We start from the raw sequence: 230,686 nt of genomic DNA, 5'->3' as shown, positions 1-230,686 counted from the left end.
TTTGAAGTTTGATAAGAAAAGAATGAGGTTAAAAGGTAAGTTGGATAAGGAAACAGATATTGATATAAAAATTCCAAAAGAATCAAGTGTTGAAACAGAGGAAGATATTTTTATAAAATTAGAAGATTTAGAAAAATACTTTCAAATATTAAATTCTGATTGGGATAATGAAAGATATATATTGAATCTCTATCCAAATTTTAAAACTGCAAGAGAATATCAAGGGGAACTTAATAAACAAAGATCTCTTTTAGCAATGGCTAAAAAAGAGGAGCAATTAAAAAAAGATGGCGATTATATAAGAAAAGAGGGTTCTATTTTATCTCCTGGGATATTGAAGTTTTCGTATGCTAACTCAGATATTGAAAATAATGAATATGCAATAGATATTGATTATGGAACAGAACTTTTATATGGAGAGTTTCAAATATCTCAAAAAATATATCCAGAAAGTAGTTTAGAGTATATAAGACTTCAATATGCTGAGGTTTTTGGAAGCTATTATCTGACTTTTGGAGATTTTTATCTAGAAAGTGATAGTATATTTGATGCAGAAAAAAGTTTAAGAGGAGTAAGTTTTACAAAAAATGAGTATTATGGGATAAAAATTGATAATAGAACTATAATAGAAGGTGATGCATATAATGCAAATCTAGTTGAACTGTATAGAAATGGTAATTTAGATGATTTTCAAATGATAACAGGAAATACATTTAGATTTGATGTTATAAACTTGTCATCAACAGATAGATATACTATAAAAATATACTATAAAGATGGTAGAGAAGAGACTAAAAATATATATATACTGGGAAATCAAAATATTTTGAATCAAGGTGAAACTGATTTTGTTATTCAGTTTGGACAAGGAAATGATGATAAAAAAAATCAATCATTAGCAGAATTTAGTTATGGATTAACAAAAGATATGACAATATTGGCAGGTATGTCTTTTTTAGAGAATAAAGATGGAGATAAATATGATGTTTTAGAAGGAGGAGTGGCATATAGGTTTGGATCAGAGGAATACCCTACTCTAATAACAGGAAAAATTTTAGAAGAATTAAATTATAATGAAATAAATTTTAAAGGAACTGGGGAACAAAAGTTACCTTATAGTACTTATTTAATGGTAACTTATGAAAATTATAGAAATAGGACTGCGGAAAGATTAAAAAAAGATTATTCATATAATATAGATTTAAGTAAAAGTTTTAAACGAATTTCTGGAAGTTTTGGATATTTTAGAAATGTATATAAAGATGATGATTTACATCAACTATATTTAAGTTTAGATTATAATTTGAGTAGAAATCTAAGACTAGGTCTAACTAATGAGTATTATAAATATTATTTTCCTGAAAGTGATTATAAAAAAGTTGAAGGATATGGAATAGAAGCAAGAGCAACATATTCTGGATTTGATGGAATATTAGCTATTTTAGAAGGGAAAGTCAATTATGAAGAGAATCAGATGACTGAAGATGAGATAAAACTTGGAATAGCTAAAGCACCAACAGAAAAAGGATTTTTCAAAAATGTTGATGCAACATTTGAAATAGGTCATTCAAAAGCAAAAGGAACATTTTTTGAAATAAAGTTTACATATATATTTGATGGAAATATATATATAGAATTCCCAGATATTAAAAAAGATAATGATAGAACAATTATCGGTGGAAGAGTAGAAAAATCTTTCTATTTAGGAAACCCATTGTTACCTATGAATAATAATAATGTAACAGATGGATGGGTAGAGGGAAAGGTATTTGTAGATGAAAATTCAAATGGAATAATGGATGAAAATGAAGATATATATGAAGGAGCAGAAGTTATAGCCCCAGGAGGATCAGGAAGTGTTAAAGAGAATGGAAAGTATTTAATAGGAAATATAACTAATAGAGAAATTCATAAGGTAGAAATAAATAGAGAAACAATTGATCCTATGCTTATTCAAGGAAAAGAGATAATAAGATTTAAAGGTGGAATATCTTCAGGAGTAAATGTAGATATACCGTTAGTTCCAGTTTCGATGATAACTGGAATTATTGAAAATAATGAATCTTCAAGTGAAACTGAATACAGTGGAATATTAGCAGGAATGGATGTAATTTTGAAAAAAGATAATAAAGAGGTAAAAAGAACTCAACCTGAGATAGATGGATATTACTTCTTTGAAGATTTACTTCCAGGAAACTATGAAGTAGAGATTATTCCAACAAGCAAAAGATACAAAGGAGAGTTTGATAAACAAAAAATAGAGATAAATATAAAGACAGGAAGAGAAGGACAGTATTATGAAGATAATAATTTCCTAGTAAAAGATATTGAAATAGTTGAAGATGAGATTTTAGATGAAGAAGAGAAAACAGAGGAACTAGCTCAAGAAAAAGAAAAAATAGAGGAGGGAGAAAATGAAAAAAATAGTTAAAATAGTATTAATGGCATTAGTAGTTTTTAGTATCTCATTTTCAAATGAAAGAGATCCAAGAGAGCAAAAGTTGACATATTTAATTGGAGAAAAAGTTGATAACTTTGAGATAACATCTTTAGATGGGACAAAAACTATAAGTTTAGATCAATTAAAGGGAAAAAAAGTATTTTTAAATTTTACAACAACGTGGTGCCCAGATTGTATAAAGGAAAAGGAGATATTAGGACCAGAGTATGCAGAAAAATATAAGGATAGTAATGTTGAATTTATAATTGTATTTGGTCCGTATAAAACTGATAATAAAGAAAAAGTAGAAGAATACATGAAGAAAAATGGATATACATTTACACCATATTATGATACAGAAGGAAAAGATCTTTATAATCAATTTGGTGTAATAAATATTCCTACAACATTTTTTATAAATGAAGAGGGCATTTTAGAAGATGTAAATGTAGAAACTGGATATAAAGATATGGAATATTTCAAATAGTATGAAAAAAAATTTATAAATTTAAAAAAATTTTTCATAGTGAAAAAAATTAGAAAGAAAATAAATTATTTTTCATACAGACTAATCTAAAAAAAAAAGATACAATATCTATATAAATCATTATTGGGGGAGGATATCAGATGGTAATAAATGAAAGATGTATAAATATATTATCTGTTTTAAATGAAACAAATGAATTTACATTAAAAAGACTTTCAGAAAATTTTAATGTCCATACAAGAACAATAAGATACGATATAGACAATATTAATTATATTTTGAAAATGTATAAATTAGATACAATAAGAAAATGTGAAAAAGGAGTTTTTACAGTAAATTTAAAAAATAATGAGATAAATAAAATAATAAATGATTTTAGTGGAATGTTTTCTGAAAATAGAAGAAGATATTTAAAACTTAAATTATTTTCAAAAGAAATCGTTAATTTAACAAAGGAAGCAGAATATTTAAATACATCTAGAACAACTTTAAAAAAAGATTTAATGATAATAAAAGAGGAACTTTTAGAAAAGTTAGTTGAAATAAAAGAGTTACCTTCAAAGGGAATAAAAATATCTGGGAATGAGGAATTGATAGTTCGAGTTTTGGAAAAAGAAATTTTTGAAATTATAGAAAAGCAATTTATAAATTTACCAAATTTAATAAAAAATATGATTGGGAAGATTGTTGGAGATATTTCTCCAGATATTTTAAGAAATAGAGTAAGAGAGATATTAGGAGAAAATTATAATATAAACTATTATAATAAAGTCTTTTGTAAATTAGCAGCAGTAAACACAAGACATAAATTAGAAAAAAAAATAAAAAAATATAATACTGAAGAGATTACAGAATTTATCCTTTGTGAGTTAGGTGAGGAATTTATAAAAAAAGTAGTAGGAGAAAATAAAAATAAAAAAAAGGATAAAATAGTAGAGATAAAGGATGTATTGAAAGAGGTTGTTGCAGAACTAGAGTTAGATGATGAACAAAATCTTATAGAAAATTTACTTTCAGAAATAAATGAAGTTAGAGAAAGACTTCCAATTCCAGAAAAGATATGTGAAACAAGTTTTTATAAAGAGTTTTCTGAGAAAATAAAAGGAACAGAACTTATAAAGAAAGATATTCAAAGTATATTTTACATAATATATAACAATTTACTACTAAAAAATTATGAAGCTTTTAAAAATATGAAAATTTTGTTTGTTTCAGATGAGGTCGATAGTGTAAAAGATATTATTTTAAATAAATTAAAGATTATGTTTAATTTCCAAGAAATTGATAAAGTTTCATCTCACATATTTGAGATATTTGGTTGTGAAAAAGAATATGATTTAATAATAACTAGTGGAAATATAAATGAAATATTAGAAACACCGATTTATAGAATAAATAGATTTCCTTTAGAATCAAACCTTTTAGATTTAAAGTTTTTTATCTTAAAAAATATAAAATAATAAAAAAGGATTAAATCCAATTATTGGATTTAATCCTTTTTTTTATGTGGGTGTGATTCTTTTATAATTAGGAATAGGAAAAAATAGATTTTTAACTGGAATATTATTATCATAAATTTTAATATTCTCTATTGTAATAACACTGTTAATAATATTATTTTTTTTGTAATTATTAAAGTCTTTTATATCAACAGATTCATAAATTTTAATATTATGTTTTTTATATATTTCTTCAACAAGAGTAGGAATAATTGATTTAGGAAGATACTTAAATACAAAAATATTTCTATTTTTTTCAGTCTCAACCTTAGAAAGACTATACCATACAAAAATACTTTCAAAAAGTGTAAATTTAGGTATAAAAAGATTAATTTCTTTTGTCATTTCATCAATATTTGAGTTAGCAAAGTAGTTTAAATTTAAATTTAAAAATGAATAATCATCCACATGAAAAAGTTCTTTAAGATAACTATAGTTTATCCAAGGATTGATTATATGGAAAAAATTAGGATCTGTATAAACATGATTCCCAAGATATTTTGCAAAAATTGGCCGAACTTCTTCAGCCTTATTATGAATAGATTTATTAAAATGGCTTCTAAAATATTTAAAAATATCTATTAAATCAAGAATTCCACTGAGGCAAGTAGAAGAGATATCTTTGAAACTACTACTTTTTAAAAAGATAAATATTTTATAAAAAAAATCAGTATTATAATAGCTAGGCTTATATTTTAAAGCATCCTTAATTGGGATATCTTCAATTTTCTTTTCATGATTAGAAGCCTTTAAACATATGTAAAAACAAAGTAGAGATATTTCTGAATGATTTGAAAATGGGCAATCTAATAACAAAATAAACTCTGATATATCTTTTCGAACTTTATAGAAATTTTTAATTTTTATAAAATCTGTTAGTTCTTTTCTTAGTTGTTTAGGTAAAAAATCCTTTTCTATAAGAAACTTAAAAGTGAGAAGATAAACAAATTTGTTTATAGAGTAAGGAGATCCTAGTAAGGAGATTCCTTTATTTGTTATTTTAATTTTTAAATGATAAGGAGTAATTAGTTTAGAAACCTCATTAAAGTAGTTATTTAAATTTCTTTTAGTAAGTTCTAAATCTTCACAAATATGTGAAAGCTTAATTTGTCGATCTTTAACTAATCTGAAAACAAGATAAAATATTTTTTGATTTTTAGTAAACTGTTGAGAATTCCTTAGAATATTTCGAGAATTTGGAAAATTTCTAATTTTTTCTATAAGTTGTTCAATCTTTAAATTTCCTGATGGTTCAAGAAAAAGTTCGCAATAAATATCTTCAAGGTGTATTTTAGTATGTTGTGTAGAAAGTAAAAAGATATCACTAATATCTTTTAATGAAGATATTTGATTACTTTTTATAAATTTTAATATTTGTAGATGTTTACTATTGATATACATAACTTTTCCCCCTAGATTATAGTTAAGATAAATATATATAAAATAAATAACGTGACAATATTTACCATTTTTTTATTCTTTTCCTTTTTTTAGAAAAAAAGGAAAAGAATACTTAAGAATGTGTAAGATTAAAAACATAGTTTAAATAAATTTTAATAAATAATTTTTTTGAGAATATATTATATTTTAAAATGGCAAACTATGGGAAACTATAGGACGCAAAGCTATAGGGCCTCTAAAGATGGCAGCCAGTTACACTTAATTTAGATAACAATTTTTTTGTTATATAAACTGAGTATTTTTTTATTTTTTTTCAATAAAAAGGAATAAAAAGAAAACGATAGAAAAAACATTAAATAAAAAAAATATATAAAAAGGGGTGAAGTGAATGAGGGATAAAAAAAAATTAAAAAAATTACTATTTTTATCGGCAGTTCTTATTATTACACGGAACACTTATACTAATGAAAAATCAAAAAATCAAATCATTTTGAAACAAATTACAACAGACAATCAACTACAAGTCAATTTAGATGCACCTTATGAAGAGCAAAATTTAGTAACACCGGGAAGAATAATATTAAAAAATAATGGGGGATATATATACTCTATAGTAGATCCAATTCCGACAGATCCCAAACTTTCAATAGAAGCAAATAAAAAACAAAATATGGAAACAGAAGTAATAGAATTTTATGTATACTCAAATTATCAAGAAACAATAAAAAAATGGGAACTTTTAATCTACGAAGAGGAAGATATACATAGACTTGATCCGATAGGAAAGATGGAAGGAACAGAACTACTTTTAAATAAACCAATAATATTTAATTTTAATAAAAGTAGCATTAAAGAGGGTGATAAATATTATTATACTTTAAAAGTTTACGATAAAGAGGGACGTTTTGATCAAACAGATATATATCCATTAGAATTTACAACTCCTATTAATGCAACTAAGAATGTAGATTTAGCTAATAAAGTGTATGGAGATGATGATGCAGTAATAAGAAATATTCAACTTAAAGGTTCTAAGGTAAGAGTTTATGGTAAAGATCTTCAAGGAGTTCAAAAATTATCAATTAATAATAATCAAATTAATTTAGATTCTAAAGGAGATTTTGCATATGAATACTATACAGATATGATAGGAGATTTAAATTTACCTGTATTAATGACAGATGAAGATGGAAATAATTATGAATATCCAATGTTTGTAGATTTACCTAAATCTTACGATTTTGCAGTTGGTATAGCAGATATATTTGTTGGAAGAAATTATGTTTCAGGAAGTGATGCTATACTTCAAGATAATTATAAATATGATGACAACGTTTTTTCATCAGGAAGATTAGCTTTTTATTATAAAAAAGTTTGGGAAGACTATAGATTAACAGCTCAAGCTGATACTTGGGAGCAGGAAACAAAATATTTATTTAAAGGGTTTTCAAAAAGAAGACCAAGAGATTTATTTGAGAAGTTAGAAAGAGATGATATTGAATTTAATTTAGGAGATGAATCAACATACTATAGAGATACAGATACTGCAGGTAAGTTTTACGTGAAATTGGAAAAACAAAAATCAAGTATCTTATGGGGAAGTTTTAATACTGGTTTCACAGGTAATTACTATGCAGATTATGATAGAAGTTTATATGGTCTTCAAGGGCTATACAATAGCAGTGATTCAACAAAATTTGGAGATACAAGGACACAAGCAAATATTTTTGTGAGTGAACCAGAGACACTATTTACTAGAGATGAATTTAGAGGAACAGGAGGAAGCGTTTACTTTTTAAGTTTCCAAGATATAGTAACAGGTAGTGCTAAAGTAAAAGTTCAAGTAACGGATGGTAGAACAGGAAGAATTTTAAGAGAGATAGAATTACAAGATGGTCGAGATTACGATGTAAATGAACTTCAAGGAAGAATTATTTTAAAAAATCCATTGCCTACAATAATTGCTACAACAGATGATGGAATAATAAAGGATGAACCGTACTATGGAGATAATGTAAATTTAGTAGTAGATTATGAATTCTATTCTAATAATACAGATTTTGCAAAAACAACTTATGGAGTTCGAGGAAAATCTTGGATAACGGATAATGTAGCTATAGGTGGTACTTTAGTATCAGAAGCTAGAGGGGATAGTTTAGAAGATTATGAATTACAAGGAGTAGATGTAACGCTAAGAAAAACAGATAATACTTTTATGAGAGTTGAATATGCTCACTCTAAGGGAACACAAACATTAATAAATAATTTTTCTTTTAATGGAGGATATGATTCGTTTTTAGATAGAGATAAATATGAAGAGATAATTGGTAATCCAATAGGATATTTTAATAATATTTCAGGAGATGCATATTCTATATCTGGAGAAATAGCTTTTAAAGATTTTAGTGAAAAGTTTGATGAGAGAGATAGTGGAACATTCTGGTATAACAGAAAAGATAAAGGATTTTCAAGTGCTGGATTTTCAAATAGCAGTGAACATGATGATTATGGATTTACAAGTGAATTCCAATTGACAGATAAATGGGATATAGGATTTGGAGCAAATAAATTTAAAGAAAATGATGCAGATTCATATGAAAGACAATCGATATCTTTAGAAGAGGATAGAATTAATGCAACTATAGGATATCAATATACAGAAAAATTAAAATTATCTGCTGAATTAGAATATTTAAAAAATAAAGAAAGTGGTATTGAAGACTTAGATGATTCTAACGAAGAAGCTCTATTAGCAGGAGTTAGAGCAGACTACGAGTTTCAGCCTAATAGGACAATATATGGAATAGTACAAACATCAATTTGGGATGAAAACTACGGAGCTAATAATATTTATACTCTAGGAACAGATTTGAGAGTAACAGATAAATTCCGTTTAAAAGCAGAGGGAAGTACTGGAAATAAAGGGAATGGAGCAGAAGTATTAGGAACTTATGATTTTACACCAGACCATAGCTTATACATGGGATATGCACTAGATGATAATAATGATTTTGGATCAAACTATGGACAAGAACATACATTTACAGTGGGACAAAAATTTTTATATGATGAGAAAACATCTATGTACCATGAAAATCAATTTTTAAAGGATAGTGTAGGAAAGGGAATTTTACAATCATATGGAGTTGATTACAACTATTCTGAAGATATAACTTTAGGAGCTTTAATTCAAGATGGAGATATAGATACTTATGATGGAAATCTGTCAAGAACATCTGTAAGTGTTTATAGTAGATATTATAAGAGAGATTTTATGATTAGAAATAAGCTTGAATTTGGAAAAGATAGAGGAGCTGGAATGTCAGCAGATAGATGGGCTACTATAAATAGAGGGAAATTAATATTAAATGATGAGTATACTTTATTTGGAGAGTTTAATTATTTATATAGAGATGCTAAAGAGGAAAAAGATGATAGATCAATTGAAGCAGGATTAGGGCTAGGGTATAGACCTGTTTGGGATGATAGATTGAACCTAATAGGAAAGTATGAGTATGTTCAAAATATAGGAATTAATAATCAGTTTAATGCAACAAATGATACTAAAGCTCATATTTTATCTCTTGAAGGAATTTATGAATTAACTCAAAGACTTGATATTGGTGGAAAGTATGCATTCCGTACAGAAGAACTTCGTGCGGGTAGAGGAGAAGGAGATTGGTATAATTCTAAGTTAGATTTATATGCAATTAGATTAAACTATGAAGTTATTAAAAGCTGGTATGCTTTTGGAGAATACCATTTACTAAGAGATATAGAGGATAATTCATATGAACATGGAGCAATTTTAGGAGCTTATAAAGAGGTACAACAGAACTTAAAAGTTGGGGTAGGGTATAACTTTACTAAGTTTGATGATGATTTAAGTGACTTAGATTATAATGCCAAAGGTTGGTTTATCAACATTATAGGTAAATTCTAGAGAGGGAGGTTATTATGAAGTTAAAGTATAGAAGTTGCATAAGAAGCTTCATATTATTTGTTATATTTAATATATTATCAATGATTACTTTTGCAATACCAGAAGGAATGAAACCAGATGGTTCTGAAGAACCTATTCCTCCTGTAATCAAAAAGAATAGGGCGATAACAAGTAGTTTTGATTCAAATGAAGGAGATGGATTTATAATTCAAGATAGAGGATCTGGGAATATAATAGTAAACAAAAAGAATTTAGTAAATGGATCTAATAGTATAACACCAAAGCTTTTAAATGTCGGTGGGAACACCAATAATGCTTTTGGTTATAATCCTAGTGATAATTATATTTATGGAATTCAAATGGTAACTGATTCAGGTCATAATTTAATAAAAATAGGTAAAGATGGACAAACAGTGGGATTTTCCATAGGAAAAATAACAGGAGTAACTAAAAATGAATCAATATATATTGGAGATTTTGATAAAAATGGAAATATGTATGTAGCTGGAGATAATAATATATATAGATTATCAATAGTAAATGGAGCAGCAACAGCAACAAATATAGGGAATAGAACTTTAAGTCATGCTGACTGGGGTTATACTGAAATTAATGGAAAAGAAAGGTTTTATCTAATAACAAATAACGGTACACTATATTATTATGAAAAATCAGGATTAGGATTAATAGGACCAACTCAAGCTGGAACAGGGTTAACAACTGATGGAGGAACAGTTGTTGCAATTTTTATGGCTGGAACAAATATGTTTTATAATCCCTCAGGAACTAATAAAATATATAAGGTAGATTTAACAGCAACAACACCGGCATCAATACTTTTCACAACATTAGATAATACAACAAGTAGCGGAGATGGAGCAAGAAATTATTTACAATTAATTCCTAATTTAGCAGTGGGGAAAGAAGTTTTAAATGGAACTTTAGATACAAATGGGCAAAGAATTTTTTCTCAAGGTGATGAAATAAAATATAGATTAGTAATAAAAAATTCAGGGAACTATCCTTTAGGAGCTGATGATAATTCTAAATATACTGTTTCAGATCAAGTAGATTTAAATAAAGTGGAATCAATGGCTACAAATGTTGTAGCCAAAAAATTCACTACATTAACAGGTGGTACTGGAACTATTGTTAATAGTGTGCCAGTAACACTAACATATGATTCTACAGGAAAATTTGAGTTAACTTCGGAATCTGGCAAACTTCCAAGATTAGAAATAGGTGAAAGGTTAGAAATAGAGTATAATTTAAAGATAAGAGTATATAGTTTTACTGGAGATACAGATAATATAAATAATACAGTTACTGGAAAGATTCCAAATAAGCAAGTGACAAGCAGTGGTCAAGCTAGCGTGGTAATATTAAAACCAATGGTAACAGCATTAAAAACATCAAGTGAAAAGGGTACAGCGCAACCAGGAGATGTAATAACATATACGATAGAGTTAACAAATAGTTCGAAAGTCGATGCAAAGAACTATGGAGTGTATGATAATTTATTAGAAAGCTTTATAGAGAGCAGTGATGTAATAGTATCACCAAGCGCAACAGGAGGAACATTAACAGGAAATCTATTTGAAAAAGATGCAAGTGGAAATCCAAAAGGAATAATAGATAAGATAGGAGCAAATGGAGGAAAAGTAACAATAACGTATCAAGTAAAGGTACCAGTAGTAATACCATCAGGGATAACAGAAATACCAAACAAGGTATTAAACTCTGAAGTAAAAGTACCGATAGATACGCCAAAAGTAACAGCATTAAAAACATCAAGTGAAAAGGGTACAGCGCAACCAGGAGATGTAATAACATATACGATAGAGTTAACAAATAATTCGAAAGTTGATGCAAAGAACTATGGAGTGTATGATAATTTATTAGAAAGCTTTATAGAAAGCGGTGATGTAATAGTATCACCAAGCGCAACAGGAGGAACATTAACAGGAAATCTATTTGAAAAAGATGCAAATGGAAATCCAAAAGGAATAATAGATAAGATAGGAGCAAATGGAGGAAAAGTAACAATAACGTATCAAGTAAAGGTACCAGCAGTAATACCACCAGGGATAACAGAAATACCAAATAAGGTATTAAACTCTGAAGTAAAAGTACCGATAGATATGCCAAAAGTAACAGCATTAAAAACATCAAGTGAAAAGGGTACAGCGCAACCAGGAGATGTAATAACATATACGATAGAGTTAACAAATAATTCGAAAGTCGATGCAAAGAACTATGGAGTGTATGATAATTTATTAGAAAGCTTTATAGAGAGCAGTGATGTAATAGTATCACCAAGCGCAACAGGAGGAACATTAACAGGAAATCTATTTGAAAAAGATGCAAGTGGAAATCCAAAAGGAATAATAGATAAGATAGGAGCAAATGGAGGAAAAGTAACAATAACGTATCAAGTAAAGGTACCAGTAGTAATACCATCAGGGATAACAGAAATACCAAACAAGGTATTAAACTCTGAAGTAAAAGTACCGATAGATACGCCAAAAGTAACAGCATTAAAAACATCAAGTGAAAAGGGTACAGCGCAACCAGGAGATGTAATAACATATACGATAGAGTTAACAAATAATTCGAAAGTTGATGCAAAGAACTATGGAGTGTATGATAATTTATTAGAAAGCTTTATAGAAAGCGGTGATGTAATAGTATCACCAAGCGCAACAGGAGGAACATTAACAGGAAATCTATTTGAAAAAGATGCAAATGGAAATCCAAAAGGAATAATAGATAAGATAGGAGCAAATGGAGGAAAAGTAACAATAACGTATCAAGTAAAGGTACCAGCAGTAATACCACCAGGGATAACAGAAATACCAAATAAGGTATTAAACTCTGAAGTAAAAGTACCGATAGATATGCCAAAAGTAACAGCATTAAAAACATCAAGTGAAAAGGGTACAGCGCAACCAGGAGATGTAATAACATATACGATAGAGTTAACAAATAATTCGAAAGTCGATGCAAAGAACTATGGAGTGTATGATAATTTATTAGAAAGCTTTATAGAAAGCGGTGATGTAATAGTATCACCAAGCGCAACAGGAGGAACATTAACAGGAAATCTATTTGAAAAAGATGCAAATGGAAATCCAAAAGGAATAATAGATAAGATAGGAGCAAATGGAGGAAAAGTAACAATAACGTATCAAGTAAAGGTACCAGCAGTAATACCACCAGGGATAACAGAAATACCAAATAAGGTATTAAACTCTGAAGTAAAAGTACCGATAGATATGCCAAAAGTAACAGCATTAAAAACATCAAGTGAAAAGGGTACAGCGCAACCAGGAGATGTAATAACATATACGATAGAGTTAACAAATAGTTCGAAAGTCGATGCAAAGAACTATGGAGTGTATGATAATTTATTAGAAAGCTTTATAGAAAGCGGTGATGTAATAGTATCACCAAGCGCAACAGGAGGAACATTAACAGGAAATCTATTTGAAAAAGATGCAAATGGAAATCCAAAAGGAATAATAGATAAGATAGGAGCAAATGGAGGAAAAGTAACAATAACGTATCAAGTAAAGGTACCAGCAGTAATACCACCAGGGATAACAGAAATACCAAATAAGGTATTAAACTCTGAAGTAAAAGTGCCGATAGATACGCTAAAAGTAACAGCATTAAAAACATCAAGTGAAAAGGGTACAGCGCAACCAGGAGATGTAATAACATATACGATAGAGTTAACAAATAGTTCGAAAGTCGATGCAAAGAACTATGGAGTGTATGATAATTTATTAGAAAGCTTTATAGAGAGCGGTGATGTAATAGTATCACCAAGCGCAACAGGAGGAACATTAACAGGAAATCTATTTGAAAAAGATGCAAATGGAAATCCAAAAGGAATAATAGATAAGATAGGAGCAAATGGAGGAAAAGTAACAATAACGTATCAAGTAAAGGTACCAGCAGTAATACCACCAGGGATAACAGAAATACCAAACAAGGTATTAAACTCTGAAGTAAAAGTACCAATAGATACGCCAAAAGTAACAGCATTAAAAACATCAAGTGAAAAGGGTACAGCGCAACCAGGAGATGTAATAACATATACGATAGAGTTAACAAATAATTCGAAAGTCGATGCAAAGAACTATGGAGTGTATGATAATTTATTAGAAAGCTTTATAGAGAGCGGTGATGTAATAGTATCACCAAGCGCAACAGGAGGAACATTAACAGGAAATCTATTTGAAAAAGATGCAAGTGGAAATCCAAAAGGAATAATAGATAAGATAGGAGCAAATGGAGGAAAAGTAACAATAACGTATCAAGTAAAGGTACCAGCAGTAATACCACCAGGGATAACAGAAATACCAAATAAGGTATTAAACTCTGAAGTAAAAGTGCCGATAGATACGCTAAAAGTAACAGCATTAAAAACATCAAGTGAAAAGGGTACAGCGCAACCAGGAGATATAATAGCATATACGATAGAGTTAACAAATAATTCGAAAGTCGATGCAAAGAACTATGGAGTGTATGATAATTTATTAGAAAGCTTTATAGAGAGCGGTGATGTAATAGTATCACCAAGCGCAACAGGAGGAACATTAACAGGAAATCTATTTGAAAAAGATGCAAGTGGAAATCCAAAAGGAATAATAGATAAGATAGGAGCAAATGGAGGAAAAGTAACAATAACGTATCAAGTAAAGGTACCAGCAGTAATACCACCAGGGATAACAGAAATACCAAATAAGGTATTAAACTCTGAAGTAAAAGTACCGATAGATACGCCAAAAGTTTTAATAGAGAAAACATCTAATAAAACAGGCCAAGTAGTACAATCAGGAGATGAGATAATCTATACAATAACATTAACAAATAATACAAACGTAGAAGGAAAAGATTATCTAGTAAAAGATACACTACTAAATAATCCTCTAATAACAAAGCCAACAGTAACAGTAGTGGGTGGAACGTTATCGGGAGATATATTTGGAGAATCAGGAGGAAAAGTAACAGTACCAGCGCAAGTAGGAACAAGCCCAGGGTTGGTAACAATAAGTTACAAAGTGATGGTACCAAAAGATTATCCAAATCCAACAATAATAAACTCAGTAAATAACGGAGACGAAGTAGTAATAGAGTATGATGAGCCTTCAGTGACATTAAGACATGATGTTTTTTCTTATAATGATACATTAAATGATACCACTGAAATTGAAAAACAAGAAAATGGAATAATTACTGATTTCAATAATATAGATCAAAAGAATAGCAATCCACCAGTTATTTTCCCAGGAGATTTAGCAATTCATTATTTAAGTTTAATAAATACAGGAAAGGCTGAATTAAAAGGGAAAAATATTCTTGTTAATCACCAGTTAGATGGAAAAACTATAAAGGATGACAATGGAAATCCAGCATTTAGTAAGAACGAGTTTACAGGAATAGTTATAACAGATTTGGATAGTGGAACTAAAGATTTTTATACACCTGAACAACTAGGAGTAAGCTTAGCATCCCAAAGAGCAGTTCGAAGTTTACCAAGTCCTACAGATTTAGAAATAACAGTCCAAACAAGCAGTTTTACTTTTGCAGAGAAAATACCTGCTAGAACAGCTATATCCTTTGTATTTTTATCCACAGTAAATTCAGAAGGAAACTTTACTAAAAATAATAGAATAGCAACATATGATTTTCTTCCAATAGATTCATCTCAAAATACTTCAGAAGGAGAATTAAGAAAAGCTGTAATTGTAATAGGAAGAAGGGAAGCTGATTTAGTATTGAGTAAAAGTGTAGAAGTAGAAGAAGCTTCAATTGGAAAGTTTGTTCCATATACAATAGAAGTTAAAAATATGGGACAAGATCCAGTTGATAACATTATTATTTCAGATAAATTACCTCCAGGATTTACGTATGTGGAAGGTTCTGCTGTTCAAGAGTTAAAAGATGGATATGTACAGAAAAAACTTTCAGTGACAGGAACAAAAGAGATAGAGATTGGACCAATATCACAAATAGGGTCTGGAGAAACAATAGTTATAAAATACTTATTAAAAGTGGGAGTTGGTGTAAAACCAGGAACATATAAAAATATAGCTGTTGTAAAAAATGAAAACAAAGAAAATGTTTCGAATACAGATTCTGTTGATATTGATATAGTAGCAGATCCAATATTTGAGCATACAACAGTTATAGGAAAAGTTTTCCATGATAGAGATAGAGATGGAATTCAAGATTATGCTGATGCAAAAAAATCTCATATAACAGTTAATATTCCAAAAGAATATTATGTAAAAAATACAACAACAGTTTCTAAAGATGGAAAAATATACTCTTTTGCTGATAATTATGAAACAATAACGATAAGAAATATTAAGGGAAGAGTATCAGAATTAGAACCAGCAACAAATAATATGGTTGTTATAAGAAAAGAGTTAGTAAAACCTATAATGGCAAATGTAAGAGTTCAGACATTTGGTGGAACTGATATAACTCAACAAGGAAATGGTGAAGTTATAACAAATCATACAGGAGATAAGATAAAGGGAATGACTAGTCAAGATATAGTAGTAACTCAAAGAGTAATAAAAAATAAAGATAATAAAATAATACTTGAAATCTTTATATTAAATAATGGAATACAAGAAGAGGGATTACCAGGAGTGAGACTAGCAACTCCAGAAGGAATAGTTGTAGAAACAGATAGGTTTGGAAGATATCATGTTCCTCCTGTACCGGAAACTTTAGGAAAGAACTATATCATAAAGGTGGATCCAACTACTTTACCAAAAGGAGCGGAATTTACAACTGAAAATCCAAGAGTTCGTCATTTAGGAAAAGTTATGATGAAGTTTAACTTTGGAGTGAAATTACCGCCTTTAAAAAACCCTGAAAAAAAGGATAATTGATAGAAAATATCATGTTTATACAAACACATTGAAAAAGTAATGAATCAGTGATAGAATATAGTGATTAGTAAAAATAGGAGGAGTTTTAAATTGGAAGAAAAAATCACAATTACTATGCTAATTTTACTTACAATGATGTTTATGAGAAATGTAATTTAAAATAAAAAGCCCCTTTGAATAAGGGGCTTTTTATTTATATTTTTATATCTAAAGATAAAATGATTCCTCTACCACTACCTTCTATGTTAAAGTTGTTTCCACATGCAATAAGAGTATCCTCTTTTCCTAAAGTATACTCATTATTATTTACACGAATATGACGATTATCTTCTAAATTATAAAAAATATTAATTGCTTTAGAAGATAAGCTATTTCCAGAAAACTCTGTTTCAACAATTTTAAAATCTAAAAGATTGATATTTTCTTTAAAAATAAGATTGAAATCAATGCTTATTTCATCTGCTAAACTACTTGTGTGGTTATCTCCAGAGAAAAATATGTGAGAAAAAGGTTTTAAATAATAATCTCTTCCATCTACTTCTAATTTAACGCTTCCTGATAAAAGAATAAGAAGTCTCTTATAACCTTTAAAAGAGGTGAAATTATATTCTCCAGGATTTATACTTGCTGTTGAGACCCTGAAATTAAAAGGACTATTAATAGTTGAACCATCGGGATAAATATATAGTTCTTTAGAAACTCCCCCAGTCCAAAGGCGTTCTTTTTGATTTTCTTTTCTAACGATTTTATAATCCATAGTGCCCTCCATATATTGAAGTTAATCTCACTACTTATATAGCTCATAAACTTCAAATAATCAAGGCTAATTTTTACAAAAAATAAAAAAACTCCTTGAAAAGTATCAAGAGAGTTATTAGGCAATCTCCATAAGAGGTTTATCTTCATTAAAAGTATTGATAAAAGACTCTTTTCCATCAGTAGCTTCTAATCCTAAAATTATTAAATCTAGTAATTCGTCCATAGTTTTACCTTTTAGTAGTTCTTTTATGTTAGCTTCAAGCATTTTTCCACCTCACCCCAAAAGTTATAATATTACACATATAATAATACAAAAATTTTATGAAATAGTCAAACAAAAAAGAGATTTTTTTTTAAAAAAATGTTATAATTTTTAGTGAAAGTGATTTTTAATAGAACAAGAGGTCAAAATGAAGAAGACAATATTACCAATACTAGTAGTTATATCTATTTTTATAATGGCAGTTTATTCACCGAAATTAAGTGTGGATTTAAAAGGAAAAACAAAATTCCCACAAGAATTTGTTCAAGGTGAAGTAACTAAAGTTATAGATGAAGAATTAATGAAAGACCCTGTTATAAAGGGTAAATTTAGAGGTGGACAAAATTTAGAAGTAAAGATTTTAGAAGGAAAACATAAAGGAGAAATTTTTAAAGTTTATAATTCCTTAAGTGCTCTTCACAATGTATATGCAGATGTAGGATTAAAAGCTATATTCACAGTTAGAGAAGAAAAAGAAAAAACTACAGTTTGGCTATACAATCTAAAAAGGGATCGTGCTATATATCTTTTAGGTGCAATATTTATAGGAGCTGTTTTAGTTTTAGGTAAAATGAAGGGAGTGAAGTCTCTCTTGGCTTTAGTTTTTACAGGATCAATGATAATATATGTACTATTGCCACTTTTATTTAAAGGTGTGGATCCAGTATCAACTTCAATACTTTTATCTTCTATAATAATAGTAGTTAGCTTCTTATTAATAGGTGGATATGATAGAAAAACATATTCAGCAATAATAGGAACTATAAGTGGAATAACTATTGCAGGATTAATCTCTTATGGATTTGGAAAAATAATGAGTTTAAGTGGACTAAATTTATCAGAGGGACAGCAACTACTTTATATAACAAGAGATTTTAAGCTTCAAATAGAGGGGTTATTATTTGTATCAATATTGATAGCTTCTTTAGGAGCTGTTATGGATGTGGCTATGTCGATATCGTCATCTGTAAATGAAATATATCAACATAAAAAAAGCCTGACTTCAAAAGAGTTATTTCATTCAGCAATGGTAATAGGAAAAGATATTGTGGGAACAATGATAAATACATTGATACTTGCTTTTGCAGGAGGATCATTGCCTTTAATGATGATGATATGGGGTTATGGAATGGTTTATCAACAGTTTATAAACATACCAGCTATAGCAATTGAAATTGTCAATGCTTTAGCAGGAAGTATAGGTATAATAGCAACTGTACCAATAACAGCAGTTGTTTCAATATTATTAATAAAAAGAAAAGGGGAGGAACAATAGTGAAAAGCACTAAATTCTTAGTTTTAGGAGCTCTTTTATCTATGGCTTTAATTGGTTGTGGAAAAAAAGAGGAAACACCTAAAACAGCAACAAACACAGAGGTTAAGGAGTATAAAGAAAATAAACTTAATCTAGAAAAAAAAGTTATTACAAAGGGAGAGGCAGGACCAGAGGAGGTTACACTATCTTTCGCAGCTACATCTGACGTTCACGGAAGAATATATCCGTATGAGTATGGAATTGATTCTGAAGATAAAAGTGCAGGATTTGCAAAAACTTATACAATTGTAAAAAACTTAAGAGAAAAAAATCCAAACTTAATTTTAATGGATATAGGAGATACTGTTCAAGATAATAGTGCTGAGTTATTTAATAACTTAGAAACACATCCTATGGTTGAAGCTATGAATACAATGGATTATGATGCATGGATTTTAGGAAATCATGAATTTAATTTTGAAAAAGATTTCTTATTAAGAAATGTTAAAAATTTCAAAGGATCGGTAATCTCTGTAAACATAGAGAATGAAGATGATGGATCAAAATTTGTTTTACCATACCAAATTTATGACGTTCAAGGAGTAAAGGTAGCTTTAGTAGGAGGAATTCCACCTCATGTTCCTATGTGGGAAGCTTCAGCTCCAGAGCATTTTAAAGGACTTACTTTTGAAGATCCAATGACAGCAGTAAAAGAAACTTTAGATGAATTAGAAGGAAAATATGATGTACTTGTAGGAGCTTTCCACTTAGGAAGAAAAGATGAGTACGGAAAAACTGGTGTATTTGATTTAGCACAAGCTTATCCTCAATTTGATCTTATATTTGCAGGTCATGAGCATGCTAGATATGTAACTGATGTAAATGGAACAACAGTTCTTGAGCCAGGTGCTTACGGATGGGGAGTTTCTAATGGAGAAATCAAAGTTGTTAAAAAAGATGGTAAGTGGGAAGTTAAAGATATCGTAGCTAAAAATGTGGAAACTAAAGATGTTGAAGCTGATAAATCTATGTTGGATCAATTTAAAAATGTTCATGATGAATCAAGAGCAGATGCAAACAAAGTGGTAGGAAAAGTAAATGGTAAATTTATAGAAAGAACAGATTATATTACTGGAGAAGATAAAGTTACAACAATGCCAACTTCTCAATTAGAGGATAATGCAATAATTGAGTTAATAAATGAAGTACAAAATCATTTTGCAAAATCAGATGTTTCAGCAGCAGCAGTATTTAATTTTGATTCAAACTTAAATGCAGGAGATTTCAAAAAGAAAGATGTTGCGTTTATCTATAAGTATACAAATACTTTAATGGGTGTAAATATGACTGGTGAAAATTTACTTAAGTATATGGAATGGTCAATGAACTATTATAATCAAACAGAGCCAGGAGATGTAACTATATCATTTAATCCAAAAGTTAGAGGATATAACTATGATATGTTTGATGGAGTAAACTATAAAGTTGATATATCTAAGCCAGCTGGAGAAAGAATCGTTGATGCAACAATAAATGGTCAGCCAATAGATCCAAATAAAACATATAAGGTAGCTGTAAATAACTATAGATTTGGAACTTTAATGAACTTAGGACTTGTAACAGATAAGGATAAGTATTATGATTCTTATGAAGAATTACAAGATGGAGGAAGAATTAGAGATCTTATTGTAAGATATGTACAAGAAAACTTAAAAGGTGAATTAAATCCAAAAGTTGATAACAACTGGTCGATAATTGGATTTGAAGAAAATGTTCCTGGAAAGGATGCTGTTATTGAAAAAATCAGAACAGGTGAAATAAAAGTACCAATGTCTGAGGATGGAAGAACATTAAATGTTCAATCAATAAACATAAATAACATATAATAGTAGTAAAAGCAAAAAAGAGGGAAGTTTTTTCCTCTTTTTTGTTTACTTTTTCAATAAATCAAGATACAATAAAGGGAATTTAGAAAATTATATACTTAATATATATCATATGTGTTAGTTCTAGGAGGAAAGATGTATCTATTAAAATTTAAAAAGAATTTAGTTGAAAAAATATGGGGTGGAAGAGGTTTTGAAACAACTTTAGGATTTCAATTACCTACTGATGAGTTATATGGAGAATCTTGGGAAGTGAGCTGTCATCCAGCAGGGATGTCTTATGTTGAAAACGGCGAGTTAGAAGGAAAAAGTCTAGAGGATATATTTAAAAAATATAGAGAAGAGCTTGTAGGAAAAGAGATTATCGAAAAATATGGAGAAAAGTTTCCACTTTTAATAAAGTATTTAGATATCAACGATAAGCTTTCTGTACAAGTTCATCCAAGTGACGAATATGCACTAAGAGTAGAAAAAGAGTTTGGTAAAAGTGAAGTTTGGTATGTTATGGAAGCTAGTTCAGATGCTAAATTAATATTAGGGTTAAAAAAAGAGATTACACCAGAGATATATAAAGAAAAAGTAGATAAAAAGGATTTTACAGGTTTATTTAATGAGGTAAGTGTAAAAAAAGGCGACTTTATAGATGTAAAACCTGGAGTTGTCCATGGAACTTTAGAGGGATTTATTTTAATATGTGAGATACAGCAAAACTCAGACACAACTTATAGAATATATGATTTTGATAGAGAAGTAAATGGAGTAAAAAGAGAACTACATTTAGATAAAGCTATGGATGTAATTGAATTTGGAAAAGATGTAGAGATAAGTTCAGAGGTTTCAAGAGAAAAAATAAGAGTTCAAGATGCAACTGTTGAAGAGTTAATAAGAGGAGAGTATTTTTCTATTGATAGACTATTAGTTAATGGAATATTCCAAGATGAAAGTTATAAAAACTTTAAAATATACTCAATACTTGACGGAGAGGGAAAATTAAAATCTAATGAAAAAGAGTATGAAGTGAAAAAAGGTGATACATACTTTATACCAGCAAATACATCAGTTACAATAAGTGGGAAATTAGAGGTTATGAAAAGCTATATATAAATAAAATTTTAGGGGGATGGTATATGTCAAATAAAGCAATAGCTCTGCTAAAAGTTTTGTTACATGGAGATATCCATTTAGATGAAATAACAAAATATGTGGATTTAGATATTAATTCTATAGAAAGAAATATAAATGTACTTAATGAATACCTACATGAAAAAGGAATAAAACCAATAAGAAAAGTAAATAATATATATAGTCTTGAAAATAGAGATGAGAAATTTTCAGAATTTTTTTCAAAATTAGATATTCTTTCATCTAGAGAAAGACAAGATATATATTGTATAAGGTTACTTTTAGATGGATATATTAATTTGGAAAAAGAAAGACAAGCTATGGGTGTTTCAAGAACCACAGCAATCAAAGATTTGAAGAAGGTAAGAGAGTTTTTAGAGGAAGAGGGAATAAAGGTTGAATCTAGAAATTCTAAGGGGATTTTTCTTAAAGAGATTAATGAAGGTAATCTATACAATATACTTTGTGAAAAAATAATGAAATTGTTTATAGATAGAGAGTTCCTTTCTAAACAGAGAAAAGAGCTATTAGAAGAGATAGATATTTTAGAAGAGAAAGAGTATTTAAAGGTATATTCTCAAATAACAGAAAAATTTAAATTAAAAAAATCCTCATTTTCATATTACGCTATTTATACAATGGCAATAATTGAAAAGATAAAAGGACCTATTAATTATGAAATAAATGGAATTGAAAATCATGAGGAATTTAATGAAACGTTACTAGAGATGGAAAATATAATTACGCCAATAGTATTTTCCTCTGAATTTAAAAGATTTTTAGCAAGTGTAGCATTAAAGATTAGATATAATTGTGATTTAAATAATCCATTAAAAGAGAGTTATAAAAAATTTATTAATAAAGTTCAAGAGATATTTAAGCTTGATGATAAAGAGAAGAAAAAGTTATGTAGTCAACTTGTAACATGCTATACAATGGGATACTTAGATAAAAAATATGGAGTTTTATGGGTTAGAAAAAGTCCAAATTCTGAGAGATGTAAAAGACTAGGTCAAATAGTTGAAGAAATATTGAAAGAATTGGGCATAGATATGATTTATTCAGATGTTTTAAGATTAGCAGGTTGTATAACAAATTTCTTTATGTTAGAAGAATATGTTGAGGGTTTTAAAGTATTAAGTGTATCAAGAAATATTGATAATGAATACAGTCAAAGAGTTATAGAAGCTATGAAAGTTTTTTATCCTAAAATATCCTTTACAACAGAATCTTTTTTAGAGTTTAGATTTAAAAGTAAAGAAGAGATTGATAGTTATAATTTAATAATATCAGATACAGAAAGTTATAGTATAAAAACTTTAAGAAAAGTAAATACTTTAAGTTTAAGAGAGATTCAAAGGTGTTTCATAGAATATGTCTTAGATAAAAGATTTGAAAATTTTAAAAAGTAATAAATGTGTTTTTTATGATATAAAAAGAGTTAAAAAAAGTATATATACATGCTACCTCAAAAATGATACTCTATATGTACAAATCCTTTTCTCTAATATATTCCCCCTAATATATATTTGAGAAAAATTCCAGAAGAACTCCACCCCCCGGAGTTCTTTTTTTATTAAAGTATTTTAATTTAAATAGTTTAAAGGTTAAAATAGAAAAAGGACGTTGATAAAACGTCCTTTTTTTGTTCTAAAAATTAATGTGGTAGTCTTAATTTTTAAATTATTTATATATTACTTGTTAGAAATAGATTCTACACCTGGTAATTTTTTACCTTCTAAATATTCTAGAGAAGCTCCTCCACCAGTAGAGATGTGAGAGAACTTATCAGCGAATCCTAAAGAGATAGCAGCAGCAGCAGAGTCTCCTCCACCGATGATAGTTGTAGCGTTCTCTAAGTTAGCTATAGCTTCACAAACTCCGATAGTTCCTTTAGCGTAGTTAGACATTTCAAATACACCCATAGGTCCATTCCATACAACTGTTTTTGCTCCAACTAATTGATCAGCAAATAATTTAACTGTAGCAGGTCCTACATCTAATCCCATCTCGTCATCAGGAATTGCATCTACAGATACAACTGAGTGAGGTGCATCATTAGAGAACTCTTTACAGATTACAGTATCGATAGGTAATATAATCTTTCCATTAGCTTTTTCTAATAAAGATTTAGCTAACTCAACTTTATCTTCTTCAACAAGAGATTTTCCTGTATTTTTTCCTAAAGCTTTAAAGAATGTGAACATCATAGCTCCACCGATTAATATTTTATCAGCTTTAACTAATAAGTTTTCAATAACTCCAATTTTATCAGAAACTTTAGCTCCTCCTAAGATAGCAACTAAAGGTCTTTCTGGTGCATCAACAGCTCCACCGATGAATTTAATCTCTTTTTCCATTAAGAATCCAGCAGCAGTGTTTCCTTCTCCAATGTTAGCAGCGATTCCAACGTTAGAAGCATGAGCTCTGTGAGCAGTTCCAAATGCATCGTTAACGAATAAATCTCCTAAAGAAGCCCAGTATTTTCCTAACTCTGGATTATTTTTAGATTCTTTTTTACCATCTAAATCTTCAAATCTAGTGTTTTGGAACATTAAGATTTCTCCATCTTTTAAGTTAGCAACAGCCTTTTCTAACTCTTCTCCTCTTGTAGCATTGATGAAAGTTACAGGTTGTCCTAAAAGCTCAGCTAATCTCTTAGCAACAGGCTCGATATTTCTTTTTTCTAAGTCAGCAGCTTCTTTAACTTTTCCTAAGTGAGAAAAAGCGATTACTTTTCCTCCATTTTCTAAAACATACTTTATAGTTGGTAAAGCAGCTACGATTCTGTTTTCGTCAGTGATTTTTCCATCTTTCATAGGAACGTTAAAATCAACTCTCATTAAAACTTTCTTACCAGCTACATTTAAATCAGTTACAATTTTTTTTGCCATTTTGTATGAACCTCCCAAAATTTTTATAAACAACTTATATTTTCTTAAAAAAAAGCGGAACTAAATAGTCCCGCTATTCTGTTTATTCTGTTTTTCCTAGATGCTCTAATTACTTAGAAATTTCTACGAAGTACTTTAAAGTTCTTATTAATTGAGCAGTATAAGACATTTCGTTATCGTACCAAGCAACAGTTTTAACTAATTGCTTATCTCCAACTGTCATAACTCTTGTTTGAGTTGCATCAAATAATGATCCGAACTCGATTCCGATGATATCAGAAGATACTAACTCTTCCTCAGTGTATCCGAATGACTCGTTTGCAGCAGCTTTCATAGCAGCGTTGATTTCAGCAACAGTTACTGGCTTCTCTAAAACAGTTACTAACTCAGTTAATGATCCAGTGATTACTGGTACTCTTTGAGCAGCTCCATCTAATTTTCCAGCTAGTGCAGGGATTACTAATCCGATTGCTTTTGCAGCTCCAGTTGTGTTAGGAACGATGTTAGCAGCAGCAGCTCTACCTCTTCTTAAATCTCCTTTACCGTGTGGTCCATCTAATGTGTTTTGGTCGTTTGTATAAGCATGGATAGTAGTCATTAATCCTTCTACAACTCCAAACTCATTGTTTAATACGTTAGCCATTGGTGCTAAACAGTTAGTTGTACAAGAAGCTCCAGAAATTACTGTCTCTGTACCATCTAAAATTTGGTGGTTTACGTTATAAACTACAGTTTTGATATCTCCTGTTGCAGGTGCAGATATAACAACTTTCTTAGCTCCAGCTTCTAAGTGAAGTCCAGCTTTCTCTTGAGAAGTGAAGAATCCAGTACACTCAAGAACAACGTCTACTTTTAACTCTCCCCATGGTAAGTTTTTAGGATCTCTATCAGCTAAAACTTTAATTTCTTTTCCGTTAACTGAGAATCCTCCTTCGATAACCTCGATAGTTCCGTTGAATCTACCTTGTGCTGAGTCATATTTGAAAAGGTGAGCAAGAGTTTTTGCGTCTGTTAAGTCGTTTATTGCTACTACCTCAAACTCAGGGTTGTTCATCATTAATCTTAATGCTAATCTTCCAATTCTTCCGAATCCATTAATCGCTACTTTAACTGCCATTTGGAAACCTCCTAAAAATTTATATTTTTTTTAAATTAAGTTCGATAAATATTTGTACATCTTTTAGAGAATACAAGATAAATCTGTATTTCCTTTTTTCTTTTTTTCTAAAATGCTTTTGTTTATGTCTTAATGATATATTATCTTGGTTAATTTGTCAATTTATTCATGGGAACTAAAATTAATCTTTTTATGATTACTTTTTCATTAAAATTATAGTATAATTAAAAAAAATAAATTAGGGGGAGATCGAACACATGCTAAAATTTCTACTCTTTTCTTTTTTATTATGTACAACTTTAATGGGAAAAGAGCATGTAGTTTTATTGGAAAATGAAAATAGTTTTTTCTTCTATAAAGAAAAAAATCAGTATAAAGGATTATATCCGAAAATATTTGAGGACATTAATAAAAAAAAGAAAATAAATTTAAATTTGAAAGAATTAGATACAAATCTGATCTTAGATATGGAAAAAGGTAAAGACATTTTAATAATGGATTTAATAGAAAATGAAGAAAGAAGAGAAAAGTATTACTTTATTCCCACATTTTTTTATTTAAAAGCAAATATGTATTTTTTAAATAATAACTTTATAGATATTACAAATTTTTATAAAAAAAGAGTTGGAGTTATTAAAGGAACATACTTAGATAGAGAATTTTTAGAAAAATATGATTTTTTGCATAGTGAAATAATAGATATAGAAACTCGAGAAAAAGGTTTACAAATGCTCAAAGATGGTGAAGTTGATGGATTTGTAGCGGATAATCAATATGGATTTAAGGATAATTTAAGTAAAATAGAGTTAAGCAGAATTCCAATCATGGTAACAACGCTAGCAGTTCCAAAAAGTGAAAAAAAGCTCTATAAAAATTTAAAGAGATATTTTGAAGAGATTTCACCAGAAACATTAAAAAATATGATAAGTGACTCTAGAAGAGAGTATTATAAAGATAAATTTGGAGATAAATATACGAATTTAAAAGATAAATCAATAAGTGTGGTTTTTCCAACAGAAAAAACTAATTATCCTCTTTATTATATAGAAGATGGTGAAGAAAAAGGTTTAGCAATTGAGTATTTAAAAGATGTAGGAGAAATTTTAGGTATTCAAGTAAGAAAAATTTTTTATTCAAAAGAGGAGGATTGGAAAAGTAATGATATAACAATTGCCTCAACAATAGAGAGTAGTATAAGAGATAATGAAAATTATACAAATCCATATTACACATTAACTCCTGTTATTTTTAATAGAAAAGAGGATGGGTTTATAAATAATTTGGTAGAAGCAAGAAAGAAGAGATTTGCTGTTGTAGAGAATTCATATTATATGGATTATTTAAGGAAGTTTCTAAAAGAAGAAAACTTTATTTATGCTAAAGATATGGATGAAACAATAGAGAAAGTAAAAAGAAAAGAGGCAGATTATAGTATTGGTGATTATAAAACATTGATTAACAAACTATATAACACTGGCTATGATAAAGAGATAAAAATTGCAGGTATTTTAGATAAAAAATATGATGTATCTATGGTTGTAAATAGTGAGCAAAAAGAACTTTATGAAGCTTTAAAAGATATTTCAGCTAGTTTTTTAAATGAAAATATGAGTAAAAATATTTATTTAGAAAAAAATAGTTATGAAACAGATAAATCTAAAAAAATTCTTATATTTTCAATGGGAATTTTGTTAATCAGTTTTATTTTATTATATAAAGGAAGAAAAAACTTAGTAGAGAAAAGAAAATATGAGGATTTAATGTTATCTTTAGTGTCGTCTTTAGAGGCAGTAAATCAATTTAACGATCTTGAAACAGGCAATCATATAAAAAGGTTAAATTTATACTCAGAACTTTTAGCTAATAAACTTGGATGTAGTAAAAAGTTCTATGAAGAGATAGGAAGAGTTGCTTCACTTCATGATGTTGGAAAAATAGGTATAGATAGAAGTATACTTAAAAAACCAGGAAAATTAACAGAAGAAGAGTTTAAAGTAATAAAAGAACATCCAGAGATAGGTTATGAAATCATAAAAAAGTCAGGTGTAAGTATAATGGCTGAAAATATAGCAAGATATCATCATGAAAAATGGGATGGAAGTGGTTATCCTTGTGGCTTAAAGGGATTAGAAATACCACTAGAAGCTAGAATTGTATCAGTTGTAGATGTTTATGATGCACTGAGACAAAAGAGAGTTTATAAAGATGGATTTACTCATGAAAAAGCGATAGAGATAATAAAAAATGAAAGTGGAAAAAGTTTTGATCCAAATATAGTAAAAATATTTTTAGAAAATGAATTCAAATTTGAAAGATTATTCAATTCAAATATATAGCAAAAGGGAGCAAAATATTTTGTTCCCTTTATTATTTTAAATTAAGTTATTATACTGTAAAATGAAATAAACCCTAAAGTTAGAATTATAAAAGATATGAGCTTTTCCTTAATATTTTGAAAAAAATATCCAGTTTTTCTTTTGGTATCAAATAAAAAATAAAGAGTTCCCAAAGAATAAATAGTTAAAGATTGGAAAACATAACTTAATCCAGATGAATAAATCATCCAAGCACCATAAATAACTCCACCTATTCCCCAATAAAAACATTTTTTATGAGCATGTTTAATTGCAATTTTCATTAAAAATAACGATGAAAAAATATAAGGAATAAGAATCATACATGATGCAGAGTTAGTAATAACAAGATATGCATTTTGAGCAGATAATGAAAGAAAAAATACAATCTGCTTTAAGATACCATTTGTAAAAAGAGCCCCAGAACAAGCATCATTTTTATTTACTTTTTTAAAAAAATTAGGAAAAAGTCCATCCAAAGCTACGTTATATGGTATTTCTGCTGTTAAAAAAGTCCAGCTAAGCCAAGCTCCTCCAACAGATATTAAAACAGCTACATTAACTAAAGTAGCTCCAACAGGACCAATAACAGCTTCAATAATATAAGATAGGGCAGGGTCTTTAAGTGCAGCTAGTTCAGCATCACTTAAAACACCATAACTTAAAAGTACAATAAAAACATATAAAAATAAAGATATGAAATATCCAATCATAGTGGCTCTTCCAACTAGTTTAATATCTGAAGCTTTGTCAGAAATAACAACAGCACCTTCTATTCCAATAAAAGCCCACAACGTTTGTAGCATGCAACCTTTAACTTGAGAAAAGATAGATGCGTTATTAAATGAACCACCCCAAAAATCTTTAAAAAATATCTGTCTAGTGAATCCAATATACAATATAATAACACCTAAAAAAATAGCTACAACTTTACCTATTGTAGCTAAGACATTTATAAATTTTAATCCAACATCTCCAGCAAGGGCAGTTCCAATAACAATCCAAATTAAAACACTTCCTAAAATAATACCGTTAAAACTATTGATAGGTCCAATACTAGGAAAAAAATAATTTAAAGTTTGAACTAAAAGAACAGGGTAGCTGGCATTACTTATAACGTTTGAAATCCAATATCCCCAGGCAGAATGAAAACCTGAAAAAGTTCCAAATCCCTCTTTGGCATATTTATAAATTCCATCTGTAACATCAGGAGTTTCACTAGCTAAGATTTGAAAGGTTTTGGCTAAAAAAAGAACCCCAATACCAGAGATTAACCATCCAATCATGGCAGCTCCAGCCGATGACGATTGAGCAATATTTTTAGGCATATTAAATATTCCTCCACCAATCATAGAACCAACAACAATTGTTGATAATGTAAAAATTCCTAAAGAGCTCTTTTTTTCCATAATAGCCAAAACCTCCTTAAATATTTAGAACTATTTTTTTACAATAGGTTCTAATCCTTGAACATCTAGCCATTGAGAAAGAGTTAGGTTGTTTAACTCTCCAAATCCTTTTTCAGGAACGGCTTTTCTAGCTAAAGTAACATATGGTCCACAAGTTAAAGATGTTCCAATTTCTCCTGGTTTCATGATAGTATAAGCAAATCCCACATAAGTTCTATCATATGCAACATGAGAATCTTTTCCACACTCAACAACAGACCAAACAATAGCTTTTCTATGATCTTCTAAGAATTTTTTTAAATCTTCTGGATTATCATTTTCAGTCCAGATTCCAGCATCTTCTATAAATAGACTGGCATCTTTATCTCTGTCCTTAGCTATAGAGATTGCGATGAAACACCAAACACCATATCCTTCATTTTCTTTAAACTCTCTATTTTCTGTAGGTCTATATGCAGTAACGCCTTTATTAGCACAAATCATATGTGATCCAGGAAGTGGAGTAAATCTTCTTTTAGATTCAGTTCCAAAAAGTTCAACACCAGCTTCTAAAAGAGGTTTAGCATCATAAACTTTTAAAATTGAACCGTCAAATTGAGGTACTTCTAAAACTGTTGGATTAGAATCTTCAGCAATTGAATCATGTTTAGCTAAGTCGTATCCCCAAACTTGCCCAGCAAGACCACAAAAAGATGAAGCAGTTAACATATTGATTTGTCCAACATAAGCATCATTAACCTCAGCTCTATCATAAGCTACAATACCATCTATTAAAATATCATCAGTTTTAGGAACTGTTCCTACAGAAACTTTTAAAACTGAAACGTATCCGTTTCCAGTTGAACCAGGAGCTCCATATCCATCACAATAATCCTCATAAAAGCTAATCGCAGTTTTGTCAATTTTCATTTTTGTTCCTCCTTTATTTTAAAAAAGTTCAGCAATCATACATCTTACAGAGCCACCACCATAAGTTTCAATGGTAGAAATATCTGAATAAATAATTTCAGAACTTTTTTTAATTACATCGATTTGTTCTTTTGTAAAGCCTTCAAAAGCTGATTTAGACATAAGTGTATAACGTTTTCCATGAGAATTCTTTAACTCTAAAACATTCCCACAAAACTTTAAAACTTGATTAAGAGAGATATCAATAATCTCTTTTTTCGAATTTAAAATAGAGTTTTTTAAAGCATCCCTTTCTTTTAAATTAGAAATAGATTCTAGACAAACTACAACAAAATTTTCAGTGACTCCCATCATAACATTAGTGTGATAAATAGGAGTAGAGATATTATTGAAATTTTGAGCAGAGTGAAACTTTAATGATTTATAGTTAGTTAGTTTGCAAAATTCATCTAAAACATCTTCATTTGCTCTAGGAGAGAGAGAACAATAAGCAATTTTATTGATTCTATCTAAAACTAAAGCTCCTGTTCCTTCCAAAAATTTATTTTCTTTTTCAAAAGATGTTAAATCTATAATATTTATAGTTTCGTTTAAAAAAAGTTTTTTTAAATTTGGAAGAAATTTAGTTCGTTCTAGTCGTCTGTTTTCAGCAAACATAGGATAAATAATAAGAGTATTATTTTTGTGAGAACTAAACCAGTTATTTGGAAAAATACTATCAGGTGTATATGGAGTGGACGTATCTTGAATAACGTCCACTTCAATTTCAACACTTTTCATTTTATTAACAAGAGCATCGAACTCGTCTAATGCTTTTTTTTCTACAAGTTCTGGATTTTCTTCAAGATTTTTTTGATAAGCATTATTAACTGCAGTTTGTGCATTGTAATAAAACTTAACAGGTTTAATCATTAGAACTTTACTTGTTATTTGACTATTCATCATACTCATCTCTTTTCATTAACCTAATAAAGCTTTATAGTTCATGATTAAATATATCAGTCCTAAAATTCCTAATATGAATAAAACAATAGAGAAAATTCTTTCTTCTTTATTGAATTCAGGGTTACTAGGGTCAAATTCTTTTCTAGCTTTCATGAAGAATGGAATACCAATAGCATATATAACTGCTGCTAAAAGCATGTAGTTTAATCCGGCTGCGTAAACAAGCCATAAACCATAAATAGTTCCTAATAATCCTGTAATTTCAGCATTTTTTCTGCTAGCAAATATATTAGTTGGATAATTATCATTTTTAGCTGCAATTTTCCATAGATAAGCAGTACAAACAATATAACAAGGTAAAACCATTACTCCTGTAATACTTAACATTAAATTCCATGCGTTATTAGAGAAATAAACGACAATCATAGTAACTTGCATAATAATACTAGAAATAAGTAAAGAGAATGATGGAGAATCATTTTTATTTACTTTAGCAAATGCTTTTGGGAATGTTTTTCCTTTAGCTGCAGCAAATGGTAACTCAGCAAGCATAATAGTCCAAACAAGCCAAGAACTTAATATAGCTATCATAACTCCAATATTCATTAACCAATCTCCCCATTGACCAACAATTCCACCTAAAACAGCTGCAGTTGAAGGAGCTGCCATATTTGAAAGTTGACCTTGAGAATAATGTCCAAGTGGAAGTAAAGATAATAAAACATAAAGAATTAAACATCCTAAGAATCCTAAAAGAGTTGCTTTACCAACTTCAGCTTGATCTTTTGCTCTGTCAGATACAACAACAGCTCCTTCAATTCCAATAAATACCCATAAAGTTACAAGCATTGTACCTTTAACTTGACTTAAAAGACTACCAAGAGGTTTATCAGAAAGAGTTGTTATAGTTTCTGTACCCCAGAAGTTAGTGAAGAAGAATCCAACCTTAAAGAAGAAAGCTGTAATAAGTAGGAATAATACAATTGGAACCAATTTACCAATAGTACCAATAGTGTTTAATGAAGTAGCACCCTTAACTCCAGCTAAAACGATAAAGTAGATAATCCAAATAACTAAAGATCCACCAATTACTGAGTTGAAATTATTTCCACCAGTAAAATATCCAGGGAAGAAATAGTTTAGGGAATCCATTAATAAAACTGCATAGCCAATATTTGCGAAACAGTTACAAATCCAATAACCCCAAGCCATAAGGAAACCAGTAAAGTTTCCAAATCCAAGTTCACCGTAGGCATAGATTCCAGTTGTAGCATCAGGTCTAGCTTCAGCTAAAATTCTAAATGTATTAGCAACAAACCACATCCCCACACCAGTTATAACCCACGCAATAGTAATAGCTCCAGCCCCAGCAGATTGAGCCATGTTTTGAGGTAAGTTAAATACACCACCACCAATCATAGCACTAATAACAACGGCAGTAAGAGCTACTAAACCAAGTTTTTTGTTATCGTCAGCCATTTTAAACCCTCCTTAAAAATTAATTTTTTATAACCATAGTATGGAATCTTCTAACTCCATCATTGTCAATAAACGCTTCAACTCCATGGATATCACTGAAATATCCAGGGAAAACTCTTTCAAACTCCTCTCTTGCTAAAAGAAAATCTAAAATAGATTTTGAGTTTTCATCAATTTTTTCTCCACCCATTAAAACTGGAATTCCTGGTGGGTATGGAACCACAATAACTCCAGCAACTCTGTTCATACAATCTTTAACAGGAACATGCTCAATGTTTCCTCTAAATACCTCTCTAGAAGCTTCAGCAGGTGTTAGCTCTTGTTTAGGGATAATCTGAAATGCTTTATCCATAAGTTCTAGAAGTTTTGATTCTATAATATATTTATGCATATCTAAGCAATGATCTTTTAATCCTTTGTTAGAGTATTTTTCAGGATAAGAATTAACTAAATCTGGGAATATTTCAACAAGAGGAGTATTTTTATCAAAATCCTTTTTAAAGTCCATTAAAACTTTGATAAGAGCTTCTTGTTTTGTTATAGTAGTTCCAATAGAGTGAAGGAATAAAAGTGAATATGTATCTGTTTTTTCATTAACTACTCCTCTGTCGATGATATAGTTACTTAAAATAGAAGCAGGAATACCAATATCTTCATATTCACCATTTACTTTTAAACCTGGACATTTTAGTGTTAGTTTAATAGGATCTAGCATAACATAATTTTTTTCGATATCATTAAATCCATGCCAATTGTTATCTGTATCTAAAGTCCAACAACTTTGATTTTCTAGAAGATACTTGTCTGGAACATCTTCAAAATTTGTTAAAATTCCATTGTATAAAACTTTTTCTGGTTGCCATAAAGAGAAAAACCATTGATTAAAACTAGCATACTCTTTATTTAATTTAGCAATTCTTTTTCTAAAGTGAATAGCATTTAAAATAGTTTCATTCATCAACTCTTTACCAGAAAAATCCATCATAGCTGTAGATACATCTAAAGAAGCAATCATGCTATATTGTGGTGATGTTGACCCATACATTAAATATGCTTCATCGAAAACTACAAAATCAACTTTATCTTTAGTTCCATCTTTAACATGAAGCATAGAAGCTTGGGAAAATGCTCCTAATAACTTATGTGTAGAGTGAGACGCAAAAATTGGTGGATGTTCGATAAAGTTATCAGATTCAGTCATAGCATAGTGATCTTTATATATAGGATGGAACTTAGCATAAGCATACCAAGCTTCATCAAAATGTAGATTTTCAACATTATTATTTAAAGTTTCTTTTATTTTGTTAACGTTATAACAAAGACCATCGTAAGTGGAGTTTGTTAATGCTGACATTTTAATCTTTTGTTTTTTCTGTTCATCAGTTAATTTTGAATTATCCTCAATTATTTTATTAATATACTCTTTTGTAAATTCATTTAATTTAACAGGACCGATTATACCTAAACTATTTCTTCTAGGAATCATATACATTGGGATAGCTTCTGTTATAACCATTCCGTAATTTAGGGATTTGTGACAGTTTCTATCAACAAAAGCTAAGTTATCTTTAGTAACTCTACCTTTCCAAATAACTTGATTAACTGAACTTGTTCCGTTTAAAATATAGTAAGTTTTATCAGCAGAGAAAACTCTAGCTGAATTACTTTCAGCATCTTTAACAGGACCTTCATCATCTAAAAGAGAACCTAATTCTGGAACTGATATAGAAAGGTCTGATCTTAGAGTGTTTTCTCCATAAAAGTCAAACATCATTTTTCCAATTGGATTAGTCATAAACATAAGTCCACCAGCATGACCAGGCGTATGCCAAGGATACTTAAATTTTTGAGTATAATCCATTAATTTACCGAAAAAGACAGGTTTGATAGCTTCAAGATATCGTTCAATTTCTAATTCTATTTGACCTGCTAAAAAAGAGATGCTATCTTCAAAAATATTTATTACAAGATTTATTGAATTTAAAATTTGTAATGGGATATTTGAAGAACCGTTTTCTGTTAACACAACAATTGGGATTTTTGGATTTGTTTTTCTAACAAATTTAACTAATTCTTCTAAATTTTCATTGGAATTTAAAATAATTCCAGAAAGAGTTTTATTAGACATATAAACTCTTTTAAAATCAGTCTCATTGTCAACAAAAGAAGTAGTGAAAGATTCTAAAAGGATATCTAATTGTTTAGAAGATTCATAAGTTGAATCTAACTCGTGAAAAACTAATAAGGACCAATTTAAATAATCAACAGACTTCATAAAAAAAACCTCCTTAATTGTTAGAACAAAAAAATTTTAACTCACGATATTGTTAAAAAAAAAATGTGAGTTTCCTTTAAAAAATATTTTTTATTCTTAATTTAATAAGTTCTTTAATATTTTCTATAAGTAGGAAATAAGTTGCTTTATTTTCAATATTTAAACTATTCTCATCAATCTCTTTTTTAAATCTATCTTCTGAGCGTTTTATTTTACTTAAAAGAATATTGTAAGTATAATTATTTGAAGATGATGTGGCTAAATCTCTTAAAATTACAGCTAATTCAGAAGTGATTGAGATATCAGTAGAAATTTTACCAAAACACTCTCTTATTTTTGAAAGAATGATATATTCTGAAAATTTTAATGAATAATTTTTAGAAATATCTACTTTTTTAAAAAATAATCGATTATCCTTTTCCATTTCAACTAATTGTTTGCAATCATCTAGGTTAATTTTTAGCTCTTCAAAGAGTTCATCTTGTTTTAATGAAACAGCTTTATATTTTAAAGCTTTAGAGAAGTCAAAAATAATATCTTTCATAATAGAATCAATTTTTTCTAATTGGGAGATGATTTCATTGTTCTGGCTAGGCATATATAAGTTTGAAATAATAGCACAAAGAACTCCAACTAATAAAAGAAGATATTGATCAAGAACAAAAATTAAAGATACATTTTCATCTAATAGAAAATGTGTCGCTAGAACAATGTTGGTGAAAAATCCCTGCATTAAGTTAAATCGTATACAAAGAGGCATAAAAATAGCTGTAAATATAACTAAAGAAATAGGATTAAATTTAAAAATTTTAATGATAGTAGCAGATAAAATTAAACCAAAAGAAGCGGCAAGAACTCTTTCAAAAGAACTTCTAAAAGAAGCTTTTCGAGTACTTTCTAAACTTAAGATACAAATTGTAGCAGCGGAGTATTGATATTCTAAAGAAAAATATTGAGCAATAAGAACAGCTGCATAAGGGCCAATCATATTTTTAAAAACTTTATGTTTATCATAAGTACTTAGTTTATTAAATATCATAAAAAATCCTCCCTAAAATGAGATTAAATTATTATAAAGGTTATTCAATGGAAAAATAAAAAATCCTACACCAATTTAAAATTAAAAATATATTTTCAAAAAAATATATTTAGAAAAAATAATTTATTTTTTTCTTGATTTTTTTGATTTTTAAATATATAATTCATCTTGTAAAAATAAGATGTTTATAAGGAGTGAATTGAAATGAAAAAGTTAAGTTTGACAAATAAGATTTTTATATCATTGATTTTAGGTGTTATAAGTGGATTGATTTTATATCCCTTTAGAAACGATTTAATAGTGAAAAAATATATAATAGACTTTTTCTTTAACTTCTTAGGAACAGGATTTATAAGAGCAATAAGAATGATAGTGGTTCCATTAGTTTTTTGTTCGTTAACTGTAGGAGCAGCAGGTGTTGAAGATATAAAGAAATTAGGAAGAGTGGGAGTAAAAACTTTAGCATTTTACTTAGGAACTACAGCAGTAGCGATAACTTTAGCTTTAGGAGTAGGATCTCTAATAAATCCAGGAAAAGGAGTTGTTTTGTCTCAGATTACAACAACTAATGTTTCAGTAAATGAAACAAAACCATTCATAGATATATTGTTAGGGATGATACCAATAAATCCAATAGAAGCTTTAGCTAAAGGAGATATGCTACAGATAATAGTATTCGCAATTTTATGTGGTGTTGGTATGGCTATATTAGGAGATAAAGTTTCTACAGTTAGAAAAGGGATGGAAGAGTTAAATAGTTTAGTTTTAAAATTAGTTGAGATTATAATGCAGTTAGCTCCATTTGGAGTATATGGATTAATTGGAAAAACATTTGCAACATTAGGATATACAGCAATGTTACCTTTACTAAAATACTTTATAGGTGTAGTTATTGTTTTATTATTACATTATTTAATAACATATCAAAGTTTGTTGATTTTCGTAGCTAAGTATAACCCTATTAAATTTTTAAAGAAATTCTCAGGACCAATGATGGTAGCATTTTCAACTTCTTCAAGTAGTGCAACTTTACCATCTTCAATGGAAACAATGCAAGATGAATTTGGAGTATCTAAAACAATATCTTCATTTACACTTCCTTTAGGAAGCACAATAAATATGGATGGAACAGCAATAATGCAAGGTGTTGCAACAATATTTATAGCTCAAATCTATGGAGTTAATTTAACAATGGGAGATTTTGTAACAGTAATTATAACAGCTACATTAGCTTCAATAGGAACTGCAGGAGTTCCAGGCGTTGGAGTAATAATGTTAGGAATGGTATTGCAACAAGTTGGATTACCTTTAGAAGGGATGGCTCTTGTAATGGGAATAGATAGATTTGTGGATATGTTTAGAACAACTGTTAATATAACAGGAGACGCAGTTTGTACATTGATTGTAGCGAGAACAGAGGGAGAATTAAAAGGTGAAGAGGTAGTTACACCGGTTAAAAAAAATACATTAGCTTAATATTAAAATAAAAAAAGATACCTCAGGTATCTTTTTTCATTTTTAATTATAATTTAAAGTTAATTTGCTATATGAAGAATTTCCTTGAAATCTTCAGGTAAAGGTGCTTCAACTAGGATTTTTTCACCACTTTCAACATCAGTAAAAATTAGTTTAAATGCATGAAGAAGTTGTCTTTTAGCTCTAATATCATCACCACCGTAAAGTTCATCTCCTAAAATAGGGTAACCTACTAAAGACATATGGGCACGGATTTGGTGAGTTCTACCAGTGAAAAGTTTTAATTCAATTAAAGTTAGGTCTTCGTTAGGGAAACGCTCTAAAACTTTCATATAAGTTTTAGCAGTTTGACCACCATTTTCAGGGGTCATCTCTTTACGTCTAAGTTCATCTCCCTCTTTACCAATAGGAATTTCAATCATCATTTCATCTTCTTTAACAATACCTTTTACAATAGCTTGATAAAATTTTGAAACTTTTTCTTTATCACTTTGTAAAAAAGCTTGAGTATAAGCATTTTTAGCTACAACGATTAGTCCAGAAGTATTCATATCTAAACGATTGAAAAATCTAGGAGGCTGAACTTTTCCAGTTTGTTCTTGAAGATAGTGAACAACACCGTTAGCTAATGTTAAATCTGTTTTTTTAGTAGTTGGATGAACAACTAAATATGGATCTTTATCAATAATAAGTAGATTTTTATCTTCATACATTATTTTAAGGTCCATCTGAATAGATCTAATTCCAACTTCTTTTTCTTTTTCTTTAACTAAAAGTCTTGCATTTTTTTTAACTTGCTTTGTAGTTTTGGTTCTTTTTCCATTTAAATATACTTCAACATTTCTAATACCTCTTCCAGAATATCCTTTTTCTCTAAGGTATTGAGAAATTTTCATATTGTGAAATTCAGGCTCAACAACAAATTTTTTCATATTTCCACCTTTAAAATTTATATTATTTTATAATATTTTATAATGAAATTCAGAAAAAAACAATCTTTTGATTTTAAAGTGACAAAAAAATGATCGTTTTAACACTAGTGTATAAGTATACTAGTGTTGTATGAAATTAGAATTTGAAAGGATATTCAAAAGTAAAAACTTTAGTAAAAAAATAAAGAAATTAAAGTATGACCAAATACTTTTCGACTAAAAATTCAAATTTAACCAATTAGCAAAAAACAGCAATTAATGGTTTACAAAAAAACATAAAGGTTGTAATATAAACACATAATGAATTGAATAAAAATTCAAATAACAGGGAGGCAAAGTAAGAATGGGATACAAAATAACAGCAGAAAATTTTGATAGCTTGTTAAAAAATCTTAGTAAAGAGTATAAAATTTATGCTCCAAAAAGATTTCCTAAACAGGGAAGATATTCAGACACAGACATTGTGAGATATGATAGAGTTTATTCGGCAGATGAGATTGTACATGATGAGAAATCTGATTATGCAGCAAAGGAAGCATTAAGCCCTATAACAGAAACAGTTTTATATTTTACAGATGCAGACTATAGAGAGTCAAAAGTTGTTGACGATAGACCAATGCTTGTATTTGCAAGAGCTTGTGATATTCACTCGATAAAAAGATATGATGATATCTTCTTAAAAAATGGTGGATTCGAAGATTCATACTATAAGAGAATGAGAGAAAAAACAAAGTTTATATTAATGGAGTGTCCAGCAAAAGGTTGGGATACTTGCTTCTGTGCTTCAATGGGTACTGGATCAGCAGATGAGTATGCATTTGGAGTAAAATTTAATGGTGAAGAAGTTTTAGTAGAAACTAAAGACGACGCATTTAACTCTTACTTTGCAGGAAATGATGAAATTGATTTCCTAGTAACTCCAGTTGTAGAAAATGAAAGAGTTGTTAGAATACCAGAAATAAATGATAAAGAAACTCAAATAGCTGTAAAATCATTAGAGATGTGGAAAGAGTTTGACAAGAGATGTTTAATGTGTGGTAGTTGTACTGTATCATGTTCTACATGTACTTGCTTTACAACTTATGATATGAACTATAGTTCTGATACAAATGCAGGAGAAAGAAGAAGAATAAATGCTTCTTGCCACGTTGATGGATATACAGATATGGCTGGAAACCACTCGTTTAGAAAAACAGGTGGAGACAGAATGAGATTTAAAGTTATGCATAAAATCCACGATCATAAAAAGAGATTTAAAGAGCACCATATGTGTGTTGGATGTGGAAGATGTGATGATAAGTGTCCAGTGTTTATATCTTTCTCAACTACTGTAAACAAATTAGCTGCAGAAGTTGATAAACTAAATGGAGGTAATAAGTAATGGAAAATTTAATAATGCCAACGCCATATAGACTTTTAGATGTAAAAAAAGTTACTGATATAGAATACCTATTTAGAGTTGAATATCCAGAGGCAGGAAATGTAAAGTTTGGACAATTTATGCAATTATCTTTACCAAAAGTTGGAGAGTGTCCAATCTCTGTTACAGATTTCTCAGCAGCAGATGGATGGGTAGAGTTTTTAATTAGAAAAGTTGGAATAGTAACTGATGAGATTTTTAATCTTCATGCAGGGGATTTATTACCAATGAGAGGACCTTATGGAAAAGGTTTTGATGCAATTGATATAAAAAATAAAAAAGTAGTTATCGTAACAGGAGGATCAGGATTAGCTCCAGTTAGATCTTTAATTAATCATATTCATAGAAATCCAGAGGAAGTTCAATCAATGGAATTATTATTTGGATTTAAAGATGACGCATCTATACTATTTAGAGATGAGATTATCAATTGGAGAAAAAAACATCCAATGGTATTAACTGTAGATAAAGGATGCGGATTAGACGGTGAGTGTGTAGGGCTTGTAACAGAGTATGTACCTCATTTAAAAATGGTATCGGATAATTTTGATGATTTAGAGGTTGTAATTGTTGGACCACCTAATATGATGAAATATACAGCTATTGAATTTGAAAAGCTAGGAGTTCCAGCTGATAAGATTTGGGTTTCTTTTGAAAGAAAGATGTCATGTGCAATTGGAAAATGTGGTCACTGTAGAATTGACGAAGTTTATGTTTGTCTAGAAGGACCAGTATTCAACTATTCTCAAGCTAAATATCTAATCGACTAAGGGGGTAAAATAAGTGAATCACGATATTAATATAACTAAACTAAAATTAAACTGCTTCCGTCAATCAAAAGTACCTGGAGAGTTCATGATCCAACTTCGTGTTCCAGGTGGATTAATTGAAGCTAAATATTTAAAAGTAATACAAGAGATTGCAGAGAGATGGGGAGATGGAACATTCCACATGGGTATGAGACAAACTCTTAACGCTCCTGGAATAAAATTCGAAAATGTAGACGCAGTAAATGCTTACTTAGAGGAATATATTAAAGAAGTAGATGTAGAGATGTGTGGAGCTGAGATGGAAGTTAACAAAGCTGGATATCCTACTATCGGAGCTAGAAACATCATGGCATGTATCGGAAACTCTCACTGTGTAAAAGCTAATATCAATACTTGGGAATTAGCTAGAAAACTTGAGAAGAAAATTTTCCCAAGTCACTATCATATAAAAATGGCTATAGCTGGATGTCCAAATGACTGTGCTAAAGCACACTTTAATGATTTTGGAATTATGGGTGTAACTAAGCCAATCTATTTAAAAGATAGATGTATTGGATGTGGAAGATGTGTTAAGGTTTGTGATCACGCTGCTACAAGAGTTTTAAAGTTAGAAAATCATAGAATTGTGAAGGATTCTTGCTGTTGTGTAGGATGTGGAGAGTGTGTTGAGGCATGTCCATCATCTGCATGGGTAAGACCAGAGCAAAAATTATATAGAATGACAATAGGTGGAAGAACAGGAAAGCAATATCCAAGAATGGGTAAAATGTTCTTAAACTGGGTAACAGAGGATGTAATTCTTCAAGTTATAGGAAACTGGCAGAAGTTCTCTGCTAATGTATTACATCATAAGCCTATGTATATTCATGGAGGTCACTTAATTGACAGAGCTGGATATCAGAAGTTTAAAGAGATGATACTTGATGGAGTAGAGTTAAATCCAGAAGCACAAGTAGCACAAAGAATCCTTTGGGCAGAAACAGAGTATAGAGCTAATATCAACGTTAAGCCAATCTCTCAACACCCAAGTCCAGGAGAGACATATACATTAGAAAAACCTTTTAACTACGGTGGAGGTCACTAAAATTTAGTTTTTAAAATCAAAAAAATATAGTCTGATTAATGGGGACCCCAAAAGGGTTCCCATTAGTCATGTTTGGGACTTTGAATATCAGTTCAACAAGAGCACATTAAAAAAAACCTAGGGGGTAAAAATGGAAGCTGTAAAAGAGAACAAAAAAAGTTTAAAGGAAACAATACTAGATTTATTTAAATTTGAGGATTACTGGGCAATATTACTAGCAACAATTATACTTATATTTTGTACAATTATTTACATGGGGTCAGATTCACAAAGTGTTTTAGGTAAAACAGAGGTCTATAATAGTATAATGAAGACAGAAGGAGAGAGAGCTCCTTTTAAAACAGTTCAGTGGCATGAAGCACAATTTGATAAAAATAGTTTGGCTATAAAGACATCAACAACAGAAAAGGTAAAAAGTATTTTAGGAAAACCTAAAAAGTGGGTGACTAACCCAATTGAGTCAATATATTTAAGTGAAAGTGCAGCTAAAGTAAAAGGTGCACCATTTATTCAACAATATGAAGATTTAAAAAAAGAAACAGCATTGCTAAAAAATCAAGCTTTAGCTGCTACTGCACTAGCTGAAGAAAAAGCTTTTGCAGATACTAGTTTAAATACAACTGCAAATGAATCAATAGATAAATGGCTTATTAGTAGAGATAAAGAAAATAAAATGAAATCTAAAGCTATTGTAAAACCTTATAACTTAATTCCTAATTTAGCAATATTATTAGCGTTTATAGGTATTTATTTTAGTTTAGGTATGAAAAAAATGGGAAGAGATAGAGAAGGGTTTTTACAAGGATTCCCAGCAGTTTTCGCTTTAGCTACAGGAGCTTATTTATTAGGAGAGCAAGAAACTTTAAAGGCTTGGGGTCTAGGTTATGTTTTCTGGGGTCTAGTTTTAGGATTAATAGTTAGTAATACAGTTGGGACACCAAAAAAGCTTTTAGCAGCAGCTCAAACAGAATACTTTATAAAAACAGGATTGATTTTATTGGGATCAACAGTTTTAGTAAATAAAGTTTTATTAATAGGAATACCAGGAATTTTCGTAACTTGGTTTGTAACTCCAGTAGTTTTAGTTTTAACTTTTGGATTTGGAGATAAAATTTTAAAAATGGAATCAAAGAGCTTAAATATGGTTATGTCAGCGGATATGTCTGTAAGTGGTGTATCAGCAGCGATTGCAGCAGCAGCAGCTTGTAAAGCTAAAAAAGAAGAGCTTACACTATCTGTAAGTATCTCTATTATGTTTACTGCGTTTATGATGATAGCAATGCCGATGTTTATAAAGGCTTTAAATATGGATCCAGTGTTAGGTGGAGCATGGATTGGAGGAACAGTTGATTCAACAGGAGCAGTAGTTGCTGCTGGAGAATATTTAGGACCGGTTGCTAGAGACGTTGCAGCAACTATAAAGATGATTCAAAATATAATAATCGGGGTAATGGCATTAGGTGTAGCAGCATATTGGTCGTTAAAAGTTGATAAATCTATGGCTGAAGAAAGAGACTTCTCTTTAAAAGGTTCATTAAAAGAGATTTGGAATAGATTTCCAAAATTCATATTAGGATTTATTGGTGCTTCTCTTGTTTTTTCTGGAATTTATGGGATGTTAGGAGTGGATGGATCTAAAGTTATTATAGATAAAGGAATGGTAAATGGATTGATTTCACCTTTACAAGGTTGGTTATTCTGTTTAGCTTTTACAAGTATTGGATTATCTACAAACTTCAGTGAATTAAGCAAGTTATTTAAAGGTGGAAAGCCAATTACTCTTTATATAGTAGGAAAAATTATAAACCTAGGTGTAACTTTTGGAGCTGCATACTTAATGTTCCATGTAGTTTTCCCTGATATAACAAAATCTTTAATGAGTTTATAGAGAGTTTTTAGGAGGAGATATGATAAAAAAGTGGATAGCTTTTATAGGTAGTTTTGTATGTATATATTTTTTCTGTTTCTCTGTATTGCCTTTTTTAGATGAAACTTTAGGATTTAAAGAAGCACATGAGAAGTTAGCAGAAGAGGATATAGAATCAGGAGCATGGTATTATATTTTTGTAAAAAAAGTTGAACCTAGCTCAGAAAATGTTAGACATACATTAACTTACTCAAATTGGGGAGAGAGTAAAGATGCAAAACGTTGATATATTTATAGAAGAAGAAAAAAAAAGAGCTATAGAGATATCAAATGAAATAATAGAAAAACCTAAAGTATCTATGATGGTTGTTATATTTCCTTTTCTTTTAATCAATTATATTCAGGAATTAAGAGTTTATCGATATAAAAAAGAGTTTTTTTTAAAAGAATATCTATTTTTAAAAAATATGGTAGTCGATTTATTGAAAGAGGGATATTCCTCTTCAGAAAAGATAAAAATTGAAATAGAGAAGCTTTTAATAAAAGATGAAAAATATTTAGAGTTTTATAAATATCAAATTCAAGAAGCATTGAGTATAAAAAAATATATTTTCCAAGAGGAAAGTGAAAAAATAATGAGGTTAAAAGAGATAGAAACTTTAAAAAAGTGGATGGATATATTTGAAGTGGATGAAGAAAGTTTGAGTGTTAGTTTAAAATTATTTAAAACTTTAAATAATAAAATATAAAGTCTTGAAAAAACTGCATTTGTATGCAGTTTTTTCTTTTACAATCTTGTCTAAATATGATAAAATATGTTCAAATTTAATTAGAAACATTAGGATATTAGGGAGGGAAAATGAATAAAAATTTAAAAATTTTTGGTTTAATGGGGTTAGTTTTAGCTCTTTCTGCTTGTAAAGTATTACCGCCAAAAGATGGTGAGTATGAGATGACTTTAGTTCATGTAAATGATATCCACGGAAGAGCAAAAGAGGGAAAGTATGATGGAGTTGGTTTAGCTAGAGTAGCAACTATAGCTAAAGCTTTAGAGCAAGATAAAAATAATGGAAAAGTATTGCTAATAGATGCAGGAGATACAATGCATGGGACAACTTTTGCTACTTTAACAAAAGGGGAGTCAATGGTTGAAACTTTAAATGCAGCTGGGCTTGATTATGCAACTTTAGGAAATCATGATTTTAACTATGGACAAGATAGGTTAGAAGAGTTATTATCAATGCAAAAATATAAAACATTAGCGGCAAATGTTGTAGATAAAACAACAGGGAAGACAATAGCAGGAACATATGATATTAGAAAAATAGATGGGAAAAAAGTAGGATTCTTTGGTTTAGCAACTCCAGAAACTTACTTTAAAACAAATCCAAATAACGTAAAAAATATAACAATAGCTGACCCAATAGCAACAGCAAAATCAGTTGTAACTCAAATGAAAAAAGAGGGAGTTAAATTTATAGTTGTAATATCTCACTTAGGTGACGATGAAAGTACAGCAAAAAAATTACAAAGTGTTGGATTGGCAGAAGCTGTACCTGAAATAGATTTAATTATTGATGGACATAGTCATACAGAATTAAAAGAAAAGAAAGTAGTTAATGGAGTAACTATAGTACAAACTGGGGAATATGCTAAAAATGTTGGAGTAGTTAAAGTTGATTTTGATAAATTAAAAAACAAAATTGAAGCAATAGACTATACACTATATACAAAAAATATAATAATGAACGGAGATAATCCAGTTCCAGAAGATGCTAAGGTAAAAGCAACGATAGATGAAATTTCTAAAAAGCAAGAAATGATAACAAGTGTTAAAGTTGGAGAGTCACCAATTTTATTAGAAGGAGATAGAGCTTTTGTTAGAACAGGAGAAACAAATCTTTCTCAATTAATAACAGATGCAATGTTATGGAAAACAGGAGCAGATGTAGCTCTTACAAATGGAGGAGGAATTAGAGCTTCTATTAATCCAGGAGAGGTTACAGTAGGAGATGTAATTAGTGTATTGCCATTTGGAAACTATGTAATTACAAAAGAAGTAAAAGGGTCAGATTTACAAAAAGCTGTTGAAAACGGAATTAGATCATATCCAGAATCGCTAGGTGCAATGGCACAAGTTGCAGGAATGACAGTTAAATTTAATGTTAAAAATCCAGCATACAGAAGAGTTTTAGAAATTAAAATAGGAAATGAAAAATTAAATCCAAATAAAACATATGTTGTAGCAACAAATGACTTTATGGCAGCAGGTGGAGATGGATATTCATCTTTAGCTGGTGGAAAAGAATTAGGGCATTATCCGGCATTAGATGAGGTTTTAATTGAGTATATCCAAAAAGTTGGATTAGAAGGTAGAGATAAGGTAGTTCCTAGATTAATACCGAAAAAATAAAAGGGGTTATAGATGAATAAAGAATCTTTAAGGGAAAAAATAGTGCTAGCTTTTATAGCGGTAGGATTGTTGTTAGGAGTATATGAGGCAAATAAGCCAGGACCATTAGTTATTGAAGAGATTGGAACTGGGTATAATGGTGATTTAACTGTAAAATTACAAGTAAAACCAAAAGGTGATGGATTTAAAATTATTGGAGTGGATGTTACTCATCAAGATACACCACCAATAGCTGATCCAGCTGTAGATACATTGAAAACATATATTCTAAAAAATCAAAATGCTGAGTTCGATGTTGTTTCAGGAGCTACATATACATCAGAAGGTATAAGGGAAGCTACTAAAAAAGCGTTAGAAAAAGTAAAGAATTAAAAAGAGGGCCAATTAGGCCCTCTTTAATTTTATTAATAAGCTGGGAAAATCTGAATTTCAACTCTTCTATTTTGTGCTCTACCAGAAGCAGTTGAGTTACTAGCTATAGGTCTATCAGGTCCAAATCCATTAATAGTTATTCTGTTAGGATTTACTCCTCTACGCACTAAATAATCAGCAACGCTTCTTGCTCTTTTAACAGATAAGTCCATGTTATAAGAGTAAGCACCTGTATTATCTGTATTACCTGAAATAACTATTCTTGTTTCAGGATATTGATTTAAAACAGAAGCTATATCATTTAAAGGTCCATAGAATCCATTTCCTATGATATATCCATTTGTAGGGAATGTAACTCCACCAGGAAGATTAAGATTTATGTAATTTCCTTCGTCTGTAACTTTAACTTGAGTATTTTGTAATCTAGCTTGTAATTCTTTTGTTTGTTGATCTTTATATGCTCCCCAACCTAAACCAGCAAGAGCTCCAATACCAGCTCCGATAAGTGTTCCTTTTGTATCTTGTCCAATAGCTTGTCCAATTAAAGCACCTACTGCGGCTCCACCAGCAGTACCAGTAGTTTTGTTATTGTATCCAGTAGCTGTACAAGCCCCAAAAAGAGATCCAGCTAAAAGAACAGAACAAATAAGTTTTGTATTTTTCATTATAAAAAACCTCCTTAACTAAAAATGATTATAGATATTATAGAAAAACTTTTTATATTTGTATATAAATTATTATTCTTTTTTAATAAAATCAATCCTTTTTTTTGAGGTATAAATAAAAAAATAAAAAAAATAAAAAAACTTTGTTGACATAAATAAGAATTTATGATACTATAATTTTGTAGCGAACGAAAGCGAGTTACAAAAACTAAATAGTCGGAATATAGCGCAGTCCGGTAGCGCACCTGCCTTGGGAGCAGGGGGCCGCAAGTTCGAATCTTGCTATTCCGACCATCTGCGGGAGTAGCTCAGTTGGTAGAGCGTCAGCCTTCCAAGCTGAATGTCGCGAGTTCGACCCTCGTCTCCCGCTCCAATTTAATATTTCATCAAATGTGTCTGTAGCTCAGCTGGATAGAGCAACGCCCTTCTAAGGCGTGGGTCAGGAGTTCGAATCTCTTCAGACACGCCATTTGGTGGCCGTAGTTCAGTTGGTAGAGCGCCAGTTTGTGGATCTGGTTGTCGCGGGTTCGAATCCCGTCGGTCACCCCAAATAATTTTATAAGATGCGTCATTAGCTCAGATGGTAGAGCACACGACTTTTAATCGTGTTGTCACTGGTTCGAGCCCAGTATGACGCACCATCTTTTTGCGAGGGTGGCGGAATTGGCAGACGCACCAGACTTAGGATCTGGCGTTTCGACGTGAGGGTTCAAGTCCCTCCTCTCGCACCATATAAGGTAATGTAAAGTCTTGAATATTCAAGACTTTTTTTTATATATAGAAAAAAGGAAAAGGAGAATAGTGTGGAAAGAAATATAAAGTTGACATATAGTTATGATGGAAGTGAATTTTTTGGCTTTCAAAGACAACCTGGTTTTAGAACTGTACAAGGAGAGCTAGAGAAAGTTTTAGGAACGATTTTTAAAAATAAAATAGATTTAGTTTCTGCAGGAAGAACTGATAGAGGAGTTCATGCTAAAAAACAAGTTTCAAATTTTTATACTACTTCAAGTATTCCTTTAGAAAAAATAAAAAGAATTATAAATGGTTTAATACCCAATGATATATTCATATTAGATGTTCAAGAGGTAGATTTAGAGTTTAGTTCAAGATTTTCAGCAACATATAGATCATATGAATATTATATAGGAGAGGATAGAAATCCATTTCAATCTAGATATGTTACTTTTGTATATGAACAGTTAGATTTAGAAAGATTAAATAAAATAGTTTCTCCTTTAGTAGGGCAACACGATTTTTCAAATTTTAGACTTTCAGATTGTGGAAGTAATACTACAATTAGGGAGATTTATGAAGCTAAATTTGAAAGAGTGAATGAAAAGACGATTAAATTGTATGTTAAAGGAAATGCATTTTTAAAATCTCAAATTAGAATAATAGTAGGAACAGTTTTATCTATTTATTTTGGAAAAAAACCAGAAAATTATTTAATAGAAATGTTAAAAAATCCAAATATTCAGTATGCAAAAATAGTGGCTGAACCTTTTGGTCTTCATTTATTCGATATAGGATATTAGGAGGAGTGATGAAAGTAATAGAAGTTGATGCAAAAAATAGAGAGTTAATCAAAAAAATATTTGATAATGAACTTGAAAGTTTCGGTGTGATGGGTGGAGCTGACATGTGGATGATTATGAGTTTTATTCGATATGGAAAACTTTATGTACTATTAAATGAAAGTAATGATTTGTTATCGGTTGCTCAATATCAAGGTGCGTTAGGAAAAAAAGAGGTTTTTTTGTATGGATTTTCAACTTCTTTAAAGGAAAGAGGAAAGGGATATGGAAAGATACTTTTAGAAGAAAGTCATAATAGATTAAAAGAATTAGGTATGGAAAAAATATATCTAACAGTAGATCCTGCTAATACTAAAGCTATAGATATGTATAAAAAAGCTGGTTATATAATAGAGGAACTACAAAAAGATGAATATGGAAAAGGAATTGATCGATATTTGATGATTAAAAATTTACTATGATATCTTGACAAAAATACTAAAAAGGTGTATATTAAATTAAAAAAAGAATTATTACAATTTTGTAATTATTTCAAAAGGAGGAAGCATGTATATTGAAAATATAAGTGAACATTTAAAAATACATGATATAAAACCCTCATATCAAAGAATGAAAGTATTTGAATATTTGTTAGAGAATAAAACTCATCCAACAGTTGATGAGATTTATAAGGCTTTATGTCCTGAAATTCCCACTCTTTCTAAAACTACAGTTTATAATACGTTAAATCTTTTTATAGAAAAAGGAATTGCTAAAGTAATAACAATAGAAGAAAATGAAACTAGATATGATGTGGACACACATGTACACGGTCATTTTAAGTGTGTAAATTGTAAAAAGGTTTTTGATATTCCAGTAACAATAGATCAACTTATAGTAGGGGATATGAAAGATTTCAAAATTGATGAATATCATGTTTATTTTAAAGGAACTTGTCCTAAGTGTCAGAATAAATAATTGTCAAATTATAAAAAATATGTTTAATAATTGGAGGAGGTTGTCATGAAAGTTTATGAAATTTTTAAAGTGAAAGAAAACCCAGTATTATTAGAGGTAATTGTAGCAGATAAAGATGGTATTTCTGTAGAAGGATTAGAATTGGTAAAAGAGAAGACTCAAGATGCATCAACAGAAAAACATGTTCCATTTGTTGAGGAAAAAGAGGATGGATATTTAGTAAAAGTTGGTAAAGAGATGGCTCATCCGATGACAGAGGAGCATTATATTCAAATGATAGAAATCTGTGTAGATAACTTTTTATATAGAAAATATTTAAAGCCAGGAGAAGCGCCTGAAGCATATTTTAAAGTACCAAAGGGGAAATCAGTATGTGCAAGAGAATATTGTAATATTCACGGGTTATGGAGTAATTAATTATTAAGGGGGTATAAAATGGGAAAGCATATGAGATGTGTAATTTGCGATTATGTTTACGATGAATCAATAGGTGATCAAGAAAATGGAGTAGCTCCAGGAACAAAGTGGGAAGATGTACCAGAAGATTGGGTTTGTCCATTATGTTATGTTGGAAAAGACCATTTTGAAGAAATTTAGTTAATTTATAATATCTGACCTCTTAGCAGTATTTGCTAAGAGGTTTTTTTATGATATAATATATGCTTAAGATATATATTTAGAAAGGAAGTGTCATGAAATTAGCAGTACTAGGAAGTGGAAGTAAAGGGAATGCTCTTTTTGTAGAAACTGATAATATCAACTTATTAATCGATGCTGGATTTAGTGGAAAAAAAATAGAGGAACAGTTAAAGAAAATAAATATAGATGTTTGTAATATAGATGGGATTTTAATAACTCATGAACATGGAGATCATATTCAAGGAGCTGGAATATTATCGAGAAAATATGATATTCCTATCTATATTACAAAAGAGAGCTACGAGGCTGGGATATTAAAAATTGGAAAAATAAAAGATAAAAATTTAAGATTTATAGAGGATGCTTTTTGGGTTGGAGATAGCATGGTATATCCATTTGATGTAATGCATGATGCTGAAAGAACAATAGGGTTTAGAATAGAAGAGAGTTCAGGGAGAAAAGTTGCGATAGCAACAGACTTAGGCTATATTGATAACACTGTTAGAGAAGCTTTTAGAGAGGTAGATGTTATGGTAATAGAGTGCAACTACGACTATCATAAATTAATGGATTGTTCATACCCGTGGGATTTAAAAGCTCGTGTAAAAAGTAGAAATGGACATCTATCAAATAGTGATTGTGCTAGATTTATTAGAGAATCACATCATGAAAAATTAAAAAAAGTTTATTTAGCTCATATGAGTAAAGATAGTAATGATCCCAAATTGGCTATCGATGCAGTTTTAGATGAATTATTAAGACATAATATTGATATTTCAGTAGAAATTGCTCAACAAGATGTGTGTAGTAAGTTAATTAAATTTTAGGAGGAGTTATGGAGGAGATTGAAAAACTATTAGAAGAATTGAAGTTTGAAATAGGAACTACAGATGTGCTAAAAGATAGTAATGAAAAAATAGTTTTAGGAACAGGAAATTTCTATGGAAAGGTACTTTTTGTAGGAGATGATTCTAATTTATATATAGATGAAAATTTAAAAGTAAGACCAGGGTCTAGCGGTGAGTTTTTGATAAAGCTTTGTGATATAGTAGGGTTATTACCAGAAGATTATTATATTACAACATTAACAAAATCTGAGAAAAATTATAGAGAGTTAGAAGAAAGAGATAAAAGAGATTTGAAAGAATATCTAATGATGCAGATATCGTTAATGAACCCAGAAGTTATTGTAGCTTTAGGACAAGATGTAGCAGAGTTATTATTAGAAAGAGAGTTTAAGTTTCTTCAAGAAAAAGGAAAGATTTTAGAGTGGAGAGGGAATATAAAGTTATTGGCAACATATGATGCTAATTTTGCTAAAAAATCAAGAGATGATGGTGGAAAAAGGTCTAAAGTAGCAGTAGAATTTTGGGGAGATTTAAAAACTATAAAAAATGCAATCGAGGGGATCTAATATGAAAATTTTAGTAGTAAGGTTTAAACAAATTGGTGATGCGATATTATCTTCTGTAATATGTAAAAGTTTAAAGGAAACGTATCCAGATGCAAAAGTTGATTATGTATTATATGATCACGTTGCACCATTATTTGAACACCAAGATTATTTAAATAAAGTTATATCTATATCAAAAGATGAGCAAAAAAATCCATTTAAATATTTAAAAAAAGTTTGGAATGTAACAAGAACCGATTATGATATAGTTATTGATATAATGTCTACACCTAAAAGTGAAGCCTTTACATTATTTTCTAGGAAAGCAAAGTATAAAATAGGAAGATGGAAACCAAAAAGAGGGTATACATATACACATAGTATACCGGAACCTTCAAGTGAATTTGATAAAGCTGAAAAGTTTTTAAAAATGTTAAAACCACTTATCGATGATGGAGTAGATGTAAAACTAGATAAAAATTACTCTTTAACATTTTTATCAGAAGAAAAAAATGATTTAAGAAAAAGAATGAAAGAAGCTGGAGTGGATTTTAACAAAATAATAATACCTTTAGCTATAAATTCTAGAAGAGAAAGTAAAGTTTATCCTATAGATTTAATGAAAGAGTTAGCAAAAAAAATATTAGATGAATTCGATTGTCAAATTATTTTATATTACTCACCAAATGAAAAAGAGTTTGCTAAAAAGTTTCATGAAGAGTTAAATTGGGATAAAAGAATAATATCAGATATAAATACAAAAAGTATAAGAGAGTTGGGAGCATTATTGTCTAATTGTGACATATTTGTAGGAAATGAAGGTGGACCTAGACATTTAGCTCAAGCTATAGACATTCCAAGCTTCTCTATATTTAGTCCAGGTTCAAGTAAAAGAGATTGGCTTTCAAGAGATAATAAAAGGCATGAGGGGATAGAGCCAAAAGATGTACTTTCAGATAAAACATATGATAATTTATCGTATGAAGAAAAGTATAGATTAATTACTCCAGATATTGTTTTAGAAAAAGTAAGGGAAAAAATGGAGCTTGTACCCAAATATATTGAAAAAAAATAGTGGTTATGATAAAATTTAAAAAGATATTTAAAAAATAAGGAGGAGTTTTTGTGGCAGGACATAGTAAATGGTCTAATATAAAGCATAGAAAAGGTGCTCAAGACGCTAAAAGAGGAAAGCTATTCACAAAATTAGGAAAAGAGTTAACAATCGCAGCGAAGGAAGCTGGAGGAGATCCAAACTTTAATCCTAGATTAAGACTTGCAATAGATAAAGCAAAAGCTGCTAATATGCCAAAAGATAACCTTGAGAGAGCTATTAAAAAAGGTACTGGTGAACTTGATGGTGTAGATTATATGGAAATTAGATATGAAGGGTATGGTCCAGAAGGGACAGCTTTCATAGTTGAAGTTGTAACAGATAATAAAAACAGATCAGCTTCAGAAGTTAGAGCAACTTTTTCTAGAAGAAATGGAAATTTAGGAACAGATGGAGCTGTATCTTGGATGTTCCAAAGAAAGGGAGAAATCATAGTTGCAGCTGAAGGTGTAGATGCAGATGAGCTAATGATGGCCGCTTTAGAAGCTGGAGCAGAAGATGTTAAAGAGGAAGATGGAGAGTTTACTGTTTTAACAGATTCAGCAGACTGTAATGCAGTAGCAGAAGAGTTAAAAAAAGCTGGTTATAATGTAACTGAAGCTGAAGTTGCAATGATTCCAGATAATAAAGTACAAATTACTGATTTAGAGACTGCTAAAAAGGTAATGGCATTATATGAAGGTTTAGATGATTTAGATGATGTAAATGATGTTTATTCAAATTTTGATATATCAGATGAGTTATTAGAGCAACTGTAAAATAAAAAACAATAAAAAACATACTCATATATTTTTGGAAATATGGTCCAATAGTTTCTACGTCTTTACCGTAAATGAAGACACTATGGGTAGAACTGACTGCATTTAAGCATAGATTCTATCCATGAGTCTATGCTTTTTTATTTAAAATATGGAGGAAATTTTAAATATGCAGAGAAACAAATCACCTTATGACTTAAATGGAGTGCCAGATTTAAATACAGCGATTCCTTTAGGTTTACAACACATTATGGCAATGTTTATGGGAAATATAACTCCTATAATAATAGTTGCTGGAATACTTGGGTTTGCTCAAGATATAAAAATAAACTTAATACAAGCAACAATACTTGTAGCGGGATTAAATACTTTGGTACAGGTTTACACATTAGGACCTATGGGAGCTAAACTGCCCGTAGTTGTAGGAACAAACTTTTCTTTTGCACCGGTAGCTATATCGGTAGCTAGCAAATTTGGATATGAAGGGGTTTTAGGAGCAGCATTAATAGGAGGAATTTTCGAAGCTTTTCTAGGGTTTCATATGAAGAGAATAAGAAAATTTTTTCCACCAATAGTTACAGGAACTGTAATATTAGCTATAGGATTATACCTTTTACCAGTTGGAATAAATAGTTTTGCTGGAGGATATGGAGCACCTGATTTTGCATCGAAAGAGAATCTAATTTTGGGAACAATAGTTTTAGCAGTAGTAATATTTTTTAAGGAGTTTACAAAGGGTGTAACAAGTTCGGGAGCGATTTTTATAGGAACTATAGTGGGGACAGTAATAGCCTTTTTAATGGGAAAGATAGATATAACTCCACTTTTACAAGCAGATATAGTAAGTGTACCGAGACCATTTTCTATTGGGTATTCATTTCATATAGAGGCAATTATCCCTATGGTTATGATGTTTGTAGTGTCTGCTATAGAGACGATGGGAGATATGTCAGGAATTACAATGGGTGGCGCTAAGAGAGAATTGAAAGATAGTGAGCTTAAAGGTGGAATAATATGTGATGGAATAGGGAGTGCATTTGCAACTATATTTTCAGTATTGCCAACAACATCATTTAGTCAAAATACAGGTATAATTGCTATGACAGGAGTAATGAGTCGATTTGTTGTAGGGATAGGAGCAATGTTTTTAGTAGTAAGTGCATTTATACCAAAGGTTGCAGCAGCTTTTACATTAGTTCCTCAAAGTGTTATAGGTGGAAGTTTGGTGATGATTTTTTCTATGATTTCAATTAGTGGAATAAATCTTATAAATCAAGAATCACTAGAGGGAAGAAATGCAGTTATATTAGCAGTTTCGTTGGGACTAGGGTATGGAATAGGATTAGTTCCAGGAGTAATTGAAGCATTCCCTGAAAGTATAAGATATATATTTACAGATTCAGGATTTGTTGTAGCTGGAACTTTAGCAGTTGTGATGAACCTGATATTACCTAAGAAAAATGAAAAAGTAGAGGTATCTGTAGCATAAAAAAACTGAGGATAATCTCCTCAGTTTTTATTTTTTAGTTATACCTAACTGAAGTAATTAAATTACCAGAATAAACTCCAGAAGGAGCTGTTGCAGTTGATTCAGCACTAATATTTCCATAAACAATAAATTCAGTTTTTTCATCTTCTCCAATGTGTGTTGGAATATAATTAGTATTAAGAACGATTTGAAGCTGATCACCATTTGTACTTGTTAAATGAGTTGGTTTAATCAAATCAACTGTAATTCCATGTCCTCTATCACCTTCGATAGTAACGGTAGATTGACCAGAAGCTGATGCTCCTTGAACTATTGTTCCAAGTGCCATAGCTTCTGAAGAAACTCTTAAAGGTTTTACTATCTTAGCAGTGATTTTCATTGTATCAGATTCTTCAATAACATTTGCTGCTCCAAAAGCTGTCATAGCTGTAGTTAAAGATAAAAGTATTAATAATTTTTTCATAATTTGTTCCCTCCCGTAATTTCATAAAGTTTATAAAATACAAAAGCCAGTTGCACTTATATTTTGGTTTGACCAAAATGTAACTGCAACTGGCTGTCATTTTAAAGACCCTATAGTTTTGCGTCATAGGATTTCCCCTACTTTGCCGATTTATATTATATAATAATGATATATTAAAATTTAAAAAATGTCAAACAAAAATTACAAAAAATATGAAGAAATATTTTTCACAAAGCCTTGTTTTAAGAGGGTTTGTTACAAAAATACAAAACGCATTATAAATTGTACAAAAGGATATATAAGTATGTTATAATTAAAAAAAGGTGGTGATTAAGATATATAAAGATATTTATAAAGAGATAGAACTTTTTAATATAAAGGGAGTTTCGAGTGCAACATATTCGAAGTTGAAAAAATTAAATATAGAAACACTCTATGACCTAATATATTATTTTCCGAGAGCTTATGACGACAGAACAAATATTAAAAAAATAGGTGAATTACGAGGGGATGAATATGTTGTATTAAAAGGAAATATAATGAATATATCTGCTCCTCCTACAAGAACAGGAATGAAAATGATAAAAGCAACAGTAAATGACGGAACAGGAGTTCTCGAAGTTGTATGGTTTCAAAGGCCTTATTTAAGAAATAGTTTAAAAATAGGAGAAGAATATATTTTTATAGGAAATGTAAAAAGAGGATATACATTTCAAATGGTAAATCCAGAGTTTAAATTGTATAAAGGACAAGAAAATACTGGAGAAATATTACCTATTTACAGCGCTATAAAAGACTTGAATCAAAACAGTTTAAGAAGAGTTTTAAAAGAGGCGTTAAAAAATTATTTAGATATATTTCAAGAAAATATACCAGATGAAATAATAAAAAAATATAAACTTATGAATAGAAAAAATGCTTTAAAAGAGATTCATTATCCAACAAATCCAAGAAATTTAGAGGAAGCAAAAAGGCGTTTTGCAATAGAAGAACTTTTAATATTGGAGATGGGAATACTTCAAAAGCGTTTTGAGATAGATTTAACTAATGCTGGACTATATGAAATTGAGGGAAATAAAAAGTTAGTTTCAAAGTTTTTAGAAAGTTTACCTTTTTCACTAACAACTGCTCAAAAAAAAGTTATAACAGAGATATATAAAGGTATAAATGCTGGAAAAATAATAAATTATTTAATTCAGGGAGATGTAGGAAGCGGAAAAACAATAGTTGTTGTACTACTTCTTTTATATATGGTAGAAAACGGTTATCAGGGAGTTTTGATGGCTCCAACAGAGATTTTAGCAACGCAACATTACCTTTCTATTTATGAGACTTTAGAATTGTTAGGGGTAAAAGTTGAACTTTTAACAGGAAGCGTAAAAGGAAAGAAGAAAGTTGAATTGTTAGGTAGAATAAAAACAGGGGAAACAAATATTGTAGTAGGAACTCATGCTATAATAGAGGATAGTGTTGAATTTCAAAAATTAGGATTAATAGTTATAGATGAACAGCACAGATTTGGAGTTTTACAAAGAAAAAGACTTAGAGATAAAGGTGTTTTAGCAAACCTTATTGTTATGAGTGCAACTCCTATTCCAAGATCTTTAGCTTTGAGTATATATGGAGATTTGGATGTAGCAGTAATAGATGAGTTACCTCCTGGAAGAAAACCTATAAAAACTAAATGGATTAGTGAAGAAGAGGATGAAGAAAAGATGTATCACTTCATAGATAAAAAATTAAAAGAGGGACGTCAAGCATATTTTGTAGCTTCTTTAATAGGTGAAAGTGAAAAGCTTTCAGCCAAATCCACAGAGGAGTTGTATAATGAAGTTTTAAAAAACTTACCAGGATATAGAGTTGGAATTTTGCATGGAAGAATGAAGAATAAAGAAAAAGATGAAGTTATGCATCTCTTTAAAAATAATAAATTAGATATACTAGTTTCTACTTTAGTTATTGAGGTTGGAGTAAACGTTCCTAACTCAAGTATAATGGTAATAACAAACTCTGAACGTTTTGGACTAGCAACCCTACATCAACTCAGAGGGAGAGTTGGAAGAGGAGAACATCAATCTTATTGTTTCTTACTTTCCAATACAGAAAATGATAATTCAGCAGCAAGACTTAAAGTTTTAGAAAGTACTGAAGACGGATTTAAAATAGCGGAGGAAGATTTAAGATTAAGGAAAGCTGGAGAAATTTTTGGGGTAAAGCAAAGTGGATTGAGTGACTTGAAATTTATAGATATAGTTCATGATGTTAAAACAATAAAGTTAGTTAAAGATATTTGTATGGAATACTTAAAAGAAAATAAAGGTAAAATAAATAATCAAGTTCTACAATGGGATATTGATGAAAAGTTTAACAAAAGTTTGACCTCTTAAAAGAGGTTATGATAGAATATGAGGTAAAATTAATTAAAAAAAGTGGAGGATAAGATGAGATTAAGTAAATATTATGTAAAAACTCTTAAGGAAACTCCTAAAGAGGCAGAAGTAATAAGTCATAAATTATTACTTAGATCAGGAATGATCAAAAGATTAGCAAGTGGAGTTTATACATACCTTCCTTTAGGTTTAAAAGCTTTAAAAAAAGTTGAAAACATTGTAAGAGAAGAGATGGATAGAGCAGGAGCTCAAGAGATATTCATGCCAGTGTTACAACCAGCGGAACTTTGGAAAGAAAGTGGAAGATGGGATGTAATGGGTGCTGAAATGATGAGAATTCAAGACAGACACTCAAGAGAGTTTGCATTAGGACCAACTCATGAAGAAGTAATAACAGATATTATTAGAAATGATATATCATCTTATAAGTCTTTACCATTAAACTTATATCAAATTCAAACTAAATTCAGAGATGAGAGAAGACCTAGATTTGGACTTATGAGAGGAAGAGAGTTTATGATGAAAGACGCATACTCATTCCATGCTAATAAAGAGTCTTTAGATGAAGAATTTGAAAATATGAAGGCAGCTTATACAAGAGTATTTGAAAGATGTGGACTTAAATTTAGAGCAGTTGAAGCGGATTCAGGAGCAATTGGTGGAAGTGGATCACAAGAGTTTCATGTTCTAGCAGAGTCAGGAGAGGACGAAATCATTTACTGTACATCATGTGATTATGCAGCAAACGTTGAAACAGCAACAAGTACAATAGTTGAGTTACCAAAAGCTGAAACTTTAGATATTAAATTAGTAGATACGCCAAACGTATCAAAAATTGTTGATGTTGTGGAATATTTAAATGTACCTGTAGAGCAAACTGTAAAAGCTATGATGTATAAAGATGTCGTAACAGATGATGTTTATATGGTTCTTATAAGAGGAGACTTCGAAGTTAATGAAGTTAAGTTAAAAAATATAATTGATACGATAGATGTTGTATTACTAACTGACTCAGAAATTGAGGATTTAGGATTAATAAAAGGATTTATAGGGCCAATTGGTGCTGATTTAACAAAAATAAAAGTTATAGCTGATAAGAGTATTGTAGGAATATCTAATCACACAGCAGGTGGAAATAAATTAGATACACACTATGTAAACGTTAATTATGGAAGAGACTATGAAGCAGAAGTAGTTGCTGATGTAAGAACGGTAGTAGTTGGAGAAAAGTGTCCTAAGTGTGGAGGAGAGCTTGCAAGTGCAAGAGGAATTGAAAGTGGACATATATTTAAACTAGGAGATAAATACTCTAAAGCATTAAATGCATCATTCTTAGATGAAAATGGAAAGAGTCAAATTATGGAGATGGGATGTTATGGAATAGGAGTTTCTAGAACTATGGCATCAGCAATAGAGCAAAACAATGATGAAAATGGAATTATTTGGCCATCAGCAATAGCTCCATTTGTAGTTGAAGTAATACCAGCAAATATGAAATCTGAAGAGCAAGTGGCATTAGCAGAAGAGATTTATAAAAATTTCCAAGACAGTTGCATAGATGTAGCTTTAGATGATAGAGATGAAAGAATTGGATTTAAATTTAAAGATGGAGATTTAATTGGATATCCATTTAAAGTTGTAGCTGGTAAAAAAGCAGCTGAAGGAATTGTTGAGTTAAAAATTAGAAGAACTAATGAAACTTTAGAAGTTTCTAAAGATGAAGTTGTTTCAAAAGTAAAAGAATTAATGAAGCAGTACTAATAAATAAAAAGAAGGAGAGTAATTGCTCTCCTTCTTTTTATTTACTTTGAGTAAGAACCCAGATAAGTTAAAATTTTCTTTTTAATTCTTTGAATAGTATTGTCTATTTTTTTTGGAGGTTCATTTAAAAAATCAGCAATCTCAACATAAGTATACTCTTTGCATAAATACGTAAAAACTTTTTTCTCTAGAGTACTTAGATTTTCTTCAAGGAAACCAGTTAGAAGATTAACTAACTCTTTACCTAAAAAGATATCTTCAGGTGAATAAAATCCTAGAGAAGGACGCGAGTAATGAATACTTTCCTCTTGTGCAGAATAACCTTCACCTTGCATTGCAAGATTTAGATTTTTGTATTTATCAGAGTTATGATTTTTAACAGCTGTAATCATTTGTCTTCTAATACAAAGATTTGCAAAAGTACTAAAACACGCGTTCCTAGTTTCGTCGTAAGATTTAATAGCTTTAATAAGACCTATCAATCCTTCTTGCATTAAATCGTCACTATCTCCACCTTTAAGAAAAAATGAACGATTATTTTTATAGATTGCTCCTTGATACTCTTTGATAATTTTTTCAATTGATTCTTCATCTCCGTTTTGTGCTAAAATTATATCTTCTTTTTCAATCATAGTCATGTCCCCCGACCTTTCTAGAAATTAAATAAAAAATAAAAAAAGCTAAACATTTAAAAGAACCCTTATAAAAAACAATACTATATTAATATGATACCAAAAAAAACTATACTTATCTATATTTCAAATTTTCTAAAACTCAGTTATTATTTGGATTGTAAATTTAAAAATTAGATAAATAAAAAATTAAAGAAGGAAAAATAGAGAAAAGACATAATAAAATTAAAAGAGTATTTTATTATGTGGAGGTGTAGGAAATATGTTAGATGGAATTAGTAAAAAAGCTACAGATTTAGACTATGCAATACAAAGTTTAAAGGAGGAGCTACAGGCAGTGGATGATTATAACCAAAGAGCTGAAATGGCAGTAGATCCTGAACTTAAAGAAATTATGATTCATAATAGAAATGAAGAGATGGAGCATGCTGTTATGATAGTTGAATGGCTAAGAAGAAATCAATTTGAATTCGGAAAAGAGATGGAAGATTATATATTTAGACAGGGAAAAATTGTAGGAATAGAAGCTCAATTAATGGGAAGAAATGGTGGAAATGAGCAAAATTCAGGAAGCAGTGAAGTAGTAGCAGATGTAAAATCATTAAATATAGGTTCATTAAAAGGATAAGGAGGAATAATATGGATTTTCTAAAAAAAGAATTAGCACCAATTAGTGGGAAAGTTTGGAAAGATATAGAGGAGAGAGCAAAAGAGGTTTTAACAACTCAGTTATCAGCTAGAAGATTTGTAAAAGTAACAGGACCTATTGGAAAAGAAAAAGGTGGAGTAAATACAGGAAGATTAGCAATACATAAAAAAGGTGATTTAAGTTACGGTGTTTATCAAACACAACCTTTCGTAGAAAATAGAATAACTTTTAAGTTAAGTAGATGGGAATTAGACAATTTTGAAAGAGGAGCTAGAGATATTGATTATACAAATTTAGATGAAGCTTTGAAAAATGCAGCTAAATTTGAAGAAGAGGCAGTATATTTTGGATTAGATGAAGCTTGTATAGTAGGATTGTTAAAAGATGAAAAACAAGCTTTAGATTTTGGAAAAACAGAACAAGAAACAATAAAAAATTTAATGTACGGAGTTTCAAAATTAAGAAATACAGGATTTAGTAAAGGACCTTATGCATTAGTTGTAGGTCTTGAAAAATTTATATATTTAAATATGGTAAATTTAAATGATTCGTTAGCAAAAAGATTAGAAAAGATATTAGGGATGCCAATAATAGTTTCAAATAGTATAACTGGAGGATTATTAGTTCCTTATGATAATGAAAATATTGAGCTTGTATTAGGAGAAGATTTTTCTTTAGGGTATCAAGGACATACAAATCAAGAAGTGGAGTTATTTATAACAGAAACATTTACATTTAGAGTATTAGATAATACGAGAGTTATAAGCTATAAATAATAAAAGAAAAAGGAGATAACTATTAGTTATCTCCTTTTATATATTTAAAATGCTTTTTACCAGATATTGAATCTATAACCTACAGAAAGAGTAACTCTTTCGTAGTCGTTATCAAATTTGTCTCCACCATCAACCTTAGTTTTAGCATAGTTAGCTCCGTATAGAACATCTACGTTAAAGTCTTCATATTGAACTCCAACACCAGCTGCCCAATATAATCCATCGTCAACTTTAGTTCCATAATCTCCAGCTGGAGTATTTAAACTTTTTGAGTCAAAGTTGAAAGAGTAACCAACGTTAGCTTTAATATATGGAGTAGCAGCCCAATCCCAGTAATTGATATCATATCTACCAGTTACATATAAAGGAACTGATTTATATTCTGCTCCAGAAACATTTTCATTAGTTTTTCTTTTCATATGATGTTGATATGCAACACCAAGACCTAAATCAAAGTAATCCCAAGATTTGTAAGCTTCAATAGCTAACTCTCCACCAAAATCTTTAGTTTTCTTAGAAAGATCATATGGGTGATAGTTATCATTAGAATTTTTGTGTGTATAATTCCCATATTCACTCCAGAAATCCCATCCAGCTCTTAAGTTAATAAATCCCCAAGGGTTTTCAACAACAGGAGCTACAACAACTTCTTCAATAATAACAGGCTCAGCTACAACTTCTTTAGAACTTGTAACAGGAGCAGCCACTTCTTTTGCTTGAGCAACAGCAGCAAAAGCGAATAAAGAACATGCTAAAAGTGTTAATTTTTTCATAAAAATAAACCTCCTCGTTTTAATTAATCTCCTAAAATTAAAAATGGAATTAATAATTTTACCATTCTGTAACATATATACTCCAAAAAAATAGATTTCTTTTTTTTTTGAGTAATAATTTTGTAATAGAAAATAACTTGTGATATAATTTTGTTTAGAAAGTATAGAGTTTAGGTAGGAAGTGAAAGATGGAAAAATATAAAGAAGTTATAGAAATAAAGGTTGAAGAAAAAGATAAGGGAAAAAGATTGGATGCTTTTCTAAATGAATTTTTTGAAGATGCTACGAGAAGTTATATTCAAAAGTTAATCGATAATGAAAATGTAGCAATAGATAATAAATCTAAAACGAAAAGTGGAAATAAACTCAAAGGAAAAGAAACAATAATAGTAAAAATTCCTGAAGATGAAGTACTAGAAGTGTTACCTGAAAATATTCCAATAGATATAGTATATGAAGATAAAGATATGGTTATAATTAATAAAGATCCGGGAGTGATTGTTCATCCAGCTCAAGGGTACTATACTGGAACTTTGGTTAATGCAGTTCTTTATCATATAAAGGATTTATCTACAATAAATGGAGTTATTAGACCTGGAATTGTCCATAGATTGGATAAAGATACAAGTGGATTGATAGTTATAGCTAAGAATGATATAGCTCATGTAAAATTAACTGATATGTTTAAAGATAAAACTATTGAAAAAAGATACGTTTGTATATGTAAAGGGAATTTTAAAAATATAGGTGGTAGAATAGAAACTTTAATTGGTAGAGATTCTAAAGATAGAAAAAAAATGGCTGTTGTAACAGAAAATGGGAAAATAGCAATAACTAATTATGAAGTTATAGATAGCGTACAGGGATTCTCTTTAGTAGATGTAGGAATAGAAACAGGTAGAACTCATCAAATAAGAGTGCATATGAAAAGTTTAAACCATCCTATTTTAGGAGATGAAGTTTATGGAAGTAGTTCAGATTTAATAAAACGACAAATGCTTCACTCTTATTATTTGAAATTTAATCACCCTATAACAGGAAAAGAAATGGTAGTTTTAGGAGAGTTGAAAGAGGATTTTAAAGATGTGGCAAAGAGGCTAAAATTAGATATAAATAAGATAGCAAGATTGCAGAAATAATAAAAGGAAAAATATAGATGTATAGGTACAACCTATAAATAGTGGAGATGAAATGGATATAAAAAATACAATGTATCTTTTTGATTTAGAAAATGGAGATATCATAGGAGTAGATGAAGCTGGAAGAGGACCATTAGCAGGACCAGTAGTTGCAGCAGTAGCTAAATTAAAAAAGTATGATGAGAAGTTAGATAAGATAAATGATTCTAAGAAATTAACTGAAAAAGTTAGAGAGGAACTTTTTGATGTTATTATGGATAATTTTTATGTAGGTATAGGAATTGCTGATGTTAAAGAGATAGATGAAATAAATATATTGAATGCTACATTTTTAGCTATGAGAAGAGCGATAAAACAAATAGAAAAAGAAACAACATTCGAAAAAGTTTTAGTAGATGGAAATCATAAAATTAGAGAATATGAAGGCGAACAAGAACCTGTAATAAAAGGTGATTCGAAAAGTTTAGCCATAGCAGCAGCTTCGATAATAGCAAAAGTTACTAGAGATAGAATGATGCTTGAAACAGCAAAACTTTATCCAGAATATACTTTTGAAAAACATAAAGGGTATGGAACAAAAGCTCATCGTGAAATGATATTAGAAAAAGGACCTATTGAAACAGTTCATAGAAAAAGTTTTTTAAAGAAAATTTTAGGAGAGTAAAATATGAATAAAAGAAGCAAGGGTAAGATTTATGAAGAAAAAGGTAAAGAATACTTAGAAAACATTGGAGTGAAGGTGTTGGCTATGAATTATCAAGGTTCCTTTGGAGAGATAGATATAATCGGATACGATGAAACGACCCTTGTTTTTTTTGAAGTTAAATATAGAAAAAACTTATCTTTTGGAATGCCACAAGAGGCGATAGATAAAAAAAAGATGAAAAAGATATATATAACAGCAAAAGAGTTTATAAGAAGAAATAGATTGGAAAATGAAAAAATAAGATTTGATGCAGTAGTTTTTCTAGGTGAAAAAATAGAATGGATTAAGAATATTTTTTGGGGTGATGAACTTGGATTATAAATGTTTAAAGTGTGGAAGTGATAGATATATAGTCAAAACTGCAGTGATACCAGAAAAAAGCCCTGGATTAAAAATAGAGATTGGAACGTACTATGTAAAAACTTGTGTAGAATGTGGTTATACGGAGTTTTATTCAGCGAAAATAGTAGATAAAGAGTTCGCAAAAAATAAAAAAGGCAAAAGATATGCTAAAGCAACTCCTTAGAAAACTATTATTTGATAATACCTGTTCTTTATGTGGGTGCCATCTCGAAAATAAAGGGTATTTGTGTTCTAAATGTATTATAAAACTAGAAAAAATGAGTGACTTAAAACAAAGAGAAAACTTATACTATTTATATTATTATACAGATGTAAAAAAAATAATTTTTGACTTAAAATTTAAAAACAGAAAAGGTGTTGCAAACAGTCTAAGTAGGTATGTAAAAGAGTCTATAGAACAGATTCAAATAAAAGAAGAGATTGATGTGGTAATATCTGTCCCTGTGAATAAAAAGAGATTTCTAGAAAGAGGATATAATCAAGTTGATGAAATACTAAAATCAGCAGATATAAAATTTGAAAATATTGAAAGAATAAAAAATACAAAACATATGTATGAGATAAAAGAACATGAAAAAAGAAAAGAAAATGTAAAAAAAGCATTTAAAGTAACAAGAGATTATTTTCAAAAAAATATATTAATAGTTGATGATATTGTAACAACAGGTGCAACAATAAAAGAGATAGAAAAAGAATTTTTAGAAAATCAGAAGGCAAAAAGTGTAGTTTTTTTTACAATAGCTGTAGTGCGAGATTATTTTAAATGACTAAAATGAGGATGGGTAGAAATGGAGATTTTTATAAATGGTGAAAAGATAAATATAGGAATAAAGAATACAAAGTTATTGAATGTATTAGAAAAATTAGAGGCAAATGTAATTCAAAATGGTGAAGTTATTGTTGAATTAAAACTTGATGGAGAGATGGTGGATGGTAAATCTTTACCTTTAAATAAAAAAGTAAAGATTTTAGAGTTAACAACACGTTCACATAGAGAGATTTTAATAGAATCTTTATATCTTTTAGAGCCTTATTCTGATAGATTTTTTGAAAATTTATCTGAAGTAGAAGAAGAGATGAATGATATTGGAAAAATAATAGAGATGGTAAGTTTTGTTGAGTGGGTATTTGGAATAGTACTGTCTCTAAAAGAAGCAACGGCAATAGATTTATTATACTCTGATTACAACGAGTATGTAGAAGAGTTTAAGAAATATGCAGAAGAGATTTTTGAAGCCTTTAAAAAGGAGGATTTTGTAGGGATTATAGAGCTTTTAGAAGGAGCAATAGTACCATTACTAGAGGATTTATTAGCAAACTCAAAAGATTACCTAAAAGAGGTTTTAAAAGAAGAAGGTAGAAGAAAATTACTAAATTAGAGAAAAAAATACTCAAAATAGGATGAAAATATAGACAATGTCGTGCGTGTTAAAAAACTAGAAATTATGTTATTATAAAATTAAAATTAATAAAAAAGTTTTGGAGGGAGAAATCAATGAGAAAGACAATAATCGCAGGAAACTGGAAAATGAATAAAACAGTAGCAGAAACAAAAGCTACATTATCAGAGTTAAAAGAGTTAACAAATGGTATAGAAGGAGTAGAAATTGTAATTGGAGCTCCATTTACAGCTTTAGAATCAGCTGTAAAAACAGTTGAAGGATCAAATGTTGCAATAGCTGCACAAAACATGCATCCGAAAGATTCAGGAGCATACACAGGAGAAATATCACCAGTTATGTTAAAAGAAATTGGAGTAAAATACGTTATATTAGGACATTCAGAAAGAAGAGAGTATTTCCATGAGTCTAATGCTTTCATTAATGAAAAAGTAAAGGCAGCTTTAGCTCACGATTTAATTCCAATATTATGTATTGGAGAAAAATTAGAGGAAAGAGAATCAGGAAAAACATCTGAAGTAAACGAAAAGCAAATTAGAGAAGGATTAGCAGGATTAACACCTGAAGAGGCAGTTAAAGTTGTTGTGGCATACGAACCAGTATGGGCTATAGGAACTGGAAAAACAGCTACACCAGAAATGGCAGAAGAGACTCATAAAGAGATTAGAGATGTATTAATAGCTATGTTTGGAGCAGAAGCAGCATCAGAAATGACAATCCAATATGGAGGATCAATGAATGCTAAAAATGCAGCAGAGTTATTAGCAATGGAAAATATAGATGGTGGACTTGTAGGAGGAGCTTCGTTAGATGCACCAACATTTATTCAAGTTATAAAAGCAGGAGCAAGATAATAAAAATTAGGAGGCTAAAAAATGGCTAAAAAACCTTTAATGTTAATGGTTCTTGATGGTTGGGGATACAACCCAAATGCAACAGAAAAAAATGCTATTGCAGAAGCAAAACCAGAAAATTTTGAAAGATTATTTAATACTTATCCACATACATTAATAAAAGCATCTGGAGAAGCTGTAGGATTACCAGAAGGACAAATGGGTAACTCTGAGGTAGGACACTTAAATTTAGGTGCTGGAAGAGTTATTTATCAACCTCTAGTAGAAATTACAAAAGAGATTAGAGATGGAGAATTTTTTGAAAAAGCTAAAGTTGTAGAAGCATTTAACTATGCTAAAAATAATGATAAAGCAATTCATTTCATGGGACTTTTATCAGATGGAGGAGTTCACTCTCATATTAATCACCTATTTGGATTATTAGAGATGGCAAAAAGAACAGGATTAACAAAAGTATATATCCATGCATTTATGGATGGAAGAGATACTGCTCCTACTTCAGGATTAGAGTTTATAAAAAAATTAGAAGAAAAAATAAAAGAGATAGGAGTAGGAGAAATTGCAACTATTTCTGGAAGATATTTTTCAATGGATAGAGATACTAACTGGGATAGAACAGAAAAGGCTTATGATGCTATAGTTGGAAAAGTAGAAGTAACTGAAAAAACTCCTGAACAAATTATAGAAGATTCATATGCTGAAAAAATAACAGATGAATTTATAAAGCCAGTTTTATTAACAAAATCTGGAGAAATCAAAAAAGGTGATGTTGTAATTAATTTCAATTACAGACCAGATAGAGCTAGACAAATAACAAGAGCTTTAACAGATAAAGACTTTAAAGGATTCCAAAGAGAATATTTAGAGCCTAAATACTACTGCATGAGACAGTATGATTCAACTATAGATGCAGAAATCATTTATACAGATAAAGACATAACTAACACTTTAGGAGAAGTTATATCAAATCACAACTTAACTCAGTTAAGAACAGCTGAAACTGAAAAGTATGCACACGTTACTTTCTTCTTTAACGGAGGAAAAGAAACTGAATTCAAAGGTGAAGAGAGAATATTAGTTGCATCTCCAAAAGTTGCAACATATGACTTACAACCAGAAATGTCAGCTCCAGAATTAACAAAGAAAGTTTTAGAAGCATTAGATTCTGATAAGTTTGATGTTATTGTAATGAACTTTGCTAATCCTGATATGGTTGGACACACTGGTGTATTTGACGCAGCTGTAAAAGCAATAAAAGCTGTTGATAAAGGTGTGGGAGAGATTGTTAATAAAGTTCTAGAATTAGATGGAACAGTATTAATAACAGCTGACCATGGAAATGCTGAAAAAATGGTAGACCCAGTAACAAATGAGGCATTTACTGCGCATACAACAAATGAGGTACCATTTATATATGTTTCTAATAATTTTAAAGGACAACTAAACCATGGAAAGTTAGCTGACGTGGCTCCAACAATGTTAGAAATATTAAATATTGAGAAACCAGCTGAAATGAATGGAGTTTCTTTAATAAAAAAATAATTGACAGAGAAAACAAATAATGATACTATAATTTAAAGTTTCGAAAATTTAATATTTTAGGTAGAGGTTGCGAATGACAAGAGTAACTCAATAGAGCTGGACAGAGCGCTGAAGTTGAGAGAAAGGGAAGTTCGCCGAAATGAAGATTAAGTCAAAAATCTTTGTTGGGCATGTGAAAAATATTCATATGACTGTCATCAGATAGAATCTGGTGTTGTGCTATCCAAAATTTGTGATATATTTTGCAGATTAGCTACCGTATTTTCCATACGGTAGTTTTTTTTACCTAAAATTTCAGTGAAACTAAAATATAAAATTAAACTTGGAGGTTTTAGGATGAACAGAATAACAGAACTATTAAAATTAAGTCCAGTTGCTATATTAGCAATGTTAATGTTTATGGGATATGATGCTTTAATAGCAGCACCTATAGCAACAGTATATGCAGCATTAGTTGCAGGATTTGTTGAAAAGAAGAAAGTAAATGATATAATTGAAGCAGTTATAAATAATGCAAAAGAGATGCAGGTTGCATTTTTTATTTTAATGGTAGCATATGCTATGGCAGAAGTGTTCATGTCAACAGGGGTTGGAGCTTCTATTATAAATTTAGCTTTAAATGTGGGATTGACAGGGAGAACAGTAGCAGTTGTAGGAATAATCGTAACATCAGTTTTATCAATAGCAACAGGAACAAGCTGGGGAACATTTGCTGCTTGTGCACCGATATTTTTATGGCTTAACCATATCGTTGGAGGGAATATTGCCTTAACAGTAGGAGCAATAGCTGGTGGAGCATGTTTTGGAGATAACATAGGACTTATATCAGATACAACAATTGTAAGTTCTGGAATTCAAAAAGTTGAAGTAATAAAGAGAATAAGACACCAAGGATATTGGTCTGGACTAGTTTTAATATTAGGAATTGTAGCTTTTTATGTAGCTGGAGTAGCAATGGGATTACCTACAACTACAGGAGATGCAGCAACAGCTATTGGACAAATACCAGAAGAGGTTTGGATAGTACTTGCTGAAAAAAGAGAGTCTGCAGTTACGTTACTAAATCAAGTAAAAACAGGTGTACCAACTTATATGATAATACCATTAATTCTTGTTTTGATAGCAGCGTTTAGAGGATTAACAACACTTTTATGTTTGTTCATAGGAATATTTGCAGCATATATATTAGGTATGTTTGCAGGAACAGTTGAAAGTACAGGTGCATTTTTAAATCTACTATATTCTGGATTTGAGGGTGCAGGATCTTGGGTAATTGTAATGATGATGTGGGTTGCAGCATTCGGTGGAATAATGAAGTTGATGGATGCGTTTAGACCGTTATCAAATATAGTGGTTGCAGTTTCAAAAAATGTAAGACAATTGATGTTTTGTAATGGAGTACTATCTATATTAGGAAATGCTGGTTTAGCAGATGAGATGGCTCAGATAGTTACTATGGGACCAATTATAAGAGAGATTGTTGAGAAAAATGTTGAAGGTTCACCAGAGGATATTGAAACATTAAGACTTAGAAATGCGACATTTAGTGATGCTCTAGGAGTGTTTGGATCACAACTAATTCCATGGCATGTATATATAGGATTTTATTTAGGAATAGCTCAAGCTGTTTATCCATTATATAAATTTAGTGCAATGGATATAATCAAATTCAATTTCTTAGCATTAATAGCAGTATCAACAATTTTAATAGCAACATTAACAGGATTAGATAGATTTATTCCAAGATTTGGATTACCAAGTGAACCAAAAGTAAGATTAAAAAAGGCAACTGTAGAAAATTGTGTAGGTGAAAAAGCTTAAAAATTAAAACCCTTACTAAATAAAGTGAGGGTTTTTTTATTTACAAAAGGTTTTATATATGGTAAAATCTAAAGTAAAATAAAATTTCAGGAGGAATCTCTAAAATGATAGGTATAGGAATAGTAGGACTTCCAAATGTTGGAAAGTCAACTCTTTTTAACGCAATAACAAAAGCTGGAGCGGCAGAAGCAGCAAACTATCCGTTCTGTACAATAGAACCAAACGTAGGAATGGTAACAGTTCCAGATCAAAGATTAGATGAGTTATCAAAAATAATAAATCCTCAAAGAGTTCAGCACGCAACAGTTGAATTTGTGGATATTGCAGGTTTAGTTGAAGGAGCAGCAAAAGGTGAAGGTCTAGGAAATAAATTCCTATCAAACATTAGAACTACTGCTGCAATTTGTCAAGTTGTTAGATGTTTTGAAGATGAGAACATTATTCACGTAAGTGGAAGTGTAGATCCAATAAGAGATATTGAAATTATAAACGGAGAACTTATTTTAGCTGATATGGAAACTGTTGAAAAAGCTATAGAAAAGCAATCAAAATTGTTCAAAGCAAAAAATAAAGAAGCTTTAGCATTAATGCCAGTTTTAGAAAAGTGTAAAGCACATTTAGATGAGTATAAGATGTTAAGAACACTTGCATTAACACCTGAAGAGCAAGAGTTAATGAGAACATATCAACTTTTAACACAAAAGCCAATGATGTTTGCAGCAAATGTATCAGAAGATGAATTAGCTACAGGAAATGAATATGTAGAAAAGGTAAAAGAATATGCAGCAGGTTTAGGAGCAGAAGTTGTTGTTGTATCTGCAAAAGTAGAATCAGAACTTCAAGAGATGGAAGAAGAGGATAAAAAAGAGTTTTTAGAGGCTTTAGGAGTAGAAGAGCCAGGATTAAATAGATTAATCAGAGCAGGATTTAAACTATTAGGACTACAAACTTATTTCACAGCAGGAGTAAAAGAAGTAAGAGCGTGGACTATAAAGATAGGAGATACAGCTCCAAAGGCAGCTGGAGAAATCCATACAGATTTTGAAAGAGGATTTATTAGAGCAAAAGTAGTTGGATATGAGGACTTTATAAAGTGTTCTGGATGGAAAGGAGCTCAAGAAGCAGGAGTTTTAAGACTAGAAGGAAAAGAATACATTGTAAAAGATGGGGACTTAATGGAGTTTTTATTTAATGTATAAAATATAAAAGGTTGTTAAGAAAAATTACTTGACAACCTTTAAAAAAACTAGTAAAATATTAAGGTATTGTAATTATAAGGAGGATAACATTGATAATCAAGCTTAGTGAAATTATTAATGAATCAGAGGTAACCTTTGATTATGTTGAGAAGACTATGGATTCTATGGACACTCCAGAGGGTGTAACTATAAAAGGAAAAGCCTATAAAGAGGGAAATGGTTATGTAATTGAAGGGTCTTATAGAACAGTACTAAGATTAGAGTGTGTTAGATGTTTAGCAGAAATAGAACCTTTAATTCAAGGAGAATTTAAAGGAGAATATCTAGATCCAAAAGAATATTCTAAGTATATATCTAGTCTGAAGCCAGAAGAGGAGTTTGGAGACAAACATTTTGAAGAAGCTATAAACAGCGAAATAGATATCTCTGATCTGGTTAGAGAATATATAATACTTGATTTGTCACAATATGAGGCATGTCTTCCAGAGTGTTCAGATACTTCTGAAGTAGAAAAATACTCTAAAGAGGATGTTGACCCAAGATGGCAGCAATTATTAGACATAAAATTTTAAATTTTTAAATATGAATGTATTAGGAGGGAAACTAAGATGGCAGTACCTAAGAAGAAAACTTCGAAAGCTAAGAAAAACATGAGAAGATCTCACCACGCATTAACAGGTTCTACTTTAGCAACTTGTGACAAATGTGGAGCACCAAGAAGACCGCACAGAGTTTGTCTTGCATGTGGAGATTACAACGGAAAGCAAGTATTAGCTACAGAAGTAGAGTAATATCTTATAAAAAAAAGCGGGATAGTTAAATCTTGCTTTTTTTTATTTCCAAAAATATGATATAATAGTTAATAATTATATATTGATTGAGGAGAAAATATGAGAATTGCTTTAGATGCCATGGGTGGAGATTTTGCGCCTTTAGAAACAGTAAAAGGTGCTATACAAGCTTTGGATGAACTAAAAGGTTTAACTGTGGTTTTAGTTGGAAAAAAAGAAAAAATACAAGAAGAATTAGAGAAGTATACTTATGATAAAAATAGAATAGAAATTTACGATGCTAGAGAAATTATTGAGATGACAGATGATCCAATGTCAGCTGTAAGAACTAAAAAAGACTCGTCTATGAATAGAATGTTAGAATTAGTGAAATCTGGAGAGGTTGAAGCATCAGTTTCAGCAGGAAATACAGGAGCATTAATAAGTGCTAGTCAACTTAAACTTAGAAGAATAAAAGGAGTTTTAAGACCAGCAATAACAACAATATTTCCAAGTAAAAAAAGAGATATTGTTTTAATGGATGTGGGAGCAAATGCTGATTGTAGACCTGAGTTTATAAATCAATTTGCAACAATGGGAACTCTATATTATGAAGAGATGTTTGGTGTTTCAAATGCTAAAGTTGGATTGCTTAATATAGGAACTGAAGAAGGAAAAGGTAATGAAATTACAAGAGAGGCCTTCCATCTTTTGAAAAGTAATGATAAAATAAATTTTATAGGAAACATTGAAAGTAGAGAGATGATGGATGGAGAAGTCGATGTCATCGTAGCTGATGGTTTTACTGGAAATATGGTTTTAAAAACAGCAGAAGGAACTGCTAAATTTATATTTTCAATTTTAAAAGAAGAAATAAATAAAAGTACTTTAGGAAAAATAGGGGCCCTTTTATTAAAACCTATTTTAAAAAAATTAAAAGGAAAGCTAGATTCGTCTGAGTATGGAGGAGCTCTTTTTTTAGGAATAAATGGAATTTCTATAAAGGCTCATGGAAACTCAACAGCTAGAGGAATCAAAAATGCTTTAAAAGTTGCCAATAAGTTTGCAGAAGACAAATTTATAGATAGATTAACAGAGGTAATGAAACAGAATCAAGGAGGAAGCGATGAAGCTTAAAAATGTAGGTATAATAGGGTTAGGAACTTATGTTCCAGAAAATGTAATGACAAATTTTGATTTTGAAAAAATTATAGATACATCAGATGAGTGGATTAGAACAAGAACAGGAATAGAAGAAAGAAGGTTTGCAAGTGCAGATCAAGCCACATCAGACTTAGGAGCAGAAGCATCAAAAAAAGCTTTAGAAAAAGCAGGACTTTCTGCAGAAGATATTGATATGATAATTCTAGCAACAACAACGCCTGATTATCCAATTCAAAGTACAGCATGTGTTGTACAAGAGTTAATAGGAGCTATAAACGCAGCAGCAGTAGATATAAATGCAGCATGTAGTGGATTTGTTTATGCTTTAACGATGGCAAAAGGTTTAATTGCTTCTGGAATGAATAAAAGAATATTAGTAATAGGAGCAGAGGTTCTATCTAAGTGTGTAGATATGCAAGATAGAAATACTTGTGTTTTATTTGGAGATGGAGCAGCAGCAGCAGTAGTAGCTGAAGTAGAAGAGGGATACGGAATGTTATCACAGTTCTTAGGAGCGGAAGCTGATGTAAAAGGAGCTCTTAGAACACCAGCAGGAGGAACAAGAAAACCGTTAAGTCAAGAAGTTTTAGATGAGAGATCAAATTTCTTACAAATGAAAGGACAAGATGTATTTAAATTTGCTGTAAAAGCTCTTCCAAAAGCAACATTAGAAGCATTAGAGGGAGCTAATTTAAAAGCAGAAAATATAGATATGGTATTTCCACATCAAGCGAATGTTAGAATAATAGAGGCAGCTTCAAAAAGATTAGAAATTCCAATGGATAAGTTTTATTTAAACTTAAATAAATTAGGGAATACATCATCAGCTTCAATTGGATTAGCTTTAGGTGAAGCTTTAGATAAAGGTCTTGTAAAAAAAGGAGATACAATAGCATTAACAGGATTTGGAGCAGGATTAACATATGCTTCAATGATAATTAAGTGGTCTTACTAAATTTAAAATTGACAGAGTAGTAATAATATGGTATATTAAAAAACACATGTTATTTATAAAAAAGGAGTTAATATGAGCAAAATAGCTTTTGTTTTTCCAGGTCAAGGAACACAGTATGTTGGCATGGGAAAAGAACTTTATGAAAATAATGAATTAGCTAAAAGAGAGTTTGATAAAATCTTCTCTAATTTAGATTTTGATTTGAAATCAGTTATGTTTGAAGGTAGTGAAGAAGAATTAAAAGATACTAAGAATACTCAACCTGCAATAGTAGCAATGAGTTTAGTTTTAGAAAAAATGTTAAGAGAAAAAGGAATTGAGCCAAATTATGTAGCAGGGCACTCTGTAGGAGAGTATGCAGCAATTGGATCAGCAGGATTTTTATCTATGGAAGATGCTGTAAAGCTAACTTCTTTAAGAGGAAAAGCAATGAGCAAGGTATCAGGAGAAGTTGCAGGAACAATGGCAGCGATAATTGGACTTGATGCTGATAAAATAGTTGAAACTTTAAAATCAGTAGACGGAATAGCTGAGGCAGTTAACTTCAATGAACCTAAGCAAACTGTAATAGCAGGAGAAAAAGAAGCGATAGGAAAAGCTTGTATAGCTTTAAAAGAAGCAGGAGCAAGAAGAGCTATGGAACTATCAGTTTCTGGACCATTTCACTCAAGCTTAATGCAGCCAGCTGGTGAAATATTAAAAGAAGCTTTAGAAGAATTTAAATTTGAAGATTCTTCAGTAGTTTTAATTGCTAATACAACAGTAAAAGAGATTACAAAAGTTGATGAATTAAAAGATGAATTATATAGACAAAGCTTTGGACCAGTAAAATGGGTTGATACAATATTAGCTTTAAAAGAAGCAGGAGTAACTACCATATATGAAATTGGACCAGGAAAAGTATTAAATGGTTTAATAAAAAAGATTGATAAAGAGATTGAAGTTATCAATATTGAAAAACTTTCAGATTTAGTATAAAATACTAAAGATTATAAAACTTGAAAAAATATATTAAATTTGCTAATATATTAATATAAATAATTTAAAAATTAGGAGGAAAACACATGTTAGATAAAATAAGAGAAATAGTTGTAGAGCAATTAGGAGTAGACGCTGATCAAGTAACTTTAGAGGCAAACTTCGTAGAGGATTTAGGAGCAGATTCATTAGATACAGTTGAGTTAATAATGGCTTTCGAAGAGGAGTTCGACGTAGAGATTCCTGATACAGAAGCAGAAAAAATTAAAACTGTTCAAGACGTTGTAAACTACATTGAGTCAAATAAGTAAGATAAATTTAAAGGGGTATGAAAGTACCCCTTTAGTTATATTTTTTGGAAAAATAACGAAGAGGTGGATAAATAATGAGAAGAGTAGTTGTAACAGGAGTTGGTTTAATAACTTCACTAGGTACTGGGACGGAAAAATCTTGGGAAGCTATTAAGGCTGGAAAATGTGGAATAAAAGAGATTAAATCTTTTGATACAACAGAAAGTGCCGTTAAAATAGCTGGAGAAGTTACTGACTTTGACCCAACAGAGTTTGGAATAGAAAAGAAAGAAGTAAAAAAATTAGCTAGAAATACACAATTTGCAATTGCCGCTGCAAAAATGGCATTAGAAGACTCAGGACTTGTTATAGATGATAAAAATGCAACTAAAGTTGGAACAATAGTATCATCAGGAATTGGTGGAATAGAAATTTTTGAAGATCAATATGGAACAATGTTAGAAAAAGGTGTAAGAAGAATATCTCCATTTACAATACCAGCAATGATAAATAATATGGCATCAGGAAATGTTGGGATTTATTTTGGTGCAAAAGGACCAAATAAAGCTGTTGTAACAGCATGTGCTGCAGGAACTCATTCAATTGGTGATTCTTATGAAATGATAAAATCAGGAAGAACAGATGCAATGATTACAGGTGGTACAGAAGCATGTATTACAAAATTTGCAATAAATGCATTTGCAAATATGAAAGCATTATCAACAAGAAACGATGAGCCTGAAAAAGCTTCAAGACCATTTACAGCTGACAGAGATGGATTTGTAATGGGAGAGGGTGCAGGAGTTCTAATTTTAGAAGAGTTAGAATCAGCAAAAGCTAGAGGAGCAAAGATATATGCAGAAGTAGTAGGTTATGGAGAAACTTGTGATGCATACCATATTACATCACCAGCAGAAGGTGGAGAAGGAGCTACTAGAGCTTTTATTATGGCTATGGAAGAGGGGAATATAAAACCAGAAGAAGTAGGATATATTAATGCTCATGGAACATCAACACCTGCAAATGATAGAAATGAAACTGCAGCTATAAAGGATGCTTTTGGAGATTCAGCATATACTATGAATATATCTTCAACAAAAGGAGCTACTGGTCACGGGCTAGGAGCAGCTGGAGGAATTGAAGGAGTAATTTTAGCATTATCAATAGCAGAAGGAGTAGTGCCTCCAACAATAAATTTAGATAATCCTGATTCAGCATTAGATTTAAACTATACACCAAATGAAATGGTAAAAAGAGAAATAGAAGTTGGAATGTCAAGTTCATTAGGATTTGGTGGACACAATGCTGTAATCGCTATGAGAAAATATAAGTAAAAAGGAGAGAGATAAGTGAAAAGATCATACTTAGAATTAGAGGATAAAATAGGTTATGCCTTTAAAAATAAGGAGTTGTTAAAAAATGCACTTATCCATAGATCTTTTGGAAACGAACACGCTAAATATAGAAAACTAAATAATGAGAGACTAGAACTGCTAGGAGATGCAGTTCTAGATCTTATTGTGACAGAATATTTATATAAAAGTTACCCAAATGCTTTAGAGGGAGACTTAGCGAAACTAAAAGCTATGGTAGTAAGTGAGCCTGTATTGGCAAGAATATCAAAAAGTTTAGATTTTGGACAATATTTAATGCTGAGTAAAGGTGAAGAGTTAACTGGTGGAAGAGAAAGAAATTCGATATTAGGTGATGTTTTTGAAGCAATATTAGGTGCTATATATTTAGATTCAGACTTTATAGTGGCAAAAGATATAGCTATGAAATTTTTAAAGTATCCAATTGAACATATAAATGAAAATGAGGATATCTTAGATTTTAAAACAATATTACAAGAGTATAGTCAAAAAGAATACAAAATAATTCCAACTTATCAAGTAGTTAGTGAAGCTGGACCAGATCATTTAAAAGTTTTTGAGGTTGTTGCAGTTATAAAAGATGATTTAAAAGGTTATGGAAAAGGTAAAAACAAAAAAAGTGCAGAACAATCGGCAGCAAAAGATATTTGTAAAAAGTTAGGAGTAAAGCTTTATGAAACATTATAATATTCCAATTTTTATAAGTCATTTTGGATGTCCTAATGATTGTGTATTTTGTAATCAAAAAAAGATAAATGGTAGAGAGACAGACGTAACCACAGAGGATATAAAAAATATAATTGAAACATACTTAAAAACTCTTCCAAAAAAATCCAAGAAAGAGGTGGCTTTTTTTGGTGGAACTTTTACAGGAATTTCTATAAAATTACAAGAAGAGTATCTATCTGTAGTTTTTGAATATATAAAAAATGGTTTGATTGATGGAATAAGATTATCAACAAGACCTGATTATATTGACAAAAAAATAGTAGATATGTTAAAAAGATACGGAGTTACAACTGTAGAGTTAGGAGTTCAATCTTTAGATGAAAAGGTGTTGATAAAAACACATAGATTTTATCCAATGGAAAAAGTATATGAAGCTGCAAAATTAATAAAAGAAGCTGGAATTGAATTAGGAATACAGCTTATGCTGGGATTACCAGGATCAACTGATGAAAGTGATTTAGCTAGTGCTATTAAAACAGTTGAATTAAAACCAGATATTGCAAGAATTTACCCAACTTTAGTTATAAAAGAAACTGAAATGGCAGATATGTTTAAAAATGGGAGTTATATTCCGTTAACTTTAGAAGAGGCTGTTAAAAGGTGTAAAAAAATATATTCGCTTTTAGATTATAATGATATAAACATTGTTAGAGTTGGTTTACAACCAACAGAGGAATTAAATGATAATGAAAATGTTTTAGGGGGACCTTTCCATCCAGCTTTTAGAGAGCTAGTGGTTGGAGAGATATATTATGATTTTCTTAAAGAGATATATAATAGAGAAAAAAAATTAGAAGTAGAAATTAATGAAAAGAATGTTTCCAAAATTGTAGGTATAAATAAAATTAATCGAGAAAAATTAGGAAAAGATTTAGTAATAAAAATGAATAATACGTTAGAGATAGATAGAATCAAAATAAATGAAAAAATTTACTCGTGGAAACAGGTTCTTAGGGGAGAGATAAATGAACCAAGTGATAATAAATACCAATAAATTTAAAACAAGAGCAGCTGTTTTAGAAAATGGAAAAGTTATGGAGGTTCATATTGAAAGAGAGGGTGAAGGAACATTAAATGGGAACATATACAAAGGTAAAGTTGCTAATGTTCTTCCAGGTATGGAATCAGCTTTTGTCAATATTGGACTTGAAAAAAATGGATTTTTGTATGTTAAGGATTTGAGAGATTTTGAAGAAAAATATTTAACTGGAATAGTAAATAGCGGAAAACCAATAGAAGAGCTATTAAATGTTGGAGATGAAGTAGTTGTTCAAGTTTTAAGTGATCCTAGAGGTAGTAAGGGTGCAAGAGTAACAACGCACTATACTATACCTGGGAAATTTTTGGTTTTAATGCCGAATAATAATCATATAGCTATATCGAAAAAAATAAAAGATGAAACAGAAAGAGAACGACTAGAGAAGTTATTCTCAGAAATAGTTCCAGAGGGTATGGGTGTTATAATAAGAACAGCAGCCGAAGGAAAAAGTATCTACCATTTTGAAAAAGAATTGCAATATCTAATAAAAAAATGGGAAGAGATAGAGGTTAGAATAAAGAAAGCAAAAACAGGTGAGCTACTATATAAAGACAATGGTATTGTTAGTAAAGTTTTACGTGATATTATAGGTAATGATATTGATGAAATAGTCGTAGATAATGAAGATGTTTATTGGGAGATCATAGACTATATAAGAGCTTTTAGTGAAGGGATACCAAAAATGAAAATAAAACTCTATACAGAAAAAGAGGAGATATTTTATAAATATGGTATTCAAAAAGAGATAGAAAAATCACTAGAAGTAACAACAATGTTAGAGTGCGGTGGTTCTATTGTAATTGAAAAGACAGAAGCTTTGGTAAGTATAGATGTTAATACTGGAAAAAATATAGGAACTATGAATTTAGAGGAAACCGTAGTTAAAACCAATATAGAAGCAGCAGTAGAAATAGCTCGACAGCTGAGAATAAGAAATTTAAGTGGAATTATTATTATTGACTTTATTGATATGAAAGTTGAAGAAGATAAACAAAAAGTATTGAAAGTATTAGAAGAGAGTTTAGCAAAAGATAGAGTTAAAACAAATATAATTCATTTTACAGATTTAGGACTAGTAGAGATGACTAGAAAAAGATTAGGAAAACCTTTGAGTTACTATTTTCAAGACGAGTGTCCACTATGTAAAGGAACAGGGAAAATAAAGGGAAGTAGAGCTATTGTAGAAAATATAATAAAAGAACTAAAAGACATAGTTAGTGAAAAAGATATAAAAAATGTAAAGATAATCACAAAATCTTCAGTTAAAGAAAAAATAGAGGAGATATATTTTGATTTTATTAAATCTCTTTTGCAAGCTTCTGGAAAAACAATAGAAATAACAACAAAAAATAGAGATTTACTAAAAGATTACGAAATACTATTAGAAAGTTAGGTGCAGGATGAAATTAGCTTTATACTCAGGAACATTCGACCCAATAACAAAAGGTCATAAAGAGATAATAAAAAGAGCAAGTAAAATGTGTGATAAATTAATTGTTGCAGTTTTAAATAATAGTACAAAAAAAACTTTGTTTTCTTTAGAAGAGCGTAAAGAGATGGTAGAGGAAGTTTTAAAAGATATAGAAAATATAGAAGTAGTTGAACACAGTGGTCTTCTAGCTAACTATATGAATGAGATAGGTTGTAAGTATATAATTAGAGGATTGAGAGCAGTTATTGATTATGAGTATGAGCTATCACTGGCATATGGAAATTATGATATTTCAAATGGTGAAATTGAAACAGTTTTTATTCCAGCATCAAAAGAATATTTATATGTAAGCTCTTCAGTTGTTAGAGAATTAGCGTTATATAAAGGGAAATTAGATAATTATTTAGATGAAGTTGTAATAGAGAAGATAAAAAAAAGATTTGAGGAGTAAAAATGGCAAAGGCAAAGAGTTTTTATGTATGTAGTGAGTGTGGATTTAAAACGATAAAGTGGATGGGTAAATGTGATGGCTGTGGAGAATGGGGAACTTTTGAAGAAGAGATTGAAATTTCACCAATTGCAGCAAAAAGCATAAAGTCATCTACAAATTCCCTTGTTAATATACAGGAAAAAGTAGTATCTTTTGCCAATGTACAATTAGAAAAAAACTTTAGATATAAAACTAAAATTTCTGAATTTGACAGGATTTTAGGTGGAGGATTAGTAAAGGGAGAGGTTGTTTTAATAACTGGAAATCCTGGTATTGGAAAATCAACACTTCTTTTACAAACAGCTAAAGAGTATACAGAGTATGGAGATGTTTTGTATGTATCTGGGGAGGAATCACCTGCTCAAATAAAGTCTAGAGGAGAGAGACTTGGAATATATTCAGAAAACTTATATTTGATGTCAGAAACTGATATCCAAAGTATATATGAGTATGTTATTACAAAAAAACCTAAAATAGTTATTGTTGATTCCATCCAAACACTGTATAATTCAGAGGTAGACTCTATTCCAGGAACACCAACTCAAATAAGAGAGTGTACTTTAAAAATAATTGAACTTGCTAAAAAGAATGATGTTTCGTTTTTTATAGTTGGTCATATAACAAAAGATGGAAAGGTGGCTGGACCAAAGCTACTTGAACATATGGTGGATGCTGTATTTCATTTTGAAGGAGAAGAGGGACTTTTTTATAGAATATTAAGAAGTTTGAAGAATAGATTTGGATCTACAAATGAGTTAGCAGTATTTAGTATGGAGGATACAGGGATACACGAAGTAAAGAATTCATCAGAGTTTTTTTTAAGTGAAAGAGATGAAAAGAATATAGGTAGTATGGTGGTACCAGTATTAGAAGGAACCAAAGTTTTTCTTTTGGAAATTCAAACACTGCTTACTGACTGTACTATTGGAATTCCAAAAAGAATCGTTCAGGGATTTGATAGAAATAGAATGCAAATATTAACAGCAATTGCAGAAAAAAGAATGGGATTACATTTGGGAATGAAAGATCTTTTTATAAATATACCAGGTGGACTTTCTATAAATGATCCAGCAGCTGATTTAGGAGCTCTTATATCAATTGTTTCTTTATATAGAAACGTAGCTATTAGTCAAAAAATAGCAGCTATAGGGGAGCTGGGGTTAAGAGGTGAAATTAGAAAAGCATTTTTTATAGATAGAAGATTAAGAGAACTTGAAAAACTTGGTTTTAAAGGTGTGTACGTTCCTGAGGCTAACAGAAAAGAGATTGAAAAAAATAGTTATAAATTGAAAATAATATATTTAAAAAATTTAGAAGAATTTTTAGAGAGGATGAGTAAAGATGAATAACCCAGAATTCTTAGAGATTCTTTCTCTTTTGGCTCCAGGGACAAAGTTAAGAGAGGGGATATATAACGTTTTAGATGGTGAAATGGGAGCTTTAATAGTTGTCGGTTTAGATTCTGAAGTTCAGAAAATAATGGATGGTGGATTTGAAATAAATTGTGAATATACACCAGAAAAACTATTTGAACTTTGTAAAATGGATGGAGCTATAATATTAGACTCTGATATAACAAGAATACACTCTGCAAATGTACATTTGCAACCAAGTATGAGATTTTCTACAAATGAGAGTGGAACAAGACATAGGACCGCTCAAAGAGTAGCTAAACAAACAGATAAGTTAGTTATAGCCGTATCAGAAAGAAAAAAAGTTGTAACAATATATAAAGGTGAAATGAAGCATAGACTTAGAAGTACTTCAGATTTAATGGGAGAAGCTTCTCAAGGACTAAATACATTAGAGCGTTATCGTTTTGTTTTAGATAAGGCTTTAGGAAACTTAACAATTCTTGAATTAGATGATTTAGTAACATTGTATGAAGTAACTGTTGTGCTTCAAAGATTTGAAAAGGTAACAAGAATATTCCAAGAGATGAATGCCTATATGACAGAATTAGGAGTAGATGGAAGACTTGTTAGATTACATCTAAACGATTTAATTCAGGATATTGAAAGTGAAAAAGAGGATTTTTTAAGAGATTATTGGAATTACTCAAATGCTCCTTTTGATTTAGATGAGATAACAGATAGATTATCTAAACTTACAGATGATGAATTAAAAGAGTTAGAAAAATTATCAGCAGTATTAGATTATGGAAAAACATATTCAGCTTTAGGAAATAGAGTGACACCAAAAGGATATAGAATTTTAGATAAAATAACAAAATTAACGAAGAGAGATATAGATAAAATAGTAAATAATTATGGTAACTTATCTAAAATTCAAGAAGCTTCAACTGAAGAACTTTTAGAAATTAAAGGTATCAGTAAATTTAAAATAAAAGCTATTCAAACAGGTTTAAAAAGATTGAAAGTAACTGTTGAATTAGAAAAGTAAAAATCCACTAAAAAAAGTGGATTTTTTTTTATTAATATGCTATTATCATACTATAGGGGTGTACCCTATAAAACAGGAGGTGTTTAAAGTGGAAAAAAGATATAGAGTTGGAAATGTAACTTGTCAAAGTTGTGTAGCTTTAATTGAAAAAATATTAAAATCAACAAATGGTATTGAAGAAGCTAGAGTGAATTTGGCTACTGAGGAGTTAGTTGTAAAATTTGATGAAAAAGTTATAAAAGAAGATGAAGTAAAAAATAAAATAGTACCTTTAGGATATAGCTTAGATGAGATTAAAGATTTAAAAACAGTTACATTTATTATAAAAGGTTTACATTGTCAAAGTTGTGTAGGAACAGTTGAAAAAATTGTTTCAGGGATGAAAGGGGTAGAATCAATAGCTGTTAATTTAGCCACAGAAAAAGCAACAGTTTCATACGATTCAACTATAGTAAAATTATCAGAAATTTTTCATATGATAGGGAAGTTTGGATATACTGGAGAAAGAATAACAGAAGAAGTCGTTGATAGAAGGGCTGAAGAGAAAAAATTAGAATTAAAAAAAGAGTTTAATGAATTTTTAGTAGCAATAATATTCGGAGCAATAATTTTTTATATATCTATGGGAAGTATGATAGGATTACCAGTTCCAAATGTAATTCATTATGATGTAAATCCATTACTTTTTGCAATGGTTCAATTAATACTTTCTATACCTGTTGTTTATGTTGGGAGAGATTTTTATATATCGGGATTTAAAAAGTTAAAATCGAAAGCTCCTAGTATGGATTCTTTAATAGCTTTAGGAACAGGAGCAGCTTTTGTATATAGTATTTATGGAACGTTTAAAATATACGAAGGTGATATTCAGTTTGTTCATAATCTTTATTATGAATCAGGTGTAGTAATAATTGCTTTGATTTCTTTGGGTAAATATTTAGAAAATGTAAGCAAAGGAAAAACATCAGAAGCTATAAAAAAATTGATGGGCTTACAAAGTAAAAGAGCAAACCTTTTTAGAGATGGTAAAGTGGTAACTGTGGATATTGAAGAGGTAGAAGTTGGAGACGTTCTTTTAATTAAACCAGGAGAATCTATACCTACAGATGGAGTTGTTGTAGATGGAATTTCTAGTGTTGATGAAGCTATGCTAACTGGTGAAAGTATTCCTGTAAAAAAAATAGAGGGAAGTAAAGTTTATGGTGCAACAATAAATGGAACAGGAAGCTTGAAAGTGAAAGTTACTGAAACAGGTGAGAATACAACTCTTTCAAGAATAATAAGACTTGTTGAAAATGCTCAAGGGTCAAAAGCTCCAATAGCAAGAATGGCTGATATAATATCAAGCTATTTTGTACCAATAGTTATAGGGATAGCTATAATATCAAGTTTAATTTGGTATATTGTAGGAAGTTTAGGATTAGTATCTTTAAATGCTACACCAAGTGTATTTGCATTAACTATATTAATATCTGTTTTAGTAATAGCTTGTCCTTGTTCGTTAGGTTTGGCAACTCCAACAGCTATAATGGTTGGAACGGGTAGAGGTGCTGAATTAGGAATTTTAATAAAATCAGGAGAGGCTTTAGAAAAAACATGTAAAGTTGATACTGTTGTATTTGATAAAACAGGAACAATAACAGTTGGAAAACCAACAGTGACAAATATACTTTCAAATAGACTAGAAGAAAATGTACTTTTAAAAGTTGTGGGAAGTTTAGAACAAAACTCAGAACATCCATTGGCTGATGCAGTTATAAGAGAGGTTAATTTAAGAAAGTTAGATATGTTTAGTGTAAGAAGTTTTAACTCTATAACAGGAGAGGGAGTAACAGGGACTTTAGAAGATACACCTGTTGGAGATGTAGAAGTAATTGTAGGAAATAAAAAAATAATGGATAGATATTCTATAAATATAGATGAGCATATAAAAGAGGGAGAGGAACTTTTCGATCAAGGAAAAACAGTGATATATATAGCTGCTAAAGATACATATTTAGGTATGATTGCCATAGCAGATAAAGTAAGAGAAAGTTCTAAAAGTGTAATTGAAGAGTTAAAAAATATTGGAATTGATGTTATAATGTTAACTGGTGACAACGAAAGAACAGCTAAAGCTATAGCTAAAGAGGTAGGAGTTACAAGAGTGATAGCGGAGGTTTCCCCTGAGCAAAAATACTCGCAAATAAAAAAGCTTCAAATTGCAGGTAAAAAAGTTGCAATGGTGGGAGATGGAATAAATGACTCTCCAGCATTAACTCAAGCAGATATAGGAATAGCTGTTGGTGGTGGAGCTGATATAGCTTTAGAAAGTGCTGATATAGTTTTAATGAGTAAAAATATAAAAGATGTACCAAAAGCTATAGAATTAAGTAGAGCGACAATGAAAAATATAAAACAGAATCTATTTTGGGCATTTATTTATAATGGATTAGGAATACCTGTAGCAGCTGGAATATTATATCCATTCACAGGACATCTGTTAAATCCTATGATAGCAGGGGCAGCTATGGCTATGAGTTCTGTTTCTGTTGTATCGAATGCTTTAAGATTGAAATGGTTTAAATAGTAACAGGAGGATTTATGGAAGATAATTGTTCAAATAAAATCTGTGGTGATAAAAAGAAATTAATCGCTAGAGCTAATAGAGTGGAAGGGCAGATTAGAGGAATAAAAAGAATGATTGAAGAGGATGCTTATTGTGATGATGTTTTAAATCAAATATCATCAGCAAAAGCGGCATTAGATGGAATAGCAAAAGTAATATTAGAAAATCACTTGAGAAAGTGTGTTGTATCAGGGATAAAAAATAATGAAGAGAACAAAGTAATCGACGAATTAATATACACATTAGGAAAAATGATGAAATAATAGTAAATTTTTCTTTGATTTAGGTAAATAATATGTTAAAATTCTACTAGTATAAAGTTATTTAGGAGGGTATTAATGAGAAAAATAGTTACTTTTGTAATGTCAATGATGTTAGCAATTGGATTATTTGCAGCGAAACCAACTAAAGTAGGAATAGTTCTTTCTACTGGAGGATTAGGGGATAAGTCATTTAATGATGCTGCTTACAGAGGGTTAGAGCAAGCACAAAAGGATTTAGGAATTGAATTTAAATATGTAGAACCAGCATCACCTGCTGAAGATGAAGAGTTCTTAAGAGAGTATGCTGAAGCAGGATATGATTTAATAATTGCTACAGGATTCCAAATGACAGAATCAGCAAGAACAGTAGCAGCAGATTATCCAGATGCTAAATTTTTAATGATTGATGATGTAATAGATTTACCAAATGTAAAATCTATGGTATTTAAAGAGGAAGAGGGATCTTTCTTAGTTGGAGTTATAGCTGGATTAATGACTAAAAATAATGCAGTAGGATTTGTTGGAGGAATGGAGAATCCTTTAATTAAGAAATTTGAAGTAGGATTTAAACAGGGTGCAGAGTATGTTAACCCGAAAGTTAAGTTCTTCTCTGTATATACAACAGGACCAAATCCATTTAATGACCCAGTAAGAGGTAAAGAGAATGCAATTTCTGAAATTAACCAAGGTGCAGATGTAATATATCATGCAGCTGGTGGAACAGGAATGGGAGTTATAGCAGCAGCAAAAGAGAAGGGTGTATTTGCTATTGGTGTTGACTCAAATCAAGATGCAGTTGAACCAGGAACAGTTTTAACATCTATGTTAAAAAATGTTGATGTTGGAGTTTTCGATACAGTTAAAGCTTTAACTAAAGGTGAATTCGTACCAGGATTAGCTGTTTACGGAGCAAAAGAAAATGGAGTTGGAGTAACTAACTTCGAATTTACAAAAGAGATTATAGGTGCAGATAAACTAGCTAAATTTGAGGAAATCAAAGCTAAATTAATGGCTGGAGAAATCAAAGTAAGCGATAAATAATAAATGAGGGGCTGGTCATTTTTGATCAGCCTTTTGTTACCTTATAGAAAAGGAGATGTGTAGTTATGGAAAAAATAGAAAGAGTTACTTTAATAGTGCTAGATAGTGCTGGAATAGGAGCTTTACCAGATGCAAAAGAGTTTGGAGATGAAGGAACAAATACATTGGGAAATATAGCTCTTGCAACAGGTGGATTAAATTTAAAAAACATGGAGCAGCTAGGATTAGGTAATATTACAGAAATTTTAGGTGTAGATGAAGTTGAGAATGCAAAAGGTGCATATGGAAAAGCAGCTGAACTTTCGAAGGGAAAAGATACGACGACAGGACACTGGGAAATTGCTGGAATTGTTCAAGAAAAAGCATTTCCAACTTATGCAAATGGTTTTCCAAAAGAAACAATAGAAGCGTTTGAAAAAGCAACAGGAAGAAAAGTGCTTTGTAACTTACCATACTCTGGAACAGATGTTTTAGATGTATATGGAGAGGAGCAATTAGCAACAGGGGCTTGGATTGTCTACACATCAGCTGATCCAGTGTTTCAAATAGCTGCTAATGAAGAGATGATATCTTTAGATGAACTTTATTCAGCTTGTAAAAAAGCTTTAGAAATTTGTAGTGACTTATCTCCTGTGGCAAGAGTTATTGCAAGACCTTATACTGGTAAGAGAGCTGGAGAGTTTGTAAGAACGTCTAATAGACATGACTATTCAGTTGAGCCACCAATTGAGAGTATGCTAGATAGAGTTAAAAATTCTGGTTTAGATGTTATTGGAATTGGAAAAACTAGTGACATATTTGCTGGAGTAGGAATAACTGAAAGTAGAGGAACTAACAAAGATAATTTAGATGGAATTTTAAAAACTATTGAAGAATTAAAAAAAGATACAAAAGGAATTATATTTACAAATTTAGTTGATTTTGACATGAAGTATGGACATAGAAGAGATCCAAAAGGTTATAAATTAGCTTTAGAAGAGTTTGATAATTATCTTCCAGAAATTATGGAAAATTTAAAAGAGAATGAACTTCTTATATTAACAGCAGATCATGGATGTGATCCAACTTATAAAGGTAGTGATCATACAAGAGAGTATATTCCATTATTAGTATATGGAAAGAAGTTAAAAGAAAACGTTGATTTAGGAATTCAAAATGGATTCTCAACAATAGCAGCAACTGTTGAAGATCTTTTATTAGGAAAAACTAATTTAAAAGGAAGTTTTGCTGATAAAATTATAAAATAAAAGGAAAACTAGGAGGGTAAAATGAGCGTACATATAGGAGCAAAAAAAGGAGAAATAGCAGAAACAGTATTATTACCAGGAGATCCATTAAGAGCTAAATGGATAGCAGAAACTTTTTTAGAAGATGTAGTTTGTTATAATGAAGTTAGAGGAATGTATGGATATACAGGAACTTATAAAGGGAAAAGAGTTTCTGTACAGGGAACAGGAATGGGAGTTCCATCAATTTTGATATATGTTAATGAATTAATTAGGGAGTATGGAGTAAAAAATCTAATTAGAGTTGGAACAGCAGGATCTTATAGAGAAGATGTTAAAATAAGAGATGTAATATTAGCTATGTCATCATCAACAACATCAGGAATGAATAGATTGAGATTTGGAGGGGCAGATTATGCACCAACAGCAGATTTTGGACTGTTTATGAAGGCAGCTGAAGCTGCAAAGGCAAAAGGAATAGAAGTTAAAGGTGGAAATGTTTTAACTGCAGATGAGTTCTATGGAGACAATTTTGAATCGTATAAAAAATGGGCAGAGTTTGGTGTGCTTTGTGTTGAGATGGAAACAGCAGCACTGTATACAATAGCAGCAAAATATAATGCAAAAGCTTTAACGATATTAACGATTTCAGATTCTTTGGTTACTGGTGAAGAAACAACATCTCAAGAAAGACAAACAACTTTAACAGATATGATTGAAATAGCATTAGAAAGTGTAGCGGAGTAATAATATGAAAAAAGAATTGAATGAAAAGTTAATTTTAGAATATGTAGATAAAGCTATTGTTGCTAGAGAGAATGCTTATGCTCCTTATTCAAAATTTAAAGTTGGAGCAGTATTAGTAGATGAAAATGGAAATGAAACTTCAGGTGCTAATATTGAAAATGGATCATATGGACTTTCTAACTGTGCTGAAAGAAGTGCAATTTTTGCAGCGGCAAGTAAAGGTATGAGAAAAATAAAGTTAATAGCTGTAGTTGCGGACACAACAGGACCAGTAAGTCCTTGTGGAGCATGTAGACAGGTTATAAAAGAGTTTGCAGATGATGATACAATAATCATCTTAGGAAACCTAAAAAGAGATTATAAACTAATGACAATGGAAGAATTATTACCATATGGATTTGAACTTTAATTGAAAATAGAGGTGTATATCACCTCTATTTTTTTTGTTGAAATATTGAGTTTGACAAACTAACTAGTATATTTTATTATAAAGATATATTATTTAAAATTAAATGTGAAAAAATAAACGAGGAGGAAAAATGTCAAGAGAAAATAGCAACTCAGCTTACGCATATAAAATATTAAAGAGAAATATATTTGAATTAAATTTAAAACCTGGAAGTGAATTAAGTGAAAAAGTAATAGGTGAAAAATTAGGAATGAGTAGAACTCCTATTAGAGAAGCTTTGATATTATTAAAGCATGATCAACTGATTGAAAGTATTCCACAAAAAGGAACATTTGTAACAAAAATTAGCGCTCAAAAAGTTTTAGAAGCAAAAGTGTTGAGAGTTGCCTTAGAAACTGCAGCTTTTGAAAGAGTTATTGAAGCTTTAGATGAAGAATTCATAGAGGATTTAAGAACAAATATAAAGATGCAAAGGGTTTATTGTGAGGGAAACCGTAATTATCTAGAGTTTCATAAAATGGATAATGATTTTCATAAGATGATTTTTGAAAAAGCTGGAATTCCAGGATTGTGGGAATTAGCATTAAATGGAACAGGTCATTATCAAAGAGTAAGAGTTCTAAACGCTAAAAATAAAACAAGTGATATATCAGTTGTTAAAGAGCATGAGGAAATTTTAGAAGCATTGGAAAAAAAAGATATAGATAAATTAAGAGGAATGTTAGAACATCACCTAGGAAGAACTCTTCTAAAATTGAAAAAATTAGAAGCTGAGAATCCAGAATATTTTGAGGTAAAAGAAGAAGTAACTAAAGATGACACTTTTATATTGTTAAAATAAAAAATCCATAAAAAACACTTGACTTTTATAAAAAAAACAGTATACTTTAAAACATAAAAGCACGAATGAACGGATAAAGAACGAAATGTTTATTTTCAAAAAAGAATAAAATGAAAATAAAGTTTTATAGTTTGATGTTTTATGTTCTGGGGAAAATAAAGGGATGGTGAAAGAATTGGAAAAGTTTAGATTAGAAAGTGATTCTATTGGAACAATACAAGTTCCAGCAGAGGCTTATTATGGAGTTCAATCATTAAGAGGGAAAAATAATTTCCATATTACGGGGTATAAATTAGGAAATGATTTTATTAAAGCTTTAGCATATGTAAAGAAAGCCTCAGCTATAGCAAACTTAGAAGCAGGAATGTTGGATGAGGATGTTGTAAATGCTATAGTTAAAGCTTCTGAAGAGATAATAGATGGTAAATTTATGGATCAGTTTATAACTGATGTTATTCAAGGTGGAGCAGGAACATCAATGAATATGAATATGAATGAAGTAATTGCTAATAGAGCAGGAGAGTTACTAGGAGGAGAACTTGGGAAATATGATAAAGTTCATCCAAATGATCATGTAAATTATGGACAATCTACAAATGATGTAATTCCAACTGCAGGAAAATTAGCTTTACAAATGATGTCAGAAGAGTTATTAAAAACTTTAGAAAGATTAAATTTAACTTTGTTAGATAAAAGTATAGAGTTTGATAATGTTATAAAAATGGGAAGAACACACCTTCAAGATGCAGTGCCAATTAGATTAGGACAAGAGTTTAAAGCTTATGCACAACCAATAGCTAGAGATATAAAGAGAATAAAGATAGCTTTGGAAGATTTAAAAACAGTTAATATGGGAGCAACTGCAGTAGGAACAGGAATTAATGCTGATACAAAGTATGTAGAGGATGTTGTTAGAATTTTGTCTGAGGTAACTAATGTTGATTTTGTTCAAGCTGATGACTTAGTTGATGGAACAAGAAATTTAGATAGTTTTGTATGGTTATCTTCAGCATTAAAAGTAGCTGCTGTAAATTTATCAAAAATGGCAAATGATTTAAGATTAATGGCATCAGGACCAAAAACAGGATTAGCAGAAATTAATTTACCTCAACAACAGCCAGGATCTTCAATAATGCCTGGAAAAGTAAATCCAGTAATTCCTGAAGTAATGAACCAAGTTTGTTTCCAAATATTTGGAAATGATCAGACAGTAACAAAAGCAGCAGAAGCAGGTCAGTTAGAACTAAATGTATTTGAACCGGTATTGTTCTTTAACTTATTCCAATCGATAGAAATTTTAAAGAATGGAGTTAATACTTTAATAGATAATTGTTTAATTGGAATTACTGCAAATAAAGAGAGATGTCAGCAATTAGTTGATATGAGTGTTGGAACAATAACAGCTTTAAATCCACATATAGGATACAAAAATGCAGCAGATATAGCAAAAACATCTATAAAGACAGGAGTTTCAGTAGTAGATTTAATTTTAGAAAGAAAATTGTTAACAAAAGAGGAGTTAGATATAATTTTAAATCCTTTTGAAATGACAAAACCAGGAATTCCAGGAAAAAGTTTATTAAAAAATAGATAGTATAAAAAAGAGGTCAAATTTTTGACCTCTTTTATTTTTCTAAAAATGAAATGAGAGTTTGTTCAGGAATTATAGTATCACCATTATGGATAATAAGATGATTGTTAATTTGACTAGTTTCTAAAACAACTTTAATATTGTCATCTTCATAAAATTCTTTTGTATAATTATTAAAAATAATACCTTGAATAGGTATTTGTTTTTCTTTTAAAAAGCTAAGAGTTAACATTGTGTGGTTTATAGCTCCAACTTTTGTAGAACAAACGAGTATTACTGATAGATTTAAATCTTTTATAAAATCAAACATGAAATATTTATTCCGTATTATTGGAACGTATATACCTCCAGCAGCTTCTATAAAAGTTGTTGAGTACTTAGATTTTAAAATATCCCATTGATTAAAGATAGAGTTCATAGAAATAGGAATATTTTCTAACTCAGAAGCTAAATGAGGAGACACAGGAGTTTTGAAAAGATAAGTAGTCATTTCAGGTTTTAAAGTTGTTCCAGTAAAATCACATAAAAATTTTGGATCTAATGGAACTAATTTTTCATTTTCAAAATAGCATCCTGTTTGAAGTGGTTTATAATAACCGATATTATAGTTTTTTAAAGATTTAAAAATAAGGGAAGACACATACGTCTTCCCTATATCAGTGTCTGTCCCTATAATAAAGTATCCTGTTTTTAGTTTATTTATCAAGGGTAAATCCCTCCTTAACAACCATCTCTTTATCAGAGGCTATAGTGCTTCCTGTTGTTGTAAGAAAATTTCCAGTTAAAGCTGAATTGATTCCACCTTTAATTCCTTGAATTTCTAAATCGCCAAGTTGAAGTCTTCCACCAGCATATCTTAAAGAAGAATCTGGATTTATGAAACGATAAACAGCGATTGTTTTAATAATTTCCATAGGGTCTAAAGGAGAATAATCGGCCATAGGTGTTCCTGCAATAGGTGTTAAAAAATTTAGGGGTATAGATTTGACATTTAAATTTTTTAGTTCAAAAGCCATATTTAATCTATCGACTCTACTTTCTCCTAAACCAAAAATTCCCCCACTACAAACTTCTAGACCAGCTTCTTGGGCTATTAGAATTGTATCAACTCTATCTTGATATGTATGAGTTGTACAGATTTTATCATAAAAATCTCTAGAAGTTTCTAAATTGTGGTGATATGTTTTTACCCCTGCTTCTTTTAAAGATTTTGCAGATTCTTTAGTAAGTAATCCATGTGAAGCACATAGATGAATATTACTATTTCTTTTCATATGTTTATAAAGATTTGCAACTTCTAAGGTATCTTTTTCTGTAAGTAATCCTCGACCACTAGTGACTAATGCAAAACGATTAGCTCCTTCTTTCTCAACATTTAAAGCTAAATTTAAAGCTTCCTCTTTATTAGTTAGAGGATAAACAGGTGAAGCCGTTTTAAAGTGGGCAGATTGAGCGCAATATTTGCAGTCTTCTGGGCACTTTCCTGATTTAGCATTCATTATAGTGCATAAGTTAAATTTTTCTCCACAAAAGAATTTTCTAATTTCATTTGCACAATCTGATAGAAAAAGAATTTCGTTTTTATTAATATCTATATCTAAATTTATAAGTTTTTCAGCATCATCAAAAGTAATACTATTTCCATTAATTATGCTTTCTTTTAAAGTTAAAATAAAATTTTTCAAAAATATGCACCTCGTTTAATTATTTTTGATAAACATCAAGTTTGTTGTATGGGATTTCAATTCCTTCTTGATCGAATCTCTTTTTAACAAGTTCTTGTAAATCAAAGAAAACATCCCAGTAATTTTCTTTCTTAGCCCAAACCCTCATTGTGAAGTCTAAAGAGCTTGAGTTATGTTTACTAAGTCTTACAAAGATATCTTTATCTTGAAGAATTAAAGCATGGTTTTTAGCTATATCAGTTAATAATTCTTTAACTTGATCAATAGATGTGTCATATGAAACAGAGAAAACACAATCTACTCTCCTTTCAGCATTAGCTCCAGCGTTAACAATAACCTCTCCAGAAAGTTTACCATTAGGAACAACAACAAATTTGTTGTCTACAGTGTGTAAAACAGTATAAAGGAAAGTAATTCTTTGAACAGTTCCTTCGACGCTACAAGAGATTATATAATCACCTTTAGTGAAATATCTAGAAGCAAGAATTTGCATACCTCCAGCAAGGTCAGATAAACTTCCTTTTAAGGCAAGTCCAATACCGATACCAATAGATCCAAGAAGTGCTAATATAGATGTCATTTCAATACCAAGTATTTGAATAACATTTAAAGCATAAAAGATAATTATTAAAATATTTAAAAATGACTGTAAAAAGTGTATTAAAAGCTCATCAAGTTTTTTAAGTGATAAAAACTTATTAAAAGCTTTCATAATAAACCCTTGAACAGGTCTGTAAGTTACCCAAAGGATAGCTAAAAAGATTAGTTTTTTAATGAGAATGGGTGCTGATTTTGCAAGAGCAGCAGTAAATTCATTAATAAAAGTTGTTAAAGTTTGTTCCATGTTATTAATATCCTCCTATATAAAAGTATAAATATGTCACCACCATTTTTTCTTTTTGAAAAAATAAGCAGTTCCTAAAATAATTGATATCATTAAGCTTAAAATAAAAAAGTATCCATATTTCCAAGTTAATTCAGGCATATATTGGAAATTCATACCATAAAGTCCAGCTAGAAAACTCAAAGGAATGAAAATACTAGAAATCATTGTTAAAACTTTCATAATTTCATTCATACCAGTACTAATAGTAGAGTGATAAAGTTGTAAAAGTTCATTTCCTCTATTGAAGAGTGCATCGTTAGATTCATTTGCTATTATAATGTGATCTTGTAAATCACGTAAGTAAATATCGATGTCTTCACCTAGATACTCTTGAATATCTGAATCTTTAAATTTTGAAGAAACTTCTTTTAAAGGAGCTAAAGCTCTTCTGAATTTTAAAAGTTCTTTTTTTAGCTCTAAGATTTCGTCAAAATCTTCTTTTTTAGGCTCGGTAGTAACTTTATCTTCTAAATCATCAATTCTTTCTTCTAGATCTTCAATAATAACAAAATAGTTATCAACAATTCTATCAATTAAAGAATATGTAAGATACCCCTCTTTTTTAGTTCTAAGACGCCCGCTTCTTTTTTCGATACGACATCTAATACTGTCAAAAACATCAAATGGGTTTTCCTGAAAAGTTATTAAAAGATTTGAAAATAAAATAAAAGATATTTGCTCATATTCATATTTATTTTTTTTATTAGAATGAGAAATCATTTTTAATGTAATAAAAATATAATCATCTCTAATTTCTAACTTAGGTCTTTGAGAATTGTTTAATAGATCTTCCAAAATTAAGGAATCTATATTAAAAGCTTCTCCAACTTTTTTGATAAGCTCAGTATTGTGAATCCCGCCAATATTTAACCAGTTAACATGAGAAGGGTGTAACTCTATAAAAAGATTGTCCCTAAAGATAAAACTATTTTTTTTAAAAGATTCATGGTTATAGGTATAGTGAGTAATGGGGATTTCAATTGTAGATTGCCTATCACCTGTATACAAAAGAGTTCCAGGTTGTAATCCAACTTTTTTATTCAAAATAGTACCTCCTATTAGATAGTATAGTAATATATTATACTTAGTATATTACTATAAGTAAAAGATAAAAACAACATCTAAATAAATAGAAAGTAACTAATTCTATATAAATTAAAAAAAATATAAAAAAAAGAGCTTATATGTTAAAATAAAACTAATTATTAAAATGTTAAGGAGCTAAAAATGAATTATTTTTTATTTTTAAATCACCCCAAAGGTAAAGAGGTATATAAGGTTAGTAAAGAAAGAGAAGAAATGTTAAAAGAGCATTTCTCTAGAGTAGATATTTTAGAAACTGAAGTTGTAATGAGAGGAATAAAATATAAAGCACTTGTTGATTATTCGGCATTTTCTAATTTAGCCAATTTTGATTGTTTTAAATGTCAAGATCCTTGCTGTGCAGATAATCCAACAGTGTATGAAAAAATAACGAGAGATTTTGTTTTAGAAAATATTGAAAGTTATAATAAAAAAACTAAGAATATAGATATTCTTTTAGAAAGTGGTTATGAAGTTGAAGATATAATAAAAAGTATAAAAGAGGATGAGTGTATGGTACCAAATGAGACTGTAGAAGCTGAAATTTCATTATGCACATGTTCTTTTAAGCCTAATAATGAGTCGGTATTATGTTCGCTACACTCTATCTGTTTAGAAAAAAATATGAGTGCAAAAGAGATTGTTGAAAAAAAACCATTAGTTTGTAGTTTATGGCCAATTGATATAATTTCAGAAGAAGATAAAAGTTTACTATATATAACAGTACCAGACGATTTTACTACAGGATTCACGATAGAGGATTATTATGATACTCCATGCATAAATAAAGAGCTTGCACAAAGTTCATCTTTTAGAAGAAAAAATCCAATAGGTTTTTTAGAAGATGAATATGTACCAATAATATTGGCGTATGGAGAAACTTTGAAATATAGTTTAGGTGAAAAGTTTTATAATGATGTAAAAGAGAAGTTGGTGGAAGAAAATCTAATTTTTGTTGAAGAGTTAATTATAAAAGAGAAACAAATTTTTAAAAAATAAAAAAACTTGTTGACGAAGTTTTGAAATTATGATACTATAATTTTTGTCAGCGGGAAACGCCGCCGACAAGAATTGTAGAAAAGGACATTAACAACCGAATAGAGAAAATAGTCAGAAGTTATGAAAATAACAAAATGCCAGAAATGGCAAACCAATAAATGGTGTAAACGTAAGTCTTAGGACTTTAAATATATTTGAATGAAGAGTTTGATCCTGGCTCAGGATGAACGCTGACAGAATGCTTAACACATGCAAGTCGATTCGATTTACCTTCGGGTATTGAGGATGGCGGACGGGTGAGTAACGCGTAAGGAACTTGCCTCTTGGTCTGGGACAACTGTTGGAAACGACAGCTAATACCGGATATTATGAGATTCTCGCATGGGAAACTTATGAAAGCTATATGCGCCAAGAGAGAGCCTTGCGTTCCATTAGCTAGTTGGTGGGGTAACGGCCCACCAAGGCGACGATGGATAGCCGGCCTGAGAGGGTGAACGGCCACAAGGGGACTGAGACACGGCCCTTACTCCTACGGGAGGCAGCAGTGGGGAATATTGGACAATGGGCCACAAGCCTGATCCAGCAATTCTGTGTGCACGATGAAGGTCTTCGGATTGTAAAGTGCTTTCAGTTGGGAAGAAGAAAGTGACGGTACCAACAGAAGAAGCGACGGCTAAATACGTGCCAGCAGCCGCGGTAATACGTATGTCGCAAGCGTTATCCGGATTTATTGGGCGTAAAGCGCGTCTAGGCGGAAAAATAAGTCTGATGTTAAAATGCGGGGCTCAACTCCGTATTGCGTTGGAAACTGTTTTTCTAGAGTACTGGAGAGGTGGGCGGAACTACAAGTGTAGAGGTGAAATTCGTAGATATTTGTAGGAATGCCGATGGAGAAGTCAGCTCACTGGACAGATACTGACGCTAAAGCGCGAAAGCGTGGGGAGCAAACAGGATTAGATACCCTGGTAGTCCACGCCGTAAACGATGATCACTAGGTGTTGGGGGTCGAACCTCAGCGCCCAAGCTAACGCGATAAGTGATCCGCCTGGGGAGTACGCACGCAAGTGTGAAACTCAAAGGAATTGACGGGGACCCGCACAAGCGGTGGAGCATGTGGTTTAATTCGACGCAACGCGAGAAACCTTACCAGCGTTTGACATCCTAAGAAGTTTCCAGAGATGGATTCGTGCCGGCTTGCCGGAACTTAGTGACAGGTGGTGCATGGCTGTCGTCAGCTCGTGTCGTGAGATGTTGGGTTAAGTCCCGCAACGAGCGCAACCCCTATTGTATGTTGCTACCATTAAGTTGAGCACTCATGCGATACTGCCTGCGATGAGCAGGAGGAAGGTGGGGATGACGTCAAGTCATCATGCCCCTTATACGCTGGGCTACACACGTGCTACAATGGGCAGTACAGAGAGTTGCCAACCCGCGAGGGTGAGCTAATCTCTTAAAGCTGTTCTTAGTTCGGATTGTACTCTGCAACTCGAGTACATGAAGTTGGAATCGCTAGTAATCGCAAATCAGCATGTTGCGGTGAATACGTTCTCGGGTCTTGTACACACCGCCCGTCACACCACGAGAGTTGGTTGCACCTGAAGTAGCAGGCCTAACCGTAAGGAGGGATGTTCCTAAGGTGTGATTAGCGATTGGGGTGAAGTCGTAACAAGGTATCCGTACGGGAACGTGCGGATGGATCACCTCCTTTCTAAGGAGACTAACTTTTTCTCTATTCGATTGATAGTGTTCTTTACTATCAAACTTGGACATTGGAAACTATATAGTAGATATTGAGAAAATATTCTAAATTAACTAACAATTCATTTTTAAGTCAATCTTAAATTGAGTAGTTAGTCTGTCTAAATAATATGAATTATATTACAAGGTTAAAATATTAAGGGCACACGAAGGATGCCTAGGAAGTAAGAGCCGATGAAGGACGTGGTAAGCTGCGATAAGCTTGGTGGAGTTGCAATCGAACTGTGATGCCAAGATTTCCGAATGGAGAAATCTGCTAAGATGGAGTCTTAGCACGAAAGAGGGAACCGGGTGAACTGAAACATCTAAGTAACCCGAGGAAAAGAAAGTAAAAACGATCCCCTAAGTAGCGGCGAGCGAACGGGGGTGAGCCCAAACCGTAGATGTGCCAAGGATGCAGCCGTTGCATCTACGGGGTAGCGGGAAGGTCGTCTGAAGAACTGCAAGGTATTCGACATTATGATACGCCGAACTGGAAAGGTCTGGAAAGGCCTGCCGTAGAGAGTGAAAGCCTCGTACAGGTAAACCGTATCAAATGTATGATCTCTCCCAAGTAGCACGGAACACGAGGAATTCTGTGTGAATCTGCGAGGACCATATCTCGTAAGGCTAAATACTCTTACTTACCGATAGCGCATAGTACCGTGAGGGAAAGGTGAAAAGAACCCCGGGAGGGGAGTGAAATAGAACCTGAAATCGTGTGCTTACAAGCGGTCAGAGCCCTTTGGGGTGATGGCGTGCCTTTTGGAGAATGATCCTGCGAGTTACGTTCAGTGGCAAGGTTAAGTTTAACGGAGCCGAAGGGAAACCGAGTCTGAATAGGGCGACATAGTCGCTGGGCGTAGACGCGAAACCTGGTGATCTAAGCCTGTCCAGGGTGAAGCTGTGGTAAGACACAGTGGAGGCCCGAACTCACCGCCGTTGAAAAGTTGGGAGATGAGGTAGGTTTAGGGGTGAAAAGCCAATCGAACCAGGAGATAGCTCGTTCTCTCCGAAATGCATTTAGGTGCAGCCTTGAGTGTTCAATTATGGGGGTAGAGCACTGAATGACCTAGGGGGCATACTGCTTACCGAAGTCAATCAAACTCCGAATACCATAATTCTAGAGCTCAGGAGTGAGACTATGGGAATTAACTTCCATGGTCAAAAGGGAAACAACCCAGACCACCAGCTAAGGTCCCTAATTATAACTAAGTGGGAAAGGAGGTGGAGATTCACAAACAACCAGGAGGTTGGCTTAGAAGCAGCCATACCTTTAAAGAGTGCGTAATAGCTCACTGGTCGAGAGTCTCTGCGCCGACAATGTAACGGGGCTAAGTTATAAACCGAAGCTGTGGAGTTGCGTAAGCGACTGGTAGGAGAGCGTTCTGTAGGCCGTTGAAGGAGAATCGACAAGAGACTCTGGAGGTATCAGAAGTGAGAATGCAGGAATAAGTAGCGAGAATGGGGGCGAGAATCCCCCACGCCGGAAGACCAAGGGTTCCAGGGTAAAGTTTGTCTCCCCTGGGTAAGCCGGGTCCTAAGCCGAGGCTAGATTGCGTAGGCGAATGGAAAACAGATTAATATTTCTGTGCCACTGATATCAAGTGATGGAGGGACGCAGGAGGTTATGCACGCTGGCGAACGGAAGTGCCAGTTCAAGCATGTAGCGTGGTCTAGTAGGAAAATCCGCTAGACTAAACGTGAGGTGTGATGAGGAGTCGTAAGATGGAAGGTGCAAATACCACACTGCCGAGAAAAGCTTCTAAGCGTTATAAAGATATTAGTGCCCGTACCCCAAACCGACACAGGTGGTCAGGATGAGAAATCTAAGGCGGACAGGCTAACTCTCGTTAAGGAACTCTGCAAAATAGCCCCGTAACTTCGGGAGAAGGGGTGCCTTTTATGGTGAGCGTACACGCGACGCAAAGCTATGAGAGGCCGCAGTGAAGAGTCTCAGGCGACTGTTTAACAAAAACACAGGTCTATGCTAAGCTGTAAGGCGACGTATATGGGCTGACACCTGCCCAGTGCCGGAAGGTTAAGAGGAGGAGTGAGAGCTCCGAATTGAAGCCCCGGTGAACGGCGGCCGTAACTATAACGGTCCTAAGGTAGCGAAATTCCTTGTCGGGTAAGTTCCGACCTGCACGAATGGTGTAACGATCTGAGAGCTGTCTTGACGGGAGGCCTGGTGAAATTGTATTACCGGTGAAGATACCGGTTACCTGCAGTAGGACGGAAAGACCCCATGGAGCTTTACTGTAGCTTGGTATTGGGTTTTGGCATCGTATGTATAGGATAGTTGGGAGACTATGATGCGTGGTCGCTAGATTACGCGGAGTCACTGGTGGAATACCAACCATACTATGTCGGAATTCTAATTTGAGGTTTGTACCCTCGAAGACAGTGCTAGGTGGGCAGTTTGACTGGGGCGGTCGCCTCCGAAAGAGTAACGGAGGCGTTCAAAGGTTCTCTCAGGTTGGATGGAAATCAACCGCAGAGTGCAATGGCATAAGAGAGCTTAACTGCGAGACTGACGGGTCGAGCAGGTGCGAAAGCAGGACATAGTGATCCGGCGATTCCGAATGGAAGGGTCGTCGCTCAACGGATAAAAGCTACCCTGGGGATAACAGGCTGATTCTACCCGAGAGTCCATATCGACGGTAGAGTTTGGCACCTCGATGTCGGCTCATCGCATCCTGGGGCTGGAGAAGGTCCCAAGGGTTGGGCTGTTCGCCCATTAAAGCGGTACGTGAGCTGGGTTCAGAACGTCGTGAGACAGTTCGGTCCCTATCCACTGTAGGCGTTAGAGTATTGAGAAGATCTGTCCTTAGTACGAGAGGACCGGGATGGACAAACCTCTGATGTACCAGTTGTCACGCCAGTGGCACAGCTGGGTAGTCACGTTTGGAACAGATAACCGCTGAAAGCATCTAAGCGGGAAACTGACTTCAAGATAAGTACTCTTTAAGATACCTTCGAGACTAGGAGGTTGATAGGTTGGGGGTGTAAGAGTTGTGAGACTTTTAGCTGACCAATACTAATATATCGAAGTTTTAACCTTAATATACTACTATATAGTTTCAAATGATCCAAGTAAATTAAATATTGATTGGCAACGATAGCTATGGAGGTACACCCAGTAACATTTCGAACCTGGAAGTTAAGCCCATAAACGCTGAAAGTACTTGGGGGGCAGCCCCCTGGGAGGATAGGAAGTTGCCAATCTTTTTTTTATATCTAAAAACTGGAGGATGATTATATGAAAAGACAAAAAAAAGTAAAACTAATATATAATCCTGTTTCAGGTGGTGGAAAAATTTTAAAAGAATTGGATAAAATTTTTGAGATTTATCAAGATCATGGATTTGTAGTCGATATATTCAGAGTTTCTCACTGTTGCAAAAAAGAGGAGATTTTAGAAAATATTGAAGATTATGATCATTTTTTAATATCAGGCGGAGATGGAACAATAAATAGTTTTGTTAATATTTTAAAAAAAAATGAGATAGATATTCCAATAGCGATACTACCAACAGGGACTGCAAATGATTTTGCTAATGTAATAAAAATGCCTAGAAATATTGAAAAAGCTTGTAAAAAAATACTATCAACAGATGTTAAAGAGATAGATTTAGGAAGAATAAATAATCAGTATTTCATAAATATAGCTAGCCTTGGAGTTTTTTCTACAATTTCTCAAACAACTGATAGAAATATGATAAAAACTATGGGGAAATTAGCATATGTGTTAAATGGAATAAAAGAGATGACTAAAATAAAAAAAATGAAAATTATATTAGAGAGCGATGAATATAGTGCAATAACAGATATTGTTTCTCTTTTAGTTTTTAATGGAAAAAGTGCTGGAAATTTTGAATTGGCATATAATGCCAAATTAGATGATGGATTTTTTGATGTTTTACTGCTAAAACCAGATTTTATAACAGATGTTCCAGAAATAAGTGCAGCATTAGCTACGAAAACACATTTAGAGAAAAAAATTCATTCAATAAAATATTTTAAAACTAGATTTATGAAAATTGTAGGAGTTGAAAATTATTCAACAGATATAGATGGAGAAACAGGACCTAATTTACCTATTGAAATTGAATGTATTCATAAAGGCTTAAAAGTTTTAGGTATTAGTTAAAAAAAATTTGAAAAGAATACTAAAAAAATGGTAAAATATAGAGCGAATATAAAAAAAGGGGATGTAAAATTGAAAACATTTACTGAAGTTCTATTAAATTATTTTCAAAAGTTAAATATAAATTTACCTAAAAACCTAGAGATTGATAATATTCAAATGGATAGTAAGAAGGTAGAAAAAGGTTCATTATTTATAGCTATAAATAATGGATATAATTATATAGATGAAGCTCTTAAAAAAGGGGCGGAACTTATTATTTGTGATAAAAGTCCTACAAATGAAAGTGAAAAAATTATTAAAGTTTTAAATAGTATAGACTTTTTACAGAATATAGCTAAACTATATAGAGAAAAATTATGCACTAAAATTATAGCTGTAACAGGAAGTGAAGGTAAAACAACAACTAAAGATTTAATACATGGAGTTTTATCAACAAAATATAAAACACAAAAAACTTTAGGAAATTATAATAATCAAATTGGGCTTCCATTTACGTTGTTACAATTAAAAGAAAGTGATGAAATTGCAGTTTTAGAAATGGGTATGAGTAATTTAGGTGAAATTGATTTATTATCAAAAATTGCAAGACCAGATTATGCAGTGATAACAAATATTGGAGACTCTCATTTAGAATTTTTAAAAAATAGAGACAATGTGTTTAAAGCAAAAACTGAAGTTTTAAATTATGTGAATAAAAATAATACCTTAGTTTATGGTGATGATTTTTATTTGAAAAATTTAGAAGCTTTAAAAATTGGATTCGAAAATAAAAATGATTATATTATAAATAATTTTATTGAAATTTATGAGGGTGTTAATTTCTTTTTAAATAATGAAAAATATTTCGTACCTTTAAACGGATTGTATAATGTAGTAAATGCTTCTTTTGCTATTGCGTTAGGAAAAATATTTGAGATGTCTTATGACGAAATTAAAAATGCATTAAAAAATATTAAAATAACATCTATGAGATTTGAGAAAATAGAAAAAAATAAAATTTTATTTATAAATGATGCGTATAATGCGAGTCCTGTATCTATGAAAATGGCTTTAAATGCATTTTCTTCTTTACCGTTAAACAAAAAAAAGGTAGTTGTTTTAGGTGATGCTCTTGAACTTGGTGATAAGGAGATAGAATATCACGTAGATATATTAACTGAAGCTTTAAAATATGAATTTGATAAAGTGTTTGTTTATGGGGAAAGAATGAAAAAAGCTTTAGATGAATTAAACAATCCTAAAATTATTCATTTTACAAAAAAAGAAGAGATAAGGGATGAACTTAATAAAACTGGGGATGTAGCTGTTTTATTAAAAGGTTCAAGAGGAATGAAGTTAGAAGAAATAATTATGTAGTAAAAAGGAGTAAGAGGGATGCTATACTTATTGGCAGGGTATTTTCCAGTTTTAGAGGGGCTTAAATCAATATATTTAAGAAGTTTTTTAGCATTTATATTAGCATTTTTAGTTGTTTTAGTTACTGGTAAACCATTTATAAAGTATTTGAAAGTAAAAAAATTTGGAGAATCTATAAGAGAAGAGGGACCAGTTAGTCACTTTTCAAAAAAGGGAACTCCAACAATGGGTGGAATATTAATAATTTTTGGAACTCTATTAACAGGATTATTAGTGGGTGACCTTTTTAATAAATTCTTAATTCTAATGTTTATAATAACATTGCTTTTTAGTAGTATTGGTTTTATAGATGACTATAAAAAATTTACTGTTAATAAAAAAGGTTTATCAGGTAAAAAAAAGCTAATGGGTCAGTGTTTTATAGCCATAGTTACTTGGTTTTTTATAAAGGAATTTGGTTTAACAGGAAACAAGATATTAGATTTATCAGTTGTAAATCCAATATTATCAAATAGTAATTTTTATTTAGGAAGTTTTTTGATGTTAATATTTATAGCTTTAGTGCTAATGGGAACATCTAATGCGGTGAATATAACTGATGGATTAGATGGATTAGCAATAATGCCTGTAATAATAGGTGCAACAATTTTAGGAATAATAGCATATTTCACAGGTCATATTGAGTTAAGTAATCACCTTAATTTACATTATATAGCAGGTATAGGTGAATTGTCAGTATTTCTATCAGCTTTAGTGGGAGCAGGCTTAGGATTCTTATGGTATAACTTTTATCCAGCACAAATCTTTATGGGAGACACGGGATCATTAACACTAGGTGGGATTCTGGGAGTTGTAGCAATTTTACTTAAACAAGAGTTGCTTTTACCTATAATTGGAGGAGTATTTGTATTAGAAGCTGTATCAGTTATACTTCAAGTAGGTTCTTTTAAAATGAGAGGGAAAAGAGTGTTTAGAATGGCACCAATACACCACCATTTTGAATTAGCAGGCTTACCAGAAACAAAGGTAACAATGAGATTTTGGATTGTTGCATTGTTTTTAGGAATGATAGCTTTAGGTATAGTTAGATTAAGAGGAATACTATAAATAAGACCACAGTGAAAGTCACTGTGGTTTTTGTCGTTTAAAAATAAGGAGGGAAATCCATGAAGAAAGCAATTGTTTTTGGGGCTGGAGTAAGTGGTAAAGGTTCTGAAAAAACTTTAAAGAAAATGGGATACAAAGTTTTTTTAATAGATGATAAAATAGGAATATCGTCAAAAGAAGGTATGAAAATATTAGAAAATGATAAAATAGATTTGTTTATAAAAAGTCCTGGAGTTCCTTATACAGATTTAGTAAAAAAAGCTTTGGAATTACAGATAGAAGTAATAGATGACATTGAATTAGGTTACAGATATAAAAAAAACAATGAAATTTCTGGAAAAATAATAGCTATAACAGGAACAAATGGAAAAACAACAATAACCACAAAAACTCAAGAATTATTAGAAAAAGCAGGTTATAAAGCAAAAGTGTGTGGAAATATAGGATATTCTTTTAGTGAAACGGTTATGGAGAATCCAGAGCTTGATTATTATGTATTAGAAGCTAGCTCTTATCAACTTGAGAATATAAAAGAGTTTAAAGCGAATATCTCTTTAATAGTTAATTTAGCACCAGATCATCTATCAAGATACAAAAATTTAGACCATTATTATAACACAAAGTTTAATATAGGAAAAAATCAAAAGGAAAGTGAATATTTTATAGTAAATACTTCATGTGCCGAAAGTTTAAAAAGAGAAGATAAGATTTCTGGGAAAAAAATATATGTAGGAATGGATAAAACATATAAAAAAGAGAGCGTATGGGTTGAAAATGAATCTGTTTTTTATAATGGAGAGTTTATTCTAGAGGAAAAGTTAGCGTCTTTAAAAGGAAAACATAATTTGGAAAATATATTATTTATTGTTTGCATAGGAAAATTGCTTGATATTCCAACAGAATTAATAAGAGAGTTTTTATATTCAACTAAAACATTAGAACATAGAATGGAGAATTTTTTCTCGTATGGTGTAGTTGAATTTATAAATGATTCTAAAGGTACTAACATAGATTCTACTAAATTTGCTATTGAAGCTTTTGAACAACCAATTTTAATTTGTGGAGGATATGATAAAGAGTTAGATTTAACACCACTAGAAGAGATAATTAAAGATAAGGTTAAAGAAGTTTATTTGATAGGTGATATTTCAGATAAGTTAGAAATAGGATTAGAAAAAATTGGTTTTTCAAAAGAGAGAATTTTTAATTTAAAAACTTTAGATAAAGTATTAGAAAAATTAAAATCTAAGGTTGATAAAAATCATAAAGAAGTTATTTTATTTTCTCCAGCGACATCAAGTTTTGATCAGTTTAAAAATTTTGAAGAAAGAGGAAGAGTTTTCAAAGACTTAGTAAAAAGTTACTTTAATTAGGAGAGAATTTATGATGAAAAAAATAATTATAACAACTGGAGGTACAGGAGGACATATTTATCCTGCGCTAGCAGTTGGAAAAAAACTATTGAATAGAGGTATGGAAGTTTTATTTGTGGGAAGTTCAACTAGAATGGAAAAAGATTTAGTTCCAGAAGAGGGATTTAAATTTTTAGGAATAGATGTATATCCATTTCAAAATTTAAAAAAAATTCCTTCAAATATAAAGGCATTTTTACAAGCTTTTAAAATTGTAAAAAAAGAACAGCCAGATATAATAATAGGATTTGGAAATTATATATCAATACCTGTTTTATTAGCAGGTGCAATTTTAGGCAAAAAAATATATTTACAAGAACAAAATGCAGATTTAGGAATGGCAAATAAGTTATTTTATAAAATAGCTAAGAAATGTTTTTTAGCTTTTGACACAACATATGAAGAGATATCAGTAAAAGATCAACACAAATTTTTAGTTACTGGAAATCCCTTGAGAGAAGATATTTATACAATGGATAAGGATGCTGAAAGAGAAAGATTAAAGATTGGAAAAGATGAAAAAGTACTTTTAGTAACAGGTGGAAGCTTAGGTGCTAAATCCTTAAATGAAGCAGTAATCAAAAGTTTAAAAGATATATATAAAGATAAAAGCATCAGAATTTATTGGGCTACTGGTGATAAAAATTTTGGGGAAATAAATGAAAAATTAGAAGATCAACAAATAAAGGTTAGCGACATAATAAAACCATATTTTAATAATATGATAAATGTAATGGCAGCAGCAGACTTAGTTGTTTGTAGAGCAGGAGCATTAACCGTTTCAGAAATAATGCAACTTGAAAAACCATCGATTTTAATACCATATAATTCGATAAAAGTTGGACAGTATCAAAATGCAAAGATATTATCAGAAAACGAAGCAGCACTTATATATAGTGATAGCAAGGCAGATGAAGCCATAGAGAAAGCTTTAGAGCTCATAAAAAATGATGATGAGTTAAACAAAATGAGTAGAAAAGCTAAAAATTTAAAGAAAAGTAATGCAGCTGAAAAGATAGTTGAGTGCTTGGATATATGGAGGAGTTAGATGAATAAAATATATTTTATTGGAATAAATGGAATTGGAATGAGTGGCTTAGCAAAAATTATGAAATTAAAAGGATATGATGTATGCGGAGCTGATCTTTCAAGAAATTATGTAACTGAAGAGTTAGAAAGCTTAGGAGTTAAAGTTTTTGGAGAGCATAATGCAGAAAATATTTTAGGAGCAGATTTAATTGTGGCTTCAAGTGCTATAAAGCAGGATAATCCAGAGATAATAAGAGCAAAAGATTTAGGAATAAAAATAATAAAGAGGGGAGAATTATTAGCCCTTTTAATGAATAAAGAAAAAGGAATTGCAGTAGCAGGAACTCATGGAAAAACAACGACAAGTTCAATGCTAGGATCGTTACTTTTAGACATTGATCCAACAATAGTTGTTGGTGGAATTTTACCAGAGATAGGTTCTAATGCTAGATGTGGAAAAACAGAGATTTTTATTGCAGAGGCTGATGAAAGTGACAACTCATTTTTACATCTAACACCAGAAATTTCAATAATAACAAATATCGAAGCAGATCACCTTGAAAATCATGGTTCGCTTGAGAATATAAAAAAATCATTTAAACAATTTATGGATCAGACAAAACGAGAGATATTAGTTTGTGATGATTGTTTAGAAACACTAGAGTTAATAAAAGGTAGAAAAAATATAAAAACTTATAGCATTAAGAAAAATGATTCTGATATAATTGCAACAGATATAAAAATAATAAATTCTAAAACAGTATTTACAGTAATCATAGATGGAGAAAAGTTTGGAGAGTTTGAGCTATCTATTCCAGGGAATCACAATATTCAAAATGCTTTACCTGTTATTTATTTAGCCAAAAAATATGGAATTGATAAAAAAAGAATAGCAGAAAAACTTTTAAGTTTTAAAGGTGCGAAAAGAAGATATGATATTTTACATAGTGATAAAATAAGAATAATAGATGATTATGCTCATCATCCAACAGAGATTAAAGCAACTATTCAAGGAGCAAAAACAATAGAAAAAAATAAAACAATAGCAATTTTTCAACCACATAGATATAGTCGTGTAAATTTTCTTTTAAATGATTTTAAAGGTAGCTTTGAAGGCGTAGATGAAGTTATATTAATGCCTGTATATAGTGCAGGAGAAAAAAATGAATTTGGAGTAACATTAGAGAAATTAAAAGAAAAAATAGGTCACAAGCACTGTAGAATAATAGAGAAAAATGAAGATATAGAAAAAATAGTAACAGGTGAAAAAGAATCAGCTACATTCTTATTTATGGGAGCAGGGAATATATCTAATTTAGCTCATACTATTGCAGACAATATAGGGAGAACAGGAAATGAAATTATATAAAAATCACTCGATGAAAGAACATTCTAATATGAAAATTGGTGGAACAGCTAAAGAGTTTATTGAAATTGAAAATAAAAACGAATTATTGGACGTTTTGAAAGAGAAAGAAAATAGATTTATAATAGGTAATGGAACAAATACATTAATATTTGATGGAGAACTTGATACAACATTTATTTCTCTTAAGGCTATTGATTATATAGATGATAAAGGTGAGGGGATAGTTGAAGTTGGAGCGGGGTTAGATTTTTCTGATTTAATAGATTATATGGCAGAAAAAAACTATACAGGTTTAGAAAATTTAGCAGGAATACCAGGAAGTGTTGGTGGACTTGTTTTTATGAACGGAGGAGCTCATGGAACTGAGATTTTTGATAAAATAATATCAGTTGAAATTGTAGATGAAAATAATGAGCTTAGAAAAATAGAGAAAGAAAATTTAAAATTTTCATATAGAGTGACAGAGATAAAAGAGAAAAAATGGGTTGTAGTAAGTGCAACTTTCAAATTTGAAAATGGTTATTTAAGTGAAGTTGTAGAGAAGTATAAATTAAAAAGAAGCGAAAATCACCCATTAAATGAACCAAACTTAGGAAGTACATTTAAAAATCCAGAAGGATATTTTTCTGCAAGATTAATTATAGAGGCTGGACTTCAAGGTAAAAAAGTAGGAGGAGCTCAAATATCTATGGTACATCCAAATTTTGTTGTAAACAAAGGCGATGCAAAATTTAAAGATATTATAGATATAATAGAAGAGGTAAAAGCAGGAGTAAAAAATAAAACTGGAATACAACTAGAAGAAGAGATTATAATAGTAAGAAACTAACTAGGAGGGATCAAGTGAAAATAGCAGTTGTTATGGGTGGAATTACATCAGAGAGAGAGGTTTCTTTAAGAAGTGGACAGGCTATTTTAAATAGTCTATTAAGACAAGGGTACGATGCATATAAAATAGATTTGACAAAAGAAAACTTAGTATCAGCATTTATAGAGAATGATTATGATTTAGTTTATCTAGCTCTTCATGGTGAATATGGTGAGGATGGTAGAGTTCAATCTGTTTTAGATATGTTAGGTAAAAAATATACAGGTTCAGGAGTAACAGGTAGTGCTGTTGCAATGGATAAAATTTTAACAAAGATAATAGCTAAAGATTTAGGAATAAGAATAGCTAAAACATATGGTTCTGTTGAAGAAATTGATAGTTATCCTGTTGTTATAAAACCAGCAAAAGAGGGATCAAGTGTAGGGTTATATATTTGTAACACGAAAGAAGAAGCTTTAAAAGCTTACGAAGTATTACAAAATAAAGAACCTTTAATAGAGGAGTTTATAAAAGGGGATGAATTAACAGCAGGAGTATTAAATGGAGAAAAATTAGGTGTGGTTAGAATAAAACCAAAATCGGGATTATATGACTATGAATCAAAATATACAGTAGGTAAAACAGAGTACGAATGTCCTGCTCAAATAGATGAAAAAGCATATGAAGAAGCTTCTGAAGCTGCTAGAAAAATTCATGAAAAGTTAGGGTTAAAGGGAGTAACAAGAAGTGATTTTATCTTAAAAGATGGAAAAACTTACTTCTTAGAGGTAAATACTTGTCCTGGAATGACAGAGACTAGTTTAGCTCCAAAACTAGCAACATTAAAAGGGTATTCTTTTGATGATTTAACTAAGATTATGGTTGAAAGTTGCTAAGTAGAAAATATCTGAAATAACAGGGAGAGATTCTTGAAAAATATATTTAAAATTGCTATAATATTGGCATTAACTTTTATTATAATTCAAGTTGAAAAAGACTTTAAAAATAGAGAATTTTTCAATATTTCAAAAGTTCAAATTAGTGAAGTTTCGCCAAATCTTAAATCAGATTTAGAAAAAATAAAAACAGAGATTTTAGGAAAAAATATTAATGATTTAAATTTAGAAGGATTAGAAAAAAAATTATTAAAAGATGTGAGGATAAAAAAAGCAGTTGTTTCTAAACAAAATTTGAATGAAATAACTATTGATGTCATAGAAAAAGATAGTAATTACTATGCACAACATAATTCGAGAATATATACTATGGATGAAGAGGGAACGATTTTTGGAAAGCTAGATGAATATCCTAAAAAAAGTATGCCAATTCTTGTACTAAAAGATGCTAAAGAAAAAGAATATCTTCTAGAAATAATGGAAAAACTAAAAGAGCTAGATTTAAAAGATGAAGTTTCACAGCTATATGCTGAAAATAAAAATTTGATATACATTATTTTGAGAGACGGAACTAAGATAAAAACTGAACCAGAAGTTTCGAAAAAAAAATATGAAATAACAATGAATCTATATAAGGAGTTGATAAAGGCTAAAGTGATAGATTATATAGATATAAGATTTACAGATATAGTAGTAATGGAAAAGGAGGGGAAAAGTGCGAGATAATATTACAAAATTAGCTTTAGATGTTGGAAATGGTAAAATAAAATTTATTTTAGGAGAACTTAGTACAGAGGGATTAAAGTTAAGAGTACTAGATTACTTAGAGGTATCAAGTGAAGGCATAAAAAGATCTGTAGTAGAAGACCCTGATCTTTTAAGTGCAAGCATAGCCAAAGGACTAAAAGAGTTAGAACAAAGAAATGGAAGAGAATTTGAAGTTGTTTCACTAGGTGTGAGTAGTGATAGAATTACTTCGAAAACAGATCATGGGTGTATCGAATTTAATGAAAAAGAGATAACAGCTCAAGATATGTATAATTTAATTGAATTAGTGAAGGGTAATATATTAAAAGAAGATGAAATCGTTATTGAGCAAGAAGCTTATAATGTTAGAGTTAATAGCTCTGGAATTTTAAAAAATCCAATAGGACAAATTGGAAAAAGTATTCAAGGTGATGTACATCTAATAACAATAAAAAAAGATCAATTAGATCCGCTAATAGAAGTTATAAATAACGCAGGATTAGAAGTAGAAGATATATTTTTAAACGCATCGGCATCTGCAAAATCAACTTTAGAATATGAAGATAGACAGATGGGAGTAGCTCTAATAGATATAGGAGAAGGCGTTACAGATATAGCTATTTATAAAAATGATAAAATAATTTATACAAAATCTTTATCAATAGGTGGAATGCATTTTGTGAATGATATAAGTTATCTTTTGAAAATACCAAAAAAAGAAGCTAAAGAGATTCTCGAAAAATTAAGAAGTAAACAGTATTCTAATGGAGTGATAAAAACAGAAAATGGAGAATACAATATAGATGAGATTAAAGAGATAATCGACGCTAGAACAGGGGATTTAATTAATTTCATTTCAAAAACAATAGAAGAATCTGGATTTAATGGTTATTTAGGAAAAGGTTTAGCTTTTACAGGTGGAGCAGTATCAATAGATGAGATTTTTAGTAAAGTTGGAAGTAAAATGGAATGTGCTGTTAGAAAAGTAACTCCATTCCCACTTAGAGGATTAGAAAATGTAAATCCATCTATGTCTACAGTAATTGGTATTTTGTTAACAAAATTAGAAGCAGAATTTAAAAAGAGAAACGAAATAAGAGATGAAAGTTTAAAGGACGAAGTTATAGCCATTGAAAAAGAAGAGGAAGTATTTACAGAGCTTCCTATAAATGAAACAGCTTTTAGACAAGAGGACTACGAAGAAGAGTATGAAGAAGAAGTGGTTACAGATGGTGCTTTAAACAAAATAAAAAAATGGATTTCTAACTTTATATAATAAGGAGCTGTATGAAAATGTTTAATAACGAATGTGAAGTAAAGATAAAGGTAATCGGAGCTGGAGGAGCTGGAGGAAATGCAATAAACGACATGATTTCAGCTGGAGTAACAGGTGTAGAATATATTGCGGCAAATACAGATGCCCAAGATTTAAATAATTCTTTAGCAGATATAAGAGTTCAATTAGGGGAAAAACTAACAAGAGGTCTAGGAGCTGGAGCTGACCCAGAAGTTGGTAAGCAAGCTGCTGAAGAAGATGTTGAAAAATTAAGAAATTTATTAGAAGAGACAGATATGTTATTTATAACAGCTGGAATGGGTGGTGGAACAGGAACAGGTTCTGCACCGGTTATAGCTAAAATAGCAAAAGAGATGGGAGTTTTAACTATTGGTATAGTAACTAGACCATTTTCTTTTGAAGGAAGAAAAAGAAAAACTAATGCTGATTTAGGATTGTCAAACTTAGAAAAGCATGTAGATTCATTAGTGATAATACCAAATGATAAACTATTTGAATTACCAGAGAAAACAATAACTCTTCAAAATGCTTTTAAAGAAGCTAATAATATTTTAAAAATAGGTATTAAAGGTATTGCAGATTTAATGATAGGTAGAGGACTTATTAACTTAGACTTTGCTGATATTAAAGCAACTATGCAAAATTCAGGAGTTGCAGTTTTAGGATTTGGAGAGGGAGAAGGAGAAAATAGAGTTGCTAAAGCAACAGAAAAAGCACTATCTTCACCTCTATTAGAAAAGTCAATTATGGGAGCAAGTAAAGTTTTAATAAACATAGCTGGTTCATCAAATTTAGGACTTATGGAAGCTCAAGCTATAGCTAATATAGTAAAAGAAGCAGCTGGAAAAACAGCAGAAGATATTATGTTTGGTATAACAGCAGACGAATCATACGGAGATAAAATTCAAGTTACAATAATTGCTAATAGTTTCGGTGATGAGCAAGAAAAAACTGAATCTTTTATAAACGTAGAGAAAAAAGCAGAAGTTCCAAAGGTAGAAGAGACATCAGAAGTAAGAGATGAGTTAGATCTTCCACCATGGATTAGAGCTAATAGAAGAGATTAATAAAAAAATGCTTGTAAAATTATTGATTCTATGTTAGAATTAATAATGCCCTGCTCAAGATCATTGTGTATTTTGGGCTAAAACCATAGGGAGGAGGTAATAACATGAAAAAGTATGAATTAATGTTCATCATCAACCCAACTATATTAGAAGAGGGAAGAGAAACTGTAATAGCTAAAGTTAACAACATATTAACTACAGCTGGAGCAACTGTTCTTAAATCTGAGAAGTGGGGAGAGAGAAAGCTTGCTTATCCAATCGATAAGAAGAAAACAGGATTCTACGTACTAACTACTTTAGAGATGGACGGTACTAAGTTAACTGAGGTTGAGTCAAAGCTTAACATAACTGAAGAAGTTATGAGATACATCGTAATTAAGAACGACTAATTAAAACTAAAGAAGACGTTTATTCTCAAATAAGGAGGTTATTAGAATGGCAGAATTCAGAAGAAGAAGAGCAAAATTAAGAGTTAAAGCTGAAGAAATCGATTACAAAAATGTTGATTTACTAAAGAGATTCGTTTCTGATAAAGGAAGAATCAATCCTTCTAGAGTAACTGGAGCTAACGCTAAGTTACAAAGAAAGATAGCTAAAGCTGTTAAGAGAGCTAGAAACATCGCTCTTATTCCATATACAAGAGTAGAGAAGTAAAATTAATGAGGTTGAAGATTTAATCTTCAACCTCTTTTTCTATACTAGATTATATATATTAAAAATATGAAAATAAATATAGTTACAAAAATAAAAAAAAGACAGGCTTTTTTATTTAAAGCTGTCTTTTTTTATAAGCATTATTTGCTTAATATTTTTCTAAGTCTAGCACTTAGAGTATTAGCATTTGCTTTAAGGATTTGCATAACTTCAACCTCGTTAGCACTCTTTAAAGTCTTTAAAGTTTTAGTACAAACTTTAACTTTAACAGTAACACCGTTGATAACAACTTTAGTTGTTTGTAAGTTAGGCTTCCAAACTCTTCCTGTTACTCTGTGAGAGTGAGAAATTTGATTTCCGAAAGTCATTCCTTTTCCAGTAATTTCACATCTTTGCATTCTATTTACACCTCGCTTTCGTTATAAACATGCAAATTATTATACCATTACTGAAAGAAAATATCAAGGTATTTTTTAAATTATTTGGAATAGTTTATAAAAAACATTAAATATGCTATAATAACAAGGTAAAATATATATAGAAAAGGTGATATGTAATATGAATATTCATAGCTATAAAGTATTAGAGTTTAACAAATTAAGAGAAGAGTTATCACATTATATGACTATTGAAGAAAATCAAGAAAAAATACTTGATTTAGAGCCATTTAAAGATATAAACTCTTTAAGAAAAGAATTAGAGATAATCAGAGATTTTATGGATTTTTTAAAGTTTGACGGTGGATTTGAGCCAGCAGGAATGAAAGATATAACAAATATCACAAGAAAAGCTCAACTTGTTGGGATGTATTTAGAGCCAGAAGACTTGTGGTCTATAAATATAAATTTAAGAATTTTTAGAATTTTTAAAGGAAGATTAGAAACTTTAGAAAAATATAAAGATTTAAGAGGTAAATTTATAAATATACCAACATTTAAAAATTTAGAAGATTTAATAAATAAAGCTATAGATCCAGATAAAAATATAAAAGATGATGCTTCTATAGAGCTAAGAGAGTTAAGATTTCAAAAGAAAAATATGGTAGCAAATATTAAGAGAAAATTTGAAGAGTTATTCACTAATCCAAATTACTCTAAAGCTATACAAGAAAAGATAATAACAACAAGAGATGGAAGAAGTGTAATACCAGTTAAAACAGATTTTAAAGGACTTATTAAAGGGATAGAGCACGATAGATCATCAAGTGGATCAACAGTGTTTATAGAACCTATATCGATTGTTTCGTTAAATAATAAAATGAGAGAACTAGAAGTTAGAGAAAGAGAAGAGATTAGAAAAATACTTTTAAGACTAACTGATCAAGTGAGATTAAATACTCCTATAATAAATGAGATTGGTAATACGATAATGTATTTAGACATATTAAATGGAAAATCTCAATTTGGTATAGAGAAAAAATGTGCAATTCCAGAAATAAATAATAAAGAGATGTTATCACTTGTAAATGCTAGACATCCTTTTATAAATGAGAATATGGTTGTACCTTTAACATTTGAAATAGGAAAAGATTATAATACATTATTAATAACAGGTCCAAATACTGGAGGAAAAACAGTAGCGTTAAAAACAGCAGGATTATTAACATTAATGACATTAGCTGGAATTCCAATTCCTGCAGATGAAAAAACGAGTATAGGATTTTTTAATGGTGTATTTGCAGATATTGGAGATGAGCAGAGTATAGAACAATCATTATCATCATTCTCAGCACATTTAAAAAACATTCAAGAGATTTTAAATTCAGTTACAAAAGCTTCATTGGTGTTACTAGATGAATTAGGATCAGGAACTGACCCAATGGAAGGTTCAGCTTTTGCCATGGCTGTAATAGACTATTTGAAAGATAAAAAATGTAAATCACTAATAACAACTCACTATAGTGAGGTTAAAGCCTATGGGTATAATGAAGTAGATATAGAAACTGCATCAATGGAGTTTAATGTAGAAACTTTATCTCCAACATATAGACTTTTAATAGGAGTTCCAGGAGAAAGTAATGCTCTAACAATAGCAAAAAGACTTGGAGTTTCTGAAGTAATTATAGAAAGAGCAAAAAGTTATATAAGTGATGAAGATAAAAAAGTAGAAAAAATGATTTCAAATATAAAAGACAAATCTTTAGAACTTGAAAGTATGCAATCAGAAGTAGAAGCTTTAAAAGCTCAAGCTCAAAAAGATAAAGATGAATATGAAGAAAAATTAAGAGTATTAGAAAAAGAAAAGAATCAAATTTTAAAAGAAGCATATGAAAAAGCTGAGTTAATGATGAGAGATATGCAAAATAAAGCAGCAGCTCTAGTTAATAAGATTCAAAAAGAGGATAAAACAAAAGAAGAGATGAAAGAAGTTCAAAAGAAGCTTAATATGCTTAGAACATCTTTACAAGAGGAAAAATCTGAAAATGTAGAGGTTAAACCTAAAGTAGCAAGAAAGATAGATTATAAAGTTGGAGATAGAGTATTTGTAAATAGTTTAAATCAATATGCTATTGTAAATAAAATAAACTTAAATAAAGAAACTCTAAATATCCAAGCAGGTATATTAAAATTAGAGGTTTCAATGGACGACGTAAAAACAGTTGTAGAGCCAAAGAAAAAAGAGTATAGACCTATAAACACTCACGCTAAAACAAGAGTTAAAAATGAAGTAGATTTAAGAGGGAAGTTAGTTGATGAAGCAATATATGAATTAGAAACTTATATGGATAGAGCTCTAATGAATGGGTATACAGAGATATATGTAATTCATGGAAAAGGAACAGGAGCCTTGAGAACAGGAATAATGGAATTCTTAAAAACTTCGAGATACGTTAAAGACTATAGAGCTGGTGGTCATAACGAAGGAGGAATTGGATGTACTGTGGTAACTCTAAAATAACTTTAATTATAGCAGCAGCAGGAATTGGAAAGAGAATGAATTTAGGATATCCTAAACAATTTTTAGAAATCGATGGAAAACCTTTATTTATGAAACCATTAGAAGTTGCAGAAAAAAGTGACAGTGTTGATGAAGTTATTATTACTACTGGAGAGGAATCAATAGAATTAGTAAAAGAGTTATGTAAAACATATGGAATATCTAAAGTCAAAAATATTGTTTCAGGTGGAAAAGAAAGACAATATTCTATAGAAAATGCGTTGGAATATTGTAAAGATAATAGTATAATAGCAGTACAGGATGGTGTAAGGCCATTTTTAAAAGATAAGTATTTTTCTCAAGCATTAAAAATGTTAGGAGAAGATTTAAAAATTGATGGTATTGTAGTAGGAGTTTTACTAAAAGATACAATTAAAAAAGTTAATATCGATGGAGAAGTTATAGAAACACCCAAAAGAGAGGAGTATATAGCAGTTCACACACCTCAAATATTTAGAGGTAAGATATTAAAAGATGCTTATAAAAAAGCAAGAGAAGATAATTTCTTAGGAACAGACGATTCATCTTTAGTAGAAAGAATAGGTGGAAAAATTAAAGTTTTAATAGGAGATTATGATAATATAAAAGTTACAACTGTTGAGGATTTAAAATTTCTTTAATTTAATAAAGGAGAGGGAAATGAAAGTTTTTTTAGCTCAGATGAAGCCAATATTGGGAGATACAGAAAAAAATTTAAAAAAAATAGTTGATATAGTAGAAAAGGAAATTGAGAAAGGGACAGAAGTTGTTGTTTTTCCTGAATTATCTCTAACTGGATATTTGTTAGAAGAGATGGTTTATGATGTTGCTTTAGATAAAGTACCTGATATATTATTAGAGCTATCTAAAAAAATATCAATAATAGTAGGTGCAGTAGAGTTAAGTGAAGATTTATATCACTATAATACAGCATTTTACTTAGAAGATGGAGAGATAAAACACAAGCACAGAAAAGTTTATCTTCCAACTTATGGACTTTTTGATGAGGGAAGATATTTTAAAGAGGGAGAAAATATAAGAGCCTTTGATACAAAGTTTGGTAGAATTGGAATGCTAGTATGTGAAGATATTTTTCATCAAAGTAGTTCATATATTTTAGGACAAGATGGAGCACAAACAATTTTTGTTATAGCAAATAGTCCTACAAGACTTTCAAGTAAAGGGTTAGAAATAAGTAATCTTTGGGAGTCTATATGTAAGACAACAGCTATTAGTAACGGATGTTTTGTTATTATGGTAAATAGAGTGGGAGTAGAGGATGGTGTAAACTTCTGGGGTGGAAGTTTTGCAATTAATCCATCAGGAGATACGATAGAAAAAATGGAATACTTCAAAGAGGATGGAAAAAACGTTCTAGTTGAGAAAAAAGAGATAATAAAAGTTAGATTTGCATCGGGATCATGTAAAAATGAAAAAATAGATTTAGTACTAAATGAATTAAGCAGAATAAAGAAAAGTAGATAAATTTATTAAAAGGAGTACCGATGAAAAAAACTTTAAAAATAACTTTAGGATTTTTATGTGGAGTTAGTATTTTAATAAGTGTGTTTTATGCTGGTAAAGAGAATCCTAGAGTGTATTTAAGTGACAGAATAAATGTAGCATATGTAAATGAAGATATTAATCATAAAAATTTTGAAAATGTTATAAATCTTTTAAATAAGGCAGATTTTAATATTGATGATAAGGTAAAAAAAGGATTAAGTTATGTAAAAGGACTATATGTAGTTTCAGATAGTAGTTTTATATCAGATAAAAAAGCATGTGTAGGAATTGTAGATTTTGGATATATATATCCATTTATAACATTAAAAGTTGAAACTTATTTTAATAAAAGTAATGATTTTTATGTATTAAAAGATGAGTATAGCAAAAAGTATTTAAATGGTGAAAAAGTATATCTAAAAATAGAAAAAGGTAATTTTTTAATAGGAAAAAGAGAAAAAGACATTGAAAGAATATTAAAAAATGAAAAATATTTTAATCAAAATCTTTTAAAAATACTAGATAGAGAAAAAGGAAAAAATCTAGGAATGTTGATATTAAATCTTGGGAAAAATCCTCTAGGAGGGTTTGATGAACTTGTACTAACAGGAGAAGTAAATAAAAAAGAGCAAGTTACATTAACTGCAAATATAGGTGGAAAAAATGACATTATAAAAAGCTTTAATGGTATAGCTCAAGATGGATTATCAGGAGAAAGAACTATAGAAAAAAATAAACTTTATTTAAGAAGTACAAGAGATGCTGAGTTAAGATCATTTTTATTCTTTTTAAACTATTTCTTTAGAAATAGTTTTATTGAAGGGGTATCTTCAAGTGTTTATATAAATAATCCAAAAGATGATAGTAAAATATCAACTTTAAGTAGTGATAAATTGATAGATGTAAACATCGATGAAAAGCAATTTATATCTGGATATATAGATTTAAAGATTAAAAATGAGGTTATAGGAAGTGCTGAGCTAAAAGGAATAGCAGAAGAGAATAGACTACGAATAAGTACAATTTTAAATGAAGAAACAGCACTTAATCTATTAAAAACAGCTAAATAGGAGGGCGTAAAATGATAAAAATATATAATACACTTAAAGGTGAATTAGAAATATTTAAACCTCTAAAAGAGGGAGAGGTTTCAATGTATGTTTGTGGACCTACCGTTTATAATTATATTCACATTGGAAACGCTAGACCAGCCATATTTTTCGATACAGTAAGAAGATATTTTGAGTTTAGAGGTTATAAAGTAAAATATGTTCAAAACTTTACAGATGTTGATGATAAAATGATAAAAAAAGCTAATGAAGAGGGAGTAACTCTTCAGGATATAGCAAAAAAATATATAGATGCATATTTTGAAGATACAGCAAAAGTTAATTTAAAAGAAGAAGGAATGATAAGACCTAAAGCAACAGAGCATATAGGTGAAATGATAAAAATTATAAAAACATTAATTGAAAAAGGATATGCTTACGAATCTCAAGGTGATGTATACTTTGATGTAAATAGTTACAAACAAGAGTATGGAGAATTATCAGGACAAAGTATAGATGATTTAAAAAGTGGTGCAAGAATAGATGTATCAGAGATAAAGAAAGATCCATTAGACTTCGCTTTATGGAAAAAAGCTAAGGAGGGAGAACCTTTCTGGAATTCACCTTGGGGAAAAGGAAGACCTGGATGGCATATAGAATGTTCTGCAATGTCAAATAAATATTTAGGACCTACATTTGATATTCATGGAGGAGGACAAGATTTAATATTCCCACATCATGAAAATGAAATTGCACAATCAAAATGTGGAACAGGTGGAGAGTTTGCTAGATACTGGATTCATAATGGTTATATTAATGTTAAGGGAGAGAAAATGTCTAAATCTTTAGGAAACTTCTTCCTTTTAAGAGAGGTATTAGAGCAATTTGAGGGAAGAGTAGTGAGATTCTTTATTTTAAGTTCTCATTATAGAAAACCAATTGATTTTTCAGATAATGAACTAGTTCAAAGTAAGGCTGGATTAGAAAGAATAGAAAATGCTGTATCTAGAGGAAAAGAGATTTTAACATCAAAACCTGTTGAAAATGGATCAGACCTTACAGAGTTAAAAGAAACTTTAGAGATATCAAAAGATAAATTTATAAGATGTATGGATGAAGATTTTAATACAGCTGGTGGAATAGGAGCTATATTTGAACTTGTAAAAGAATTAAATAAAGCTGGAGAGATTGATAAAATTTCTAAAGTTGGATTTGAAGTGTTAGAAGATACAATTGAATATATAAGAGTGGTTATGGAAGAGGTATTTGGAGTTCTATTAAAGGTAGAGGTTCAAGTAGGAGATATGACAACAGAACTAATTGAATTTTTACTTGAACTGAGAAGAGAAGCAAGAGATAGCAAAGACTGGGCATTTTCAGATAAAGTAAGAGATAGACTTTTAGAGATGGGAATTAAAATAAAGGATGGAAAGGAAAAAACAACATGGTCAATTTAGATGTGCGTGAAGCAAATGGATTAGTTTTAGCATATTTAGGTGATTCTGTGTGGGAACTTTCTATAAGAACATATTTTATAAACAAAGGGTACAATATAAAGAATTTAAATAGACTTGTAAAAGAACATGTAAATGCTCAATCTCAAAGTAAGTATTTAAAAAATATAATTGATGAATTAGATGAAGATAAATTAACATTAGTAAATAGATCTAAAAATAGTAACATAAAAACTTTTCCTAAATCGTGTAGTGTTATGGAGTATAAAGAGGCAACAGCTTTTGAAGCTTTAATTGGTGCGCTTTATGTTGAGGGAAAAATAGAAGAAATAAATAAAATTGTGGAAAAAAACTTAGGTTAAGGAGTGATAGTAAGTGGGATTCAAATTGAAACTACCTGGATTTAGTAGAAGTATTGGGATTGATTTAGGGACAGCAAATACATTAGTATATAGTAAAAAACATGGAAAAATAATATTAAATGAACCATCTGTTGTAGCAGTGGAAAGAGAAAGTAGAAAAGTTTTAGCTGTTGGAAACGAAGCTAAAGATATGCTAGGAAAAACACCAGATTCGATAGTTGCAGTAAAACCTTTAAGTGAAGGAGTAATAGCTGATTACGATATAACAGAAGCTATGATAAAGTATTTTATAAAAAAGGTATTTGGAAAATACTCACTGTTTATGCCTGAAGTTATGATTTGTGTTCCAATTGATGTAACTGGAGTAGAGAAAAGAGCGGTATTAGAAGCTACTCTTTCAGCTGGAGCTAAAAAGGCTTACTTAATAGAAGAGGCAAGAGCAGCTGCGCTAGGATCTGGAATTGATATATCAGCACCAGAAGGAAATATGATAGTTGATATTGGTGGAGGTTCGACAGACGTTGCAGTAATATCACTAGGTGGAACAGTTGTAAGTAAAACGATAAGAACAGCTGGAAATAATTTTGATATGGATATAATAAAGTATATTAAAAAAACACATACTTTATTAATAGGAGATAAAACAGCTGAAAGTATAAAAATGCAAATAGGAACAGCTATTCCTTTAACAGAAGAGGAAACAATGACAATAAAAGGAAGAGACTTGATAACTGGGCTACCTAAGTCTGTTACTGTTGGATCAGAAGAGATTAGAGAAGCTATTATGGATTCACTAATGGAGATTGTAACTTGTGTAAAAGATGTTTTAGAAAAAACTCCACCAGAATTAGCAGCAGATATAATAGATAGAGGAATAGTTATGGCAGGAGGGGGTTCTTTAATTAGAAACTTCCCAGAATTAATTTCAAAACATACTTCACTAAACGTAAGATTAGCAGACTCCCCTCTTGAGAGTGTAGTTAAAGGAGCTGGAATGGCTCTTGATCAAATATCTATTTTAAGAAAGATTGAAAAGGCTGAAAGATAATGTTTAAAGATTTAAATTCCAATGAAAAAGCTATTGATTTTTTAAAAAAAGAACTTAATTTTAAAAGAGAAGCAGGAACATACCTTTTTTACGGAGTTGATAGAGATCTTTTAAAAAAGTTTGCAAAGGCTTTTGCTAAAAGTTTAAACTGTATTAATTATACAGATGATTTTTGTGGAGTTTGTGAAAGTTGTATAAGAATAGAGAGTGAAACTCATGGAGATTTAGAAATTTTAGATGATATAACAGGTATTAAAATTGAAAAAATTAGAGAGTTAGCTTATAGAGATTCAACAACATCTTACGAAGGAAAGAAAAAAGTTTATATAATAAGAGATGTTGAAAGGTTAAGAAAAGAATCAGCAAATGCATTATTAAAATTAATAGAAGAACCTAATAGTGGAAGTTTTTTTATATTAACTTCTACGGGATTAAATGTTCTTCCAACAATAAAATCTAGATCGATTTTATTAAATATTCTTCAGGAGAGCGCAGAAGAGATTGGAGTAACTCAAGAGGAGTATAGATTTTTTTTAGGAAAATCAAAAGAGATAGAAGATTATAAAAATAGTGAAATAGATTTAAATGAGGGTAGTTCTTTTGAAAGAATTGGACATAATATAAAAAATTGGACAGATACAAAAGAGTTTCAGTATAAAGTAGAGATATATAAATCTATAAGAGATTTTCTAAATACAAAAGACTATTTAACATTAAATGATAAGTTATATTTTGTGGATGAAATTCTTTTGAATACTTCAGATAGAGAGTTAATAAAAGAAATCATAAATTATACAATTTCTCTTATAGGAAATAGAAGTAAAAATTTAGAAAAACTATTAGAATTAAAAAATATAGGGAGAAGCTCTATAAACTTAAAAAATTTACTAGTAACTTTTTATACAAATGTTTAAGAGAGTGATTACAAAATCACTCTCTTTCATTTATATTATTTATATGTACGTTATAATATTTTTTGATGATTTATAGCTTTTTCATTCAAAAATAATATAATTTTTTCGAAAATAGGCTTAAAAATATTAAAAAAAAGTATTATAATATATATATGTAATCAATAAATCGTGGAGAGAAGGAATCTAGATGTATTTTAAACATTTTATTGTTTTTGGAATAAGTCATAAAAATTTGGATTTATGTCAAAGAGAGAATTTTATACAAAATGACCCCACTTCTGTAGTTGAAAGATTATTTAAAGAGAAAAAGATTGTGGGTTATGTTAACTTGTCAACCTGCTTGAGAGTAGAATACTACTTAGATTTAGATAAAAACTATTCAGTGGCAGATTTTCAAAAAGATATAGGATTAAAAGATATTTTTATAAAGCAAGGGCATGATGCTGTAAACTATCTTTTTAGAGTTACTTGTGGTTTTGAATCTGTTATAAAAGGTGAGGATCAAATTTTAGCTCAAATAAAAAAAGCTCAATTAGCAAGTATGGAAAATAAAATATCAAGCTCTAATATTAATGTTATTTTTAATAAAGCAATAGAGTTGGGAAAAAAATTTAGAAATAAAAGCAAAATATGTCATAATGCTTTATCTTTAGAAGCAATATCTTTAAAATTTATCAAGAATAGAGTTTCAGAATTAAAAGATAAGAAAATTCTTATTTTAGGAGTAGGAGATTTAGCAAGAGATATAATGGAGCTTATAACAAAAGAGGAATACAAAAGCTTAACTATAACAAATAGAAGTTATCATAAAGCTTTAGAGGTTAGTAATATTTATAATGCAGATGTGATAAGTTTTGAAAATAAATTGGAAGAAGTTGCAAAAAGTGATGTAATAATATCAGCAACTTCAGCTCCTCATGCAATTATAAAAAAAGAAGAGATACAACCTTTATTAAATAAAAATAAAGAGTATGTATTTTTAGATTTAGCAGTTCCTAGAGATATTGAAGAAGAGCTTAATGAATTAAAAAACATAAATTTATACAATATAGATGATGTTTGGGGAGTGTATTATGAAAATTTAGAAAATAGGGAAAATTTATTAACTAAATATGAATATATGCTTGGTGAACAGATGATAAACTTAAAAAAATGGTTTGAATACAAAGAAGGGATAGCATAATGAAAGAAAAAATCGTAATAGGAAGTAGAGGAAGCATATTAGCTTTAGCTCAGAGTGAAATGATAAAAGGAAGATTAGAGAAGAATTTTCCAGAGTTAAAATTTGAAATAAAGGTTATAGTAACAAGTGGAGATAAAGATTTAGTTAGTAACTGGAATAATAGTGATAAATCTTTAAAAAGCTTTTTTACAAAAGAGATTGAACACGAATTGTTAGACGGAACTGTAGATTTAGCAGTTCATTCAATGAAAGATATGCCAATAGTTTCTCCACCAGGTTTAATTTGTGGAGCAACTCCTGATAGAGAAGATAATAGGGATGTTATTGTATCAAGAAGTGGAAAAAAGTTATTAGAGCTTCCAGAAGGAGCTATTGTAGGAACTAGTTCATTGAGAAGAACTATGGGATTAAAAACCTTAAGACCAGATTTAGAGATAAAACAATTAAGAGGAAATATTCATACAAGACTTAGAAAACTAGATGAAGGTCAGTATGATGCTATTCTTTTAGCAGCAGCAGGATTAAAAAGAGTTGGATTAAGAGATAGAATAACTGAAGAGTTAGATTATGATTTAATGATGCCAGCTCCAGCTCAAGGAGCACTTCATATTCAATGTAGAGAAAACGATGAGTTTGTAAAAAATATCTTAAAATCTATTCATAATCCAGAAATAGAAAAAATTGTAGAGATAGAAAGAGAGTTTTCTAAGATATTTGATGGAGGATGTCATACACCGATGGGATGTACAGGGGAAAAATTTGATGGTAAGATTTTTTTAAGAGGTGTGTACTGCCAAGATGATATTATGTATAAAGCAGAAGTGTTAGAAGATGAAGTGTTAGGAAAAGAGATAGCACACAAATTAGCTGCAAAAATAAGGGAGAAAATAAATGGTTAATAATAAAATGGGGAAAGTTTACATAATAGGAGCAGGTTGTGGAAATATAGATCTTTTAACTTTGAAAGGAAAGAGATGCATAGAGGAAGCTGACTGCGTAGTATATGATAGATTGATAGACCCGAAAGTGTTGAAGTTAGCTAAAGCAGATGCAGAAATGATATATTTAGGTAAAGGAAATACTGAAGGTGGAGTAATTCAGGATGAAATAAATAAAACGCTGGCTAAAAAGGCTTTAGAGGGAAAAGTTGTAGCAAGGGTAAAAGGTGGAGATCCTTTTGTTTTTGGAAGAGGTGGAGAAGAGATAGAGGAAATAGTTAAATACTCTATTCCTTTTGAAATTATACCTGGAATAAGCTCTTCAATAGCTGTACCAGAGTATGCAGGAATTCCAGTTACACATAGAGGACTAGCAAGATCATTCCATGTATTTACAGGACATACAATGGAAAATGGAGAATGGCATGATTTTTCGACTATAGCTAAATTAGATGGAACTTTAGTATTTTTAATGGGGATTAAAAACCTAGATTTAATAACAGGTGATTTAATAAAAAATGGTAAAAATCCTAAAACTCCAGTAGCAGTAATAGAAAAGGGAACAAGTGAAAACCAAAGAGTAACTGTTGGAACTTTAGAAGATATTGTAGAAAGAGCTAAATCTGAAAAGATTGTTCCACCTGCTATAACAATAATTGGTGATGTTGTAAACATGAGAGAAACTTTTAAATGGTTTGAAAATCAACCTCTTTCTGGAAAAAAAGTGTTAGTGACAAGAGACACTAATCAATCACAAGAGTTTAGTGAAAAATTAAGAATACAAGGAGCTACTGTAAGAGAGCTACCTTTTATAAAAATAGAAAATGCTTATAATTTTGATGAAAAAGATTTAAAAAATTATAGTGCTCTTTTGTTTAACTCTCCAAATGGGGTGAAGTACTTTATGGAAAACATAAAGGATATAAGATCTTTAGGTCATCTAAAAATTGGTGTTGTTGGAGCTAAAACAGATGAGCTATTAAGAGAATATAAAATAATACCAGATTTTATTCCAGAGAAATATATGGGAACAGAGTTAGCAAAAGAAGTACAAAATTATACAAAAGAAAATGATAAGGTGTTATTTATAACTTCAGATATCTCTCCTGCTAATTGTGAAAAATGGAGTGAGGAATATAATAGAAAATTTGAAAAATTAGTAGTGTACAAGACTGGAAAACATATCTATTCTAAAGATGAAGTAGAGAATGTATTAAATGAAATAGAGTATATAACTTTTTTAAGTTCATCAACAGTTGAAGCATTTAATGAGAGTATCCAAGGAGATTTAAAATTATTAGAGGATAAAAAGATTGTGTCAATAGGACCAGTTACTACAAAAACTTTAAATGAATTAGGATATAACGTGGCTTTAGAAGCAAAAGTTTTTGATGTTGATGGAGTAATTGCAGTAATAGGAGAGAAATAATATGTTTAATAGAACTAGAAGACTAAGAAGTTCTCAAGTTATGAGAAATTTAGTGAAAAATATAGATTTTACTTTAGATAATCTAATCTATCCACTATTCATAGAAGAGGGAGAAAATATAAAAGTTGAAATTCCATCGATGAAGGGGCAGTATAGAATATCAATAGATAGACTAGAAGAGGAACTAGTAGAATTAAAAGATTTAGGAATAAAATCATTGCTTTTATTTGGAATTCCTAAAAAGAAAGATCCAGTAGGAAGTGAAGGATACAATGATAAAGGGATAGTTCAAGAGGCGATAAGATTTATCAAATCTAAATTTCCAGAATTTTTAGTTGTTACAGATGTGTGTTTATGTGAATATACATCTCATGGACATTGTGGAATCTTAAGAGGAGAGGAGTTACTAAATGATGAGACTTTAAAACTTTTACAAAAAGTAGCTCTTTCTCATGCTAAAGCAGGGGCAGATATGGTGGCACCATCAGATATGATGGATGGTAGAATAAAAGCTATAAGAGAGATATTAGATGAAAATGGATTTATAAATTTACCAATTATGGCATATAGTGTAAAATATGCATCAGCTTATTATGGACCATTTAGAGATGCAGCTGATTCAGCTCCAGCGTTTGGAGATAGAAAGACATATCAAATGGATTTTAGAAATTCTAAAGATTATTTAATAGAAGTTGAAAATGATATTTTAGAGGGTGCTGATATAATAATGGTAAAACCTGGAATGCCTTATTTAGATGTAGTTAAGGGAGTAGCAGATGCTATATCAAATCCAGTTGCTATTTATAATGTAAGTGGTGAATATTCTATGGTAAAAGCAGCAGCAGAAAATGGCTGGATAGATGAAGAAAAAATAGTTATGGAAAACATGTATGCTATGAGAAGAGCTGGAGCAGATATTATAATAACATACCATGCTAAAGATATAGCAAAATGGTTAAAAAGAGGTGTAAATTAAGTGAGATATAGTAATTCAGAGAAGATATATGAAAAAGCTGTGAAGATTATACCAGGAGGAGTAAATAGTCCTGTTAGAGCTTTTAAATCAGTTGATAAAACATATCCAATTTTTGTAAATAGAGGAAAAGGATCAAAGATATACGATGAAGATGGGAATGAATATATTGATTATATTTGTTCATGGGGTCCACTTATTTTAGGGCATAATAATGAAAGAGTTTTAAAAGGTGTTAGAGAAGCTATAGAGTTAGGAAGTTCGTTTGGACTACCAACTAAAATGGAAGTTGAATTGGCTGAATTAGTATGTAAGTGTTATCCATCAATGGATATGATAAGATTTACAACTTCTGGAACTGAAGCAACTATGGCAGCAGTTAGAGTTGCAAGAGCCTTTACAAATAGAAATAAAATATTAAAATTTGAAGGATGTTATCATGGACATTCAGATTCACTATTAGTTAGTTCTGGATCAGGATTATTAACAGATGGATATCAAGATAGTAACGGAATAACAGAGGGAGTATTAAAAGATACATTAGTTGCTCCTTTTGGTAATATTCAAAAAGTTAAAGAGATTTTGGAAACTAAAGAAGTTGCGTGTTTAATAATGGAGCCAGTACCGGCTAATATGGGACTTATAAATAGCTCGAAAGAATTTTTACAAGCTATGAGAGATATATGTGATGAGACAGGAACTCTTTTGATATTTGATGAGGTAATATCTGGATTTAGAGTTGCTTTAGGAGGAGCTCAAGAGTATTATGGAATAACTCCAGATATAACAACTTTAGGTAAAATAATAGGTGGAGGTTATCCTGTAGGAGCTTTTGGTGGAAAAAAAGAGATTATGGATATGATTGCACCTGTTGGAAGAGTTTATCATGCAGGAACTCTATCTGGAAATCCTGTTGCTGTTAGAGCAGGATTTGAAATGGTAAGTCACCTATTGGAAAATAGAGAAACTCTATATAAAGAGTTAGAGGAAAAAGTTATATATATGACTGATTCAATAGAGAAAATTGCAAAAAAATATGATGTACCTATTAAAATAAATAAATTAGGTTCTTTATTTACAATATTCTTTAGTGATTTAGATGAGATAACAGATTTAGAGCATGTTATAAACTCTAATACAACACATTATTCAATATATTTTAATACATTACTAGACAATGGTGTAGTTGCACCACCTTCAAAATATGAGGCACATTTCGTATCAGTAGCTCATACTAAAGAGGATTTAGATAGAACTTTAGAGGTTATAGATATGGCATTTAAAAAAATTGGTGAAACTAATGGAAAGTAAAAAATCTTTTTTTCCGCTATTTATAGATTTAACTAATAAAAGTTGTTTAGTTGTAGGAGGGGGGAACATAGCTGCAAGAAAGATAAAAAGTCTTGTAGATTATGGTGCTAGAGTTATTGTAATAGCTCCATTTATACTTCCTGAAATCTTAGAGTTAGATGTGGAGATTGAAAAAAGAGATTTTAAAGCTGGAGATATAAAAGATAAATTCTTAGTTGTCGCAGCAACTAATGATGAGAAGTTAAATGAAATGATAGTTGATTTATGTGAGGATAATAATATACTTGTAAATAATATAACATCAAAAGTATATATGTCTGCTAGATTTACTGCTCATATAGATAGTGATGACTATCAGATTGCAATTTCAGCAAAAGGAAATCCTAGAGAATCTGTTAAATTAAAAAAAGAATTAATAGGGTATCTTAAAAATAGAAAAGACTAGAAACATTTGTGTTTCTAGTCTTTTTCTATTTTTAAATCTTGGAAAAGATCTAAAACCTCTTTTGAATATTTACCATCCATATCGTGAGATATAAAAGGTGGAAGAATAGTTAAAGAATCTTTACCGTTTCTAATTCCTTCGATTAAAAGAATTTTAGCAGGTTTATCAAGTTTTGAATGACAAAATTGAACTCTTTTAGGTGAGATACCATATTTTCTCATAGCATCAACAATCTCTAAAAATCGGTCAGGTCTATGAACCATTGCAAAATATCCTTTATCTTTTAAAAGTTTAGAAGCTACCCCGATAAGCTCCTCTAAATCAATAGTTATCTCATGACGAGCTAAAGTAAGTTGATCTAAATTATTTAATTGATTCTCATTTCCATGAAATTTGAAGAATGGTGGATTTGTTATAACAACATCTTGAGAACCGTTTTCAAAATGTTTTTTCCAATTTTTCATATCATCATGAATAATTCTTATTTGTTCTTGTAAGTTGTTTAGTTCAACATTTCTCTTTGCTAAATTAGCAGAAATTTCTTGAATTTCAATACCAGTAATTTTAGCTTTGGTTCTTTGAGATAGGAAAAGAGGTATCGCTCCATTTCCAGTTCCTAAATCTAGTATTTTGTTTGTACCTCTTGTTAGAGATATAAAGTTAGATATTAAAAGTGAATCTAAAGAAAAATTAAAATAATCAGGTCTTTGAATTATTTTTAAATTTTTATTTAATAAATTATTTATAACTTCGTTTTCATTAAGTGTCATTTTGTACCTCCAAAGTTATTATAACAAAAAAGATACAAAATTCAAGTCTAGATATCTCTAGTTAAAACTATATTAGCATCAGTTCCTAAAATATTATTTAAAACAACTGTTCCAATTTTTTGTGGTGATTGGATTTTAATATCTTTTAAAAGTTCCATACATTGGAAAACTAATTCTTTTGGGATAGGTTTATCTGTTTTAACAGGAACCATATGATGAATTCCTCCACTTACTCTAACGATAGAAGTAACAACTCTTTTAGGAGCAATGAGCTCCTCTTTACCATAAACTGCTCCTTTAGGACATGAGTTCCCAGTAACTTTATAATCATTTTCAATATCTATATTTAAATGGCATCCCATAGGGCATAAAATACATATCATCTCTTTCATTACTATACCTCCTGTAGCTCAATAACAATATCTTTAGAAATTCTTTTTAATAGTACCTCAGGAAGAAGAACTTTTTCCATCTCCCCTGGAGCTAGGTGAGCTCTTTTGAAGCTAGCAATAATATTATCCCCTTCTCTAACTACGATTTTTTTATTTTTATATATATTATTTACTCTCATGAAAATTTCTAATTTGTTTTGTAGATTATCTAAATTAATAACTTGAGGAACAGTATAAACAATACCGTTACCATTTTTTATATTAGAAACATTTTCTAATTTACAATTTTCTTCGGCTATATAGCAAGCTGCAAATTTTCCTGCTCTTTCGCCCTCTTCACTAACGAAATCTACGAGATCATGAACATGAACTACATTTCCACAAGCAAAAACACCAGGAATACTTGTTTCCATTGAGTTATTAACAATAGGACCATTAGTTCTATTATCTAAAATAACACCAGCTTCCTTAGATAAATCATTTTCAGGAATAAGTCCAACTGATAAAAGAAGTGTGTCACACTCATATTCAACTTCAGTACCAGGGATAGGTTTTCTATTTTCGTCGACTTTTGCAATAACCACTTTTTCGAGTCTGTCTTTTCCTTTAATATCAACAACAGTGTGAGATAGAAGTAATGGAATATTAAAATCATCAAGACATTGAACGATATTTCTATTTAATCCACCAGAAAATGGCATTAACTCTACTACAGCTTCTACTTTCGCACCTTCTAAAGTCATTCTTCTAGCCATAATAAGACCGATATCTCCACTTCCTAGAATTAAAGCTTTTTTTCCTACCATATACCCTTCCATATTTATATATCTTTGAGCAGCACCAGCTGTAAATATTCCAGAAGGTCTTTCACCAGGAATAGCAATAGCTCCCCTAGTTCTTTCTCTACATCCCATAGCTAAAATTACAGACCCAGCCTCAATCTCTTGATATCCATCTATAGGATTAATCATAGAAACAACTCTATCTTTAGAGATATTTAAAACCATAGTTTCTAGTTTAATATCAATAGGGTATTGTTTAACAAATTCAATATATTTCTGAGCATATTCAGGACCAGTTAACTCCTCTTTGAATCTATGAAGTCCAAAACCATTGTGGATACATTGTTGTAAAATACCACCTAGCTCTTTATCTCTTTCTAAAATAACGATATTTTTAGCACCATTTTCATAAGCTGATTTAGCAGCAGCAAGACCAGCAGGACCTCCACCTATAACAACAACATCATATCTCATTATTTTTTCAACTCCTCTATTAGAATATAAGAATTAGCTTTATCTAAGATAACGTCTTTAATATTTTTATTTAACTCTCTAGCAATAATTTCTTGAACTCTAGGTCCACAGAAACCACCTTGACATCTACCAGAGCCAGGTCTACATCTTCTTTTAACTGCGTCCATTGTTGTAGCCTTAACAGGTCTATGAATTGCTTCAACAATCTCACCTTCAGTAATCATTTCACATCTACAAATTATTCTACCAAATCTATTATCCTCTTTAATTTTTTTAGCCTTTTCTTCAGGTGAAAGATGCATGAAAAGAGTATGCTTTCTAGGTGTAACAAAATCCTCTTTTTTTATAAGATGAGCACCACTATCTTTCAATAAATCAATAGCTGCTAAAGCAATGGCAGGTGCAGCAGATAATCCAGGTGATTTTATTCCTGCAATATCAAAGAAGCCTTTAATAGATGATTCTTCAACAATAAAATCGCCTCTATCTGATTCTGCTCTAATTCCAGCAAACGTTCTAATATTTTCTCTAAAGTTAATATCTTTTATAGAGTGACTTCCTTTAAATTTAATATACTCAAGTCTATCAGTAGCTGTAGAAACATCGTATCTGTTATCAATATCTTGAGCATCAGGACCAACAAGTAAATTTCCATGAACTGTTGGAGTTACAAGTATTCCTTTTCCAAGTTTAGAAGGACATTGAAAAACAGTTTGATTTACTCTTTTTCCTTGATTTTTATCTAAGACAAAATATTCTCCTTTTCTTGGTAATATTTTAAATGATTCAGGTGCAATCATTTTATGAATAATATCAGCGTGAACTCCAGTACAATTAATTACATATTTTCCATGGAAAACTCCTGTGTTTGTATATATATGAAAAATGTCATCTGTTTTTTCAATATTTTCAACTTCTGTATTTAAAAATAATTCAACACCATTTTCAACAGCATTATCCATAAGGGCTTCAGCAAACTCCCAAGGTGAAACAATTCCAGCAGAAGCGCAGTGTAGTGCAGCAATAGCTTTTTCATCAACATTTGGTTCGATTTCTCTTAGTTTCTCTTGGTTGATAATAGCTAAGCCAGGAACTTTATTTATGATACCTCTGTTGTAAAGTACATTAAGATGTTCAACCTCTTCATCATTAAATGCTAATACAAGGGAACCATTACGTTTAAAAGGAACAGAAAGTTCATTGCATAAATCTTCATATAAAGAGTTACCTAAAACATTTAATTTAGCCATAAGAGAACCTTCTTTAGCGTCGTATCCTCCATGAACAATTGCACTGTTAGCTTTAGTAGTTTCATTAGCTACATCAGTATCTTTTTCTAAAACTGCAACTTTTAATTTGTATTTAGAAAGCTCTCTAGCGATACCAGTTCCAATAATACCAGCACCAATGATTAAAATATCATACATAAAATACCCTCCTAGTTTTTAATAGCAAAAAAGAGAGCAGAAAAAGGTGATGATATAACAATCACCAATACCTTTTTAGCTCTCTTCATCTCTATTGCTAATATTTAATTTTTATCTAATCTAAATATACTACTTTTTTTAAAATTAGTCAAGCTCCCAATTTAAAGATCTTTCAACAGCTCTTTTCCATTTGCTATGTTTTAAATCTCTATCTTCTTCAGTCATGGTAGGAACGAATGTTTTTTCAAGACACCAATTTTGTTTAATCTCATTTTTATCATTCCAGAAACCAACTGCAAGACCAGCAAGATATGCTGCTCCTAAAGCTGTTGTTTCAACAGTAGAAGGTCTGTGAACCTCTTTACCCACAATATCAGATTGGAATTGCATTAAGAAGTTGTTAGCAGATGCTCCACCATCAACTTTTAAAGCTTTTAATTCAATTCCAGAGTCCTCTTGCATAGCTTCAAGAACATCTCTAGTTTGATAAGCAATAGATTCTAAAGTTGCTCTAATAATATGATTTTTATTAGCACCTCTAGTTAGTCCAACAATAGCACCTCTAGCGTACATATCCCAGTGAGGAGTTCCTAAACCAACAAATGCAGGAACAAAGTAAACCCCACCATTATCTTTAACTTTACTAGCAAAATATTCTGTATCTTTAGAATCTGTAATTAACTTTAATTCATCTCTTAGCCATTGAACAGCAGCACCAGCAACAAAGATACTTCCTTCAAGAGCATATTCAACTTTTCCATCTAATCCAATAGCTATAGTAGTTAAAAGACCATTTTTACTTTGGTACATTCTACTTCCTGTATTCATAAGCATAAAGCAACCAGTTCCATAAGTATTTTTAGCTTCTCCTTTTTCAAAGCAAGCTTGTCCAAATAGAGCAGCTTGTTGATCTCCAGCAACACCACAGATAGGAACTCTATGTCCACCTTTTCCACCAAGATTAGCATATCCAAATGTTCCACTTGAATCTTTAACTTCAGGAAGCATAGATTTAGGAATATCTAACTCTTTTAAAAGTTTTTCATCCCAACAAAGATCTTTAATATTATAAATCATAGTTCTAGAAGCATTTGTGTAATCTGTAGCATGAGATTTTCCATTAGTTAATTTCCAAATTAACCATGTATCAACAGTACCAAATAATAACTCTCCTCTTTCAGCTTGTTCTCTAGCGCCCTCAACATTATCTAAAATCCATTTTATTTTAGTTCCTGAGAAATAGGCATCTACAACAAGACCTGTATTATCTCTTATATAATCAGCTAATCCTCTAGCTTTTAAATCATCACAAATATGAGCAGTTCTTCTACACTGCCATACAATTGCATTGTAAACAGGTTTTCCAGTTAGCTTATTCCAAACAATAGTAGTTTCTCTTTGGTTGGTAATTCCTATACCAATAACATCATGTTGAGAAACACCAGATTGTGCAATAGCTTCAGCTAAAACACCACTTTGACTAGCCCAAATTTCCATAGGATCATGCTCAACCCATCCCTCTTTTGGATAGATTTGTCTAAATTCTTTTTGTGCACTTGCCACAATATTTTGTTGTTCATCAAAAATTATAGCTCTTGAGCTAGTTGTTCCTTGGTCTAATGCGATTATATACTTCATAGAAAATCCTCCCTAAGTTATTATATTTTAATTGAAAAGAGCTGCAAAAGTAATAGCACCGATAATACCACCTACGATAGGACCAGCAATAGGTACCCAAGCATAAGACCAGTCAGAATCTCCTTTATTGGCAATAGGTAAAATAGCGTGCATAATTCTAGGTCCTAAGTCTCTAGCAGGGTTAATAGCATAACCAGTAGGCCCACCTAAACTTAAACCTAAACTCCATACATAAAATCCAGCTAATAACGGCCCTAAAATACCAGTAAATCCTCTAACCATATCACCATTTGGTAAAGTAGCAGTGAAAGCTTGGTTATTAACATGACCAATAGCTAATAGTCCAAAAACAAGCATAAAAGTGCCGATAGCTTCTGTTACAAAGTTCCACTTTAAATCTCTAATAGCAGGTCCTGTAGAAAAAGAACCTAAGATTGCTCCAGTATCAGTTGTTTCGTCATAATGTCTTTTGTAAGTAAGATATACAAAAATTTGTCCAAACATAGCTCCTAAAATTTGGGCAACAACATAACCTAAAACAAGGTTAGCTGGGAAAAGACCTGCAACAGCAAATCCAATAGTTAAAGCAGGGTTAAGATGAGCACCACTAATCCATCCTACGCAGTAAGCTCCAGTCATAACAGCTAGACCCCAAGCAGTAGTAATAACAATCCATCCAGAGTTGTTTCCTTTACTTTTGTTTAAAACCACATTTGCAACAACACCATTACCAAGTAAAACAAGAATTGCAGTACCTATAAACTCAGCTACAAAAACATTCATGATATCCTCCCATATTTATTTTTTTTATATTAAAAAAAAGCTATTCAAAAAAAGAGAATTTTAAGAAATTCTGTTTAATTGAATAGCTTCTCTAATATCTCTAGCTAAACTAATTTATAATATTTAGTTTTGTTGTAGATATAGCTACAGCTCCGCTTTTTAAAGCTAGATTGACATCTTCATGATCGGAGATAAGTCCACCAGCAATAATTGGAATAGAGCTTTGCTTTGAAATTTGTTCAATAATTTTAGGCATAACTCCAGGTAGAATTTCAATTGCATCGATATATGTTTCATTAAAAAGTTTTTCAGTAGTAGTTAAAGATAAAGAGTCTATTAAGAAACACCTCATAATAACTAAAAAGCCAATTTTATGTGCATATTTAGCTACTTGAGATTTTGTAGTTATGACTCCATCTGCAAAAGTATTATCTTTCAAATAGTCAATAGCAGAATTATCTTTAGTATTTAAGCCTTGAATCATATCAAGGTGTATAAAGCATAGTTTTCCACTTGCTTTGATAAGACGAGTAGTTTCTTCAATAGAGCAAATATCACTACTTAGAAGAAATATTATCTTAGAGGAGCTTAAAAGAGCTTTTTCTAAAGTTTGTAGGTCCTTTACAGCAAGTATCTTGTTATTTTTGATTAAAATCTTTTCAAAATTTGAGTTCATTTTGATCTCCTTTTGTCTCTTATCAATATTAAGTATACTATATTAATTTTAAATGTCAAGTTAAATAACAGTTAATTTTTTAAATTTGACAAAAAAATAAAAAAGGGGTTATAATAACCCCTTTAAACTCAATAAGTTATATATTTTTAGCAGGTTTAGTTATACCGATTAAAATACATGTTACAAAAGCACCAATAACAACAGATAATAGATACATCATTGGATTTGTAATAATAGGTAAAACAAATAATCCACCGTGAGGTGCAGGCAATTGACATTTAAATGCCATTGATAGACCACCAGCTAGAGCAGAACCTATAACACAACTAGGAATAACTCTAATTGGATCAGCAGCAGCAAAAGGAATAGCTCCCTCAGTAATAAAAGATGCTCCCATTATATAGTTAGTTAAACCAGCTTCTCTTTCCTCTTTAGAGAATTTATTTTTAAAGAAAGTAGTTGCTAAAGCAATTCCTAAAGGTGGAGTCATACCACCAGCCATAACAGCAGCATGTGGATAATAGTTTCCAGCAGCAATAGCAGCAATACCAAATGTAAAAGCGGCTTTATTGATAGGACCTCCCATATCAATAGCCATCATACCACCAACAATAGCTCCTAATAAGATAAGGTTACCAGTACCAAGAGAATTTAAGAAATTAGTAATTCCACCATTTACAGCAGCAACTGGAGATATAACAACAGTATACATAAGAACACCAGTTATTAAAATTCCAAATAAAGGATATAAAAGAACGGGCTTAATTCCTTCTAGTTTTTCAGGAAGTTTAGCGAATACCTTTTTTAAGAATAGAATAACATAACCACCAAGGAAACCTCCAACTAAACCACCAAGGAAACCTCCACCATTATTAGCAGAAATTAAACCTCCAACCATAGCGGGAGCAAATCCAGGTCTATCTGCAATACTCATTCCTATAAATCCTGCAAGAACTGGAACCATTAAGAAGAAAGCATTTCCACCACCAATATCCATTAAAAGTTTAGCGATTGGACTAAAACTTGGATCAGTAGGATCAGATGCCTTTATACCGAATATGAAAGATATTGCAATTAAAATACCTCCACCAACAACGAATGGCAGCATATTAGAAACCCCACTCATTAAATGCTTATAGAATCCCTTTCTTTCACTAGTTCCAGAAGATGTTTTTGTTTCTTTATTTGAATACACTGGTGCAGTTTGATCTAAAGCTTTTTGAATTAACTCTTGAGGTCTTTTAATTCCCTCTTTAACTCCAACAATTTCAACATGCTTTCCGTTAAATCTAGCCATTTCAACATTTTTATCAGCAGCAATTATAATTCCTTTTGCATTTTTAATCTCTTCATCCGTAAGGTGGTTTTTAACTCCTGTAGATCCATTAGTTTCTACTTTGATTTTAATTCCCATCTCTTTAGCTTTTTTGTTTAAAGCTTCAGCGGCCATATATGTGTGAGCAATTCCAGTTGGACAAGCAGTTACTGCAAGTACTTGATAATCATTATCCTCTTCTTTAGGCGGGACAAGTTCTTCTCCTACATTATCCTCTTTTAAAAGAATATCTAGAACTTCTTGCTCTGTTTTTACTTTTAAAAGCTGTTCTCTAATATCATCATCTAATAAAAGAGATGTCAGTTGAGATAATGTTTCAATATGTGAATCAGTAGCATCAGCGGGAGCAGCAATCATGAAAAATAATTTAGATGGCTCACCATCTAAAGAATCATAATCAATTCCTTCTTTAGAAAGTCCAAATGCAACAGTAGGAATTTTAACAGATGATGATTTTCCGTGAGGAATAGCAATACCTTCTTCTAAACCAGTAGAACTTTGCTCCTCTCTATTTAAAATAGTTTTTCTAAATTCATCTTTATCATTAAGTCTACCAGCATTGTAAAGAACATCGACAAGTTCATCAATAACTTCAATTTTACTTTTAGCATTTAAATTTAATTTTATACAATCTTTTACTAACATTTTATCTAACATAATATTCCTCCCATTTATAAATTAATAACTTTAATATCTTTTAATAAATTTGTCATAGTATTAAAAGTTGCTAATCCTTTAGAAAAAGCAGTAGCACTTCCAGAAGCAATTCCAATCTCATAACACTCTTTTAAAGATAAAGATTTGTTAAGACCATATATAAATCCACCAATCATTGAATCTCCAGAACCATTTGAACTAATAAGAGTACCTTTAGGAACACCACTTATAAAAATTTCATTTTGTGTTATAAAAATAGATCCTTTAGAACCTAAAGAGATTAAAACGTTTTTAGCTCCCATCTTTTGTAATTTTTTACCAGCTTCAACTAACTCTTCAGTAGTTGAAAAATTAGAGTTAAAAAATTCATTGATTTCATCCTTGTTTGGTTTTATTAAAAATACGCCTTTTTTTAAAGCAATTTCAAAAGGAAGACCTCTAGTATCTAAAATAACTTTGACATCCTTTGGAATGCTTTCAATAATATCAGCATATATACTAGAAGGTAAAGAAGATGGAACACTTCCAGATAGAGCTAAAATATCATTAGCTTTAAGATTAGTTTTTAAAAAATTAAGTAACTCTTGAAGATTTTCTTTTGAAATTGTAGGAGAAGTGCCTGCAATTTCACTTTCAAGTCCATTATTATTTATTTTAATATTTATACGAGTATCTTCATCAACATTAAAAAACTTAGTATTTAAACCATCGTGATTTAAAGTATTTTTTATAAATTCTCCAGTAAATCCACCAATAAATCCTAAACAAATTGATTCTGTGTTAAAATTTTTTAAAATTTTAGATACATTGATCCCCTTTCCTCCAGGAAGTTTATACGTTTCTTTAGGAGTGTTTAAATTTCCTTCGATAAAAGAATCAAAGGATAAAAAATAATCTAAAGCAGGATTTAAAGTTAACGTGTATATCATTTTACTACCTCCACTTTTACTATATTTTTATATTCTTTAGAAAGTGGCTTATCTGTAATTAAAGTCCCTTTATCTAAAGTAGAAAAAATAGTAAAACTACTTTTTCCAATTTTTGAATGGTCACAAAGAAAAAAAGTATCCGTACTTTTATTAATAGCTTCACTTTTAATAAGAGCTTCTTCAAAGTCAGGTGTGCTATAGCCATCTAAAGTAACAGCATTAACACCAATAAAAGCATATTGAAAATTAAAAGTTTTTATATATTGAGCTGCTGAAAATCCAACAGTACAACTAGTTTTACTTTTAATTTTACCGCCTATTAAATAACTTTCAATTTCATATTTTTCTAACTCATCTATTAAATTTAATCCGTTTGTTACAACTTTAATATTAAGATTTTTCAAATACTTAATCATACAAAGAGTTGTTGTTCCAGCATCTAAGAAAATATAGGAATCTCTCTTAATGAAACTTGCGGCATATTTTGCAATTTTTTCTTTTTCCACTCTATTAAGATTTCTTCTGTATTGGATGTTAAAATCCTTTGTAGTATCTAAAGAGTTATTTAAGATAGCTCCACCGTGAACTCTTTTAACAAGCTCTTTTTTTTCTAAAGAAGCTAAATCTCTTCGAGCAGTAGCTTCTGAAATATTTAAAAATTCAACGATTTCTTGGATTTTTATAACCTCTTTTTGTTTCAAAAGTTCTAAAATAGAATTTTCTCTTTCTATATTCAACATAAAATCACATCCTTTATAGAAAGTATATTATCATAGTGTAAAATAAAAATCAATCATTTTCTTTCAAATTCTTTCAAAAACAATCAAAAATAAAAAAATGAAGGATTTTTATAAAATAAAGATTATAATAAATTTAGAGGAGGGAGTTATAATGAATATAGATTTTACAGAAAAAATAATTGGGAAGGAAAAATATTTTAATTCAGCTGTGATAGCGTTAGTTATTGAAAAGAATGATAAGAAATATTTTTTATTTGAAAAAAGAGCTAGAGGAGTAAGGCAAGGAGGAGATATATCTTTTCCAGGTGGAAAAATAGAAATGGGTGAAACTAGTTTAGAAGCGGCATTAAGAGAGTGTAAAGAAGAGATTGGTATAGATGAAGTCGATGTTAAAGGAAAAATAGGAACATTAGTTATACCATCAGGGATAATGGTAGAAGCTTTTTTAGGCATTATAGAAGAGAAAAAATTAAAGAAATTAAAAATAAACGAAGATGAAGTTGAAGGATGTTTTTTAGTTCCTGTTGATTTCTTTAAAAAAAATTCTCCAAGAATTGAAAAATTAGAAGTAGAAACTAAGCCTTATTATTATGAAAATGGGGAGAAATTTGTATTTCCAGCAGTGGAATTAAATTTACCTAAAATGTATCATACACCTTGGAAGAGTTCTCCAAGAGAGGTTTATATTTATATCTATGAAGATAAGGTTATATGGGGATTAACAGCAGAGATTATAAAAGAAGCTATAAAATATTTATAGGTATATAAAAAGAGACTATTTTTATAAATAGTCTCTTTAAAAAACTTAAAAATATGGTTTTATAAAGTATAGAAACATTGTAATCGCAAGAAGGTCAGCAGCTCCACCTGGACTAATTCTTTTTTCTATAAATTCTTTTTCAATTTCAGTTAATAAATTTATATCTAAAGAGTTATTATCAAATTTTAAATGTAAATCTTTAGCTTTAAGTTTTACAAAATTTAGAATTTCAATATCGTGTCTGTGCAAAATGGTTGTATCTTCTAAATTACTCATTAAAAATATAAGAGTTCTAATCATTGCAGAGTTAATATGCTCACCAGAAACTAAAGATTTTTCAAAAATTTCAACGGAGTTATTAAAAATAATATCTAAACCATTTTTTACAATTCCTCTTACACCAACTACGCCATGTTTAATATATAATTTCTCTCCATGAGTAAGAGAAGATTTTTTATGAATATCATTAAAGTCTTTTAAAATATCTCGACACATATCTTTTATTAGTGATGAGATATCATTAAATAATAAATTTTCATACTTTGCTTTAGCACTTAAAGCGGCAGTAATACCCATTAAGAAAATCATTCCCTTATGTGTATTAACGTTATGAGTAGCTAAAAACATATCATTTTCAGCAACTTTTCCCATAAATCTTATTTTCTTAAAAATTAAATCAACTGATAAAGGCGAATACCCCGCATTTACAACTTTTTTAAAGTAACTATTTAAAGAAAATCCACTGTCAATAAAGGTGAAAAAATCCATATCTTCATGAGAACCGTTAGTATGAGGTGAAACTAATCCAAAAGATGGTGAAGCAGAAACTTCTAAGATAATTGATTTTAATGCTAGATTTGAGAAGGTGTCCGTTATCTCAATTTTATTACGCTCAGAATTTAAGTATTCTTCTAGTCTCTTTTCAATAGCTATTTGAACATCTTTTTGGGTATGTTTTTTAGTTCTAGCACAAACAAAGGCCATATCATTGCAAAGAAGACATTGTCTTTTTTCTCCACCAAAGTCTTTTCTAGAAAATGGATAACCGTTATTATCGAAAACATCAATATCAACACATCGACCTAAAATATGAGATTCTTCAATCTCCATAGCAATTTTTTTTATATTTTTACCAGAATAATTAATTGAATATATATATGTAGGCCCTTCGATAGATTCAATTTTTTTTGAATATATAATTTGTGAATTGAAAATTTCTAGAATTTCATCCTTTATAATTTCAACAATATATTTAGCAACAAAACTATTTTTTTCCTCTCCAGGATAGTTAGCTCTCAAAACTAAAATGGGATTTTTAAAATTTTCAATAACTTTATTTTGAATCTCTACTCTTTTTTCTCTCATTAATAAAAATTCTTCTAAATTAAACATCTATAATTAGTGAACAGAGTTAGAATTTTTAATTCTCTCTGTAATCTCCTTCCCTTTTTCTGAAATTAAGTATTCGTAAGTAGAATATGGAACTAAATTTTTAACTTCATTTAATTTGTCCTCTTTTAAAAGAGCACGAACTTGTGAGGCACTTATAGCACAATGTTCCATCTCTTTTCTTGGAATAATACAAACTTTTAAATTAAACTCCTTAAAAGTTTCAATCATAGTATCATTGTATTTTTTAGTTACTTCACAAAATGGTTCTTCACCAACAAATCTAGTTGAAATATTTAGTTTTTTGCAAAAGTGTTCAGCAGTTATTTTAGTATCTAATTTCATAAATTCAACTAAAGAATCGTCTTCTTTTCTTAAAAAGTAATTAGGAAATGTAGCTGAAGATATAACATATTCTGTACTAGGTAAAATAGTTACATTTGTTAAATGCTCTGTTCCTTTTTTTACTAGAGCAATTCTATCGGAAAATGGAAAAGACGATTTATCCTCTTCAACAACTAAAACTAAAATATTATCCATTTTTTTAGCAGCAGTTTCAATAAGAAATTGATGACCTAAAGTGAAAGGATTGCAATTCATTATAAGAAGACCATTATTGCTATTTTCTTCCCAAGCTAATTGTGATTTCATTTTATCAATAGTTTTATCAATAGAATTCATTCCAATTTCAAGAAGCGCTACTTTATCAGTTTTTGAAATTGGTTTAAATCCAACACCTTTAAAAATATCTTCATTCGAAGGTTTTGTAAAAACAAAAGTATGAAAAATTCCTTGATCAAAAGATTTATTAAGAAGAGTTGTAACAAGAGTGTTTGTAACTCCTTCTCCTCTTAAAGAATCATCTATGGCAAAGCATTTTATTATATTTTTACTTTTAGAGGCTGTTGCGACAATTTCCTCATTTTTTCTAATAACTAAAGAGTAATCAATAGTTTCATCAAAATTTAATTGAAACTTTTTTAAAAACTCCTTAAGTTCATTTTTTTGATAGCTACTATTTAAATTTAGTGTTTCTATATTCATTGTGTTTGTGTTACCCCCTCTTTAATAAGTTGGAATTTACTTGTTATATCATCAATATATTGAATAAATATATTTTGAGATTCAGATAAAATTTCATTTTTTGAAATGCTATATACTACATAAACCTTATTATTTTCCATCCAAGTATCTTTTTCAATTGATTTTTGTACAAGTTGAGTAGCAGTATAATCCATTAAATCAGATAAAGCAGGAGATAATATTTTTTTAGTATAAGGATCAGCAGGAACTAAGAAAGATTTAAAAACTATCTCTTCTTCAGATAAAATTTTAGACTTTAATTTTTCTTTAGCTTCACGAACAGCTTTTCCAGTTGCAACTAATGTACCACTACTTGCAATTTTAGCTGAACCAATACCGATAACTTCATTTTCAGAATCAACAGAAGTAGTCATTCGCTCAGTATTTTCAGTGTTTTCCATAGGATTTGGTATTGAAAGATTATTACATCCAGTTAAGAAAAAAATAAAAGATATAGCTGTAAATTTTTTTAACATTAGAACTCCCCCCTTTAAAAATAAATTATATGCTAGGTATAGTACCTAAGATTTTAATATTTAAATTTTCAAAATCTTTTAAGTTTTTAAATGGAATTAAATTTATAAAAAGATTTGAATCAACTTTTATATACTCTTTAGAAATTATACCATTATGTAAAATATAAGTAACATCATTATCTTTAAAAATAGAGTTATTGTAAGAGGAAAATAAATATAAAACCTCTTCATTTAAATTAACTTTATTAATAAGGTACCAGTTATTTTTTTCTATAAAATCTATAATTTCTTTAGAAAGTGGAGTTAAAATGTATTTAACAGAATCTAAATTCAGTTCTTCAAACTGACGAATAACAACAGGATTAACATATTCTCCCAAAATTTTTTTTACTCCAACTAAAGATAAAGCGTTGTATTTTATACCTACATTTAGTATGCCTTCAAGTTTTCGGCAAAAAGATATAATTTCAGTATAAAAACTTTGGATTTCATCAGCTTCAAGTCCTGAAAAGTCACTTAATTTTTTATAAATAGCAACCTCTCTTTCTGGAACATATATACGGCTGTTGTCTTTTGATTTTGTTACACCAACTTGGTGAACAATATTCATTCTGTTCAGAATTAACTCTACAATTTTTTTATCTATTTTGTCTATTTCTTCTCTTAATTTATTAATATCACGTGTAATTTTAATCACCCATTTCATGAACATTATCAATACATATTCTATAATATAAAGGTGTCAAAATCAAATAATTATTGAAATATAATGAAAAATCTTATAGAATGAGATATTGAAATGTTTAAAAATAAATAGAAGTTTCAGGAGGAAAATATGAAGTTTTTTTCTTTGAATAAAAAAAAGTATGCGACTTTAACTGTTAAAGAAAATAAATCAGAAAATAAAAAAGTTGAAGAAAAAGAGGAAAAAATAATAAAGAAAACAAAAATAACAGGACTTTGGGAAAAATGTCCAGAGTGTCATGAGATTGTTTATAAAAATGATATTGAACAAAATTTACAAAAATGTCCACATTGTGATTATTATTTCTCAATGAGTGCTAAGGAGAGAATTGCTCTTTTAATAGATGAGGGAACTTTCCAAGAGATGGATAAAAATTTAACTTCAGAAAACCCATTAGATTTTCCAGGGTATACTGAAAAATATGAAGCAGCAGTAGAAAAAACAGGAATGTTAGAAGGTGTTGTAGCAGGAATTGGAGATATTTTTGGAATAAAAGTAAGTATAGCGGTTATGGACTTTGATTTTTTAGGTGGAAGTATGGGATCTGTTGTGGGAGAGAAAATAACAAGAGCAATAGAAAGAGGAATAAAGTTTAAAGTTCCGGTAGTTGTGGTATCTTCATCTGGAGGAGCTAGAATGCATGAAGGAATACTTTCACTTATGCAAATGGCAAAAACTTCAGCAGCACTAGAAAAATTAAGAGAAGTGGGGGTTCCATTTATTTCTATTCCAGTAAATCCAACAACAGGAGGAGTAACAGCTTCTTTTGCAATGTTAGGAGATATAATTATGACAGAGCCAGATGCTTTAATAGGGTTTGCGGGACAAAGAGTAATTGAGCAAACAATAAAGCAAAAATTGCCAAATGGATTCCAAAGAAGTGAATTTTTACAAGAGTGTGGAATGGTTGATGTTATAACAAAAAGAGAGGATATGAAGAGAACTCTTCATAAAGTTTTAGATAATATAATCTAGAAATCGTTTATTTACAGGAGAGTGACATGAAATTTAATAGTGAAATTTTAGATTTAGAAACTAAAATAGTAGAGCTTAAAAATTTTTCAAAAGAAAAAAATATAGATTTAAGTTTAGAGATAGAAAAACTTTCAAAACAAAGAGATGAATACTTAAAAGCCGCTTATGAAGACTTAACAGATTGGGATAGAGTAGCTATAGCTCGTCATCCAGAAAGACCATATACATTAGACTATATAGAAAATATGACAACAGATTTTATAGAGCTCCACGGAGATAGGTTATGTAAAGATGATGCTGCAATAGTTGGTGGTCTTTGCAAAATAGATGGAAAAAAAGTTATGATTGTTGGACACCAAAAAGGAAGAACTATTGAAGAGAATATCTTTAGAAATTTTGGAATGGCAAGTCCTGAAGGGTATAGAAAAGCCCTGAGATTATTTAAAATGGCTGAAAGATTTTCGATTCCTATAGTAAACTTAATAGATACAGCAGGGGCATACCCTGGGATAGAAGCAGAAAAACATGGACAAGGAGAAGCTATTGCTAGAAATTTATTGGAAATGGCAGGCTTAAAAGTGCCAATAATTTCTGTTGTAATAGGTGAAGGAGGATCTGGAGGAGCTTTGGCATTAGGAGTAGCAGATAAAGTTTATATGTTAGAAAATTCAGTTTATTCTGTAATATCTCCAGAAGGATGTGCGGCAATTCTTTATAAAGATTCTTCTAAAGCCCCAGAAGCAGCAAATAACTTAAAAATATCAGGTCATAGTTTACAAAGTTTAGGTATAATTGACGGTATAGTTAAGGAACCTCTAGGAGGAGCTCATAGAGATTATAAGTGTGCAGCAAATGATCTAAAAAGTGTTATTTTATCATCACTTTTAGAGTTATCTAAATTAGATGTAGATACTTTACTAAAAAATAGATATAATAAGTTTAGAAAAATGGGAAGTTTTACAGAGAAAACAATCTAAATTTTAATAGAAAGTGTCGGAGGTGTTAAGCTTATGAAAAAAATAGCTGTTTTAACAAGTGGAGGAGACGCTCCTGGAATGAACGCTGCAGTAAGAGCGGTAGCTAAAGTAGCCTTAGCAAAAGGGATGGAAGTATACGGAGTAAGAAGAGGATATTTAGGAATGGTTCACGATGAGATATTCCAAATGAATGGAAGCCATGTATCTGGAATTATTGATAGAGGTGGAACAGTTCTTTTAACAGCTAGATGTTTAGAGTTTAAAGATCCAAAATTCAGAGCAATAGCTGCTGAGAATTTAAAGAAAAGAGGAATTGAAGGTATCGTAGTTGTAGGAGGAGATGGATCTTATAGAGGTGCTGATTTATTATCTAAAGAGCACGGATTTAAGGTTGTAGGATTACCTGGAACAATAGACAATGATATAATAGGAACAGACTATACAATAGGTTTTGACACATGTTTAAATACAATATTAGATGCTATGTCAAAATTAAGAGATACAGCAACTTCACATGAAAGAACAATCTTAATGGAAGTAATGGGAAGACATGCAGGAGATTTAGCTCTTCATGCCACATTAGCTGGAGGAGGAGATGGAGTTTTAATTCCTGAAATAGAGGAACCAATTGAGATGTTAGCTTATCAAATTAAAGAGAGAAGAAGACAAGGGAAGCTACACGATATAGTTTTAGTAGCTGAAGGTGTTGGAAGTGTTTTTGAAATTGAAAAGCAACTAAAAGAGAAAGTAACAACAGAGGTAAGAAGTGTAGTTTTAGCTCACGTTCAAAGAGGTGGAACTCCATCTGGATTTGATAGAGTTTTAGCAACTAAAATGGGAGCAAAAGCAGTTGAGCTTCTTGAAGCAGGAGAAGGTGGAGTTATGGTAGGAATTGAAAGTAATGAATTAGTAACTCATCCAATTTCATTTGCTTGGGAAGGTAAAAGAAAATATGATATTAGAAAAGATTATGAATTAGCATTAACACTTTGTAAATAGGAGCTGATGAGAATATGATTACAGTTTTAGACGTTGTTAGAAAAGAAAGAAGAAAAAATAAGATTAAAAGAGAAATTGAAGATAATGATAGAAAAATAAGAGACAACAGAAAAAGAGTTGATCTTTTAACAAACTTAAAGGAGTATCTAAAGCCTGGAATGACTTATGCTGAGATTATTGACATAATTGAAAACATGAAAGGTGACTATGAGGATAGAGTTGATGACTATATAATCAAAAATGCTGAGTTAGGAAAAGAAAGAAGAGAAATTTCTAAAAGCATAAAAGAGATTACAAGAACATTAGCTCAAAAAGCTCCAGTAGAAAAAAAGTAATAAGGAGTTTAAATGGCAACTAAGTCATTAGAGATATTGATAGATGAATTTAATAGATTACCTGGAATTGGAAGAAAAAGTGCAGTGAGATTGGCATTTCATGTTTTAGAGATGTCGGATCAAGAAGTTGAAAGATTTTCAAAAGCTTTAAAAGATGTAAAAGAAACTGTAAAAAAATGTTCAATTTGTGGTAATTTTAGTGAAAATGATATATGTGATATATGTAGAGATGAATTTAGAGATAAGAATATTATCTGTGTTGTAGAGGATAGTAGAGATATAATTCCTTTAGAAAAAACAAAGAGATATAAAGGAAGTTATCATGTTTTAAATGGTAAAATAGATCCATTAAATGGTATGACTCCAGATAAACTAAATTTAAAATCATTGTTAGAAAGAGTGGCAAAAGAGGATATAAAAGAAGTTATTCTTGCTTTAAATCCAGATTTAGAGGGAGAGACAACAGCTTTATATTTGACAAAACTTTTAAAGACATTTGATGTAAAAGTAACAAAAATAGCTAGTGGAATTCCAATGGGTGGAAATATAGAGTTTGCTGATGTAGCAACTATATCAAGAGCTTTAGATGGAAGACAAGAGATATAAAAAAAGTCGGATTAATCCGACTTTTTTTATTTATTTTAAATCTATGATAGCTTTTTCTAGACAATCAAGAGTAAATCTAACTCTGTCTTCACGAGCATTTTCTCCCATATGTCCAATTCTAATAACCTTTCCAGCTAGAGGACCATAAGATCCAGAAAGTAGAATATTATATTTGGTTCTTAGATGAACTAGTAAATCTTCTGCTCTTATTCCTTCAGGAGGATAAAAAGCTGTAACTGTAGGTGAGAAGTTAGATTCTAAATATAGAGAACACCCAAGTTCTTTAAGTCTTTCAATACAAAGATCTCTCATTTCCTCGTGTCTATCAAATACTCTAAATAAAGTTTCAGATAGTAGATTATCAATAGCAGTTCCTAAACTGATAATGTCACTAGCTGGCATAGTGTATGGAAAAGATTTCTTTTCCTCTATATTTTTCCAGTGTAATAAATTACAATAAAAAGATGGAATAGGAGTTGTTCTATTTTCCATTGCATGCCAAGCATCATTACTAACAGCGACTATAGTAAGACCTGGGGCAGCTGAAAAAACTTTTTGAGATGCAGACAACATAATATCAACATTCCATTCATCCATTCTAAAGTCAACTCCTCCAAGAGCTGCAACTGTATCAACTACAGTTAGAATACCTTTAGATTTTAGAAGTTGACATACAGGGCCAATATCGTTAAGAAGTCCACTAGGAGTATCACAATGTATTACCGTAGCATATTTAAAATCAGAATCTTTTTCTAGAAAATCTTTAAGATTTTCCAAATCAATTGATTTCTTCCAGCTTGATTCAAATACAGTAACTTCCCCACCATAAGGCTCAATAAGTTCTTTGAAACCTTCTCCAAAGAAACCATTAGAGATAACAAGAGCTCTATCTCCTTTTTCAGTAAGAGAAGCACAAGCTGAATCTAAACCAAGCATTCCTTCTCCACTCATTATAAGAATTTTAGAATGATCTGATCCAATAAAATTTCTAAGTCTATGACAAACAAATTTATAATAACTTAGGAAGTCGGGATCAAGATCGGGGTTTCCGAATACCTTACTTCTTGCATGTAAAGTATTACCTGAAACGGTAGTAGGCCCAGCGGTCATCATTAGGTAGTTAGGTCTGTAAAATAACATTTTAAATCCTCCTTGATTTTAATTTTTACAAGAAAAATAACTTACTTTATATGTTAATACTGTAGATTTAAAACTTTTTGTTAAAGAATAGTTAGAGCTTGAAAAGCCAGTTACTCCAGTCTCTTTTAAATGTTTTAAAGCTTTTAGAGGAGTAGAAAACTCTAGAGTGAACTCATCCTCTTGAAATTCAACAAAAGTATAGTATTTTTTTAAAATTTGATAAATCTCTTCGGTACTTTTATAATCTAAAGATACTCCAAAATGATTAAAAATTTCAACTAAATTTCCCTTTGAATATATAGAGAAAACTAAATGTGAAGTATTTTTAGAAGTTTTATAAATGAGATTTTCTAAGTTTTCAACCCATTGAAAAGCTGAACTAGAAACAATTAAAGAATAATTTTTTATTGTTAGTGTTTCCATATTTTCAACAAAAAAATCTCTGTATGATATATTTGAAAAAAAATCTTGAGTATTAAAAATATCATTTAAATCCAAATGAGTGAAATTTAAATTTTCACAGAGAGTTTTAGTAAAAATTCCTGTACCACATCCTAACTCTAAAATAGTATCATATTTTTTGGATTTATCAATAAATGTTAAAAGTTTTTTAGCTACTTTTTTTTGAGTAACTGCATTTTGGTCATAATTTTTAAATTGCTTATCAAAATTCATTTTCTTTACCAATGATATCCCTCCAACTTTTTATAACATTAAAAGGATAGTGACTACATTGAAGGGTAATGATAGTACTAGCCTCTTTTTCGTAAAACTTTAATTGTTTTGAGTAAGGAATGATTCGATCATGTTCTCCAAGAAAAACTTTATCAAAAGTATAATGGTTATTAGGAGAATTATAAAGAATATTTTCTAACTCTGTTTTTAATTTGTTTAAATTTGGAGTTTTACAAAAATACTCTAAAGGAAGTTCCATATTAGTATAGAATTTTTTTAAATTATCTAATGAAAGAGTTTCTAGAGTAAATCTAAACATTTTTGAAGATATCCCATATTTACCAATAATATATGGGACACCGTTTATGGCTATGGATGAACAGTTTAACTCCTTATTTTCTAATAAAAATTTAGAAGCATAGTAAACACCAAAGGACCAACCAATAACATAAATTTTTTTATATTTAGAGAAATCGAGATTATTAACAATATAGGGATAATTAAGACAATGAACTTCAAAGCAGTCATCATAAATAAGATTTTCTACAATGTTACTATCCATTCCCCATCCGTTAAAAAAAAGTATTAAGTGCATAATTTAACTCCTGAAAAAAATCAATTATATTATTTTTTGATAAACTAGGAGATAAGCCGATTCTAATTCTAGATGTTCCCTTAGGAACTGTAGGTTCTTTTACTCCATAAACAAAATATTTCTTTTCTTTTAAATAGTTAGTAATCTTATCCAATCTTTCGTTATCTCCAATAATTATAGATATAATGTGTGTTGTAGATAAAGTGTTCATATTATATTTTTTTATTAGAGAGTGAGCTAATTCTTGTAATTCAATAAGATATTGACGTTTATCTTTAAATAATTCCATTTTTTCTAAAATAAATATATTCCAAGCTATATTAATAGGAGGAAGAGCTGTGGTGTAAATAAATTTTCTTCCTTTATTAATGATGTAATCTTTGTATAGTTGATTACAGATTAGATATGACCCAGTTGATCCTCCACCTTTTCCAAGAGGAATTGTAAGAAAGTCAATATGTTCAACTAACTTTTTACTATGAGCCATTCCGTAAGAGTAAACACCAAAAGAGTGAGCTTCATCAATAACTAATGAAAAATTGAACTCTTTTTTTAAGCTGATAAGCTCTTCTAAATGGACACAATCTCCATCCATACTATAGATAGTTTCTGAAATAACAAAAATATTTTCAAATTTATCTTTATTTTTTTTTAAAAGTATTTTTAGATGGCTAAGATCAAGATGTTTGTATCTTAATAAAGTTGCTTTGCTGTGTAAGATGCCATCGTGAATACTTGCATGATTTAACTTGTCACTTATGACTAAAGTTTTTTCATCACAAAAGGTTTCTATAACACAACAGTTGCAATCGAAGCCACTATTAAAAAATAGGACAGGTTTTTTATATATATTTTCAGCTAGCTCTTCTAATTTCATAACTAAAGAATATGATCCGCTAATTAGTCTAGAAGAACTAGAAGAAAGTGCTAGATTTGGATATTTTTTATAAAACTCTTCAATTAAAAGTGCGTTATTGCCAAATCCCATATAATCATTAGATGAAAGATTTAAAAAATCTTGATTTAGTATAGTTAATTTTCTAAAACGATTTTCATCTTTAAAATTTTCTAACTCTTTTTTTATTTTTTCTTTTAACATAGTTAATCACCAAAAATATTATACCTAAAAAGATAAAAAAAAGCCATTAGAAAGAAGGAATAAATATTAGATGTAAATATATACTTCAAAATTAAATGTGCACTTTTTAATAAATGTTGCATTTTTTATATTTAGGTGGTAACATTATTCTAATAAAACAAAGTTATTTTTAAAAATAAAGTGCGCACTTAAAAAAAGGAGTTAATATGCAGTTAACGGAAAGACAAAGAGAGATTGTAGAGATAATTAAAAAAAATGGGCCTATAACAGGAGATGAAATAGCTAAAATGATATATATTACTAGATCAGCTCTGAGAACAGATTTTTCAATTTTAAAGAAAATGTCAATAATAAAATCAAAGCAAAAAGTAGGATATACCTATAATGAAGCTTTTGTAGAATCAAATAATAAAACACTAGTAAAACATATAATGGGAATACCAATAACTATAGATGAAAGCTATTCAGTTTACAAAACAGTACTTCTTATGTTTGAAAAAGATATAGGAACAATATTTATAACAAAGGATGGGAATCTTTCAGGTATTGTTTCAAGAAAAGATTTGCTTAGAATCGCTATTGGGAAAAGAGATATCGAGCAAATACCAATAAATCTTATAATGACAAGAATGCCTAACATAGTATTTTCTACAGAGGATGAGACAATAGAGGACTGTGTGAAAAAAATAATTGAACATCAGATAGACTCAGTACCTGTTGTTAGAATAACAGAGAAGAATGGAAAGGATATATATAAAGTAGTTGGGAGATTTACTAAAACAAATGTGAGTAAATTACTACTTGATATATTAGAAAATAAGAACAAAGAAAAAAGTGAATAGTTTTAATTAAAATAAATTAGAAAGTTCAGGAGAGAGAAAATGAAAAATATTTACTTATTTAATGAAGGGTATGGTTTAGAAAAAATGATATTAGGTGGAAAGGGAGCCAACCTAGTAGAAATGAAAAAGATAGGACTGCCTATTCCAAATGGGTTAATAGCAACAACAGTAGCTTGTAAAAATTATTTTAAGAATGAGAATTGTTTATCAGAAAATATGATAAAAGATATAAAAGAGGGAATAAAAAAATTAGAAATAGAAACAGGTAAGGAGTTTGAGGGAGAAAATCCTTTACTAGTTTCAGTGAGATCAGGTGCACCGGTATCTATGCCAGGAATGATGGATACTATTCTTAATTTAGGATTAAATGATAATACAGTTCAAAAATTAATTGAGAAAACTAAAAATGAAAAATTTGTATATGAAATATATTTGAGATTTATAGAGATGTTCGCAGAAATTGTAAAAGGAGTTTCAAGAGAAAAGTTTGTAAAAATTAAAGATTATTCTAAAGAGAAAACTTACAAGGAAATAATTGAAACTTTTAAAGGGTTATACTGGATTGAAACAGGTGAGTTTTTCCCAGAGAATCCAGAGGAACAAATTTTAATGGCAATTGAATCTATCTTTAAATCTTGGAATAATGAAAGAGCAAAAATATATAGACAACTAAATAATATAGATGAAAGTATGGGGACAGCTGTTGTAGTTCAAGAAATGGTATTTGGTAATTTTAATGAGCTATCAGGAACAGGAGTAGCTTTTACAAGAAATCCATCAACAGGAGAAAATGAATTATTTGGAGAATATTTATTAGAAGCTCAAGGAGAAGATATTGTAGCAGGAATAAGAACACCACACTCTATTGAAACAATGAAAAACCAACTTCCAAATATTTATGAAGAATTTTTAAGTATTGCAAAATCATTGGAAAAGCATTATGGAGATATGCAAGATATTGAATTTACCATAGAGGATGGAAAATTATTTATACTTCAAACAAGAAATGGAAAAAGAAGTCCAAATGCATCTATAAAAATAGCTGTAGATATGGTAAATGAAAATATTATAACTAAAGAAAAAGCTATATTAATGGTAGATACAGAATTATTACCTCAAGTTTTCAATGGGACATTTGAGGAGGCTGATATAGTTGGAAAAAAGTTTCTAGGGAAAGGATTACCAGGTTCAGCGGGAGTAGCTGTGGGAAAAGTAGTTCTTTCCACAGACAAAATAAAAGAAGGAGAATCTGTAATTTTAGTAAGAGTGGAAACTTCCCCGGAAGATATCAAAGGCATGAGTTTAGCTAAAGGAATCGTAACTGTTAAAGGAGGAGCAACATCTCACGGAGCTGTAGTAGCTAGAGGAATGGGAAAATGTTGTGTAACAGGATGTGAAGAGATAAAAATAGATTCTAGCGAAGAGTTCTTTACTATAAATGGAGAGAGAGTTCAAGAAGGAGAGATTATATCTATAAATGGATATAATGGAGATATTTATAAAGGTGCCATAAAACTAAAAATGGGAGAGCTTAGTGAAGAGTTAAAAGAGTTTTTAGAATGGTGTAAAGAGATTAAGACTTTAGAAGTTAGAATGAATGCAGATACTCCAACAGATGTAATAGTTGGAAAAGGTTTTGGGGCTGAAGGAATAGGACTTTGTAGAACAGAACATATGTTTTTTGAAGATGAAAAAATATGGAGTGTTAGAGAGATGATAATTGCTAATACAAAAGATGATAGAGATAAAGCTTTAGAAAAACTTTTAGAGCTTCAAAAAATAGATTTTAAAAAGATGCTCCATAAATTGGGTGGCTTACCTATGAATGTGAGACTTTTAGATCCTCCATTTCATGAGTTTTTACCTAAAACAGAGAAAGATATACAAAAACTAGCAGTGTTATTAGAAAAATGTCCGAAAGAGATTGAAAGTAGAATAAAAGAGTTAAAAGAAGAAAATCCAATGTTAGGACATAGAGGATGTAGATTAGCAATTACTTTCCCTGAGATATATGAGATGCAAGCAAGAGCTATAATAGAGTCAGCTATTGAGTGTAAAGGAGAGGGCGGGAGTTGTGAAATAGAGATAATGATACCTTTTATTGGAGGTATTAGTGAGTTTAAATATATAAAAGATGGAATTTTAAAAGAGATTGAAAAAGTTTTTAATGAAAAAAATGAGAAGATAGATTATAAATTAGGTACTATGATGGAACTACCAAGAGCTTGTTTAATAGCTAATGAAATTGCTGAAGAAAGCGCATTTTTCTCATTTGGAACGAATGATTTAACTCAAACAACATATGGAATATCAAGAGATGACTCTATAAAGTTTATAGATCATTACAAAGCTAAGAATATAATGAAAAGAGATCCATTTCAATCAATAGATACACGTGGAGTTGGTAAATTAATAGTTTTAGCTAAAGAGTTAGGTCAAAGCGTAAAACCAAATATAAAAATAGGAGTTTGTGGAGAGCACGGGGGAGATCCTAAGAGTATTGAGTATTTCAATGAGTTAGGATTCAATTATGTTAGTTGTTCACCGTTTAGAGTTCCAATTGCAATAGTTGCATCAGCACAAAGTGCCATACTAAAAAGGATGAGTTGATATGAATATAAAAGAGGAAGAATTAAAATACTTGAAACTTTTAGCTAAAAATTTTCCAACAATTGCTGAAACAGCCACAGAAATAATAAATTTAGAAGCAATTTTATCTTTACCAAAGGGGACGGAACATTTTATAAGTGACATACATGGGGAATATGAAGCTTTTAATCATGTTTTAAAAAATTGTTCAGGTGTAATAAAAGAAAAAATAGAAAATATATTTATAAATTTACCTGAAAAGGAAAAAAATCAATTGGCAACGGTAATATACTATCCTAAAGAAAAAATAGAACTTATTCAATCTATAGGCATAGATATGGAAGAGTGGTATAAAAAAACTATACCAAGAATATTAGAAGTTTTAAAAGTAGTTTCCTCTAAGTATACAAGATCAAAAGTAGGAAAGGCTATGACAAAAGAATTTTCCTACATCATTCAAGAACTTTTATACGAGCGTGCTGAAGAGCAAAATAAAAAGGATTACATAGAAGGTATTATAAATACGATAATAGATATTGGAAGAGGTAAGGAGTTTATAATAAATGTAAGCATGCTTATTCAAAGATTAGTTGTAGATACATTACATATAGTGGGGGATATTTATGATAGAGGACCATATCCACATAAAATAGTGGATAAACTTATGAAATACCATAATGTGGATATTCAATGGGGAAATCATGACATATTATGGGTAGGTGCAGCTTGTGGGCATGGAGCTTGTATAGCAAATGCTATTAGAATATGCTTGAGATACTCTAATAGAGAGATATTAGAAGATGGATATGGAATAAATCTATTACCTTTGGCAACCTTAGCTATGGAGTTTTATGGTGATGATTTATGTAGTGAGTTTAAACCAAAAACAAAAGATAAGAGTAGTGATGAAGAGTTGCTTTCTAAAATGCATAAAGCTATCTCAATTATTCAATTTAAGTTAGAGGGAGAAGTAATAAAAAGAAATTCAACATTTAATATGGAGGATAGACTTCTACTTCATAATTTAGATAACTCATATTTAACATTAGATAGAGATAATCTTTATAGTTTAAATGAAAGAGAAAAAGAGGTAGTAGAGGGATTAATGAGAAGTTTTAAAAATAGTGAAAAACTTCAAGAGCATATAAAGTTTTTATTGGAAAAAGGAAGCGTATATTTAAAAAAGAACTCAAATCTATTATTTCATGGATGTATGCCGTTAGATGAAAAAGGTGGATTTAGAGAGGTAGATATTTTTGGAAAAAAATATTCAGGAAAAAGATTATTTGAAAGATGTGATCAACTTTGTAGAGAGGGATACTATGATGAAAAAAGTATTCAAGGTAAAGATTTTATATGGTATCTTTGGTGTGGGAAAGATTCACCACTTTTTGGAAAAGATAAAATGAGAACTTTTGAAAGATATTTTTTCTCAGATAAAGAGAGTCATAAGGAGAATTATGATTATTATTATGAATTTTCTGAAAACAAAGAGGTTGCTGATAGAATATTAAAAGAGTTTGGAATACTAGATGAATATTCTCATATAATAAATGGCCATGTTCCAGTAAAGGTAAGAAAAGGTGAAACACCAATAAGAGCTCAAGGGAAATTAATTCTTATAGATGGTGGATTTTCAAAAGCTTATCAATCTACAACAGGAATAGCAGGATATACTCTAATATTCAATTCTCATGGAAAGAGATTAGTTTGTCATAAACCATTTGAAAATATTGGAGATTCTGTGGAAAAATGTTTAGATTTTCAATCTACAACTGAGATTGTAGATAGTAAAAAAGAAAGATTAAAAGTAAGAGATACAGATATAGGAAAAGATTTAGAGAGCCAAGTTAAAGAGTTAAAAAAGTTATTATACTGCTATAAAATGGGAATAATAAAAAGTGTATAAAATAAGGAAGGGATAGTCCCTTCCTTATTTTGAGTCTTCTTCAAATTTTGTGTAAATTCTAAAAAATTAGAGTAATATTTTATATTTTTTAGGGATGATTTTTTTTAAAGTCATCCCTTTTTAAATATCCATTTTTACATATTTTAGTGTAACTTTAACAAAGTGGACGAATTTTCCACTTTATTAATTTTATAAATTCATACGCTTAATTTTAAATTCTTCCTTCAAAATATATTTGAAATTGTGAAATCATTTGCCCCCAATCTCTTTGACGGCTTGTCCATTTTTTAGTAATGTCTTGTGTTGCTAAGTAAAGCATCTTTAGTAAACTATCATCTGTTGGGAAAACTGACTTGTTTTTTGTGACTTTTCTTAGCTGCCTATTGTATCCTTCGATTGTATTTGTAGTATAAATTAAGGTTCTTATTTCTTGAGGATATTTAAAATATGTTGATAATCTAGACCAGTTATTTTTCCAAGATATTGCAATCTTTGGATATTTTTTACCCCATTTTTCGTCGAATAACTCTAAGTTTAATAGCGCGCTCTCTTCTGTAGTCGCTTTATACACTAGCTTTAGATCAGCGATTAAAGCCTTTATATCTTTATATGATACAAATTGTGTAGAACTTCTTATCTGATGAATTATGCATTGCTGAATTTGAGTTTGAGGATAGACAGCTTCTATAGCATTGGCAAACCCTATAAGTCCATCAACACAAGCAATTAATATATCTTCAACTCCTCTTGATTTAAGTTCATTCAGTTTACTAAGCCAAAACTTAGCAGATTCATTTTCTCCAACCCACATTCCAATAACATCTTTCTCTCCAGATGAACTAATTCCAATAGCTATGTATACAGCTTTTTTTACAATTTGTCCTTCACTTCTTACATGATAGTGGATAGCATCCATAAAAACAATTGGATAAACTGCCTCTAAGGGACGAGTTTGCCATTCTTTAACAAGAGGAAGGATCTTATCAGTAATTCTAGTAATAGAACTATCCGAAACTTGATAACCATAGATTTCTTCGATATGTGACTCAATATCACTAGTTGTCATTCCTTTAGCATACATAGAAATTATTTTAGCTTCTAAGTCTTGCCCAATTGTATTTTGATGTTTTTTGACAACTTGAGGTTCGTATTCGCCATTTCTATCACGGGGAACATTAACCTCAATTTCACCAGCGCTACTTTTAAGTTTCTTAGAGCTATAGCCATTTCTTGAGTTGTTAGAATCTTTATTTCGATAGTCATACTTAGTATATCCTAACTCCTCTTCTAGCTCTCCTTGATAAAACTCTTCTATCATAACCTTCATCATATCTTTAAAAAAAGTATTAAGATCATCAGGACTAGAGATAGGATTTTGTTTCAAAAATTCTCTCACTTTAATTCTTTTTTGCTTTTCTTCTTCAGACATATTTCTTCTCATAAAAAAACCTCCAAGTTAGATAATTTAATATTACCCCAACTTGAAGGTTTACACAAATATTTAATTAGACCCCTTATTTTATTTGCTTAGAATATTATTCAATTTTGTAACAAAGTCTAATGGATTTTCAAGAGCAAATCCTTCTATTAATAATCCTTGATTGTAAAGAATATCTGATAAATCTTTTAGTTCAGCTTCTGAAGCGTTTTGTAGTTTGTTGAATAGTGGATGATTTGGATTTATTTCTAGAACCTTTTCAGCTTTTACACCTTCATTACCTGGAATTTGAGATAAAAGTTTTTCCATTTCTAAAGAGACTTCACCTTTAGATGATAAAGAAACAGAACTATCTCCAAGTTCAGGATTTAATTTGATTTCAACAACTTTTTCTTTTAATGTTTCTTTTATTTTATCAAGAAGAGATTTATTTATTTCAGAAAGTTTTTTAATTTCTTCTTTTTCTTCTTCAGTTTCAAAAGTTACCTCAGTAACTGATTTAAATGTCTTTTCTTTGAAAGTGTTCATAGTTTTTAAAGCAAACTCATCAGCACCCTCTGTAAGATATAAAACTTCAAAACCTTTATTGATAACGTTTAAAACCTTAGGCATTTTTTGAAGAATATCTAGATTTTCACCAACTGCATAATAAATTTCCTTTTGGTCATCTTTCATTCTGTCTACATACTCTTTAAGAGATGTATAATCTAAATTCTTAGAACTTTTGAAAAGAAGAAGATTTTCTAATTTATCTTTATTTAACCCAAAGTTTTCATGAACACCAAATTTAATATGTCTTCCAAAAACTTCCCAGAATTTTATATATTTATTTCTGTCATTAGCCATTAATTTTTCAAATTCGCTTATAATTTTTTTCTCTAAATTTTTAGATATAGCCTTTAATTGCTGAGTTTTTTGTAAAATTTCTCTTGATATGTTAAGAGATAAATCATCTGTATCAACTAATCCTTTTATAAAATTAAAATATTGAGGAATTAGTTCTTCACATTTATCCATTATAAAAACATTTTTAGTATATAGCTGAAGTCCTCTCTTGTATTCTCTTGTATAAAGATCGTATGGAGGAACTTGTGGTATAAATAAGATAGCATTATACTCTAAATTTCCTTGAACATTAAAGTTAAAATGTAAAAGAGGGTCTTGCCAATCGTGATAAGTAGATTTATAAAATTCATTATAATCTTCATCTTTTAATTCATCTTTAGGTGTTTTCCAAATAGGTTTAGTTGAATTAATTCTTTCATCTTTTAACATTATTGGATATTTAACATAATCAGAATATTTTTTTATAAGGCCTTTGATTTTATATTCATTTAAAAATTCTTTATCTTCATCATTGTCTTTTAAATATAAAGTAATTGAAGTTCCTCTTTCTGTCTTATCAATCTCTTCAATTTCATAACTTCCTTCACCTGTAGATGTCCATCTAACTCCTTTATCAGAATATGGTGATTTAGTTTCTAAAATGATCTTGTCAGCAACCATAAATGCAGAGTAAAAACCAACTCCAAATTGCCCGATTATATTTAAATCATTATTTTTCTTAGCTTCTTCTAGTGAAGATAAAAATGCTTTTGATCCAGATTTAGCAATAGTACCGATATTTTCTACAACTTCCTCAAAAGTCATACCTATTCCATGATCAGTAATAGTTAGAGTTCTTAATTCTTCATTAGGAGTAATAGTTATACAAAGTTCTTCAGAAGAATCTAAGATATGAGTATCTGTAAGAGCCTTGAATTTTAATTTATCAGTGGCATCACTAGCATTTGAGATAAGTTCCCTTAAAAAAATTTCCTTATGAGTGTAAATAGAGTGTACCATAAGGTTTAAAAGTTCTTTAGTTTCAGCTTGAAATACTTTTGTTTCTTTTTTCATTGTATCCTCCTTAAAAATAGCACTCCACATATAACGTGGCTAATAAAATATATATCATAAATTTAGAAAAAATGTCAAGAGTTTATAAAGAAAAACTTGTATTTTATAGTTGTTTAGTATATAATCTTTATGTAATTAGTAAAGAATATAAAAAGGTTGGTAAATAGATGATTTTTCAAAGAACAGAGTTGTTGATAGGTACAGAAAACTTAAATAAGTTAAACAGTTCCCATGTGCTTGTATTTGGAGTGGGAGGAGTAGGTGGATTTGTAGTAGAAGCTTTAGTTAGAGCTGGTGTTGGGGAGTTGACAGTTGTTGATTTTGATACAGTTGATATAACAAATCTTAACAGACAAATAATCGCTACTCAAGATACTGTTGGTAAAGACAAAGTTGAAATTATAAAAGAAAGAGCTTTATCAATAAATCCAAATATAAAGATAAACGCCTATAAAGAGAAATTTTTTAAAGACAAAAGAGAAATATTCTTTTCAGAAAATAAAAAATATACTTATATTGTTGATGCGATAGATATAGTTACAGCAAAATTAGATTTAATAACTATAGCAAAGGAATTAAAAATTCCAATTATATCATCAATGGGAACAGGAAATAAAATAAATCCAACAATGTTAGAGATTACAGATATATCAAAAACATCTGTTTGCCCATTAGCAAAAGTTATGAGAGCAGAATTAAAAAAGAGAAGAATTCAAAAGGTAAAGGTACTATTTTCAAAAGAGCTACCAATGAAACCGAAGAATTTAGAGAATAATAGAGAGAAGCAAAATAACGTAGGAAGTATATCTTTTGTCCCATCTGTAGCAGGTCTTATAATTGCAAGTGAGGTTATAAAAGATATAACTGGTTTGAAAAATTTAGGAGGAAATTAATTATGAAAAAAATAGGAATTTTTTATGGAACAACATCAGGAATAACAGCTGGAATAGTTGATGAAATAGAGTTTTACTTAAGAGGAGAGGAATACGAGGTTTTTGATGTAGCAAATGGAATTGATGAGATGGAGAATGTTGAAAATCTAATTTTAGTTTCACCAACTTATGGAGTTGGAGAGCTACAAAAAGATTGGGAAAATGTGTATGATAAATTAAAAAGTTTAGATTTTACTAATAAGGTAGTAGGAATCGTAGGTGTAGGAAATCAATTTGCATTCGGTGAGTCATACGTTGGAGCAATGAGAAAATTATATGATGCAGTTATAGCTAAAGGTGCTAAAGTGGTAGGATTTACTTCAACAGAAGGATATAGTTATGAAGAAACTGAATCAGTTGTGGATGATAAATTTATTGGTCTTGCTTTAGATGAAAGTAATCAAGATAATGAAACACCTGATAGAATCAAAGCGTGGATAGAAGAGATTAAACCTCTATTTAATTAAGGAACAATTATGAAAAAATATCAAACATTAAATAAAATTGAAGTAAAAGAACTGCTAACACAGGAGAATACAGTACTTTTAGATGTACGAACAGAAGATGAATACTGGGAAGAATCAGTTGAAGATAGTTTAAATGTTCCACTACATGAATTAGAAGAAAGAGTTATTGAGCTAGATAAAAGTAAGACGTATATAACTTTTTGTAGAAGCGGAGTTCGTTCTAAAACAGCAGCTTTAATTTTATTAGAAGAGGGATTCACAAAAGTTTTTAATTCTCAAGAGGGAATATTAACTTGGAAATAAAAATTGACAAAATTATTTTCATATGTTACCATAATGAAAATAAAAAATTAAAGGAGAGTTCTAATGAGAAAAGATCAAGTTATTTCAAATAGTGTAAATAGACAACCCATCCCCCCTAGATAGGGATTTGTGTTTTAAGCATTAGTTTATGTTTAGATACAGATCCATTTTGTGTTACGATTTTGGATCTGTATCTAAGGGGAAATAACTTTTAATAAAAGATTATTTTTAATAGGATTCTTTTGATGAGGGTCACTTAGGTACAAAACTGTACTTGAGTGACCCTTTTTTATTTTTATTAAAAATTTGGGAGGAGTATAAAATGATAGGAGTAGAAACATTTATTACATTTGGAGCATATTTATTATTTTTAATAGGAGTAGGAGTTTATTTTTATGGAAAAACCTCCAGTTCTGAGGATTACTTAATAGGAGGTAGAGGAGTAGGAAGTTGGGTAACTGCGCTATCAGCACAAGCTAGTGATATGAGTGGATGGTTATTAATGGGATTACCAGGAGCAGTATATCTTTCAGGATTTGGACAAATTTGGGTTGTAATAGGTTTAACCGTGGGAACATATTTAAATTGGAAATTTATAGCTCCAAAACTTAGAGTTGAAACTGAAATAGAAGATACCTTAACTTTACCAACATTTTTAGAAAAAAAATTAAAAGATGATAAAGGAACAATAAGAAAAGTTCTAGCTTTAGGAACACTATTTTTCTTTACAATTTATTCATCATCTGGACTAGTAGCAGCAGGAAAACTATTTGAATCAATACTTGGAATTGATTACAAAGTTGCAGTAATAATTGGTACAGTAACAATAGTCGTGTATACATTTATGGGTGGATATTTAGCTTCGTGTTGGACAGATTTTTTTCAAGGAGGGCTAATGTTTTTAGCTATAATAGCGGTTCCGTTAGCAGCATATTATAAAATTGGAGATATTGAGACAGTTAGACAAGGAATTGAGTTGAAAGGAATTTCATTTAATATATTTAAACAAAATGGAGAGAATATAGGAATATTAGGAATATTGTCTTCTTTAGCTTGGGGACTAGGATATTTTGGACAACCTCATATTTTAGTTAGATTTATGAGTATAAGTGATGTAAAAGAATTAAAAAAATCTAGAAGAATAGCTATGATATGGGTAATTATCTCTTTAATTGGAGCAATAGCAATTGGACTTTTAGGAATACCACTTTTTAAAAATGTTGCAGAGTTAGGAGGAGATGCAGAAAAAATATTTATCTATATGATAAAAGAGTTGTTTAATCCTTGGGTAGCAGGAATTTTATTAGCTGCAATATTATCAGCAATAATGTCAACGATAGATTCACAATTGTTAGTTTCATCAACTACTTTAACAGAAGACTTTTATAAATATATGAAAAAAGATGTTTCTGACAAAGAGATAATGTGGGTTGGAAGACTATGTGTTGTTGTAATAGCTTTATTAGCATTACTATTTGCATTAAATCAAAATGCTAAAGTACTATCATTGGTAGCTTATGCTTGGGGAGGTTTTGGGACAATATTTGGACCAGCAATAATATCGGTACTTTATTTTAAAAATGTAAATAGCAAAAGTGTTTTATCAGGGATTTTAGTAGGAATGTTTGTATTTTTAATGTGGAAAGTTTTAGGATTAGATAGTTATATGTATGAGTTATTACCAGGATTTTTTACTAATCTAATAACAGTTTACATAGTAGAGAAAGTAGTTTTTAAAAATGTAGTTGAAGCCTAAAAAAAGGTGCGAAATTATTTTGCACCTTTTTCTAAATTAAGTAAATGGGATTTTATAGATAATCCATAGGCATATCCAGTTAGTTTACCATTGGAACCAATTACTCTATGACAAGGAATAACTATGGGGATGGGATTTTTATTGTTTGCTAATCCAACGGCTCTACATGCCTTAGGATTGCCAATAGCAATTGCAATATCTTTATAAGTTTTAACTTCTCCATAAGGAATATTAAGCAATGCTTTCCAAACAGATTTTTGAAACTCTGTTCCAATAGGATTTATTTTAAATGTAAATTTTTTTCTCTTGCCTTTTAGAAATTCATCAATCTCTTTAAAGGATTCTTCTAAAAGTTTTGTAAGCTTAAAAGTTCTATTTGAAGTAGGTTTGTTAAGTTCAATTTTAATAATTTCATTATTTAATTCTTCAATTTTAAGTAAACCAAATGGAGTGTCAAAAATATAAAAATAACCTGGGATAATATTTTTCATAAACTCTCCTTAAAAAATTTTTTATCTAAATTGTACTTAAAAAATATAAATAAATCAAGGTTAATTTAAAATATATTTTGTTCACTTATTGTTTAAAACTTTTAAAAATGAAGTGATTATAGTATAATAAGACGTTATGGTTTTTATAAATTAAAAGGGAATTAAGTGAAAAGCTTAAACGGTCACGCCACTGTAAAATGGACAAAAATAGATAAACCACTGGGAAACTGGGAAGGGCTATTGGAGGATGAAGTTGAGTCAGGATACCTGCCATAAAAATAAACTGCGAGTGACAGAATGGGAGGATTAAATTAAATGAAAAAAAGATTTTATATTGCAGGACTGATTCTTGCATCTAGTTTATCAATGGGACAAGACAAGGTTGTGAAATTAGAAGAAAGTGTTATAACGAGTGAAAATACAGAGACAACAATAGCAGATATACCTAAAAATATAACTGTATTAACAGGAGAAGAGATAACGCAAAGGGGAGCGAAAACAGTAGCAGAAGCTTTAAAATTAGTATCAAGTGTTATTGTAAAAGAGATGGGTGGAGCAGATGCCGCTTTTGATATAAGAGGTCAAGGGCCTACAGCAAAGTCAAATGTTATAGTATTAGTTGATGGAGCGCCAATTAATTCGATTGATTTATCAGGATATCAAACAAGCAATATTCCAGTAGATAATATAGAGAGAATTGAAGTAATACCTTCTGGAGGCTCAGTTTTATACGGAGATGGAGCAGTTGGAGGAACAATAAATATAGTGACAAAAGCACCTGAAAATAAAAAAAATTATGGAAGCTTAAATAGTGAAATAGGATCTTATGGATTAAAAAAACAGCAAATTACATATGGAACTAAAATAGGAGAAAAGCTTTTAGTTGAAGTAGATTATTTGAAAAAAGAAAAAGATGGATATAGGGATTATTCTAAAGATGATTTACAAAGTTTTGGATTTAGAAGTAGATATAAACTTAATGATGGAGAGTTAAAATTTAAATATAATTATTCTAAAAATGATTTTAAAGCTCCGGGAGCATTGACTAAAGATGAAGTTAATGAAGACAGAACACAATCTAATCCAAATGCTTGGAGAATTGATGGAAAAACAGAGAAAAATAATTTTGTAGGAGATTACTTATATAATATAAATTCTGATTTAGAATTTAAACTATTAGGAAGATATGCTCATGAAAACTACTCTTCAAATGGAAGTAATTACAAGACAGAAGTTAAATATTTAAAGCCACAACTTAAATATTCATATTTAGATGAGAATTATGTTGTATTTGGTGGAGACATTTATCAGGGAGAGACAAGAGATTTTGCTTATGGAAATGGAAAATCTGAAAAAAACTCTTTAGGTGGATTTATAATAAATAGTTCTACAATAGAGAAGTTTAGATTTACTCAAGGATACAGAAGACAAAATATTGAATACAAGGGAGATAGATTTGTAACAAGAAAGTTTAAAGAAGATGCAATAGAACTGACAGGAAGCTATTTATATTCTGATTCGGGATCTACATATGTAAGTTATACCAAAGGATTTAGAGCACCTAATACAGATGAAATAAATGCTTGGGCAGGAGAATTTAATCCTCAAAAAACAGAAACTTATGAAATTGGAGTAAAGGATTTTGTAGGGAATACATATATCTCAACATCAGTATTCTATATAGAAACAGAAAATGAAATTTTCTATGGAGTAAATAAAAACGATGAATTTAATAAAAATAGAAATTTAGATGGAACAAGTAAGAGAAAAGGAATAGAGTTTTCTTTAGAACACTATTTTGATAAATTGACAATATCGGAATCAATAACTTATATGAAAACAGAGTTTAAAGAAGGGAAAGATATTCCTGGAATTCCTAATATAAAGGGAGTATTAAACTTTAATTATAAATTTAATGAAAAATTAAGTATGAATAACTCTTGGGAATACTATGGAAAATCTTACGATAGTAATGATGAAGCCAATGAAAGAGAGAAAATAGATAGCTATTTATTAAGTGGATTAACTTTTGTATATGATTTTCAAGATGGATTAGTTATAAATGCTGGAATTAATAATTTATTTAATGAAAAATATTATGATTATGTAGGATATAGTAGTTATAGTAAAACTCGTAATTACTACCCTGCACCAGAAAGAAATTATTATATTGGATTTAAATATAGTTTTTAATAAAAAATGCTCTTTTCAAGATATGAGAAGAGCATTTTTTACATATGTGTTATAATTAAAATATATTTTTATAGAAGAGGTGGGCGAGTGTTAAAAAAGGTATTTATGTTAAATATATTTGTATTTTCAATTGGATATTCAAGAATATTAGTAGATGGAATTGGTCGTAAAGTTGAAATTCCTGAAAAAGTAGAGAGAATAATTTCAACAGTTCCATCAAATACAGAGATAATAGTAGATATGGGATTAGTTAATATTTTAGCTGGAGTAGATATATATTCTGAAAAAATATCTAAAGAATTAGAAGGTAAAGGAATTTTAAATACAGATAGATTGAATGAAGAAAAAATAATGGAACTGATGCCAGATTTAGTTATAACATCCCAACACAATCTATCTAAAGGAAAAGAGAGCTTAAATATTTTTGATGAGGTTGGAATTCCTATTTATGTAATGAAAACTCCAAATTCATTAGAAGAAGTTAAAAAATCTATAGATGAAATTGGAAATCTTTTAAATGAGAGAAAAAAGAGTGATAATTTAAAAAATAATTATGCTGAAGAATTAGAAAAGTTAAAATCACAAAAAGAAAGGCAAAAGCGAGTATACTTTGAAATTTTAAATAATCCTATATATACAACAGGAGGAAAAACATTTTTAAATGATGTTATAGAAAATGCTGGTGGAAAAAATATATTTGAAAATCAAGAGGGATGGATTTCGCCGACTTTAGAATCTATTATTGAAGAGAATCCTGAATTTATATTTGTAGGTGAGGATAGAAAAGAGATTATAGAGGATATAAAGACTAGACCAGAATGGCGAGAGCTTGATGCTATAAAAACTGGAAAAGTGTATTTTGTAGACGAAGGGATTAATAGACCATCAACAAGAGTTTTAAAATCTTTAAAACAGATGAAGGAAGTGCTTTCCAATGATAAGTTTTAGTTTTATTCCTAAAAATGGAGAGGAAGAAAAATTTTTAAAAATATATGAAAAATTAAAAAACGAAGGTATAACAGGTATAGAAACAATAATTGGGGATCATTTACCTTTAGAAAGTTATGAAAAGTATCCTGTAAAAGGAGTTCATCTATTATATTATCCGACTTGGCTAGAGTTTTGGAGAGAGGATATGGAAAAGGTAAGAGAAGATTTTTATGATGATGAAGGGATATTAAATTATTATCGTTCTTTTAAAAAAGAGATTTTGTTAGAAACTTTTAAAAAACAATTTGAAGATGCTAAAAAAATTAAAGCAAAGTATTTAGTTTTTCATGTTTCACACGTAAGACCTAAAGATATATTTACATGTAACTTTGATTATACATCTATAGAGGTATTAGATGAAACTTTGAAAATCGTGAATGAAGTTTTTAAAGGAGATGGACCTTTACTACTTTTTGAAAATTTACCATGGCCAGGATTAACTTTAAAAGACTACGAATTAACAAAATATTTTTTTGAAAGAGTAAAGTATGAAAAAAAAGGGTTTTTATTAGACTTATCTCATATAATATGCACAGAAAAAAATATAAAGAGTTTTCAAGAAGCAGATCAATATATTTTGAATAAAATAAAAGAATTAAAAGAACTAAATAAATTTATATATGGTGTTCATATAAATGGAATAGAATTTAAAAATTATTTTGAAAAAGATTTTTCTAACGAAATAAAAGAATGGTTAAGTGAAGATAGAAATGGAAAATTTAAAATTGAATGGGAACACATGAAAAATCTTGATCCACATAAGATTTATAGAGGGAATTTAAAATTAATATTAAATGACTTACCCAATTTAAAATACATAAATTTAGAGCTAAATTTTCAGTCCTTAGATTATTTAGAAGAGGTCGTTAGAGAACAATTAAATTATATAAAATAAATTCTTAAAAGATAAAAAATATGATATACTTTATATTATAGAATGTTAAGATTTTCGCGGGAGGACAGATGACACAAGGAAATTTAGATATAGATAAAAATATAGATGAAAAAGCAATAAAAGAGAATGAGAATATAAAAGAGGAAACTCAAGAGGAAGTAGTATCAGATCCTAATAAGTTATATAATATATTAGGAGTAATGTTTGAAACAACAAAAAAAAGATATAGCTTTGAAATAGTAGATGAAGTAGAGTATAAAAAAGGAGATAAAGTAATAGTAGATACTATTAGAGGTAAGGAGATTGGTGTTGTTTATGGTGGGCCAATGCAACTTCCTGAAAGAGTGTTAGTATTACCACTTAAACCTGTAATAAAAAAAGCTAGTGAAGAAGAGATTCAAAAGTATGAAGTTCTTCGTCAAGAAGCTAGAGAAGCGTTTAAAGTTTGTAAAGAAAGAATTAATCATCATAAGTTACCTATGAAATTAATAGAGACAGAATATACATTTGACAAAACAAAGTTAATATTTTATTTCACAGCAGAGGGAAGAATTGACTTTAGAGATTTAGTAAAAGATCTTGCAAATATATTTAAACTAAGAATAGAGTTAAGACAGATTGGTGTTAGAGATGAAGCAAGAATACTTGGAAATATTGGTGTGTGTGGAAAAGAGTTATGTTGTAGAACATTTATAAATAAATTTGATTCAGTATCAATAAAAATGGCTAGAGATCAGGGGCTAGTAATAAATCCTACTAAAATATCAGGTGTATGTGGAAGGTTACTTTGCTGTATAAATTATGAATATAAGCAATATGAAGAGGCTTTAAGAGTTTATCCTGCTGTAAATCAGTTTGTTAAAACTCAAAAAGGAGAGGGAAAAGTAACAAGTATAAGTCCATTAAATGGATTTTTATATGTAGATGTTGAAGGAAAAGGAATTATGAAGGTTCTTATTGATGAGATAAAATTTAATAAAAAAGAAGCAAAGAAATTACAGAATGTTTTATCAACAGAAGAGCTGCAGCATAAGGTTTTAGAAAAGGAGTAATAAAAGAAAATGATTTTTGAAAATGAAGATATAGCTAATATTTATGAAGGGTACACTTTAATTCAAAAAAAAGAAGGATTTAGATTTGGAACTGATGCGGTTTTATTAGCTAATTTTTTCAATGGAAAGAAAAATTCTAAAATATTAGAAATTGGAACAGGGAATGGTATAATTCCAGTATTGTTATGTGCTAAAGATAAAATATCTAAAATAAAAGCGGTAGAGATTCAAAAAGAGATTGCAGATTTAGCAATTAGAAATGTTAAAAGAAATGGATTAGAGGATAGAATAGAAGTTGTTAATATGGATATAAAAAATATCCAAGAAGGAAATACATATGATTATATAATTTCAAATCCACCATATATGGTTTTGGATGGAAAAGAAATTAATGACAAAGATATAAAAAGTATAGCAAGACATGAAATAAAGCTTAACTTGAAGGAGTTTATAGCAAACGCTAAAAGGTTATTAAAACCAAGAGGTGAGCTTTTCATGGTACATAAAAGCTATAGATTTTTAGAAATTTCAGAAGAGCTTATAAAAAATGGATTTTCAGTTAAAAGAGTTAAATTTGTTCATTATTCAAAAGATAAAGATTCAAGTATTGTTTTAATTGAAGCTAGCAAAGGGAGAAAAAACATATTAAAAATTGAAACTCCAATTTTTTTAAACGATAACTAGAGATACTTTAAGGGAGAGGAGTTACCTCTCCCTATTTTAATGGAGGTGTCATAAAGATGTTTAAATTAAATTCAAAATATAGTCCAACAGGAGATCAACCAGAAGCAATTAAAAAATTAATTAAAGGATTAGATGAAGGTGTAAAAGATCAAACATTACTAGGGGTAACTGGTTCAGGAAAGACATTTACAATAGCTAATATAATAAAAGAAAGTGGTAGACCAGCATTGATATTAGCTCCGAATAAAACATTGGCAGCACAGTTATTTGCAGAGTATAGAAGTTTTTTTCCAGAAAATGCAGTAGAATATTTTGTTTCATATTATGATTACTATCAACCAGAAGCCTATATAGCAACAACAGATACTTACATAGAGAAAGATTCGTCTATAAATGATGAAATAGATAAATTTAGAAATGCGGCAACGGCAGCTTTAATAAATAGAAAAGATGTTATAATCGTAGCTTCGGTATCTGCAATTTATGGACTTGGATCACCAGAGACTTATAAAAATTTAACTATAGCAATTGATAAAAAAACAGGTTATAGTAGAAAAAAGTTGATATCAAAGTTGATAGAACTACGATATGAAAGAAATGATATCGCTTTTGAAAGAGGTAAGTTTAGGGTAAAAGGAGATGTAGTAGATATATATCCATCTTATATGGAAAATGGTTATAGAATAGAGTTTTGGGGAGATGAAATTGAGGAGATTTCTGAAATAAATACATTGACAGGTCAAAAGATAAAAAGAAATTTAGAAAGAGTTGCAATTTCTCCTGCTACTCATTATGTAACAGAAGAGGGGGAACAAGAAAGAATTATAGAGGAGATAAGAAAAGATTTAAAAAAAGAAGTAAAAGAGTTTGAAGAAAAAGGAAAACTTTTAGAAGCTCAAAGATTAAAGCAAAGAACAGACTATGATCTAGAAATGATAAGAGAAGTTGGTTACTGTAAAGGAATTGAAAATTATTCAAGATACTTAACACATAAAAACCCTGGAGACAAACCAGATACATTAATGGATTATTTTCCTAAAGATTTTATTGTTTATATAGATGAATCTCATATTGGTGTTCCCCAAATAAGAGGGATGTATAATGGTGATAGAGCAAGAAAGACAGCTTTAGTTGAAAATGGATTTAGATTAAAATCAGCCCTAGATAATAGACCTTTGACATTTGAAGAGTTCAGAGAAAATTGTGGTCAAACAATTTTTGTTTCAGCTACTCCAGGAGATTTTGAGATAGAAAAATCTAATGGACACATAGCTGAACAGCTAATTAGACCGACAGGAATTTTAGATCCAATTATAGAAGTTAGAGAAACTAAAAATCAAGTAGATGATCTTTTAGATGAGATTAGAAAAAATGCTTTAAAAAAGGAAAGAGTTCTAATAACTACTTTAACCAAAAAGATGGCTGAAGAATTAACAGAGTATTATATAACTTTAGGTGTTAAAGTAAAGTATATGCATTCAGATATAGATACTTTAGAAAGAATTGAGATTATTAGAGGATTAAGAAAAGGTGAATTTGACGTTTTAATTGGAATAAATTTATTGAGAGAGGGGCTTGATATACCGGAGGTATCATTAGTTGCTATTTTAGAAGCTGACAAAGAAGGTTTTTTAAGAAGTAAAAGATCATTAGTTCAGACAATAGGAAGAGCAGCTAGAAATGTTGATGGAAGAGTAATATTGTATGGTGACGTTATGACTGATTCTATGAAATATGCTATCGAAGAAACTAAAAGAAGAAGAAGAAAACAAGGAGAATATAATTTATTAAACAATATAGAGCCTAAGACAATTTTTAGAGAAGTTTCAGAATCGTTATTTAATTGGGAAGCTGAAGAGGAGAAGATAGTTGAAACTAAGCATTTCACAAGTAAAGAGGATATAGAAAAGGAGATAAAAAAATTAGTTAAGGAAATAAAAGTATTATCTGAAGAATTGAACTTTGAAAAAGCTATAGAGAAAAGAGATGAGATGAACAAATTAAAATTGATGTTATTAGAGATGTAGGGGTGGACTATGGAAGAGAAAATTTATAGTGTAACAGAGTTTAATAAAATGGTAAAAGGATATATAGATGAAAACCCAAACTTTCAAGAATTTTTTTTAAAGGGAGAGCTTTCAGGAGTAACATACTATAAAAGTGGTCATTTATATTTTACTTTAAAAGATAAACAGAGTCAGATAAAATGTGCAGCATTTAATTATAAATTTAAAAGAATAGCTGAAGATTTAAAAGAGGGAGATTCTGTAAAGATATTTGGAGATGTTGGCTTCTATGAAGCTAGAGGAGATTTTCAGGTACTGGTTAGACATGTACAAAAAGAAGATAAGCTTGGTGAGATGTTTGCAAAGTTAGAAAAGTTAAAGAAGGATTTAGAGAGGGAAGGGTTATTTTCACCATTATTTAAAAAAGTTTTACCTAAATATCCAAAGGCAATAGGAATTGTAACAGCGTATACAGGAGCAGCATTTCATGATATAGTAAATACAACAAGAAAAAGATTTGAAAATATAGATATTTATATTTATTCAGCTAAAGTTCAAGGTGTAGGAGCTAAAGAGGAAATTGTAAAAGGTATTGAAACATTAAATAAAATACCGGAAATAGATTTGATTATTGCAGGTAGAGGTGGAGGAAGTGTTGAAGACTTGTGGGCTTTTAATGAGGAAGAGGTAGCAAGAGCATTTTTTCAAAGTGAAAAACCAATAATATCAGCTGTAGGTCATGAGATAGATAATTTATTATCTGATTTAGTAGCAGACGTTAGAGCAGCGACTCCAACTCAAGCAATAGAAATATCTATTCCTGTAAAAAAAGAGATAGAAAAGCAATTGTTAGAAAAAGAAAAAAGAGTAAAAGATAGTATCAATAGAGTAATAAAAAAGAAAAAAGATGAGATAAAACAGTTACAAAGTAGTTATGTACTAAAGAATTTTATAAAGGCTATAGAGGAAAAAAATCAAATGTTAGTATCAAAAGAAGAGAAAATCGAAGATATTATGAAAAAGATATTTAGAAATAAAAGTCACGAGTTAGAAGTGTGTACAGAAAAAATAATTGCTTTAAATCCTTTAAATGTTTTAAAAAGGGGTTACAGTATAACTAAAATAGGTGATGAGGTAATAAAAGAAAGTTCTCAAGTAAAACTTGGAGATTCAATTGAGACAACTATAAAAAATGGAAAAATAATTAGTAGAATAGAGGAGATTATTTAAAATGAAAAAATTAATAGGAATATTATTTCTTTTTCTTAGTTTAATAGCTTTAGGTGATCAAAGACCACCATATATTCAAAGTCTAGAAAGCCAAATAGCGAGAGAGGATGACAGAGATAAAGCGGCAGTTCTTTTAAAAGAGTATGAAAAATATTTTAAAAGTTATATAAACTCTATAAGTGGAGATGAAAATCAGGTTTTTTATTTAGGAGATCAATATTTTAGAAATAGAAAATATGAAAGAGCAGCTCAAATTTTTAGTAGCAATATAGATAGCTCTAGAAATTTATTTGGAGCAGCAACAAGTTATAGATTTATTGGAGATTATAATAAAGCGATTGATTTTTATAGCGTTGCAATTAGTATTGAGCCTAGTATGAAAGAAGCTTATTTAGGAAGAGGATTAGCGTACAGAAATTTAGGGAGGTACAATAAAGCGATAGATGATATTCAAATATATATGAACTATGCGCCTAGTGTAGAAGGATTTTTAGCTTTAGGAGATATTTACTTGGCTGAAAAGAAAATTGATAGAGCAAGAGAGGTTTTACAAGAAGGAAGAAGATTATATCCACAGTCAAAAGAGATAAGTAATATGTTAACGTCTACATATTCTAGATAAAAGAGGTGACAGATGGAGTGGTATCGATTAAAATTAATGGGTTTAAAAAATAGTAAGATTAGAGCTTTAATGGGATGTAATAAACGATATAAAGATATTTTTGCTGATTTAGATAAACTTACAAATATGTTGAATTTAACCACAGACGATACCAGATTGATAGAAAATTCAAAATACTGTGAAAAATATTTGGAGGTTATGGATTATTTAGAACGAAACAGGATAGGCTTAATTAGTATTAACGATTATAGATATCCTGATAGTTTGAAAAATATAGCAAAACCTCCACTTTTTCTTTTTTATAAAGGAAACATAGAACTTTTAAGTAAAAATAAAATGATTTCTATAGTAGGTACAAGAAGATCAACAAAATATGGAGAACTTTGTTGTGAAAGAGCAGTTAAAGATTTAGTTGATGGAGAAGTAGTTGTTGTAAGTGGATTAGCTTTAGGAATAGATTCAATAGTTCATAAGGAAGTATTAAAGTATAAAGGTAATACTATTGCTGTTTTAGGATGTGGAATAGATATATTTTATCCAAGAACAAATATCAAATTAAGAGATGAAATAGAACGAAAAGGATTAGTAATATCAGAATTTCCAATAGGAATGAGACCAACACCTAAAAATTTTCCAATAAGAAATAGAATAATAGCTGGCTTATCTAAAGGAACTGTAGTAGTTGAAAGCTCTTCAAAAGGAGGAAGTTTAATAACTGCGAGTATATCTTTAGAAGAAGGAAGAGATGTTTTTGCTTTTCCTGGAGATGTGACATATCCATTATCCCAAGGATGTAATGAATTAATAAAGCTGTCTCAAGCTAAATTGATAGTATCTGGTGAAGATATATTAAATGAGTACAGCTGGTTAAAAATAAGTGAAGATGGAAAAAAATTAAATAAATTAATTGGGATAAAACTAAAAATATATAGTGTATTAAAAACGAAAATGCATTTAGAAGAAATAAGAAAAGAAGTTTCTTGTGAAACAAGTGAATTATTGAGTAATTTAATGGAGTTAGAAATAGAGGGTTATATTCAAAGCTTACCAGCAGGACACTACAGAAGACGTTTATAAATGGGAAACTTGGTACCCTTGGTTGATTTTTTTATTAATTTCTAATATAATTAAGAGCGAATAATGTATATAGAGAAAAAATTAGGGGTGAAAATAGTGGCGAAAAAAAATTTAGTAATAGTGGAATCACCTGCAAAAGCGAAGACTATTGAAAAAATATTGGGGAATAATTTTCATGTTACAGCTTCCTTTGGACATGTAAGAGATTTGCCAAAAAGTAAAATTGGAGTGGATGTGCAAGATGATTTCAAACCTAGCTATTCAACGATAAGAGGAAAGGGAGATGTAATAAAAACTTTAAAAGATCTTGCTAAAAAATCAGATAAAGTATATTTGGCATCTGACCCGGATAGAGAAGGAGAAGCTATTGCATGGCATATAGCTCAAACATTAAAATTAGATGAAAATGAAGCTAATAGAATAGAGTTTAACGAAATAACAAATGGAGCAATAAGAGAAGCCATAAAAAATCCTAGAAAAGTGGATATAGATAGAGTTAATGCACAACAAGCAAGAAGAATACTTGATAGACTAGTAGGATATGAGATAAGTCCTCTTTTATGGAAGTCAATATCTTCGAATACAAGTGCTGGAAGAGTTCAATCAGTTGCTTTAAAATTAGTATGTGATTTAGAGGATAAAATAAAAAAGTTTGTTCCTGAAAAGTTTTGGGATATAAAAGGTGAGTTTGAAAATAAGATGAATCTTTCTCTCTATAAAATAGAAGGAAAAAGATTCGAAAGAGTTACAGATGAGGATATTGTAAAAAATGTTCAGTTAACATTGAATTCAGAATATGCAGTTATTAACTCTAAAGTAACTAAAAAATCTAAAAATCCACCACTGCCATTGAAAACAAGTACATTACAGCAATTATCATCATCATATTTAGGATTTTCAGCTTCAAAAACTATGTCTGTAGCCCAAGGATTATATGAGGGTATAAGTATAGATGGAAATCAAAAAGGTTTGATAACTTATATGAGAACAGATTCGACAAGAATATCTGATGAAGCTAAAGAAATGGCAAAAAGTTATATAGTTGAAACTTTTGGAAAAGAGTATTTAGGTAAAGAAGGGGTAAAGAAGAAAAAAGATGAAAAAATTCAAGATGCCCATGAAGCTGTTAGACCAACAGATATTTATTTAGAGCCAGATAAAATAAAGAAAGATTTAGCTCCAGATCAGTATAAATTGTATAAATTGATATGGGAAAGATTTATGATATCTCAATTAGCACCAATGCAATATGAGCAATTTGAAATAATTTTAGAAAATGGAGATTACCAATTTAGAGGAACTTTAAACAAAATAATATTTGATGGGTATTATAAAGTGTTTAAGGATGAAGAGGAATTACCACTAGGAGAGTTTCCAACAATAAATGAGGGTGATTTCTTAAAACTGAATAAATTACACATAAAAGAGGATTGGACAAAGGCTCCTTCTAGATTAACAGAGTCATCTTTAGTTAAGAAATTAGAGGCTGATGGAATAGGTAGACCATCTACGTATGCGTCAATAATTGAAACTCTAAAGAAAAGAGAGTATGTTGTAATTGAAGGTAAAAGTTTTATTCCAACAGAATTAGGATACGAAATAAAAACGATATTAGAAAAAAACTTTAAAGATATAATGGATGTTAAATTTACAGCTTCTTTAGAAGATGGTTTAGACTTAGTTGAAGAGGGAGAGAGAGATTGGATTGAGATATTAAAAGATTTTTATTCAAAGCTTTCAAAAGATTTAGAGCTTTATAAAATTAAAGTTGAAGAGGAATCGAGTAGAATAATAACTTCAGATGTTCCATGCCCTTGTGGATCTGGAAATATGATTATGAAAAATGGAAGATTTGGAAGATATTTATGTTGTACAGATGAAAATTGTAAGGAAAAATACTCTTTAAAAGGGATTGAAGTTCCATTAGAAGATATTAAAAATGGAAATATAAAAGTAAAAGAGTTATTAGAAGAGCAATTAAGAGTTAAACAAGGAAAATTAACAGATGTGTTTTTAAGTAATGGAAGTAGATTACTTCTAAAATTAGGACGTTTTGGTAGTTATTTAGAGAGTGAAAACTTTAAAGAGGATAACGAAAGAGTTTCTTTACCTGGAGAAGTAAAAAAGCTTCTTATGAATGGTTCAATTGAAGAAAAAGATGGAATAGTTCAACTGAAATGGATTATGGATAAAATTCAGAAAGAAGAGGAAGAGATTCTAAAAAATGCTGGAAATTGTGAGAAATGTGGAAGACCATTTAAAATAGGTAGAGGAAGATGGGGGAAATTCTTGGCTTGTACAGGATATCCTGATTGTAAAAATATAAAGAAATTAGAAAAAGATAAAAAAGAGTAGATAAAAGGACTCGCCTTTGTAGGCGAGACTTTTGTATGTATAAAAAAGGAGAACAGATGACAAATAAAGAAGTAATAGTAATAGGAGCTGGATTAGCTGGTTCGGAGGCAGCATACCAATTAGCAAAAAGTGGAGTTAAAGTAAAATTATATGAAATGAGACCAAAAGTTTCAACGGAAGCTCATAAAAGTGAAAAGTTTGCTGAGTTAGTATGTAGTAACTCTTTAGGAGGAGATCATTTAGGGAATGCTTCTGGATTAATGAAGGAAGAGCTAAGAAGAATGGGATCTTTACTTATTGAAATTGCAGATGAAGTTAAAGTTCCTGCAGGACAAGCTCTAGCTGTAGATAGAGAAGGGTTTTCAGAAAAGGTAACAGAGAAATTACATTCTATGGAAAATATTGAAATAATAAATGAAGAGTTGAAAGAGATTCCAAAAGATAAAATAGTTATCGTTGCTAGTGGACCATTAACATCGGATGAGCTATCTAAAAATATTGGAAAAACATTAGAGCAGGAATATCTATATTTTTATGATGCAGCAGCTCCAATTGTAACTTTAGAATCAATTGATAAAGATAAAGTATTTTTCCAATCAAGATATGATAAGGGAGAAGGAGAATATATTAACTGTCCAATGAATAAAGAGGAGTATGAAATTTTTTATGAAGCTTTAATATCAGCAGAAAGAGCTCCTTTAAAAAAGTTTGAAGAGGAAAAATTATTTGAGGCATGTATGCCAGTTGAAAGAATAGCTCAAAGAGGATTTAAAACTCTACTATTTGGACCATTAAAACCAAAAGGATTAATAAATCCAAAAACTGGAAAAGAGGAATTTGCAGTAGTTCAGTTAAGACAAGACGATAAAGATGGAAAGTTATATAATTTAGTAGGATTTCAGACAAATTTAAAGTGGGGAGAACAAAAGAGAGTATTCTCAATGATACCAGGACTTGAAAATGCAGAGTTTGTAAGATATGGAGTTATGCATAGAAATACATTTATAAATTCAACAAAGCTATTAACACCAGCATTAAATTTAAAAAATAATGAAGATATATACTTTGCAGGACAAATAACAGGTGGGGAAGGATATGTTTGTGCTATTGCTACTGGATTAATGGCGGCAACTAACATTCTTAGAAAAATGGATGGGAAAGCACCATTAATATTAGATGATAGAAGCTCAATTGGAGCAATTATTAAATATATTACAGAGGAAAAGAAAAATTTCCAACCAATGGGACCTAATTTTGGTGTAATAAAATCTTTAGATGAAAGAATAAGAGATAAAAAAGAGAAGTATAATAAAATATCAAAAATAGCTTTAGAATATTTAGATGAAAAGTTAAATCAAGAGAAATAAAAGGAGTTTGAGATGGATACTCTTAATTTATTAGGGGATATAAAAGAGTTTTTATATCATTGTGAGTTCGCAAAAGGAAAGAGCTTAAATACAATAAAGTCATTAAGAATAGATCTATATAGATTTAATGAATATATTATAAAATGTAATGATTTAAAAAAAATTTCTGATATAGATGGATTTAATTTTAGAGAGTTTTTAGTAGAACTTCAAGGGTGTGATATAGGAAAAAGATCTTTAAATAGAAAAATCTCATCTATAAAATCATTTTTTAAATATTTGAAGGATACGGGGAAAATAAAAAGTAATCCAGCTCAATTAATAGTAGCGCCAAGCTATGATAGAGGAATTCCTGAAGTTCTTGAATTAGAAGAAATAGTAAGATTTAGAAAAGCAATAGAGTTAAAAAATTATCACAGCTTGAGAGATAGGTTGATTGTAGAACTTCTTTACTCAAGTGGAATAACATCACAAGAATTACTAGGTTTAGGAGAAGAAGTTTTTAATCTAGAGAGTAGAGAAGTTGTTGTAACAAGTTTTAAAAAATATAGAACTGTATTTTTTAGTGAGAGAACAAAAAATTTCTTCAAAAGATATATAGTAGCTAAAAAGGAAAAGTTAGGATCTAAATATAATAAAGAGATACTTTTTGTTAACGGATCTGGTGGAAGATTAACTGACCGTTCTTTAAGAAGACTTATAGATAGATACGGTGTTAAAGCAGGAATAACAAAGGAGATAAGTCCACATAGTTTTAGACATACATTTGCTGTTCACATGTTAGAGCATGGTATTAGCTTATTGCAGTTACAAAAATTATTAGGTCACTCAAATTTAGATTCAACAAAAATATATTTAGAAGCTTTAGAGAAAAAAAGAAGAAAAGAACTGTCTAAAGAGATAGAAATCAAATGATAGAAAAATATTAATATTATAAATTGAAGGAGAGTTTATGACGAAAAAATGTATAGGATGTGGAATTGAACTTCAAGGAGAGAATCCTAATTCTAATGGATATTTGCCGAAATCAGTTTTAGAAGGGGATAATAAAGAACTACTTTGTCAAAGATGTTTTAAGATAAAAAATTATGGGCAGTATATTCCTATAAAAATGACAAAAGAGGATTATAGACAAGAAGTTAAAAAAAGTTTAGCAGAAGCAGATGTAGCAATACCTGTTTTTGATATTATCGATTTTGAAGGATCATTTGATGATGAGATTCTTGACATTTTAAGAGAGATGGAATCAATTGTTGTAATTAATAAGTTAGATTTAATACCAGATGAAAAACATCCATCAGAAGTTGCAGATTGGGTTAAAGGAAGATTAGGAGAAGAGGGAATTTCTCCTTTAGACATAGCTATAGTAAGTTCTAAAAATGGATATGGAATAAATGGAATATTTAAGAAAATCAAGCATTTTTATCCTGATGGAGCTAAAGCTTTAGTTTTAGGAGTAACAAATGTTGGGAAATCTAGTATTATAAATAAGCTTATAGGTGCTAAAAGAGTAACAGTATCAAAATTCCCAGGAACAACTTTAAAAAGTGTTAAAACAGAGATTCCATTCTCAAAAATAACTTTAATTGATACTCCGGGATTAATTCCTAGTGGAAGATTTTCTGATTTTGTATGTCAAGAGTGTAATCAAAATATAATTCCTGCTAATGAGATTTCAAGAAAAACTTATAAAGTTCAAGAAGATAGAGTTATATTAATTGGTGGAATGATTCAAATGAGAGTTTTAAACGATGACGATTTAAAACCGATATTTTCATTATATGCATCTAAAGATGTAACATTCCATGAAACAAATGTAGAAAAAGCAAAAGAGTTAATGCAAAAAGCAGACTTTTTAACTCCACCGTGTGAAAATTGTAGAGATGAATTTAACTCTTTAGAAAAAGATGTAGAAGTTTATACAGTGGAAACAGGGGAAGAGTTAGTCTTTAAAGGACTAGGATGGTTATCTGTAAAAAGAGGGCCTTTAAAAGTGGAAATAACATCACCAAAGGGTGGAGAAATAATTATTAGAGAAGCTTTTATAAAGCCAAAAAGATAAAAATGAGGTTCTAAAGGGATGGAAAAAGACGGAAGAATAACTACTCTAAATTGGATTATAAATATAGCAGTAACAATTTTATTTATCTATCTTGCTATGAGAGGAATCGATGATTTAACAGGAACGTACAAAATTGATGAAACAGTGAGAAGTACAAAAGAACTTAGAATAGCTTTAGAGAAATACTATCAATTGACAGGGAGTTATCCTGAGTTAACAAAACCAGGGGTAAATATGAACTTACACCTTTTAGATTATGTGAATGAAAAAGGACAGAAGATATCTTTTGCAGATATTTATGGACGAAAAACTTTGGCTAAGACTTATGGTAGTAACTCAATAATTGCATCAAATGAAGTTTATGATGTACAAGATTTTGAAAATACAAATAAAAATGGTGGTTGGAATTATAATTATTCTCAAAGAACAGGAGAGATTCATCCTAATTTACCTGAGGATATTTATATAGAAAAAGTAAACTGGATTAGACAGTAGAACATGAATGGAGGAAAACAAATGTACGATATTATATTTTTAGGTGGAGGACAAGCTGGGGTTTTTGGAGCTTACGAAGCTATTAAAAAGAATAAGGATTTAAAGATTTTAGTTTTAGACAAAGGTAGAATGTTAACACAAAGAGTTTGTCCAAAAGAAAAGCTAGGAACATGTGTAAAGTGTCCAACTTGTGCAATAATTTATGGAGTTTCAGGAGCTGGAGCTTTTTCGGACTCTAAATTTAATATGGATTATAGAGTTGGTGGAGATGTTCATGTTTTAACTGGAAAAGTAATTGTAAATGAAACTATTCAATATGTAGCAGATATATATAAAGATTTTGGATTTGATGAAAAACCATCTGGTTTAGAGTACAACCAAGTTATGTTAGATTTAAAGAAAAGATGTATTGAAAATAATGTACAGTTAGTAGATACACCAACAATGCACTTGGGAACAGATGGATCAAGAGAACTATATACAAAATTAGTAAATTCTTTATTAGAAAAAGGTGTAGAGTTTATAACTGAAAGATCTGCTGAAGGATTAATAATAGAGAATGGTGAAATAAAAGGAGTAACTGTAAAAAATAAAAAAGATGAAGTTGAAAATTACTTCGCAAAAAATGTTGTAATTGGACTTGGAAGAAGTGGTGCAAAAAAACTGATGGAGATGTGTGAAGAGTCAGGAGTATCATATGAGACAGGTGCAGTTGATTTAGGTGTAAGAGTAGAGATACCTGATTTAGTAATGAAGGATATTAACGAAAATTTCTACGAAGCAAAGATGATTTATCATACAACAAAATATAGAGATAAGATGAGAACTTTCTGTTCAAATCCAAGTGGATTTATAGCTGCAGAAAAGCATAGTGACGATGTAGTGTTAGCAAATGGCCATGCATATAAAGATAAGAAATCTCAAAATACAAACTTAGCTTTATTATGTACAAAAACATTTACACAACCATTTAAGCAACCATTTGAATATGCAACTGCTATAGCGAAGATGTCATCAATGTTAACTGGTGGTAAGATATTAATGCAATCTTACGGAGATTTAAAAGTGGGAAGAAGATCAACAGATGAATCTATAGCTAGATTAAATATAATTCCTACAACAGAGGATTACGTAGCTGGAGATATTGCTTTAGCATGTCCAAAGAGAATTTTAGATAATATTATAGAATTTATAGAAGTTCACGACAAAATAACTCCTGGATTTGCATCAAGTGATTTATTACTATATTTCCCTGAGATAAAATTTAGAAGTACAAGAATAAAAATAGATGCTAATATGGAAACTAATATAAAAGGATTATATGCCGCAGGAGACAGCTCAGGATACGGAAGTGGATTAAATATAGCTGCAGTAATGGGGATACTAGCCGTAAGACATATAATTTCTAAATAATTTGGAGGACTATAATGGGATTTTTTAATAAACTTTTCGGTAGAAAAAAAGAGGATAAAGTCGAAGAGCAAGAAGAAAAGTTAGAAAAAGAAGTGGTAAAAGAGGAGCTAGAATCTCTTGAAGAACAAAAAGAAGAGAAGATAGATGAAGAAGAGAAAATAGATGAAGCTGTAGAAAAAGCTATTGATGATGAAGAAAAGGAAGAGTCAACAATAGATCAGGAAGAAACAAAAGATGAGGTAGTTTACGTAGAAAAACCAAAAGTTGAAAAAAGAAGCTTTTTTACATCTTTAAAAGAAAAATTATTTAAATCAAGAGAGGGACTGTTTGGAACTTTAAAAAATATTTTTACAGGAAAATCAATAGTAGATGGTGAGATGTATGAAGAGTTAGAAGATACTTTAGTACAATCAGATATTGGTATTGAAATGACTTTGAAGATAGTAAAAGATTTAAAAGCAGAAGTAAAAGCTAGAGGAGTTAAAAAACCTGAAGATGTATACCCAGTATTAAAAGATGTATTAGAAGGATATTTGATTACAGAAAATACTAAATTAGATATTCAACCTGGAAGAATGAACGTAATATTAATAGTTGGAGTAAATGGAGTTGGAAAAACTACAACTATTGGAAAAATTGCAGCTAAATTAGTTAAAGATGGTAAAAAAGTTGTAATAGGTGCAGCGGATACGTTTAGAGCAGCAGCAGTTGAGCAATTAGAAGAATGGGTAAAAAGAGCAGGAGCTGAGATTGTAAAGCATCCAGAAGGAGCAGATCCAGGAGCGGTTGTTTTTGATACCTTAAAGGCTGGAGAAGATAAAAATGCTGATGTTGTAATTATCGATACAGCAGGAAGACTACATAATAAAAATAATCTGATGAAAGAATTAGAAAAAATAAATAATATTATAAAGAAAAAAATAGGAGATCAACCTTACGAGTCAATTTTAGTTTTAGATGGAACTACAGGACAAAATGGATTGATTCAAGCGAGAGTATTTAACGAAGTGACAAAATTAACAGGATTTATTGTCACTAAATTAGATGGAACAGCTAAGGGAGGAATACTATTTAGCATCTCTGAAGAGCTTAAAAAACCTATAAAATATATAGGAGTAGGAGAGGGAATAGAGGATTTAAGAGAGTTTAATAGTAAAGAGTACATACAAGCTATTTTTGACTAATATATTAAAAAAAATAGAATTTCTGTTGTAAATATATATAAAATTTGTTAATATATAGTTGAAAATTATGAGCACTATTACAGTATAGTTAAAAATGTGCAATTTATTTAATAAAAATCAAGGAGGACTTAAAGTGAGCATTATAGTTCAAATTAAAGAAAAAGCAAAAACTTTAGGAAACAAAATAGTTCTTCCTGAGGCTACTGATGAGAGAGTAATCAGAGCAGCTGCAGGAGTAGTTGAGGAGAAGTTAGGAACTCCAGTATTAGTAGGAAATGTAGAAACAATAAAAACATTTGCTGCAAATTTAGGAGTATCTTTAGATGGTGTTGAAATTATCGATCCAAAAACTACTGATAAATTAGCTTCATATGTTGAGAAACTTTGTGAGTTAAGAGCAAAAAAAGGAATGACTCCAGAAGAGGCAGAAAGATTATTAACAACTGATGTTAACTTCTTTGGTGCTATGATGGTTAAAATGGGAGATGTAGCTGGAATGGTTTCAGGATCAGATTCACCTACAGCAAATGTTTTAAGAGCTGGATTACAAGTTGTTGGAACAAAACCAGGAGTAAAAACAGTATCATCAGTATTTTTAATGGAGTTAAAGCATAATGTAGAAACTTATGGAGAAATCTTAGTATTTGGAGATTGTGCTGTAATTCCTGAGCCTACATCAGAGCAATTAGCTGATATCGCATCAGAAGCAGCTATAACGGCAGCTACAGTAGCTGGATTAGATCCAAAAGTTGCACTTATGTCATTCTCTACAAAAGGATCAGCAAAGCATGATTCAGTAGACGTTGTAAAAAGAGCAGGAGAAATTTTAAGAGAAAGAAATGCAGATTTCGCATTTGAAGAGGAGTTACAAGCGGATGCGGCTTTAGTAGCATCAGTAGGAGTTAAAAAAGCTCCAAATTCTAAAGTAGCAGGAAAAGCTAATGTATTAATATTCCCTAACTTAGCAGCAGGAAATATTGGATATAAATTAGTTCAAAGATTAGCTAATGCAGAGGCATATGGTCCTTTAATTCAAGGATTAGCAGCTCCAATAAATGACTTATCAAGAGGATGTTCAGTTAAAGATATCGTGGATTTAGCTGCAATAACTTCAGTACAAGCTGGAAAGTAATAGACGATAATTTAAATTAAGGTAAAAATTTGTAAGGAGTTTTAACTCCTTACAAATCAAATATATTAAAATAAAAAATAAAATTAAGGTGGTAAATTTAATGAAAGTTTTAGTTATTAACTGTGGTAGTTCATCTCTAAAGTACCAATTATTAAATCCTGAATCAGGAGAGCTTTTTGCAATTGGACTTTGCGAAAGAATAGGAATCGAAGGATCAAAAATGGAGTATGAAACTCCAGCTAACGATTTTGAAATCGAAATAAAGCAAGATATGCCAACTCACAAGGAAGCTTTAGAGTTAGTAATAAATGCTATTACAAATCCAGAATATGGAGTAATAAAATCAGTAGAAGAGATTGATGCAATAGGTCACAGAGTAGTACACGGTGGAGAGAAATTTGCTTCATCAGTATTAGTAACTCCAGAAGTTATGGCAGCTATGGAAGAGTGTTCAGAGTTAGCACCATTACATAACCCTGCAAACTTATTAGGAATTAGAACAATGCAAGAATTAATGCCAGGAAAGCCAAATGTTGGAGTATTCGATACATCATTCCACCAAACAATGCCAAAAGAAGCATACATGTATGCATTACCATATGAGGATTATACAGAATTAAAAGTTAGAAAGTATGGATTCCACGGAACATCTCATAAATTTGTTTCAGGAGTAGCTCAAGAGTTATTAGGAAATCCAGCTGAATCAAAAATAATCGTTTGTCACTTAGGAAACGGTGGATCAATATCTGCAGTTAAAAATGGTAAATGTATTGATACAACTATGGGATTAACTCCATTACAAGGAATTATGATGGGAACTAGATGTGGAGATATCGATCCAGCAGCAGTTTTATTCATAAAGAATAAAAGAGGATTATCAGATAAAGAAATGGACGACAGAATGAATAAGCAATCTGGAATCTTAGGAGTATTTGGAGAGTCTTCAGACTGTAGAGATATGGAAATCGCAGCAGCAGCAGGAAATGAAAGAGCATTATTAGCTGAGAATATGTTCGCTTACAAGATAAGAGGATATGTTGGAAACTATGCAGCTCAAATGGGTGGAGTAGACGCAATTTGCTTCACAGGAGGAATTGGAGAGAATTCTGGAAAAGTTAGAGAAGATGTTTTAAGAGGATTAGAGTTTATCGGAGTTGAATTAGATAAAGAAGTTAACTCTAAGAGACAAAAAGGAAATGTTCTTTTAACTAAAGAAACATCTAAGGTAAAAGCATTCAAAATACCTACAAATGAAGAGTTAGTAATAGCTAGAGATACTTACGAAATTGTAAACGCTACAAAGTAATAAGTGTTGAAAGTTGTTTAATAAATAAACATATTAGTCAGTAAAAAATTATATTTGGTTGAATTAGTTTAAAAATTTCTTAAAAAAATCGAGAACTTTAATTGACAATTAATAAGAATACTCGTAAAATAGAGTTAACTTTAGAGTCAATTAAAAAAGGGAGGACAATTCAAATGGCTAAAAAAATGCAAACTATGGATGGTAACCAAGCTGCAGCATATGCATCATATGCTTTTACAGAAGTAGCAGGTATTTATCCAATAACTCCATCATCGCCAATGGCTGAGTACACTGACGAGTGGGCATCAAGAGGAATGAAAAATATGTTTGGAGTTCCAGTAAAAGTTGTTGAAATGCAATCAGAGGCAGGAGCAGCTGGAACAGTTCACGGATCTTTACAGGCAGGAGCTTTAACTACAACATATACAGCATCACAAGGATTACTATTAAAAGTGCCTAATATGTATAAAATAGCTGGAGAACTTTTACCAGGAGTTATCCACGTATCAGCAAGAGCGTTAGCAGCACAAGCGTTATCAATATTTGGTGATCACCAAGACGTTTATGCAGCTAGACAAACTGGATTTGCTATGTTATTTGAGAGCTCAGTACAAGAAGTAATGGATTTATCAGGAGTTGCACACTTAGCAGCTATTAAATCAAGAGTTCCTTTCATGAATATATTTGATGGATTCAGAACTTCACACGAAATTCAAAAAGTTGAAGTAATGGATTTTGATGTATTCAAGAGATTAGTAGATATGGATGCTATTAAAGCTTTCAGAGAAAGAGCTTTAAACCCAGAGCACCCAGTAACAAAAGGAACAGCTCAAAACGACGATATCTACTTCCAAACTAGAGAAGTACAAAATAAATTCTACGATGCAGTACCTGCAATTGTAGCTAACTATATGGAAGAAATTTCAAAAGTAACTGGAAGAGATTATAAGCCATTTAACTATTATGGAGCACCAGATGCAGAGCATATTGTTATTGCTATGGGATCTGTTTGTGAAACATTAATAGAGACAGTTGATTATTTAGTAGGAAAAGGAGAAAAGGTAGGACTTATCAATGTTCACTTATATAGACCATTCTCTGCTGAATACTTCTTCAATGTATTCCCTAAGACAGTTAAGAAAATTGCTGTACTAGATAGAACAAAAGAACCTGGAGCATTAGGAGAGCCTTTATACATGGACGTTAGAGGATTATTCTATGGAATGGAAAACGCTCCAGTAATCGTGGGTGGAAGATATGGATTATCTTCAAAAGACACAACACCAGCTCAAATGAAAGCTGTATTTGATAACTTAAAGCAAGATGAGCCAAAAGATGGATTTGTAGTTGGAATCAACGATGACGTAACTTACAAATCTCTTGAAGTTGGACCAAGCATTGAAACAGGAGCAGAAGGAGTAAGAGAGTGCTTATTCTTCGGACTTGGATCAGATGGTACAGTTGGAGCTAACAAAAACTCAATTAAAATTATTGGAGATAAAACAGATTTATATGCACAAGGATACTTTGCATATGACTCAAAGAAATCTGGAGGATCAACAAGATCTCACTTAAGATTTGGTAAACATCCAATTAAATCAACTTACTTAGTATCTTCACCAAACTTCGTTGCTTGTTCAGTACCAGCATACTTAACACAATACGATATGATAGGTGGATTAAAGCAAGGTGGAACATTCTTATTAAACTGTGTATGGGATAAAGATGAGGTTGTAGCTCATTTACCAAATTCAGTTAAGAAACAATTAGCAGAGAAAAACGCTAAGTTCTACATTATAAATGCTAATAAATTAGCAGCAGAAATAGGATTAGCAGGAAGAACTAATACAATAATGCAATCAGCATTCTTTAAATTAGCAGATGTTATTCCATTTGAAGATGCACAAACTTATATGAAGCAATATGCTGAAAAGTCATATGCTAAAAAAGGTGACGCAATTGTTAAAATGAACTATGAAGCTATTGATAAAGGAGCTGGAGAATTAGTTCAAATTACAGTTGATCCTTCATGGGCTAACTTAACAACTGAAGTTGTTGAAGAAAAAGGAGCTTGCTCTTGTACAGGATGTGGATGTGGATCAACATCTAAATTAGAGTCATTTGTAGAGAAAATTGCAAAACCTATAAATGCTTTAAAAGGAGAAGAGTTACCAGTTTCTACATTCTTAGGATATGAAGATGGAACATTTGAGAACGGAACAACAGCTTTCGAAAAAAGAGGAGTTGCAGTAAACGTTCCTGAGTGGAAATCTGAAAACTGTATCCAATGTAACCAATGTTCATATGTTTGTCCACACGCAGTTATAAGACCATTCTTAATGACAGCTGAGGAAAAAGCAGGAGCACCAAACGAGTTAAAAACAAAAACTCCAATTGGAAAAGGGTTAGAAGGATTAGAGTATAAAATCCAAGTATCTCCATTAGATTGTACAGGATGTGGACTATGTGCTAACGTATGTCCAGCTAAAGAGAAAGCTTTAGTTATGGTACCTATTGGACAAGAAGTTGAAAAAGGTGAGCAAGAAAATGCTGACTACTTATTCAACGAAGTAACATATAAAGATGAGTTTATGCCAAAAACATCAGTAAAAGGATCACAATTTGCACAACCATTATTTGAGTTCCACGGAGCTTGTGGAGGATGTGGAGAAACTCCTTATATTAAAGCAATAACTCAATTATTTGGAGACAGAATGATGATAGCTAACGCTACAGGATGTTCTTCAATTTATGGAGGATCAGCACCATCAACTCCATATACAACAAATAGCTGTGGAGAAGGACCATCATGGGGTAACTCATTATTTGAGGATAACGCAGAGTTTGGATACGGAATGGCAACAGCTGTTGAAACAATGAGAGATAGAATTCAAACAATAATGGAAGAAAACATGGCAAATGTTTCTCCAGAAGTTGCAGCAATGTTTGCTGAGTGGATTGAAAATAGAGCAGATGGAAATAAAACTAAAGAAATCAGAAATAGATTAGTTCCAGCTTTAGAAGCATGTAACTGTGGAGTATCAACAGAAATTTTAGAGTTAAAGCAATATCTTGTTAAGAAATCACAATGGATATTTGGAGGAGACGGATGGGCTTATGACATCGGTTATGGAGGATTAGACCACGTTTTAGCTTCTTCAGATGACGTTAACGTTTTAGTAATGGATACTGAAATTTATTCTAATACAGGAGGACAAGCATCTAAATCAACTCAAACAGGAGCAGTAGCAAAATTCGCAGCTGCAGGAAAACCTAATAAGAAGAAAGATTTAGCTGCTATTGCAATGTCTTACGGACATATCTATGTTGCACAAGTATCTATGGGAGCTAACCAAGCTCAATACTTAAAAGCAATTGCTGAAGCTGAGGCATATCCAGGACCATCATTAATCATAGCTTATGCTCCTTGTATAAGTCATGGATTAAAGAATGGAATGGGTAACAGTCAACTTGAGATGAAAAAAGCTACAGAGTGTGGATACTGGCCAATATTCAGATATAATCCATTATTAGAAAAAGAAGGAAAGAACCCTCTTCAAATCGATTGTAAAGAACCTAACTGGGATAATTACAATGATTATCTAATGGGAGAAGTTAGATATGCTACATTAGCAAAATCTAAACCAGAACATGCAAAAGATTTATTTGCTAAAAATAAATCAGAGTCTCAAAGAAGATGGAGACAATATCAAAGACTTGCATCATTAGACTTCACAGCTGAAGCTAAGTAATTCTTTGAAATTTAGAGATAAGGTAGAAGTACCTTATCTCTTTTTTTATTACAAAACTTTTTTGTAAATTAACATATTATTTGGTATAATTAAGAGTAAGTAGTAAAAAAGAAAGGGTGAAAAAATGAAGATATCTGTTGCAATGATAACCTTTAATGAAGAAAAAATATTGAGAAAAACTTTAGAATCAGTTAAAGGATTGGCGGATGAAATAGTTATTGTAGACAGTGGATCAACAGATGCTACAAAGAGTATAGCAGAAGAGTTTGGTGCAAAGTTCTATATAGAATCTTGGAAGGGCTATGGACCACAAAGAAATTTAGCTATAGAGAAGTGTAAAAATGACTGGATTTTAAATATAGATGCAGATGAAGAGATATCAAAAGAGTTAAAAAAAAAGATAATAGAAATAACATCAGATATTAACAATAAAAAAGAGATTTTTAAAATAAATAGGTTATCAGTTTGCTTTGGAAAACAAATAAAGCATGGAGGATGGGGAACATCTTATGCAATAAGATTATTTAAAAAAGGTTCTGGAAAATTTAATGATAATATAGTTCACGAAGAATTTAAAGCAAATAAAGAGATCTTTAAAATAAAAGAAAATATATATCATCATTCATATTTAACTATGGAAGATTATTTTAATAGATTTAATAGATATACAACAGAAGGTGCAAAGGACTATTATAAAAAAAATAAAAAAGTGAGTATATTAGATATAGTAGTAAATCCAATATATAAATTTTTGAAAATGTATATTTTTAGATTAGGATTTTTAGATGGTATTGAAGGCTTTGTCATAGCATCAACAAGTTCGATGTATTCTATGATAAAATATTTTAAACTGAGGGAGATGTATAAGAATGGCTCATACTTACAAAAGAATAATAATAGCAAGAACGGATAAAATAGGTGACTTAATTCTATCAATTCCTAGTTTTTTTATGATTAGAAAAATGTATCCTGAAGCTGAAATAACCTTATTAGTGAGAAATTATAACTACAATATAGTAAAAAATTTGCCATATATAAATAGAGTTGTTCAAATAGATAGATACAGACAAAAAGAACTTTTAGAAAAAATAAAATATTTTAATGCCGATGTTTTTATAGCTTTATATGTTGATAATTTTGTAATGGAATTAGCAAAAGCAAGTAAAGCTAAAATAAAAATAGGACCTTTATCAAAAATAAAATCTTTTTTTACTTTTAATAAAGGTGTTTTACAAAAAAGATCTAAATCAATAAAACATGAAGCAGAATACAATTTAGATTTAATAAAAAAACTTGATAAAAAACTTTTTGAAGATAGATTTGAAATAAATACTCAGATTTTTCTAGATAAAAGTAATTTAGAAGCTGCTGAAAAATTTTTCAAAGATAATAGTATTGGAGATAAAGTGTTAGTTGTAAATCCGTTTATGGGTGGTTCTGCAAAAAATATAACAGATGATCAGTATGCAGATATTTTAAGAGAAGTTATAGATAGAGAAAAAAATATTGATGTAATTGTAACAGCACATATTTCGGATGAAGAAAGAGGATTAAAGCTTTTAGAAAAAATAGGAAGAGACAGAGTATACCTATTTGCAAATGGAGGAGAACTTTTAAATATAGGAGCAGTTATAAATAGAGCTAAAGTTTATTTTGGAGGTTCAACAGGACCAACTCATATAGCAGGTTCTTTACAAAAAAGTATAGTAGCTTTATATCCTAAAAAAGCAACTCAAAGTCCTATGAGGTGGGGTATTTTTGGTAATGAAGATGTTACATATATAATACCAGATGAAAATACAAAAGAAAATTATAAGCATAAAGATTTTGATTCTTATAATGAAAATATTAAAGAGAAAATAGTTCAGGCAATAATAGATAGATTGGAGAGATAAGCGTGAAAATATTAGTAATACATACAGCTTTTATAGGAGATATTGTTTTATCAACACCGTTATTAAAAAGAATAAAAGAGGTATACCCAGAAGCAAAAATTACTTATGTAACTACTCCTATTGGTGCCACTATTTTGAGAAATAATCCAAATGTAACTGAGATAATAGAATATGATAAAAGAGGAAGCCATTCAGGAGTTAAAGGGCTATTGGCTTTAGGAAGAAGATTGAGATATGAAAATTTCAACATGGTCTTAACACCTCATAGATATTTAAGAAGTTCTATTTTAGCGTGGTTGACAAGATCTCCTAAGAGAGTTGGTTACGATATAGCAAGTGGATCTTGCTTATTCACTGATAAAATAAGTTATGATAAGAGTAAACATGAAGTGGATAAATTATTGTCATTTATAGGAGAGGTTCCATCTAATTCAAGAGAAAAATATCCAATAGAATTATATCCAAATAAAAAAGATATTGATGCAGTTGACAAGATTTGGAATGAAAATAATTTTAACAATCAAGAGATTATAGCAGTAGCTCCTGGAAGTAAGTGGTTTACAAAAAAGTGGCCTTTAGAATATTTTAATGAAGTAATTGATTTGCTAGTAGAAAATGGTAAGAAAGTTATTGTTATTGGTGGTAAAGATGAGTTGTATTTAAATGTAAATATTCAACAAGGTGTTTTAGATTTAAGAGGAAAAACAACATTGTTAGAATTAGCAGAGGTTTTAAAAAGAGTTAAAGTAGTTTTAACAAATGATTCATCACCGATACATATAGCGTCAGCTTTTAAGAAAACCTCAATTCTTGCAATTTTTGGCCCAACTGTGAAAGAGTTTGGATTTTTTCCATGGAGTAAAAATAGTGAAGTTTTAGAAATTGAAAATCTTTCTTGTAGACCGTGTGCAATACACGGAGGAGATAAGTGTCCAAAAGGTCATTTTAAATGTATGTTAGATATAAAACCAAAACAAGTCTATGAAAAAATTCTACAAATTTTGAAGAGGGTGTAATGGAAAAAATATTATGTAATAGCGAAGCGGATTTTAATTTAGTTAATAAAATTAAGAGAGAAGAATTTAAAGTTATTAAAGATTTAAAAAATGACGATAGAAGTAAGGTTATATTAATTGATATTGATGGAAATAAATATGTTTATAAAATTCCTAAAGAAAAGAATAATCGTATATGGCAAAGAATAACTTCCCTAATTAGGGGAAGTGAAAGTAAACGAGAATATGAAAATTATTTAAAAATAAAAGAGAATGGTTTTAAAGGACCTATTCCTATAATGTATTGGGAGAGGAAAATTTTTGGAATATGTGTTGATTCATTTTTAGTGAGTTCGTATTTATCTGGAAAACCAGCAACTCAAAAAAATTTAAAACTAGTGGAAAAAGAATTGAGAAAAATACATGCTAAAGGTTATTTACATGGAGATTCTCAATTAAGTAATTTTATAGTAGAAAATAATGAAATTTATTTAATAGATGCAAAATTAATGAAAAATAAATATGGAAAAGCAGGGGAGGCATACGAATTTATATATTTAGAAGAAAGTTGTCATAAAGAGATTGATATTTATGATAAAAATACTCTAAGTTATAAATTGGCAAAAAGTTTAAATAGTTACCTGCATTGGATTGGAAGAGTGAAAAAAGCAATTCGAGGAAAGGAAAGATAAATTGAGAGTTTTAATAATAAGACTTAGTTCTATAGGAGATGTAATATTGACTACTCCTGTTTTAAAGGAACTGAAAAAAAAGTATCCAGATATAATTATAGATTTTTTAGTTATGGAAAATTTTAAAGATGCAATATCAGGATGTCCTTATATAGATAATTTAATTTTATTTAACAAAAAAAGGCACGATGGTTTAAAAAATATGATAGCATTTGGAAAAAAATTAAAATTAAATAATTATGATTATGTATTTGATTTGCATGCTAAAGTGAGATCAAAAGTTATAAGTAATACAATTGGAAGTAAAACATATACGTATAAAAAAAGAAGTTTATTAAAAAGTATTTTAGTTAAAACCAAGGCAATAAAATATAAAGTGGATGATACAATTATTAAAAATTATTTTGGTGCTTTTAAAGTTCTAGGGTTAGAGTACAATGGTGAGGATTTAACTTTTAGTTTTGAAAAAAAAGATTTAGAAAAATTGGAAACACTTTGTATAGAATATGACAATGTTCCAATGATAGCCCCAGGAGCTTCAAAGGAAACTAAAAAATGGACTAAAGAAGGGTTTGCACAATTGTCAAAACTCCTTTATAATAAATATGGGAAGAAACCAATTATAATAGGGTCAAGTAATGAGTATGAAATGTGTGAGGAGATTAAAAATCTTGCAGATGGGTTTGCTATAAATTTAGCTGGAAAATTAACTTTAAAAGAGAGTGGAGCACTACTTTCTAAAGCTAGGTTTTTAGTTACAAATGATTCTGGACCATTTCATATAGCAAGAGGGGTAAAATGCCCAACTTTTGTTATATTTGGTCCAACTAGCCCAGGTATGTTTGAGTATGATGGAAAAAATGTATTAATCTATTTAAATGAACCCTGTTCACCGTGCAGTTTACATGGAGATAAAGTGTGCCCACAGAAACATTTTAATTGTATGAAAAAATTAAATGCAGAAATGGTTATGGAAGCAATAGAAAAAAATGGGAGGTAATTGAATATGGCAAAAAAATCAGTAGATACAACAACAGATAAGTCAAAAGCTTTAGAAACAGCATTAAAACAGATAAGAAAAGATTTTGGAGAAGGATCAATAATGAAACTTGGAGAAAATCAAGGTATGAATATTGAAGTTATTCCAACAGGAAGTATAAATTTAGATTTAGCTCTTGGTTTAGGAGGAGTTCCTAGAGGAAGAATTATAGAAGTATATGGTGCAGAGAGTTCAGGAAAAACAACAATAGCATTACATATAGTAGCTCAAGCACAAAAAATGGGAGGAGTAGCTGCATTTATAGATGCTGAACATGCTCTAGACCCAGTATATGCAAAAGCTTTAGGTGTAGACGTAGAAGAGTTATTAATTTCACAGCCAGATTTTGGAGAGCAAGCGTTAGAGATTGCAGATATGTTAGTTAGATCAGGAGCAATTGATGTTATAGTTGTTGACTCTGTAGCAGCTTTAGTTCCAAAGGCAGAGATTGATGGAGAGATGTCAGACCAACAAATGGGACTTCAAGCTAGATTAATGTCAAAAGCTTTAAGAAAATTAACAGGTTCTATAAATAAATCAAAAACAACAATGATATTTATAAACCAAGTTAGAGATAAAATTGGTGGATTTAGTTTTGGACCTCAGACAACTACAACAGGTGGAAAAGCTCTTAAATTCTATTCTTCAGTAAGAATGGAAGTTAAAAGAGTTGGAAGTGTAAAACAAGGTGAAGAAGTTATAGGTAATGAAACAGTAGTAAAAGTTACAAAAAATAAGGTAGCTCCTCCATTTAAAGAAGCTAAATTCCAAATTATGTATGGTAAGGGGATTTCTAGAGTAGGAGAAATTTTAGATATGGCCTTAGATAATGATATAGTTGCAAAATCTGGAGCTTGGTTCAGCTTTGGTGATATTAGACTAGGTCAAGGAAAAGAAAATGTAAAGGCTAGATTAGAAACTGAGCCAGAATTATTAGCAGCAATTGAAGAGAAAATAAACCAACTTCTAGAAAAAAATACAATAGTACTACATACATCAGAGGGAGAAGAAGTTGAAGCTGAAGAGATTACTGAAGAATAAGTATCTCTTTGAAAATGGATTGAGTATAGGTCTAAATAACGAAATAGTAAACAAATATGATTTAAAAAGGAGAGAGGAGCTATCTCACGAGGAATACTTACAAGTGTTAGAGTTAGCTGCTCTCTCTACTTCATATTATTATTTAGCTAAAAGAGATTATACTAAAAAAGAGATATATAATAAATTATTACAAAAATATTGGGAAAAAAATCCAATAGTAAAAGTTATAAAAAGATTAGAAGAAGCTGGTTATATTGATGATAAAGAATTTGCTATATCATATGTAAAGACTAAAAAATGTGGTAAGAAAAAAATAATATATGATTTGAAATTAAAAGGAATAACTTCTGAAGTTATAGAAGAAGCACTAAGTTTTTATGAAGAAGAGGATGAGTTAGAAGAATTATCTAGAGCTTGGGATAAACTAGGAGAAAAAGAGGAGCAAAAAAAAATAGCCTCTCTTATGAGAAAAGGGTTTTCATATGGCGATATAAAAAGAGTTATAATCAAAAAAAGGGAGGAAGAATGTTAACATTATTAAAAGTTACATTAGTAGCACTACTAAATTTTATGTATTTAACGTTATTTAAAGCTAGTAAGATAAAAAAGATGTCTAAAGATAAAGCTCCATTTGCTGCAAGAAAAGAGTTGAAGAAACTTTCTGAAAGAATAGTAAAGGCAGCTAAAATAAATTTAGAAGTAGTATATCTAGATGAGGCAGCATACAAAAAAATGAAGTTAGATGATGGAATAGTAGTAGTAGCAAATCATTCAAGTAATTTAGATATACCTGTTATAGTTACAGCTTTAAGTATTCCCGTAGGCTTTGTTGCTAAAAAAGAGATGGAAAACTGGCCTTTTTATTCAATGTGGATGAAAATGAGTAATTGTATATTTTTAGATAGATCAAATCCAAGAGAGGGAATAAAAAGCATAAGAAAAGCAGTGGAAATAGTAAAGCAAGGGTATCCAACTGTAATATTTCCAGAAGGAGAAAGAACTTTAACAGGAGAAGTAGGAAATTTCAAAAAAGGAAGCTTCAAATTAGCTACAGAAACTAATGGAATTATTTTACCGTTAACAATAGATGGAACCTTTTTTGTTCAAAATAGAAAAAGTATTTTAATGAAGCCAAATAGAAAAGTTAGATTAACTGTAGGAAAACCGATAGATTTGAGAAAAATAAACCAAGAAAATAGCAAAAACATTAGTGAGATTGTTCGAGAATTGGTAGTTAAAGAGATAGAGTAGAAAAAAAATTAAAAAATAACCACTAAATAAGTATAAAATTAATCGTTAAAAACTTGGGAAAAGTTTGACACTAATTATTATTTGTGCTATAATCTCCTTGAAAATTAAGTTGAGCTTAACAGGGCTTAAACGAAAAATATAATTGGAATATATATTATTTATAATCCACTCAGGAGGAAAAAGATGGAAAACTTACAATCTTACTGGTCAGATTTCAAAGGAAACTTATGGAAGAAAGAAATCAATGTTAGAGATTTCATTCAGAACAACTACACACCATACACTGGGGATGAGTCATTCTTAGTTGGAGCTACTGAAAATACAAAAGCTGTTTGGTCAAAGTTAACAGAAATGTTCAAAGAAGAGATTGCAAGAGGTGTTTATGATGCAGAAACTAGAACTCCTCAATCAATAACTACTTATGGACCTGGATACATTTCAAAGGATAACGAGTCAATCGTAGGACTACAAACAGATGCACCATTAAAGAGAGGAATCTATCCAAAAGGTGGATTAAGAATGGTTGAGAACTCTTTAAATGCATATGGATATGAAATTGATCCAATAACAAAAGAGATTTTTACAAAATACAGAAAAACTCACAACGAAGGAGTTTTCTCAGCATATACAGATGATATGAAAGCTGTAAGAAAATCAGGAATCGTAACTGGATTACCAGATGCTTACGGAAGAGGAAGAATAATCGGAGACTACAGAAGAGTAGCTCTATACGGAGTAGATAGATTAATCGAAGAGAGAAAATTCGAATTAAAGAAAGCTGAAGCTCCAGAATTAACTGAAGAAATCATCAGAAAAAGAGAAGAAATAACAGAGCAAATTAACGCGTTAAAAGCATTTGTTAAAATGTGTGCTTCTTACGGATTTGACGTAACTAAGCCAGCTACAAACGCAAAAGAAGCTGTACAATGGGTATACTTTGCATACTTAGCAGCTACAAAGGATCAAGATGGAGCAGCAATGTCAGTTGGAAGAACTGCAACATTCTTAGATATCTATATTGAGAAAGATTTAGCAAAAGGATTAATTACAGAGAGCGAAGCTCAAGATTTAATCGACCAATTTATCATAAAATTAAGAATTATCAGATTCTTAAGAACTCCAGAGTACAATGATTTATTCTCAGGAGATCCAACTTGGGTAACTGAAGCTTTAGGAGGAGAAGGAGTAGATGGAAGAACTTTAGTTTCTAAAACAGCGTTCAGATATTTAAATACTCTTTACAACTTAGGACCAGCTCCAGAGCCAAACTTAACAGTATTATGGTCACAAAAATCTCCAGCAAACTGGAAAAGTTTCTGTGCTAAAGTTTCAATAGATACATCAGCAATCCAATACGAAAATGATGATTTAATGAGACCTGAGCTAGGAGACGACTATGGAATCGCATGTTGTGTTTCTCCAATGAAAATAGGAAAGCAAATGCAATTCTTCGGAGCTAGAGTAAACTTACCAAAAGCTTTATTATACGCTATCAACGGTGGAAGAGATGAGAAGTCAGGAGCACAAGTAGCACCTAAATTCGAAGGAATCACTTCTGAGTACTTAGATTTTGATGAAGTAATGGAAAAATATGACTTAGTATTAAAATGGTTAGCAGGAGTATATATTAATGCTCTAAAAGTTATCCACTACATGCACGATAAATATTCTTATGAGGCATTTGAAATGGCTCTTCATGATGTAGAAGTTTTAAGAACTCAAGCATCAGGAATTGCAGGATTATCAATCGTTGCTGACTCATTAGCAGCTATTAGAGATGCAAAAGTAAGAGTAATCAGAGACGAGAGAGGAATCGCTGTTGACTTCGTAAGAGAAGGAGAATACGTAGCATTCGGAAACAACGATGATAATACAGATAAGTTAGCAGTTGAAATAATGGAGAAATTCATGAACTACATCAGAACTCATGAGACTTACAGAAATTCAAAAGCTACACAATCAATCTTAACGATAACTTCAAACGTAGTTTATGGAAAGAAAACAGGAACTACTCCTTGTGGAAGACCAGCAGGAACTCCATTCTCTCCAGGAGCTAACCCAATGAACGGAAGAGATACAAGAGGAGCAGTAGCAGCACTTGCTTCAGTAGCTAAGTTACCATTCCACCATGCAGAAGATGGAATTTCTTACACATTTGCTATAACTCCAGGAGCTTTAGGAAAAACTAGAGAAGAAAGAGTAGCTAACTTAGTAGGATTAATGGATGGATACTTCACAGCTGATGGAGGACAACACTTAAATGTTAACGTATTTGATAGAGCGTTATTAGAGGATGCAATGGCTAACCCTGAGAAATACCCTCAATTAACAATCAGAGTATCTGGATACGCAGTTAACTTTGTAAGATTAACAAAAGAGCAACAATTAGATGTTATATCAAGAACAATTAACGGAAATATGTAATAATTAAAAAAGGATGTGCTAAGAAAATGAAAAAGGGATTTATTCACTCACACGAGAGTTTTGGAACTGTAGATGGACCAGGTATTAGATATGTAGTGTTTACTCAAGGATGTCCTTTAAGATGTAAATACTGTCATAATTGTGATACTTGGAAAAGAGAGGATGCAAAATTCTTGGAAACTCCTGAACAAACTTTCTTAGAGATCTGTAGATATAAAAACTTTATTAAAACAGGAGGAGTAACGGTGACCGGTGGAGATCCGTTAACTCAACCTGAATATGTAAAGGAGCTATTGAGACTTTGTAAACAAGAAGGTATACATACAGCAATTGATACTTCAGGGTATTTATTTAATGATAAGGTTAAAGAAGCTTTGGAGTACGCAGATCTTGTTTTACTAGATATAAAATCAATTGATCCAGTACAATATAAAGAGTTAACTGGTGTTGAATTAGAACCAACACTTCAGTTTGCAAAGTATTTAAAGGAGATTGGGAAACCAATGTGGGTAAGACATGTTGTCGTACCTGGAATCACTGATAATGATGAATTATTAGGGAAATTAGCTGATTACCTAAAAGATTTTGATAATCTTGAAAAAGTAGAAGTTTTACCATATCACTCTTTAGGTGAATATAAATGGCAAAAGATTGGAATGGATTATCCTTTAAAAGGAGTTGAACAGCTTTCGGCTGAGAGATTTGAAAATGCAAAGAATATATTTAAAAGTAGAGGTTTATCAGTTAAATAGTAAAGTTTTGACTACCTTAGAACAGAGAAGTTCTAAGGTAGTTTTTTATATATTTTAATAAAAAATATGATATAATTAAAGAAAAGTATAAAAGGAGAAATCAATGATTATATTAGGAATAGAAACATCTTGCGATGAAACATCGATAGCTGTTTTAAAAGATGGGAAAGAAGTTTTATCTAATAATATTTCTTCTCAAATAGATATACATAAAGAATATGGAGGAGTTGTTCCTGAAATTGCTTCAAGACACCATATTAAAAATATAGCTACAATTTTAGAAGAGAGTTTAGAAGAAGCTAAAATAACAATGGATGATGTAGATTACATAGCTGTAACATATGCACCTGGATTAATAGGAGCCTTACTTGTGGGAATATCTTTTGCAAAAGGATTGGCATATGGACACGATATTCCTTTAATTCCAGTTCATCATATAAAAGCTCACATTTACGGGAATTTTATTGAACATAATATAGAATTACCGTGTATAGCTCTAGTGGTATCAGGTGGACATACAAATATAGTATATATAGATGAAAAACATAATTTTATAAATTTAGGAGCGACTTTAGATGATGCAGTTGGAGAAAGTTATGATAAAGTTGCAAGAGTTATGGGGATTGGATATCCAGGTGGACCAATTGTTGATAAGCTTTATTATAAGGGTAATAAAGAGGCTTTGAAAATACCAGAACCTAAGGTGGATGGATATGATTTTAGTTTTTCAGGAATTAAAACATCAGTTATAAACGCTGTAAATAAAGCCAGAATGAAGGGAGAAGAGTTTAAACCTGAAGATTTATCAGCTTCATTCCAAGAGAAGGTAGTAGATATACTTTGTAAGAAAACATTAAAGGCTGCTCAAGATAAAGGAGTTAAACAAATTGTAATAGCAGGTGGAGTTGCAGCAAACTCTTTATTAAGAAGTGAATTGAGTTTAAGAGCAAGTAAGATAGGGATAAAGGTGAACTATCCATCTATGACTTATTGTACTGATAATGCGGCAATGATAGCTGAAGCAGCATATTATAAATTAAAATATGGAAAAGAACCAATTTTTGCAGATTTAACATTAAATGGAAAAGCAACATTAGATATAATGAAAGATTAAAAATACCCCAAATTTTGGGGTATTTTAAATTTTATGGTATAATTTTAGTGCAATAAAATAGAGTTACAATGAGTCCGTCTACGAGGTATTTGACATTGAAAAACTCTTGAAAATATGGTAAAATTTTTAGATAGTAAAGTGTAATTTTGGAGGTAAAATGAAGATATATATTGCTCCTTTAGCAGGAGTTACAGATTATACATTTAGAGGAATTTTAGATGATTATAAACCAGATTTGATGTTTACAGAGATGGTTAGTATAAATGCGTTAGAGATGGAAAATGAAAAGACTTTAAATCAGATTTTAAGAATAAGAGATGGTGAAGCTGTTCAAATCTTTGGTAAAGATGTAGAAAAGATGGTTTATAGTGCAAAGTATATAACAGAAAAGTTAGGTGTAAAGCATATAGATGTAAATGCAGGGTGTCCAGTAAATAAGATTATAAAAAATGGATATGGTGCAGCCTTATTAGAGGATCCTGATCAAATAAAAAGAATTTTATGTGAAATAAGAGAAGCTATACCTGAAGATGTAGATTTATCTTTAAAAACTAGAGTAGGTTATAAAGGATTAAAGCAACATAAACTAGTAGGTAAAATAGCTGAAGAAGCTGGATGTAAACATATTACAATTCACGGGAGAACAAGAGAGCAGATGTACAGTGGAACTGCAAACTGGGACCTTATAAAAGAAGTGAAAGAAAGTGTTAATATAGAGGTCATTGGAAATGGAGATATATTCACAGCAGAAGATGCTTATGAAAGAGTTAAGCATTCAGGAGTTGATGGAATAATGTTAGCTAGAGGAATATGTGGAAATCCATGGTTAATACAGCAGATTAGAGAAAAGTTTGAAACAGGAGATGTTATAACGGAAGTTACTCCAGAGATGAGATTAGATATGGCAATCAGACATGCGCTTCAAGGGAAATTAGATAATCCAAATAAAAAGTTTTTATTTGAGCTTAGAAAACACCTTTGTTGGTATTTAAAAGGAATAAGAAATGGAGCAGCATTAAAGGGAGCGATAAATCAAATAGAAAGCTATGACGAATTAATAGCACTATTAGAAAGAGCTAAGGAAAATTTAAAATAAAGGGACGTGATTTTTTGTCAGTAGATACACCATTAATGAGTCAATATAAAGAGATAAAAAAAGAAAATCAAGATAATATCCTATTTTTTAGGTTAGGAGATTTTTATGAGATGTTTTTTGAAGATGCAGTTATAGCTTCTAGAGAACTTGGATTAACATTAACAAGTAGAAATAAAGAAAAAGGAATAGAAGTTCCATTGGCTGGAATACCCTATCACTCTTCAGCTGGATATATAGGTAAGCTTGTAGCTAAAGGATACAAAGTAGCAATATGTGAACAAGTAGAAGATCCAAAAGCAACTAAAGGTATTGTAAAAAGAGAAGTTGTAAGAGTAATAACTCCTGGAACAATAATAGATACTGAATATTTAGATGAAAAAAGTAATAATTATTTGATGGGAATTGTTGTAAAAAAAGAAACGATAGGACTAACATATATAGATATAACAACTGGAGAATTTGTAGCTAGTGAGAAAAAGAAAACAGAAGATTATGTGTATAAAATACTAGGAGAGATAAATAAAATATCTCCCAGAGAAGTTTTAATAGATGAAAATTCATATACAGATTTAGAAAAGGAATTAAAACAATTTGCTCAATTAAATAAAATAAATATTAGTTCATATTTAAAAGTAAAAAAAAGTGAAGAGTTTTTAAAAAAATATTTTAAAGTTATCTCTTTAGATAGTTTTGGTTTGAATAATAAGGTTGGAGCTATTGAGGCTGCTGCAATGGTTTTAGAATATGTATTAGAGCTGCAAAAAGGAAATGAAATTCCTGTAGATAAGATAATTTATACAGGAAGCGAAAACATAATGGAATTGAATCTTACGACACAAAGAAATTTAGATGTTGTAGCATCAAATAGAGAAAATGGTGTTCTAGGGACTTTACAATGGATTTTAGACAGTTGTAGAAGTTCTATGGGTAGTAGATTATTAAAGCATTTTTTAAAAAATCCTTCAACTTCAAAAGAGATAATTCTTGAAAGACAGAAAGACATCGAATTTTTTTATAAAGGAGTTCTTTTAAGAGAAGAAGTAAGAGAAAAATTAAAAGATATATATGATATAGAAAGAATAATTGGAAAATTAGTTTTAGGAAATGAAAATGCTAGAGATTTAGTAGCTTTAAAAAAATCAATATTAAATAGCTTAGAGATATATAAAATTTTAAAGGGCAATCCTATTTTTGAGATAGCTTTAGATGAATTAGTTGAAATTTATAACTTAATAGAAAGTAGTATAAAAGAGGAAGTTCCATTTTCTATTAGAGAAGGTGGAATGATAAAAGATGGTTACAACGCTGAGTTAGATGAACTACATAATATATCAAATAATGGAAAAGATACAATTTTAGAAATAGAAAATAGAGAAAGAGAAAGAACAGGAATAAAAGGTTTAAAAATAAAATATAATAAAGTATTTGGATATTTTATAGAAGTAACTAAAGCTAATATCCACTTAGTTCCTGCAGATTATATAAGAAAGCAAACTCTAGCTAATGCAGAGAGATATATTGTTGAAGATTTAAAAATTTATGAAGAAAAAGTTCTAAATGCTAAAGATAAAATAGAGAATCTAGAATATCATCTTTTTAAAGAGATTTCTGAGAAAATAAAAAACTTTAGAACTATACTTCATGAATTAGCATATAAATTGTCGTATTTAGATGTTGTAACAAATTTTGCACATATAGCAACAAAAAATAGTTACATAAAGCCTGAGATAACAACAGAGGGAGATATAGAAATAATAGGAGGAAGACATCCTATTGTAGAGCAATTAGTAGGAAGAGAAAATTTTGTTAAAAATAGTATCGTTTTAAATAATGATAAAAACTTAATAATTTTAACAGGACCAAATATGTCAGGAAAATCTACATATATGAAGCAAGTAGCATTAATTTTAATTATGGCACATATGGGTTGTTATGTTCCTGCAGAATATGCTAAAATAGGAATTGTAGATAAAATTTTTACAAGAATAGGAGCCAGTGACGATTTAGTTACAGGACAATCAACATTTATGTTAGAGATGAGTGAAGTTGCTAATATAGTAAATAGTTCTACTAAAAATTCCTTTATTATATTAGATGAAATAGGAAGAGGAACATCGACATTTGATGGAATCTCAATTGCAACAGCAATAACAGAGTATATTCATGATAATATTCAAGCTAAAACAATTTTTGCAACACACTACCATGAATTAACTCAACTAGAATCAAAGTTAAATAAATCTGCAAACTTCAGAATCGAAGTTAAAGAGGATGAAAAAGAGATTCTATTTTTAAGAGAGATTGTAAAAGGTGGAGCCGATAAATCTTATGGAATAGAAGTTGCAAGATTAGCAGGGTTACCAAGAGAAATTCTAGATAGAGCAAAAGAGATGCTAAGAGTTTTAGAAACTAGAAAAATGATAATAGAAAGAAAAGTAAAAAAAGAACAATTAATATTATTTGGAGAATTTGAACCTGAAATAAAAGAGGAACCTATAAAAAAAGAAGAAGAAAATATTATACAGCTAGAAAATGAGGAAAAAATAGTATTACGTCTTTTAAGAGAGGCTGAACTGGATAAAATGACACCACTTGATGCCTTTTTAAAGTTAAATGAATTGAAACGTATTTTAAACTAGGAGGGCGGTATGAATAAAAGGAAAATAGCCTATAGAGTTATTATAGTGGCAGTATTGGTTTTAGGATATTTCAATTATTTCGGTAATGAAAAGAAAATAGAAAAAAAAGAAGAGGTAGTGGAAACTACTGGAGCTATTTATGATACTGATGGGTATCATATTGAAGCTGATAAACAAAAAGATTTTTTAAAAACTAATGAAACAACTTTTGAAAAAGCAAAAGCTATAATTGATGGAATGGTTTTAACTGGAGACAATGCTTTTTTAGATGCAGGGAAAAATTTATTGTTAAAATCTAACATTTTGGGGAAAAGTTTAAATGGGTGGGAGTTTGAAACCCAAGAAGCTAAGTATAATAAAGAAAACGGAGAGGTAGAATCTACAATAGGTGTTACAGCAATTAATAAAGCTGAGGGGATTGAGGTATCAGGGAAAAATTTTAAAAGTGATACTAAGATGGAAAATGTAGTTTTATCAGGAGATGTAAAATTTAAAACTAAAAATATGACACTATCAGCTGAAAAAGCAAAATATAATGACAAAGATAAGGTCATAAATATAGAGGGAAATTCATTTTTATCAGGGTCAAATTTTGGAAGTGGATCAGGAATATTAAGTGGAAATTTTAAAGGTTTAAAATATGACACTAAAACAAATGTTTTAACTACTTCGAACTCGTTTATGTTAGATTATAATGGTATTAAATTATACGGAGATGATTTAATATTAAATGACAAAACAGAATCTTTTAAAATAAGCAAAAATGTTTATGTATTAGCTGATGGTTATAAAATAGATATGGAAAGTATTACTTCAGATGGTGGAGATAGTATTAATTTTAATGGAAAAATATCAGGAACTAATGGAACATACTCTTTTAAAGGTGATGATGGAGTATATAATAAAGTAACTAGAAAATTTGTTTTAAAAGGTAATGTTCAAGGTAGTGATAAAAATGGTGGAAAGCTTATAACAGATATGGCAATATATGCAACAGATACAAAAGAATTAGAGTTGATTAGTGATAAAAATGTAGAATATACAAGTCCAGAGAATAAAATTTTAACAAAAAATCTAATCTATTTAACAGAAACTGGTGAGTTATATTTAAAAGATGGATATACATATTTTAGTGAAAAATATAATAGTAAAGGAGAGAATTTCTTTTACAATAAAATTACGGGTAAAGGCTATGTATTAAAAGGAAGCATAAAAAACAATGTAGAAAATCAATATGCTTCAGGAAATAGAGTTGATTTTGATAGACAAGAGGATAGTTATTTAGTTGATGGAGATGCCTACTTTGAAGATAATAACTATATTTTTGAAAGTCAAAAAATAGATTATTTAGGAAAAAAAGGGTTTGTGTATTTACCAGATAAATATATTTTAAAAAGAAAAAAGGAAAAGGATACTTTTGAAGGATTAAAAGGAGAATATAATTTAACAACTGAGGTATTCAAATCTTTTGGTCAATTTAAGTATGTAAGTACAGATAATATTGTTGAAGGTGTAAACTTAGATTTCAATCAGAAAACAGGAGTAGGTTTAGTTGAGAAAGATTTAGTAGCTTTTGATAAAAAAGGTGAGACTAAAATAATAACAACAAGTGGTGAATTTAAAGAAAACGAGTTTGTAAAAGTAAAAGACAAGCTAGTTTTAAAAAGTGGAGATATAATAGCTAATGCTAATTCAGCAGATTATCAGATAAAAGATCAAAAAATATACATACCAGGTGAGATTATATTTGAAGACACTGTTAAAAAAAGTTCTGGAAAAATGTATAACGGAGTGTACGAAACTGATAAAAAAGTATTCGCTGGTGAAAAATTTAATGGAAAAGATGTGAAGAATACATTAAAAAGTGATATAATAAAGTACTTTACTTCTCAAGGGAATTTTGTTTTAGAAAAGAATGCAGAAATTAAAGACGAAAAAACGACTTTAAAAGGAGATCAATTAGAGTACAATAAAAATACAGAAATAGCAAAATCTCCAAAAGCTTTTGAAATAAAATATGATGATTATGATATATTTGGTAGTAGTGGAACTTTAGATAAAAAAACAAGCCACTTAACAGGTAATAATGTATTAATAAAATCAAAATTGAATGAAGAGTTTAAAGGAGATCGTGTAGATGGAACTTTAGATAATATGAATTTAGATTTTATAGGAAATGTTTCTGGAAGAATTTATCAAGATGGGGTGCCTGTAAACTTTAAAGGAGATTTTGTAAGAGCATACTTTAAAAAAGATGCTCAAGGTAAAAATCAAATTCAAAGAGTTGAGATTAGAAAAAATGCAGTGATTGAAAAAGAGGGAACAACGCTTTATTCAGACTATTTAGAGATACAACCAGAAAAGAAATTAGTTTTTGGAAAAGATAATACCAAAGCAGTATTAAAAGATAAAGATGGGACAATAACAACAGTTACATCAAATATGATGACAGGAAATCTAAACACAGAGATTGTTGATTTAGTGGGAAAAGTAGTTATTGTTAGAAAAGATAAAGATAAAACTTTAAATGCAACATCAACAAAAGCTAAAATAAAAAATAAAGATAATATAATTGAGTTAAGAGGAAATGTTGTTGTTGATGATGGTGAATCTGTAATAACATCTGATGAAGCAGATTATAATACAAAAACTAATAAAGTAAAAGCTAGAGGAAATGTATTTGTAGATTATAAAGTAAATGAGAAGAAAAGTGTAACAAATGCAAATCAAATAAATTCAGGATATAATAAAATCTTAAAAAAATAAGGAGAATCTATGAGAAGTATAGTTGCTCAAGGATTATGTAAAAGTTATAAAAAAAGACAAGTAGTTAAAGATGTGAGTTTGGAAGTAAAGAAAGGCGAAATTGTTGGTCTTTTAGGACCTAACGGAGCGGGAAAAACTACAACATTTTACATGATAACTGGAATAGTTAAACCTGAAAAGGGTCAAGTTTTTATTAATGAAGTAGATATAACAGAATATCCAATGTATAAAAGAGCAGATATGGGAATTGGATATCTTGCACAAGAACCATCAATTTTTAGAAATCTTTCTGTTGAAGATAATATATTAGCTATATTGGAGATGAAAGGATTACCCAAAAATGAGCAGATAAAAAAAATGCAAGAGTTGTTAGAAGAGTTTAAGTTAACACATGTAGCGAAATCGATGGGATATTCTCTTTCAGGTGGAGAGAGAAGAAGAGTTGAAATAGCAAGAACAATAGCTAATGATCCAGATTTTATATTGCTAGATGAACCATTTGCTGGAGTTGATCCTATAGCTGTAGAGGATATACAACAAATTATTAAATACTTAAAACAAAGAGGATTAGGAATACTAATAACAGACCACTCAGTAAGAGAAACGTTGTCTATAACTGAGAAAGCATATATAATGGCTAACGGAAAAGTATTGATAAGTGGAACTCCTGAAGAAATAGCTTCTAATCCAATGGCAAAGAAAGTATATTTAGGAGAAAACTTTAAATTAGATTAAATAAATTTTAAAAATATAGTGGAGGAAACAAGAAGATGTTAACAGGTAACGAAATTAGAAGCAAATTTATAGAATTTTTCGAAAAGAAAAATCATAAGCACTTTGAAAGTGCGTCACTTATTCCAGATGATCCAACTCTTTTATTAACAGTTGCTGGAATGGTTCCGTTTAAGCCATACTTTTTAGGACAAAAAGAGGCTCCAACACCAAGAGTAACAACTTACCAAAAATGTATAAGAACTAATGACTTAGAAAATGTTGGAAGAACAGCTAGACACCACACTTTTTTTGAAATGTTAGGAAACTTCTCTTTTGGAGATTATTTTAGAGAAGAAGCAATAATTTGGTCATGGGAATTTATAACAGAAGTTTTAAAATTAGATAAGGATAAATTATGGGTTTCAGTATTTACTACAGATGATGAAGCAGAAAAAATTTGGGTTGAAAAATGTAATTTCCCAAAAGAAAGAATCGTAAGAATGGGAGAGTCTGAAAACTGGTGGGCAGCAGGACCAACAGGTTCATGTGGACCATGTTCAGAAATTCACGTAGATTTAGGACCAGCTTATGGGGGAGATGAAAACTCTAAATTAGGAGATGAAGGAACAGATAATAGATTTATTGAAATCTGGAATCTAGTTTTCACTGAGTGGAATAGAATGGAAGATGGATCATTACAACCACTTCCAAAGAAAAATATTGATACAGGAGCTGGACTTGAAAGAGTAGCAGCAATGGTACAAGGGAAATCAAATAACTTTGAAACAGACTTATTATTTCCAATTGTTGAAGAAGCTGGAAGACTTACAAATACAAAGTATGGAACAGAACCTGAAAAAGATTTCTCATTAAAAGTAATAACAGATCATGCAAGAGCAGTTACTTTCTTAGTTAATGATGGAGTTATACCATCTAATGAAGGAAGAGGATATATTCTAAGAAGAATCTTAAGAAGAGCAGTAAGACATGGAAGACTTCTTGGAAGAAAAGAGCTATTTATGTATGAGATGGTAGATAAAGTTGTAGAAATCATGGAAGAAGCATATCCAGAATTAAGAAAAAATATAGAGCATATTAAAAAGGTTGTAAAGATTGAGGAAGAGAAATTCTCAAATACTTTAGATCAAGGTATGCAATTAGTTATGAACGAAATAGAGATGGCAAAATCAAAAGGTGAAACAAAATTATCAGGAGATGTAACATTTAAACTTTATGATACATATGGATTCCCTTATGAATTAACAGAAGAGATTTGTGAAGAAAATGGAATTGAAGTTTCAAAAGATGAGTTCTTAGAGAAAATGGAAGAGCAAAGAGAGAAGGCTAGATCAGCAAGAGCAGTTGTTATGGAAAAAGGACAAGATAGCTTTATAGAGGAGTTCTATGATAAACATGGAAAAACAGAGTTTACAGGATACTGTGACTTAATGACTCCTGCAACTCTTTTAAGTGCAAGAGAATTAGAAAATGGAAAGTATGCTCTTATTTTTGATCAGACACCATTCTATGCAGAATCTGGAGGACAAGAGGCTGACCAAGGTATTATAGAAGGAGAAAATTTAGTAGCAAAAGTACTAGATGTTCAAAAACAAAAAGAAATTTATACTCATATAGTTGAAATTGAAAGTGGACTAGATGAATTAGTAGAAGGTACATTATTAAATTTAACTGTAGATCCAGTTAGAAGAGAAGAGATTGCAAAGAATCATACAGCAACTCACTTATTACATCAAGCTTTAAAAGATATATTAGGGACACATGTACAGCAAGCAGGATCATCATGTGGAGCAGAAAGATTGAGATTTGACTTTAATCACTATGAAGCTTTAACAGCAGAAGAAATTGAAAAAGTTGAAAAAGCAGTAAATGAAAGAATATTTATGGCTACATCTGTAAATGCTGAAGTAATGTCTATGGATGATGCAAAAGCAAAAGGAGCAACAGCTCTATTTGGAGATAAATATGGAGATGAAGTAAGAGTTGTTTCAATCGGAGATTACTCAATGGAGCTTTGTGGAGGAACTCACATAAGTAATATTGGAAAAATAGGAATCTTTAAAATTGTTTCAGAAGCTGGAGTTGCAGCTGGAGTTAGAAGAATAGAAGCTCAAACTAGCTATAAAGCATACTTAGCAGTTTTAGAGATGGAAAAAACTATGAAAAGAGTTGCTAAAAACTTAAAAACTGATTTACATAAAATTGAAGAAAGATCAGAAAAAGTAGTTGAAGAAACAAGAGAGTTATCAAAAGAAGTTGAAACTTTAAAAGCTAAAGTAGCATCATTTGAAGCAAACTCATTATTTGATGAGATTGAAGAAATAAATGGAGTTAAGGTTTTAGTAAAAGACTTTAAAGATAAAGAGGCAGATTCGTTAAGAGAGATTGTAGATAAAGCAAAAGATAAATTAGGAAGTTGTGTTATTGCATTAGGATCAGATAACGAGAAAGCAATATTTGCTATTGGAGTTACAAAAGATTTAATTGGAAAAGTTAAAGCTGGAGACTTAGTAAGAGAGGCTGCTAAGATAGCTGAAGGAAATGGTGGAGGAAGACCTGACTTTGCACAAGCTGGAGGAAAGAATGGAGCAAAAGTTAAGGAAGCACTTTCTGCTGTAAAGGAGATTTTAGCAAAATCATTATAATTGGAGGAAGATAATTATGTATAAAAGATATCTTTCTTTAGATGTAGGAGATGTAAGAATAGGAGTGGCAAAATCGGATTTAATGGGAATGGTTGCCACTCCCTTAGAAGTAATTGATAGAAGAAAGACTAAAGCTGTAAAAAGAATTGCTGAGCTGTGTAGACAAGAAAATACTAAATCGATAGTTATAGGAATACCTAAAAGTTTAGATGGAACAGAAAAACGTCAAGCAGAAAAAGTAAGAGAATTTATGGAGAAACTAAATAAGTCTATTGAAGGATTAGAGTTTTTTGAGATAGACGAAAGACTTTCCACTGTTTCAGCAGATAAAATGTTAAACGAAACAAATCTAAGGGGAGCCAAAGAAAAAAGAAAAGTAGTTGATAAGGTAGCAGCAGCTATTATACTACAGACTTTCTTAGACATGAAAAAATAACTAAGTGGAGGCTAGCATGAATTTTAAGGGGATGACAAAATTATTTTTTGTATTAGTTATACTAGTGTGTTCTTGGTGGTTAGCAGTTATGAAACCAACAAAACTAGGACTAGACTTAAAAGGTGGGGTTTATGTAGTTTTACAAGCTCAACCAGAAAATGGTACAGAGCTAGATGATGATGCTATGAACAGGCTGATAGAAGTTTTAGACAGAAGAATAAATGGTCTTGGAGTAGCAGAATCAGTTGTACAAAGAGCAGGAATGGATAGAGTTATTATAGAATTACCAGGAATTACAAACTCAGATGATGCAGTAAAGATGATTGGAAAAACAGCATTGTTAGAGTTTAAAATAATGAATGATGACGGTTCTTTAGGTGAAACACTATTAACAGGTGGAGCACTAAAAAAAGCAGAAGTTTCATACGATAATCTAGGAAGACCTCAAATTCAATTTGAAATGAATATAGAGGGAGCAAAAGAGTTTGCTAGAATAACTAGAGAAAATATTGGAAAAAGATTAGCTATAACACTTGATGGAGAAGTTCAAACAGCACCATCGATTAATAGTGAAATTCCAAGTGGAAATGGAGTTATAACAGGAAGTTACACTCCAGATGAAGCTAAAAAAACAGCAACATTATTAAATGCAGGAGCATTACCAGTTAAAGCTGAAATAATTGAAACGAGAATTGTTGGAGCATCTTTAGGAGATGAATCAATAGCTCAGAGTAAAACTGCAGCTATGGTAGCAGTTGGATTAATTGCAACATTTATGTTAATTATGTATAGACTACCTGGATTTGTAGCAGATTTAGCATTATTAAGTTTTGGACTTGTAATGTTTGCAATGCTGAACTTTATTGATGCAACATTAACATTGCCAGGAATAGCGGGTATGATATTATCTGCGGGTATGGCAGTTGATGCCAATGTAATCATCTTTGAAAGAATAAAAGATGAATTGAAATTAGGAAGCACAATTAATGGTGCAATAAAGCTTGGATTTAGTAAAGGAATAGCTTCGATTATAGATTCTAACGTTACGACATTATTAACAGCTTTAGTGTTATTTATGTTTGGAACAGGAACTGTAAAAGGATTTGCAGTAACTTTAACAATTGGAACTGTGGCGTCAATGCTTACAGCAATTTTCATAACAAAGGTTCTGTTAACAACAACAGTGGATTTATTTAAAATAAAAAGAACAGAGTTCTTCGGTGTGAAAAGGGGGTAAGTAAATGTATATTGAGGTAATAAAGCACAGTAAAAAATGGATAACATTATCAACAATATCTTTTATAATATTCCTAGGAATGTTTTTAGTAAAAGGGTTGAACTATGGAATAGATTTTACAGGTGGAAGTTTAATTCAGCTAAATTATACTAATAATATAACATTAACAGATATAAATAAAGAGCTAGATGAGTTAGCAGTTGAGATTCCACAACTTTCGTCAACTGCAAGAAAAGTCCAAGTTTCTCAAGCAGATAATAATGTTATTATTAGAACTGCTGAAATGAGTGATAAAGAAACAGAGAAGTTATTAACAAATCTTCAAACATTAGGAGATTATAAATTAGAAAGAGCTGAAAAAGTAGGAGCAACAATAGGTGAAGAATTAAAAACATCAGCAATCTATGCTCTTACAATAGGTGGATTATTAATAGTTTTATACATAACAATGAGATATGAATTTAAATTTGCAATAGCTGGAATTTTAACATTATTACATGATGTTACTGCAGCTTTAGGAGTTATAGCATTGTTAGGGTATGAGGTTGATACACCGTTTATAGCAGCTATTCTAACAATATTAGGATACTCTATTAACGATACAATCATAATATATGATAGAATTAGAGAGAGTTTAAGAAAAAAATCAGATTTAACTTTTGGAGAAGTATTAAATAAAAGTTTAAATCAAGTTTTAGTAAGATCAATTAATACTTCAGTTACAACATTATTAGCATTAGTTGCAATATTAGTTTTTGGTGGAGATAGTTTAAGAACATTTACAACAACACTTTTAGTGGGAATTGGAGTGGGAACTTACTCATCAATATATATTTCAACACCTTTAGTGTATCTTTTTGAAAAGAAAAGAGACGATAAGTATGAACCTAAAAAAGATGACGATGATGATAATTCACATCCTGAAGAAAAAATTGTAGTATAACAAAAAAGCCACCTGAAAAAGGTGGCTTAATCTACTTAATAAGAGTTGGAGGAAAAAATGAGAACGTGGGCAGAGATAGATCTAGATAACTTAGAATATAATATAAAAAAAATAAAAGAACTATCTCATGACAGAGACATAATGGCCATTATAAAAGCAGATGCCTATGGAATGGGAGCAGTCACAATAGCAAAAGAACTTTCAAAAATGGGGGTAAAAATATTTGGAGTTTCATCTCTAGAAGAAGGGATAGAACTAAGGAATAACGACATTGATGATGAGATTTTAATCTTAGCAGGAATTTTTAACGAAGAGTTAGAAGAAGCAGAGAAAAAAAATCTACAAGTTACTTTGACTGATCTTTCTCAAATAAAATATATTAATGAAAAGGGACTTTCGTTAAAAGTACATATAAAAGTAGATACAGGAATGGGTAGAGTTGGATTTACAGTAGAGGAAGGAAAAGCAGCTATAGACATATGTAAGGAAAAAAATATAGAAGTAGTTGGAGTTTATTCACATTTATCAGTATCAGATGAATCAGATGAAGAATCAATAAGCTATACAAAAAAGCAGTTAGAAAAATTTAGAGATTTTGAAAAGTTAGAAGAGATAAAATATATCCATATTCTTAATAGTGGAGGGATATTAAAGTTTTCTGAAATTCCTCAAAGTAATTTAGTTAGAGCTGGAATAATTATGTATGGTGTTTATGGAGAGGGAGTTATAGAAAATTTAAAAAGAGTTTTTACTTTAAAAAGTAGAATACTTTTTTTAAAAGAACTAAAAGAGGATATAGATATATCTTATGGAAGAGTAGGTAAAGGATATAAAAATGATTTAATTGCAACAATAACAGTTGGATATGCAGATGGTTTCAGAAGAGAGCTTTCAAATAAGGGAACAATTGAAATTCATGGAGTTCCTTGTAAAATAGTAGGTAAGGTTTGTATGGATATGCTTATGGTAAGAATACCAGATGAGCTAAAAGGTAGAGTAAAAGCAGGAGATGAAGTAACTGTGATGGGAGAGGACATTTTTGACAAATCAATAATGGTTGGATCTTCTATTTACGAGTTATTTACTGGACTAAGTAGAAGGGTTAGTAGAGTTTATTTGAAACATGGAAAGCCTTACTTAGTGAATAGCCTAATAGGAAAATTATAAAGGAGAGTTTAATGGCAAAAGTAATATTAGAATCAGGAAAAGAAAAGAAAATTAGGAATTTTTATCCAAATGTATTTAAAGATGAGATACAGGATATTTTAGGAAATGTTTCTAATGGAGATATAGTTGAGGTTTGTACAACGGATGGAGAGCTTGTGGCAAAAGGATATGTAGCAGAGGCAACAAATGCGTTTGTTAGAGTTTTAACAACAAAGGATATAGCAGTTGATAAAACATTAATTTTAGAAAAAATAAAAAGAGCTTATGAAAAGAGAAAACATCTTTTAGCAGAAACTAATTGTGTTAGAGCTTTTTATTCTGAAGCAGATGGAATACCAGGATTAATAATTGATAAATTTGATAAATATGTATCTGTACAATTTAGAAATTCAGGATTAGAAGTAGCTTTTAGACAAGAAATAATAAATGCTATAAAAAAAGTTATGAAACCAAAAGGAATATATGAAAGAAGTGATGTTGAAAATAGAACTCATGAAGGTGTAGAGCAACAAACTGGAATAATATATGGTGAGATTCCAGAAAGAATCGTAATGGAAGATAATGGATTAAAATATTACGTAGATATTATAGATGGTCAAAAAACAGGATTTTTCCTAGATCAAAGAGACTCTAGAAAGTTTATAAGACCATTTTTAAATGAAAATACAAGATTTCTAGATGTATTCTCTAGTAGTGGTGGGTTTTCAGTTGCAGCATTAAAAGAAGGATGTAAAAAAGTTATAGCAATTGATAAAGAACCTCACGCATTAGAGCTGTGTAAAGAAAACTATGAATTAAATGAGTTTACAAATGATTTTGAAACAGCTGAGGGAGATGCATTTTTAATGTTAAAAATCTTAGCTAATAGAGGAGAAAAGTTTGATGTAATAACATTAGATCCACCATCATTAATAAAGAAGAAGATTGATATTCATAGAGGAAGAGATATGTTCTTCAGTTTATGTGATGAAAGTTTCAAGTTAATTGAAGATGGTGGAATAGTAGGAATAATAACTTGTGCTTATCATATGAGTCTTCAAGATTTAATAGAAGTAACAAGAATGGCAGCTTCAAAGAATGGAAAATTATTACAAGTTATAGGAGTAAATTATCAACCAGAAGATCATCCATGGATTTTACATGTTCCAGAAACATTATACTTAAAAGCTTTATGGGTTAGAGTAGTAAATAATTAATTTAAGGGGGAATAATTATGTACTTAGATATTTTAATAGCAGTAATACTTATATTTGCAGTGATTGAAGGATTAAAAGATGGATTTTTACTACAATTCTTCTCAATCTTTGGAATTTTCATTGATTTTATTATAGCTCAAAAATTTACTCCAATTGTAATAGAGAAATTAGCTATGAATAACAATGAAAGTAACTACTTATTGACGTATATAGGTGTATTTATAGCTTCATACTTTGCTATTGCTATTTTAATGTTTTTTATAGGAATTATTTTAAAAAATCAAAATAAAGGGTTCTTATCTAGAGGATTAGGTGGAGCTTTTGGATTAGTAAAAGGACTTATAATTTCATTAATAATTTTATTTATTTTTAATTTTGCTGCTCAAAAATATACAGTTTTAAAAAAGTATGGAATTGACAGTAAGACTAATGCAGTATTTTTAGAGAAATCTCATTATATTGAGGAATATTTACCAAAAGAGTTAAAATCAGAATTAAACTATATAAAAGGAAAAGAACTAGTTGAAAAGTACTTTAATAAAATGTTTTAGGAGAGAAAAATGAAAATAATTGAAAAATATATATTGGAAGATGTGAAGATGCCAATAATATTTGGAGTATCACTATTTACATTTATTTTCTTAATAGAGATTATTGTGTCTCTTATGGAAAATATAATTGTAAAAGGAATCTCATTAATTGATGTATTAAGAATATTGTCATTTTATCTACCTCCAATTTTATCACAAACAATACCAATGGGTGTATTTTTAGGAGTTATGATAACTTTTTCTAAATTTACAAGAACAAGTGAAGCTACAGCAATGAGTTCTATAGGAATGTCCTTAAAAGATATATTGAAGCCAATAGTAATATTGGCTTCAATAATAACTGTTTTTATATTTTTCCTACAAGAAAGTATTATTCCTAGATCTTTTAGTAAATTAGAAGAAATAACAATGAAAATAGCATATGAAAATCCAGTATTTCAACTAAAAGAGAGAATATTAATTGATGAAGTCGATGAATATAGCTTATACATTGAAAAGATTGACAGAAAAACTAATGAAGCTGAAAATGTTTTGATTTTCCAAAAAGAAGATAAAAATAATTTTCCTACAATTTTATTAGGAGATAAAGCGTACTGGAAAAATGTAAATATGGTATTAGAAGATTCTAAGTTTTATACTTTCAATCCAGATGGAACAATAAAATTAGAGGGAGAATTTAAGCAGAAGAAAATACCTTTAAGTTCATATTTTCAAGAGGTTAATATAGAAGTAAAAGATATTGAAGCTATGGGAATAACAACTCTTTTAAAAAATTTAAAAGGAAAAACATATCAAGAAAAAATTCCATATTTAGTTGAGATTAATAGAAAGATAGCAATTCCATTGTCAACTGTTGTATTAGCTATTTTAGGAGTTCTTTTATCAATTGGCCATCATAGAAGTGGAAAAGGAGCTAGTTTCGGAGTAAGTTTAGGAGTTATATTTACCTATATTGTATTTCTTAATGTAGGAATGGTAATGGCAAATAAAGGTGTAGTATCACCATATATGGGAGTTTGGCTACCAAATTTATTATTAGTTGGTGGAACAGCTCTACTATATAAAAGAAAAGCAGGTGGTGCTAAATGAAAAAATTAGATATCTATATAAGTAAGAACTTCATAAAATCATTTTTATTAAGTTTAATTGCGTTTATAAATATTTTTATATTAAGTCAACTTTTTAAAATAATAAGATATATAACAGCTGGAAGAATGAGTGTTTCAGAATCGGCAACATATATATTATATTTATTACCTAAAATATTTATAGAGGTGACTCCTCTAGCAGTACTTTTAGGTTCGTTAATGTGTATCAATAGAATGGCTTCAAATTTAGAAATTATATCTTTGAAAACTTCAGGAATAAGTTTTAGAAGAATAGTAAGATATCCTATAATAATATCATTTTTAATATCTTTGATAGTATTCCAAGTAATGAATCGTATTCATCCAATGGCTTTAGCAAAAAGTAGAGCCTTAAGAGCTGGAAGGAAAATATCAGAAAGAGTATTACCAACAACTAAAAATAATGCATTTTTAAGAACAGAAGATAATCTTGTTTATTATATAAAACAAGTAGATAGAATAGGAAATACAGGAACTCTTTTAGAGATAATAAAGTTAAATAAAGATTTTGAAAAAATAGAAGAAATAATAACAGCAAAAAGTGGTGAGTTTGATTTAAATAAAAACCAATGGGTACTGAAAGATGCTGTTGTAAATAACTTTGTTAATAAAACTCAAAAAAGTTATAAAGTATACTCTAATGAAACTTTGGATAAAGGACCATCAGATTTTATAACAATTCAAGGAGATCCAGATGAATTGACAAATGCTGAAATAGCAAAATCAATTAGAGATATTAGGATAACAGGTGGAGATATAAAAGAACCACTGTCTGTTTTAGGAAAAAGATATTCTTTTCCTTTTGCAAGCTTTATAGTATCATTTTTAGGATTAGCTTTAGGAAGTAGATATGTAAGAGGAGCTTCAGCAATAAGTATTGCTTTAAGTGTTGGATTAGGATATTCATACTATATAGTACAAGCATCTTTTGAAGCTTTAAGTGTTAATGGATTATTAAATCCATTTATAAGCGGTTGGATCCCAAATGTGATATTTTTATGTTTAGGAATTTACTTTATGAAGGAAGCAGAATATTAAGGAGGAAAATGAGCATAACTACTAAGAGGTTAGATAATGGTATAACGTTATTAATGGAAGACATAAAAAGTATAAATACAGCTAGCTTAGGTTTTTTTGTAAGAGCTGGTGTAAAAAATGAGTTGCCTGGTGAAGAAGGAATCTCTCATTTTATAGAGCATTTATTATTTAAAGGAACAACTAATCGTTCTGCAAAAGAGATATCAGAAGAGATTGATGATCAAGGCGGAATGATAAATGCGTATACAAGTGTTGAAAAAACAGCATACTATATTCAAATGACTTCAAATACATTAGAAATTGGAATCGATATTTTAAATGATATGTTTTTAAATTCTACATTTACAGATGAAAATATTGAAAAAGAAAGAAATGTAATAATAGAAGAGATAAGAATGTATGAAGATATCCCAGAGGAAGTTGTACATGAAGAAAATCTTGGATTTGCTATAACTGGTGCACAAAGCCAAAAAGTAGCTGGAACAATAGAAAGTTTAAAAGGAATAGACAGAGAAAAAATATTAAAATATTTCTATGATATGTATAAACCTGAAAATATAGTTGTTGCAGTAGCAGGAAATATTGAAGAGGAAAAAATATTTAAACAATTAAATGAAGGTATTGGACAGTTAAAAGATAGAAGTACAAAAAGAGTTTATAATGGAGACATGGTTATAAATTCAGGAGAAAAGATAATAGTTCAAGAAACAAACCAAGTTCATTTGTGTATAAATACTTTAGGAACATCAAGCACTGATAAAGACAGAGTTGAAGCATCTGTAATATCAAATGTTTTAGGTGGAAATATGAGTTCTAGACTTTTTCAAAAAATTAGGGAAGAAAGAGGATTAGCATATTCAGTTTATTCTTATACATCTAATTTTGATGAAGGTGGATTATTCACTGTATACGCAGGAACTACGCATGAAGATTATAAAGAAGTAATCTCTTTAATAGAGGAAGAATTAAAAGAATTAAAAGAGAATGGGATTACTGAAAAAGAGCTTCAAAGAGCAAAAAATCAATTCTTAAGTATGGTAACTTTTGGTTTAGAGAGTAGCAAAGGTAAAATGACAAGAATGGCAGGATCATATTTAGTTTATGGTTATGTAAGAGATATTGAAACTGTAATAAAAGAGATTGAAGATGTAAACTTAAATGATATTAAAAGAGTTGCTAAAAAAATATTTGATGAAAAGTATATATCTAAAACAATTTTAGGGAACATATAAAGGGGAAAAAATGGAAAACGTTATTGTTAAATTAGTACTAGAAAATGGAGTAGAATTACCAAAATATATGACAGAGGGTGCAGCTGGAATGGATGTAAAAGCAAACATAACAGAACCAGTTACATTAAAAACTTTAGAAAGAAAATTAATTCCAACTGGAATTAAGATGGAAATACCTTCTGGATATGAAGTACAAGTGAGACCAAGAAGTGGGCTTGCTTTAAAGCATGGAATAACTTTAGTTAACACTCCAGGGACGATTGACTCAGACTACAGAGGTGAAGTTGGAGTTATATTAATAAATTTAAGTAATGAAGAATTTATAGTAAACCCAGGAGAAAGAATTGGTCAATTAGTTCTTCAAAAAGTTTATAAGATGGAGTTTGAAAAAGTAGATGAGTTATCAACAACTGTAAGAGCTGAAGGTGGATTTGGTCATACAGGAAAATAGGAGAAATTAATGGGAAAAAATCATGATTTAGTAGTTACTATAAAAAGAATAAAAAAAATGAAAAATATGATTTTATATATTGCTCTATGCATAGTTTTAATAAGTTTATTAACTGTGTATAGTGCAACAATCCATAAAGGAACGTCATTTTTTTATAAAGAAATTGTTTGGATAGGATTAGGAGTATTAACGTATTTTATCTTTTCTTTTATAGATTATAAGGTATACGGGAAATATTATAAAATTATTTATCTTATAAATGTTATTTTATTATTGCTGGTATTTGTTATCGGTGATAAAAGATTGGGAGCTCAGAGGTGGATTGATTTAGGATTTATAACAATTCAACCCTCTGAATTCTCAAAACTATTTATTGTTTTAACTTTTTCAGAAGTTTTAGCTACTAAATATAATAATAAATTTTCTGGATTTAAAAGTATTATAGCGACAAGCATGCATGTTTTACCAATATTTTTATTGATAGCAGCTCAACCAGATTTAGGAACATCATTAGTTATAATATTTTTATACTTAATACTAATTTTTATAAATGGAATAGATTGGAAGACTATAATAATTTTAGCATTTATAGGAATTTCAATGGCTCCAATCGGGTATTTTTTCTTATTAAAAGATTATCAAAGAGAAAGAGTGTTAACATTTTTAAATCCAGAAGCTGATTTGTTAGGTAGTGGTTGGAATGTAACTCAATCAATGATAGCAGTAGGATCTGGTGGAGTATTTGGAAAAGGATTTTTACAAGGAACTCAAAGTAAATTGAGATTTTTACCAGAATCGCATACAGATTTTATAGCAGCCGTATTTTTAGAGGAGAGAGGGTTAATTGGAGGATGCGTTTTATTAATTCTTTATATTTTACTTTTATGGGGAATAATGAGAATTGGTGACAAATCTGAAGGTTATGGAAAACTGATCTGTTACGGAATATCGGCTATATTCTTTTTCCACATAGTTATAAACATTGGAATGGTAACAGGAATAATGCCAGTTACAGGATTACCTCTTCTTCTTATGAGTTATGGAGGAACATCATTTTTATTTGCTTTTGCAATGCTAGGAATAGTTCAAAGCATAAATATATATAGGGAGTAAGAAATGGAATATATTATAGATTCTAGTTTTCATGAAGTTAGATTAGATAGGTTTTTAAGAAAAAAATATGAAAATACTCCATTAACAGAGATTTTTAAAGGAATAAGAACTGGGAAAATAAAAGTTAATGGAAAAAAATCTAAAGAAAACTATAGATTAAAAGAAGGGGATATTGTAAAAGTTTTAATAGCTGGTGGAGAAACAGTTGCAAAAGACTTTATAAAAATATCGCCTCAAGATATGAAGACTTTAAAAAGTGGAATTATTTATGAAGATGAGAAAGTTATTATCTTTAATAAAGATGCTAATATGGTTATGCATAAAGGAAGTGGTCATGAATATGGACTTTCTGAACTTTTTAAAAGTTACTATAAAACAGATGAATTTAATTTTGTAAATAGAATAGATAAATCTACTTCTGGTTTGGTTATAGGAGCTAAGAGTTTAGCAGTAACAAGAGAGTTAGCAGAAGAGGTTAGAGAAGGAAAAACAGATAAAAAATATTATATATTAGTTGATGGTATTATTACTAAGAAAGAGTTTACTTTAAAAACATATCTAAAAAAAGAAGAAACAAAAGTAATAGAGTTAGATTCTTATGAAGATGGTGCAAAAGAGAGTATATCTTATTTTAAAGTTTTAAAAATTGGTAAGAGAAAAACTATTCTAGAAGGAAAACTTGAAACGGGAAGAACACATCAATTAAGAGTACAGTTATCAAACTTAGGACATCCTATTGTTGGGGATGGAAAATATGGAAAAGGTGGAAAAAATATGTTTTTATTTTCATATTATTGTGAAATACCAAAATATAAAATAAAAATAGAATTACCTTTACCAGAGGAGTTCCTAAAAAATTTAGATTAAAAAAACGGTTTTTATTTTAAACCGTTTTTTTTATTACTATTATTTATTTAAAAAAGAATTTGCAATTAAAATAACTTTAATTGTATCATCAGAGTTTTCATCTATAGAAACTCCAAATAAAACATCGTCAATTTCAGCACGACACTCTTTTTTTATTGTTTCAACAATAATACTAGATTCCATTAAATTCAAGTCTTTAGGTCCAATAATATTAACTAAGAATTTAGTTGCACCTAAAATTGTTCTTTCAAAAAGAGATGAGTCAACAGCAGCAAGAGCAGCTTTTTCAGCTCTCTTTTCACCTTCGCCTTCACCAAATCCTAAAATAGCTTCTCCTGAATTTAATAAAAGTGATTTTATATCAGCAAAATCTAGATTAATTAGACCTTTAGCTAACATAAGATCTGTCATACCTTTAACAGCGGTAAATAAAACAAAATTACTTTTTTTAAAGGCTTCTTGTACTGTTATATTAGGGGTTGAGCTATCTAAAAGTTTATCGTTAGGGATAACAATGAGAGAATCAACAAAAGGTTTAAGATTTTTAATACCAGCTTCAGCAATTTTCATTCTTCTTCTTCCTTCAAAAGAAAAAGGTTTAGTTACAATTGCAACAGTTAAAATATTCATCTCTTTAGCTAATTTTGCAATTAAAGCCGTGGCAGCACTACCTGTTCCACCTCCCATAGTAGAGGTTAAAAATAAAAAGTCAGTACCTCTTAAAATATTTTTAATAAAAGCTAAACTTTCTTTTGTAGCTTTTTCTCCTAACTCAATATTTCCACCACAACCAAGTCCTTTTGTGGTTGACGGTCCTAATTGAATTTTATGAGGAGTTTTAGAATTGTTTAAATCTTGTAAATCAGTATTGAGTGCAAAAAAAGTCACATCATCAATATGAGAAGAAACAATTTCATCAAGTGCGTTTATACCACCGCCACCAATACCCATAACTTTTATATTAACATTAAACTTATCTCCCAAAAAAACTCACCCCCTAAATAAAATAGATAGCAATATATAACATTAGTACTTTAATACTATACGATTTCCTTTGTGTCAACAGCAAAAAAATTATTTTAAATGTTCAGTGTCAGAAAATTTAATAATTTTAAAGCCATTTGAATCATATTCAACAATAGTTGTACTTGTATTTTCAGGAACAGGTTGCTTGGAGAATTCATCAATACCTTTTTCATTAATAATATTGAAGATAGCTTTCAGTGTAACACCATGACTGATAACTAAGATATTTCCATTATTATTTTCTTTAATAAGTTTTTCTAATCCAAGTTTAACTCTATCTAATATCTCTTCATAACTTTCTCCATTATAAGCACTAGGATTATAGTCCATAGCGTTATTCCAGAAATTATGGTATTCAATAGGATAATTTTTTTCAAACTCTTCTCTTGGAATTCCTTCAACTTTTCCCATATTTATTTCTTGGAATTCATCAATGGTAGTTATTTCCATATTTTTATCTCCAAGTAAAAGTTTGGTTGTTTGTAAAGCTCTATCTTGTGGTGATGAGTAAACTTTTTTAAAATCAATATCTTTTAAGTGTTGAGAAAGTTTTTTAGCTTGTTCAACTCCTAGTTCTGTTAGTGGAGAGTTAGATCTTCCTTGAAAAATCTTTAGTGTATTCCAAACTGTTTCACCATGTCTTACAAAATAAATACGTAGCATAATTTTCTCCTTTTTAAGTATAAAAACTCTTTTTTTTAATATGATATTCTTGTATAATCTTATTATACATTGAATTTTGGAGGTTGTAAAATGAAGTTTTTAGGAGTAATTCCAGCAAGATATGAATCAACAAGATTACCGAGAAAGCCATTAAAAGATATTTGTGGTCATTCAATGATTGAATGGGTTTATAAAAGAGCTATGAAATCTAATTTAGATGAAGTAATTGTAGCTACAGATTCTCAAGAAGTTTTTGATGCAGTTAAATCATTTGGAGGAGAAGTTATATTAACAGATGTAAATCATTTAAATGGAACTAGTAGAATAGCAGAAGTTTGTGAAAAAATAACTGATTATGATGTAATTATAAATATTCAAGGAGATGAACCTTTAATAGAGCCAGATATGATAAACTCATTGATTAATGTATTTAAAGATGAAGAGGATTTAAAAATGGCAACATTAAAACATAAACTCTTAAAAAAAGAGGATATTGAAAATCCTAATTATGTAAAAGTTGTAACTGATAAAAAAGATTATGCAATATATTTTTCAAGAAGTGTAATACCATATCCAAGAAATGAGAATTTAGATATATATTTTAAACATGTGGGTATCTATGGATACAAAAGAGAATTTGTTTTAGAATATGCAAAGTTAAAAAGTACTCCTTTAGAAAATTCAGAATCATTAGAGCAGCTTAGAGTTTTAGAAAATGGATATAAAATAAAAGTTTTAGAAACACCATTTGAAATAATAGGAGTAGATACTCAAGATGAGCTTGAAAAAGTAAGAAAGTATATAAGTGAAAAAGGAATAGAGTTATAATGAAAAAGCGAAATATAAAAAATATGATAGCTATTGGTATTTGTTTATTAGGTTTTGCAGGATGTAGTAGTAGTTCAAAAAAAGATTATTATGAAAGACCAGGAAGTTCTTCATCTAATTTAAAAGGAGATAGAGTTGATTTATATGGGAGTTATTCTAAAGATAAAATACCTGTGGCAAGACCGATACCATATTTAAAATATGTAAACGATATGGAGTCCCCAAAAGTTCCAATTAAGTATTATAAAGAAAAAGAATTTTTAGATTTTTACAAAAATACTAAAGTTAAGGGACATGGAGATAATTCAAACTATTGGAGATGGAAAGTTACTTTAACTAAAAAAGAGATAAGTAATGTATTAAATAAAAATTTAGTAACTTTAAGTTCGAGAAGACCAAAAGAGGTATTAACTTATGAAAAAGGAGAATGGATAGCTAAAAAAATTCCATTAAATCCAATTGGTGAAGTTATAACTTTAAGAGTTCTTGAAAGAGGTAAATCAGGTTTAGTAACAAAATTATTAATAAAAGGAACTAGAGGAGAATATATTGTTGCAAAAGAGGGGAATATTAGAAATTTACTAAGTTTAAGTAGAAATAATGTAGATAGTGTAGTAAATATTTATGGTGCCAAAGGAGGAAGTGCTAGCTACAATGATAAACCAATATCAAAAAATCCAAGTATGTTACCATCAGCGTTTATAGCAATAGAAAAGCTAGGAAATGGTGGTTTTAATATTTATGGTGGAGGATTTGGACATGGTTCTGGTATACCTCAATGGTCTGCTATGGATTTAACTAAAAATAAGGGATATTCATACAAACAAGTTTTACAAAGATATTATACAGATACAAAGTTAAAAAATATGAGATCAGTAGATGGAATAGGAGATAAAATAAGAGTTGGTATAATGAACAGTGGATTTTCAACTCTTAATCATTCAAAAATTTCAATGTTTTCTTTAGGAACCATAAAAATAAAAAGTAAAGATGGAAATGTAAATATAAATCCAAGAACTTCGGTTGATTTTGTAGTAAAAGATGGATATACACAAGTAATTGTTCAAAATAAATTAAGATTGAAGACAAGAAACTTTATAAACATCACATCTAATAAAATGATTTCTGTAACAAACATAAGGAGAAATGTAAGAAATAAATATCCAACATATAGAGGTGAATTTGAAATAAGATTAGCTCAAGGTGGAAAAAGTTTAAATTTAATTAATGAAATAAATATAGAAGATTATTTACTACAAGTTGTACCAAGTGAAATGCCACAAAGTTTTGGATTAGAAGCTCTTAAAGTACAAGCAATTGCAGCAAGAACTTATGCAGCAAAAGATATTTTGAGAAATAGATATGCAAAGCAAGGGTTTCATATAGTAGATAGCACACAAAGTCAAGTATATAATAATTTAGATGAAAATGAATTAGCGTCTCAAGGGGTTAAATCGACAAAAGGTTTAATATTGGTACACGAAGATAAGCCAATAGATGCAAAATATTATTCAACCTCATCTGGATTTAACTCAAGTGCTCATAATGTGTGGTAAAATATAAAAAAAGCATTGACTAAATAGTCATTATAGATTAGAATATTCTATGACTGTTTAGTCATTTTAAATTTAAGTTCAGTAAGGGGGCAAGATGCTAAAGGAGGGAAAAAAAGAACAAATTTTAGAAGCAGCGAAAGATGTTTTGTTGAAAAAAGGGATATTTAAAACACGAGTTGAAGATATAACTACTTATTTAGGAATTGCTAAAGGAAGCTTTTATACGTATTTCAAATCTAAAGATCAACTTTTAGAAGAAATTATTGATAGAGTGTACGAAATTAGAGAAGCAGAATTAGAAGAACTTTTAAAAAGTGATTCTAATTATGAAGAGCGAATAAAAATTTTTATAATAAAAAGATTTGTTATATCATCAGATAACTTAAAGTCTCACTTAATATTAATAAATTTAACAAGAAATCTAGAGCATTTAACACCTGTTCTTAGAGAAAAACTTTTACAAATAGAGATTTTAAATAGAAAATTTCTAAAAGAGATAATAAAAAATATTCCAAATATAAATTATTCAGAAGATGAAATGAATACAATCATAATCTTCATTATGGGTGGAATAAAATCTTATAGATTAGAGAGATTATTTTATAAGAATACAGATGACTACTTTATAAGTGATATAGATGAGTTTAGAGAAAGACTAAGAAATATAAACTTAGAAAAAGAAGTAGAATTAGTGGTAAGTGGAATTTTAAAATTACTAACAGGAGGAAATTAATGAAAAAGTTATTAGGATTACTGGTATTGCTTTCAACAGCAGCCTTTTCAAGAGAACTGACATTAGAAAGTGCAATTGATTTAGCCTTAGAAAATGGAAAAACGATAAAAACATCAGAGTTATCAAAAGAAAATGCAAAGTTAAATGTTAGAAGAGCATTTAAAACAGCTTTACCAACAGTAACATACAATGGACAATATCAAAAAGCAGAGCACACAAATAGAAATATGCTAGATATAGTTGAATCAGATGGAACAACAGGAATAGGAGCAAAAAGTGGATACACACAAACAATAGGTCTTTATCAACCTTTATTTAGAGGAGGGGCGATAACAGGTGGAATTTTAGGTGCTGAAGCTTCAAGAAATATGGCAGATATCTATCTTTTATCTGAAAAAAGAGATGTAAGATTAGATATAATAGCTCTATATTCAAGTATAATAAATTTTGAAAAAGATTTAACAGTTTTAGAGACATCTAGAAAAGAGTTACAAGCTAGATATGATAAGCAAAGCGAACAATTAAATTTAAGACTAGTTACAAAAGCCGATCTTTTAAAAACTGAATATTCTATTTTAGATTTAGAGGCACAAATAACAGGAACTAAAACAAATTTAGAGATAGCTAAAAAAGATTTGAAATTGAAGCTAATGATTCCAAATAATGAAGAGATTACTTTAAAAGATTTCCAAGTACCAGAAAACTTAACTTCAGGAATTGATTTTGGAAAAGATTTAGATCAAGCACTAACAAATAGTTTATCTGCTAAACTAGCAGTAAATAAAGTTAACTATGCAGCAGCTGAAAAAGTTGTAGCAAGATCAAGTTTATTACCGCAAGTTGATGCTTTTGCAACATATGGAACATCAAAAGAAAGTCATCATTTTGATAATAGTTTTGACAATGCTGAATGGAGAGGTGGAGTTTCTGTAAAATGGGACGTATTTTCATTTGGAAGTGGAATTGATGAATATAATGTGGCAAAAAACAATGAAAATATAGAATCTATAAATCAAGAGTTAACATCAGATAACATAAAACTATCTGTTACAAAAAATTATAGAGAATTAATACGTTTACAACAATTAAGAGATTCTAGAAATAAGGCTTTAGAAGCAGCAACAGAAAACTTTAATATAGATACAGAAAGATATAATGCAGGATTAATTTCAACTGTAGATTATTTATTATCAGAAAGTCAATATAGACAAGCAGCTGTAGATTATAACTCAGCAGTATTAAATTATTATGTAGCATTTGAAAAGTATAGATCATCACTTATTTAATATTTAGGAGGAAAGATGAAAAAGGGATTATTCATATTAACAGCGGCAGCTATCTTGATGACTGCTTGTGGGAAAAAAGAAGAAGCAGTAGTAGAAAAACCAAAAAAGCCAGTAGTGGCATCACAAGTTAAAAAGGAACAAGTTTCAGATATATATACAACTGATGGAACAATTGTACCTCAAGAAAAAGTAAACCATACATTAGACACACAAGGAACTGTATCAACAGTATTAAAGAAAAATGGAGATTTTGTTAAAAAAGGTGAAGTAATAGTAAAATTTACAGATGCAAAAGCTGAGTCAAATTATGATGCAGCAAAAGCTAATTTACAATCAACAAAAAATAATTTTGAAAAATTTAATAAGCTTTATGAGAAACAGATGATATCTCAGTTAGAGTTTTTAAATTATAGAGATGCATATACAAATGCATTAGCAGATTATACAGCTAAAAAATCAAACTACGATAAATTAACTAGAAAATCTGAGTTAACAGGGTTAGTAGGAAACTTAAACTTAAAGTCTGGAAATGTAGTAGAAGCTAATTCAACTGTATTCACAGTAGTAGATGAGAATATAATGGAAATAACTGTTGATTTCCCAGGGTACTGGTTAAGTACATTAAACGAGGGATCACCAGTGACTTTAATGGTTTCTGATTTAGGTGGAAAAGAGTTTGATGGAAAAATTAAATCTATAAATCCAATAGCAGATGCAGAAACAAAGAAGTTTCCAGTAAAAATATCTATTGATAACAAAACAAAAGAGTTAAAAGATGGAATGTACACAAAAGTTGTAATTCCAACTGAAAAAAGAGAAGGACTTATTGTACCGCAACAAGCAGTATTTATAAGAGACTTATTAAGTTATGTTTATAAAATAGAAGATGGAAAAGCAAAGAGAGTAGAGGTTACAACAGGAGCTACAATAAAACCAAATATTGAGGTTATATCAGAAGAGTTAAAACCAGGAGATTTAGTAGTATCTGATGGTATATTCGGATTAGCTGATGGAGATGAAATTACAATAAATAACGAAACAAAATAGAAATTAAAGAGGTGAAAGATATATGTCATTAGCAGGTATTGCTATACGTAGGCCCGTTGCAACAGTAATGGTAATGGTCTCGATGGTATTCTTAGGAATTGTTTCGATGCTATCAATGAAATCAGAACTACTTCCTAATATGAATATTCCAATGGTTGTAATTACTACAACTTGGAATGGAGCTGTTCCAGAAGATGTAAACAGTCAGATTACTAAAAAAATAGAAGACTCACTATCAGGTGTTGATGGAATTAAAAAGATAACATCTACATCATCATTTGAAAGATCAGTTGTAAGTATAGA

The 230,686-nt window shown here is 30.1% G+C and carries 202 protein-coding genes, 6 tRNA genes, 3 rRNA genes and 5 riboswitches (2 of these 216 running past the window's edge); of the genes, 167 read left to right on the top strand and 44 right to left on the bottom strand.

Features of this window, described 5'->3' with window-relative positions:
* From H5J23_RS10060 to H5J23_RS10050, 3 genes are all read left to right on the top strand, one after another.
* On the top strand, positions 1 to 2,431 hold the 3' portion of the coding sequence (locus H5J23_RS10060) for a hypothetical protein (RefSeq protein WP_185891971.1). It extends 197 nt beyond the left edge of the window; only the last 2,431 of its 2,628 coding nucleotides appear in the window; the start codon falls outside the window, past its left edge; the stop codon is at positions 2,429 to 2,431.
* Complete coding sequence (locus tag H5J23_RS10055) at positions 2,415 to 2,927, top strand: TlpA disulfide reductase family protein (protein ID WP_185891969.1); 513 nt, start codon at positions 2,415 to 2,417, stop codon at positions 2,925 to 2,927. The genes H5J23_RS10060 and H5J23_RS10055 overlap by 17 nt, the downstream gene beginning before the upstream one ends.
* A gap of 140 nt (positions 2,928 to 3,067) precedes the next feature.
* Complete coding sequence (locus H5J23_RS10050; protein WP_185891967.1) at positions 3,068 to 4,387, top strand: HTH domain-containing protein; 1,320 nt, start codon at positions 3,068 to 3,070, stop codon at positions 4,385 to 4,387.
* Positions 4,388 to 4,429: 42 nt separating this feature from the next.
* On the opposite strand, the gene H5J23_RS10045 is transcribed toward H5J23_RS10050, so the two are convergent.
* Positions 4,430 to 5,827: a helix-turn-helix domain-containing protein gene (locus H5J23_RS10045; protein ID WP_185891965.1), complete on the bottom strand. Its 1,398-nt coding sequence runs from the start codon at positions 5,825 to 5,827 to the stop codon at positions 4,430 to 4,432.
* 183 nt (positions 5,828 to 6,010) lie between these two features.
* A riboswitch (cyclic di-GMP riboswitch) is annotated at positions 6,011 to 6,087 on the top strand.
* Positions 6,088 to 6,215: 128 nt separating this feature from the next.
* Here H5J23_RS10045 and H5J23_RS10040 point away from each other — a divergent pair.
* Positions 6,216 to 9,770, top strand: coding sequence for a hypothetical protein (locus tag H5J23_RS10040; RefSeq protein ID WP_185891964.1), 3,555 nt, complete (start codon positions 6,216 to 6,218; stop codon positions 9,768 to 9,770).
* 14 nt (positions 9,771 to 9,784) lie between these two features.
* On the top strand, positions 9,785 to 16,684 hold the full coding sequence (locus tag H5J23_RS10035) for a DUF11 domain-containing protein (protein ID WP_185891962.1): 6,900 nt from the start codon (positions 9,785 to 9,787) through the stop codon (positions 16,682 to 16,684).
* Between the two features lie 193 nt (positions 16,685 to 16,877).
* On the opposite strand, the gene H5J23_RS10030 is transcribed toward H5J23_RS10035, so the two are convergent.
* Positions 16,878 to 17,441, bottom strand: a complete 564-nt coding sequence (locus tag H5J23_RS10030; RefSeq protein ID WP_185891960.1) for a HutD family protein — start codon at positions 17,439 to 17,441, stop codon at positions 16,878 to 16,880.
* A gap of 117 nt (positions 17,442 to 17,558) precedes the next feature.
* Positions 17,559 to 17,708, bottom strand: a complete 150-nt coding sequence (locus tag H5J23_RS10025; protein WP_185891959.1) for a hypothetical protein — start codon at positions 17,706 to 17,708, stop codon at positions 17,559 to 17,561.
* Between the two features lie 145 nt (positions 17,709 to 17,853).
* Between H5J23_RS10025 and H5J23_RS10020 the strand changes: the two genes are divergently transcribed.
* The 4 genes from H5J23_RS10020 to H5J23_RS10005 all read left to right on the top strand — a co-directional run bounded on the left by H5J23_RS10020 (position 17,854) and on the right by H5J23_RS10005 (position 23,380).
* Positions 17,854 to 18,981, top strand: coding sequence for a YibE/F family protein (locus H5J23_RS10020; RefSeq protein WP_185891957.1), 1,128 nt, complete (start codon positions 17,854 to 17,856; stop codon positions 18,979 to 18,981).
* Positions 18,981 to 20,846, top strand: a complete 1,866-nt coding sequence (locus H5J23_RS10015; RefSeq protein WP_370523834.1) for a bifunctional UDP-sugar hydrolase/5'-nucleotidase — start codon at positions 18,981 to 18,983, stop codon at positions 20,844 to 20,846. The genes H5J23_RS10020 and H5J23_RS10015 overlap by 1 nt, the downstream gene beginning before the upstream one ends.
* A 135-nt stretch (positions 20,847 to 20,981) precedes the next feature.
* A complete protein-coding gene (locus H5J23_RS10010) occupies positions 20,982 to 21,950 on the top strand; it encodes a type I phosphomannose isomerase catalytic subunit (protein ID WP_185891955.1) in 969 nt (322 codons plus the stop codon).
* A 23-nt stretch (positions 21,951 to 21,973) separates the two neighbouring features.
* Entirely contained in the window at positions 21,974 to 23,380 is a 1,407-nt protein-coding gene (locus H5J23_RS10005; RefSeq protein WP_023051780.1) for an HTH domain protein, read from the top strand.
* Between the two features lie 282 nt (positions 23,381 to 23,662).
* Here H5J23_RS10005 and pgk read toward each other — a convergent pair whose 3' ends face one another.
* Together pgk and gap are read right to left on the bottom strand one after the other, a co-directional pair.
* Positions 23,663 to 24,862, bottom strand: coding sequence for a phosphoglycerate kinase (gene pgk / locus H5J23_RS10000; RefSeq protein WP_185891952.1), 1,200 nt, complete (start codon positions 24,860 to 24,862; stop codon positions 23,663 to 23,665).
* A gap of 109 nt (positions 24,863 to 24,971) precedes the next feature.
* Entirely contained in the window at positions 24,972 to 25,979 is a 1,008-nt protein-coding gene (gene gap, locus H5J23_RS09995; protein WP_040406130.1) for a type I glyceraldehyde-3-phosphate dehydrogenase, read from the bottom strand.
* 257 nt (positions 25,980 to 26,236) lie between these two features.
* Between gap and H5J23_RS09990 the strand changes: the two genes are divergently transcribed.
* Positions 26,237 to 28,315, top strand: coding sequence for a transporter substrate-binding domain-containing protein (locus H5J23_RS09990; protein ID WP_185891950.1), 2,079 nt, complete (start codon positions 26,237 to 26,239; stop codon positions 28,313 to 28,315).
* 41 nt (positions 28,316 to 28,356) lie between these two features.
* Here the strand turns inward: H5J23_RS09990 and H5J23_RS09985 are convergent, their stop codons facing one another.
* The 6 genes from H5J23_RS09985 to H5J23_RS09960 all read right to left on the bottom strand — a co-directional run bounded on the left by H5J23_RS09985 (position 28,357) and on the right by H5J23_RS09960 (position 36,389).
* Positions 28,357 to 29,742, bottom strand: coding sequence for a basic amino acid/polyamine antiporter (locus tag H5J23_RS09985; RefSeq protein ID WP_023051776.1), 1,386 nt, complete (start codon positions 29,740 to 29,742; stop codon positions 28,357 to 28,359).
* 30 nt (positions 29,743 to 29,772) lie between these two features.
* Entirely contained in the window at positions 29,773 to 30,651 is an 879-nt protein-coding gene (gene hdcA, locus H5J23_RS09980) for a histidine decarboxylase, pyruvoyl type (RefSeq protein WP_023051775.1), read from the bottom strand.
* An 18-nt stretch (positions 30,652 to 30,669) separates the two neighbouring features.
* Complete coding sequence (ctlX, locus tag H5J23_RS09975) at positions 30,670 to 31,593, bottom strand: citrulline utilization hydrolase CtlX (protein ID WP_040406141.1); 924 nt, start codon at positions 31,591 to 31,593, stop codon at positions 30,670 to 30,672.
* Between the two features lie 18 nt (positions 31,594 to 31,611).
* Positions 31,612 to 33,075: a basic amino acid/polyamine antiporter gene (locus H5J23_RS09970; RefSeq protein WP_023051773.1), complete on the bottom strand. Its 1,464-nt coding sequence runs from the start codon at positions 33,073 to 33,075 to the stop codon at positions 31,612 to 31,614.
* Between the two features lie 19 nt (positions 33,076 to 33,094).
* Positions 33,095 to 35,350: an Orn/Lys/Arg decarboxylase N-terminal domain-containing protein gene (locus tag H5J23_RS09965; protein ID WP_023051772.1), complete on the bottom strand. Its 2,256-nt coding sequence runs from the start codon at positions 35,348 to 35,350 to the stop codon at positions 33,095 to 33,097.
* Positions 35,351 to 35,426: 76 nt separating this feature from the next.
* Positions 35,427 to 36,389, bottom strand: a complete 963-nt coding sequence (locus H5J23_RS09960; RefSeq protein ID WP_185891948.1) for an aromatic acid exporter family protein — start codon at positions 36,387 to 36,389, stop codon at positions 35,427 to 35,429.
* A gap of 204 nt (positions 36,390 to 36,593) precedes the next feature.
* Between H5J23_RS09960 and H5J23_RS09955 the strand changes: the two genes are divergently transcribed.
* Positions 36,594 to 37,865 carry a dicarboxylate/amino acid:cation symporter gene (locus H5J23_RS09955; protein ID WP_185891947.1) on the top strand — a complete coding sequence of 424 codons (1,272 nt, stop codon included), beginning with the start codon at positions 36,594 to 36,596 and terminating at the stop codon, positions 37,863 to 37,865.
* 59 nt (positions 37,866 to 37,924) lie between these two features.
* On the opposite strand, the gene H5J23_RS09950 is transcribed toward H5J23_RS09955, so the two are convergent.
* A complete protein-coding gene (locus tag H5J23_RS09950; protein WP_023051769.1) occupies positions 37,925 to 38,797 on the bottom strand; it encodes an RluA family pseudouridine synthase in 873 nt (290 codons plus the stop codon).
* Positions 38,798 to 39,140: 343 nt separating this feature from the next.
* On the opposite strand from H5J23_RS09950, the gene asrA reads away from it, so the two are divergent.
* The 8 genes from asrA to H5J23_RS09910 all read left to right on the top strand — a co-directional run bounded on the left by asrA (position 39,141) and on the right by H5J23_RS09910 (position 46,723).
* On the top strand, positions 39,141 to 40,178 hold the full coding sequence (gene asrA, locus H5J23_RS09945) for an anaerobic sulfite reductase subunit AsrA (protein WP_023051768.1): 1,038 nt from the start codon (positions 39,141 to 39,143) through the stop codon (positions 40,176 to 40,178).
* On the top strand, positions 40,178 to 40,987 hold the full coding sequence (asrB, locus tag H5J23_RS09940; RefSeq protein WP_023051767.1) for an anaerobic sulfite reductase subunit AsrB: 810 nt from the start codon (positions 40,178 to 40,180) through the stop codon (positions 40,985 to 40,987). Before asrA ends, asrB begins: the two co-directional genes overlap by 1 nt.
* A 13-nt stretch (positions 40,988 to 41,000) precedes the next feature.
* Positions 41,001 to 42,071 (top strand): sulfite reductase subunit C, encoded by a 1,071-nt coding sequence (gene asrC / locus H5J23_RS09935; RefSeq protein WP_023051766.1) that lies wholly within the window; start codon positions 41,001 to 41,003, stop codon positions 42,069 to 42,071.
* 130 nt (positions 42,072 to 42,201) lie between these two features.
* Positions 42,202 to 43,959 (top strand): YeiH family protein, encoded by a 1,758-nt coding sequence (locus H5J23_RS09930; RefSeq protein WP_185891945.1) that lies wholly within the window; start codon positions 42,202 to 42,204, stop codon positions 43,957 to 43,959.
* A gap of 19 nt (positions 43,960 to 43,978) precedes the next feature.
* Positions 43,979 to 44,224: a hypothetical protein gene (locus tag H5J23_RS09925; protein ID WP_023051764.1), complete on the top strand. Its 246-nt coding sequence runs from the start codon at positions 43,979 to 43,981 to the stop codon at positions 44,222 to 44,224.
* Positions 44,211 to 44,687 (top strand): hypothetical protein, encoded by a 477-nt coding sequence (locus tag H5J23_RS09920; RefSeq protein WP_023051763.1) that lies wholly within the window; start codon positions 44,211 to 44,213, stop codon positions 44,685 to 44,687. Before H5J23_RS09925 ends, H5J23_RS09920 begins: the two co-directional genes overlap by 14 nt.
* A gap of 110 nt (positions 44,688 to 44,797) precedes the next feature.
* Entirely contained in the window at positions 44,798 to 46,351 is a 1,554-nt protein-coding gene (locus H5J23_RS09915) for a bifunctional UDP-sugar hydrolase/5'-nucleotidase (protein ID WP_185891943.1), read from the top strand.
* A 12-nt stretch (positions 46,352 to 46,363) separates the two neighbouring features.
* The gene (locus H5J23_RS09910; protein WP_185891942.1) at positions 46,364 to 46,723 is read left to right on the top strand and encodes an FMN-binding protein; all 360 of its coding nucleotides are present in this window, start codon (positions 46,364 to 46,366) and stop codon (positions 46,721 to 46,723) included.
* Between the two features lie 32 nt (positions 46,724 to 46,755).
* Here the strand turns inward: H5J23_RS09910 and H5J23_RS09905 are convergent, their stop codons facing one another.
* Positions 46,756 to 47,388 (bottom strand): OmpA family protein, encoded by a 633-nt coding sequence (locus tag H5J23_RS09905; protein WP_185891940.1) that lies wholly within the window; start codon positions 47,386 to 47,388, stop codon positions 46,756 to 46,758.
* 217 nt (positions 47,389 to 47,605) lie between these two features.
* On the opposite strand from H5J23_RS09905, the gene H5J23_RS09900 reads away from it, so the two are divergent.
* The 16 genes from H5J23_RS09900 (at position 47,606) to H5J23_RS09825 (ending at position 55,276) form a co-directional block, all read left to right on the top strand.
* Positions 47,606 to 47,682: transfer RNA gene (locus H5J23_RS09900), tRNA-Pro, on the top strand.
* A gap of 3 nt (positions 47,683 to 47,685) precedes the next feature.
* Positions 47,686 to 47,761 (top strand) — tRNA-Gly (locus H5J23_RS09895).
* Positions 47,762 to 47,780: 19 nt separating this feature from the next.
* Positions 47,781 to 47,857 (top strand) — tRNA-Arg (locus H5J23_RS09890).
* A gap of 4 nt (positions 47,858 to 47,861) precedes the next feature.
* Positions 47,862 to 47,937: transfer RNA gene (locus tag H5J23_RS09885), tRNA-His, on the top strand.
* A 16-nt stretch (positions 47,938 to 47,953) separates the two neighbouring features.
* Positions 47,954 to 48,029, top strand: a tRNA-Lys gene (locus H5J23_RS09880).
* A 7-nt stretch (positions 48,030 to 48,036) separates the two neighbouring features.
* Positions 48,037 to 48,119, top strand: a tRNA-Leu gene (locus tag H5J23_RS09875).
* Positions 48,120 to 48,191: 72 nt separating this feature from the next.
* A complete protein-coding gene (gene truA, locus H5J23_RS09870) occupies positions 48,192 to 48,926 on the top strand; it encodes a tRNA pseudouridine(38-40) synthase TruA (RefSeq protein ID WP_185891938.1) in 735 nt (244 codons plus the stop codon).
* Between the two features lie 8 nt (positions 48,927 to 48,934).
* Positions 48,935 to 49,387, top strand: coding sequence for an N-acetyltransferase (locus H5J23_RS09865; protein WP_185891936.1), 453 nt, complete (start codon positions 48,935 to 48,937; stop codon positions 49,385 to 49,387).
* An 85-nt stretch (positions 49,388 to 49,472) separates the two neighbouring features.
* Positions 49,473 to 49,883, top strand: coding sequence for a Fur family transcriptional regulator (locus H5J23_RS09860; protein ID WP_023051716.1), 411 nt, complete (start codon positions 49,473 to 49,475; stop codon positions 49,881 to 49,883).
* Positions 49,884 to 49,928: 45 nt separating this feature from the next.
* Complete coding sequence (locus H5J23_RS09855; RefSeq protein ID WP_185891934.1) at positions 49,929 to 50,300, top strand: desulfoferrodoxin family protein; 372 nt, start codon at positions 49,929 to 49,931, stop codon at positions 50,298 to 50,300.
* 18 nt (positions 50,301 to 50,318) lie between these two features.
* Positions 50,319 to 50,480: a rubredoxin gene (locus tag H5J23_RS09850; protein WP_023051714.1), complete on the top strand. Its 162-nt coding sequence runs from the start codon at positions 50,319 to 50,321 to the stop codon at positions 50,478 to 50,480.
* A 95-nt stretch (positions 50,481 to 50,575) separates the two neighbouring features.
* A complete protein-coding gene (locus H5J23_RS09845; protein ID WP_185891932.1) occupies positions 50,576 to 51,349 on the top strand; it encodes an MBL fold metallo-hydrolase in 774 nt (257 codons plus the stop codon).
* 8 nt (positions 51,350 to 51,357) lie between these two features.
* Entirely contained in the window at positions 51,358 to 51,936 is a 579-nt protein-coding gene (locus tag H5J23_RS09840) for a uracil-DNA glycosylase family protein (RefSeq protein ID WP_023051712.1), read from the top strand.
* 1 nt (position 51,937) lies between these two features.
* Positions 51,938 to 52,990, top strand: coding sequence for a glycosyltransferase family 9 protein (locus H5J23_RS09835; RefSeq protein WP_023051711.1), 1,053 nt, complete (start codon positions 51,938 to 51,940; stop codon positions 52,988 to 52,990).
* Positions 52,991 to 53,040: 50 nt separating this feature from the next.
* Entirely contained in the window at positions 53,041 to 53,787 is a 747-nt protein-coding gene (locus H5J23_RS09830; protein WP_023051710.1) for a YebC/PmpR family DNA-binding transcriptional regulator, read from the top strand.
* A 4-nt stretch (positions 53,788 to 53,791) separates the two neighbouring features.
* Positions 53,792 to 53,893: riboswitch (purine riboswitch) on the top strand.
* A 63-nt stretch (positions 53,894 to 53,956) separates the two neighbouring features.
* On the top strand, positions 53,957 to 55,276 hold the full coding sequence (locus H5J23_RS09825) for a uracil-xanthine permease family protein (protein WP_185891930.1): 1,320 nt from the start codon (positions 53,957 to 53,959) through the stop codon (positions 55,274 to 55,276).
* A 34-nt stretch (positions 55,277 to 55,310) separates the two neighbouring features.
* On the opposite strand, the gene H5J23_RS09820 is transcribed toward H5J23_RS09825, so the two are convergent.
* Positions 55,311 to 55,739: a hypothetical protein gene (locus H5J23_RS09820; protein WP_185891928.1), complete on the bottom strand. Its 429-nt coding sequence runs from the start codon at positions 55,737 to 55,739 to the stop codon at positions 55,311 to 55,313.
* 81 nt (positions 55,740 to 55,820) lie between these two features.
* Positions 55,821 to 55,896, bottom strand: a riboswitch (cyclic di-GMP riboswitch).
* A 169-nt stretch (positions 55,897 to 56,065) separates the two neighbouring features.
* Between H5J23_RS09820 and recG the strand changes: the two genes are divergently transcribed.
* Together recG and H5J23_RS09810 are read left to right on the top strand one after the other, a co-directional pair.
* Positions 56,066 to 58,126: an ATP-dependent DNA helicase RecG gene (gene recG, locus H5J23_RS09815; protein WP_185891926.1), complete on the top strand. Its 2,061-nt coding sequence runs from the start codon at positions 56,066 to 56,068 to the stop codon at positions 58,124 to 58,126.
* Positions 58,127 to 58,180: 54 nt separating this feature from the next.
* Positions 58,181 to 59,890 (top strand): proline--tRNA ligase, encoded by a 1,710-nt coding sequence (locus H5J23_RS09810; protein ID WP_185891924.1) that lies wholly within the window; start codon positions 58,181 to 58,183, stop codon positions 59,888 to 59,890.
* Positions 59,891 to 59,931: 41 nt separating this feature from the next.
* Here H5J23_RS09810 and H5J23_RS09805 read toward each other — a convergent pair whose 3' ends face one another.
* Positions 59,932 to 60,522: a sigma-70 family RNA polymerase sigma factor gene (locus H5J23_RS09805; protein ID WP_023051705.1), complete on the bottom strand. Its 591-nt coding sequence runs from the start codon at positions 60,520 to 60,522 to the stop codon at positions 59,932 to 59,934.
* 262 nt (positions 60,523 to 60,784) lie between these two features.
* Between H5J23_RS09805 and H5J23_RS09800 the strand changes: the two genes are divergently transcribed.
* Complete coding sequence (locus H5J23_RS09800; protein WP_023051704.1) at positions 60,785 to 61,150, top strand: ferritin-like domain-containing protein; 366 nt, start codon at positions 60,785 to 60,787, stop codon at positions 61,148 to 61,150.
* A gap of 11 nt (positions 61,151 to 61,161) precedes the next feature.
* The gene (locus H5J23_RS09795; protein WP_185891922.1) at positions 61,162 to 61,947 is read left to right on the top strand and encodes a family 1 encapsulin nanocompartment shell protein; all 786 of its coding nucleotides are present in this window, start codon (positions 61,162 to 61,164) and stop codon (positions 61,945 to 61,947) included.
* Between the two features lie 56 nt (positions 61,948 to 62,003).
* Here H5J23_RS09795 and H5J23_RS09790 read toward each other — a convergent pair whose 3' ends face one another.
* Positions 62,004 to 62,720, bottom strand: coding sequence for an outer membrane protein (locus H5J23_RS09790; RefSeq protein WP_185891920.1), 717 nt, complete (start codon positions 62,718 to 62,720; stop codon positions 62,004 to 62,006).
* Positions 62,721 to 62,908: 188 nt separating this feature from the next.
* Between H5J23_RS09790 and H5J23_RS09785 the strand changes: the two genes are divergently transcribed.
* The 31 genes from H5J23_RS09785 (at position 62,909) to H5J23_RS09635 (ending at position 92,096) form a co-directional block, all read left to right on the top strand.
* On the top strand, positions 62,909 to 63,859 hold the full coding sequence (locus H5J23_RS09785; RefSeq protein WP_185891918.1) for an RluA family pseudouridine synthase: 951 nt from the start codon (positions 62,909 to 62,911) through the stop codon (positions 63,857 to 63,859).
* Between the two features lie 52 nt (positions 63,860 to 63,911).
* Positions 63,912 to 64,523, top strand: coding sequence for a ribonuclease HII (locus H5J23_RS09780; RefSeq protein ID WP_185891916.1), 612 nt, complete (start codon positions 63,912 to 63,914; stop codon positions 64,521 to 64,523).
* A 3-nt stretch (positions 64,524 to 64,526) separates the two neighbouring features.
* Complete coding sequence (locus H5J23_RS09775; protein WP_023051699.1) at positions 64,527 to 64,886, top strand: YraN family protein; 360 nt, start codon at positions 64,527 to 64,529, stop codon at positions 64,884 to 64,886.
* On the top strand, positions 64,870 to 65,091 hold the full coding sequence (locus H5J23_RS09770; protein WP_023051698.1) for a zinc ribbon domain-containing protein: 222 nt from the start codon (positions 64,870 to 64,872) through the stop codon (positions 65,089 to 65,091). The genes H5J23_RS09775 and H5J23_RS09770 overlap by 17 nt, the downstream gene beginning before the upstream one ends.
* Positions 65,092 to 65,185: 94 nt before the next feature.
* Positions 65,186 to 65,695 (top strand): ComF family protein, encoded by a 510-nt coding sequence (locus H5J23_RS09765; protein WP_185891915.1) that lies wholly within the window; start codon positions 65,186 to 65,188, stop codon positions 65,693 to 65,695.
* Between the two features lie 21 nt (positions 65,696 to 65,716).
* Positions 65,717 to 66,307, top strand: coding sequence for a hypothetical protein (locus H5J23_RS09760; protein WP_023051696.1), 591 nt, complete (start codon positions 65,717 to 65,719; stop codon positions 66,305 to 66,307).
* Between the two features lie 116 nt (positions 66,308 to 66,423).
* The gene (gene tpiA / locus H5J23_RS09755) at positions 66,424 to 67,182 is read left to right on the top strand and encodes a triose-phosphate isomerase (protein WP_185891913.1); all 759 of its coding nucleotides are present in this window, start codon (positions 66,424 to 66,426) and stop codon (positions 67,180 to 67,182) included.
* A 21-nt stretch (positions 67,183 to 67,203) separates the two neighbouring features.
* Positions 67,204 to 68,724: a 2,3-bisphosphoglycerate-independent phosphoglycerate mutase gene (gene gpmI / locus H5J23_RS09750; protein WP_185891911.1), complete on the top strand. Its 1,521-nt coding sequence runs from the start codon at positions 67,204 to 67,206 to the stop codon at positions 68,722 to 68,724.
* A gap of 53 nt (positions 68,725 to 68,777) precedes the next feature.
* A riboswitch (Lysine riboswitch) is annotated at positions 68,778 to 68,954 on the top strand.
* Between the two features lie 115 nt (positions 68,955 to 69,069).
* Positions 69,070 to 70,545 (top strand): Na+/H+ antiporter NhaC family protein, encoded by a 1,476-nt coding sequence (locus tag H5J23_RS09745; RefSeq protein WP_185892129.1) that lies wholly within the window; start codon positions 69,070 to 69,072, stop codon positions 70,543 to 70,545.
* A 104-nt stretch (positions 70,546 to 70,649) separates the two neighbouring features.
* Complete coding sequence (ychF, locus tag H5J23_RS09740; RefSeq protein WP_185891909.1) at positions 70,650 to 71,744, top strand: redox-regulated ATPase YchF; 1,095 nt, start codon at positions 70,650 to 70,652, stop codon at positions 71,742 to 71,744.
* Between the two features lie 89 nt (positions 71,745 to 71,833).
* Positions 71,834 to 72,316 carry a DUF177 domain-containing protein gene (locus H5J23_RS09735; protein WP_185891907.1) on the top strand — a complete coding sequence of 161 codons (483 nt, stop codon included), beginning with the start codon at positions 71,834 to 71,836 and terminating at the stop codon, positions 72,314 to 72,316.
* A gap of 36 nt (positions 72,317 to 72,352) precedes the next feature.
* Complete coding sequence (gene rpmF, locus H5J23_RS09730; protein ID WP_023051690.1) at positions 72,353 to 72,535, top strand: 50S ribosomal protein L32; 183 nt, start codon at positions 72,353 to 72,355, stop codon at positions 72,533 to 72,535.
* A gap of 99 nt (positions 72,536 to 72,634) precedes the next feature.
* Positions 72,635 to 73,651 (top strand): phosphate acyltransferase PlsX, encoded by a 1,017-nt coding sequence (plsX, locus tag H5J23_RS09725; RefSeq protein ID WP_023051689.1) that lies wholly within the window; start codon positions 72,635 to 72,637, stop codon positions 73,649 to 73,651.
* Positions 73,641 to 74,633, top strand: coding sequence for a beta-ketoacyl-ACP synthase III (locus H5J23_RS09720; protein ID WP_023051688.1), 993 nt, complete (start codon positions 73,641 to 73,643; stop codon positions 74,631 to 74,633). Before plsX ends, H5J23_RS09720 begins: the two co-directional genes overlap by 11 nt.
* Before the next feature lie 72 nt (positions 74,634 to 74,705).
* Complete coding sequence (fabD, locus tag H5J23_RS09715; protein ID WP_185891905.1) at positions 74,706 to 75,611, top strand: ACP S-malonyltransferase; 906 nt, start codon at positions 74,706 to 74,708, stop codon at positions 75,609 to 75,611.
* Between the two features lie 86 nt (positions 75,612 to 75,697).
* Positions 75,698 to 75,922: an acyl carrier protein gene (gene acpP / locus H5J23_RS09710; RefSeq protein ID WP_023051686.1), complete on the top strand. Its 225-nt coding sequence runs from the start codon at positions 75,698 to 75,700 to the stop codon at positions 75,920 to 75,922.
* A 74-nt stretch (positions 75,923 to 75,996) separates the two neighbouring features.
* The gene (gene fabF, locus H5J23_RS09705) at positions 75,997 to 77,235 is read left to right on the top strand and encodes a beta-ketoacyl-ACP synthase II (RefSeq protein ID WP_185891903.1); all 1,239 of its coding nucleotides are present in this window, start codon (positions 75,997 to 75,999) and stop codon (positions 77,233 to 77,235) included.
* A 15-nt stretch (positions 77,236 to 77,250) separates the two neighbouring features.
* Complete coding sequence (gene rnc / locus H5J23_RS09700) at positions 77,251 to 77,961, top strand: ribonuclease III (RefSeq protein ID WP_023051684.1); 711 nt, start codon at positions 77,251 to 77,253, stop codon at positions 77,959 to 77,961.
* Positions 77,948 to 78,997: an elongator complex protein 3 gene (locus tag H5J23_RS09695; protein ID WP_185891901.1), complete on the top strand. Its 1,050-nt coding sequence runs from the start codon at positions 77,948 to 77,950 to the stop codon at positions 78,995 to 78,997. The genes rnc and H5J23_RS09695 overlap by 14 nt, the downstream gene beginning before the upstream one ends.
* Positions 78,969 to 80,435, top strand: a complete 1,467-nt coding sequence (locus H5J23_RS09690) for an Rne/Rng family ribonuclease (protein ID WP_023051682.1) — start codon at positions 78,969 to 78,971, stop codon at positions 80,433 to 80,435. Before H5J23_RS09695 ends, H5J23_RS09690 begins: the two co-directional genes overlap by 29 nt.
* A 7-nt stretch (positions 80,436 to 80,442) precedes the next feature.
* The gene (gene coaD, locus H5J23_RS09685) at positions 80,443 to 80,925 is read left to right on the top strand and encodes a pantetheine-phosphate adenylyltransferase (RefSeq protein ID WP_023051681.1); all 483 of its coding nucleotides are present in this window, start codon (positions 80,443 to 80,445) and stop codon (positions 80,923 to 80,925) included.
* 2 nt (positions 80,926 to 80,927) lie between these two features.
* On the top strand, positions 80,928 to 82,313 hold the full coding sequence (gene radA, locus H5J23_RS09680) for a DNA repair protein RadA (protein ID WP_023051680.1): 1,386 nt from the start codon (positions 80,928 to 80,930) through the stop codon (positions 82,311 to 82,313).
* On the top strand, positions 82,306 to 83,367 hold the full coding sequence (gene disA, locus H5J23_RS09675) for a DNA integrity scanning diadenylate cyclase DisA (RefSeq protein ID WP_023051679.1): 1,062 nt from the start codon (positions 82,306 to 82,308) through the stop codon (positions 83,365 to 83,367). Before radA ends, disA begins: the two co-directional genes overlap by 8 nt.
* Positions 83,368 to 83,455: 88 nt before the next feature.
* Positions 83,456 to 85,936, top strand: coding sequence for a heavy metal translocating P-type ATPase (locus H5J23_RS09670; RefSeq protein ID WP_185891899.1), 2,481 nt, complete (start codon positions 83,456 to 83,458; stop codon positions 85,934 to 85,936).
* A gap of 14 nt (positions 85,937 to 85,950) precedes the next feature.
* Positions 85,951 to 86,238 carry a metal-sensitive transcriptional regulator gene (locus H5J23_RS09665; protein WP_023051677.1) on the top strand — a complete coding sequence of 96 codons (288 nt, stop codon included), beginning with the start codon at positions 85,951 to 85,953 and terminating at the stop codon, positions 86,236 to 86,238.
* A 75-nt stretch (positions 86,239 to 86,313) separates the two neighbouring features.
* A complete protein-coding gene (locus H5J23_RS09660; protein WP_023051676.1) occupies positions 86,314 to 87,279 on the top strand; it encodes a BMP family protein in 966 nt (321 codons plus the stop codon).
* Between the two features lie 65 nt (positions 87,280 to 87,344).
* Positions 87,345 to 88,526 carry a phosphopentomutase gene (locus H5J23_RS09655; RefSeq protein WP_185891898.1) on the top strand — a complete coding sequence of 394 codons (1,182 nt, stop codon included), beginning with the start codon at positions 87,345 to 87,347 and terminating at the stop codon, positions 88,524 to 88,526.
* Between the two features lie 21 nt (positions 88,527 to 88,547).
* On the top strand, positions 88,548 to 89,252 hold the full coding sequence (gene deoD / locus H5J23_RS09650) for a purine-nucleoside phosphorylase (RefSeq protein WP_185891897.1): 705 nt from the start codon (positions 88,548 to 88,550) through the stop codon (positions 89,250 to 89,252).
* Positions 89,253 to 89,256: 4 nt separating this feature from the next.
* Positions 89,257 to 89,661, top strand: coding sequence for a cytidine deaminase (gene cdd, locus H5J23_RS09645; protein WP_185891896.1), 405 nt, complete (start codon positions 89,257 to 89,259; stop codon positions 89,659 to 89,661).
* 130 nt (positions 89,662 to 89,791) lie between these two features.
* Positions 89,792 to 90,502 (top strand): GntR family transcriptional regulator, encoded by a 711-nt coding sequence (locus tag H5J23_RS09640; RefSeq protein ID WP_023051672.1) that lies wholly within the window; start codon positions 89,792 to 89,794, stop codon positions 90,500 to 90,502.
* A gap of 163 nt (positions 90,503 to 90,665) precedes the next feature.
* Positions 90,666 to 92,096, top strand: coding sequence for an aspartate ammonia-lyase (locus H5J23_RS09635; RefSeq protein WP_023051671.1), 1,431 nt, complete (start codon positions 90,666 to 90,668; stop codon positions 92,094 to 92,096).
* A 31-nt stretch (positions 92,097 to 92,127) separates the two neighbouring features.
* On the opposite strand, the gene bioD is transcribed toward H5J23_RS09635, so the two are convergent.
* From bioD to corA, 4 genes are read right to left on the bottom strand one after another with little or no spacing between them, the layout of a single operon-like run.
* On the bottom strand, positions 92,128 to 92,799 hold the full coding sequence (bioD, locus tag H5J23_RS09630; protein ID WP_221892796.1) for a dethiobiotin synthase: 672 nt from the start codon (positions 92,797 to 92,799) through the stop codon (positions 92,128 to 92,130).
* The gene (gene bioB, locus H5J23_RS09625) at positions 92,789 to 93,778 is read right to left on the bottom strand and encodes a biotin synthase BioB (protein WP_185891895.1); all 990 of its coding nucleotides are present in this window, start codon (positions 93,776 to 93,778) and stop codon (positions 92,789 to 92,791) included. Before bioB ends, bioD begins: the two co-directional genes overlap by 11 nt.
* A 19-nt stretch (positions 93,779 to 93,797) precedes the next feature.
* A complete protein-coding gene (locus tag H5J23_RS09620; protein WP_185891894.1) occupies positions 93,798 to 94,622 on the bottom strand; it encodes a mechanosensitive ion channel family protein in 825 nt (274 codons plus the stop codon).
* A gap of 36 nt (positions 94,623 to 94,658) precedes the next feature.
* Positions 94,659 to 95,708, bottom strand: coding sequence for a magnesium/cobalt transporter CorA (gene corA, locus H5J23_RS09615; RefSeq protein WP_221892795.1), 1,050 nt, complete (start codon positions 95,706 to 95,708; stop codon positions 94,659 to 94,661).
* 183 nt (positions 95,709 to 95,891) lie between these two features.
* Here corA and H5J23_RS09610 point away from each other — a divergent pair, with 183 nt between their 5' ends.
* The 17 genes from H5J23_RS09610 (at position 95,892) to rpsR (ending at position 114,378) form a co-directional block, all read left to right on the top strand.
* Positions 95,892 to 96,746: a hypothetical protein gene (locus H5J23_RS09610; RefSeq protein ID WP_023052232.1), complete on the top strand. Its 855-nt coding sequence runs from the start codon at positions 95,892 to 95,894 to the stop codon at positions 96,744 to 96,746.
* A gap of 195 nt (positions 96,747 to 96,941) precedes the next feature.
* Positions 96,942 to 98,454 (top strand): 16S ribosomal RNA (locus H5J23_RS09605).
* A gap of 176 nt (positions 98,455 to 98,630) precedes the next feature.
* A 23S ribosomal RNA gene (locus tag H5J23_RS09600) occupies positions 98,631 to 101,547 on the top strand.
* A 47-nt stretch (positions 101,548 to 101,594) separates the two neighbouring features.
* Positions 101,595 to 101,711 (top strand): 5S ribosomal RNA (gene rrf / locus H5J23_RS09595).
* The 16S, 23S and 5S rRNA genes sit together here, the layout of an rRNA operon.
* A gap of 34 nt (positions 101,712 to 101,745) precedes the next feature.
* A complete protein-coding gene (locus H5J23_RS09590; RefSeq protein WP_023051057.1) occupies positions 101,746 to 102,636 on the top strand; it encodes a YegS/Rv2252/BmrU family lipid kinase in 891 nt (296 codons plus the stop codon).
* 69 nt (positions 102,637 to 102,705) lie between these two features.
* Positions 102,706 to 103,992, top strand: a complete 1,287-nt coding sequence (gene murF, locus H5J23_RS09585; RefSeq protein ID WP_245576465.1) for a UDP-N-acetylmuramoyl-tripeptide--D-alanyl-D-alanine ligase — start codon at positions 102,706 to 102,708, stop codon at positions 103,990 to 103,992.
* A gap of 18 nt (positions 103,993 to 104,010) precedes the next feature.
* Entirely contained in the window at positions 104,011 to 105,099 is a 1,089-nt protein-coding gene (mraY, locus tag H5J23_RS09580; protein WP_023051055.1) for a phospho-N-acetylmuramoyl-pentapeptide-transferase, read from the top strand.
* Between the two features lie 59 nt (positions 105,100 to 105,158).
* Positions 105,159 to 106,472, top strand: coding sequence for a UDP-N-acetylmuramoyl-L-alanine--D-glutamate ligase (gene murD, locus H5J23_RS09575; RefSeq protein ID WP_023051054.1), 1,314 nt, complete (start codon positions 105,159 to 105,161; stop codon positions 106,470 to 106,472).
* A 13-nt stretch (positions 106,473 to 106,485) separates the two neighbouring features.
* Positions 106,486 to 107,559, top strand: coding sequence for an undecaprenyldiphospho-muramoylpentapeptide beta-N-acetylglucosaminyltransferase (gene murG / locus H5J23_RS09570; protein WP_040407427.1), 1,074 nt, complete (start codon positions 106,486 to 106,488; stop codon positions 107,557 to 107,559).
* On the top strand, positions 107,560 to 108,909 hold the full coding sequence (murC, locus tag H5J23_RS09565) for a UDP-N-acetylmuramate--L-alanine ligase (RefSeq protein ID WP_023051052.1): 1,350 nt from the start codon (positions 107,560 to 107,562) through the stop codon (positions 108,907 to 108,909). It begins immediately after the preceding gene.
* On the top strand, positions 108,896 to 109,738 hold the full coding sequence (gene murB / locus H5J23_RS09560; RefSeq protein ID WP_023051051.1) for a UDP-N-acetylmuramate dehydrogenase: 843 nt from the start codon (positions 108,896 to 108,898) through the stop codon (positions 109,736 to 109,738). The genes murC and murB overlap by 14 nt, the downstream gene beginning before the upstream one ends.
* Before the next feature lie 14 nt (positions 109,739 to 109,752).
* A complete protein-coding gene (locus H5J23_RS09555) occupies positions 109,753 to 110,613 on the top strand; it encodes a D-alanine--D-alanine ligase (protein WP_023051050.1) in 861 nt (286 codons plus the stop codon).
* A gap of 33 nt (positions 110,614 to 110,646) precedes the next feature.
* Positions 110,647 to 111,339 (top strand): cell division protein FtsQ/DivIB, encoded by a 693-nt coding sequence (locus H5J23_RS09550; protein WP_023051049.1) that lies wholly within the window; start codon positions 110,647 to 110,649, stop codon positions 111,337 to 111,339.
* Positions 111,329 to 112,636, top strand: coding sequence for a cell division protein FtsA (gene ftsA / locus H5J23_RS09545; protein WP_023051048.1), 1,308 nt, complete (start codon positions 111,329 to 111,331; stop codon positions 112,634 to 112,636). Before H5J23_RS09550 ends, ftsA begins: the two co-directional genes overlap by 11 nt.
* Before the next feature lie 17 nt (positions 112,637 to 112,653).
* Positions 112,654 to 113,724, top strand: a complete 1,071-nt coding sequence (ftsZ, locus tag H5J23_RS09540; RefSeq protein WP_040407405.1) for a cell division protein FtsZ — start codon at positions 112,654 to 112,656, stop codon at positions 113,722 to 113,724.
* Positions 113,725 to 113,828: 104 nt separating this feature from the next.
* Positions 113,829 to 114,113 (top strand): 30S ribosomal protein S6, encoded by a 285-nt coding sequence (gene rpsF, locus H5J23_RS09535; RefSeq protein WP_023051046.1) that lies wholly within the window; start codon positions 113,829 to 113,831, stop codon positions 114,111 to 114,113.
* A gap of 46 nt (positions 114,114 to 114,159) precedes the next feature.
* The gene (gene rpsR, locus H5J23_RS09530; protein ID WP_023051045.1) at positions 114,160 to 114,378 is read left to right on the top strand and encodes a 30S ribosomal protein S18; all 219 of its coding nucleotides are present in this window, start codon (positions 114,160 to 114,162) and stop codon (positions 114,376 to 114,378) included.
* Between the two features lie 140 nt (positions 114,379 to 114,518).
* On the opposite strand, the gene rpmB is transcribed toward rpsR, so the two are convergent.
* Positions 114,519 to 114,776, bottom strand: coding sequence for a 50S ribosomal protein L28 (gene rpmB, locus H5J23_RS09525; RefSeq protein WP_023051044.1), 258 nt, complete (start codon positions 114,774 to 114,776; stop codon positions 114,519 to 114,521).
* Positions 114,777 to 114,936: 160 nt separating this feature from the next.
* On the opposite strand from rpmB, the gene H5J23_RS09520 reads away from it, so the two are divergent.
* The 14 genes from H5J23_RS09520 (at position 114,937) to H5J23_RS09455 (ending at position 129,906) form a co-directional block, all read left to right on the top strand.
* Positions 114,937 to 117,276 (top strand): endonuclease MutS2, encoded by a 2,340-nt coding sequence (locus H5J23_RS09520; RefSeq protein ID WP_185891893.1) that lies wholly within the window; start codon positions 114,937 to 114,939, stop codon positions 117,274 to 117,276.
* Positions 117,252 to 117,935: a 2-C-methyl-D-erythritol 4-phosphate cytidylyltransferase gene (gene ispD, locus H5J23_RS09515; RefSeq protein WP_023051042.1), complete on the top strand. Its 684-nt coding sequence runs from the start codon at positions 117,252 to 117,254 to the stop codon at positions 117,933 to 117,935. The genes H5J23_RS09520 and ispD overlap by 25 nt, the downstream gene beginning before the upstream one ends.
* 19 nt (positions 117,936 to 117,954) lie before the next feature.
* Positions 117,955 to 118,779, top strand: a complete 825-nt coding sequence (locus H5J23_RS09510) for a nitrilase-related carbon-nitrogen hydrolase (RefSeq protein ID WP_185891891.1) — start codon at positions 117,955 to 117,957, stop codon at positions 118,777 to 118,779.
* 20 nt (positions 118,780 to 118,799) lie between these two features.
* The gene (locus H5J23_RS09505) at positions 118,800 to 119,870 is read left to right on the top strand and encodes a hypothetical protein (protein WP_185891890.1); all 1,071 of its coding nucleotides are present in this window, start codon (positions 118,800 to 118,802) and stop codon (positions 119,868 to 119,870) included.
* 11 nt (positions 119,871 to 119,881) lie between these two features.
* A complete protein-coding gene (gene cysS, locus H5J23_RS09500; RefSeq protein WP_185891889.1) occupies positions 119,882 to 121,306 on the top strand; it encodes a cysteine--tRNA ligase in 1,425 nt (474 codons plus the stop codon).
* Complete coding sequence (locus H5J23_RS09495; protein ID WP_185891888.1) at positions 121,294 to 121,665, top strand: Mini-ribonuclease 3; 372 nt, start codon at positions 121,294 to 121,296, stop codon at positions 121,663 to 121,665. Before cysS ends, H5J23_RS09495 begins: the two co-directional genes overlap by 13 nt.
* A gap of 13 nt (positions 121,666 to 121,678) precedes the next feature.
* Complete coding sequence (locus H5J23_RS09490; RefSeq protein ID WP_023051037.1) at positions 121,679 to 122,713, top strand: rod shape-determining protein; 1,035 nt, start codon at positions 121,679 to 121,681, stop codon at positions 122,711 to 122,713.
* Positions 122,713 to 123,627 carry a hypothetical protein gene (locus H5J23_RS09485; protein ID WP_023051036.1) on the top strand — a complete coding sequence of 305 codons (915 nt, stop codon included), beginning with the start codon at positions 122,713 to 122,715 and terminating at the stop codon, positions 123,625 to 123,627. The genes H5J23_RS09490 and H5J23_RS09485 overlap by 1 nt, the downstream gene beginning before the upstream one ends.
* A 187-nt stretch (positions 123,628 to 123,814) precedes the next feature.
* Positions 123,815 to 124,810 carry a glutamyl-tRNA reductase gene (gene hemA, locus H5J23_RS09480; protein ID WP_185891887.1) on the top strand — a complete coding sequence of 332 codons (996 nt, stop codon included), beginning with the start codon at positions 123,815 to 123,817 and terminating at the stop codon, positions 124,808 to 124,810.
* A complete protein-coding gene (gene hemC / locus H5J23_RS09475) occupies positions 124,810 to 125,709 on the top strand; it encodes a hydroxymethylbilane synthase (protein WP_185891886.1) in 900 nt (299 codons plus the stop codon). The genes hemA and hemC overlap by 1 nt, the downstream gene beginning before the upstream one ends.
* Positions 125,702 to 127,177, top strand: a complete 1,476-nt coding sequence (cobA, locus tag H5J23_RS09470; protein WP_023051033.1) for a uroporphyrinogen-III C-methyltransferase — start codon at positions 125,702 to 125,704, stop codon at positions 127,175 to 127,177. Before hemC ends, cobA begins: the two co-directional genes overlap by 8 nt.
* Before the next feature lies 1 nt (position 127,178).
* The gene (gene hemB / locus H5J23_RS09465; RefSeq protein ID WP_023051032.1) at positions 127,179 to 128,153 is read left to right on the top strand and encodes a porphobilinogen synthase; all 975 of its coding nucleotides are present in this window, start codon (positions 127,179 to 127,181) and stop codon (positions 128,151 to 128,153) included.
* The gene (gene hemL / locus H5J23_RS09460; RefSeq protein WP_023051031.1) at positions 128,154 to 129,461 is read left to right on the top strand and encodes a glutamate-1-semialdehyde 2,1-aminomutase; all 1,308 of its coding nucleotides are present in this window, start codon (positions 128,154 to 128,156) and stop codon (positions 129,459 to 129,461) included. It abuts the gene before it with no gap.
* Positions 129,451 to 129,906 carry a bifunctional precorrin-2 dehydrogenase/sirohydrochlorin ferrochelatase gene (locus H5J23_RS09455; protein ID WP_185891885.1) on the top strand — a complete coding sequence of 152 codons (456 nt, stop codon included), beginning with the start codon at positions 129,451 to 129,453 and terminating at the stop codon, positions 129,904 to 129,906. Before hemL ends, H5J23_RS09455 begins: the two co-directional genes overlap by 11 nt.
* Positions 129,907 to 129,920: 14 nt before the next feature.
* Here H5J23_RS09455 and H5J23_RS09450 read toward each other — a convergent pair whose 3' ends face one another.
* The 10 genes from H5J23_RS09450 to H5J23_RS09405 all read right to left on the bottom strand — a co-directional run bounded on the left by H5J23_RS09450 (position 129,921) and on the right by H5J23_RS09405 (position 140,510).
* The gene (locus H5J23_RS09450; RefSeq protein ID WP_023051029.1) at positions 129,921 to 130,676 is read right to left on the bottom strand and encodes a tRNA1(Val) (adenine(37)-N6)-methyltransferase; all 756 of its coding nucleotides are present in this window, start codon (positions 130,674 to 130,676) and stop codon (positions 129,921 to 129,923) included.
* Positions 130,677 to 130,723: 47 nt separating this feature from the next.
* Complete coding sequence (locus H5J23_RS09445; protein WP_185891884.1) at positions 130,724 to 131,068, bottom strand: DUF1667 domain-containing protein; 345 nt, start codon at positions 131,066 to 131,068, stop codon at positions 130,724 to 130,726.
* Between the two features lie 2 nt (positions 131,069 to 131,070).
* A complete protein-coding gene (locus H5J23_RS09440) occupies positions 131,071 to 132,324 on the bottom strand; it encodes an NAD(P)/FAD-dependent oxidoreductase (protein ID WP_185891883.1) in 1,254 nt (417 codons plus the stop codon).
* Positions 132,324 to 133,751 carry an NAD(P)/FAD-dependent oxidoreductase gene (locus tag H5J23_RS09435; protein ID WP_023051026.1) on the bottom strand — a complete coding sequence of 476 codons (1,428 nt, stop codon included), beginning with the start codon at positions 133,749 to 133,751 and terminating at the stop codon, positions 132,324 to 132,326. Before H5J23_RS09435 ends, H5J23_RS09440 begins: the two co-directional genes overlap by 1 nt.
* A 144-nt stretch (positions 133,752 to 133,895) precedes the next feature.
* The gene (gene glpK / locus H5J23_RS09430) at positions 133,896 to 135,389 is read right to left on the bottom strand and encodes a glycerol kinase GlpK (protein WP_023051025.1); all 1,494 of its coding nucleotides are present in this window, start codon (positions 135,387 to 135,389) and stop codon (positions 133,896 to 133,898) included.
* Between the two features lie 27 nt (positions 135,390 to 135,416).
* A complete protein-coding gene (locus tag H5J23_RS09425) occupies positions 135,417 to 136,172 on the bottom strand; it encodes an MIP/aquaporin family protein (protein WP_023051024.1) in 756 nt (251 codons plus the stop codon).
* Between the two features lie 109 nt (positions 136,173 to 136,281).
* Entirely contained in the window at positions 136,282 to 136,848 is a 567-nt protein-coding gene (locus tag H5J23_RS09420; RefSeq protein ID WP_023051023.1) for a glycerol-3-phosphate responsive antiterminator, read from the bottom strand.
* Positions 136,849 to 136,984: 136 nt separating this feature from the next.
* Complete coding sequence (locus H5J23_RS09415; RefSeq protein WP_185891881.1) at positions 136,985 to 138,841, bottom strand: fructose-specific PTS transporter subunit EIIC; 1,857 nt, start codon at positions 138,839 to 138,841, stop codon at positions 136,985 to 136,987.
* Between the two features lie 14 nt (positions 138,842 to 138,855).
* Complete coding sequence (gene pfkB, locus H5J23_RS09410) at positions 138,856 to 139,770, bottom strand: 1-phosphofructokinase (RefSeq protein WP_023051021.1); 915 nt, start codon at positions 139,768 to 139,770, stop codon at positions 138,856 to 138,858.
* Positions 139,767 to 140,510, bottom strand: a complete 744-nt coding sequence (locus H5J23_RS09405; RefSeq protein ID WP_023051020.1) for a DeoR/GlpR family DNA-binding transcription regulator — start codon at positions 140,508 to 140,510, stop codon at positions 139,767 to 139,769. Before H5J23_RS09405 ends, pfkB begins: the two co-directional genes overlap by 4 nt.
* Positions 140,511 to 140,661: 151 nt before the next feature.
* On the opposite strand from H5J23_RS09405, the gene H5J23_RS09400 reads away from it, so the two are divergent.
* Positions 140,662 to 141,270, top strand: coding sequence for a CoA pyrophosphatase (locus tag H5J23_RS09400; RefSeq protein ID WP_040407401.1), 609 nt, complete (start codon positions 140,662 to 140,664; stop codon positions 141,268 to 141,270).
* Between the two features lie 45 nt (positions 141,271 to 141,315).
* Here the strand turns inward: H5J23_RS09400 and citX are convergent, their stop codons facing one another.
* Genes citX through H5J23_RS09380 form a run of 4 tightly spaced genes read right to left on the bottom strand, consistent with a single transcriptional unit; the run spans position 141,316 to position 144,924 of the window.
* Positions 141,316 to 142,662, bottom strand: a complete 1,347-nt coding sequence (citX, locus tag H5J23_RS09395) for a citrate lyase holo-[acyl-carrier protein] synthase (protein ID WP_255494368.1) — start codon at positions 142,660 to 142,662, stop codon at positions 141,316 to 141,318.
* A gap of 6 nt (positions 142,663 to 142,668) precedes the next feature.
* Positions 142,669 to 143,703 carry a [citrate (pro-3S)-lyase] ligase gene (citC, locus tag H5J23_RS09390; RefSeq protein WP_023051017.1) on the bottom strand — a complete coding sequence of 345 codons (1,035 nt, stop codon included), beginning with the start codon at positions 143,701 to 143,703 and terminating at the stop codon, positions 142,669 to 142,671.
* A complete protein-coding gene (locus H5J23_RS09385; protein ID WP_023051016.1) occupies positions 143,700 to 144,218 on the bottom strand; it encodes a hypothetical protein in 519 nt (172 codons plus the stop codon). Before H5J23_RS09385 ends, citC begins: the two co-directional genes overlap by 4 nt.
* A 25-nt stretch (positions 144,219 to 144,243) precedes the next feature.
* Positions 144,244 to 144,924 (bottom strand): chorismate mutase, encoded by a 681-nt coding sequence (locus H5J23_RS09380; RefSeq protein WP_185891877.1) that lies wholly within the window; start codon positions 144,922 to 144,924, stop codon positions 144,244 to 144,246.
* A gap of 129 nt (positions 144,925 to 145,053) precedes the next feature.
* On the opposite strand from H5J23_RS09380, the gene accD reads away from it, so the two are divergent.
* The 5 genes from accD to recR are packed head-to-tail and all read left to right on the top strand — an operon-like array spanning position 145,054 to position 148,855.
* Positions 145,054 to 145,938: an acetyl-CoA carboxylase, carboxyltransferase subunit beta gene (gene accD, locus H5J23_RS09375; RefSeq protein WP_023051014.1), complete on the top strand. Its 885-nt coding sequence runs from the start codon at positions 145,054 to 145,056 to the stop codon at positions 145,936 to 145,938.
* A gap of 26 nt (positions 145,939 to 145,964) precedes the next feature.
* The gene (locus tag H5J23_RS09370) at positions 145,965 to 146,915 is read left to right on the top strand and encodes an acetyl-CoA carboxylase carboxyltransferase subunit alpha (RefSeq protein WP_023051013.1); all 951 of its coding nucleotides are present in this window, start codon (positions 145,965 to 145,967) and stop codon (positions 146,913 to 146,915) included.
* A 33-nt stretch (positions 146,916 to 146,948) separates the two neighbouring features.
* Positions 146,949 to 147,914, top strand: coding sequence for a 6-phosphofructokinase (gene pfkA, locus H5J23_RS09365; protein ID WP_023051012.1), 966 nt, complete (start codon positions 146,949 to 146,951; stop codon positions 147,912 to 147,914).
* Positions 147,915 to 147,928: 14 nt separating this feature from the next.
* On the top strand, positions 147,929 to 148,249 hold the full coding sequence (locus tag H5J23_RS09360; protein ID WP_023051011.1) for a DUF496 family protein: 321 nt from the start codon (positions 147,929 to 147,931) through the stop codon (positions 148,247 to 148,249).
* Between the two features lie 12 nt (positions 148,250 to 148,261).
* A complete protein-coding gene (recR, locus tag H5J23_RS09355; protein WP_023051010.1) occupies positions 148,262 to 148,855 on the top strand; it encodes a recombination mediator RecR in 594 nt (197 codons plus the stop codon).
* 30 nt (positions 148,856 to 148,885) lie between these two features.
* Here the strand turns inward: recR and H5J23_RS09350 are convergent, their stop codons facing one another.
* From H5J23_RS09350 to H5J23_RS09335, 4 genes are read right to left on the bottom strand one after another with little or no spacing between them, the layout of a single operon-like run.
* Positions 148,886 to 149,995, bottom strand: a complete 1,110-nt coding sequence (locus H5J23_RS09350) for an alanine--glyoxylate aminotransferase family protein (protein ID WP_040407399.1) — start codon at positions 149,993 to 149,995, stop codon at positions 148,886 to 148,888.
* A gap of 18 nt (positions 149,996 to 150,013) precedes the next feature.
* On the bottom strand, positions 150,014 to 150,682 hold the full coding sequence (locus H5J23_RS09345; RefSeq protein ID WP_051364169.1) for a methyltransferase domain-containing protein: 669 nt from the start codon (positions 150,680 to 150,682) through the stop codon (positions 150,014 to 150,016).
* Positions 150,660 to 151,265, bottom strand: coding sequence for a pimeloyl-ACP methyl esterase BioG family protein (locus H5J23_RS09340; protein WP_185891875.1), 606 nt, complete (start codon positions 151,263 to 151,265; stop codon positions 150,660 to 150,662). The genes H5J23_RS09345 and H5J23_RS09340 overlap by 23 nt, the downstream gene beginning before the upstream one ends.
* Positions 151,243 to 152,364, bottom strand: coding sequence for an aminotransferase class I/II-fold pyridoxal phosphate-dependent enzyme (locus H5J23_RS09335; protein WP_185891873.1), 1,122 nt, complete (start codon positions 152,362 to 152,364; stop codon positions 151,243 to 151,245). The genes H5J23_RS09340 and H5J23_RS09335 overlap by 23 nt, the downstream gene beginning before the upstream one ends.
* Positions 152,365 to 152,570: 206 nt before the next feature.
* On the opposite strand from H5J23_RS09335, the gene H5J23_RS09330 reads away from it, so the two are divergent.
* The 3 genes from H5J23_RS09330 to H5J23_RS09320 are packed head-to-tail and all read left to right on the top strand — an operon-like array spanning position 152,571 to position 157,704.
* Positions 152,571 to 153,206, top strand: a complete 636-nt coding sequence (locus H5J23_RS09330; protein ID WP_185891871.1) for a helix-turn-helix transcriptional regulator — start codon at positions 152,571 to 152,573, stop codon at positions 153,204 to 153,206.
* A gap of 39 nt (positions 153,207 to 153,245) precedes the next feature.
* On the top strand, positions 153,246 to 155,816 hold the full coding sequence (gene ppdK / locus H5J23_RS09325; RefSeq protein WP_185891869.1) for a pyruvate, phosphate dikinase: 2,571 nt from the start codon (positions 153,246 to 153,248) through the stop codon (positions 155,814 to 155,816).
* A 1-nt stretch (position 155,817) separates the two neighbouring features.
* Complete coding sequence (locus H5J23_RS09320) at positions 155,818 to 157,704, top strand: fructose-1,6-bisphosphatase (RefSeq protein ID WP_185891867.1); 1,887 nt, start codon at positions 155,818 to 155,820, stop codon at positions 157,702 to 157,704.
* A gap of 211 nt (positions 157,705 to 157,915) precedes the next feature.
* Here the strand turns inward: H5J23_RS09320 and H5J23_RS09315 are convergent, their stop codons facing one another.
* Both H5J23_RS09315 and htpG read right to left on the bottom strand, forming a co-directional pair.
* Positions 157,916 to 159,133, bottom strand: a complete 1,218-nt coding sequence (locus tag H5J23_RS09315; protein WP_221892802.1) for an IS256 family transposase — start codon at positions 159,131 to 159,133, stop codon at positions 157,916 to 157,918.
* A gap of 90 nt (positions 159,134 to 159,223) precedes the next feature.
* On the bottom strand, positions 159,224 to 161,041 hold the full coding sequence (gene htpG, locus H5J23_RS09310) for a molecular chaperone HtpG (RefSeq protein ID WP_185891865.1): 1,818 nt from the start codon (positions 161,039 to 161,041) through the stop codon (positions 159,224 to 159,226).
* Between the two features lie 167 nt (positions 161,042 to 161,208).
* On the opposite strand from htpG, the gene H5J23_RS09305 reads away from it, so the two are divergent.
* From H5J23_RS09305 to putP, 4 genes are all read left to right on the top strand, one after another.
* A complete protein-coding gene (locus tag H5J23_RS09305) occupies positions 161,209 to 161,934 on the top strand; it encodes a ThiF family adenylyltransferase (protein ID WP_023051000.1) in 726 nt (241 codons plus the stop codon).
* 2 nt (positions 161,935 to 161,936) lie between these two features.
* On the top strand, positions 161,937 to 162,440 hold the full coding sequence (locus H5J23_RS09300; RefSeq protein WP_023050999.1) for a flavodoxin: 504 nt from the start codon (positions 161,937 to 161,939) through the stop codon (positions 162,438 to 162,440).
* Between the two features lie 9 nt (positions 162,441 to 162,449).
* Positions 162,450 to 162,743 (top strand): rhodanese-like domain-containing protein, encoded by a 294-nt coding sequence (locus tag H5J23_RS09295; RefSeq protein WP_023050998.1) that lies wholly within the window; start codon positions 162,450 to 162,452, stop codon positions 162,741 to 162,743.
* Positions 162,744 to 163,065: 322 nt separating this feature from the next.
* Positions 163,066 to 164,499, top strand: coding sequence for a sodium/proline symporter PutP (gene putP, locus H5J23_RS09290; RefSeq protein WP_185891863.1), 1,434 nt, complete (start codon positions 163,066 to 163,068; stop codon positions 164,497 to 164,499).
* A gap of 14 nt (positions 164,500 to 164,513) precedes the next feature.
* Here putP and H5J23_RS09285 read toward each other — a convergent pair whose 3' ends face one another.
* On the bottom strand, positions 164,514 to 164,990 hold the full coding sequence (locus tag H5J23_RS09285) for a methylated-DNA--[protein]-cysteine S-methyltransferase (protein ID WP_023050996.1): 477 nt from the start codon (positions 164,988 to 164,990) through the stop codon (positions 164,514 to 164,516).
* Positions 164,991 to 165,110: 120 nt separating this feature from the next.
* Positions 165,111 to 165,280, top strand: a riboswitch (cobalamin riboswitch).
* A gap of 25 nt (positions 165,281 to 165,305) precedes the next feature.
* On the opposite strand from H5J23_RS09285, the gene H5J23_RS09280 reads away from it, so the two are divergent.
* The 47 genes from H5J23_RS09280 to H5J23_RS09050 all read left to right on the top strand — a co-directional run bounded on the left by H5J23_RS09280 (position 165,306) and on the right by H5J23_RS09050 (position 223,244).
* Positions 165,306 to 167,183: a TonB-dependent receptor gene (locus tag H5J23_RS09280; protein WP_023050995.1), complete on the top strand. Its 1,878-nt coding sequence runs from the start codon at positions 165,306 to 165,308 to the stop codon at positions 167,181 to 167,183.
* A gap of 87 nt (positions 167,184 to 167,270) precedes the next feature.
* On the top strand, positions 167,271 to 168,131 hold the full coding sequence (locus tag H5J23_RS09275; protein WP_023050994.1) for an ABC transporter substrate-binding protein: 861 nt from the start codon (positions 167,271 to 167,273) through the stop codon (positions 168,129 to 168,131).
* Positions 168,118 to 169,068, top strand: coding sequence for a TIM barrel protein (locus H5J23_RS09270; protein WP_185891862.1), 951 nt, complete (start codon positions 168,118 to 168,120; stop codon positions 169,066 to 169,068). Before H5J23_RS09275 ends, H5J23_RS09270 begins: the two co-directional genes overlap by 14 nt.
* Positions 169,069 to 169,136: 68 nt before the next feature.
* A complete protein-coding gene (locus H5J23_RS09265; protein ID WP_185891860.1) occupies positions 169,137 to 170,120 on the top strand; it encodes a stage 0 sporulation family protein in 984 nt (327 codons plus the stop codon).
* 9 nt (positions 170,121 to 170,129) lie between these two features.
* Positions 170,130 to 170,804, top strand: a complete 675-nt coding sequence (locus H5J23_RS09260) for a tRNA1(Val) (adenine(37)-N6)-methyltransferase (RefSeq protein WP_185891858.1) — start codon at positions 170,130 to 170,132, stop codon at positions 170,802 to 170,804.
* A 56-nt stretch (positions 170,805 to 170,860) separates the two neighbouring features.
* On the top strand, positions 170,861 to 172,831 hold the full coding sequence (gene uvrB / locus H5J23_RS09255; protein WP_023050990.1) for an excinuclease ABC subunit UvrB: 1,971 nt from the start codon (positions 170,861 to 170,863) through the stop codon (positions 172,829 to 172,831).
* A gap of 9 nt (positions 172,832 to 172,840) precedes the next feature.
* On the top strand, positions 172,841 to 174,040 hold the full coding sequence (xseA, locus tag H5J23_RS09250) for an exodeoxyribonuclease VII large subunit (protein ID WP_185891856.1): 1,200 nt from the start codon (positions 172,841 to 172,843) through the stop codon (positions 174,038 to 174,040).
* Between the two features lies 1 nt (position 174,041).
* The gene (locus H5J23_RS09245; RefSeq protein ID WP_185891854.1) at positions 174,042 to 174,662 is read left to right on the top strand and encodes a M48 family metallopeptidase; all 621 of its coding nucleotides are present in this window, start codon (positions 174,042 to 174,044) and stop codon (positions 174,660 to 174,662) included.
* 12 nt (positions 174,663 to 174,674) lie between these two features.
* The gene (gene dprA / locus H5J23_RS09240; protein WP_185891852.1) at positions 174,675 to 175,739 is read left to right on the top strand and encodes a DNA-processing protein DprA; all 1,065 of its coding nucleotides are present in this window, start codon (positions 174,675 to 174,677) and stop codon (positions 175,737 to 175,739) included.
* 63 nt (positions 175,740 to 175,802) lie between these two features.
* A complete protein-coding gene (gene topA, locus H5J23_RS09235; RefSeq protein ID WP_185891850.1) occupies positions 175,803 to 178,094 on the top strand; it encodes a type I DNA topoisomerase in 2,292 nt (763 codons plus the stop codon).
* Between the two features lie 56 nt (positions 178,095 to 178,150).
* On the top strand, positions 178,151 to 179,461 hold the full coding sequence (gene trmFO / locus H5J23_RS09230) for a methylenetetrahydrofolate--tRNA-(uracil(54)-C(5))-methyltransferase (FADH(2)-oxidizing) TrmFO (protein ID WP_185891848.1): 1,311 nt from the start codon (positions 178,151 to 178,153) through the stop codon (positions 179,459 to 179,461).
* A gap of 12 nt (positions 179,462 to 179,473) precedes the next feature.
* A complete protein-coding gene (locus H5J23_RS09225; protein ID WP_185891846.1) occupies positions 179,474 to 180,376 on the top strand; it encodes a tyrosine-type recombinase/integrase in 903 nt (300 codons plus the stop codon).
* Positions 180,377 to 180,413: 37 nt separating this feature from the next.
* Entirely contained in the window at positions 180,414 to 181,523 is a 1,110-nt protein-coding gene (gene yqeH / locus H5J23_RS09220) for a ribosome biogenesis GTPase YqeH (RefSeq protein WP_023050983.1), read from the top strand.
* 18 nt (positions 181,524 to 181,541) lie between these two features.
* Positions 181,542 to 182,018 (top strand): hypothetical protein, encoded by a 477-nt coding sequence (locus H5J23_RS09215; protein WP_023050982.1) that lies wholly within the window; start codon positions 181,542 to 181,544, stop codon positions 182,016 to 182,018.
* Between the two features lie 21 nt (positions 182,019 to 182,039).
* Entirely contained in the window at positions 182,040 to 183,431 is a 1,392-nt protein-coding gene (locus tag H5J23_RS09210; RefSeq protein WP_040407391.1) for an NAD(P)/FAD-dependent oxidoreductase, read from the top strand.
* 14 nt (positions 183,432 to 183,445) lie between these two features.
* Positions 183,446 to 184,615 (top strand): signal recognition particle-docking protein FtsY, encoded by a 1,170-nt coding sequence (gene ftsY, locus H5J23_RS09205; protein ID WP_185891845.1) that lies wholly within the window; start codon positions 183,446 to 183,448, stop codon positions 184,613 to 184,615.
* 133 nt (positions 184,616 to 184,748) lie between these two features.
* On the top strand, positions 184,749 to 185,747 hold the full coding sequence (gene pta, locus H5J23_RS09200; protein WP_040407388.1) for a phosphate acetyltransferase: 999 nt from the start codon (positions 184,749 to 184,751) through the stop codon (positions 185,745 to 185,747).
* Between the two features lie 100 nt (positions 185,748 to 185,847).
* Positions 185,848 to 187,053, top strand: a complete 1,206-nt coding sequence (locus tag H5J23_RS09195) for an acetate/propionate family kinase (protein WP_023050978.1) — start codon at positions 185,848 to 185,850, stop codon at positions 187,051 to 187,053.
* A gap of 173 nt (positions 187,054 to 187,226) precedes the next feature.
* Positions 187,227 to 190,805 carry a pyruvate:ferredoxin (flavodoxin) oxidoreductase gene (gene nifJ / locus H5J23_RS09190; RefSeq protein ID WP_040407386.1) on the top strand — a complete coding sequence of 1,193 codons (3,579 nt, stop codon included), beginning with the start codon at positions 187,227 to 187,229 and terminating at the stop codon, positions 190,803 to 190,805.
* 124 nt (positions 190,806 to 190,929) lie between these two features.
* Positions 190,930 to 191,718 (top strand): glycosyltransferase family 2 protein, encoded by a 789-nt coding sequence (locus H5J23_RS09185; protein WP_185891843.1) that lies wholly within the window; start codon positions 190,930 to 190,932, stop codon positions 191,716 to 191,718.
* A complete protein-coding gene (locus H5J23_RS09180; RefSeq protein ID WP_023050975.1) occupies positions 191,675 to 192,700 on the top strand; it encodes a glycosyltransferase family 9 protein in 1,026 nt (341 codons plus the stop codon). The genes H5J23_RS09185 and H5J23_RS09180 overlap by 44 nt, the downstream gene beginning before the upstream one ends.
* A 2-nt stretch (positions 192,701 to 192,702) precedes the next feature.
* Complete coding sequence (waaF, locus tag H5J23_RS09175) at positions 192,703 to 193,716, top strand: lipopolysaccharide heptosyltransferase II (RefSeq protein ID WP_023050974.1); 1,014 nt, start codon at positions 192,703 to 192,705, stop codon at positions 193,714 to 193,716.
* Entirely contained in the window at positions 193,716 to 194,387 is a 672-nt protein-coding gene (locus tag H5J23_RS09170; protein ID WP_185891841.1) for a lipopolysaccharide core heptose(II) kinase RfaY, read from the top strand. The genes waaF and H5J23_RS09170 overlap by 1 nt, the downstream gene beginning before the upstream one ends.
* Position 194,388: 1 nt before the next feature.
* Positions 194,389 to 195,387 carry a glycosyltransferase family 9 protein gene (locus H5J23_RS09165; RefSeq protein WP_023050972.1) on the top strand — a complete coding sequence of 333 codons (999 nt, stop codon included), beginning with the start codon at positions 194,389 to 194,391 and terminating at the stop codon, positions 195,385 to 195,387.
* Positions 195,388 to 195,393: 6 nt separating this feature from the next.
* Positions 195,394 to 196,467 (top strand): recombinase RecA, encoded by a 1,074-nt coding sequence (gene recA / locus H5J23_RS09160; RefSeq protein WP_023050971.1) that lies wholly within the window; start codon positions 195,394 to 195,396, stop codon positions 196,465 to 196,467.
* The gene (locus tag H5J23_RS09155; RefSeq protein ID WP_185891839.1) at positions 196,439 to 196,999 is read left to right on the top strand and encodes a regulatory protein RecX; all 561 of its coding nucleotides are present in this window, start codon (positions 196,439 to 196,441) and stop codon (positions 196,997 to 196,999) included. The genes recA and H5J23_RS09155 overlap by 29 nt, the downstream gene beginning before the upstream one ends.
* Positions 196,993 to 197,718: a 1-acyl-sn-glycerol-3-phosphate acyltransferase gene (locus tag H5J23_RS09150; RefSeq protein ID WP_023050969.1), complete on the top strand. Its 726-nt coding sequence runs from the start codon at positions 196,993 to 196,995 to the stop codon at positions 197,716 to 197,718. The genes H5J23_RS09155 and H5J23_RS09150 overlap by 7 nt, the downstream gene beginning before the upstream one ends.
* A gap of 183 nt (positions 197,719 to 197,901) precedes the next feature.
* Positions 197,902 to 200,142, top strand: coding sequence for a formate C-acetyltransferase (gene pflB, locus H5J23_RS09145; protein WP_185891837.1), 2,241 nt, complete (start codon positions 197,902 to 197,904; stop codon positions 200,140 to 200,142).
* A gap of 26 nt (positions 200,143 to 200,168) precedes the next feature.
* On the top strand, positions 200,169 to 200,894 hold the full coding sequence (pflA, locus tag H5J23_RS09140) for a pyruvate formate-lyase-activating protein (RefSeq protein ID WP_023050967.1): 726 nt from the start codon (positions 200,169 to 200,171) through the stop codon (positions 200,892 to 200,894).
* 103 nt (positions 200,895 to 200,997) lie between these two features.
* The gene (gene tsaD, locus H5J23_RS09135) at positions 200,998 to 202,008 is read left to right on the top strand and encodes a tRNA (adenosine(37)-N6)-threonylcarbamoyltransferase complex transferase subunit TsaD (RefSeq protein WP_023050966.1); all 1,011 of its coding nucleotides are present in this window, start codon (positions 200,998 to 201,000) and stop codon (positions 202,006 to 202,008) included.
* Positions 202,009 to 202,165: 157 nt separating this feature from the next.
* On the top strand, positions 202,166 to 203,104 hold the full coding sequence (dusB, locus tag H5J23_RS09130) for a tRNA dihydrouridine synthase DusB (RefSeq protein ID WP_023050965.1): 939 nt from the start codon (positions 202,166 to 202,168) through the stop codon (positions 203,102 to 203,104).
* A gap of 14 nt (positions 203,105 to 203,118) precedes the next feature.
* Positions 203,119 to 205,743 (top strand): DNA mismatch repair protein MutS, encoded by a 2,625-nt coding sequence (mutS, locus tag H5J23_RS09125; protein ID WP_040407384.1) that lies wholly within the window; start codon positions 203,119 to 203,121, stop codon positions 205,741 to 205,743.
* Positions 205,744 to 205,752: 9 nt separating this feature from the next.
* On the top strand, positions 205,753 to 208,509 hold the full coding sequence (gene lptC, locus H5J23_RS09120; protein ID WP_185891835.1) for an LPS export ABC transporter periplasmic protein LptC: 2,757 nt from the start codon (positions 205,753 to 205,755) through the stop codon (positions 208,507 to 208,509).
* Between the two features lie 9 nt (positions 208,510 to 208,518).
* Positions 208,519 to 209,244 (top strand): LPS export ABC transporter ATP-binding protein, encoded by a 726-nt coding sequence (lptB, locus tag H5J23_RS09115; RefSeq protein WP_023050962.1) that lies wholly within the window; start codon positions 208,519 to 208,521, stop codon positions 209,242 to 209,244.
* A 35-nt stretch (positions 209,245 to 209,279) separates the two neighbouring features.
* The gene (alaS, locus tag H5J23_RS09110) at positions 209,280 to 211,886 is read left to right on the top strand and encodes an alanine--tRNA ligase (protein WP_023050961.1); all 2,607 of its coding nucleotides are present in this window, start codon (positions 209,280 to 209,282) and stop codon (positions 211,884 to 211,886) included.
* A gap of 16 nt (positions 211,887 to 211,902) precedes the next feature.
* Positions 211,903 to 212,322: a Holliday junction resolvase RuvX gene (gene ruvX / locus H5J23_RS09105; RefSeq protein ID WP_185891833.1), complete on the top strand. Its 420-nt coding sequence runs from the start codon at positions 211,903 to 211,905 to the stop codon at positions 212,320 to 212,322.
* Between the two features lie 16 nt (positions 212,323 to 212,338).
* The gene (gene secD / locus H5J23_RS09100; protein WP_040407381.1) at positions 212,339 to 213,559 is read left to right on the top strand and encodes a protein translocase subunit SecD; all 1,221 of its coding nucleotides are present in this window, start codon (positions 212,339 to 212,341) and stop codon (positions 213,557 to 213,559) included.
* Positions 213,560 to 213,563: 4 nt separating this feature from the next.
* A complete protein-coding gene (gene secF / locus H5J23_RS09095; protein ID WP_023050958.1) occupies positions 213,564 to 214,502 on the top strand; it encodes a protein translocase subunit SecF in 939 nt (312 codons plus the stop codon).
* Positions 214,503 to 214,559: 57 nt separating this feature from the next.
* Positions 214,560 to 215,669: an alanine racemase gene (gene alr, locus H5J23_RS09090; protein ID WP_023050957.1), complete on the top strand. Its 1,110-nt coding sequence runs from the start codon at positions 214,560 to 214,562 to the stop codon at positions 215,667 to 215,669.
* An 11-nt stretch (positions 215,670 to 215,680) separates the two neighbouring features.
* Complete coding sequence (locus tag H5J23_RS09085) at positions 215,681 to 216,865, top strand: class I SAM-dependent rRNA methyltransferase (protein WP_185891831.1); 1,185 nt, start codon at positions 215,681 to 215,683, stop codon at positions 216,863 to 216,865.
* Positions 216,866 to 216,882: 17 nt separating this feature from the next.
* On the top strand, positions 216,883 to 217,416 hold the full coding sequence (locus tag H5J23_RS09080) for a CvpA family protein (protein ID WP_023050955.1): 534 nt from the start codon (positions 216,883 to 216,885) through the stop codon (positions 217,414 to 217,416).
* Between the two features lie 9 nt (positions 217,417 to 217,425).
* Entirely contained in the window at positions 217,426 to 218,505 is a 1,080-nt protein-coding gene (locus tag H5J23_RS09075) for an LptF/LptG family permease (protein ID WP_023050954.1), read from the top strand.
* Positions 218,502 to 219,581 (top strand): LptF/LptG family permease, encoded by a 1,080-nt coding sequence (locus H5J23_RS09070; protein ID WP_023050953.1) that lies wholly within the window; start codon positions 218,502 to 218,504, stop codon positions 219,579 to 219,581. The genes H5J23_RS09075 and H5J23_RS09070 overlap by 4 nt, the downstream gene beginning before the upstream one ends.
* An 8-nt stretch (positions 219,582 to 219,589) precedes the next feature.
* Positions 219,590 to 220,813, top strand: coding sequence for a pitrilysin family protein (locus tag H5J23_RS09065; RefSeq protein ID WP_185891829.1), 1,224 nt, complete (start codon positions 219,590 to 219,592; stop codon positions 220,811 to 220,813).
* A gap of 10 nt (positions 220,814 to 220,823) precedes the next feature.
* Positions 220,824 to 221,264, top strand: coding sequence for a dUTP diphosphatase (gene dut, locus H5J23_RS09060; protein WP_023050951.1), 441 nt, complete (start codon positions 220,824 to 220,826; stop codon positions 221,262 to 221,264).
* 9 nt (positions 221,265 to 221,273) lie between these two features.
* Entirely contained in the window at positions 221,274 to 222,377 is a 1,104-nt protein-coding gene (gene rodA, locus H5J23_RS09055; protein ID WP_023050950.1) for a rod shape-determining protein RodA, read from the top strand.
* 3 nt (positions 222,378 to 222,380) lie between these two features.
* Positions 222,381 to 223,244: an RluA family pseudouridine synthase gene (locus H5J23_RS09050; RefSeq protein ID WP_023050949.1), complete on the top strand. Its 864-nt coding sequence runs from the start codon at positions 222,381 to 222,383 to the stop codon at positions 223,242 to 223,244.
* Between the two features lie 39 nt (positions 223,245 to 223,283).
* Here the strand turns inward: H5J23_RS09050 and ftsZ (H5J23_RS09045) are convergent, their stop codons facing one another.
* Together ftsZ (H5J23_RS09045) and H5J23_RS09040 are read right to left on the bottom strand one after the other, a co-directional pair.
* Entirely contained in the window at positions 223,284 to 224,228 is a 945-nt protein-coding gene (gene ftsZ / locus H5J23_RS09045; RefSeq protein ID WP_185891828.1) for a cell division protein FtsZ, read from the bottom strand.
* Positions 224,229 to 224,318: 90 nt separating this feature from the next.
* Positions 224,319 to 224,933: a histidine phosphatase family protein gene (locus tag H5J23_RS09040; RefSeq protein WP_185891826.1), complete on the bottom strand. Its 615-nt coding sequence runs from the start codon at positions 224,931 to 224,933 to the stop codon at positions 224,319 to 224,321.
* 90 nt (positions 224,934 to 225,023) lie between these two features.
* On the opposite strand from H5J23_RS09040, the gene kdsB reads away from it, so the two are divergent.
* The 6 genes from kdsB to H5J23_RS09010 form a co-directional block, all read left to right on the top strand.
* A complete protein-coding gene (kdsB, locus tag H5J23_RS09035) occupies positions 225,024 to 225,761 on the top strand; it encodes a 3-deoxy-manno-octulosonate cytidylyltransferase (protein WP_023050946.1) in 738 nt (245 codons plus the stop codon).
* A complete protein-coding gene (locus H5J23_RS09030) occupies positions 225,761 to 227,317 on the top strand; it encodes a SpoIID/LytB domain-containing protein (protein WP_185891824.1) in 1,557 nt (518 codons plus the stop codon). Before kdsB ends, H5J23_RS09030 begins: the two co-directional genes overlap by 1 nt.
* A 94-nt stretch (positions 227,318 to 227,411) precedes the next feature.
* A complete protein-coding gene (locus H5J23_RS09025; RefSeq protein ID WP_023050944.1) occupies positions 227,412 to 228,050 on the top strand; it encodes a TetR/AcrR family transcriptional regulator in 639 nt (212 codons plus the stop codon).
* Complete coding sequence (locus H5J23_RS09020; protein ID WP_023050943.1) at positions 228,050 to 229,336, top strand: TolC family protein; 1,287 nt, start codon at positions 228,050 to 228,052, stop codon at positions 229,334 to 229,336. Before H5J23_RS09025 ends, H5J23_RS09020 begins: the two co-directional genes overlap by 1 nt.
* A gap of 15 nt (positions 229,337 to 229,351) precedes the next feature.
* Complete coding sequence (locus tag H5J23_RS09015; protein ID WP_023050942.1) at positions 229,352 to 230,383, top strand: efflux RND transporter periplasmic adaptor subunit; 1,032 nt, start codon at positions 229,352 to 229,354, stop codon at positions 230,381 to 230,383.
* 22 nt (positions 230,384 to 230,405) lie between these two features.
* Positions 230,406 to 230,686 carry the start of an efflux RND transporter permease subunit gene (locus H5J23_RS09010; protein WP_185891822.1) on the top strand. The gene runs 2,764 nt beyond the window's last position, so only the first 281 of its 3,045 coding nucleotides appear in the window; the start codon lies at positions 230,406 to 230,408; its stop codon lies off the right edge, out of view.

The sequence above is a fragment of the Cetobacterium sp. 2G large genome (assembly GCF_014250655.1).
GTDB classification, from domain to species: domain Bacteria; phylum Fusobacteriota; class Fusobacteriia; order Fusobacteriales; family Fusobacteriaceae; genus Cetobacterium_A; species Cetobacterium_A somerae.
This window is presented reverse-complemented; position numbering and strand designations above follow the sequence as displayed.

What these genes read in the sequence shown, in the direction of transcription:
- asrB (WP_023051767.1), top strand. Translation starts at nt 40,178, where the DNA reads ATGGAAAATTTAATAATGCCAACGCCATATAGACTTTTAGATGTAAAA.
- murG (WP_040407427.1), top strand. Translation starts at nt 106,486, where the DNA reads ATGAAAAAAATAATTATAACAACTGGAGGTACAGGAGGACATATTTAT.
- H5J23_RS09910 (WP_185891942.1), top strand. Translation starts at nt 46,364, where the DNA reads ATGAATAAAGAATCTTTAAGGGAAAAAATAGTGCTAGCTTTTATAGCG.
- rpmF (WP_023051690.1), top strand. Translation starts at nt 72,353, where the DNA reads ATGGCAGTACCTAAGAAGAAAACTTCGAAAGCTAAGAAAAACATGAGA.
- murD (WP_023051054.1), top strand. Translation starts at nt 105,159, where the DNA reads ATGAAGAAAGCAATTGTTTTTGGGGCTGGAGTAAGTGGTAAAGGTTCT.
- H5J23_RS10035 (WP_185891962.1), top strand. Translation starts at nt 9,785, where the DNA reads ATGAAGTTAAAGTATAGAAGTTGCATAAGAAGCTTCATATTATTTGTT.
- tsaD (WP_023050966.1), top strand. Translation starts at nt 200,998, where the DNA reads ATGATTATATTAGGAATAGAAACATCTTGCGATGAAACATCGATAGCT.
- H5J23_RS09620 (WP_185891894.1), bottom strand. Translation starts at nt 94,622, where the DNA reads ATGGAACAAACTTTAACAACTTTTATTAATGAATTTACTGCTGCTCTT.
- cysS (WP_185891889.1), top strand. Translation starts at nt 119,882, where the DNA reads ATGATAAAAATATATAATACACTTAAAGGTGAATTAGAAATATTTAAA.
- accD (WP_023051014.1), top strand. Translation starts at nt 145,054, where the DNA reads ATGAAGTTTTTTTCTTTGAATAAAAAAAAGTATGCGACTTTAACTGTT.
- H5J23_RS09970 (WP_023051773.1), bottom strand. Translation starts at nt 33,075, where the DNA reads ATGGCTGACGATAACAAAAAACTTGGTTTAGTAGCTCTTACTGCCGTT.
- H5J23_RS09640 (WP_023051672.1), top strand. Translation starts at nt 89,792, where the DNA reads ATGTCAAGAGAAAATAGCAACTCAGCTTACGCATATAAAATATTAAAG.
- H5J23_RS09840 (WP_023051712.1), top strand. Translation starts at nt 51,358, where the DNA reads ATGGAGGAGATTGAAAAACTATTAGAAGAATTGAAGTTTGAAATAGGA.
- nifJ (WP_040407386.1), top strand. Translation starts at nt 187,227, where the DNA reads ATGGCTAAAAAAATGCAAACTATGGATGGTAACCAAGCTGCAGCATAT.
- H5J23_RS09990 (WP_185891950.1), top strand. Translation starts at nt 26,237, where the DNA reads ATGCTAAAATTTCTACTCTTTTCTTTTTTATTATGTACAACTTTAATG.
- pgk (WP_185891952.1), bottom strand. Translation starts at nt 24,862, where the DNA reads ATGGCAAAAAAAATTGTAACTGATTTAAATGTAGCTGGTAAGAAAGTT.
- H5J23_RS09020 (WP_023050943.1), top strand. Translation starts at nt 228,050, where the DNA reads ATGAAAAAGTTATTAGGATTACTGGTATTGCTTTCAACAGCAGCCTTT.
- H5J23_RS09225 (WP_185891846.1), top strand. Translation starts at nt 179,474, where the DNA reads ATGGATACTCTTAATTTATTAGGGGATATAAAAGAGTTTTTATATCAT.
- H5J23_RS09655 (WP_185891898.1), top strand. Translation starts at nt 87,345, where the DNA reads ATGGAAAAAATAGAAAGAGTTACTTTAATAGTGCTAGATAGTGCTGGA.
- ftsZ (WP_040407405.1), top strand. Translation starts at nt 112,654, where the DNA reads ATGTTTAATAACGAATGTGAAGTAAAGATAAAGGTAATCGGAGCTGGA.
- H5J23_RS09775 (WP_023051699.1), top strand. Translation starts at nt 64,527, where the DNA reads ATGAATAAAAGAAGCAAGGGTAAGATTTATGAAGAAAAAGGTAAAGAA.
- H5J23_RS09930 (WP_185891945.1), top strand. Translation starts at nt 42,202, where the DNA reads ATGGAAGCTGTAAAAGAGAACAAAAAAAGTTTAAAGGAAACAATACTA.
- dprA (WP_185891852.1), top strand. Translation starts at nt 174,675, where the DNA reads ATGGAGTGGTATCGATTAAAATTAATGGGTTTAAAAAATAGTAAGATT.
- kdsB (WP_023050946.1), top strand. Translation starts at nt 225,024, where the DNA reads ATGAAGTTTTTAGGAGTAATTCCAGCAAGATATGAATCAACAAGATTA.
- dusB (WP_023050965.1), top strand. Translation starts at nt 202,166, where the DNA reads ATGAAGATATATATTGCTCCTTTAGCAGGAGTTACAGATTATACATTT.
- H5J23_RS09260 (WP_185891858.1), top strand. Translation starts at nt 170,130, where the DNA reads ATGATTTTTGAAAATGAAGATATAGCTAATATTTATGAAGGGTACACT.
- H5J23_RS09085 (WP_185891831.1), top strand. Translation starts at nt 215,681, where the DNA reads ATGGCAAAAGTAATATTAGAATCAGGAAAAGAAAAGAAAATTAGGAAT.
- murB (WP_023051051.1), top strand. Translation starts at nt 108,896, where the DNA reads ATGAAATTATATAAAAATCACTCGATGAAAGAACATTCTAATATGAAA.
- H5J23_RS09185 (WP_185891843.1), top strand. Translation starts at nt 190,930, where the DNA reads ATGAAGATATCTGTTGCAATGATAACCTTTAATGAAGAAAAAATATTG.
- lptB (WP_023050962.1), top strand. Translation starts at nt 208,519, where the DNA reads ATGAGAAGTATAGTTGCTCAAGGATTATGTAAAAGTTATAAAAAAAGA.
- yqeH (WP_023050983.1), top strand. Translation starts at nt 180,414, where the DNA reads ATGACGAAAAAATGTATAGGATGTGGAATTGAACTTCAAGGAGAGAAT.
- H5J23_RS09520 (WP_185891893.1), top strand. Translation starts at nt 114,937, where the DNA reads ATGAATATTCATAGCTATAAAGTATTAGAGTTTAACAAATTAAGAGAA.
- H5J23_RS09415 (WP_185891881.1), bottom strand. Translation starts at nt 138,841, where the DNA reads ATGTTAGATAAAATGTTAGTAAAAGATTGTATAAAATTAAATTTAAAT.
- H5J23_RS09510 (WP_185891891.1), top strand. Translation starts at nt 117,955, where the DNA reads ATGAAAGTTTTTTTAGCTCAGATGAAGCCAATATTGGGAGATACAGAA.
- H5J23_RS09170 (WP_185891841.1), top strand. Translation starts at nt 193,716, where the DNA reads ATGGAAAAAATATTATGTAATAGCGAAGCGGATTTTAATTTAGTTAAT.
- H5J23_RS09180 (WP_023050975.1), top strand. Translation starts at nt 191,675, where the DNA reads ATGGCTCATACTTACAAAAGAATAATAATAGCAAGAACGGATAAAATA.
- murC (WP_023051052.1), top strand. Translation starts at nt 107,560, where the DNA reads ATGAATAAAATATATTTTATTGGAATAAATGGAATTGGAATGAGTGGC.
- hemA (WP_185891887.1), top strand. Translation starts at nt 123,815, where the DNA reads ATGTATTTTAAACATTTTATTGTTTTTGGAATAAGTCATAAAAATTTG.
- hemC (WP_185891886.1), top strand. Translation starts at nt 124,810, where the DNA reads ATGAAAGAAAAAATCGTAATAGGAAGTAGAGGAAGCATATTAGCTTTA.
- H5J23_RS09780 (WP_185891916.1), top strand. Translation starts at nt 63,912, where the DNA reads ATGGATATAAAAAATACAATGTATCTTTTTGATTTAGAAAATGGAGAT.
- pflA (WP_023050967.1), top strand. Translation starts at nt 200,169, where the DNA reads ATGAAAAAGGGATTTATTCACTCACACGAGAGTTTTGGAACTGTAGAT.
- recA (WP_023050971.1), top strand. Translation starts at nt 195,394, where the DNA reads ATGGCAAAAAAATCAGTAGATACAACAACAGATAAGTCAAAAGCTTTA.
- H5J23_RS09800 (WP_023051704.1), top strand. Translation starts at nt 60,785, where the DNA reads ATGTTAGATGGAATTAGTAAAAAAGCTACAGATTTAGACTATGCAATA.
- mraY (WP_023051055.1), top strand. Translation starts at nt 104,011, where the DNA reads ATGCTATACTTATTGGCAGGGTATTTTCCAGTTTTAGAGGGGCTTAAA.
- H5J23_RS09195 (WP_023050978.1), top strand. Translation starts at nt 185,848, where the DNA reads ATGAAAGTTTTAGTTATTAACTGTGGTAGTTCATCTCTAAAGTACCAA.
- H5J23_RS09820 (WP_185891928.1), bottom strand. Translation starts at nt 55,739, where the DNA reads ATGAAAAAATTATTAATACTTTTATCTTTAACTACAGCTATGACAGCT.
- H5J23_RS09300 (WP_023050999.1), top strand. Translation starts at nt 161,937, where the DNA reads ATGAAAAAAATAGGAATTTTTTATGGAACAACATCAGGAATAACAGCT.
- disA (WP_023051679.1), top strand. Translation starts at nt 82,306, where the DNA reads ATGAATAACCCAGAATTCTTAGAGATTCTTTCTCTTTTGGCTCCAGGG.
- H5J23_RS09405 (WP_023051020.1), bottom strand. Translation starts at nt 140,510, where the DNA reads ATGTTGAATATAGAAAGAGAAAATTCTATTTTAGAACTTTTGAAACAA.
- secF (WP_023050958.1), top strand. Translation starts at nt 213,564, where the DNA reads ATGTATATTGAGGTAATAAAGCACAGTAAAAAATGGATAACATTATCA.
- H5J23_RS09440 (WP_185891883.1), bottom strand. Translation starts at nt 132,324, where the DNA reads ATGAGATATGATGTTGTTGTTATAGGTGGAGGTCCTGCTGGTCTTGCT.
- H5J23_RS09825 (WP_185891930.1), top strand. Translation starts at nt 53,957, where the DNA reads ATGCAGAGAAACAAATCACCTTATGACTTAAATGGAGTGCCAGATTTA.
- radA (WP_023051680.1), top strand. Translation starts at nt 80,928, where the DNA reads ATGGCAAAGGCAAAGAGTTTTTATGTATGTAGTGAGTGTGGATTTAAA.
- alr (WP_023050957.1), top strand. Translation starts at nt 214,560, where the DNA reads ATGAGAACGTGGGCAGAGATAGATCTAGATAACTTAGAATATAATATA.
- uvrB (WP_023050990.1), top strand. Translation starts at nt 170,861, where the DNA reads ATGTTTAAATTAAATTCAAAATATAGTCCAACAGGAGATCAACCAGAA.
- H5J23_RS09370 (WP_023051013.1), top strand. Translation starts at nt 145,965, where the DNA reads ATGAAATTTAATAGTGAAATTTTAGATTTAGAAACTAAAATAGTAGAG.
- H5J23_RS09305 (WP_023051000.1), top strand. Translation starts at nt 161,209, where the DNA reads ATGATTTTTCAAAGAACAGAGTTGTTGATAGGTACAGAAAACTTAAAT.
- rpsR (WP_023051045.1), top strand. Translation starts at nt 114,160, where the DNA reads ATGGCAGAATTCAGAAGAAGAAGAGCAAAATTAAGAGTTAAAGCTGAA.
- H5J23_RS09420 (WP_023051023.1), bottom strand. Translation starts at nt 136,848, where the DNA reads ATGAACTCAAATTTTGAAAAGATTTTAATCAAAAATAACAAGATACTT.
- H5J23_RS09080 (WP_023050955.1), top strand. Translation starts at nt 216,883, where the DNA reads ATGTACTTAGATATTTTAATAGCAGTAATACTTATATTTGCAGTGATT.
- H5J23_RS09960 (WP_185891948.1), bottom strand. Translation starts at nt 36,389, where the DNA reads ATGATATTTAATAAACTAAGTACTTATGATAAACATAAAGTTTTTAAA.
- H5J23_RS09760 (WP_023051696.1), top strand. Translation starts at nt 65,717, where the DNA reads ATGGAGATTTTTATAAATGGTGAAAAGATAAATATAGGAATAAAGAAT.
- htpG (WP_185891865.1), bottom strand. Translation starts at nt 161,041, where the DNA reads ATGAAAAAAGAAACAAAAGTATTTCAAGCTGAAACTAAAGAACTTTTA.
- trmFO (WP_185891848.1), top strand. Translation starts at nt 178,151, where the DNA reads ATGACAAATAAAGAAGTAATAGTAATAGGAGCTGGATTAGCTGGTTCG.
- H5J23_RS10010 (WP_185891955.1), top strand. Translation starts at nt 20,982, where the DNA reads ATGTATCTATTAAAATTTAAAAAGAATTTAGTTGAAAAAATATGGGGT.
- H5J23_RS09360 (WP_023051011.1), top strand. Translation starts at nt 147,929, where the DNA reads ATGATTACAGTTTTAGACGTTGTTAGAAAAGAAAGAAGAAAAAATAAG.
- H5J23_RS09865 (WP_185891936.1), top strand. Translation starts at nt 48,935, where the DNA reads ATGAAAGTAATAGAAGTTGATGCAAAAAATAGAGAGTTAATCAAAAAA.
- ispD (WP_023051042.1), top strand. Translation starts at nt 117,252, where the DNA reads ATGTACTGTGGTAACTCTAAAATAACTTTAATTATAGCAGCAGCAGGA.
- H5J23_RS09315 (WP_221892802.1), bottom strand. Translation starts at nt 159,133, where the DNA reads ATGTCTGAAGAAGAAAAGCAAAAAAGAATTAAAGTGAGAGAATTTTTG.
- hemB (WP_023051032.1), top strand. Translation starts at nt 127,179, where the DNA reads ATGTTTAATAGAACTAGAAGACTAAGAAGTTCTCAAGTTATGAGAAAT.
- H5J23_RS09025 (WP_023050944.1), top strand. Translation starts at nt 227,412, where the DNA reads ATGCTAAAGGAGGGAAAAAAAGAACAAATTTTAGAAGCAGCGAAAGAT.
- ychF (WP_185891909.1), top strand. Translation starts at nt 70,650, where the DNA reads ATGATAGGTATAGGAATAGTAGGACTTCCAAATGTTGGAAAGTCAACT.
- glpK (WP_023051025.1), bottom strand. Translation starts at nt 135,389, where the DNA reads ATGAAGTATATAATCGCATTAGACCAAGGAACAACTAGCTCAAGAGCT.
- plsX (WP_023051689.1), top strand. Translation starts at nt 72,635, where the DNA reads ATGAGAATTGCTTTAGATGCCATGGGTGGAGATTTTGCGCCTTTAGAA.
- rpsF (WP_023051046.1), top strand. Translation starts at nt 113,829, where the DNA reads ATGAAAAAGTATGAATTAATGTTCATCATCAACCCAACTATATTAGAA.
- pfkA (WP_023051012.1), top strand. Translation starts at nt 146,949, where the DNA reads ATGAAAAAAATAGCTGTTTTAACAAGTGGAGGAGACGCTCCTGGAATG.
- gpmI (WP_185891911.1), top strand. Translation starts at nt 67,204, where the DNA reads ATGGCTAAAAAACCTTTAATGTTAATGGTTCTTGATGGTTGGGGATAC.
- xseA (WP_185891856.1), top strand. Translation starts at nt 172,841, where the DNA reads ATGGAAGAGAAAATTTATAGTGTAACAGAGTTTAATAAAATGGTAAAA.
- cobA (WP_023051033.1), top strand. Translation starts at nt 125,702, where the DNA reads ATGGTTAATAATAAAATGGGGAAAGTTTACATAATAGGAGCAGGTTGT.
- H5J23_RS09150 (WP_023050969.1), top strand. Translation starts at nt 196,993, where the DNA reads ATGTTAACATTATTAAAAGTTACATTAGTAGCACTACTAAATTTTATG.
- H5J23_RS09920 (WP_023051763.1), top strand. Translation starts at nt 44,211, where the DNA reads ATGCAAAACGTTGATATATTTATAGAAGAAGAAAAAAAAAGAGCTATA.
- asrA (WP_023051768.1), top strand. Translation starts at nt 39,141, where the DNA reads ATGGGATACAAAATAACAGCAGAAAATTTTGATAGCTTGTTAAAAAAT.
- H5J23_RS10025 (WP_185891959.1), bottom strand. Translation starts at nt 17,708, where the DNA reads ATGCTTGAAGCTAACATAAAAGAACTACTAAAAGGTAAAACTATGGAC.
- H5J23_RS09955 (WP_185891947.1), top strand. Translation starts at nt 36,594, where the DNA reads ATGAAAAAGTTAAGTTTGACAAATAAGATTTTTATATCATTGATTTTA.
- H5J23_RS10005 (WP_023051780.1), top strand. Translation starts at nt 21,974, where the DNA reads ATGTCAAATAAAGCAATAGCTCTGCTAAAAGTTTTGTTACATGGAGAT.
- H5J23_RS09845 (WP_185891932.1), top strand. Translation starts at nt 50,576, where the DNA reads ATGAAATTAGCAGTACTAGGAAGTGGAAGTAAAGGGAATGCTCTTTTT.
- H5J23_RS09790 (WP_185891920.1), bottom strand. Translation starts at nt 62,720, where the DNA reads ATGAAAAAATTAACACTTTTAGCATGTTCTTTATTCGCTTTTGCTGCT.
- rodA (WP_023050950.1), top strand. Translation starts at nt 221,274, where the DNA reads ATGGGAAAAAATCATGATTTAGTAGTTACTATAAAAAGAATAAAAAAA.
- H5J23_RS09860 (WP_023051716.1), top strand. Translation starts at nt 49,473, where the DNA reads ATGTATATTGAAAATATAAGTGAACATTTAAAAATACATGATATAAAA.
- H5J23_RS09070 (WP_023050953.1), top strand. Translation starts at nt 218,502, where the DNA reads ATGAAAAAATTAGATATCTATATAAGTAAGAACTTCATAAAATCATTT.
- H5J23_RS09905 (WP_185891940.1), bottom strand. Translation starts at nt 47,388, where the DNA reads ATGAAAAATACAAAACTTATTTGTTCTGTTCTTTTAGCTGGATCTCTT.
- H5J23_RS09765 (WP_185891915.1), top strand. Translation starts at nt 65,186, where the DNA reads ATGAGTGACTTAAAACAAAGAGAAAACTTATACTATTTATATTATTAT.
- H5J23_RS09335 (WP_185891873.1), bottom strand. Translation starts at nt 152,364, where the DNA reads ATGTTAAAAGAAAAAATAAAAAAAGAGTTAGAAAATTTTAAAGATGAA.
- coaD (WP_023051681.1), top strand. Translation starts at nt 80,443, where the DNA reads ATGAAATTAGCTTTATACTCAGGAACATTCGACCCAATAACAAAAGGT.
- H5J23_RS09270 (WP_185891862.1), top strand. Translation starts at nt 168,118, where the DNA reads ATGATAAGTTTTAGTTTTATTCCTAAAAATGGAGAGGAAGAAAAATTT.
- H5J23_RS09450 (WP_023051029.1), bottom strand. Translation starts at nt 130,676, where the DNA reads ATGACACTTAATGAAAACGAAGTTATAAATAATTTATTAAATAAAAAT.
- lptC (WP_185891835.1), top strand. Translation starts at nt 205,753, where the DNA reads ATGAATAAAAGGAAAATAGCCTATAGAGTTATTATAGTGGCAGTATTG.
- recR (WP_023051010.1), top strand. Translation starts at nt 148,262, where the DNA reads ATGGCAACTAAGTCATTAGAGATATTGATAGATGAATTTAATAGATTA.
- H5J23_RS09950 (WP_023051769.1), bottom strand. Translation starts at nt 38,797, where the DNA reads ATGAAAAAATTTGTTGTTGAGCCTGAATTTCACAATATGAAAATTTCT.
- H5J23_RS09795 (WP_185891922.1), top strand. Translation starts at nt 61,162, where the DNA reads ATGGATTTTCTAAAAAAAGAATTAGCACCAATTAGTGGGAAAGTTTGG.
- dut (WP_023050951.1), top strand. Translation starts at nt 220,824, where the DNA reads ATGGAAAACGTTATTGTTAAATTAGTACTAGAAAATGGAGTAGAATTA.
- H5J23_RS10045 (WP_185891965.1), bottom strand. Translation starts at nt 5,827, where the DNA reads ATGTATATCAATAGTAAACATCTACAAATATTAAAATTTATAAAAAGT.
- acpP (WP_023051686.1), top strand. Translation starts at nt 75,698, where the DNA reads ATGTTAGATAAAATAAGAGAAATAGTTGTAGAGCAATTAGGAGTAGAC.
- H5J23_RS09445 (WP_185891884.1), bottom strand. Translation starts at nt 131,068, where the DNA reads ATGAAAGAGATGATATGTATTTTATGCCCTATGGGATGCCATTTAAAT.
- H5J23_RS09965 (WP_023051772.1), bottom strand. Translation starts at nt 35,350, where the DNA reads ATGAAGTCTGTTGATTATTTAAATTGGTCCTTATTAGTTTTTCACGAG.
- H5J23_RS09245 (WP_185891854.1), top strand. Translation starts at nt 174,042, where the DNA reads ATGAAAAAATTAATAGGAATATTATTTCTTTTTCTTAGTTTAATAGCT.
- H5J23_RS09400 (WP_040407401.1), top strand. Translation starts at nt 140,662, where the DNA reads ATGAATATAGATTTTACAGAAAAAATAATTGGGAAGGAAAAATATTTT.
- fabF (WP_185891903.1), top strand. Translation starts at nt 75,997, where the DNA reads ATGAGAAGAGTAGTTGTAACAGGAGTTGGTTTAATAACTTCACTAGGT.
- H5J23_RS09380 (WP_185891877.1), bottom strand. Translation starts at nt 144,924, where the DNA reads ATGAAATGGGTGATTAAAATTACACGTGATATTAATAAATTAAGAGAA.
- H5J23_RS10030 (WP_185891960.1), bottom strand. Translation starts at nt 17,441, where the DNA reads ATGGATTATAAAATCGTTAGAAAAGAAAATCAAAAAGAACGCCTTTGG.
- citC (WP_023051017.1), bottom strand. Translation starts at nt 143,703, where the DNA reads ATGAATATAGAAACACTAAATTTAAATAGTAGCTATCAAAAAAATGAA.
- fabD (WP_185891905.1), top strand. Translation starts at nt 74,706, where the DNA reads ATGAGCAAAATAGCTTTTGTTTTTCCAGGTCAAGGAACACAGTATGTT.
- H5J23_RS09385 (WP_023051016.1), bottom strand. Translation starts at nt 144,218, where the DNA reads ATGTTAAAAAAATTTACAGCTATATCTTTTATTTTTTTCTTAACTGGA.
- H5J23_RS09915 (WP_185891943.1), top strand. Translation starts at nt 44,798, where the DNA reads ATGAATAAAAATTTAAAAATTTTTGGTTTAATGGGGTTAGTTTTAGCT.
- H5J23_RS09855 (WP_185891934.1), top strand. Translation starts at nt 49,929, where the DNA reads ATGAAAGTTTATGAAATTTTTAAAGTGAAAGAAAACCCAGTATTATTA.
- H5J23_RS09030 (WP_185891824.1), top strand. Translation starts at nt 225,761, where the DNA reads ATGAAAAAGCGAAATATAAAAAATATGATAGCTATTGGTATTTGTTTA.
- H5J23_RS10040 (WP_185891964.1), top strand. Translation starts at nt 6,216, where the DNA reads ATGAGGGATAAAAAAAAATTAAAAAAATTACTATTTTTATCGGCAGTT.
- hdcA (WP_023051775.1), bottom strand. Translation starts at nt 30,651, where the DNA reads ATGAAAATTGACAAAACTGCGATTAGCTTTTATGAGGATTATTGTGAT.
- H5J23_RS09040 (WP_185891826.1), bottom strand. Translation starts at nt 224,933, where the DNA reads ATGCTACGTATTTATTTTGTAAGACATGGTGAAACAGTTTGGAATACA.
- ftsY (WP_185891845.1), top strand. Translation starts at nt 183,446, where the DNA reads ATGGGATTTTTTAATAAACTTTTCGGTAGAAAAAAAGAGGATAAAGTC.
- H5J23_RS09590 (WP_023051057.1), top strand. Translation starts at nt 101,746, where the DNA reads ATGAAAAGACAAAAAAAAGTAAAACTAATATATAATCCTGTTTCAGGT.
- H5J23_RS10020 (WP_185891957.1), top strand. Translation starts at nt 17,854, where the DNA reads ATGAAGAAGACAATATTACCAATACTAGTAGTTATATCTATTTTTATA.
- H5J23_RS09455 (WP_185891885.1), top strand. Translation starts at nt 129,451, where the DNA reads ATGGAAAGTAAAAAATCTTTTTTTCCGCTATTTATAGATTTAACTAAT.
- H5J23_RS09925 (WP_023051764.1), top strand. Translation starts at nt 43,979, where the DNA reads ATGATAAAAAAGTGGATAGCTTTTATAGGTAGTTTTGTATGTATATAT.
- H5J23_RS09770 (WP_023051698.1), top strand. Translation starts at nt 64,870, where the DNA reads ATGAACTTGGATTATAAATGTTTAAAGTGTGGAAGTGATAGATATATA.
- secD (WP_040407381.1), top strand. Translation starts at nt 212,339, where the DNA reads ATGAATTTTAAGGGGATGACAAAATTATTTTTTGTATTAGTTATACTA.
- ctlX (WP_040406141.1), bottom strand. Translation starts at nt 31,593, where the DNA reads ATGAATAGTCAAATAACAAGTAAAGTTCTAATGATTAAACCTGTTAAG.
- H5J23_RS09015 (WP_023050942.1), top strand. Translation starts at nt 229,352, where the DNA reads ATGAAAAAGGGATTATTCATATTAACAGCGGCAGCTATCTTGATGACT.
- H5J23_RS09210 (WP_040407391.1), top strand. Translation starts at nt 182,040, where the DNA reads ATGTACGATATTATATTTTTAGGTGGAGGACAAGCTGGGGTTTTTGGA.
- H5J23_RS09610 (WP_023052232.1), top strand. Translation starts at nt 95,892, where the DNA reads ATGAATTATTTTTTATTTTTAAATCACCCCAAAGGTAAAGAGGTATAT.
- H5J23_RS09850 (WP_023051714.1), top strand. Translation starts at nt 50,319, where the DNA reads ATGGGAAAGCATATGAGATGTGTAATTTGCGATTATGTTTACGATGAA.
- ruvX (WP_185891833.1), top strand. Translation starts at nt 211,903, where the DNA reads ATGTATAAAAGATATCTTTCTTTAGATGTAGGAGATGTAAGAATAGGA.
- H5J23_RS09785 (WP_185891918.1), top strand. Translation starts at nt 62,909, where the DNA reads ATGGAAAAATATAAAGAAGTTATAGAAATAAAGGTTGAAGAAAAAGAT.
- topA (WP_185891850.1), top strand. Translation starts at nt 175,803, where the DNA reads ATGTATATAGAGAAAAAATTAGGGGTGAAAATAGTGGCGAAAAAAAAT.
- H5J23_RS10055 (WP_185891969.1), top strand. Translation starts at nt 2,415, where the DNA reads ATGAAAAAAATAGTTAAAATAGTATTAATGGCATTAGTAGTTTTTAGT.
- putP (WP_185891863.1), top strand. Translation starts at nt 163,066, where the DNA reads ATGATAGGAGTAGAAACATTTATTACATTTGGAGCATATTTATTATTT.
- deoD (WP_185891897.1), top strand. Translation starts at nt 88,548, where the DNA reads ATGAGCGTACATATAGGAGCAAAAAAAGGAGAAATAGCAGAAACAGTA.
- H5J23_RS09075 (WP_023050954.1), top strand. Translation starts at nt 217,426, where the DNA reads ATGAAAATAATTGAAAAATATATATTGGAAGATGTGAAGATGCCAATA.
- rpmB (WP_023051044.1), bottom strand. Translation starts at nt 114,776, where the DNA reads ATGCAAAGATGTGAAATTACTGGAAAAGGAATGACTTTCGGAAATCAA.
- H5J23_RS09505 (WP_185891890.1), top strand. Translation starts at nt 118,800, where the DNA reads ATGAAAAAAACTTTAAAAATAACTTTAGGATTTTTATGTGGAGTTAGT.
- H5J23_RS09985 (WP_023051776.1), bottom strand. Translation starts at nt 29,742, where the DNA reads ATGGAAAAAAAGAGCTCTTTAGGAATTTTTACATTATCAACAATTGTT.
- H5J23_RS09495 (WP_185891888.1), top strand. Translation starts at nt 121,294, where the DNA reads ATGGTCAATTTAGATGTGCGTGAAGCAAATGGATTAGTTTTAGCATAT.
- H5J23_RS09690 (WP_023051682.1), top strand. Translation starts at nt 78,969, where the DNA reads ATGAACCAAGTGATAATAAATACCAATAAATTTAAAACAAGAGCAGCT.
- H5J23_RS09665 (WP_023051677.1), top strand. Translation starts at nt 85,951, where the DNA reads ATGGAAGATAATTGTTCAAATAAAATCTGTGGTGATAAAAAGAAATTA.
- tpiA (WP_185891913.1), top strand. Translation starts at nt 66,424, where the DNA reads ATGAGAAAGACAATAATCGCAGGAAACTGGAAAATGAATAAAACAGTA.
- H5J23_RS09485 (WP_023051036.1), top strand. Translation starts at nt 122,713, where the DNA reads ATGTTTAAAGATTTAAATTCCAATGAAAAAGCTATTGATTTTTTAAAA.
- H5J23_RS09835 (WP_023051711.1), top strand. Translation starts at nt 51,938, where the DNA reads ATGAAAATTTTAGTAGTAAGGTTTAAACAAATTGGTGATGCGATATTA.
- H5J23_RS09720 (WP_023051688.1), top strand. Translation starts at nt 73,641, where the DNA reads ATGAAGCTTAAAAATGTAGGTATAATAGGGTTAGGAACTTATGTTCCA.
- ppdK (WP_185891869.1), top strand. Translation starts at nt 153,246, where the DNA reads ATGAAAAATATTTACTTATTTAATGAAGGGTATGGTTTAGAAAAAATG.
- H5J23_RS09435 (WP_023051026.1), bottom strand. Translation starts at nt 133,751, where the DNA reads ATGTATGATATTTTAATCATTGGTGCTGGTATTATTGGAACTGGTATC.
- gap (WP_040406130.1), bottom strand. Translation starts at nt 25,979, where the DNA reads ATGGCAGTTAAAGTAGCGATTAATGGATTCGGAAGAATTGGAAGATTA.
- pflB (WP_185891837.1), top strand. Translation starts at nt 197,902, where the DNA reads ATGGAAAACTTACAATCTTACTGGTCAGATTTCAAAGGAAACTTATGG.
- H5J23_RS09050 (WP_023050949.1), top strand. Translation starts at nt 222,381, where the DNA reads ATGGAATATATTATAGATTCTAGTTTTCATGAAGTTAGATTAGATAGG.
- H5J23_RS09810 (WP_185891924.1), top strand. Translation starts at nt 58,181, where the DNA reads ATGAGATTAAGTAAATATTATGTAAAAACTCTTAAGGAAACTCCTAAA.
- H5J23_RS09265 (WP_185891860.1), top strand. Translation starts at nt 169,137, where the DNA reads ATGACACAAGGAAATTTAGATATAGATAAAAATATAGATGAAAAAGCA.
- H5J23_RS09280 (WP_023050995.1), top strand. Translation starts at nt 165,306, where the DNA reads ATGAAAAAAAGATTTTATATTGCAGGACTGATTCTTGCATCTAGTTTA.
- H5J23_RS09295 (WP_023050998.1), top strand. Translation starts at nt 162,450, where the DNA reads ATGAAAAAATATCAAACATTAAATAAAATTGAAGTAAAAGAACTGCTA.
- H5J23_RS10050 (WP_185891967.1), top strand. Translation starts at nt 3,068, where the DNA reads ATGGTAATAAATGAAAGATGTATAAATATATTATCTGTTTTAAATGAA.
- cdd (WP_185891896.1), top strand. Translation starts at nt 89,257, where the DNA reads ATGAAAAAAGAATTGAATGAAAAGTTAATTTTAGAATATGTAGATAAA.
- H5J23_RS09215 (WP_023050982.1), top strand. Translation starts at nt 181,542, where the DNA reads ATGGAAAAAGACGGAAGAATAACTACTCTAAATTGGATTATAAATATA.
- pfkB (WP_023051021.1), bottom strand. Translation starts at nt 139,770, where the DNA reads ATGATATACACGTTAACTTTAAATCCTGCTTTAGATTATTTTTTATCC.
- H5J23_RS09320 (WP_185891867.1), top strand. Translation starts at nt 155,818, where the DNA reads ATGAATATAAAAGAGGAAGAATTAAAATACTTGAAACTTTTAGCTAAA.
- citX (WP_255494368.1), bottom strand. Translation starts at nt 142,662, where the DNA reads ATGTTTAATTTAGAAGAATTTTTATTAATGAGAGAAAAAAGAGTAGAG.
- H5J23_RS09695 (WP_185891901.1), top strand. Translation starts at nt 77,948, where the DNA reads ATGAAACATTATAATATTCCAATTTTTATAAGTCATTTTGGATGTCCT.
- H5J23_RS09340 (WP_185891875.1), bottom strand. Translation starts at nt 151,265, where the DNA reads ATGCACTTAATACTTTTTTTTAACGGATGGGGAATGGATAGTAACATT.
- H5J23_RS09330 (WP_185891871.1), top strand. Translation starts at nt 152,571, where the DNA reads ATGCAGTTAACGGAAAGACAAAGAGAGATTGTAGAGATAATTAAAAAA.
- H5J23_RS09660 (WP_023051676.1), top strand. Translation starts at nt 86,314, where the DNA reads ATGAGAAAAATAGTTACTTTTGTAATGTCAATGATGTTAGCAATTGGA.
- H5J23_RS09350 (WP_040407399.1), bottom strand. Translation starts at nt 149,995, where the DNA reads ATGTTATTTTACAGACCTAACTACCTAATGATGACCGCTGGGCCTACT.
- H5J23_RS09065 (WP_185891829.1), top strand. Translation starts at nt 219,590, where the DNA reads ATGAGCATAACTACTAAGAGGTTAGATAATGGTATAACGTTATTAATG.
- H5J23_RS09285 (WP_023050996.1), bottom strand. Translation starts at nt 164,990, where the DNA reads ATGAAAAATATTATCCCAGGTTATTTTTATATTTTTGACACTCCATTT.
- H5J23_RS09425 (WP_023051024.1), bottom strand. Translation starts at nt 136,172, where the DNA reads ATGAATGTTTTTGTAGCTGAGTTTATAGGTACTGCAATTCTTGTTTTA.
- H5J23_RS09805 (WP_023051705.1), bottom strand. Translation starts at nt 60,522, where the DNA reads ATGATTGAAAAAGAAGATATAATTTTAGCACAAAACGGAGATGAAGAA.
- H5J23_RS09635 (WP_023051671.1), top strand. Translation starts at nt 90,666, where the DNA reads ATGGTGAAAGAATTGGAAAAGTTTAGATTAGAAAGTGATTCTATTGGA.
- alaS (WP_023050961.1), top strand. Translation starts at nt 209,280, where the DNA reads ATGTTAACAGGTAACGAAATTAGAAGCAAATTTATAGAATTTTTCGAA.